Source organism: Streptomyces sp. NPDC005925, from assembly GCF_040638805.1.
GTDB lineage: Bacteria > Actinomycetota > Actinomycetes > Streptomycetales > Streptomycetaceae > Streptomyces.
The window spans coordinates 1-226,029 of record NZ_JBEXVL010000005.1 but is presented as its reverse complement, the minus strand read 5'-3'; the positions used below and the strand labels follow the sequence as shown (position 1 = coordinate 226,029).

Sequence of the window (226,029 nt, the reverse complement as noted above, 5' to 3'; positions counted from 1 at the left end):
CGCTCGGCCCACGCGCGGCTCGCGTCACTCCGGCCGCGGCCGGATCACGTCGCTCGCTTCCCGCCCGGGACGCGTCCCTCGGGGCGCGCGGCCCGAACGGCGCGTCCCGGGCGACCGCATCGGCTCGCCCGGGACGCGCCCGGAACGCATGCGAGCGCGTGCGGAGCGCGTGCCCCCGCGGACGGCGCACCGGCCGGGCCCGGATCGCGCCGCCAGGGGTCGCGCGCCGCTCGTCCGGCACCCGGATCACGCCGCCCGTATGGACGCACCACGACCGGAGTGGAAAGCTCGAAGGACCGCGGGCGTCGCCGGAGCCGCCCAGCACGCGGTAACCGCGTGTCCGCGCCCCAGTGACCTCACCGTGCACGGGAGGCAAGGCCATGGGCGACAAGGCGCACACACACCCCGGAGCCGCCGGCAGGGCATCGGCGGCCGACCATCCCGCGTCCGTACGGAATGTGGTGCTGGTCGGCCACTCCGGATCGGGCAAGACCACCTTGGTGGAAGCCCTCGCACGCACCGCGGGGGCGGTGAACCGGGCGGGCCGCGTGGAGGACGGCGGCACCGTCTCCGACTACGACGACATCGAGCACCGGCAACAGCGTTCGGTGCAGCTCTCCCTGGTGCCCGTCACCTGGGACGGCATCAAGATCAATCTCCTCGACACCCCCGGATACGCCGACTTCGTCGGGGACCTCAGGGCCGGTCTGCGAGCCGCGGACGCGGCCCTTTTCGTCGTCTCCGCCTCGGACGGCGTGGACGGCTCCACACGCGTGGTGTGGGAGGAGTGCGCGGCCGTCGGCATGCCGCGGGCCATCGTGATCACCCACCTGGAGTCGGCGCGCGCCGACTTCGAGGAGATGACCCGGCTGTGCGCCGAGGCGTTCGGCGCGGACGACCCCGACGCCGTACTGCCGCTCTACCTGCCGCTGCGCGGCCCGAAGGCCCCGGACGGGCACGCGCCCGTGACCGGCCTGACGGGACTGCTGTCACAGAAGCTGTACGACTATTCGACCGGCGGGCGCGAGGAGTCCGAACCGGGCGAGGACCAGCTGCCACGCATCGAGGAGGCCCGCAACCGGCTGATCGAGGGCATCATCGCGGAGAGCGAGGACGAGACCCTCATGGACCGCTACCTCGGCGGTGAGCCCGTCGAGGTCGCCACGCTGATCCAGGACCTGGAGCGGGCCGTCGCGCGCGGCGTGTTCTTCCCCGTGCTGGCCGCCGCCCCCGCCGCCGGCGGCGCCCGGCAGGGCCTCGGCACGGTCGAGTTGCTGGAGCTCGTCACCCGCGGCTTCCCGACGCCGCAGGAGGCCGAGGCACCCCGCGTGACGACACCCGAGGGCGCACCGCGCGAGCTGGGGCCCTGCGATCCCGGCGCGCCGCTGGTCGCCGAGGTCGTCAAGACGTCCTCCGACCCGTACGTCGGCCGGCTGTCGCTGATCCGCGTCTTCTCCGGCACCCTGCGCGCCGACCAGACCGTCCACGTCTCCGGGCACGGCCTCGCCGACCGGGGCCACGAGGACCACGACGTCGACGAGAGGATCGGCGCGCTGTCCACGCCGTTCGGCAAACAGCAGCAGCCCGTGTCGCACGTCGTCGCGGGCGACCTCGCGTGCGTGGCGAAACTGAGCCGCGCGGAGACCGGGGACACGCTCTCCGCGAAGGACGACCCCCTGCTCATGGCGCCCTGGGAGATGCCCGACCCGCTGCTGCCGCTCGCCATCCGGGCCCACAGCAAACCCGACGAGGACAGGCTCTCCCACGGCCTGTCCCGGCTCGTCGCCGAGGACCCGACGATGCGCCTCGAACAGAACCCGGACACCCATCAGGTGGTCCTGTGGTGCCTGGGCGAGGCGCACGCGGACGTCGCCCTGGAGCGCCTGCGCAGCCGGTACGGCGTCCAGGTCGACGTCGTGCCGCACAAGGTGTCGCTGCGGGAGACGTTCGCGGCGAAGGCGGCCGGGCGCGGGCGGCACGTCAAGCAGTCCGGCGGGCACGGGCAGTTCGCGATCTGCGAGATCGAGGTGGAGCCCCTGCCGGTCGGCTCGGGCATCGAGTTCGTGGACAAGGTCGTCGGCGGCGCCGTGCCCCGGCAGTTCGTCCCGTCCGTCGAGAAGGGGGTCAGGACCCAGGCACTCAAAGGGCTCGCCTCCGGCTACCAACTGGTCGACGTGCGGGTCACGCTGCTGGACGGCAAGGCGCACTCGGTGGACTCCTCCGACGCCGCGTTCCAGACGGCGGGCGCGCTCGCGCTGCGGGAGGCGGCCGCCGACGCGAGGATCCATCTGCTGGAGCCGGTGGCCGAGGTGTCGGTGCTGGTCGGCGACGACTACGTGGGCACCGTCATGAGCGACCTGTCCGGGCGCCGCGGCAGGGTCCTCGGCACCGAACAGACCCCCGGCGGACGCACCCTGATCCGCGCCGAGGTGCCCGAGATCGAGATCAGCCGCTACGCCGTCGACGTGCGCTCGCTGTCCCACGGCACCGCACGCTTCAGCCGCGCGTACGCACGCCACGAACCGATGCCGCCACAGGTCGCCGCACGGCTGCGCCAACAGTCCGACGACGCGGCGTAGTCGGCCGCGGCGTCCCGCGAGCGGCGCGCCCCGCGCGTTCCTCCTCCTGCCCCGGCGGGCGGCTTCGGCCGTCCGTCGGACGTATGTCCGTGACTCCCGATACGCTGATGACCTGATCAACAGGTGTGCGCGGCACGGAAGTCGGGAAGGCCGCAGAAGCAGGAACGGCATCGATCTGGGGGCGGAAATGACCGTTGACAGCACCTTCGGTCCACAGGTGCCGCGTACGGGCGACGAGGCGCAGACGCCGACCTTCGCACTCGCCTCGATGGCCTATCGGGACAACAACGTCGAGGACATACTCAAGGCCAACAGCGACTGGCACCAGTCCAAGGTCGGCGACGGCAAGGTCGCCCTGTTCAAGCCGAACCTCGGCGAGGCGTTCTCCCAGGCCGTGGTGAACCGCATGCTGGGGGCGGGCCGCAAGCCGCTCATCCAGTCCTTCGGCGCGGAGCCGCAGGTGGTCGTGGAGCACTGCCTCGCGGCGAACAACATCCGCAGGCAGCGCGACAACCAGCTCAGCACGATCATGGTGCTGTGCGGCCTGCTGGTCCTGCCGGGCCTGCTGGTCTGGCTGCTGGTCTTCCAGCTCCGCGCCACCGTCGCCAAGCGCGAGGACAAGCGGGCCGGCGCGCTCGCCACCACCCTGCTGCTCGCCATAGGCGCCCTCGCGCTGCTGTTCCTCGTCCTCATGCCGTTCGCGGGCTTCTGGGGCTGGTACGCACGCGCGGCGGTGGCCCTGCCGGTCATCGGCTGGTTCCTGGCCAAGCGGGTCTGCGAGCGGACGGCGCAGGACCTCAGGGCGTGCTGGTCCGGCCTGCTGTCCGGCAGCAGCGTGGGCGCCAAGGTGCCCGAGGCGGTGCCCAGCAGCCCCAACGAGACGGCGGCCGAGGCGCTGCGCCAGTCCCTGGCCCAGCTCGCCGCCGAGCAGCAGTCCAACTCCGTGTTCTACGCCGGGCCCAAGGGCATCCTCGGCATGGGCACCCGCTGGGGCAGCTGGCAGCTCGCCGAGGACCTGGTGCCCGCCGACCCCGACCGCGAGATCCACCCGTTCCGCGCCTGGGACGTCATCCGGTCCATCCACGACCAGCTGCGCATGCTGGAGCGCGGTCCGCTCAACACGGGCGGGTTCCCGAAGCCGTCGGTACGGCACTGGATCGTCACGCCCGTCGGGGAGAACGCGGGCGCGGTGTCCCGGCCGGGCGGCACGGACGTCGAGGCGTACCAGGTCAAGCCGCACGCGGTGCAGGAAATTTGCAACAAGCAGCAGTTCGGCGCGGGCGACCGGCACTACCTGGGCGTGCAGTGGGTCCTGTGGGACGGCCAGCTGGTCCTCACGATGCTGATCACCGTGACCGTGCTGCACGAGACGCTGCGCATCGAGGTGACCGGGCACGCGCTCGGTCCGGTGCACTCACTGTTCACAACGGGGCCGTCGGACAAGTCGAAGAAGGTCCAGAAGTCGGTCAAGTTCTGGGAGACCCGGACGATCAAGCTGCCGCTGGTCGACACCGACGAGGTGGTGCGGCTCGCGGTGCGGGCACCGCTGAACTGGTACCCGCCGCTGTTGAACTGGCTCGGCGGCACGCTGAGCCTTCCCGAGCCGTTCGGCCTGCGGCACGCCTGGGCGGACAAGCCCTGGCGGCACCGCTTCATGGCGGACGACGCGCTGCGCGCTGCCACGCCCGTGCTGCGGGTCGTGCACGCGGCGGCGATCAAGGTGCTGAAGGAGAACGGCGTGGACACGACGAAGTTCGGTGCCCGGTCGTCGTCCCTGAGCGGGGCGGTCCAGGACGCGTCGCCGAAGAAGGTCGATCTCTACGACGCGTAGGCCCGCGGCGGTCTGACGGTGGACGGGCCCCGAGGGGTGTTTCCCTCGGGGCCCGTCGGCCTGAACGGCCTCGTTCGTCAAACGCCGGACGCGTGTTCTCACCCGTGCCCGCGCCTCTCGTCACGTCACGGTGTGGGCCAGGCCTCCGCCAGCATCTTCCTGGTGTCGGCCAGCAGCTGCGGCAGCACCTTCGTGTGGCCGACCACCGGCATGAAGTTCGTGTCGCCGCCCCAGCGCGGGACGACGTGCTGGTGCAGGTGGGCCGCGATGCCCGCGCCGGCCACCGCACCCTGGTTCATGCCGATGTTGAAGCCGTGGGCGCCGGACGCGGTGCGCAGCGCCGTCATGGCCTGCTTGGTCAGCCCGGCCAGCTCGGCGGTCTCCTCCGCCGTGAGCTCCGTGTAGTCCGCGACGTGCCGGTACGGCACGGTCATGAGGTGCCCGCCGTTGTACGGGTACAGGTTGAGGACCGCGTAGACACGCTCGCCCCGCTTGACGATCAGCCCGTCCTCGTCGGACTTGGCCGGGATGGAGCAGAAGGGACAGCCGTCGCCGGACCCGGGGCCGGTCGGCTTGTTCTCGCCCTGTATGTAGGCCATCCGGTGGGGCGTCCACAGACGCTGGAACGCGTCCTGCGTTCCCACGCCCAACTGCTGCTCCGGCTCACTCGTCATGCGTGCAGCATATGGCGTGCCGCCAGGGTGAAGGGAAAGGCCCCCGGCGGTGGGGACGGCCCCGTCGGCGCACACGTACGACCGGGCCCGCTCGGGTGGTGACGGTCGCCGCCGGGCAGCGGTGGCAGGTGTACGGAGCCCGGATCGGGACGCGGCGTTCGCAGCGGAAGAAGCGCGGGACCGGGCACCCACCTCGCGGCCGGCAGGATCTGTTTCCGCCCTTCCTGGCGGGCAACGGCACCGGCGCACCTCCTCGACCATGACGTCGGCCTTCACGACCACAGCGGGTCGTGAAGGCCGACGTCGGGTTCGGGCGCCGGATTCGCCGAGGGTGTCGTCAGGACGCCCGGCACCACACGGCGGGCCGCTCAGTTCTGGACGCGCTCCTCGACCACCTTGGTGATCTTGGCGATCGCCTCGGCGAGCGGGATGCCGTTCTCCTGGGAGCCGTCGCGGTAGCGGAAGGAGACGGCGCCGTTCTCCATGTCCTCGTCGCCCGCGATGACCATGAAGGGCACCTTCTGCTTCTGCGCGTTCCTGATCTTCTTCTGCATCCGGTCCGAGGAGGCGTCCACCTCCACCCGGAGCCCCGCCGCACGCGCCTTCTCGGCGAAGTCCCGCAGGTACGGCACGTGCGCGTCGCCGATCGGGATGCCGAGCGCCTGGACGGGCGCGAGCCACGCCGGGAAGGCACCGGCGTAGTGCTCCAGGAGCACGCCGAAGAACCTCTCGATGGAGCCGAACAGCGCCCGGTGGATCATGACGGGCTGCTGGCGGGTGCCGTCGGCGGACGTGTACTCCAGGTGGAACCGCTTGGGCTGGTTGAAGTCGACCTGGACGGTCGACATCTGCCAGGACCGTCCGATCGCGTCCCTGGCCTGCACGGAGATCTTCGGGCCGTAGTAGGCGGCGCCGCCCGGGTCCGGGACCAGCGGCAGGTTCTGCTTCTCGGCGGCCTGGCGCAGGGCCTCGGTGGCCTCCTCCCAGTCCTCGTCCGAGCCGATGAACTTGTCGGAGTCGTCCCGGGTGGACAGCTCCAGCTCGAACTCGGTCAGGCCGTAGTCGCGCAGCAGGTCGAGGACGAAGGTGAGGAGTGTGTCGAGCTCCTCGGGCATCTGCTCCTTGGTGCAGTAGATGTGGGAGTCGTCCTGGGTGAAGCCGCGGGAGCGGGTCAGGCCGTGCACGACGCCCGACTTCTCGTACCGGTACACCGTGCCGAACTCGAACAGGCGCAGCGGCAGCTCGCGGTAGGAGCGGCCCCGGGACTTGAAGATCAGGTTGTGCATCGGGCAGTTCATCGCCTTGAGGCGGTAGTTCTGCTCGTCGAACTGGATGGGCGGGAACATGCCGTCGCCGTAGTGCGGCAGGTGCCCGGAGGTCTCGAAGAGGGTCTCCTTCGAGATGTGCGGGGTGTTCACGAACTCGTAGCCGGACGACTCGTGGCGGCGGCGCGAGTAGTCCTCCATGACCTTGCGGATCACGCCGCCCTTGGGGTGGAAGACCGCGAGGCCGGGGCCCAGCTCGTCGGGGAAGGAGAACAGGTCCAGTTCGCTGCCGAGCTTGCGGTGGTCGCGCTTCTCGGCCTCGATGAGGAAGTCCAGGTGGGCCTTCAGCTCGTCCTTGGACGGCCAGGCGGTGCCGTAGATGCGCTGGAGCTGCGGGTTCTTCTCACTGCCGCGCCAGTAGGCGGCGGCGGAGCGCATCAGCTTGAAGGCGGGGATGTTCCGCGTGGTCGGCAGGTGCGGGCCGCGGCACAGGTCCTTCCAGCACAGGTCGCCGGTCTTGGCGTCGACGTTGTCGTAGATGGTCAGCTCACCGCCGCCCACCTCGGCCTCGGCTCCGTCGGCGGCCTGCGCGGCGTTGCCCTTGAGGCCGATCAGCTCCAGCTTGTACGGCTCGTCGGCGAGCTCCTCGCGGGCGGCCTCGTCGGTGGTGACGCGGCGGGAGAAGCGCTGGCCCCGCTTCTGGATCTCCTGCATCTTCTTCTCGATGCGCTTGAGGTCCTCGGGGGTGAACGGCTCCTTGACGTCGAAGTCGTAGTAGAAGCCGTCCCGGATGGGCGGGCCGATGCCCAGCTTGGCCTCGGGGAAGAGCTCCTGCACGGCCTGCGCCATGACGTGCGCGGTGGAGTGGCGCAGGATGTTCAGACCGTCCTCGGAGGAGATCTCGACACCCTCGACGGTCTCGCCGTCCCGCACCTCGTAGGTGAGGTCCCTGAGCTCGCCGGTCACGCGCGCGGCGACGACGGAGCGCTCGCCGGCGAAGAGGTCGGCGGCCGTAGTGCCCGTCGTCACCACGCGCTCTTCCCGCTCGGAATCGCGTTGGATGATCACACGGACGTCTGACACCGGTCTCTCCTGACTGAAGGGGAATGCGGGCGCCATACCGGGAGCGCGCGCATCTTGGGATCGTACCGACCCGGGGCAGCCCGACGCGAAGCGGTTACCCCGCCCCCCGACGCCGGCGGCCGGGTCAGTCGCCGCCGTCCCCTGCGCAGGCCTCCTCGAAGAAGGCCGCCACTTCGGAGTTCTCCTGGAGGGCCTTCATCAGCCGGTCCCGTTCCGCGTCGGCGACCCGGACCGGTGTCACCGCGCCGGCCCCGGTGAGCCGCCGGAAGCCGCCCCGGCTCTCCAGCCGCCCGTGCACCCGTACCGGCATTCCGACGAGGTGGGCGTGCCCGGCGATGCGGTACGCCTCCTCGTCCAGCGTCGTCCGGACGTGCGCGACGTCCGCCCCGGCGAGCACCCGCAGCCGTACGGTGCCCGGTCCTCGCGGGCCCGGCCTGCGCATGCGGACGACGGCGCCGGTGATCCGCACGGGCTGCGACGGCTCGGCGCTCAGGTAGCGGGCGCCGGCCTCGCGCAGCACGGGCAGGTCGCCGGGCGTGAACTCGACGGGCTCGGCGCAGGGGGCGCAGCCGTCGGGGACGCCGGCGGCCGGTGACCAGGCGACGGCGACGCGGGCGCCCTCGCTGCCTTTGACGAGGGCGACGAGCGCCTCGGTGAACTCGTGGCTGACGCCGGTGGCGACGGCCGCGTCGAAGGCGTCCATGCCGCCGGTGGCGCGCCGGTGGTCGACGGCCTCGCGGGCGGCGTGCAGCGCCCGGTGGAGACGTACGGCGAGAGGGCGGCCGGGGGCGACGGGCACCAGCGCGGTGAGGCGCCGGCCGCCGGTCGCGGGGCCCAAGAGGATCTCGCCGAGGGACGCGACGGCGGGCCTGCGGTGGCGGGCGCCGTAATAGCCGGCACGCGCGCGCGTGGCGAGGGCGGCGGCGAGGAGCATCCGGCGGGCGGCGGCGCGCAGGCGCTCCTCGACGGCCCACGGGGTGGCGCCCGCGGGTCCGTCCGGGACGTCGCGCGACCAGTGGACCTCGTCGCTGGGCACGGCGAGCGCGAGCAGCACCGCGCGGGCGCGGGGCGTCTCGCTGCGGGAGAGGGCGAGCAGGGCCTCGCCGAGCAGGTCGTCGCTGTCGGGGAAGGCGCGGCTCTCGGGCACGAGGAGGCTGGTGCTGCCGCCTCCGGGCCCGGGCGGGGTCCAGCGGCCGTAGCGTCCGGTGGCGCCGCCCCGGCGCTGCCAGCCGTGCCGTTCGAGCAGCGTGGCGAGCACGGCCGGGTCGACGTCGCCGGGCTCGGGCGTGCGGCCGTTCCAGGTGGGGTCGGCCGGGTGCGGCCGGGTGGGCTCCTCGGTCGGACGGCGCTTCATGGTGTCCCTCCCGTCCCGACCCGCGTCATGATCTCGCACAGGGCCCGGTCGTCGAAGATGCGCGAGGTCGGTATGCGCACCGTCGTGCGGCGGCGGCCGGTGACGGGGTGCCCGGCCAGGTTGATCCAGTAGCAGCAGTGCCTGAGATCGAGACGTTCGTGCCCGGCGCGCAGCCACTGGTCGCGGGAGCGCGGCACGATCATCACGACGAGGATCTTGTGCACGGAGACCGGGGTGCGGGCGAGCTTCGCCAGGTGTTCGTTGTCGAGCGTGAAGGAGAAGGACCGCCCCGGCGGGTCGGGCGGGATCTGGTACGTCGCCTTGAGCTGCACCTTGATGGTGACCTCGTCGTCGACGGTGTGTCCGGGCGCGCTGTGGCTGACGTGCCAGTCGATGCCGTTGTCCGGGAAGGGCTGGGACAGCGAGCACCCGGCGGCTGCCGCGACGGCGTGCAGATAGCCGACCTGCAGGGTCTCCATGCAGGCGGTGGTGGCGAGGGAGCCCCGCGTGGGTGACGTGCGCTCGGGCAGCAGCCCGCCCCGTTCGGGCTGCGCTACGGCCATGACCAACAGCCTTCCGGAGCAGGTGATTCCCCGTGACGGATCGCCGAACTGCCGCAACCCGTACTCCTGTTGTCTCCTTCCGGCGTACGGCGCAAACAGCCCGGGTATCACCGAAACGGGCAGCGGGCGAAGCGGACGGCGCGCGCCAACTGCCATGGGTGAACGAGGGGTTGTGGTGGTATGGCGAGCTGGTTCGAGGGGCCCCTGGCCGCGTTCGACACGGAGACCACGGGCGTGAACGTCGAGAGCGACCGCATCGTGTCGGCGGCGGTCGTCGTGCAGGACGCCCCGGGCATGCGGCCGCGGGTGTACCGCTGGCTGGTGAACCCGGGCGTGCCCGTGCCCGCGTCGGCGACGGCGATCCACGGGCTGACGGAGGAGCATCTGCAGCGCAACGGCCGCTGGCCGGCACCGGTGATGTACGAACTGGCGGAGACACTGGCCGAGCAGGCGTCGGCGGGCCGGCCGCTGGTGGTGATGAACGCACCGTTCGATCTGACGCTGCTGGACCGGGAGTTGCGCCGGCACCGCGCCTCGTCGCTGGTCCGCTGGTTCGAGACGTCACCGATGCACGTGCTGGACCCCCTGGTGCTGGACCGGCATCTGGACCGCTACCGCAAGGGCCGCCGCACGCTGACGGACCTGTGCGCCCTGTACGACGTGCCGCTGGAGGGCGCCCATGACGCGGGGGCGGACGCTCTGGCCGCACTGGACGTCGTACGGGCGGTGGGGCGGCGGTTCGCGGGGCGGCTCGAGCGACTGTCGGCGGCCGAGCTGCACACGCTGCAGGCGGTGTGGTACGCGGCACAGGCACGCGGCTTGCAGGCGTGGTTCGCGCGCAGCGGCACGGAGGAGGCGGTGGACCCGGCGTGGCCACTGAGGCCGAGCCTGCCGGCGGCGGCGTAGCACCTGCCGACCGCGGCGGGCGTAGGCTGCGGCGCGGCCCGGCGCGGACAACACGAAGGCCGGTCCGTGATGCCGGACCGGCCTTTACCCGTGGGCGATACTGGGTTCGAACCAGTGACCTCTTCGGTGTGAACGAAGCGCTCTTCCGCTGAGCTAATCGCCCGGGAACGCACCGAACAATACAGGTCCGGGCGCGCTTCCTTCAAACCGCTTCCACGGACCCCGTCAGGTACGCCGCGAGTCCGTGCCGGCCCGCTCGCATCATCAGCGTGTGGTTGGCGCGGAAGAAGGGCCGGGCCGGTACGGCGAGGCGGCGCATCAGCGGTTTGCGGACGTCGACCTCCTGGGCGTAGCGGGCGAGGGCGCCGGAACCGTCCGCGCGGATGGTCCAGCGGGCCCAGCCCTCGAGGTCGCCGGTGAGGGCGACCTCGAGGACGCCGGCGTCGGGGTCCCGCCGCTTCTCCCGCATGCCGACGGTGAGGTCGTACGGAAGGAGGGAGCGGATGCGGGCGATGCCGCTGCTGTCGTCGACACGGCGGACCTCACGGACCTGACGCCACCAGCGGGGGTAGTCCTCGATCCGTTCGAGGGCCTCGTACACGGCCGGGACGGGCGCGGGCAGTGCCCAGAGGCTGCGGAAGCGGTAGTGGTTCCAGTCCATGCTGTTCCAGTCCATGCGGTTCCGGTGCATGCAGGCAGTGTGCCCACCGGCTGCGGTCCTGCGTCAGGGCGTCCGGGGTCGCCGGGCAGGGGCGAGGTTCGCAGTGTGCCCGGGCGGGAGACGCGACCTCGCCGATGTGGCGCGGGTCGTGGACCGGAGCGGAGAAACCGTGCCGCCCTGACGGAGGCACAGGGCGTGGAGGTACGTGCCGCCGTACGTGCTCCTCCCGACCGGGCCAGACCCGTCGCGCCCGGGCCGTCTTCGTCGCCGCGTCCAAGTGGGCCCGCGTCCGGCCCTGTTCGCGTTCCCTCCTGCGCGGGCGCGGACCGGCTTGTCGGCGGGCAGCGCCGGTGCCCCGAACCCGCCGCAATTCCCAGGAGTTCGCCTCGGCCTCACCGAACTTTTCTAGACCCGCGGGGAAACCGGCGAGATCGGACAGCACATTCTTCGCATCGTATTCGCGGAGGAATCCGGTCGTGTTCTGGAAGACGCCCGGCCGATTTCCCCCGGAGACTCGGGTGTTGCACTTCTCCCAGAAGTCGAAGTACGGTGAAAGTCGGCCTTCTCCTTGATCTTCCGCTACTTCTTCCCAAAGAGTGCGATCGTCTTGTTGCCGTGTGGCGCGGCCCCCCGCACCCCGCCAGACGTAACGGATCGTCACCTTCCGGTCCGCGGATCGATCCGGGCCTCCAGCTGTCGCGGACGTACGATCGATCGGACGGAACACGACACAACCCCACAAACAGGGTGACCCTGAAGATCAGCCGGGTGATGTCGGGTGGAAGCGTCGGGTCCGAAGCCTCACGCCGCCGATGGCCCAACAGCAGACGACCCGGCTCACGATGTTCCGTGAGCCGGGTCGTCATGCGATCCGGTGGGCGATACTGGGTTCGAACCAGTGACCTCTTCGGTGTGAACGAAGCGCTCTTCCACTGAGCTAATCGCCCGGGCGCAGGCAGAACATTACCCCATGTCAGGGGTGCCGGTGACCGGCGCCCAGCGGTCACGGACACCCCGCACCCTCACTGGGCCTTGATCTTCCAGGGCATCTCGAAGCCGAACTTCCAGACGTACACGCCGAGCAGTGCGGCGATGATGACCAGGCCGACCGCCGTCAGGATGATGTTGCGGCGCCGCACCTCGGGGTCGAGGGCGCGCTGCGCCGCCTCGGTGACCTTGCGCTTGGTCCAGCGCAGCACGAGCTGGGCCCAGACGAACTCCGTCGCCCAGATCGCCATGCCGCCGAAGATCACGACCCAGCCCGGTCCGGGCAGCGGCAGCATGACGATGCCGGCACCGACGACCGCCAGGCCGATCACGAAAACACCCACCTGCCAGCTGAGGTGCAGCATGCGGCGCGCCTTCACGTAGTCCGGCGCGCGCGACCCGAGGCCCGGGTCCTCGGTCCCCGTGTCCGCGGCTGTGGCGCCCGATCCGGCCTTGCCGCTTCCGGTCTCGTCCGCTGCCATGGCCGCCTCGCCGGGCTCGTTACTCCCCGTATTCATACGGGTAAACCCTACCCGAGGGAATCCGGTCACCGTAATGGACGCCGGACTCGACCGATCTCTCCGCCGGAAGAGTTACGTAAACGCACGCAAAACACGCAGAGGGGTTTACAACGGCACCGTAGGTGGCATGTCGATTTCGCCGACGTGCGAATCCCCGAGCGCACACTGAGCGAAAGGCCCTGGCGCTTATGAACACCACGGTCAGCTGCGAGCTGCACCTGCGCCTCGTTGTGTCGAGCGAGTCATCCCTGCCTGTTCCCGCAGGCCTGCGGTACGACACGGCCGACCCCTACGCCGTGCACGCCACCTTCCACACCGGAGCCGAGGAGACCGTCGAGTGGGTGTTCGCCCGCGACCTCCTCGCCGAAGGGCTTCACCGTCCCACCGGTACGGGCGACGTCCGGGTCTGGCCGTCGCGCAGTCACGGTCAGGGCGTCGTCTGCATCGCCCTCAGTTCCCCGGAGGGCGAGGCGCTGCTCGAGGCCCCGGCACGGGCTCTGGAGTCCTTCCTGAAGCGGACCGACGCCGCCGTGCCGCCCGGCACGGAACACCGGCACTTCGATCTCGACCAGGAGCTCTCACACATCCTGGCCGAGAGCTAGGCAAAGAGCTCACCGGACCGCCCGGCGCCGTCGACTCGGGGTGACGGCTCGGGCACAACCGCATAGGGCACACACACCGGCGCCGCCGCGCGGACCTCCGCGGGGCGGCACCGGCACGCGCGGACCCCCGCGGGGCCGCACCGTCACGCGCGCGGCGTACGAACCGGCCGTACGGATCAAGACCGCGGTGCGCCACGGCACGGCCACGGGGAGGCCACGGAACGCGGCTTCGGAACGCGGCTGCGGCAGCGCCCCGGGCGTGGCGCACGTGGTGGGCGGGAACGCCGCAGGCGCGGCGCGCGTTGTCCGGGCACCGGTGCCGGGACCGCCCTCGACCGCCGCAGCGACGGCGTGGCCCGGTCGGACGGCCTTACCGTCTCGTCGGCGGCGTGGCGGCCGGAGGGGCGGCGGCGGGGCCGGTCCATGGCGCGGGGAAGCCACTACCATCGGCCAGCATCGGTGGGCGCCCCGCCCGACCAACCAGGCCAGGGAGCGAAACGTGCTGATCACCCACGACATCCGGTGCGCTCTCGACACCGTGGTGGATCTGGTGAACACCGCACCGGAGGACGACACGACGCCGGACGGGCTGGCGGACGTCGCCGCCCTCGCCGACTTCGTGGGAAACCACCAGATCAGCGATGCCGGTCTGCTCTCGGACTTCGACCTCTCGGCGGTACGCACGGTGCGCGCCCGCTTCGCGGCGGTGTTCGCGGCCCCCGACGCCCGGTCTGCCGCCGGGCTGATCAACGACCTGGTGGCCGCGGCCGGCACCACCCCACGGCTCACGGACCACGACGGCCACGACTGGCACGTGCACTACTTCGCGCCCGGGGCCTCCGTCGCCGATCATCTGGCCGCCGACTGCGGCATGGCGCTGGCGTTCTTCGTCGTCGCCGGGGAGCAGGAGCGGTTGCGGCGCTGCGAGGCACCCGACTGCCGGCGCGCCTTCGTCGATCTCTCGCGGAACCGCTCGCGGCGCTACTGCGACAGCCGCACCTGCGGAAACCGGCTGCACGTGGCCGCGTACCGGGCGCGCCGCAAAGAGGCGGCGGGCTGACGTCCGCCACACGAGGCGCCCGACACGGCCCACGTCGGGCTGGTCGGCACCGTCCGCGGCGAGGTGGTCGGCACGGTCCCGGCGCGAGTTGTCGACGCGGCCCCCGGCGGGTGACGCCGGAGACCGCGGGTACGGCTCAGAGCAGCAGCAGATCGTGCAGCGAAGCCATGAGCAGCAGACACCCGATCACCGCAAGGAAGATCATCAGCGGTGGCTGGGAAAGGGCGAAGAGGCAACCGCGTGGCTCGTCCTTGGACGGCTCGTCATGCGACGGAGCGGCCTCGCTCTGTGTCGTTTCCAGCATCTCGCCGCGATGATGACGCAGGTGAGGGGTCCGGCGCGAACAACGCGCCCGGAAAGCCCCGTACTTCGCGAGATTCCGTGATGTCCGGTGCGGCTTATGATCGTTTTCGCACACCGGGGCGATTCAGTGTGTCGTTTCAGCCACGCCGACGAGCCGCCCATGAGCCGTAGGACACGGATGTCGGCGCTCCTGTCACAGGCCGTTCATATGCCGTGCTTCTTCAGAATGGCCTCGATGTCGGTGAAGTCGTCCTCGGGGCGGGGCGCCGACGCCCGGGCGGGCCCGGCCGTCGGCCGTGAGCCCTGTCCCAGAGAGGGCGCGGAGGCGGTCGGCGCCACGGCATCGCGACGCGCCGCCGTCCTCGCCGCCCTGCGCTCCTCGCGGGTACCGCCGCCCCGGCGGCGCTCCACCGCGCGCGTGGACGCGAACAGCAGCCAGGCGACTCCGAGCACGCCGAAGCCCGCCCACGCCGTGGGGCTGAGGGCGGTGTCGGTCAGCCAGTCGACGATCCCCGTCATCGCCAGGCCCAGCGGCACGAGCGCGTAGGCCGCGACATGGGCGGCCGCGAGGTACCGCTTGCGGTACGCGGTGATCGCGGCGATGCCCAGGCCCGCCGCGGCGGCAGCGGCACAGACGGTCTCGGCAATCATCCGGTCCTCCAGGCGGGCTCGGCCAGCACTTCGTCCCCTCCATCGTGCACCGCCCGGACCCCGGCGGGCCATGGTCCGGCCGTAGATCAGGGACATCTCGGGGTCGGCTCCTCCCCAGGTGCCGGGCGGGCGTACGCCGCGGGGCACAGCTTCACCGGCCGCCTTGCGTCCTGACCTGCGCGGGCCGATTGGGCCGCCGGCGCCGGTGCTGGAAGACTTGGCGCCATGAGCGACTCCTCCCCCGTCCGTCCCGCCCCGCCCGTCCTCGACGTCTGGTGCGAGTTGCAGTGCCCGGACTGCCGTACGGCCCTGGCCGACCTGCGTGCCCTGCGGGCCCGCTACGGCGAGCGTCTCGAGCTGCGGCTGCGGCACTTCCCGCTGGAGAAGCACAAGCACGCGTTCGCCGCCGCGCAGGCCGCCGAGGAGGCCACCGAGCAGGGCAAGGGCTGGGAGTACGTCGAGGCGGTGCTGGAGCGGGTCGAGGACCTGACCGAGCGGGGCGAGTCCGTCCTGGTCGGCACCGCGCGCGAACTCGGCCTGGACGCGGAGGAGTTCGACACCGCGCTGATCGACGGCCGGCACATCCTGATCGTCGACGCCGACCAGGCCGAGGGCAAGGCGATCGGCGTGACCGGCACACCGACGTACGTCATCGGCGGCGAGCGCCTCGACGGCGGCAAGAGCCAGGACGGGCTGCGCGAGCGCGTCGAGGAGATCGCGGACCGGCTGCTGGCCGAGCGGGACGACGCCTGACCCCGCGCCCCGGCCCCCGCCGCCCGGCCACCGGCAGCCGTCGGCCGCGGACCGGTCTCCGTCCCCCCGGAGCCGGGCGGTGACGGCTACAGCAGTGGCTTGTACATCGCGTACCGCGTCGTCCCGTAGCCCAGGGAGTCGTAGAGCCGCTCCGCCGGGGTGTTGCCGGCGAAGACGTTGAGGCCGACGGCCCGTCTGCCGCTCTCGGCCGCCTGGGCCTCCGCCAGCAGCAGGAGTGAGCGGCCGTGACCCCTGCCGCGGTGCTCGGGGACGGTCTCGACGTCGAAGACGAACGCGTCGTCCGCGCGCAGCGCCAGCCAGAGGGTGCCCACTGCCGTTCCCTCGTGTGCGAGGACGCTGAGGAGCATGTTCTCCGTGCGGTGGCCGTCGGGGAGCAGGTCGGCGTGGTCGCGCTCGGACTTGGCCCGGGCCTCGGCCTCGGGGACCCCTCGTTCCATCCAGCTCCGGGCGTAGTCCTCCCGGCCCTTGGCGAGCCAGGGACCGTACTCGTCTTCCGTCATGGGCCGCGCCCGGGTGCCGGCGGGCAGTACGGGCGGTGGGCCGTCGAGGGCCTTGCGCATGTTGCGGTTGCGGGTGACGTAGCCGAGTGCCGTCGCGAGGCGGAGGGCGGCGTCCGGCTCGGCGGGGACGTCGGCCTCGATGCGCCGGCAGCCCCAGCCGCGCGCGACCTCCTCGGCGGCGAGCGCGGCCACGGTGCCCCGGCCGCGACGCCGGTCCGGTTCCTCGATCCGCAGCTTCATGATGCGGGCCACCGCGTCACCGAAGACGGGATGGGTGCCGAGATGTATCGCGCCGACGGGACGGCTGTTCACGCACACCTGGTAGCGGCGTGAACGGGTGCCGTCTGCGTTGCGCTGGAGCGGCTCGGTCGGCCGCAGGGTCGTCGTCATCAGGTGAGTTCTACCCGCTGTCGCCCGCCGGGTCAGCCGAAAATCCGCGGCGGCCCCGGCTGTCAGGGGTCGAGGTCGTCCCCGGCCCGCTCGTCGAAGATCCGCATGGCCTTGGCGGTCACGGGGCCGGGCGCCCCGGGCAGTTCACGACCGTCGACGCGGTGCACGGCCTGCACGTCGCGCAACGTGGACGTGAGGAAGATTTCGTCGGCGCGCTCCAGGACGTCGAGCGGCAGGTCGGTCTCCTTCGCGCCGGTCCACTCGACGGTCAGCGCGCGGGTGATGCCCGCGAGGCAGCCGGAGGCGACCGGCGGGGTGTGGATCTCGCCGTCGAGGACGACGAAGACGTTCGACCCGGTGCCCTCGCACAGCTGCCCGACGGTGTTGCCGAACAGCGCCTCGGACGCGCCCTGTTCGCGCGCGCGGGCGAGGGCGACGACGTTCTCGGCGTACGAGGTGGTCTTCAGGCCGGTGAGCGCGCCACGTTCGTTGCGCGTCCAGGGCACGGTGATCACGGCCGTGGAGACCGGCCGCCCGGCGGCCTCGCCCGCGGCGACGACCAGGGTCGGGCCGTGCTCGCCGCGGTCGGAGCCGAGCGGGCCGTGGCCGCCGGTGTAGGTGATGCGCAGCCGGCCGAGCGGCATCGGGTTGGCGTCGAGGACGGCGGCGCAGGCGCGACGGATCTCGTCGTGGTCCGGCTCGGGCAGGCCGAGGCCGCGCGCGGACCGGGTCAGGCGGTCCAGGTGCCGGGTGAGCGCGAACGGCCTGCCGTCGACCGCCTTGACCGTCTCGAAAATGCCGTCGCCCACGGTCAGCCCGTGATCGAGGACGGAGACGCGGGCGGACTCGAGGTCCTGCAGCCCGCCGTCGAGCCAGATCTTCACGTCATCATGTCCCTTCACTCGCCTCGTACGCTCCCGACGCTACCGCGAGCAGCCGCGCCGCCTTCAGTTCGGTCTCCCGCCACTCCCGGTCGGGGTCCGAGCCCCAGGTGATCCCGGCGCCGGTGCCGAACCGCAGCGCGGCACCACCGGCGGAGCGGTCGATCCAGAAGGTGCGGATGCCCACGGCCAGCTCGCCGGTCCCCCGGTCGGCGTCGACCCAGCCGACGCCACCGCAGTACGGGCCGCGGGGCGCCGTCTCCAGCGCGTCGATGATGGTGAGGGCGCTCGGTTTGGGGGCCCCGGTGACGGAGCCGGGCGGGAACGCGGCGGCGAGCAGTTCCGGCCAGCCGGCCCCGGCGCGCAGCTCGCCCCGTACCGTCGACACGAGATGGACCAGGCCGGGGTGCTTCTCGACGGCGCACAGGTCGGGCACCGACACGGAGCCGGTGGCGCAGACCCGCCCGAGGTCGTTGCGGACCAGGTCCACGATCATCACGTTCTCGGCGTGGTCCTTGTCCAGGAGGTCGGCCTCGGTGCGCCCAGTGCCCTTGATCGGCCCCGACTCGACGGTCCGGCCGTCCCGGCGCAGGAACAGCTCGGGCGAGGCGGTGGCGATCTCCACGCCGCGCCGGGGCAGGCGAATCGTTCCGGCGTACGGGGCCGGGTTGCCGCGCGCCAGCAGCGCGGTGAGGGCGTCCACGTCGGCGTCCGGCGCCACGGGCGCGGACAGCACCCGGCACAGGTTCGCCTGGTAGACCTCGCCGGCCGCGATGTGTTCCCGGATCCGCCGCACGCCCGCCGTGTACGCGCGGCGGTCGAGGGAGGACGTCCAGTCACCGGCGGTCGGCCCGCGCCAGGCGCCCGGCACGGGGGCGGGCACGGGCTGTTCCCGTACGTCACGGAAGCGGGCGCAGGTCAGGCGGCCCTCGTAATCGGCGCAGACGGCCCAGAAGCCCGCGGAGTCCAGGGCCGCGGGATCGCTGGTGACGTCGATCAGACCGGTGGCGACGCGGTCAGCGAAGCGGGCGAGAGGGGCGAGGTCGGGCACACGATCGAGTCTATGGTGGGTGTCCGAGGGGTGACGTCGCCGTTTTTCCGCCGGGGACCGCGAGTCCCCGAACAGGCCCCTGAGCAGGAGCGGCGCGGCACGCTGCACAAACGCGTTTTTGTGCTGGCCGGGGAATCCGCTAGAGTTCAACACGTCGCCGGGCCGCGCGAGCGGACCGAACCGACAGGCGGACGTAGCTCAGTTGGTAGAGCGCAACCTTGCCAAGGTTGAGGTCGCGAGTTCGAACCTCGTCGTCCGCTCGAAGGAAGAAGGGGATCTCGATCCCCACACTCCTGGTGGAGTGGCCGAGAGGCGAGGCAACGGCCTGCAAAGCCGTCTACACGGGTTCAAATCCCGTCTCCACCTCCAAGGACGATTAGCTCAGCGGGAGAGCGCTTCCCTGACACGGAAGAGGTCACTGGTTCAATCCCAGTATCGTCCACTGGATCTTGCGACTCGTACGGCATGATCCGAACCCCGCGCGATTAGCTCAGCGGGAGAGCGCTTCCCTGACACGGAAGAGGTCACTGGTTCAATCCCAGTATCGCGCACTGCTGCCCGCGGCCCGCTCGGTCGTGGTCCCGAGGACGATTAGCTCAGCGGGAGAGCGCTTCCCTGACACGGAAGAGGTCACTGGTTCAATCCCAGTATCGTCCACACACCGAAGCCCCCCGGTTCTCACCGGGGGGCTTCTTCGTGCTGCGGTTCAGCTGGAGAACAGCATGTGCCCGAAGCTCTTGTGGCGGTGCCCGTGGTGGTGGCCGTGCTGCGGCGCGCCCCACGCGGGAGCGGGCTGCGCCGGGTAGCCCTGCGGGGCTGCGGGGGGCGGCGGCGCGGGCTGGGTCCACTGGGACTCCAGCCGGGTCAGCGACTCCAGCTCGCCGTAGTCGAGAAAGATCCCTCGGCACCCACTGCACTGCTCGATCTGGACACCGTTGCGGTTGTACGTGTGCATCGGGGCACGGCACTTCGGACACTGCATGGTCGGCTTCAACTCCTCGCCGGTCGTTCCTGCTTCGCGTATCGCCAGGACAAGACTGCGTCCGGCGCCGGTCGGTTGCACCCTACTTCGCGAAACCCTGCGCCTGTTCGGACGAAACGGGTCGATGCGGTGCATCGGGCGGTACGGAAGCCATCCGCCCGCATGCGGCCAGGACCAGTTCCTCCACCTCGTCCAGGGGCCGGCCGGCCTCGGCGGACTTCACGATTGCTTGGGCGGCGGTCTGCACGGTCAGCGCCCGGGCCGGGACGTCCAGCGCGGGCCACGGGTCACCGGCCGGGGGCACGGCGGGGCCACCGGCGGCGCGGTACGCGGTCAGGAACCGGTCCCACTCGTCGGGGGTGAGCAGCCCGCAGGCGTACCAGGCCGCCGGGCGCGCCAGGTCCCAGGCAGGAACGCCGGTGCCCATGTCGTCGATGTCTATGAGGAGCCAGCGGCCCTCGGGGGCGGGCTGCCGGACGAGCTGGCCGAGGTGCAGGTCGCCGTGGCACAGGGTCGTGGTGTGCGGTGCGGGTGCCTCGGCGCGGGCCCAGGCGGGCAGCGCGTCCCAGGCACGCAGCACGGAATCGGCGGCGGGGTGCGGGCCGGCGGTGCGGAGGCGCTCGACGGCCCGGGCCGCTTTGAGGGGGCCGCGCATGGCAGGCAGGGTGGCCGTGTCCACGGGGGTGCGGTGCAGCCGCGCCAGCAGGTCGCCGGCCGCCTCCCAGGGCGCCGAGTCCGGCTCGTCCGGGTCGAGGGGGATGCCGTAGGGCCAGAACGTCACGAGTCTGCCGTGCAGCGGCACGGGCGCCGGCTCCACGGGGGCGAGCAGGATGTCGGGCAGAGCAGCGGCCAGGGACAGGCGCTGGGCGAGTTCGCGCGGGTCCGTCCCCGGGGCGTGGGCCTTGGCGACGGTTTGCTCATGACGTACGACGGTGCCGTCGGGGCGGTGGGCGAGGGTCACGTCCGTGCCGCAGGGACAGGTCGTGGTGCGCGTGTGGGCGGCGGTTCTGGCTCTGCCGGTCAGCTGGGACACGAGGGTGCGGGCTGTCACGGGGCGAGGGTAGTCGCGCCGGGGCGCGGGGTACCGGGATGGGGGGTGGTGCGGTGGGCGGGCGTGCAATCCGGGGTACAGCAATGCCGGCGCAGCTCCCCAGCTGCGCCGGCATCTGTGCCGTCCGCCGTACCCCCGTCCCCACGGGGTTTCATGGATGGATGTCCCCGCCCGGACCGCTCTTCCGGGCCTGGGGTCGCCGCTCAGCGCCCCAGCATCACACCCACGGACGACGCCTGTGTGGCCACCGTCTCCCAGCCGTCGAAGACGAGCAGGAGCAGAACCGCCAGGGGAAGCGCCATGAGTGTCGCCACGAGTGGGTGGCGCCGGCCCTGGCCGCGCGGGCGGAACTGAGTGGCGTACGCCACCCGCTCCCGCGTACGGAGCACGCTCCGCGGTGCCGGGTCGGCCATGGTGCTCTCCTGACCTCTCGGTGGGCCATGTGCTGTTGGTTCGTGCAGTTGGATCGGAAAGCGGCGGATGTCGACCTCGGGGGCGAGTCCTGCATCCACCGCTTGATCTCAAATCTAGGCGCCGGGGCCGGCCGAGACGTCATGCCCTCGTACCGAATGCCGGGCCTCCCGGAGGATGAGCCGCGCCGGGACGCGTACTCCCCAGGGTGGAGACCCGGTGACCGGTCTCGGGGTCTTCCCCGAGGGGGGCGGCCGAACCGTCAGGTTTCTCCGCAGTTCGCCCCCGGGGAGCGGGATCCCGGGCGCGTGACTTCGCTCACTTCTGCGTCGGCCCGGCGTGTCCCCGGGTCCAGTCGTCGGCCGTGCCCGGCGGCCACCGTCGTCGACCTGCGCGTCGGGCCGCCCGCGTCTGTCGCCGTGGCCGCCGGGCGGCCCGCGGCGGGTCCAACCCCCCTGCCGCCGAACGCGGTTGGGATCGTGTGCGGGGGGCGGCCCCGCGGTGGGCGCCGGCCCTGACGCGGCCTCAAGTCGCCCGCCGGACACCGACGATTCCGTCGCCGTGAGAGGGCGCGGCCTCTGCGCGCGGGAGCCCGGGGAAACGTAAGCTGTGGCACGTCACAGGACCGGGCAGCGGGGATGAACATGGCGATGATGCGCCTGAGGCGCGAGGACCCGCGCGTCGTCGGCTCGTTCAGGCTTCACCGACGGCTGGGCGCGGGCGGGATGGGAGTCGTCTACCTGGGCTCCGACAAGAAGGGGCAGCGGGTCGCGCTGAAGGTCATCCGGCCCGACCTGGCCGAGGACCAGGAGTTCCGTTCGCGCTTCGCACGTGAGGTCTCGGCAGCACGGCGGATCCGCGGCGGGTGCACGGCACGGCTGGTGGCCGCCGACCTGGACGCCGACCGCCCGTGGTTCGCCACGCAGTACGTGCCCGGACCGTCCCTGCACGACAAGGTCGCCGACGTGGGGGCGCTGCCCGCGGCCGACGTCGCCTCCGTCGGGGCCGCCCTCTCGGAGGGCCTGGTCGCCGTGCACGAGGCGGGTGTCGTGCACCGGGACCTGAAGCCGTCCAACATCCTGCTGTCCCCGAAGGGGCCGCGGATCATCGACTTCGGCATCGCCTGGGCGACGGGCGCCTCGACCCTCACCCACGTCGGGACGGCGGTCGGCTCCCCCGGCTTCCTCGCGCCCGAGCAGGTGCGCGGCGCGGCCGTCACGCCCGCCACGGACGTCTTCTCGCTGGGTGCCACGCTCGCGTACGCGTCGACGGGCGACTCGCCCTTCGGGCACGGCAGTTCCGAGGTGATGCTGTACCGCGTGGTGCACGAGGAACCGCACCTGGACGGTGTCCCGGACGCGCTGGCCCCGCTGGTCCGGGCATGCCTCGCCAAGGACCCCGAGGAACGGCCCAGCACGCTGCAGCTGTCGCTGCGGCTGAAGGAGATCGCCGCCCGGGAGGCCCAGGGCCTGGCCGACGTACGGCCGCCCGCGCCCCGGGCCGGCGACCCCGACCGGCCGACCAGCCGGTTGCCCGAGAGCTTCACGGAGCGCGTTCAGCGCCGTCCGCAGGGACAGCCAGGGCCGCAGGCCCAGCAGGGTGGTCGCGCGCAGGGTACTCCCGCGCCGCGCGGTGGTTCCGCCTCCCGCGGGTCCGGGCCGGCCCGCGGGGCGGCTCCCTCGCGGGGCGGCGCACGCGGCGGGTCCGCCTCGCGCGGTGGCGGTACGGCGTCCCGGTCCGGGACCCGGCCCACGCCCACGGGCCGCACCACGCGCCCGAACAGCAGCAGCCGCCAGGCTCCGCGCAGCGGGGCGGGCCGGTCCGGGCCGCGCACGACGGGAACCGGGCGGCGGCCCGCCAATCCGCGGCTGCTGCGGCAACGGCTGTTCGTGTTCGTCGTGGTCACACTGCTCGTGGCGCTCGGGATCGCGGCGGCCCAGGGCTGCCAGGGGCCGTCGCGCGGACTCGGCAGTGACACCCCCGCCCCGGCGCGGCAGGAACGGGTCGAGCCGGGGGCCCGTCAGGTGGCGGAGCGGTGCGAGACCGGCTCCGCGGACGGCCACTTCCCCGGCCGGGCCCGGTCCCGGGCGGGGCTGTGCGGAGGTTACGCCGGCGGGCGGCCCGCCGTCACCGCGTAGAAGGCGACCGCAGCCGCGGCGCCGACGTTGAGGGAGTCGACGCCGTGGGACATGGGGATGCGGACCCACTCGCCGGCGGCGCGCAGGGCCCGGTCGGACAGGCCGTCGCCCTCGGCTCCGAGCATCAGGGCCACGCGGTCCATCCGGTGCGGGGCCGTCTCGTCGAGGGTCTTCGCCCGCTCGTCCGGGGTGAGCGCGAGGAGCGTGAAGCCGGCCTCGCGGACCGTCGCCAGGTCCCTCGGCCAGACGTCCAGGCGGGCGTACGGCACGGAGAAGACCGCGCCCATCGACACCTTCACGCTGCGCCGGTACAGCGGGTCGGCGCAGTCCGGGGAGAGTAGTACCGCGTCCATGCCGAGGGCCGCGGCCGAGCGGAAGACGGCGCCGATGTTGGTGTGGTCGTTGACCGCCTCCATGATCACCACGCGGCGGGCGGTGGCCAGCAGGTCCGACGCCGTGGGGAGCGGTTTGCGCTGCATCGAGGCGAGGGCGCCGCGGTGTACGTGGTAGCCGGTGACGCGCTCGGCGAGCTTGGGGTCGACCGTGTAGACGGGCGCCGGGACGGCGTCGATGACATCCCGCATGACGTCGGTCCACTTGGCCGACAACAGCATGGAGCGCATCGCGTAGCCCGCGTCCAGGGCCCGCCGGATGACCTTCTCGCCCTCGGCGATGAACAGACCCTCGGCCGGTTCGCGGCGACGGCGCAGGTCGACGTCGGTCAGGCCCGTGTAGTCGTGCAGACGGGGGTCGTCGGGGGTGTCGACGGTGATCGGATCGGCCACGGGGTGCTGCTGCCTCGTCTGCTCGTCTGGGCTGGTGGGGTGCGGGTCGGTGCGGTTACGCGGGCTGTCGCGGGCCCACCTTCACGACCTCGCCGACGACGATGACCGCGGGGGGCCGTACGTCCTCGGCGCGGACCGTCTCCTCGACCGTCGCGAGGGTCGCGTCGATACGGCGCTGCGCCGCCGTGGTGCCTTCCTGGACGAGAGCGACCGGGGTGTCCGGGGACTTTCCGTGCGCGACGAGGGTCTCGGCGATCCGGCCGATCTTCTCGACGCCCATGAGGATCACGAGGGTGCCCGTGAGCCGCGCCAGCGCCGGCCAGTCGACCAGGGAACGCTCGTCGTCGGGGGCCACGTGGCCGCTGACCACCGTGAACTCGTGGGCGACTCCCCGGTGCGTGACCGGGATACCCGCCGCGCCCGGCACCGAGATGGAGCTGGAGATCCCGGGCACCACGGTGTACGGGATGCCCGCCTCGGCCAGTGCCTGCGCCTCCTCCATGCCGCGGCCGAACACGAAGGGGTCGCCGCCTTTGAGCCGGACCACCGCCCTGCCCTGTCCGGCGTGCTCGATCAGCGCGTTGTTGATGGCTTCCTGGGCCATGAAACGGCCGTACGGGATCTTCGCCGCGTCGATCACCTCGACGTGCGGCGGGAGTTCGGCGAGGAGGGCGCGGGGGCCGAGGCGGTCCGCGATGACGACGTCGGCCTCGGCGAGCAGCCGGCGTCCGCGGACCGTGATCAGGTCCGGGTCGCCGGGGCCGCCGCCGACCAGGGTGACTCCGGGTGTGCGGGTGCGGTGGTGGGGGGCGACCAGGGTGCCGTCGCGCAGGCCCTCGACCACCGCGTCGCGGACGGCGGCGGTGTGGCGCGGGTCGCGGCCCTTGGCATCCGTGGTGAGGACGGCGACCGTGACGCCCTCGCTGTGGCCGGTCGCCGGGGTCCAGGCCGTCGCGGCGTCGGCGTCGTCGGAGCGTACGCACCAGACACGGTGCCGCTCGGCCTCGGCGGAGGCGAGCGCGTTCGCCTCGGGGTCACTGGTCGCGATCAGCGCGTACCAGGCCTCGGCCAGGTCGCCCTCGGCGTACGGGCGTTGCTGCCAGGCGATCTCTCCCGCGTCCGCCATGGCTTCGACGGAAGGGGTCGCTTCCGGGGAGACGAGGAGGAGGTCCGCGCCCGAGGCGATGAGCGCCGGCAGGCGGCGCTGGGCGACCTGACCGCCGCCGAGGACGACCACGCGGCGGCCGGTGAGGCGGAGGCCTACGGGGTAGGCGGGGTGTTCGGCCATGGGGGTGCGGCTCCTGTTGCGGCGGTGCGGATGCCCTGACGTGCGGATTTTACGGCGCGGTCGGCTCGGTGGCCCGGCCGGTCCACGGGGTGGGCAGGCGCTTCGCCGCGCGGAACGCCTGCCCACAGCCGCCGGGACCCCGCCGGGACCACCGACGCGGCACCGGCGGTCGCCCTACTTCTCGGTCACTCCCGCCGAGTCGAACGTCGCCACCTCGTGCATGGCCCGGGCCGTGCTCTGGACCAGGGGCAACGCCAGCAGGGCGCCCGTGCCCTCGCCGAGGCGGAGGTCGAGGTCGACGAGTGGGCGCAGGCCCAGCTTGTTCAGGGCGGCGACATGGCCGGGCTCGGCGCTGCGGTGCCCCGCGATGCAGGCGGCCAGGACCTCGGGGGCGATGGCGCGGGCGACCAGGGCGGCGGCGCCGGCACTGACGCCGTCCAGGATCACCGGCGTCCGCAGGGACGCGCCGCCGAGGAGGAGACCGACCATGGCGGCGTGCTCGAAGCCTCCGATCGCGGCGAGGACGCCGACCGGGTCGGCGGGGTCGGGCCGGTGCACTTCGAGGGCGCGGCGCACGACCTCGGTCTTGCGGGCGAGCGTCTCGTCGTTGATGCCGGTGCCCCGGCCGGTGACCTCCGCCGGGTCGGTGTCCGTGAACACCGCGATCAGGGCGGCGGACGCGGTGGTGTTCGCGATGCCCATCTCGCCGGTCAGCAGGGCCTTGTTGCCCGCGGCCACCAGGTCGCGGGCGGTCTCGATGCCGACCTCGATGGCCTGCTTGGCCTCTTCGCGGGACATGGCGGGGCCGGTGGTCATGTCCGACGTACCGGCGCGGATCTTGCGCGGCAGCAGGCCCGGGGTGGCCGGCAGGTCGGTGGCCACGCCGACGTCCACGACGCAGACCTCGGCGCCGACCTGGCTCGCGAAGGCGTTGCAGACGGCGCCGCCGCCGAGGAAGTTGGCCACCATCTGGGCCGTGACCTCCTGCGGCCACGGGGTGACGCCCTGCGCGTGCACGCCGTGGTCGCCCGCGAAGATCGCGACGGCCGCGGGCTCCGGGATCGGCGGCGGGCACTGCCGGGAGAGGCCGCACAGCTGCGCGGAGATGATCTCCAGCATGCCGAGCGCGCCGGCCGGCTTCGTCATGCGCTTCTGCCGCTCCCAGGCCTCGCCGAGCGCCTTGGCGTCCAGCGGGCGGATCTGCGCGACCGTCTCCGCCAGCAGGTCGTGCGGCTCCTCGCCGGGCAGCGCGCGACGGCCGTACGTCTCCTCGTGCACGACCCAGGACAGCGGACGGCGCTTGGACCAGCCCGCCTGCATCAGCTCGGGCTCGTCCGGGAACTCGTCGACGTACCCCACGCACAGGTAGGCGACGACCTCCAGGTGCTCGGGCAGGCCGAGGACGCGGACCATCTCCCGCTCGTCGAAGAAGCTGACCCAGCCGACACCGAGACCCTCGGCGCGCGCGGCGAGCCACAGGTTCTCGACGGCGAGCGCGGAGGAGTACGGCGCCATCTGCGGCTGGGTGTGCCGGCCGAGGGTGTGGCGACCGCCGCGGGTGGGGTCCGCGGTGACGACGATGTTCACCGGGGTGTCGAGGATGGCCTCGATCTTCAGTTCCTTGAACTGCTTCGCCCGGCCCTTGGGGAGGGACTTGGCGTACGCGTCACGCTGACGCGTGGCCAGTTCGTGCATCGCCCGCCGGGTGTCGGCGGACCGGATGACCACGAAGTCCCAGGGCTGCGAGTGCCCGACGGACGGCGCGGTGTGGGCCGCCTCCAGGACGCGGAGCAGCACCTCGTGCGGGATGGGGTCGCCGCGGAAGCCGTTGCGGACGTCACGGCGTTCACGCATGACCTTCAGTACGGCTTCGCGCTCGGCTTCGTCGTAGCCGGGGGCGGCGGGGCCTGCGGACCGCGGTACGTCCACGGGTACGGGCTGCGGTGCGTCCGCGGGTTCGGGCTGCGGTGCGTCCGCGGACTGCTGCGCGTCTGCCACGGCGGCCGCGGAATCGGCCGCCGCCGCCTCGGCTTCCTGGTCCTCCTGCTCGGCGGCCCGGGTGTCCAGGTCGTCGGCGTGCTGGGCGAGTTCGGACTCGGCCTGCGGGGAGTCGGCCTCGCGCGGCGCGGGCACCGCGAGGACCTCCGGCTGCATCTCGGTGACGTCGGCCGCCGCCACGGCCTCGGTGGGGACGCCCATCGCGTGCGGCGGGGTCGGAGCGAGGTGCGGGGTGGTCGGCACGGTGCCCTCGACCGGCACGAACTCACCCGTGGGCCGATCCGGGTGCGGCTGCTGCGCAACCGTGCCGGGAAGGGTGCCGACGGCCTCCGGGACGAGGGCTTCCGCCGGGTGGGCGGCGCCGGCTCCGGTGTGGTGGGTGACGTCGACGGGCGCGGGCTCGGGCGCCTGCGGGTTCGTGTGCGTGACGTCCGCGTGCGTGACGTCCGCGTGCGTGGCGTCCGCGTACCCGGGCTCGTCTCCGTGGGAGGACTGGGGGTCCTGCGGGGGCTGTGCGTCCGGCACGCCGTGCGGAACGGCCGTGTCCACCGGGGTCGCCCCGGAATCGTCAGCGGGCACGCCGGCCGTCGCGGGGTCCTGGGTCATGGGGAGCTCTGGCTGCTGCGGATCCGTGGCGAACCGCGAATCCGGGGTCACCTGGACCTCCTGGGGGGGCTGCCACTCCTGCTCCACACCCTGCGGCACCGACGTGTCGATCCCGGCGGCGGGCGTGTCCCCGGTGACGGTCACGGTGTCCCCGCCGGGCTGCGCGACCTGCACGGGCTGCGCGGCCTGCACGGGCTGCGCGGCCTGCACGGCCTGCACGGAATCGGGCTCGGGCTCAGGCTCGGCGGCGGCCTCCGGGAAGGGGAGGGCTTCAGACTCTGCAGGTGTGGTGGCGGGGGTGGCTTCGAGGACCGGCTCTCCGGAACCCGCATTCTGGAGGGTTGTCTCCTCGGGGGCCGGCAGGTCCTCGGCCACCTCAGCTTCGACTACCTCGGCTTCGGCCACCTGTGCGACCTCGTCGGTCTGAACGTTCTCACCGGTCTGAATCGTCTCGGCGGTCGGAACGGTCTCGGCGCTCTGAACGGTCTCGGCGGTCGAAGCCTGGTCCGGGGCGACGGCCTGCTCGGCAGCAGCCACGACGACGACCGGGGCCTGCCCGGGCGCCGGCCCGTCCTCGTACGCGACCGGCTCGGGCGGCTGTATGTCCGCCACACCAGCGGCCCCGGGTGCGGGGGCCTGGGCCTCGGGCTCGGGCTCGAGAGCCTGGTCCTCGGGTGCCTGGGCCAAGGGTGCCTCGGGTGCCTGTCCGCCCTCCGGCGCAGCCGGTTCGACGGGGGACCCGTCCTGAGGCGCGGCCAACGCCGGGCCCCCGGGCTGGTCAGCCTCTCCGGCGGCCGGCGCGTCTGCCACCGGGGACCCGGCGGTCGGGACCGACTCGACGGCGACCGCATCGCCCTCGGCAGGCACGGCCTGCATGCTCTCGACCTGCCCGGGGTCGCCCGCGTCTTGGCCCTCTCCCCGAGCTGGTCCCTGGGCCTGACCTTGTCCCTGACCCTGAGCCTGTGGTTCGCCGACATCCTCCGCGGCCTCGGCCATCGAGCTTTCGGCCACTGCGCCCTCGGCCGTCACGGGCTCGACCGTCACGGGCGCGGCCGTCACGGGCGCGGCCGTCACAGGTTCCGCCGTGACGACCTGTCCGGCCTCCGGCGCGACGTCCGGGCCCGGTGCCTGCGCGGCCGGCGCCTGTGCGGACGTCTGCGCGACGGTCGCCACCGCCTCGGGCCGGTCCGCCTGCGCCTCGTGCCCGTGCGCCGCACGCGCCACCGCCGTCTGCGCCGCGCTCGCACCGGCCGGGCCCGGTCCGGCCGGGGCAACCGTTTGGGCCGTCCGGGCCTGGGCCGTCCAGGCCGGTGCGTTCTGCGAAGCGGCGTCGAGATACTCGGGGCCCGGGGCCCGGGCCGGAACCGGCTGGCGCGGTGCGTCCGCCGGGCCGCGGTCGGCGAGGGAGCGGACCGGGCTGGCGGACATGTTGGGAAGGGGCGGGCCGAGGTGCAGCGGCCGGCGCGGCGGCAGTGTCGCCGAGGGCGTCGACAGGGCCTGCTGCCCGGGGTCGGGCAGGCGGACACCGCGGAGGTCGACGAAGCCGCTGTCGCGGCCGGCCGTTTCGTGCGGGCCGGGCAGGTGCGGCTGCTGGTGCACGGCCTCCACGACCGGCTCGGGGGCGGGCGGCGCGACCTCGTTGCCCCAGGGGCTCTGGGCACCGGGCAGCAGCAACTGGTCTTCGTCCTGGGCGGGGGTCTCGGAGAGGTAGGTGTACGAGCCGTGCGCGGGGGCGCCCGGCTGTTCCACCGTGCCTGCGTTCTCCGGCAGTCCCTCGCCCGGAACCTGGCCGGTGTCGGTCATGCGTACCCCTCGCCCATCGGTTGGTGCTTCTACGACCAGCTCACCGTGAACGGCGCGCCGACCGCCCGCAGTGAAGAACGAGCGTGCGTCCCCAGCGGCACGAACGGCCCGCCGGAAAAGACGACAAAGCCATTCAGCGGCACATCCGTTCCGTGACATTGTCGCGGTCGTTCCGCTGCCACGACAGCGTGATCCACGACTGCCCGTTGTGGACTGCGCCACGTTGCGCGTCCTCCCGGCCACTGCCGTACCACACCCGCCCCAAAACGGTCCTGTTTTCCGGACATTGAGCGACGAAGCGCAGGACGACGCGTGGTGGGCAGCGATCGGCCAGCCTACCTCGCGCGGTACGACAACAGGATCACCGGGACGGTGCCGGGGTCAGCCCTCGCGGAGCGGGAGGACGCCGCTGAGCAGGAACGCGACACTCCGTTCCGTCTCCGTCCAGGCCCGCGTGTCGAGTTCGACGGACTGCAGCAGCGCGCACTCGACGTCGTAGCCGTGCTCGGTCAGGTCGCGGCCGACGAGTTCGGCGGCGTCCCGGGTGCCGGCGTGGGTGACGATGCGCTGCGGGCGGCGGTCGGCGACCGCGGAGACGACGGCGGCTCCCCCGCCGCCGACGCGGACGACGTCGGGTTCGGGGAGGTTCTCCAGGACGTGCGGGGCGGTGCCGTGGACGATCTGGAGCTGGACGCCGAGGCGACGCGCGGCGGCGTCCGTGCGGGCGCAGGCCTCCATGTCACGGTCGACGGCGATGACGGCGGCGCCGGCGCGGGCGGCCTCGACGGCGAACGCGCCACCTCCGCAGCCGATGTCCCACACCAGGTCGCCGGTGCGCGGTCCGGTGCGGGCCAGTTGGGCGGCGCGCAGCAGGTCGTTCTCGCCCTCGCCGAGTGCGCCGTAGGTGCTGCCGGGCAGGGTCCAGCCGCGTGGCCCGGTGGCCGGGTCGCGGCCGGCGATCCAGCCGCCGCCCTCGGCGGCGCCGACGGGGCCGCCGATGACGATGACGACGTTGGGGTCGCGCCAGGTGTGGTCGGCGGCCCTGTCGGAGGTGACGACGCTGACCTGTTCGCGGTCGGTGCCGAGTTCCTCGCAGATGACGAAGGTGCGGTGGACGCCTTCGAGCAGCAGGCCGAGTTCGGCGGGGCCGGCGCCGGGCGAGGTGAGCACCGCGACTTTGGTGTGGGCGCGGCATACGTTGACCGCGCGTCGCAGGGTGCGAGGGTGTGCGACGACCACGTGGGCGTCGTCCCAGGGCATGCCGGCGCGGGCGAAGGCGGTGGCGACGGAGGAGACGGCGGGCACGACTTCCACCTCGAGGCCGAACTCGGGCGCGCGCAGGGTGCGTACGACGCCGAAGAAACCGGGGTCGCCGTCGGCGAACACGACCGCGGTGCCGCGGTGGGCGGCGATGCGGCGGGCGGCGAGGGCGACACTGCCGAGGCGGATGCGTTCGGCGCCGCGCGGCACCTCGGGGAGCGCCAGGTGATGGGCGGCGCCCGCGACCAGTGTGGCGGCGCCCAGGGCGGCGCGTGCCGCGGCGGTCAGCGGCGAACCGTCCCAGCCGATCACCGTGACGCGGTCGGCCATCGTCGTCAGTCTCCAGGGGTTTGTGCAGGTCGGGGGCTGGACATCCCGCGTGGGCGGGCTTGGTGAGACTACCTCGTGGAGCCGGTGGTCAATCGTCCCGCCCGGCGTTCAGTTCCAGTCGTCGTACGAGGTGAAGCCGCTGGTGTCGGCCAGTTCCTCGGCGGCGCCGGGGAGGTCTTCGGGCAGCAGGCTCCAGACGATGACGTCGGTGCGTACGTCGTGCCAGGTACCGGACTCGGTCCTGGCGCGCGCTATCCACGCGCTGCGCAGGACGCCCTCGCTGATGCAGCCAATCTTCTGGGCGACCTGCTGGGAGGCGGCGTTGTCGGCGGCGGTGCGCAGTTCGAGGCGCTCGAACTTCTGGTCCCGGAACAGCCACTGGGCGGTGCCATAGGCGGCTTCGGAGGCGTAGCCCTCGCCGCGTGCCCAGGGGGCGATGACGTAGGAGATCTCGCTGGAGCGGACGCGCCAGTCGGTGTGCCGGAGGTGCACGATGCCGACCAGGCGCTGGGTGAGGAACTCGGTGACGGCGAACACGATGCCGTGGCCCAGGGCCCGTTCGGCGGGCGCGAGTTCGGTGATCCAGGCACGGGCGTCGGTCCGGGTGTAGGGGTACGGGGCGGAGGTCCAGGCGATGACGAGCTCGTCGTTCATCATCTCCGCGAGGGCGTCGGTGTCGGGTTCCTCGAAGGCCCGCAGCACCAACCGCTCCGTGCTGATGGAGACGTTGGGGAAGGTGCTAGTCATGCGCCGCTCCGTAACCTTCGGGAACCTTCAGGGCCTGATGAACTGCCCAGCATGCAGCATGACGGCCTGAAGTCGCACCACGGGGTCCCCTCCCTCTCAGGAAGCGGACCCCGTGTGTGCGGGGGGTGCGGAAGGCCGTCAGGAGGAGGCGACGACGGAGACCGCGTACGTGTCCGCGATGAACTTTTCGACCTCGGCGGAGGTGAGGAGCCTCGCGGGCTTCTTCACGCGCGGGTCGTCCTCGTTGCCCTTCTGCACGGGCGAGGAGGTTGCCGTAGGGGTTGTTCTAGGCGGACTCCAGGACGAGGGCGTCCCTGGAGGGTTCGAGGTCGGACTCGATGGCCAAGAGCGGGAGGGGAGCGGTTACGCGACCTTGCCGACGTCGGCCGCCGGGTCCGACGCCGACTCCTCGGCCTTGCCGGTCTTACCGGTCTCCTCCTTCTTCTCCGTCCTCTCCGTCTTCTCGGTCCTCTCCGTCTTCCCGGTCCTGAGTCGGCGCGAGTCGGGGCCGGTACGGGCGCCGCGGCGGTGCAGGGCGCGGGCCGCGTGGTCGCCCGCGAACTGGATGGAGGAGATGACCACCGCGAGGATCGCGACGGTGACGGTCGCGAGGACAGCAGGTTGGAGTGCTGGAAGACCGAACAGACCCACGTCGGCGGCCGGACACCGCTGTCCGCGTTCCGGACAGCGGTGGACGCGGGTCAGGGCCGGACGGCGACCTGGACGAACTCGCCCGTGACCTGCGCGGACAGGGCCGAGAGGTCGGGCTCCACGAGATCGGCGTCCAGTTCGTGGGCCGGGTGGGTTGTGGCCAAGGCCACGGTCGCCATGCCAGCGGCTCGGCCCGCCCGCAGGCCGGCGGGGGCGTCCTCGAAGACGACGCAGTCGGCCGGGTCGACGCCCAGGAGGCGGGCGGCGAGCAGATACGGCTCGGGGTCGGGCTTGCCACGCGTCACGTCGTCGGCGGCGACGAGCGTCTTGGGGAGGATGCCGACGGCACCGAGGCGGGCCTCGGCCAGGCGCCGGGTGGCGGAGGTGACGACGGCCCAGCGGCCGGCCGGCAGCACGTCGAGGAAGTCCCGGGTCCCGGGCAGCAGATGGACACCGCCGTTGGGCACGTCCTCCACCTCGAGCTGCTCGATCCGCTCGACGGCCTCCGGCACGAGGGCGGCGGGCAGCAGGTCGGCGGCGAGTTCGGCGGCGGTCCGGCCGTGCAGTTCGATCGCCGCGAACGCCTCGGCCGTGACTCCGTACTCCCCCGCCCACCGGGTCCAGCACCGTTCGACGGACCGCAGGGACGAGACGAGGGTCCCGTCGTTGTCGAACAACATGGCCTGTGCACGGATCTTCATGGCACCGACCCTACGGTGCGGCCCGGGGCCGGTCTCATGCGGCCCCCGGACCCGTAATAAGGTCACAGCCATGCTTGATGCCCTGACCCTGGCGACCGGCGTCGCCGCGCTGCTGCTCGCCGCCTGGTGCGGCTGGGCCGCCTACCGCGACCAGCCGACGAAGGACTGGCACTTCATCGGCATGGCCGTGGTGACGCTGCTGACCCTGGTGCAGCTGGTGGTCGGCATCGTGCAGCTGGCGCGGGGCGAGAAGCCGGACCAGGGCACGACGATCTTCGTGGCGTATCTGCTCGGCGCGTTCGCGTGCGTCCCGGCGGCGGCTTTCATGTCGCTGGCGGAGCGCACTCGCTGGGGCTCGGTGACGGTCGCCGCCTCAGGCGTGGTGCTGGCCGCTCTGGAAGTACGGCTCTACGACATCTGGGGAGGCTGAGATGGCCGGGAAGAGGCTCATCGGCGGGCCCGGGATGCTGCTGGTCTGGCTGTACGGCGTGATGGTCGTCGGAGCGGTGTCACGCTCGGCGTACCAGATCGCGACGGAGTTCGACCGGGCGCCGCTGGCCTACTCGCTGTCCGCGGTGGCCGGGCTGGTGTACGGGTTCATCACGTACTCGCTGGTGCGGGGCGGGGAGACGGCCCGGCGCGCGGCGTTGGCGTGCTGCGTGGGCGAACTGCTCGGCGTGCTCGTCGTGGGAACGTGGACGATGGCGGATCCGTCCGCGTTCCCCGACGCGACCGTGTGGTCCGACTACGGGATGGGCTATCTGTTCATCCCGGTGCTGCTGCCGGTGTCGGCGATTTACTGGCTGCGCAAGTCGGGCGCGGGCACGGGCGCTGAGCACCCGGCCGTCTGAACGCCCCCGCCGACCGCAGCTCGAGGGCCACAGCCGATGGACGGCCATTCAGGAGGCCGCGGTCCGCGGCCGAGGCGTCACGCCGTCTGGGCGTACGCCCCCGCGCGCTTCTCCAGGACGATCATCGGTACGCCGTCCGTGCCCTTCGCCGTGCCCACCGTCTCGTAGCCGACCTTGCGGTAGAGGCTGAGGTTGCCCTCGCTGCGGTGGCCGGTGTGGAGGCGGAACGTCGTCGCGCCCCGCTCGTCCGAGAGAGCCGCCTCGGCCGCCTTGAGCAGGCGGGCGCCGATGCCGTGACCCTGGAGACGGGGGTGGACGCACAGCCTGCCGATGGCGGCGGCGCCGTCCTCCGTGAGCCGGCCGCGCACCGAGCCGACGACCTCGTCGCCGAGGCGGGCCACGAAGACGCAGTCCGCGGCGACCTCTTCGCGCACCGAGTCGAGGCTCTGGACGAGCGGGTCGATGCGGTAGTTGCCGTACAGCGCGGCTTCGCTCTGGAAGCAGAGGTACTGCAGCCTGAAAATCTGCTCCGCGTCCTGCTCGGCCGCCACAGAGATGGTCACGCTCATGCCCATGTGCGCACGCCTCCCGCTCACCTGATCACCTGTTGTCCCCCACTCCTATCCCCGGACTCGACGAGCCGCAACCTCCCCTGTGAGCAATCTCCGCGGACATCCCAGGCATCCGGAACGTTCCCGTCCAAGGCAGCCCTGTGAGATACCCAACTCCCCCGCGATCCCGGGGTATGTCGCGCCTCCCCGGGGACAGTGGCGCCTCAGGACGGCGACCCGGCGGGCGGCGCGCCGCCCGCCGTACGCACGGCGGATGACGGCGGGGCAGGTGAGCCGCCCGGGCCGTACGCGACGTCGTCGGCGGATTCGGTGACGCACGGCCTTCCGAGGCGGTGGGTACGGCGGCTGCGGCGGGCCTCGGCCGGACTGCCGCGCGCCGACGGGCGGGCCTGGCGGCGGGTCCTGGGCCGCGAGGCGGCGTCACGCGGGATGGCCTGAGCGAGCCGCGGGTCACGGGACGCCCGTGGCCGGCGTGGAGTGCGAGGCCGACCGCGGGGAGCGCCGCGAGCCGTTCGGCCGGGCGCAGCCGGACGGCTTGTTCCGGGGCGCCGGGTTCCAGACCCGAGACGGGGGCCTCTGCCTGGGCCCCGGCGGTGGCGCCGGGCACAGGGTGAGGAGCAGGTCGGGGTCAGGTGGGAGCAACGCGGCCGTCCGGGCGTCGGGTTGCCCGGACGGCCGCGGTTCACCCCCGGCAGGGTGGCCGGCTCAGCCGTTGACGAAGTCCGCGCGGGCCAGCAGTCCGGTGTCGGCCTGGTCGGTGAAGACGCCGTCGATGCCGGTGGCGAAGTAGGCCCGGTAGGCGCCGAAGACGTCGCCGTAGGCGTCCGCGTCCGTGCCCTTGCGGAACTCCGTCGGCAGGAACGGGTTCTCGTTGCGCATGGTGTACGGGTGCAGGATGAGGCCCACCGCGTGCGCGTCCCGTACGAGAGTCGTCGGCCGGGTCAGCCGGCCGCTCGCGTCCTTGGGGATGACCAGGTCCAGGGTGGGGCCGATGCCCTGCGCGTAGGAGGCGATCTCCGCCAGGCCCTCGGGGGTGACCAGGTCGGCGACGGTGCGCGGGTCGCCGGTCTGCTGGAGGTCCCAGGGACGGGTGTTGGCGCCGGAGAGCAGGACCACCAGCGGGTTGCGCACCAGCTTGCTCATGCGCTGGATGCTGGTCGGCTCGAAGGACTGCAGGATGACGGGCGCGCTCTTGCGGTCCTTGCCGTGACGGCGCAGCACCTTGGCGACGCGCTCCTCCAGGCCGAGGCCCAGCTTGCGGAAGTAGGTGGGGTGCTTGAGCTCGGGGTAGATCCACACCTGCTTGCCGGTCTTGCGGGTCTGCTCGTCCTGCCAGCGCAGCACCTCCTCGAAGGTGGGGATCTCCCAGCGGCCGTCGTAGAGGGTGTTGTGCGGGCGGTTGGCGGGGATGCGTTCCTTGGCCCGCAGGGTCTTCAGCTCGGCGAGCGTGAAGTCCTCGGTGAACCAGCCCGTGGTGGAGACGCCGTCGAGGAGCGTGGTCTTCTTGCGGTCGGCGAACTCGGGGTGGTCCGCGACGTCGGTGGTACCGCCGATCTCCGGTTCGTGACGGCAGACCAGGTGGCCGTCCCTGGTGGGCACCAGGTCGCCGGCCTCGACGATGTCGGCGCCCAGGTCGAGGGCGAGCTGGTAGGAGCCGAGGGTGTGCTCGGGGCGGTAGCCGCTGGCCCCGCGGTGGCCGATGATCGTCGGGACGGGCAGGCCCTTCAGCCCGCCGTCGCCGCGTGCGGCGCCGGAGGCCTCCGTGGCCCCGGCGGCTCTCGCCGTGCCGGACAGACCGAGGACCGCTCCGCCCGCCCCCAGCACCGCCGCGCCGAGAAGCGCCCGCCGCCCCGTACCGCCGCCCGTCTGCTCGTCCGATCGCTGCGTTCCCATGAGCGCCTCCTGCTGTGCCGTCCGTGTGCCGTCTGTCGGCGGTGCGGGCCGATCGTAGGGGCGCACGCATGGCCGGCGGGAGACCTCCGGCGGAACACCCGGGTGATCCTGGATGTCCTGCTGGGCGGGAGATGTGACAGGGTGTCCGGTCGGTTCCCGTGCCGGACACCGCAGTGCGCCGTCGGTGCGAGGTGCGGACGCAGACGCCGGTGTCCCGACAAGTTGCCTGATCCGGATACCGGTGGATGTGCTGGACCCGGGATACGAGGCGATGCGCGGGGAGCCCGGGGCCGTGACTCGGCGACGGGCCGGGCGACGTCCGTCACACGTGGCGGACGGGCGACGTCCCCCTCGGCGGCACGCCACCGCAGGTGAACGCGGGTTGACAGCGGGTGGAAACCCCGGCGCGTCCGATGCGCCCGATGTGCGCGACCCCGGGCCCGCGAGTAATGTCCTCACCTGCACAGACTCATACCGCGTCCGTTACCCCGGAGGGCCCGTTGTCCCGCTTCGCGCTCATCAAGGCAGTCCTCGGCCCGATCATGCGGCTGATGTTCCGCCCCCAGGTGGAGGGCACGGAGAACATCCCGGGCGACGGACCCGTCATCCTGGCCGGCAACCACCTCACGTTCATCGACTCGATGATTCTTCCGCTGGTCTGCGACCGGCAGGTGTGCTTCATCGGCAAGGACGAGTACGTCACCGGCAAGGGCCTCAAGGGCCGGCTCATGGCGTGGTTCTTCACCGGCGTCGGCATGATCCCCGTCGACCGCGACGGCGGCCGGGGCGGCGTCGCCGCGCTGATGACCGGCCGCCGCGTGCTGGAACAGGGCAACGTCTTCGGCATCTACCCCGAGGGCACCCGCTCCCCCGACGGCCGCCTCTACCGGGGCCGCACCGGCATCGCCCGGCTGACTCTGATGACGGGCGCGCCGGTCGTGCCGTTCGCGATGATCGGCACGGACAAGCTCCAGCCGGGCGGGGCGGGCCTGCCCCGGCCGGGCAAGGTCACCGTGCGGTTCGGCGAGGCGATGGAGTTCTCCCGCTACGAGGGCATGGACCGGGACCGCTACGTGCTGCGCGCGGTCACGGACTCCGTGATGACCGAGGTCATGCGGCTGTCCGGGCAGGAGTACGTGGACATGTACGCGAGCAAGGCGAAGGCGGCTTAGGTCTCTTCGCCCGGCCACGGGGGCGGGGCGGTCGCGCTGTGTGCCGGGTGCGGCGCCGTCGAGGCCGGTCGGACGGTTCCCCCCGTCCCTAGGAGACGTCCCCGTCCAGGCGTTGGTCGCGGAGCAGGAACCACGCTGCTGTCGACGCCGCCAGGAGGACTGTCGCGCCGGTGGCGGCCGCCAGGGTGAGACCGTCGACGAAGGCGTCCCGGGCCGAGGCCAGCAGTGCCCCGGCGGTGTCCGACGGGAGGCCCCGCGCCGCCTCCACCGCGCCGCCCAGTGACTCGTGGGCCTCGGCGGGAGTGCCCGCCGGGCCGGTGAAGTCCCGGTAGGCGCCCGTGACGACCGAGCCGAGTATGGCGATGCCCAGGGCGGCGCCGAGTTCGTACGCCGTCTCGGAGACCGCGGATGCCGCGCCCGCCTGTTCCTTGGGAACGGACGACAGGATGACGTCGGCCGTCACCGTGAACGAGAAGCCTGCGCCCAGGCCCACGAACAGCAGTATCGCTCCTATCAGCGGGTATTCGGTGGAGCGGTCCGCCACGGTGAGTGCGGCCAGGGCCAGGCCGATGGCCGCCAGGCCGCCCGAGACCACCGTCCGGACCGAGAAGCGGCGGGCGGCGCGGCCCGCCACCAGGCCCGCCACGACCGCGCCGATCGCGGCCGGCAGTTCGGCGAGGCCCGCCTCGAACGGACCACGGCCCTGCACGAGTTGCAGGTACTGGGAGAGGAAGAACACCAGGCCGGACAGGCCGAGGATGGTCAGCAGGTCCGCCAGCACCGCCCCGCTGAAGCCCCGGTGGGCGAACAGGCGCATGTCCAGCAGCGGTTTCGGCAGGGTGAACTGACGCCGTACGAAGCCGTACAGGGCCAGGGCGCCGAGCAGACCGGCGGCGACCGCCTCGGGGGCGAACCCGCGCGCGGCGGTCTCCTTCACCGCGTACACGACGCCGACCATGCCGACCAGTGACAGCGCGACGCTGCCGGGGTCCCAGGGGCCGGGGTGCGGATTGCGCGACTCGGGCAGCAGCCTGGCGCCCACGACGACCAGCACGGCCATCACCGGCAGGTTGATCAGGAAGACCGACCCCCACCGGAAGTGCTCCAGCAGGAATCCGCCCGCGATGGGGCCGACGGCCATGCCGGCGGAGGCGGTGGCCCCCCAGATGCCGACGGCGAGGCTGCGCTCACGCGGGTCGTGGAAGATGTTGCGGATGAGCGCCAGGGTGGCCGGCATCAGAGTGGCGCCGGCGACGCCGAGCAGGGCCCGCGCGAGGATCAGCAGCTCCGGTGTCGACGCGTAGGCGTTGAGGACCGAGATCGCGCCGAAGGCGGCGGCGCCGACCAGCAGGATCCGTTTGCGGCCGACGCGGTCGCCGAGGCCGCCCATGGAGACGAGCAGTCCGGCGATGACGAACGAGTAGACGTCGCCGATCCACAGCAGTTGCGTGCCGGTGGGCGCGAGGTCCTCGCTGATGTAGGGGGTCGCGAGGCCGAGCACGGTCGCGTCGACGGCCACCAGCAGCACGGCGAGCACGAGGACGGACAGCGCGAGCCAGCGGCCCGGACGCCTCACCGCCTCCGTCGCACCGGCCGGCCGCGGGGTGCTGGTCATGGTTCCTCTCTCCGTGTCACGCCGCCGAGCATCAGCTCGGTGACCATGTGGGTGAAGTCCTTGCCGGCCACGCGCCCCTCGGACACGGCCCAGGCTGCGGAGGCCAGCAGGCCGTACAGGGCCTCGGTGAGCCAGGCCGGGGTCAGGTCGACACGGAACTCGCCGCTCAGCCGGCCGCGCCGGAACAGCGCTTCGATGCGCTCGTCCAGCCGGGCCCAGCCCGCGTTGCGCTCCTCTCCCTCGAACAGCTGGTTCTCGGAGTAGAGGAAGGCGAGCAGTCCGGCGGCCGGCTCGAGGGCGCGCACCAGGCGCCGTACGGCGTCGCTCGCGGGGCCCTCGTCCGGGCGGGCCGCCTCCAGTGCGGCCTCGCACTCGGCGAGGCCGAGGGCCTCCAGCGCGCGGACCAGCGCGTCCCGTCCGGCGAACTGCCGGTGCAGGGTGGCGCGGCTGATGCCGACGGCCTTGGCGACCTCGTCCATCGTCGCGGTGGACTTGCGGCTCAGCAGGGCCGCGGCGGTGCGCAGTACGTGGTCACGATCGACAGCCATGAGACGAGCGTACCGCACGTGAGACACACACGTCTCATATGCGGCTCATTTGTCTCAAGGAAGCGCGCTGCGGGCGTCCGCCGGGGACGGGGTGCGGATCAGTGCCACGGCAGTCGGCCGCGCTCCTCCCAGTACCTGGCCGGGTCCTCGGTGAGCGTGGCGAGCCGGGTGAGGCGGTCCTCGTCCAGGTCGACGACCGCGGCGTGCAGGTTCGAGGCCAGCTGGCCCACGGTCGCGGCGCCGGACAGGACGACACCGGCCCACGGCCTGCTCAGTACGAACGCGAGCGCCACCGCGTCGCAGTTCTGTCCGGTCTCGGCGGCGAGGGCGCGCAGCGCTTCGGGGGCGTGGGGTGCGGCGAGCCGCCCGTTGGCCATGGCCTCCTTCACGATCACGGTGAGACCCGCGTCATGGGCCTCGGCGAGGGCGGGCTCCGCCGAGGTGTCCAGAAGGTTGTACGTGGACTGGACCGTACGGAACAGCGGGCTGCCGTCGACGGTCACGGCGAGCGCGGCGCGGATCGTGTCGGCCTGGGCGGGGCCGCTGGTGGAGAGGCCGACGCTGACGCCCTGTGCGGCGGCCTCGGCGAGGCGGGCGTGCAGGTCCTTGTCGGTGAGAGCCGGGCTGTCCGGGGTCACCGAATGGATCTGGTAGAGGTCGAGGCGCTCGCCGAGCAGGGCGGCGGTCTCGGCGCGCTGACGCTCGTACGCGGCGAGGGAATGGTCCTTGACCTCGTGCTGCTCGGCGTCCGTGGACCAGTCGGCGGTGTACGTGTAGCCCCACTTGCTGCCCACGACCACGTCGTCGACGTCGGGGCGGGCCGCCAGCCAGGCCGCGAGGAACTCCTCGGCGCGGCCGTAGGAGCGGGCGGCGTCGAAGTAGCGCACGCCCTGGGCGTAGGCGGCGTCGAGGAGTTCGTGCGTGCGGATGCTCAGGGCCTCCACGCCGCGGTCCTCACCGAGGTCCTCGTCCCGGCCGAGGTTGATGTAGCCGGGGCGGCCCACGGCGGCGAGGCCCAGGCCGATGTGGCAGGTCGGCGTCGTTGCGGTCGCGAGACGGGCGAAGGGCATCGCGGGCTCCGTTCGGTCGCTGCGGTGTCACGTCGAGGGCCTCGACGTGACCGTGCCTGCCCCCTCGGGGTGGTGCGTGGGAGGCGTGCGACCAACGTAACCCGCGATGCCCTTCGGTTCGCGGTTCGCGCCCCGCGGCTCGGCTTCACGACTCGCGCCGCACGGCCCGGTCCGTCCGCGGGCGGGGCGGGTGACGGTTCGTCGTGGCGTGCCGCGCGGTTCCCCGCGCCGCTAGACGGCGCTCCCCCTGGCCCTGGCCCACACGTGCTGCTCCGCCACGTCCGCCTTCACCTCGGCGAGCTGGACGGCGACCGCGCTCGGGGCCGTGCCGCCGCGGCCGTCGCGGGAGGCCAGGGCACCGGGGACGTTGAGCACCGTCCGCACCTCGGGGGTGAGGTGGGCGGAGATCTTCGCGAACTGCTCGTCGGTCAGTTCGTCCAGTTCCCTGCCCTCGGCCTCGGCGGCCTTCACGCACTCGCCGGCGACCTCGTGCGCGACACGGAACGGCACGCCCTGGCGGACCAGCCACTCGGCGATGTCGGTGGCCAGCGAGAACCCGGCCGGGGCCAGCTCCTCCATGCGCTCGCGGTGCACGGTGAGGGTGGCCATCATTCCGGTGAAGGCCGGAAGCAGGATCTCCAGCTGGTCGATGGAGTCGAAGACCGGCTCCTTGTCCTCCTGGAGGTCGCGGTTGTACGCGAGCGGCAGCGCCTTCAGGGTGGCCATCAGGCCGGTGAGATTGCCGATGAGACGGCCGGACTTGCCGCGCGCCAGTTCGGCGATGTCGGGGTTCTTCTTCTGCGGCATGATCGAGGAGCCGGTGGAGAAGGCGTCGTGCAGGGTCACGAAGGAGAACTCCTTCGTGTTCCAGATGATGACCTCTTCGGCGATCCGGGAAAGGTTCACGCCGATCATCGCGGTGATGAAGGCGAACTCGGCGGCGAAGTCGCGGGAGGCCGTGCCGTCGATGGAGTTGGCCGAGCTGCCGTGCTCGAAGCCGAGGTCCTTCGCGACCGCCTCCGGGTCCAGGCCGAGCGAGGAACCCGCGAGGGCGCCCGAACCGTACGGCGACACGGCCGTCCGCTCGTCCCACTGGCGCAGCCGCTCGGCGTCCCGCGACAGGGACTGCACGTGTGCGAGGACATGGTGGGCGAAGAGGACCGGCTGGGCGTGCTGGAGGTGGGTGCGGCCCGGCATGGCGACGTCGGGGTGGGTCTCGGCGAGGCCGACCAGGGCGTCCTGGAGGTCGGCGATCAGACCGCCGAGGGTGCGGGCGTGGTCGCGCAGGTACATCCGGAAGAGCGTCGCGACCTGGTCGTTCCTCGACCGGCCGGCGCGCAGCTTGCCGCCGAGGTCCGGGCCGAGCCGCTCCAGCAGGCCGCGTTCCAGGGCGGTGTGCACGTCCTCGTCGGCGACGGTGCCCACGAAGGCGCCGGACGCCACGTCGGCCTCCAGCCGGTCGAGTCCGGCGATCATGCGGGTGAGTTCGTCCTCGGTGAGCAGCCCCGCCGTGTGCAGCACGCGCGCGTGGGCGCGCGAACCGGCGATGTCGTACGGCGCGAGCCGCCAGTCGAAGTGGACGGACGCGGACAGCTTCGCCAGGGCCTCGGCGGGACCGTCGGCGAAACGGCCGCCCCAGAGCCGTACGTCACCGCTGTTGCTGCTCACTTGCGTTGCTCCTCGAAGAGATGGCGATGTGCGGCCGCCTCCCCACGGTCGGTGTGTGGGGAGGCGGCCGTCAGGCTAGTGCGTGCGGGGGAGCGTCGGACGCCGACGGGAGGCCGTGCCGCCGCTCACGCGAGGTCGCGCTTGGCGGCGATCTTCGACGACAGGCTGTAGATGTCGATGAAGCCCTTGGCGGCGGCCTGGTCGAAGGTGTCGCCCGTGTCGTACGTGGCCAGGTTGAAGTCGTACAGGGACGACTCGGAGCGCCGGCCGGTGACGACCGCGCGACCGCCGTGCAGGGTCATCCGGATGTCGCCGGTGACGTGCTGGTTGGCCTCGTTGACGAAGCCGTCCAGGGCGCGCTTGAGCGGGGAGAACCACTGGCCGTCGTAGACGAGCTCGCTCCAGCGCTGCTCGACCTGCCGCTTGTAGCGGGCGAGTTCACGCTCGACGGTGACGTTCTCCAGCTCCTGGTGGGCGGTGATCAGGGCGATCGCGCCGGGGGCCTCGTACACCTCGCGGGACTTGATGCCGACGAGGCGGTCCTCGACCATGTCGATCCGCCCGATGCCCTGGGCGCCGGCGCGCTCGTTGAGCTGCTGGACGGCCTGGAGGACGGTGACGGGCCTGCCGTCGATGGCGACGGGGACGCCCTCCTTGAAGGAGATGATCACCTCGTCGGCCTCGCGGGCGGCGGCCGGGTTCTCGGTGTACTCGTAGATGTCCTCGATCGGGGCGTTCCAGATGTCCTCGAGGAAGCCCGTCTCGACGGCACGGCCGAAGACGTTCTGGTCGATGGAGTACGGGGACTTCTTGGTGGTCGCGATCGGGAGGTTCTTCTCCTCGCAGAACGCGATGGCCTTGTCGCGGGTCATCGCGTAGTCGCGGACCGGGGCGATGCACTTCAGGTCGGGGGCGAGGGCGACGATGCCGGCCTCGAAGCGGACCTGGTCGTTGCCCTTGCCGGTGCAGCCGTGGGCGACGGTGGTGGCGCCGTGCTTGTGCGCGGCGGCGACGAGGTGCTTGACGATCGTGGGCCGGGACAGCGCGGAGACCAGCGGGTAGCGGTCCATGTAGAGGGCGTTGGCCTTGATCGCCGGGAGGCAGTACTCCTCGGCGAACTCGTCCTTGGCGTCCGCGACCTCGGCCTCGACGGCACCGCAGGCGAGTGCGCGCTTGCGGATGACGTCCAGGTCCTCGCCGCCCTGGCCGACGTCGACCGCGACGGCGATGACCTCGGCGCCCGTCTCCTCGGCGATCCAGCCGATGGCGACGGAGGTGTCCAGACCGCCTGAGTAGGCGAGTACGACGCGCTCGGTCACGGGTTTTCTCCTCACACTGCATTCGCTGACATGCATGAGTATGCAGCACTCTGCATGAATCGTCAATTCAGGCCGACGCCCCGGACGGGTCGGCCGACAGGTGCGTCAAATCCTTAGACAGGCGAAACATCTGCCTCCATAATCGTTAGACATGGGAAAGACTTATGAGCGCATAGACGGCCGGCTCCGCACCTTCATCGAGTCGCAGCCCGTGTTCTTCACCGCCACCGCACCGCTGTCACCCGACGGCACGGTCAACCTCTCCCCCAAGGGCCTCACGGGATCCTTCGCCGTGCTGGACGAGCACACCGTCGCCTACCTCGACTTCGCCGGCTCCAACGCCGAGACCGTCGCCCACCTGCGGGAGAACGGCCGCATCACCCTGATGTGGTGCGCCTTCCAGGGCCCGCCGAACATCGTCCGGGTGCACGGCAGGGGCGAGCCGGTCTTCCGCGACGACCCGCGCTTCGGGGAGCTCCTCGCCCGCTTCCCGGACATCGAGCCGTACCGGCACGGCCTGCGCGCGATCGTCGTCGTGACCGCCGAACTCGTCCGCGACACCTGCGGATACGCGGTGCCGTTCATGACCTACGACGCGGACCGCGACCTGCACGGCAGGCGGTTCGCCCGGGAGGACGACGCCTCGCTCGGCGCGTACTTCGCCAAGAAGGACCACGTCGCCACCAGCCTGGACGGCCTTCCCGGGCTGCCGCTGCCGTTGCCTCCCTCTACGGTCTGAAGCATGCGCCCCGGTGCCGTCGCCCTCCCTCTCGCCCTCTCAGCCGCGCTGCTCGCCGGGGCGGCGCCGCCCGGCCAGAAGCCGTACGGGGAAGCACCGGCCGGGGCACGGCCGCTGCCGGCCCGGATGGCGGACACCGGCGGCGGCGCGCAACTGATCACCGCGCAGGCCGCCGGCACCGCCTCCACGTCGGGCACGCTGACCTGGTGGGACCTGCGGGACGGGCACTGGACCCGGGCCGGCTCGGCCCCCGCCCGCTTCGGGGAGAACGGTCTCACCGAGGGCGCCTCGCGCCAGCAGGGCACCGAGACCACCCCGGCCGGCCTGTACGGCCTGCCCTACGCCTTCGGTGTCGAGGCGGCCCCGCCCGGGACGACGTATCCGTACCGCCGGGTCGACGACGACTCCTGGTGGTGCCAGGACAACGGCTCCCGTTCCTACAACCGCTGGAGCGAACCGCGGGCGGCCGACTGCCGGGCCACCGAGTCCGAGCACCTGATCACCTACGGCACGCAGTACGCGTACGCGCTCGTCGTCGGCTTCAACTACGCACGCCCGGTGCGGGGGCGGGGCGCCGGCATCTTCCTGCACGTCGACGGGCGGGGCGCGACGGCCGGCTGCGTGTCCGTGCCCCGGGACGCGATGCGCCGCATCCTGCGCTGGGCGGACCCGGCGGCCCGCCCGCACATCGCGATCGGGACGGTGCGGGGGCGGACGGCCATCACGCGGTACTGACGCCGTCCCGCGGGCCGGACACCACGACGAGTTCGTGTGCGGGCCCCGGCTCCGCGCGGCCGGTGGTCGAGGCGCCGCGCGGTGCGGGTGTGCCGGCCCGCCACAACCCGCACGGGTCGTCGCGCTGTGACGGCCCTTCAGCAGCCGGCACGTCCAGTACTGGCCCTGCACGCGGCTTCGGGACGGCGGTCCCGGGCCGCGCGCCACCGCTGCGCCCGCCGGCCAGGACCGTCAGCCGTGGCCGTTCTGGGCCAGGCGCAGCAAGTGGTCCGCCAGGGCCTGGCCGCCCGTCGGGTTCCGGCTGATCAGGAGGAGGGTGTCGTCGCCCGCGATGGTGCCGAGGATGTCCTGCAGTTCCGCCTGGTCGATCGCCGAGGCGAGGAACTGGGCGGCGCCGGGCGGGGTGCGCAGGACCACGAGGTTCGCCGACGCCTCCGCGGAGATCAGCAGCTCCTGCGACAGCCGCCGCATCCGCTCCTCCTTCGCGGACTCCCCGAGCGGGGCGCGGGGCGTGCGGAAGCCTCCCTCGCTGGGGACCGCGTAGATGAGGTCGCCGTCGTTGTTGCGGATCTTGACCGCGTTCAGCTCGTCGAGGTCGCGGCTGAGCGTCGCCTGCGTGACGGTCAGCCCGTCGTCGGCGAGCAGCTTCGCCAGCTGGCTCTGCGAACGCACCGGCTGCCGGTTGAGGATGTCCACGATCCGGCGGTGGCGTGCCGTGCGGGTCTGCGGCACGGCGGGCCCGCCGTTGTGCTCGTGGTCCTGCGCCTGGCTCATCGTCGTCTCATTCTCCGGATCGTCCTTCCCCGGCGGCCCTGCCGGTCCCGGGGGATCCGTCGGTCCGGTCGGCTCCGTTCAGGGCCTGGTCAAGGATGCCGGGCAGCGCGCGGAGGAAGGCGTCCACCTCGTCGTCGCGCAGGTTCAGCGGCGGCATCAGCCGTACGACATCGGGGGCGGGCGCGTTCACCAGGAGACCGGCGTCCTGAGCCGCCTGCTGCGCCTGCGGCGCGAGCGGCTCGGTGAGCACGATACCCAGGAGCAGGCCCGCGCCCCGGACGTGGTCGATCAACGCGTGGCCGAGGCCCTCGATTCCGTCGCGCAGCTTCTCGCTCTGCCGCTTGACGTTGTCCAGCAGCCCGTCGTGCTCGATGGTGTCGAGGACGGCGAGTCCGGCGGCGCAGGCGACCGGGTTGCCGCCGAAGGTCGTGCCGTGGTGGCCGGGCTGCAGCAGGTCGGCGGCCCGGCCGAAGGCGACGGTGGCGCCGAGCGGCAGCCCGCCGCCGAGCTGTTTGGCGAGGGTGACGATGTCGGGCAGGACACCCTCGTGGTCCTGGTACGCGAACCAGGGCCCGGTGCGGCCGACGCCGGTCTGCACCTCGTCCAGGACGAGCAGCGCGCCGGTCGCGGCGGTGATCGCGCGGGCGGCCTTGAGATAGCCGGAGGGCGGGACGACGACGCCGGCCTCGCCCTGCACCGGCTCGATGACGACGAGCGCGGTGTCTTCGGTGACGGCGGCGGCCAGTGCCCGCGCGTCGCCGTACGGGACGTGCGTGACGTCGCCGGGCAGCGGCAGGAACGGGTCGCGCTTGCCGGGCTGGCCGGTCAGCGCGAGGGCGCCCATCGTGCGGCCGTGGAAACCGCCATCGGTGGCGACGACCCGGCTGCGGCCGGTGAGACGGCCCATCTTGAAGGCGGCCTCGTTGGCCTCCGCACCCGAGTTGCAGAAGAAGACCCTGCCGTCCCGGCCGAACAGCCGCAGCAGCCGTTCGGCGAGGGCAACGGTCGGCTCGGCCATGAAGAAGTTGGAGATGTGGCCGAGGGAGCCGATCTGCCGGGTGACGGCCTCGACGACGGCCGGGTGGGCGTGGCCGAGCGCGTTGGTGGCGATGCCGCCGACGAAGTCGAGGTACTCGGTGCCCTCGGTGTCCCACACCTTCGTGCCCGCGCCGCGTACCAGGGGCAGCCGCGGGGTGCCGTAGTTGTTCATGAGGGCGCTCTGCCACCGCGCGGGCAGGTCCTGATTGCCTTCCACGCCGCTCCCCGCCCGGCTCATGACGTCGCTCATGACCATGCCCTTTCGTGCTCGTCGGGCACGACCATCGTTCCGATGCCCTCGTCGGTGAAGATCTCCAGCAGGATCGAGTGCTGGACGCGCCCGTCGAGGACGCGGGCGGTGTGCACGCCGTTGCGTACGGCGTGCAGGCAGCCCTCCATCTTGGGCACCATGCCGGACGACAACTCCGGCAGGAGTCTCTCCAGTTGCGTGGCGGTGAGGCGACTGATCACCTCGTCGCTGCGGGGCCAGTCCTCGTAGAGTCCCTCGACGTCCGTGAGGACCATGAGCGTTTCGGCACCGAGCGCCGCAGCGAGAGCCGCAGCCGCCGTATCAGCATTGACGTTGTAGACATGTCCGTCGTCCTGGGATCGGGCGATCGAGGAGACGACCGGGATGCGGCCGTCGGCCAGCAACGCCTCGAGGGCGCCGGTGTCGATCGCGGTGATCTCGCCGACCCGGCCGATGTCGACCGGCTCGCCGTCGATTCGCGGGCGGTGCCGGGTGGCGGTGATGGTGTGCGCGTCCTCGCCGGTGAGACCGACGGCGAACGCGCCGTGCTGGTTGAGGAGTCCCACCAGTTCGCGCTGCACCTGTCCGGCGAGCACCATCCGTACGACGTCCATGGCGTCGTCGGTGGTGACGCGCAGGCCGGCCCGGAACTCGCTGACGATGCCGTGCCGGTCGAGGGCGGCGCTGATCTGCGGGCCGCCGCCGTGCACGACGACCGGCCGGAGTCCGGCGTGCCGCAGGAAGACCACGTCCTGCGCGAAGGCGGCCTTCAGTTCCTCGTCGACCATGGCGTTGCCGCCGAACTTGATGACGACGGTCTTGCCGTGGTGCCGGGTGAGCCAGGGCAGCGCCTCGATGAGGATCTGCGCCTTGGGCAGGGCGGTGTGCCTGCGGGTGGTGCCGGCGGTGGTGACGGCGCTGGTGGTGCTCATGAGGAGTACGCGCTGTTCTCGTGGACGTAGTCGGCGGTGAGGTCGTTGGTCCAGATCGTCGCGGTGTCGGTGCCGGCGGCGAGGTCGGCGACGATGTGCACCTCGCGGTAGCGCATGTCGACCTTCTCGCGGTCCTCGCCGACGCCGCCGTCCTTGCAGACCCAGACACCGTTGATGGCGACGTTCAGCCGGTCCGGTTCGAAGGCGGCGGAGGTGGTGCCGATCGCGGAGAGCACGCGGCCCCAGTTGGGGTCCTCGCCGTGCAGGGCGCACTTGAGGAGGTTGTTGCGGGCGATGGAGCGGCCCACCTCGACGGCGTCGTCCTCGCTCGCCGCGTTGATCACCTCGACCCTGATGTCCTTGCTGGCGCCCTCGGCGTCCCGGACGAGCTGCTGCCCGAGGTCGTCGCAGACGGCCCGTACGGCCTCGGCGAACACGTCGTACCCGGGGGTGATCCCGGAAGCCCCGGACGCCATGAGGAGGACCGTGTCGTTGGTGGACATGCAGCCGTCGGAGTCGACGCGGTCGAAGGTGACCCGGGTGGCCTCGCGCAGCGCCCGGTCGAGGACGCCGGCCTCCAGGTCGGCGTCGGTGGTGAGGACGACGAGCATGGTGGCGAGGCCCGGGGCGAGCATGCCCGCGCCCTTCGCCATGCCGCCGACGGTCCACCCGTCCTGGCCGACGACGGACGTCTTGTGGACCGTGTCGGTGGTCTTGATGGCGATGGCGGCCTTCTCACCGCCGTGCTCGGAGAGCCGGCCGGCGGCGGTCTCGACACCGGGGAGCAGTTTGTCCATCGGCAGCGGGACGCCGATCAGGCCGGTGGAGCAGACGGCGACCTCGCCCGCGCCCACGCCCAGCACCCCGGCGGCCTTCTCGGCGGTGGCGTGGGTGTCCTGGAAGCCCTTGGGTCCCGTGCAGGCGTTGGCGCCGCCGGAGTTGAGGACGACCGCGGACAGCTGCCCGCTTCTGAGGACCTGCTCGGACCACAGGACGGGGGCGGCCTTGACGCGGTTGGAGGTGAAGACGCCCGCGGCGGCGCGGCGGGGCCCGGTGTTGACCACGAGGGCCACATCCGGGTTGCCGTTCTCCTTGATCCCGGCGGCGATGCCCGCCGCCGTGAATCCCTTCGCTGCCGTCACGCTCACGGCGCCACTCCGATCGTCGTCAGCCCGGTGGTCTCGTCGAGACCCAGGGCGATGTTCAGGCTCTGGACGGCACCGCCCGCGGTGCCCTTGGTGAGGTTGTCGATGGCGGCGATCGCGATGATCCGCCCCGCCGCCCCGTCGTACGCGACCTGCACCTGTACGGCGTTGGACCCGTGGACGGACGCCGTGGCGGGCCACTGTCCCTCGGGCAGGAGCCGGACGAAGGGCTCGTCGGCGAAGGCCTTCTCGTACGCGGCGCGGACGGACCCGGCGGTGACGCCGGGTTTCGCCTTCGCGCTGCACGTGGCGAGGATGCCGCGGGGCATGGGCGCGAGGGTGGGGGTGAAGGACACCCGGACGCGCTCGCCGGCGACCGCGCTGAGGTTCTGGATCATCTCGGGGGTGTGCCGGTGGCTGCCGCCGACGCCGTACGGCGACATCGACCCCATGACCTCGCTGCCCAGCAGGTGCGGCTTGGCCGCCTTGCCCGCGCCGGACGTGCCGGAGGCGGCGACGATCACGGCCTCCGCCTCGGCGAGAGCGGCGGCGTAGGCCGGGAAGAGGGCGAGCGAGACCGCGGTCGGATAGCAGCCGGGCACCGCGATGCGCCCGGCCCCCTCGAGGGCGGCTCGGGCGCCCGGCAGCTCGGGCAGGCCGTACGGCCAGGTGCCGGCGTGCGGTGAGCCGTAGAACCGCTCCCAGTCGGTGGCGTCCGCGAGCCGGAAGTCGGCCCCCATGTCCACGACGACGGCGTCCGTTCCGAGCCGTTCGGCGACGGCGGCGGACCGGCCGTGCGGCAGGGCGAGGAAGACGACGTCGTGACCGGCGAGGACATCGGCGGTGGTCGGTTCGAGGACCCGGTCGGCCAGCGGCGGCAGGTGCGGCTGCAGCGCGCCGAGGCGCTGCCCGGCGTTGGAGTTGCCGGTCATTGCACCGATCTCGATTCCGGGGTGGGCGAGGAGCAGACGCAGCAGTTCCCCGCCCGCGTACCCGCTCGCTCCGGCCACTGCCGCACGTACCGTCATGGACACCCTCCACCGCCTCACTCGATGGCATGACTATACGGTCCACTGCACGTTTATGCAATGGTCGCCCTGGGCGCCCGGGCCCCCTCCGCGCGCCGGTCTCGCCGGGCAAGATGGAGGGGACGCGCCAAGGGGGCGTGGACACCGGGGCGACGGAAGAACGGGACGGTATGGGCGAGTTCTGGCCAGTGCCGGACGTGCTGGCATATCTCGCGGGGCGCTGGCGGGTACGGCGGACGGTGCGGGACATGGCGAGCGGGCTCGACGGGGAATTCACCGGGAGCACCGACTTCAGGCCACTGGAGGGCGGCGGGCTCCTGCACCACGAGTCGGGCACGTTCGTCTGGCAGGGTGTCGGCCGGCCCGCCGAGCGAACCCTGCGCTTCCTGCCGGGGCGGGGGCCGGGGAGCGCGCCGGGCACGGCGGACGTGCGCTTCGCGGACGGCCGGCCCTTCCACGACCTGGACCTGAGCACTGGCCACCACGTCGCCGGCCATCCCTGCTCGGCGGACCTGTACCGCGGCGAGTTCACCGCCCTGGACGCCGACCGCTGGCGGACGGTGTGGCGGGTGCGGGGCCCGGCCAAGGACCTGCTGCTGACCACGGACTACAGCCGGGACCACCCCGCGGACGGTACCCCCGGTTACACCCGCGAGGCCTGAGCCGGCACGCCCTCGCAGCGCAGGTGCCAGCGGCCGGCGCGGCCGGTCACGGTGGTCGCCGACAGCGGGCGCACGTCGATGTTCCAGTACGTCGCGGGCGGCGCCTTCAGTACGTACACCAGCGCCGCCCGTATCACCGCCGGTTCGGCCACCGCGACGATGCGGTCGCCGTCGCCGACGGGCCGGGTGTCCAGCCAGTTGCCGACACGGGTGATGAAGGCGAGCAGGGACTCGCCACCGTGCGGCACGCCACGCGGGTCGGCGAGCCAGGCGTCCACGGCCTCCGGCTCGCGGGCCATCGCCTCGCCGAGGGTCAGCCCGCGCCAGCGGCCCATGTCGCAGTCGCGCAGGGCGAGCTGCACCAGAGGCGCGTAGCCGAGGGCGTCACCGGTCGCGCGGGAGCGCGGCGTGGGCGAGCAGTAGCGCAGCTCGGCCACCGCGAGGGACAGCAGGTCACGGCCGACGCGCTGCACCTCTTCCCAGCCGGCCATGTCCAGCGGCCGGTCGTCGTCGAAGCGTTCCGCGAGCAGCGAGGAACCACGGGCGGCGGCGACGAACGTGACCCGAAGCGACATGCCGTGATGGTGGTCCCGGAAAGTACGCAGGTCAAGAGATGTTACCGGTGATTAAGGGAAAGGTACGCCCGCCTCACGCGCAGGGCCCGAATCCTCCGGACACGTCACGCGAAATGGAGCGCCATCCACCGGTCGGGGTGCTCCAGCGGAGCGAAGCCGAGCTTCTCGTAGACGCCGTGCGCGTCGTGCGTGGCGAGCAGCACGCGCCGCACCCCGAGGGCCCGCACGTGCTCGCGTACGGCCGCGACCATGGCGGTGCCGACGCTCTTGCCGCGCACGGCGGGGTCGACGTACACGTCGCACAGCCAGGCGAAGGTGGCCCGGTCGGTGACGACCCGGGCGTACGCGACCTGCTCGCCGGAGACGGTCTCGTACACGCCGAAGTTCAGTGAGCCCGCCAAGGCACTGTCCTGCGTCTCGCGGGGTCGGCCGAGCGCCCAGTAGGCGTCGGTGGACAGCCAGTGGTGCACCCGCCCCGCGTCGATGCGCTCGGGGTCGGCGGAGATCTCGTAGCCCTCGGGGAGGTCCGGCGTGTCGGTCATGCCCGGGATGGTCGCAGGCGGGCGCGGCGGACGTCGACCGAATACCCCGGCGGGGCCGGCGTCGTGGCAGGCGGGCGCGGGCTGTGCCGCGACCGGTCACGCCTGCGGCGGCCGGCAGCCCGGCAGTTCGTCGCAGGCGGCGCGCAGCCGCCGCACCCCCTCCGCGATCTCGCCGGTGCCGGCGACCGCGGCGAAGCTCAGGCGGATGTAGGCGGCCGGGGGTTCCGCGCTGAAGTAGGGGCGGCCGGGGGTGATGGCGACGCCGGCGCGCAGGGCGGCGGCGGTCAGCGCGGTGTCGTCGGCGCCGTCGGGCAGCCGCAGCCACAGGTGGTAGCCGCCCCTCGGGATGTGCGGCAGGGCGAGTTCGGGCAGGTCGCGCAGGAGCGCGACGGTCATGGTGTCCCGGTGGGTGCGCAACTGGGCGGAGACGGCGCGCAGATGGCGCGGCCAGGCGGGCGAACCGACGAGTTCGAGCGCCGCCTCCTGGAGGGGCCGGGGCACGAAGAAGGTGTCGACGATCTGGATGGCCCGCAGCCGTTCCAGCGCGGGACCGCGTGCGGCGAGCGCGGCGACCCGGAAGCTCGGGGAGGTCGCCTTGGTGAGCGAGCAGACGTGGACGACCACTCCGTCGGGGTCGTCGGCGGCGAGTGGGCGGGGCAGCGGACCCGCGTCCTCGTGCACCAGCCGCCGTACGAAGTCGTCCTCGATCACGAAGGCCCCCGCCTCGCGTGCGATGCGCAGCACGTCGGGGCGCCGCCCGGGGGCGAGGACGGCGCCGGTCGGGTTCTGGAACAGCGGCTGGCAGACGAAGACGCGGGCGCCGCTGGCGCGGAAGGCGTCGGCGAGCAGGACCGGTTTGACGCCGTCCGCGTCGACCGGGACGGGCACGGGGCGCAGTCCGGCGGCACGGCAGATGGCGAGCATGCCCGGGTAGGTGGGCGATTCGACGAGGACGCGGGCGCCGGGCGGGGCCAGGGCTCGCAGTGCGGTGGTCAGCGCGGCCTGTCCGCCCGCCGTGACCAGCACCTCGGCGGCGGTGACGGCGCCGCCGATGCCGCGTGCGAACCATTCGCGCAGCTCGGGCAGGCCCTCCATGGGTGGGCGGCCCCACGCTCCGGGGCGCCGCCCGGCCCGGGACAGCGCGGCGGCCATGGCCCGCTCCGGCTGGAGGGAGGGGTGCAGGTAGCCGCCGTTGAACTCCACGACGCCCGGCGACGGCGCGGCCAGTGACGCGAGCACACCGGAGGCGTCGGCGGAGCGCGGTACGAGGTCGGCGGCACCGTCCGCGCTGAGGGCGACTTCCTGCCAGGACGTGTCCCCCGCCGGTGCGGCGGGCGCGGGCGGCCGGGCCGCCCGGAACGCGCCGGCGCCGGGCCGGGTGACGACGAGCCCCTCGGCGGCCAGTTGCGCGAGGGCGCGGGAGACGGTCACCGGGCTGACCCGGAACCGCTCGACCAGGGCCCGGCTCGACGGGAGCTTTCCGCCGGGTGAGTAGCGGTCGAGTTCGCTCCGCAGCCGTTTCGTCAACTCACCCACACTGCTACGCTCGTGCATGAGAGCACAGAGTAGCGCTATCGCCGCTCCCTCGATAACAGTCACCGCGCCGCGTCCGGGCCTCGGCACCGTCCTCGCCGTGCTCGGCGTCCTCGCCTTCTCCCTCACGTTCCCCGCCACCGCCTGGGGCCTGGAGGGCTTCGGCCCCTGGTCCCTGGTGGCGTTGCGCAACGTCCTCGCCTCGTTGATCGCGGGCGCCGGGCTGCTGGCCCTGCGCATACGTCCGCCCGCCCGCGCCCACTGGCCGGGGCTGGCGGTCGTCGCCGCCGGGGTCGTCCTCGGCTACCCGATACTGACCACGCTCGCACTGCGGACGTCGACCACCGCGCACGCGGCCGTCGTCGTGGGCCTGCTGCCGCTGACCACCGCCCTGTTCTCCGCCCTGCGCGTCGGCAGCCGCCCCTCCCGTACGTTCTGGGCGGCGGCGCTGGCGGGCGCCGCGGCCGTGGTCGCGTTCACCGTGCAGCAGAGCGGCGGCGCCCTCACCGTCTCCGACGCCTACCTCTTCGCGGCGCTGCTGGTGTGCGCGGCCGGTTACACCGAGGGCGGCCGGCTGGCCCGGGTCATGCCGGGCTGGCAGGTGGTCAGCTGGGCGCTGGTGCTGTCCCTGCCGCTCGCCGTGCCCGCCGTCGCGGTGGCGCTGACGTACGAGCCGGTGTCGCTGACCGCGCACGGGGTGACCGGGCTGCTGTGGGTGGCGGCGGGCTCGCAGTGTCTCGGGCTGGTCGTCTGGTACCGGGGGATGGCGGCGATCGGCGTCCCGAAGGCCAGCCAGTTGCAGCTCGCCCAGCCGCTGCTCACACTGGTGTGGTCGGTGCTGCTGCTGGGCGAGCATCTGACGGTGGCCGCCCCGCTGACGGCCGTCGCGGTACTCGTCTGCATCGCCGTCACGCAGCGGGCCCGGGGCTGAGCGACGCGACGGTCCGGAGCCCGCCGGGATCCGGACCGGGCGCCGCACCGCGCCCCGAAGCCTCGGACCGCTGCTCCCGCACCGTCGTGAGGAGGCCCCGCACATGCGCGCAACCCAGGGCGACCAGCTTGTCCAGCACGGCAGGGTGGTCGGTCAGCACGACAAGGTCGCCGAGATCGTCGAGGTGCTGGGCCGGGAAGGCACCCCGCCCTACCGCGTCCGGTTCGAGGACGGACACGAGGCGGTGTGCTCCCCCGGCCCGGACAGCGAGATCCGGCACAGGGAAATGCACCAGTAGACCGGGCCCGGGCGGCCCGGCCACCTCACCGGCCGCCAACGGGCCAACGGGCCCGGCGTGGGCCCGGCCGGGTCACGGCCGGGCCGCCGCCGGGCCCGCCCGGGCTCAGCGTGGTGGTCGCGCCGGCCTCCCGTAATGGTCGGCGACCACCCGCGCGAGCGCACCGTTGCGGTCCGCCGCCACCTCCCGGGCGGCGAAGTAGACGTGCCCGCGCACCTGCGCGTACCGCCCGGCGAGCGTGAGGTGCCGGGACAGTTCGGCCGGGTCCTGCCAGGCCGCGGGCTGCGCCGGGTCGCCCGCCTTGTACAGCGCCTCCCCCACGTACAGGCTGGTGCCGGTGCCGCGTGCGACGTCGGCCCACCAGGGCAGCAGCTTCGCGTAGTCGGCGGCGGGAAAGCCGATGTTCCAGTACAGCTGCGGGCAGATGTAGTCGATCCAGTTCTCCCGCACCCAGCGCCGGGTGTCCGCGTACAGGTCGTCGTACGTCTGCACGCCCGCGCGGGTGTCCGAGCCGCGCGGGTCGGTGGCGGCGTTGCGCCACACGCCGAAGGGGCTGATGCCGAAGCGGGTGGTGGGCCGTACGTCCTTGACGCGCGCCGCCGTCTCGCGCACCAGCCGGTTGATGTTGTCCCGCCGCCAGGCGGCCCGGTCGGGGAAGGCGCCACCGTGTGCCTCGTAGGCCGCGTCGTCGTCGAAGCGCTGCCCGGCGACCGGGTAGGGGTAGAAGTAGTCGTCGAAGTGGACGGCGTCGACCGGGTAGCGGTGCACCGCGTCGAGCATCGCGTCCTGCACGAAGGCGCGGACCTCGGGCAGGCCCGGGTTGTAGTAGAGCTTCCCGCCGTACGTGACGACCCAGTCCGGGTTGCGGCGGGCGGGATGGGTGGCGACGAGCCGGCCGGGGTCGGTGTGGTTGGCGATGCGGTACGGGTTGAACCAGGCATGCAGTTCGAGACCCCTCGCGTGTGCCTCCTCGACGGCCGTGCCGAGCGGGTCCCAGCCGGGGGACCTGCCCTGGGTGCCGGTGAGGACCTGCGACCAGGGCTCGTACGGCGAGGGCCACAGGGCGTCCGCCGTGGGCCGCACCTGGAAGATCACCGCGTTGAGGCGGCGGCGCACGGCCGTGTCGAGGTGGGCGGTCAGCTCCGTCCGCTGCTCGGCCGCGGTCAGGCCCGGCCGGGACGGCCAGTCGCGGTTGGCCACGGTCGCCAGCCACACACCCCGCAGGTCCGTGATCACCCGCCGCCGGCCACCACCGGGCACGGCCGCCGCACCCTGTGCCGCCCCGGGCACGGTCGTCAGGGCGGCGAGCGCCGCCGCGGCGAACGTCCTGCGTGACAATCTGCTCATCCACGTACCCCCGAACTCTCTGGATCCGCGTGGTCACGGATCGCTCGGCAAGTCCTCGAGCATGTCCTCCCCACCCGATCGATCATCGATACTTGGCGGTAACGTTCACGATCGGAGCAGGGCACCCGTACAACGGCGGCCTGCCCCCGCCGTAGATCAGCGAAAGGGACGATGTGACAGACATCGAGCGCGTCGGAGTGGTGGGCTGCGGCCAGATGGGAGCGGGCATCGCGGAGGTGTGCGCCCGCGCCGGCCTGGACGTGAAGGTCGCCGAGACCACCGGCGAAGCCCTGGAGATCGGCCGTACCCGGCTGTTCAACTCCCTCGACAAGGCCGCCGGGCGCGGCAAGATCAGTGAGGAGGAGCGGGCGGCGACGCAGGCCCGCCTCAGCTTCACCACCGACCTCGGCGAGTTCGCCGACCGCGACCTGGTCATCGAGGCCGTGGTGGAGAACGAGCAGGTCAAGACCGAGATCTTCCAGGTGCTGGACCAGGTCGTGACCCGGCCGGACGCGATCCTGGCCTCCAACACCTCCTCCATCCCGCTGGTGAAGCTGGCCGTCGCCACCTCGCGGCCCGACCAGGTCATCGGCATCCACTTCTTCAACCCGGCGCCGGTGCAGCAGCTCGTGGAGCTGATCCCCGCGCTCACCACCTCGGACGGCACCCTCGAGCGGGCCCAGGCCTTCACCGAGAAGATGCTCGGCAAGCACGCGATCCGCGCCCAGGACCGCTCGGGCTTCGTGGTGAACGCGCTGCTGATCCCGTACCTGCTCTCCGCGATCCGGATGTTCGAGACGGGCATCGCCAGCCGCGAGGACATCGACAACGGCATGGAGATGGGCTGCGCCCACCCGATGGGCCCGCTGAAGCTGTCCGACCTGATCGGCCTGGACACGGTCGCCTCGGTCGCCCACAGCATGTACGACGAGTACAAGGAGGCCCTGTACGCCGCACCCCCGCTGCTCCAGCGGATGGTCGACGCGGGCCGTCTCGGCCGCAAGACGGGCTCCGGCTTCTACACCTACGGCTGAACCCACGACCGAACGCGCGGCTGATTACGTACGGTCAGATTTCGGCCAGTTGGCGGGCCCGGCACCAGAAATGGCGCCGGGCCCGTTTCTTTCGCACGGCGTGTGCGCGCCGGGCCCGCATATGCCCGTCGCACACTCTCCCCATGCGCCCACCAGGCGAGTTGACTCGTGAGGCGCAGGAAAGGGATGTGCATCGACTACGGAAAGGAGCGGATCTGTGACCGCCGATCCCGACCATCCCGCCGTTCACGGAGAACTCGCAGAGTTACGACGCCGCCTCGACGTGGCGTACGCCCGCGTCGAGGGCGGCCTGGCTCTGCTCAGTCACCGCACCGAGGAGACCGCCAAGGAGATCGACGAGCTGAACTCCCGCATCGTCACGCTGGAGCACACCCGCTGGCCACTGGCGTCGATCGCCGCACTGGTGGGCTCGGGCGGACTCGTGGTGGCGCTCTGGCAGGCGTTCGCCCGCTGACCCCCCGGAGCGGTGGGGGGCTCGGGGCAGGACGTCCGGTCCGGGCCTCACGTGCGCCTCAGGCGCACCGCAGGTGGTGCAGCAGGAGCAGCGCGGCCGCCATGTTGGCGGCCGGGACCTCGCCTCGGGCGACCAGGTCGGGGACGACCTTGAGGGGGACCCAGTCCCGACGGTCCGACTCGAAGTCGTCCACGGGCTGCCCGAGGTACTCACCTTCGTCGGCCCAGTAGATGTGGTGCCGGGCGTCGGTGAGGCCGTTGGACGGCTCCACGGTCATGAGGTGGTGCAGAGGTCCCGGCCGCCAGCCGGTCTCCTCCTCCAGTTCCCTGGCCGCCGCGGCGGCGACGCCCTCGCCGTCCTCCACGACGCCCGCCGCGAGTTCCCATCCCCAGCTGTCGGTGATGAAGCGGTGGCGCCACAGCAGGAGCACCTCGTTCGCCTCGTTGACGACCGTGGCCACGGCGACGGGCCGCAGCCGTATCAGGAAGTGGTCGAGATGCCGGCCGTCCGGCAGCTCGACATCCGCGAGGTTCACGCTGAACCAGCGGTTCGCGTACACGTTTTGTTCGCTCTGTTTCGTCCACTGCACGGTTCTGCCACCTTCCGTCGGGTGAGTGGCAATATCGCAGCAGGGACGAAGAGGTTGTCGGTGCGCGGACGCCGGCCCGCGACGGGCCGGCGTCCGCTCTGCGGTCCGCGGCCGGGCCCCGCTCGGCCCCGGCCGGTGGGCGGCCCCGGGCGCTCTACAGCGGCACGCGCAGCGCCCCGTCGATGAGTTCGGCGGCCTCGGCGGTGCCCGCGCAGCCGCTGCGCGCCAGGCGTTCACGGACCGCGCGCAGTCTGTCGCGCAGCCGCTGGGACTCCATCCCGCGGGCCTGTTCGGCCATCTGCACGGCGATGGCGACCGCCTTGTCGGCGTTGCCCCGGCGCAGCTCGACGGTGCTGAGCATGGCCAGCCGGTGCACCCGGCCCCGGTCGTGGGCGGGGTTGTCCACGGCCGCCACCGCGTGCTCCCCGGCGGCGGCCACCTCCCCCAGGCTCAGCAGGGCTTCCGCGACCTGGACGTTGACCAGGCCGGGCTGCACATAACCGGTCTCGTCGGGTTCGTGACCGCGCCGGATGCGCTCGGCGGCCTGCTCGGCGCGCCGGATGCACGACAGGGCGCTGCTGCCGTCGCCCAGATGCGCGTACGCCTTCGCCTGCATCGCGTACAGGTCGGAGCCGAGCGCCGGGGTGATGTGGCGGCCGGCGGCGCGCAGCGCGGCCTCCGCGAAGGCGACCGCCTGGCGGTACTCCCGCATGAACAGCGACTGGTTGACCAGCAGCGCGATCACATACGCGCCGAGTCCCCGGTCACCGCTGGCCTTCGCGAGCCGGAGGGCCTGGTGGAAGTAGCGCTGGGCGAGACCGTGCGCGTCGGAGTCGTACGCGCAGATGCCGGCGATGGCCACCAGTCCGCCGGTCGCCCGGTGCAGGTGGCGGCCGGTGGCGTCGGTGTAGCCGCCGCGCAGCAGCGGCGCCGCCTCGGTGTTGAGGAAGCCGACGATGCGGGCGCGGGTCGCCACGCCGCCGGCCTTGCGGTACATCTGCTCGTAGTGGGTGCGGGCGGCGCGCAGCATCTCCAGGTCGGCCGGTGTGACCCGGTGCCGGCCGCCGCGGGAGACGTCGACGTCCTCGGGCGGGTTCTCCCACTCCCACACGGGTATCACGGCGGGCGTGCCGGTGACGGCCTGGGCGCCCAGGATGTGCGGGCGTTGCTGCTGGTCGGAGCGCCACAGCGCGGTGGCTCGTGCCACGAACCCGGACAGCGAGCCGGTGGGCGGGGCGGACGGCTCGCCGGGCACGCCCAGGCCGATGTCGTCGAGCGTGACGGAGCGGTGCAGCCGGACGGCGAGGACCTCGCAGATCAGGTCGGGCACCTGGCCGCGCGGGCGCTGCCCCTTCAGCCACCGCGCCACGGCGGTGTGTTCGTACCGGAGCGAGAGTCCGCGGCGGCGGCCCGCCTGGTTGACGTGGGCGGCGAGACCGGCGTGGGAGATCCCGGCCTCGTCCAGGATCGCGTCGAGCAGAGTGTTGGGCTGCATGGGTGGCCCCCCGGGTGGCTGGGTGCGGGACAGACTAGTGCGAACGCCTTCACACGGGGTGTGAACGGAGTGCCCGCATCCGCACCGTGTGCACGCTGTCGCGGAGCGTGTCCGTCCGGTTGACTGAAATGCCTCGCAAGAGGCCGGCCGGGCCGCCGGCTCCCCCTCGTACAGACGGCGGCCCGAACCGCGCCGTCCGCTCCGCCGTCCGCCCGACACTCCGCGGCGGGGCGGACGGCGCGCCGCGCGGCCACCCCCGGGAGGCGGAGCCGGGCGCGGCGCGGCCACCCCGGAGGCAGAGCCGGGCGCGGCGCCGCCGATGTCATGGGACGGGGTGCGCTCCGTGTCCCATGGGCGGGCCCGCGTGCGGCGCGAGGGAGTCCCGGTCGTTGCGGAGGACGAGCAGGGCGACGTCGTCGGCGGGCGACCGGCCGGTATGGCGCAGGAGTTGGGTAAGGACGGTGTGCAGCACGCTCTGGGGGCAGACCGGGGTGCCACGGACGGCCTCGGCGAGCACCTCGGCGAGCGCGAAGAACCGGCCATGGTCGTCGCGGGCCTCCTCCACCCCGTCGGTGTGAAGGAACAGGGTGTCACCGGGCTTCAGCCGGCCGCAGACCTCGGCGGGCAGCTGGGCCGGCAGCGGGAACGGCCCCATGGGCGGCAGGGGTTCGGTCGCGGCGAGGGGTACGGCGCGGCCGTCGCCCAGCAGATACGGCCAGGGGTGCCCGCAGTTGAGGACGTGCAGGGTGTCGTCGCCGCGGATCTCCAGCAGGAGCAGGGTGACGAAGTCCTCGCTGGGCGGAAGGTCCTGACAGTCCTGACCGGACCCGGCCGACGCGAGTCCGTCGTCGCACCGGTGGCCCCGCAGATGGCGGGCGAGCGCGCGGTCCAGCCTGCGCAGCACGTCCCCGAGGTCCTTCTCGTCGTGCACCGCCTCACGGAAACTGCCGAGGACGGCGGCGGCGGTCGAGGCCGCGGCGAGACCGTGCCCCCGTACGTCGCCCATGGCGACCCGCACGCCGTGTTCGGTGTGTATCACCTCGTAGAGGTCGCCGCCGATCGAGGCGCCCCGGTCGGCGGAGAACTGCGCGGCGGCCACGCCCAGCCCGCCGACGCGGGGCGGCGGGGGACGCAGCAGCGCCTGCTGGGCGGCGTTGGCGACGCCGCGGACCTGCCGCAGCTCCCGCAGCATCACCTGCCGGACATGCAGGACGAGACCCGTGCCGACGACGAAGAAGACGGCGCTGCTGACGGCGCGCGCGCCGAGCCCGTCCTGCTGGGCGAGGGGACAGCCCAGCTTGTAGGCGATGGCCACGGCTCCCCACGCCGTGGGCAGTCCGAGAGCGAGTAGACGTCCGAGGGGCCGCCTGGTGGGTCGGGCCCGTGACCTGATGCGGATCATGCCGATGGCCCCCCATGTAGGCCGTGACAGCGCAGATGGCCCCGAGAGACCGGTCTGATTCTGTCGACGCCCCGACTTCGGCAGGCCGTTTCGCCCGAAAACGTCACTCATATGAGTGACGTCAGGAACGTCCCGGAATGGGTGCGGGGGACCGTGTCGGCCGGACGCGCTCGACGCGCGTCCGGCACCGGCCACGATCCCCCGCGACGCTCAACCGCCGGGCTCGGTCACTCGGCTCAGCCGCGCAGTACGGCCCCCACGCGCTCACCCGCGAGGGCGACCGCCGCGTCCCGGGCGGCCGACGCCTCGTCCACCGTCAGCGTCCGGTCCGCCGCGCGGAAGCGCAGGGCGTACGCCAGCGACTTCTTGCCGTCCCCGAGCTGGTCCTCGTTCTCGTAGACGTCGAACAGCCGGATGGACTCCAGCAGTTCGCCGGCTCCGTCGCGCAGCGCGGACTCGACCTCGGCGGCCGGCACCGGCTGGTCCACGACGAGGGCGACGTCCTGCGTGGCGACCGGGAAGGTGGAGATGCGCGGCGCCCGCGGCGTGCCGTCACCGGCCAGCTCGAGGACGTCCAGGTCGAGCTCCATGGCGCAGCCGCGGTCCGGCAGACCCAGCGCCTTCATCACGCGCGGGTGCAGCTCACCGGCGTGGCCGACGACGCGCTCGGTGCCGTCGACGGTGACCACCAGCTCGGCGCACCGGCCCGGGTGCCACGGACCGTACTGGCCCCTGCGGACGACGAGTTCGGCGCCCGCCTCGCGGGCGACGGTGCGGGCGGCCTCGACCGCGTCGGCCCAGTCGCCCGCCCGGCCCTTGCCCCACCAGCCGGCCTGCTCGCGGGCTCCGGCGAGGACGACGGCGACATGGCGCGGCTGGTGCGGCAGCGCCGCGTCCAGCACGGCGATCTCGGCGTCGGTGGGACGCCGGTCGACGGGCAGGACGGTCGCGACGCGCTGCTCCTCGCGCGGCTGGAAGACGAGGCCGGTCTCGAACAGCGCCAGGTCGTGCGACCCGCGGCCGTCGTTGCGGCGCAGCGCGCCGAGCAGACCCGGCAGCAGCGAGGTGCGCAGCGCGGGCTCCTCGTCGCTGAGGGGGTTCGTCAGCCTGACGACGCGGCGGGCCGGGTCGTCGGCGTCGAAACCGAGCTGGTCGAAGACCTGCTCGTTGACGAACGGGTAGTTCAGCGCCTCGACATAGCCCGCCCCGGCCAGGGCCCGGCCGATGCGGCGGTGCAGCCGCTGTCGGTACGTCAGGCCGCGGCCGGCCGGGGGCCTGGGCAGCGTGGACGGCAGGTTCTCGTAGCCCTCCAGCCGGATGACCTCTTCGGCGAGGTCGTTCGGGTCGGTGAGGTCGGGGCGCCAGGACGGCACGGTGACGTTCAGCTCGTCCTGCCCGTACACGTCGCAGCCGACCTGCTGGAGGCGGCGGACGACGGTCTCGCGGCCGTACGTGACACCCGCGACCTTGTCCGGGTGGTCGGCAGGGACGGTGATGGTGCGCGGCGTGCTCGGCGCGACGACCTCGGTGACGCCGGACTCGGCGGTGCCGCCCGCGAGGAGGACCAGCAGGTCGACGGTGCGCTGCGCGGCAGCGGCGGCGGCCTGCGGGTCGACGCCGCGCTCGAAGCGGCGGGACGCCTCGGAGGACAGCTTGTGGCGGCGGGCCGTCCGCGCGACGGAGACGGCGTCGAAGTGCGCGGCCTCGATCACGATGTCCGTGGTGCCGTTGCCCGCGCCGTCGTGGTCCGCGATCTCGGTGTTGGCACCGCCCATGACTCCGGCGAGCCCGATGGGGCCGCGTTCGTCGGTGATCACCAGGTCCTCGGCGTCCAGGGTGCGCTTGACGCCGTCGAGGGTGGTGAGCTGCTCGCCCCGTTCGGCCCGGCGCACGCCGATGGTGCCCTGGACGAGGCTGCGGTCGTAGGCGTGCAGGGGCTGGCCCAGCTCCATCATCACGTAGTTGGTCACGTCGACGGCGAGCGAGATCGGGCGCATGCCGACCTTCTGCAGGCGGCGCTGCAGCCAGATCGGGGAGCGTGCCCCGGCGCTGAGGCCGGTGACGGTGCGGGCGGTGAAGCGGTCGCAGCCGACCGGGTCGGAGACCTTCACCGGGTAGCCGAAGGCGTTCGGCCCGGGCACGTCGAGGAGGGCCGGGTCGCGCAGCGGCAGACCGTAGGCGGTGGCGGTCTCGCGGGCGACGCCGCGCATCGACAGGCAGTAGCCGCGGTCGGGCGTGACGGCGATGTCGAGGACCTCGTCGACCAGTTCCAGCAGCTCGATGGCGTCCCTGCCGACCTCGGTCTCGGGCGGCAGCACGATGATGCCCTTGCTGCCGTCGTCGCCCATGCCGAGCTCGTCGCTGGAGCAGATCATGCCGTGCGAGACCTTGCCGTAGGTCTTGCGTGCGGCGATCTCGAAGCCGCCGGGCAGGGTGGCACCGGGCAGGACCACGACGACCTTGTCGCCGACAGCGAAGTTCCGGGCGCCGCAGACGATCTCCTGCGGTTCGCCCGTGCCGTTGGCGTGGCCGACGTCGACGGTGCAGAACCGGATCGGCTTCTTGAAGCCCTCCAGTTCCTCGATGGTCAGCACCTGGCCGACGACCAGCGGGCCCTTGAGGTCGGCGCCGAGCTGCTCGACGGTCTCGACCTCGAGGCCTGCGGAAATGAGCTTGGCCTGGACGTCACGGCCGGTTTCGCCCGCCGGCAGGTCGACGTACTCCCGCAGCCAAGAAAGCGGGACCCGCATCAGATCTCCATCCCGAACGGCCGGGTGAACCGGACGTCACCCTCGACCATGTCTCGCATGTCCTCGACGTTGTGGCGGAACATCAGCATCCGCTCGATGCCGAACCCGAAGGCGAAGCCGCTGTACTTCTCGGGGTCGACGCCGCAGGCGGTGAGCACCCGCGGGTTGACCATGCCGCAGCCGCCGAGCTCGATCCAGCCCTCGCTGGAGCAGGTGCGGCAGGGCCGGTCGGGGTTGCCGACGGAGCCGCCCTTGCAGACGTAGCAGAGCATGTCCATCTCGGCGCTCGGCTCGGTGAAGGGGAAGAAGTTCGGCCGCAGCCGGGTCTTCATGCCCTCGCCGAACAGCGACTGGACCATGTGGTCCAGGGTGCCCTTGAGGTCGGCCATGGTCAGGCCCTCGTCCACGGCGAGCAGCTCGACCTGGTGGAAGACGGGGGTGTGCGTGGCGTCCAGCTCGTCGGTGCGGTACACGCGGCCGGGGCAGATCACGTAGACCGGCAGCTCACGCCGGAGCAGGGAGCGGATCTGCACGGGCGAGGTGTGGGTGCGCAGCACGACGCCGGACTCGGTGCCGCCCTCGGGGCCCTGCACGAAGAAGGTGTCGTGCTCGCCGCGCGCGGGGTGGTCGGGGCCGATGTTCAGGGCATCGAAGTTGAACCACTCGGCCTCGGCCTGCGGGCCCTCGGCGACCTCGTAGCCCATGGCGACGAAGATGTCCTCGATGCGCTCCGACAGCGTGGTCAGCGGGTGGCGGGCACCGGCCGGCACCCGGTCGTGGGGCAGCGTGACGTCCACGGCCTCCTCGACCAGCACGCGCGCGTCCCGCTCGGCCTCCAGCTCGGCCTGCCGGCCGGCGAGGGCCTTGTTGACGGCGCCGCGGGCCTGCCCGACGCGCTTGCCGGCGTCGGCCTTGGCGTGCGGGGGCAGCGCGCCGATCTCGCGGTTGGCCAGCGCCAGCGGGGAGGTGCCGCCGGTGTGGGCGACCTTGGCCTCCTGGAGCGCGTCGAGGGAGTCCGCGGCGGCGAAGGCGGCGAGCGCCTCGTCCCGCATGCGCTCGATCTCTTCCGGTTTCAACGCCTCGACCTCGACAGGGTCGTACGACTTATTCGGTGCCGACATCTCTTCCCGTGCTTCCGATTGGCTGGCTGGAGGTCCCCGTCTCCGATCCGATGACAGACCGTCTCCGACTTCGGGACGCAAAGGTGCCAAAGGCCGAGTCTAACGGGGTGAGGGTGTACGACCGCGCCCGTGGGGCTCCCGGCCGTCTCAGAGGAGATACGCCGGTACCGCCACGGGCAGCGTAAATCGGAACTCGGCGCCGCCACCGGGGGCGCGGCCGACCGTGATGGTGCCGCCGTGGGCCTCCACGATGCCCTTGACGATGTACAGCCCGAGCCCCGTGCCGCCGCGCTTGCTGCCCCGCCAGAAGCGGGTGAAGACGCGGTTCATGGACTCCTCCGGGATGCCGGGCCCCTCGTCGCTCACCGTGACCGACGTGCCGGTGTCCTCTCCCTCGCGGGGGGACTCCGTGGCCGCGATGTCGATGGTGACGGTTCCCTCGCCGTGCCGCACGGCATTTTCCAGCAGGTTGCTGAGCACCTGGTCGACCTTGTCGGGGTCGGCCCACAGGTCGGGCAACGGCTGCTCGATGCGGAGCAGGAACCGGTCGGCGGGCAGGCCCGCGGCGACATACGCCTGGATGTGACGGCCGACGGCGGCCCCGATGTCGACGGGCTGGCGACGCAGCTCCAGGCGCCCGGAGTCGATGCGGGAGATGTCGAGCAGTTCGGCGATGAGACGGGTGACACGGTCGGCGTCGGCGTCGACGGTCTCCAGCATCAGCCGCTTCTGGTCGTCGGTGAACCGCTCCCACTTGGCGAGCAGCGTCGCCGTGAAGCCCTTGACGGAGGTGAGCGGGGAGCGCAGTTCGTGGGCGACGGTGGCTATCAGCTCGGCGTGGCTGCGCTCGGTGCGGCGGCGGGCCTCGGTGTCGCGCAGGGTGACGACGACGCGGTGGACGGGGCCGGTCGGTTCGGTGCGGACGTAACGCGCGGTGACGAGGACTTCGCGGCCGCCGGGCAGTAAGAGGTTCCGCTCGGGCTGGCGGGTGCGGATGGCGAGGCCGCCGTAGGGGTCGGTGAGCTGCCACCAGCGGCGGCTCTCCAGGTCCTCCAGCGGCAGGGCCTTCTCCAGTGGCCGGCCGAGGACGTCGGCGGCGCGGACGTCGGCGATGCGTTCGGCGGCGGTGTTGCAGCAGATCACCCGGCCGTTCTCGTCGGCGACGACGAGGCCGTCGGGCAGCTCGTCGGGGTCGATGCCGAGCCCGGCGGGATCACAGGGCCGGGGCGCGGGTGCGCGCCGCCGTGCCGCCCGGTTTCCCGGTGCGCTGCTCGTGCCGACGCTCATCCCCGTATCCCACCTCTCTCAAGCCACGGGAGGTGCCCCTGGGCTGGTCACCCTACTAGCTGTCGGTGACGGAGCGGCACCCTGCGGCGGCGCGCTGTGCACGTGCCGAGGCGTACAGACATACGGCGGCGGCGGTGGCGAGGTTCAGGCTTTCGGCGCGTCCGTGGATCGGGACGCGTACGACGGCGTCCGTGAGGGCCCGGGTCTCCTCGGGCAGACCCCAGGCCTCGTTGCCGAACAGCCAGGCGGTGGGGCCGCCCATGGTGCCCTTGTCGAGTTCCTCGTCGAGGTCCCGGTCGCCCGCCCCGTCGGCGGCGAGGACGCGCACTCCGGTGTCCCTGAGCCGTCCGACGGCCTCCTCCACGGGGACGCCGACGGCGACGGGCAGGTGGAAGTGGGAGCCGACGGAGGCGCGGACGGCCTTGGGGTTGTACAGGTCGACGGAGGCGTCGGTGAGGACGACGGCCTCGGCTCCGGCGGCGTCGGCGCAGCGCAGTACGGTTCCGGCGTTGCCCGGGTCGCGGACGTGGGCGAGGACGGCGACGAGGCGGGGGCGGGCCCTGAGGATGTCCTCGAAGGGCGTGTCGACGAACCGGCACACCCCGACGAGGCCCTGCGGGGTGACGGTGGTGGAGATGTCGGCGACGACCTGTTCGGCGGCGAGGTGCACGCGGGCGCCGGCGTCCCGCGCGTCCCCGACGATGTCGGCGTACCGGTCGGCGGCTTCCGGCGTCACGAACAGCTCGACCAGGGTGTCCCCGTGCCCGGCCGCTTCCCGCACGGCCTGCGGCCCCTCGGCCAGGAACAGCCGCTCCTTGCTCCGGAAGTTCCGCCTGGCCAGCCGCCTGGCAGCGGCGACACGGGGGGAACGGGGGGAGATCGGCTCGGGGGCGGCGGGACGCATGCGATTCTTCACTTCCACAAGTAACGGGACGCCGGGTGCGGACGTGCCCTGCAGGGGCGCGGGGGGCCGCGCGACCCGCCACGACGAACCCGCGGCCGGAACGAACAGGAGCGGGCGGCAACTGAAGGACCCGCAGGCTCGAAGCCTGCGGGTCCTTCAGTCACTCGGCTCGAAGCCGGCGCAGCGTCACGCGGCCTTCGGCGCGTTGACGTCGCTCGGCAGGGCCTTCTGCGCGACCTCGACGAGCGCGGCGAACGCGTTCGCGTCGTTCACGGCGAGCTCGGCGAGGATCTTGCGGTCGACCTCGACGTTGGCGGCCTTCAGACCCTGGATGAAGCGGTTGTAGGTCATGCCGTTGGCGCGGGCAGCGGCGTTGATGCGCTGGATCCACAGCTGACGGAAGTCACCCTTGCGCTTCTTACGGTCGTTGTAGTTGTAGACCAGCGAGTGGGTGACCTGCTCCTTGGCCTTGCGGTACAGGCGCGAGCGCTGACCGCGGTAGCCGGAGGCCTGCTCGAGGATCGCCCGGCGCTTCTTGTGAGCGTTGACTGCCCGCTTGACGCGTGCCACTTGTTAACTCCTTGTAGCGGGGCCGCGGTGGTCGTCACGCGGCCCGATATCGATTGGGTCCCGGTCCAGACGAACGGCGCCGTGGCGCCGCAGCGTCACTTGCCGAGAAGCTTCTTGATCTTCTTGGCGTCGCCCGGGGCCATCTCGGCGTTGCCGGTGAGGCGCCGCGTCAGACGGGACGACTTGTGCTCGAGCAGGTGGCGCTTGCCGGCGCGCTCGCGGAGCACCTTGCCGGAGCCGGTGACCTTGAAGCGCTTGCTGGCACCGCTGTGCGACTTGTTCTTCGGCATAGCGCCGTTCTCTCCTCGTCGGTGGCGCTCCGGTGCCCGGTCGTCGAACCGGGCACGGTGGAGCGTCGCTTGTGTCGGTTACTGCCCTGGGACTGGCGTCCCGGGGGTCACGCCTCGGCGTGCTCGTCGGCGGGCTCGTCGACCGGCTCGTCGACCAGCTCATCGATCAGTTCGTCTGCGTCCGCGGCGTTCTGCGAGCGGCCGGGGTTGGCCTTCGCTTCGGCCTTGCGGGCTTCCTGCGCCTGGCGGGCCTCGGCCATCGCCTCGGTCTTCTTCTTGTGCGGACCGAGAACCATGATCATGTTGCGGCCGTCCTGCTTCGGGTTCGACTCGACGAACCCGAGGTCGGCCACATCCTCCGCGAGGCGCTGCAGCAGCCGGTAGCCAAGCTCCGGCCGGGACTGCTCGCGACCACGGAACATGATCGTGATCTTGACCTTGTCGCCCTGCTTGAGGAACCGGACGACGTGACCCTTCTTGGTGTCGTAGTCGTGCGGGTCGATCTTCGGCCGGAGCTTCATCTCCTTGATGACCGTGTGCGCCTGGTTCTTGCGCGCCTCACGGGCCTTCATGGCCGACTCGTACTTGAACTTCCCGTAGTCCATGAGCTTGCACACGGGCGGACGGGCGTTCGCCGCGACCTCGACCAGGTCCAGGTCGTACTCCTGCGCAAGCTCCAGTGCCTTGGCCAGGGGGACGATGCCCACCTGCTCGCCACTGGGACCGACAAGTCGCACCTCGGGAACGCGAATCCGGTCGTTGATGCGGGGCTCGGCGCTGATGGATCCTCCTCGGTAGCACCAACGCGACGGTCTGGCGGACAGCCGCGTAACGTCTGTGTTTGACGGACCTAACCGCGTCGGCGCAACAAAAATGCCCCGGACGGTCACAGGCGGGGCTCCTCGAACTACCGGAGCGCCGCCGCGATGACCGCGGGGCACACTTTCGGGTCGACCGCCGCCACGGAGGGGCGGGGCCGCCTGACCGGTGACCCGCCGTCCCGGGGGACGGTCGGGTGGGAGTTCGAAAACCTCCACTTGTGGGCCGGGCCCGTCGCCGTGAGGCATACGCGTCCGACCGGTCGTTACACAAGGTTAGCAGCTTTGTCCCACCTCGTGCCAACCGAGGCCGGGTGGGGTGTCCGGCGGTCCCGCGGCCTATCGTGTGCGGCATGAGTGAGACCCCTCCTGAGACGCCCGACTTCGACGCCATGGCCCGTGACATCGCCGAGGTTCCGGCGGTCGAGGTGATCGTGACGGTCGCCGTCAACCTGATGAGCGCCGCCGCCGTGAAGCTCGGCCTGACCGAGGAGGGCGACACCCACAAGGACCTGGACGAGGCCCGGAAGCTGGTGCACGCGCTGGCCGGTCTGCTGGACGCGAGCACGACCGAGATCAGCTCCTTCCACGCGGCACCGCTGCGGGACGGTCTGAAGTCGCTGCAGCTGGCGTTCCGCGAGGCGTCATTCGTCCCGGACGAGCCGGGTCAGGGTCCGGGCGAGAAGTACACCGGTCCGGTCTACGGCTAGCCAGCTGGCTTGGCTAGCGGATCACCGTACGTACAAGGTCTCGCCCGGTGGCGTCGCCCCGGCCGGCAGGAGTGCCAGGTCGAGGCCGCGTACCAGGCGGGCCCGCAGTGTTTCGTCGGCGGCGAGACGCCGGGCTACGGCGCGGGCGGCCTCGGCGGGCCGCGCGGAGCCGTCCAGGACGAGGGCGAGGGTGCCGTCCGCCTGACCGGGGCCCAGATGGGCGCGCAGGACGGCGGGCTCCGCTGCCACGGCGCCGCGGACGGCTTCGACCACGGCCGGGTCGGCGAGCGGATCGGCGCTGGTGCGGCCCTCCGCGAGTGCCAGCAGCGCGGAGCCGGTCAGCTCGAACGGCACCGGACCGGCCAGGTCCAGGACGACCGTGTCCGCCTTCTCGTGCGCGGCGGCCCGCAGCGCCTGGAGCAGGGGTACGGCGACGGGGCGGGCCTGCGGGTCCCAGCGGGTGAGCGCGTCGGTAGAGGTGAAGGCGGGGAGGGCGGTGCGGCCGGCCGCCTTGAGGGTGGGGACGGCCATGTCGCTGGTCTTCTCGCGGCGCAGCCCCCTCTCGTCCTCCTCGATCTCCCCGAGGACGGCCACGACGGGGACGAGGAGCCGGGCACCCCTGAGGGCCTCCAGGACGGGGGCGACGGCGGTGCGGTCCTCGGCCCAGGCGGTGAGCGCCGCGCTCAGCCGGGGGTCGGCGGAGCCGTCGTCGTCGGAGAAGCCGGGGTCGGGGATGTTCTTGTCAGCCACGGTCACCGACCCTATCGGGGCGCCGGGCAACGCCGTACCGGGCTAGTGGCCGTCGGGCCGGCGGCCGGAGGGGGCGCGGCGGGCGCGCCACATCACCACCGCCATCACCAGCAGCACGCCGCCCGCGCTGCCCGCGAGCGGGGCCGCCCAGCCGGCGGTGTCGTCGTCGAGGGCGGCGGCGTCCGGGCCGGGCCCGAAGTACTCCTCGCCGTACGCCGCCGAGCGCAGTTCCTGCGGCTTCAGCCGGCCGGCGGCCGCGATGGCGGCGGCCGGGTCGACGAAGCCGAAGCCGCGTGAGTCGTCGCGGCCGTCGACGGGGGCGTTGCGCGCGGTGTCCTCAAGGAGGTCCTTGACCTGGGCCGGGGTCAGGTCCGGGTGGGCCGCCGTGACCAGGGCGGCGGCGCCGGAGACGAACGCGGCGGCGGCGCTGGTGCCCCAGCCCTCGTAGTACTTGCGGTCGGGGTCGGCGATGACGACGTCGACGCCGGGCGCGCTGACCGTGGCGTACCAGCGGCGGGTGGAGAAGGAGGCGCGGGTGCCGTAGCGGTCGACGGCGGTCACGGCGATCACGCCCGGGTAGGCGGCCGGGTAGGAGATGTGGTCGCCCTTCTCGCCGCCGTTGCCGGCGGAGGCGACGACGACCACGCCCTTTCTCAGGGCGTACTGGACGGCCTCGTCCTCGGCGGGTTCGGGGTGCGCGGAGGCGGAGTCGTCGCCGAGGGAGAGGTTGATGACGTCGGCACCGTGGTCGGCCGCCCAGCGGATGCCCTCGGCGAGGGCGTTGCCGCGGGTCTTGCGGGCCTTGGCCCGGGACGGGTCGCCGTCCTCCAGGATCACGCGGACGGGGAGGATCTTCGCCTCGGGTGCGACGCCCATGATGCCGGAGCCCGAACCACTGCCGTGTCCGTGACCGGCCACTATGCCGGCCATCGCGGTGCCGTGCCGGGCCCAGGGTCGGTCGCCGCGCTTCGCGCCGAAACCGACCATGTCCCTGCCGGTGAGGACGTTGCCCCTGAGGTCGGGGTGGTCGGAGTCGACGCCGGTGTCAAGGACGGCGACGGTGACGCCGGCCCCCTTGGTGGTCCGCCAGGCCTCCTGGGTGTGCATGGCGTCCAGGGCCCACTGCTGGGCACGGATGCCGTCGGCGTGGGCCGTGGTGGCCGGCAGGAGGACGAGGACGGCGGCCAGGAACGGGGCGAACAGTCCGCCGCGGCGGGACACCGGACGGGTGATCCGGTGGACGATCGGGTGGCTCATGACGGCTGCTCCGTGGCCCGGCCGACGGTCTTGCGCAGGCCTCGTTCGACGCGGTCGGCCAGGCCGCGCGCCTCGTGGCCGAGGCCGGCCTGCGCGACGGCCTCGGTGGTGCCGGTCCTCACGGCCTCCTCGGCGGGCAGCGGTTCGTCGACGCCGCGGCCGTCGGCCCAGCCGGAGACGGCGAAGACGACGACGGGGGCGTCGGTGAGGACGGAGATCTCCCAGGAGGCGCGCTGCTCGGCGCCGAAGCGCGCTGCGGGGGTGTCCTTCGGGGCGTACGGGCGGGGCATCAGGTCGGTGCGGCGGTCCAGGCCGTCCTTGCGGAAGCGGCCGGCGAGGGTGGTCATGGCAGCGGCGTCGGCGTCCGTGAACAGCATCCCGACGGTGGTGACGTGGCTCCGGGTGGCGTCCGTGTAGGTGGCGCGCAGCAGGCGCCGGCAGCCGACGGGGTCCAGGACCTTGCGGAGCAGCGGGTCGAAGGCGCCCTGGCAGCCGCTGTCGGGGGCGACGCCGATACGGGTCCAGGTGCGGTCGGCTCCGCCGGGTCCGGCTCCGCGGCCCTGCACGGTGGGCGGGAAGAGCTGGTCGACGGGGACGCTGTGCCACAGGCCGCCGGCCGCCTCGTAGGCCTCGCGCGCGCCGCCGTCGCCGGGCCCGCCGAGCCGGCTGCCGGTGACGGCTCCGCCGATGAGGCCGAGGCCGAGTACGAGGCACAGGGCGGCGGCAGCGGTGCGCGAGCGCCGTGGGGCACCCAGCGGCCGGGCCCGGTTGCGCTCGTCGTACCCCTCGGGTGTCCCGAACGACACGACGGGCCGCACACCGGTGGTCGCGCGGGTCGGTGCCGTGGGGGCGCTCCAGGAGAGGGAGGGGTCGGGCTGCGGGGCGGCCGCACCGGGGGAAGGCGTTCGGGACGCCGCGCTGCTCCGGCCGGGGCGGCCGGTGGACGGTGCCGTATCGCCCTGACCGTGCCGGGCGGCGCCCGTGCGGGCGGCGGGAGGTGCGGCGAAGGGTGCGGTGTGCGGTGTGCGGTCGTCGGGCGGGCCCACCGGACGGGGCACGCCCGCGGGAGGGGGCACCGGCCCGGGCGTCACCGGACGCAGCCGGGCGGTCGTCTCGGCCGGGGTCTCGGGTGCGGCGTGCGGCTGCGGGGGCACGGACGGGCGGCCGGTGGGTCGGGGCGGGACGGCGGGCCGCCCGGTCGCCCCGGAGGGGCGCGTCGCGGCGGCCGGGCGGTGCGGGGGCTCCGACGGGCGGCCGGTCGGGCGGGGTGGTACGGCGGACCGGCCCGTCTCCCGGGCGGGGGGCAGCGGAGCGCCCGGACGGTGCGTGGGGGCCGGTGGACGGCCGGTGGGGCGCGGTGGCAGGGCGGACCGGCCCGTCGCCCCCTCGGCGGGCGCCGTGGCGCTGTCGGGTACGGCGGTCCGGTCCGTGGGCGCGGCGGGGCGTTCCGGGGACGCCGGAGGGCGGGGCGGTGTGGTGGGGCGGGCGGGCGCCTGGGCTCCGGTGTTCCCGTCCGGGTCTGTGCCGACGGGCGGGGGCGTGTCGGGGAAGCGGGCGGAGGCCTTCGGCGGGGGCGGGGGGTGGCCCGTGGCCGGTGAACGGTAGCTCGAGGGGCGGGGGGTGTCGGCGTTGCCGGCCCCCGGGGCGGTGTTCGTGCGCGCGTCCCGAGCGGCCGCCGTACGCCCGTCCTGTGCGGCCGTGCGCGGCTCCTGCGGGGTTTCGCCGCGCGGCGGTGTCGGGTCGCGCGGGGCGGTGTTCTGCGGGCGGGGGGTGTCGCGGTCGGTCCGGCGGGGTTGTTCCGGTTCCCGGTCGCCGGGCGCCGAAGGGCTGGAGGCGCGTCGCGCTTCCGTACTCATCCGCCCCCCGTTTCCTCGTCCCCGGGTTCTGCCGTTCCCCGTCCCGGGGCCCTGTGCCCACGGGCACGCGCGTCCCGCTCCCGGGCGCTCGGGCCCGCGTGCCCGCGCGTGTGGCGGCATCCCGGCGCGGCTGCGGCGGGCGGCGTCCCCGTGCGTGCGCGTCACTCTACGGCGTGTCGGCGCCCGAGCGGGAACCAGTCCGCGCCACGGGGGCATCTGCCCGGGAACGTCCCACTACCCTGCGGTAATACCTTCTGGCAGGCTGCGCTCATGACCGCACGCCTCGCCGACCGGGCTCGGTACGACCGGGCCACCGCCCATCTCGACGCTCCCCTCGCGATCGTGGACCTGGACGCCTTCGACGCCAACGCGGCGGATCTGGTCCGCCGGGCGGGCGGGAAACCGGTCCGGGTCGCCAGCAAGTCCGTGCGCTGCCGTGCCCTGCTCGAGCGGGTCCTGGCCCGGGACGGCTTCGCGGGGATCATGTCGTTCACGCTGGCCGAGTCGCTGTGGCTGGCGCGCTCCGGTTTCGGCGACGTGCTGCTCGCCTACCCGTCCGCCGACCGCGCCGGTTTCGCGGAGCTGGCCGGTGATCCGGAGCTCGCCGCCGCCGTGACCGTGATGGTGGACGATCCGGCGCAGCTCGACCTGATCGACGCCTCGCGCGGCGGCGGACGCGCAGTGGTGCGGGTGTGCCTGGAGCTGGACACCTCCCTGCGGATGCTCGGCGGGCGGCTGCGGATCGGGGCGCTGCGCTCCCCCCTGCGCTCTCCGGCGCAGCTCGCCGGCCTGGCCCGGGCGGTGGCCCGGCGGCCGGGTTTCAAGGTCGTCGGGATCATGGCGTACGAGGGTCACGTCGCCGGGGTCGGGGACGCGGTGGCCGGGCGTCCGCTGCGGTCCCGGGGCATACGGCTGATGCAGGCCGCGGCCCGGCGGGAACTCTCCGAGCGGCGCGCGGCGGCGGTGCGGGCGGTGCGGGCCGTGGTGCCCGACCTGGAGTTCGTGAACGGTGGCGGGACGGGCAGTGTGCAGCACACGGTCGCCGAGGACGCGGTGACGGAGGTCGCCGCCGGGTCGGGGCTGTACGTGCCGCGGCTGTTCGACCACTACACGTCGTTCACGGGCCGGCCGGCCGCGCTGTTCGCGCTGCCGGTGGTGCGGCGGCCGGGTGTCGGCGTGGTGACGGTGCTGGGCGGCGGCTATCCCGCGTCCGGCGCGGCGGGCCCTGACCGGTCGCCGGTGCCGTATCTGCCGGAGGGCCTGCGGTACGACCCCCGGGAGGGCGCGGGCGAGGTGCAGACGCCGTTGACCGGCTCCGCCGCCGACGATCTCCTCGTCGGCGACAGGGTGTGGTTCCGGCACGCGAAGGCGGGCGAGCTGTGCGAGCGGTTCGACACGCTGCGTCTGGTGGAGGGGGACGCGGTGACCGGTGCGGTGCCGACGTACCGCGGCGAGGGGCGGACCTTCCTGTAGGCCCCGCACCCGGCGTCGTCCGCGCGGGCCGGGGCCCTCAGCCGGTGGGGCCGATGCTGCTGCCGACGCCTCCGCCGGTGGACGCGTCGCCGGCGGGCCGGATGCCCTTGGTCATGCGGTCCATGTCGGCGAGCGGCGGACCGTCCTCGCCCGCGTCGAAGACGTACCGGACGACGACGGGCGACTCGGTGCCGGCGGTTGACCGGAACACCAGCGACTGCACGTAGCCGCCTGGGCCCTCGGCGGTCTTCACGCGCCAGCGCACCAGGTATCCGGCGCGTCCCGCGACCGCGACGGGGCCCGCCTTCACCTCCCGGTGGGACTCGATGCCGCCGAAGGGCCGCCTGCCGACGAGGTCCTCTTCGTAGGCGTCGTCGGCGGCGTCCTCGATGTCCTCGCGGGCCAGTGCCTCGGGCGACGTCTCGTCGGTGGCGGTGACGGTGCGGGAGACGACCAGGCCGTGCCGGCAGAAGCCGTCGTCGCCGGGGCAGTCGTAGGTGCCGTCGGTGGTCATGAGGACGTCGTCCTGGGCGACGTGGTCCGGGCGGACCCAGCCGTCGAGGAGCGGCAGGGTGATGCCGTTCAGCTCGTCCGCCACGCGGTTCGGGTCCTCGGGGGGCCCGGAGGTGGACGGCGAGGGCGAGGGGGACCGGGTGTCGTCGGCCGGGACCGGGGGCGAGGAGGCCTCCGTGCCCGGTGAGGCCTTGGTGCCGGGGTCGTCGTCCTTGCCGAGCAGGACCACGCCGGTGACGACCGACGCGACCAGGACGAGGCCGGCGGTGGTCAGCGCGACGATCCCGGCCCGGTTGTCGCCCCGACCACCGCCGGCCCGTGGCGCCGGTGGCACGGCCGGGCCCGGCGCGGGTACCGGCGGGCCCGGCGGCGGTGCGGGTACGGCGGTGGCCTCCGGCGTACGCCGGTGGTCGGTCCAGGCCGTGCCGTCCCACCAGCGTTCCAGGTGCGGGCCCGACGGGTCGCGGTACCAGCCGGGCGGCGGCGTCATGCTCATCCCGGCACCTTAAGCCGCGCCCTACAGCGGTGTGACGTACGCCCCCGAGATTCCGCCGTCGACCAGGAAGTCGCTGGCGTTCACGAAGGACGAGTCGTCGCTGGCCAGGAAGGCGACGGCGGCGGCGATCTCCTCGGCCTCGGCGAACCGGCCGAGCGGGATGTGCACCAGGCGGCGGGCGGCGCGCTCCGGGTCCTTGGCGAAAAGCTCCCGCAGGAGCGGGGTGTTGACCGGGCCGGGGCACAGGGCGTTGACGCGGATGCCCTCACGGGCGAACTGCACGCCCAGTTCGCGCGACATGGCGAGGACGCCCCCCTTGGACGCCGTGTACGAGATCTGCGACGTGGCCGCGCCCATCCTGGCCACGAAGGACGCGGTGTTGATGATGGAGCCCCTGCCCTGGCGCCGCATGTAGGGGATGGCGGCCTTGCAGCACAGGTAGACGGAGGTGAGGTTGACCTCCTGGACGCGCTTCCAGGCCTCCAGGCCGGTCTCCAGGATGGAGTCGTCGTCGGGCGGGGAGATCCCGGCGTTGTTGAAGGCGACGTCGACGCTGCCGTAGGTGTCGTACGCCGTCTTGAACAGCGCCTCGACCTGCTCGGGGTCGGTGACGTCGACCTTGACGAAGATGCCGCCGGTCTGCTCGGCCGCCGCCTTGCCGCGGGTCTCGTCCACGTCGGCGCAGACGACGTGCGCGCCCTCGGAGGCGAGGCGGCGCGCGGTGGCGAGGCCGATGCCGCTGCCGGCTCCGGTGACGACGGCGGTACGGCCGACCAGCCGGCGGCAGACGATCTCGTCGGTCGGTGCGTCAGTCGATGCGGTCACTGTGCGGGGCCCTCCGTGCTGATGAAGACGTTCTTGGTCTCGGTGAAGGCGGTCAGGGCGTCCGGGCCCAGCTCGCGGCCGATGCCGGACTGCTTGTAGCCGCCGAACGGGGTCCAGTAGCGGACGCTGGAGTGGGAGTTGACGGACAGGTTGCCCGCGCGGACGGCCCCCGAGACGCGCAGCGCCCGGCCGACGTCGCGGGTCCAGACGGAGCCGGAGAGGCCGTAGTCGGTGGCGTTGGCCAGGGCGACCGCCTCCGCCTCGTCCTGGAAGGGGAGGACGACGGCGACGGGTCCGAAGACCTCCTCGACGGCCACGCGCGCGCGGGGGTCGACGCCGGTGAGGACGGTGGGCGGGAACCAGAAGCCGGGGCCCTCGGGTGCCGTGCCCCGGATGCCGGCGGCGTCCGGGGGGACGTAGGAGCGGACGCGGTCGAGTTGGGCGCGGGAGATCAGTGGGCCCATGTCGGTGGTCCCGTCCGACGGGTCGCCGACGCGCACCGCCTCGATCGCCGGGCCCAGCAGTTCGAGGAAGCGGTCGTACGCGGACCGCTGGACGAGCACGCGGGTGCGGGCGCAGCAGTCCTGGCCGGAGTTGTCGAGGAAGGACATGGGGGTGGCCCGGGCGGCGGCCTCCAGGTCCGCGTCGGCGAAGACGATGTTGGGGCTCTTGCCCCCGAGTTCGAGGGTGACCCGCTTGAGGAGGCCCGCCCCCTTGGCCATCACCTGTTTGCCCACGGCCGTGGACCCGGTGAAGACGATCTTGGCGACGCCCGGGTGTGCGACGAGCGCGTCGCCCGTGACGGGGCCGGGTCCGGGGAGCACCTGGAACAGGCCGTCCGGAAGGCCGGCCTCCAGGGCGAGCCCGGCCAGGCGCAGCGCGGTCAGCGGGGTCGTCTCGGCCGGCTTGAGCAGGACCGCGTTGCCGGCGGCCAGGGCGGGGGCGGTGGCCCAGGCCGCGATCGGCATGGGGAAGTTCCAGGGGGCGATGACGCCGACGACGCCGAGCGGTTCGAGGATCGTGATGTCCAGGCCGCCCGCGACGGGGATCTGCCGGCCGGTCAGCCGTTCCACTCCCCCGGCGGCGTAGTCGAGCAGGTCGCGGACGTTGCCGGCCTCCCAGCGCGCGTTGCCGATCAGGTGGCCGGCCTCGCGGACCTCCAGGCGCGCCAGTTCCTCCACGTGCTCGTCCACGGCGGTGGCGAAGCGGCGCAGCAGCCGGGCGCGGTCGCCCGGTGCCAGCGCGGCCCAGCCGGACTGCGCCCGTGCGGCGCGTACGACGGCGGCGTCCACGTCGGCGGCGGAGGCGGCCGGGACGGTGGCGACGACTTCCTCGGTCGCGGGGTTGAGGACCGTGAGCTCGAAGGGGGTGGGCGGTTCGGACAAGCGGGACCTCACATGCGTTCGAAGGAGCGGCGCAGTTCCCAGTCGGTGACCGCGGCGTCGAAGGCGTCCAGCTCGACGCGCGCCATGTTGCGGTAGTGGGCGACGACCTCGTCACCGAAGGCGGCCCTGGCCAGCGGGCTGTTCTCCCAGAGCTCGGCGGCCTCGCGCAGCGTGGTCGGGACGTGGGCGTAGTCGGCGGCGTAGGCGTTGCCCGCGCAGGGCTCGGGCAGTTCGAGCCGCTGCTCGATGCCGTGGAGCCCGGCGGCGACCAGGCCGGCGACGGCGAGGTACGGGTTGACGTCACCGCCGGGCAGCCGGTTCTCGAACCGCAGGGAGCGGCCGTGGCCGACCACCCGCAGCGCGCAGGTGCGGTTGTCCTGGCCCCAGGCGACGGCGGTCGGCGCGAAGGAGCCCGGCTGGAACCGCTTGTACGAGTTGATGTGGGGCGCGTAGAGGAGGGAGAAGTCGCGCAGCGCGGCGAGCTGACCGGCGAGGAAGTGCCGCATGACGTCGGACATCTCGCCGTCCGGGCCCGCCATGACGTTGCCGCCGCCGGCGTCGGCGAGCGAGAGGTGGATGTGGCAGGAGTTGCCCTCGCGCTCGTTGTACTTGGCCATGAAGGTGATCGACACGCCCTCCTGGGCGGCGATCTCCTTGGCGCCGGTCTTGTAGACGGCGTGCTGGTCGCAGGTGACGAGAGCCTCGTCGTAGCGGAAAACGATCTCGTGCTGGCCGGGGTTGCACTCGCCCTTGGCGGACTCGACGGTCAGACCGGCCGCGGCCATGTCGTTCCGGATGCGGCGCAGCAGGGGCTCGATGCGGCCGGTGCCGAGGACGGAGTAGTCGATGTTGTACTGGTTGGCCGGGGTCAGGCCCCGGTAGCCGGCGTCCCAGGCCTGCTCGTAGGTGTCCTTGAAGACAATGAACTCCAGCTCCGTGCCGACCCGCGCGCTCCAGCCGTGTTCGGCGAGGCGGTCGAGCTGGCGGCGCAGTATCTGGCGGGGCGCGGCGACGACCGGGGAGCCGTCGTGCCAGGCGAGGTCGGCGACGACCATGGCCGTGCCCTCGTTCCAGGGCACGCGGCGCAGGGTCGACATGTCGGCGTGCATGGCGAAGTCGCCGTAGCCGCGGTCCCAGGAGGACATCGCGTAGCCGTCGACGGTGTTCATGTCGGCGTCGACGGCGAGCAGGTAGTTGCAGCCCTCGGTGCCGTGGTGGAGGACCTCGTCGAGGAAGAAACGCGCGGCGAACCGCTTGCCCTGGAGCCGTCCCTGCATGTCCGGGAAGGCCAGCACGACCGTGTCGATGTCACCGCCCGCGACGAGGGCGTGCAGTTCCTCGATGCCGAGCGGGGGTGTGCGGTCTGCCACGGAAGAGCCTCCTTGGGACTGCTGCCTTTCCACCGTGCGCCATAAGGTATTGCCGGAAACCTTTGCTTGGGAAGGGGGCGCGGCCGTATGCGGGAGGTACCTGACGGGGTGGACCGTCTGACGCCGGTCCTGCGGCCGGTGCGGGCGGGCAACGGCTTCGAGGAGGCGCTGGAGCAGATCCTCCAGGTGGTGCGTCTCGGCCTGGTGCCCCGGGGCGGGCGGCTGCCGGCGGAGCGGGAGCTCGCGGGCCGTCTGGGGATCAGCCGGGTGACGCTGCGGGAGGTGCTGAAGGTGCTTCAGGAGCAGGGTCTGGTGGAGTCGCGGCGGGGGCGGTACGGCGGAACGTTCGTGCTGCCGCGCACCGCCGACACGGGCGGCGGCGGCAAGGACGCCGGGGACGCGCTGCGGCGGCGGGTCGCCGAGGTCGACCTCGAGGACGTACTGCGGTTTCGCGAGGTGCTGGAGGTGGGGGCGGCCGGGCTGTGCGCGGCGCACGGGCTGTCCGGGGCGGGGGCGGCGCGGCTGCGGGAGGCGCTGGACCGCACGCGTGACGCGCCTCTGGCGGAGTACCGCCGCCGGGACACGATGCTGCACCTCACGCTCGCCGAGTTGTGCGGGTCACCGGCCCTGGCGGCGCAGTACGCGGCGGTCCGGGCCACCCTGAACGACCTGCTGGACCGCATCCCGCTGCTGGTGCGCAACCTGGAACACTCCCAGCGGCAGCACACGGCGCTGGTCGAGGCGGTGCTCGACCGGGACGCGGACGGGGCGCGGGAGATGACGCGGGAACACTGCGCGGGGACGGCGGCACTGCTGCGGGGGTTCCTGACGTGAGGGTTGCCCGCCGCTCGATTGTCTAAGGTGTGGCGTCATACCTTTGCAGGAAGGTATGACGTCACACCTCCTACTGGGGAGGGGCACGGGGTGACCGCCACGACAGGGGGGTTCGAGGTGACCGGACGACGGCCGCTGATCGGCGTCAGTACGTATCTGGAGACCGGGGCACGCTGGGGCGTGTGGGAGCTGGAGGCCGCACTGCTGCCGGCCGGCTATCCCCGGCTGGTGCAGCGGGCGGGCGGCCTCGCCGTCATGCTCCCGCCGGACGTGCCGGAGCACGCCGCGGCGACGGTGGCGCGGCTCGACGCGGTGGTGATCGCGGGCGGCCCGGACGTGGACCCGGCGCGGTACGGCGCCCGACGGGACCCGCGTACGGGACCCGCGGCTGCGGAACGGGACACGTGGGAGCTCGCGCTGATCGACGCGGCCTTGACGGCCCGGGTGCCGCTGCTCGGCATCTGCCGGGGCATGCAGCTGCTGAACGTCGCGCTGGGCGGCACACTCGTCCAGCATCTCGACGGGCACGCGGAGATGGTGGGCGTGTTCGGCGAGCACGCGGTGTCCCCGGTGGCGGGCACGCGGTACGCGGAGCTGGTGCCGGAGGCGACGTCCGTACCGACGTATCACCACCAGGCCGTGGACCGGCTCGGCGAGGGCCTGATCGTGTCGGCGCGTGCCGCGGACGGGACGGCGGAGGCGCTGGAACTGCCGGCGGACGCCGGGTGGGTGCTGGGGGTGCAGTGGCATCCGGAGATGGGGACGGATGTGCGGGTGATGCGGGGGGTGGTGGAGGCGGCGGGCGGCTGACCCCGGGCGAGCCGGCCGCTCTCCGCGGCGTTTGAACCCCTGAGTCCTTCGCCCCCGGGTCCTTGGCCCTGACGGAGCCGCTACCTGCGCGTCAGCGACAGCAGGTCGCGGGCCGGGCCCGTCGGGCGGTGGCCCGTGGGCCAGACCGCGCGGAGGTCCCTGGCCAGGGTGACGCCCTCGACGGGGACGGGGACCAGCCGGCGCATCGACAGTTCCTCGCGCACGGCCAGTTCACTGAGGACGGCCGGGCCCGCGCCGCTGACCGCCGCCGCCTTCACGGCCGTCGTGGAGGACAGTTCGATCAGCGGGCGGGCCAGGCCGCCCAGGGCCGCGTCCAGGACCTGCCGGGTGCCGGAGCCCGTCTCCCGCAGGATCAGCGGGGTCGTCGCGAGTTCCCGCGCGGTCAGCGGCGTACGGCGGCGGGCCCAGGGATGGGCGGGGGCCGCGACGACGATCAGCCGGTCGTGGGCGATGACGGCGGAGTCCAGCCCGGCCGGGACCGACAGGCCCTCCACGAAGCCCAGGTCGGCCTCGTCGGACAGCAGCCGTTCGGCGACCGCCGCGGAGTTCCCGGCGAGCAGCGACACCGCCGTACCGGGGCGCTGGGCGCGCAGCGCGAGCAGCCAGCCCGGCAGCAGGTACTCGGCGATCGTCATGCTGGCCGCCACCCGCAGCCGGGAGTCGCGTCGGTCCCGCAGTGCCTGCGCCCCGGCGTCGAACGCCTCGGCGGCCTCCACGATCCTGCGCGCCCAGTCGGTGACGAGGGCTCCCGCGTCGGTGAGCCGGGAACCGCGCGGCGAGCGGTCCACCAGGGCCACGCCGAGCTGCCGTTCCATGGACCGGACGCGGCTGCTGGCGGCGGGCTGCGTGATGCCGAGCTCCCGGGCGGCGCCGCCGAGGCTGCCGACGCGGGCGACCGCCAGCAGCAGTTCCAGCGCGCCGAGGTCCGGTACGCGGTGCGCCAGTGACCCTCCGGTGCCCTGCCCGGCGGCGGGCCGGGATGTGCCGTGCTCGCCGGTCCTCGCGCTGTCACCGCTCCCGCTCATAAATGCAGCTTATGTTGCAGGGAACGGGTTGCTCCCCGGCGGCGGGCGGCCGGGGGGACGGTCACGGGCGGACGGTCAGGGGGCCGGAGGCGGGCGGCGCGCCGCCCGCAGGGCCCGCCCCAGCACCCGGGGCGCCTCGGCCAGCGAGGGTCCGTACCAGGTGAGGTGACGCCCGCTGACCAGCGCGCAGGGCAGTCCGGGGAAGGCATCGGGGCCGTCCCCGGCGGTGAAGCGGTACGGCTCGTCGGGGAGCACGACGACGTCCGGCGCCGCCGCGCGCAGCTCGTCCAGGGGGATGCGCGGATAGCGTTCGGCGTGGCCGGCGTACACGTGGTCGACTCCGAGGCGGGCCAGCACGTCACCGGCGAAGGTGTCCCGGCCGAGCACCATCCACGGGCGGCGCCACACGGGGACGACGGCCGTCCTGCGACGCTCCGGCGACGGCGGCGCCGACCAGGCCTCCTCGGCCTCGTCCAGCCACCGGGGGCGGCCGGCCGCTCCGCACGCCCGCAGCACACGCTCCAGTTCGCGGAAGGCACCCGGTACGTCCCGTACCTCCGTCACCAGCACGTCCACGCCGGCCGTCCGCAGGGCGTCGAGGTCGGCGGCGCGGTTCTCCTCCTCGTTGGCGATCACCAGGCCGGGAGCGAGGGAGAGGACGCGGTCGAGCTTCGGGTTCTTGGTTCCGCCGACGCGTACGGCGTCGAGATCCGCCGGGTGCGTGCACCAGTCCGTGACGCCGACGAGGGCGCCGGGCAGGGTCTCGGCCACCGCCTCCGTGAGGGACGGCACCAGCGAGACGACCCTCACTGCGGCGGCCTGTTCCGGACCGCCTCGATGTGTTCGGCGACCGCGACGATCAGCAGCCGCGTGTCGGAGACCGTGGCCCGCCAGCGGTGCCGCACCCCGCCGCTGAGGTAGAGCGTGTCGCCGCGGCCGAGGCGGTAGGCGCGGCCCTCGGCCTCGACTTCCACGGCGCCGTCGGCCACGTACATCAACTGGTCGTTGCGGTACTGCAGTTCGCGACCGGCGTCGTGGTCGCCGGTGAACTCCGTGGCGTACATCTGGTGGTGGCCGCGGACCAGGGACCGCATCCGGGGGTCGGGGCCCGCTTCACCCTGCTCGGCGCGGAGGACGTCCACGCTGCACGCCGGGTCGGCCGCGGCGAGGAGTTCGACCGCGGTGGTGCGCAGCGCGTCGGCGACCTTCTCCAGGGAACTGGTGCTGGGCCGCGCCCGCTCGTTCTCGATCTGGCTGAGGAACGGTACGGACAGGCCGCTGCGTTCGGCCACGACGGCGAGGGTGAGTTCCAGGGCGCGGCGCCGCCGCCGTACGGCCGCGCCCACCCGCAAGGGCTGTTCCTTGTGGTCGCCCATCGCTCCGGCTCCCTCCTTCGCGCGTCTCTCGCGTCCCGCACCCGCCGCCGGCGCGCCTCTCCTGCTGATGCTGTTGCTACTGCCGGGTTCACTGCACCCTACGCATGTTCGGCAAGGCGATTCATCCGCCCCTCGTACGGGTGTCACACCGGGTGCTGTCCGACCCTTTGGTTCGCGCCATTCGCGCCAATGGAACTCCGGGATGTTCCGTCCGGTCAATGCACGGTCGCTGATCCGTGTTCCCGTACTGCGGGGGATTTCCCGTCCGGACGGCCAAGTCGTCGCTGTGTGTGATTGGCCGGATTCCTACTGCGAACGGCGGCGGATGCACGGGCGTGAGAAGGGCGCCCGGTATGCCGAGAGGGGGCCCCGTTACGCAATCGCGCAAGGAGGCCCCCTCTCGTCCGGGACGCACCGGGCCCGTCAGGTCACCCGGCACGACCTGTTCTCACCCCGGTGCCGGGCCCGGCTCGCGTCCCCGGGCGGACGGGTCCCGGGGGCCCGGAGGCCCGTGGGAGTCCGGATCACTGCGGAGTCATCCGCTCCACCATGTCCGGGTGCTCCTCGAGCCAGGCGGCGACGGCCTCTTCCTCGTGGCCCTGACCGCGCTCGTTGATCTCGGCCTCCAGCGTGCCCAGCTCGTCCTCACTCATATGGAACCCCTTGATCCACTTGGTGAGCTGCGGGTACTGCTCCGGGAAGGCCCCGTTGGAGATCGTGCGGATCGTGTTGCCCTCGCCGAAGAGCTTCTTGTCGTCCTTCAGCTTGGTCAGCTCGTACTGGCTGTACGCCCAGTGCGGCGACCACAGCACCACGGCGACGGGCTCCTTCTTGGCGTAGGCGCGCTTGAGCTCGGCGAGCATCGCCGGGGTGGAGCCGTCGACGACCTTGTACTCCTTGTCGAGGCCGTAGCCCGGCAGGACGTCCTTCTTCAGCAGGTTCATCTCGCCGGTGCCCGGCTCGATGCCGATGATCCTCCCGCCGAAGCGGTCGGCCTTGCCCTTGAGGTCCGCGAGGGACGTGACGTCCTTCACGTACGACGGGACGGCCAGCTCCAGGGACGTCGGCTCGTACCAGGTGCCGAGGTCCTTGAGCCTGTCCTTGTGCTGGTCCCAGAAGTTCTGCTGCGCGTGCGGCAGCCAGGCGTCGAAGTTCAGGTCGAGATCGCCGGAGGCCAGGCCGGTGTAGACCGGGCCGACGTCCATCTGCTTCAGGTTCAGCTTGTAGCCGCGCCGTTCCAGGACGTTCTTCCACAGGTAGGTGACGGCGACGTCCTCGTCCCAGGGGAACCACGCCACGTCGACGGGCCGCTTCGCCTCGGCGGGCGTGCCGCCGGCGGCGCCCTCGACCGGGGCGAGCTCGTCGACCACGCCGCGGTTCTGCTTCAGCCAGGTCCTGACCGCCTGCTGCTGCTTGCCCTTGCCCGCCTTGTTGATCCCGGCCTCGAGGCTGGTGAGCTGCTTCTCGGTCATCTTGAAGTTCTTCAGCCACTTGGCGACGACCGGGTTGTCGGAGGCGAAGCCCTGGCGGGACAGCGTGTGCACGCCGTCGCCCTTGCCCCAGGTGCCCTTCGGGTCCTTGAGCTTCTTCAGGTCGTAGTCGCTGTAGGCCCAGTGCGGGGACCACAGGGTGACGGCGATCGGCTCCTTCTTGGCGTAGGCGCGCTTGAGCTGCGCCAGCATCGCCGGGGTGGAGCTGTCAACGACCTCGTACTCCTCGTCGAGGCCGTACTCCTTGAGGACCTTGCTCTTGAGCAGCGACATCATGCCGGCGCCGGGTTCGATGCCGGTGATCTTCCCGTCGAACGTCCCCGCCCTGCCCCTGAGGTCCTCGAGGGAGTCGACGTCCTTCATGTACGAGGGGACGGCCAGCTCCAGCGAGGTCTCGTCGTACCAGGAACCGAGATCGTCGAGCCGCTCGCCGTACTTCTTCCAGTACTGCTCGTGGGTGGTGGGCAGCCACGCGTCCGTCTGGAAGTCGACGTCGCCGCCGGCCAGCGAGGTGTAGAGCGGGCCCGCCTCGAGCTGCTTGGTCTCGACGTCGTAGCCGCGCTGCTCCAGGATCTCCTTCCACAGGAAGGTGGAGGCGACGCCCTCGTCCCAGGGGATGTAGCCGATGCTGACCTTCTTGCCGTGGCCGACGTCGCCGTCTGCGGAGCCGGCTGCGCCCTTGCCGGCGTCGCCGAAGACGCCCATGCCGCCCGCCACGAGCGCGAGCACCACGACGCCGATCACGGCGAAGGCCGGACGCGGCCGGTACGACCAGATCCTCAGGCCCTGCGCGGCGCGCACCCGGGCGGCGGCACGGCGGCCGAGCGGCGAGACCTGGGTGCCGAGGGCGCTGGTCATACGGTCGAGATAGATCGCGAGGATCACGATCGCGACACCGGACTCGGAGCCGAGACCGACGTTGAGCTGGCCGATGGCCTCGTTGACGTCGCCGCCGAGGCCGTCGGCGCCGACCATGCCGGCGATGGCGGCCATCGACAGGCCGAGCATGATGACCTGGTTGACGCCCGCCATCACGGTGGGCAGGGCGAGCGGCATCTGGACCCGCAGGAGGATGTTCCGCGGGCTGGTGCCGAACGCCTCCGCGGCCTCCACCAGCTCCTTGTCGACCTGCCGGATGCCCAGCTCGGTCATACGGACGCCGGGGGCCAGCGCGAAGATCAGAGTGGCGACGATGCCCGCGGGCGCGCCGCTGCCGAAGAACAGGATGGCCGGGATGAGGTAGATCATCGCGGGCAGCGTCTGCATGAAGTCCAGCACCGGCCTGACCACGCCGCTGACGCGGTCGGAGCGGGCGGCCCAGATACCGACGGGCACGGCGACGACGAGCGCGATGATCGTCGCGACGAGGACCAGGGAGAGCGTCATCATCGCGTTCTCCCACAGGCCGAGGGAGTCGATGAAGGCGAATCCCGCGAAGGAGAGCACACCGGCGACGGTGCCGCGCAGCCAGAACGCGATCACGGCGAAGATGCCGGCCAGCAGCAGCGGCTCGGGGGCCTGGAGGACCGCGTCGATGCCGTCGTAGGCGCCGAGGAAGACCGTCTTGAAGAAGTCGAACAGCCAGGCCACGTTGTCGAGCAGCCAGTCGACGGCGCTGTTGACCCAGTCGCCGAAGGGGATCCTAGGCATGGCTGATCACCTTCTCCCCGCCCTTGCCGTCCCTGCCGCCCTTGCCACGCGGGGAGCAGGGTTCGGGCGCCCGCTGTTCGTCGCCGAGGAAGCCGACCAGCCGCTGCCTGGGTACGACCCCGACGACCGCGCGGTCCTCGTCCAGCACGGCGACCGGGTGGTCCAGCCGGGCGCTGAGCGCGCACAGGTCGGTGAACGACGTGTCGGGCGCGGCGGTGTCGCAGCCGCAGACGGCCTCGTCGCCGCTGACGTCGCGGTCCATGACGGACTCTGCGGTCAGTACGCGGGAGCGGTCGACGTCCTGGGTGAAGGAGGCGACGTAGTCGTCGGCGGGCCGCAGCAGGATGTCCTCGGCGGTGCCGATCTGCACGATGCGGCCGTCGCGCATGACCGCGATCCGGTCGCCGAGGCGCATCGCCTCGTTGAGGTCGTGGGTGATGAAGACGATGGTCTTCTTCAGCGTGCGCTGCAGTTCCAGGAGCTGGTCCTGCATGTCGCGGCGGATCAGCGGGTCCAGGGCGCTGAACGACTCGTCCATCAGCAGCAGGTCGGCGTCGGTGGCCAGGGCGCGGGCGAGGCCGACGCGCTGCTGCATGCCGCCGGACAGCTCGTCGGGCCAGGACTTCTCCCAGCCGGCCAGGCCGCACAGGGCGAGCGCCTCGTCGGCACGCCGTGCGCGCTCGGCGCGGGGCACGCCCTGCACTTCCAGACCGTAGGCGGCGTTCTCGCGCACGCTGCGGTGCGGGAAGAGCGCGAAGTGCTGGAAGACCATGCTGATCTTCTTCGAGCGGACCTCGCGCAGCTCCCGGTCACCCAGCGCGGTCAGGTCCTCGCCGTCGAAACGGACGTGGCCCGCGGTCGGCTCGAGCAGACCGTTGAGCATGCGCAGCAGGGTGGACTTGCCGGAGCCGGACAGGCCCATGACGACGAAGATCTCACCCGGCTCGACCGTGAAGGAGGCGTCGACCACGGCGGCCGTGGTGCCGACCGCCCGCAGTTCCTCCCGGTCGGTCCCTTGCTGCAGCTTTTCGACCGCCTGGTCCGGTCGTCTTCCGAACACCTTGTAAAGATGCTCGGCCTCAAGCGTCGCTGACACGCGTACCTTCTCGGCTCGACGGCAATGGAAAGGGAGCGACGGGTCACGGACAGCGTGCACAGCGGGCGCCGTGACCGGCCGCGGGCCGCCGGCCGTGAAGAGCCGTGACGGCGGGCAACGGGGACAGCGGACGCCTTGCACAGGTGAACGCGCAACCTGGATCGCTCCGAGGCGGCGCCTGCCCCCGCCCTTCGCACACAAACGCACATGTGCCCGGCTTCACAGAGCGTTCACTGTTGCCCGCTGTGCGCTGCGAACCGGTCACGGGGCGTGATTGTCAGTGGTGTGCGGCATGATGCGGGATGTGACCGGACGACTGATGCTCCTCGACACCGCCTCGCTCTACTTCCGCGCCTACTTCGGCGTCCCGGAGTCGGTCCGGGCCCCGGACGGCACACCGGTGAACGCGGTGCGCGGGCTGCTCGAGTTCATCGACCGCCTCGTCAGGGACCACCACCCGGACCAATTGGTGGCTTGCATGGACGCCGACTGGCGACCGCAGTGGCGCGTCGAGCTCATCCCGTCGTACAAGGCGCACCGGGTCGCCGAGGAGCACGCGGCCGGGCCGGACGAGGAAGAGGTCCCGGACACCCTGTCCCCCCAGGTGCCCGTCATCGAGGCGGTGCTCGACGCTCTGGGCATCGCCCGCGTGGGCGTCGAGGGGTACGAGGCGGACGACGTGATCGGCACGTTCACGGCCCGTGCGACGGGCCCGGTCGACATCGTGACCGGCGACCGCGATCTGTACCAGCTGGTGGACGACGGGCGCGGCATCCGCGTGCTGTACCCGCTCAAGGGCGTGGGCACGCTGCAGCTGACCGACGAGTCCTGGCTCCGGGAGAAGTACGGAGTGGACGGACGGGGGTACGCGGACCTGGCGACGTTGCGCGGCGACCCGAGCGACGGCCTGCCGGGTGTGCCGGGCGTCGGCGAGAAGACGGCCGCGAAGCTGCTGGCCGAGTTCGGCGACCTCGCCGGGGTCCTGGCCGCGGTCGACGACCCGCGGGCGAGGCTGACCCCGACGCAGCGCAAGCGGCTGACGGAGGCGCGGCCGTATCTGGCGGTCGCGCCGAAGGTGGTGCGGGTCGCGGACGACGTCCCGCTGCCCGAGGTCGACACGGCCGTGCCGGCCGGGCCGCGCGACCCGGCGGCCCTGGAGTCGCTGGCGGCCCGCTGGGGCCTGGGCGGCTCCCTGCAGCGGCTGCTGGCGACACTGGGCGTCTGACGAGCGGGGCCGGAGGCCACGCCCCCGCTCACCAGCTCGGCACGGAGAGGTGTTCACCGGAGGCCAGTGCTAACTTAGGTTTACCTAAGTGCGACGTCAGGGAGTTCCCTCATGGCAGACCGACCGGACCGCAAGTCCCGTACCACGTACGCCGCGCGGGTCGTCCGCACCGAGCGGCTGACCGCCCACATGCAGCGTGTGGTGCTCGGCGGCGACGGTCTCGCCGGGTTCGCGGCGGACACGTGCACCGACCATTACGTGAAGCTGCTGTTCCCGGCCGGGGGCGCGACCTACCCGGAACCGTTCGACCTGGAGCGCATACGCGAGGAGTTCCCGCGCGAGCAGTGGCCGGTCACCCGGACCTACACCGTGCGTCACTGGGACCCCGGGCACCGTGAGCTGACGCTCGACTTCGTCATCCACGGCGACGAGGGACTCGCCGGCCCGTGGGCGATGCGTGCCCGGCCGGGCGAAACCGTCCGTTTCCTGGGCCCGGGCGGCGCCTACGCCCCCGACCCGGCCGCCGACTGGCACCTGCTCGTCGGTGACGAGAGCGCGTTGCCCGCGATGGCCCGCGCCCTGGAGTCGCTGCCGCACGGCGCGCGCGCCCACGCCTTCGTCGAGGTCGCCGACGCCGGTGAAGAGCAGAAGATCGACTCAGACGTGGACGTGGTCTGGCTGCACCGCGGCGACCGGCCGATCGGCGAGGCGCTGGTGGAGGCCGTGCGGGGGCTGGACTTCCCGGCGGGCCGGGTGCACGCGTTCGTGCACGGCGAGGCCCACTTCGTGAAACAGCTGCGCCGCCTGCTGCGGGTCGAACGCGGCATCCCGCGCGAGAGCCTGTCGATCTCCGGCTACTGGCGACTGGGCCACGACGAGAGCGGCTGGCAGGCTTCCAAGCGCGAGTGGAACGCCCGCATAGAGGCGGAGCAGGAGAAGACGGGACCGACGGCTTGAGGCACCGGCCGAGCACGACGGCACGGGCGGGGCAGCGTAAGACACCAGGCCGATCACTACGGCACAGGCCAGGCAAAGTGAGGCACCGGCCGAGCACGGCGGCACGGGCCACGGAGCGTAGACACCGGGCCGAGCACGACGGCACAGGCCACGCAGCGTAAGACCGGGCCGAGCCGGAAGGTGCTGGCTCCTGCCGCATACCCTGAGCCCTGATGAGACGCCGCCGACAGACTCCGCCCGCACCTCTCCCCCAGCGCGACGGGGTGGACCCGGTGCGGGTACGGCTGCCTGTCGCAGGGCCGTGGGCCACGGTCCGGGAGCACCTGGCCGAGCGGCTCACGGCGGCGGGCACCGGCGCTGTCGACGGCATGTTCGCGGCGGGGCGGATCGTCGGCGCGGACGGCAGCCCCGTGGCTCCCGACGCCCCGTACGCGCCGGGGACGTACGTGTGGTTCCACCGGGAGCTGCCGTGCGAGACCCCGGTGCCGTTCCCGCTGCACGTGGTGTACCGCGACGAGCACGTCGTCGTCGCCGACAAGCCGCACTTTCTCGCCACCACCCCGCGCGGCGGCCACGTCGCCCAGACCGCGCTCGCGCGGCTGCGCCGGGAGCTGGGCATCCCGACGCTGACCGCCGCGCACCGCCTGGACCGGCTCACGGCCGGCCTCGTCCTGTTCACCGTGCGGCCGGAGGAACGCGGCGCCTACCAGAACCTGTTCCGCGACCGGCTGGTGCGCAAGGAGTACGAGGCCGTCGCACCGTACGATCCCGGGCTCGTCCTGCCCCGGACCGTACGCGGCCGGATCGTGAAGGAGCGCGGCGAGCTCACCTCCCGCGAGGTCGAGGGCGAGCCGAACGCCATCAGCCGCGTCGAGATCCTCGGACACCGGACGGCGGACGCGTTCTCGCCGGGCGGCGTCACACGCGACGGCACAGCACCCGGGCTGGGCCGGTACCGGCTCCTGCCGAGCACCGGCCAGACCCACCAGCTACGGGTGCACATGACCGCGCTGGGCGTGCCCATCCTCGGCGACCCGCTGTATCCCGTGGTGACCGCCGCCGTGCCGGCCGGTGACTTCCGCCGCCCGCTGCAACTGCTGGCGCGGGCCCTGGAGTTCACCGACCCGGTCACCGGCACCGCGCACCGGTTCCGCAGTACGCGGGTGCTCGCGGCCTGGGCGTCGTACGACGACTGGGCCGGTGGTCAGTAGCCGCGCCACCAGCGCACGACACGCTGCCAGGCACCCGGGCGACGGGCCGGGGCGGGGTCCGGTTGCGGCTGCGGCTGGAGGGGCGGCTGAGGCTGTGGTGCCGGTGCCGCCGGCACGGAGGCAGACGGTTGCGGTTGCGCCTCGGGCCGGGTCCGGCGCCGCTCAGCGCGCGGCAGTTCGGGGCGTGGCACCTCCGCACGCGGCGGCTCGGTTCCGATGGACCACTCGGCCCGGGGCGGCGGGATCGGCAGACCCGGCTTCTCCGTGACCTCCTGCTGCGCCTTGGGCTCGAAGCGCACCGGGAGCTCCACCAGATGACGCGACGCGATCGACGACCGCCACGTCAACTCGTCCTCGTCGCAGTCCAGTTGTACGTCGGGGAGCCGCAGCAGCAGCGCGTCGACGCCGGTGTCGGCGATGGCTCGGCCGATGTCCTGACCGGGGCACTCGTGCGGTCCGCCGCCGAAGGCCAGGTGGGACCGGTTGCCCTGCATGTGGGCCTCCAGGTCGGGCCGCACCCGGGGGTCGACGTTGCCGGGCGCGATGCCGAACAGCAGCCCGTCGCCGGCCCGGATGCGCTGTCCGCCCAGTTCCACGTCCTGCTTGGCGAAGTACGCGAGGACGGTGCTGAACGGCGGCTCGTCCCACAGGGACTGTTCGACCGCCTCGGGCACGGTCATCTGACCGCCGCTGAGCTGGGCCCGGAATCCGGGGTCGGTGAGCACCACGCGCAGCACGTTGCCGATGAGGTTGGTGGTCGCCTCGTAGGCGGCGAGGAGGACCACCCGCAGGTGCTCGGAGACCTCCTCGTCGGTGAGCCGGGCCGGGTGGTTGACGAGGTACCCGGCGAAGTCGTCGTCGGGCTGGAGGCGGCGGCGCGCGGTGAGCCGGCCGACGGCCTCCATGACGTAGGCGTTGCTGGCCAGGGAGGTCTCGGTGCCCTTGAGGGTGTCGCGGGCGGCCTCCACCATCCGGTCGTTGAACTCCTCGGGCATGCCGAGGACCTCGCACAGCACGCCCATCGGCAGGTACTCGGCGAACTGCCCGACGAGATCGGCGCGGCCCCGCTCGCAGAACCGGTTGACGAGCGTCTGGGTGTGGCGGTTGATGTGCCGCCGCAGACTGCGGTAGTCGATGGTCGACATGGCGGCGGTGACCGCGCCCCGCAGCCGCTTGTGCTCGTCGCCCTCGGCGTGCGAGCAGATCGGCTGCCAGGCGATGTGCGGCATGAGGGGGTGGTCGGGCTTGACCTTGCCCTCCTTCAGCGGGGTCCAGATGCGGCTGTCCCGGCAGAACTGGGAAGGGCTGCGCACCATGTGGAGGTTCTCGGCGTGGCCGAGGACCACCCACATGGGGACGTCGTCGTGGAGCAGCACGGGCGCCACGGGGCCGTGTTCGGCACGGAGCTTCTCGTACAGCTCCTCCAGGTCCTCCGTCTGGTGCAGCCGTTGCAGCCCGCCGGGTCCGAGACCGTGCGCGGGGCAGCCGGGGGGCGGTTCGAGCCGGGCGTCGCCCGTTCCGGCCGGGGAGTGGGATTCAGGCGTCACGGTGTTGCTCCGAAGCAGAAAGGACGTTGCTGATGGGACATGGGCAAGGTGAGGGGTACGGGAGTCAGGTGAGGGAGCCCGTCACGGCGAGCGAGTGCAGGAAGCGCATCAGGGTCACCAGGACGTCCCGGCTGGATGCCCGGCGGCGCACGTCGCACTCGACGATGGGGATGTCCTCGGAGAGGTCGAGCGCGGCCCGCAGGTCCGGCAGCGGGTACCGGGGCCCGTCGGGGAAGGTGTTGACGGCGACCACGAACGGCACGCCGCGCTCCTCCAGACGCCCCATGACGTCGAAGCTGACCTCGAGGCGGCGGCTGTCGACGAGGACGACGGCGCCGAGCGCGCCTTCGAACAGGCCGTTCCACAGGAACCAGAAGCGCTCCTGGCCGGGCGTGCCGAACAGGTACAGGACGAGTTGTTCGGTGATCCGGATGCGGCCGAAGTCCATCGCCACGGTGGTGGCCGTCTTGGTCTCCGAGCCGAAGTTGTCGTCGACGCCGATGCCGGCCTGGGTCATCGTCTCCTCGGTGGTCAGCGGCCTGATCTCGCTGACCGAACCCACCATGGTGGTCTTGCCGACCCCGAAGCCGCCCACGATCACGATTTTCACCGCGGCGTCCGTCGTGTGCGGCAGCCGGTCCTCGGTGCGTGGGCCGGGGAGGGTGTCAGAGCCGTTGAAGTCCATGCATCACCGCTTCGAGGATGGATCGGTCGGGGAGTGCCTGGCGGACGACGGGGGCGCGCGCCTGCACCAGTTCGGTCGTCAGCAGGTCCGTTACCAGCACGGTCACCACGCTGAACGGCAGGTTCAGATAGGCCGAGAGTTCGGCGACGGACAGGGGGGCGGCGCACAACCGCAGCAGGGCGGCCTGTTCCGGGGTGGCGGACGGTGAGGGCTCGGCGCGCGCCACGATCAGCGTGACCAGGTCGAGTTCGGCGCGTTCGCCGTCCGGTCCGGCAACGACGTAGAGCCGCTCGGGGTTGCGGCCCCCGCCCTCCTTCTTGCCGGGAGCGGGGGGTTCCTGCCTGGGGTTGCGCCTCTGGCGTTGCGGAGCCGTCATACGGGCTGCCCGTTCCGCCGGGGCGGGCTGGTCAGGTGGGCTCCGATGCGGCCGACGAGGTCGCGCATGCGGTTGCTCATCAGACCGGGTTCGGCGACCACGTCGGAGAGCACGGCGAGATAGGCGTTGGCCCCGGCGGCCATCAGGTAGAAGTAGCCGCCGTCGATCTCGATGATGACCAGCTTCATACGGCCGTTGCTGTCGGGGATCTCGGAGGCGACGGCGCTCGCCAGGCTCTGCAGTCCGGCGCAGGCCGCCGCGACCCGGTCGGCGGCGTCGGGGTCGCCGCCGTGGCGGGCGATGCGCAGGCCGTCGGCGGACAGGACGACGATCATCTCGATACCCGGTACGCCGTCGGCGAGGTCCTTGAGCATCCAGTCGAAGTTGGCTCGCTGCTGGATCACTTGACGTCCCCTTCGTCGTCGGCCTCGGCACGGGCCGGCTCGGTGGTCTGCTGGTTGTTCTGGTGGCTGGTCGGCCGGGTGGCCGAGGTGGAATCGGGGTCGCCCTTGAGCCCCTCCCAGAACGCCTCCACCCACATGCCGGGCGGGGGTTCTTCCTTGGCCGCCTTCTTGGGTTCGGGCGCGGGCTTCGCCCACGGGGAATCGTTCGCGATGCCGGACCGCTCGGCCTCGCGTGCGGCGCGCTCGGCGGCGTACTGCTCGGCGTAGCGCTGGGTGAGCGAGGTCTTCACGCGGCTGCGGCGCTGCGGCAGACCGTTCGCGGCCCACTCGGTGACGACGGGGACGTCGTCCTCCATGCTGACGGCTGCGGGGATGCGCGGGCTGGTGGGACGGCGCTTCTTGGGCGTGCGCTTGGGGCCCTCCAGCGCGCCGGGGCCCTGCTTGGGCACGGAGGTGGCGCCGATGCCGTGGGCGAGTCCCACGCCGGGTTCGTCGGTCATCATGTTGCTCGGCACGACGAGGACGGCGCGGACGCCGCCGTATGCGGAGGCCCGCAGCGACACCTGCATGTTGTGCGCCTTGCAGAGCCGGCCGACGACGGACAGGCCGAGCCGCGGGTGCTCGCCGAGGTCCTGCAGGTCGAGGCCCGCCTTGGCGCGCTCCAGCATGCCCTCGATGCGGTCGCGGGCCTCTTCGCTGAGGTTGACGCCCGCGTCCTCGATCTCGATGGCGACGCCGGTCTGTACCTCGACGGCGGTGACGTGCACCTTGGTGTGCGGGGGCGAGTAGCGGGTGGCGTTGTCGAGGAGCTCCGCGGCGGCGTGGATGACGGGCTCGACGCAGACGCCCTTGATGTTGACCTTGGCGATGGAGTGCAGCTCGATGCGGCGGTACTCCAGGATCCGCGACATGGCGCCGCGCAGCACGCTGTACAGGGCGACGGGCTCGGGCCACTGGCGGCCGGGCCTGCCGCCGCCGAGGACGGCGACGGAGTCGGCGAGGCGGCCGATGAGCGCGGTGCCGTGGTCGATGCGCAGGAGGTCGTCGAAGACCTCGGGGTTGCGCCCGTGGTCCTCCTCCATCTCCCGCAGCTCCTTGGCCTGCTGGTGGACGATCGCCTGGACGCGCCGCGCGATGCTGACGAAGGAGCGCTGCGAGGCGTCGCGCAAGGACTCCTCGGTGTCGAGAATCTTCAGAACGGTCTTGATCACCGTCACCTGCGAGTCCCGCAGCTCACCGTAGGCGGGGTCGAGGTCGGGGAGGCGCAGCAGCACCTCGCGGGGGGAGAGTCCGCCGTGCAGGAGGTGTACCGCGGCGGGCACGATCTCCTCGGCGAGGCGGTCCATCTCCCACTCGCAGACGGTGAGCCGTCGTTCCAGTTCCGTGGTGTGACGGGCATGTTCGGCGCGCAGGTCGCGCAGGGCCCGGCCTCGGCGTACGGCCACGGCGGCCGTCGCCACGACCAGCAGCGTCGCGACCGCGCCGCACCAGCCGACGGCGGTCCGTGCCGGCTGCGCCACCCAGGCGACGGCGGCCCCGGTCACCGCGGCCATGAGGACGGCCGGCGGCAACAGGACGCGCGCGTAGGGAAGTTCGCGGCGACCGGGAGGGGAATCAACACGCACCATGTAGGCCCTTTGAGACAAATCGGCTGAGGGGAAGGAAAGCTTGCCGGGGATGTGCGACGGAAACCGCGAGCAAGCCAGGGGGCGAGCGGGATCTTCCGCGCATGATGGAACAAACGCGCGAATTCAGATTAACTCTGCGCGCTACGGGCGAGTTTAACCCGACGGGATCAACCGCGTGGCATATTCGGCAAGCACCTGAAAACGTCCCATGACAGGTGTATTCTCGCCCCATTTACACGCTCGGATATTAATCGAACACGATGCGTTATGGCGTACAGACGTACGAAAACACCGGTCGCCACCGGCGGATCGGCCATCCCTGCGGCGCTTAAGGGCGGACGATCGTGGAAGGAGCACCCGGGCGGGCGGCCACGAGGTCAGGCGGCCGCGAGGCCCGGGCTCCCGAACCCACGAACAGACGACTACCCGGGCCACGACCGGGTGATGCGAAAGAGGGCAGGACCGCTTAGATGTTCGACACGCTGCTCGTCGCCGACCGGGGCGAGACCGCCGTCCGCGTCATCCGTACGGCTCGCGAACTCGGCCTGCGCACGGTGACCGCGCACGTCGACGCCGACGGGTCGGCCCCGCACGTGCGGCTCGCCGACGCGTCGGTGCGGCTCGGCCCGGCGTCCGAGAACAACCCGAACCTGACCGCCGACTGCTTGCTGCGGGCGGCCGAGGACACCGGCGCGGGCGCGATCCTTCCCGGCGGGGCACTGTCGGCGGACCCCGCCCTCGCGCGGCGCTGCGAGGAGGCCGGGATGGTCTTCGTGGGCCCGACGTCCGAGCAGCTGGAATTGTTCGGCGCGCGGCACACGGCCCGCACGGCGGCCGACGCCGCGGGGCTTCCGCTCGCCCCCGGCACGGAAGTACTGGCAGGCCGGGACGAGGCACTGCGGGAGGCCGAGCGCATCGGCTACCCGGTGCTGCTCAAGTCGACGACGGGCGGACACGGCGGCCTCGACATGTCGACATGTCACTCTGCCGCCGAACTGACCCACGCCTGGGAGCGCGCACACCGCACGGAATGCGCGTCCGGGGGCGTCTACCTGGAGCGCTTCGTCGAGCACGCCCGGCACGTGGAAGTGCCGGTCTTCGGCGACGGGGAAGGCCTGGTCGTCACCTTCGGCGACCGCGACTGCTCCCTGAGGCTCCGGGACCGGAGAGTGCTGGAGGAGGCCCCGGCACCCAATCTCCCCGACCGGGTGCGCGCCCAACTGGCCGCCTCCGCCCGCGACTTGTGCGCCTGGGTGGACTACCGCTCGGCGGGCACGGTCGAGTTCCTGTACGACGCCGCCCGCGAGCAGGCGTACTTTCTGGAGGTCAACGCCCGCTTCCCGACGGAACATCCGGTCACCGAGGAGGTCCACGGCGTCGATCTGCTGACGTGGACGCTGCGCCTGGCACGCGGCGAACGGGGCGTGGTCCGGGCCCCCGGCGCGCCCCACGGCCACGCGATCGAGGTACGCCTCCACGCGCAGGGCCCGACGCACGACGACCGGCGCGGCTCGGGCGACGCGACGCACGACCACCCGTCCGGCCCGGGCAGCCCGCTCGGCAACGGCAAGGGCGCCGGCGCGCCGACATCGTCGTACAACCCCGTGCTCACCCCCGTGCGCAGCAACGTGATCGCCCACGGCTCCGATCGCGACGAAGCGCTACGACGGCTCGACGGGGCACTGGCCGGAATCGGACCGTACGACGGCATCGAAACCCACCTCGAGCTGGTGCGGGCGGCCCTCACGGACCCCGCGTTCCGCGAAGCCACCCACTCCACAGCGACCCTCGCGTCCCTGGCCGACCCGACGCCGTACGAATACGACCGTTAGACCGCGCCGTCCGGCGAGGGCGGGCCGGCCTCCCGGCCGGTCCGCGGGCGGCGACACCCCCGGCCCTGAGTCCCGGGGCCGGTCACCCCACCGACGAGTACGCGACAACCCCCCGCAGCAGCCCCTCGACGGCCTTGCGCGCGTTCTTGGCCACCGTGGACCCCTCGACGGCGGGCGCGGCGGCGGAGATCTGTCCCAGCACGTCGATCACCTGCTTGCACCACCGTACGAAGTCACCGGCCGGCATCTCCGCCTCCCGCAGGACTTCGTCGAGGCCGGAGCCCGAGGCCCACTGGTGCGCGGCCCAGGCGAACCCGAGGTCCGGCTCCCGCTGTCCGACGCCCTCCGTCTGGGTGATCCGGAAGTCCTCCTCCAGCGCGTCGAGCCGCCCCCAGATCCGCACCATCTCACCCAGCGCGGCCTTGGCCTTCCCGGACGGCACCTTGGGCGCCGTCGCGTCGTCGGCGGCCCGCGCCTCGTACACCAACGCCGAGACGCACGCGGCGAGTTCGGCGGGACCGAGCCCTTCCCAGACGCCCTCGCGCAGGCACTCGCTGGCGAGCAGGTCGAGCTCGCCGTACAGCCGGGCGAGCCGCTTGCCGTGCTCGGTGACCTCGTCGGCCCTGAGATAGTCCAGCTCGGTCAGCAGCGCCACGATCCGGTCGAAGGTCCGCGCGATCGTGTTGGTACGGCCCTCGATACGGCGCTCCAGCTGCGAGGTGTCCCGCAACAGCCGGTAATACCGCTCGGCCCAGCGGGCGTGGTCCTCGCGGTCGTTGCAGCCGTGGCAGGGGTGGGCGCGCAGCGCGGTGCGCAGCCGGGCGATCTCCCGGTCGTCGGCCGCCTGCGAGCGCCTCTTGCGGTGCCGGTCGGGAGAGATGTGCCCGGCCTTGGTACGCAGCGCCGACGCGAGGTCGCGGCGGGACTGCGGCGAGCGCGCGTTGAAGGACTTGGGAATCCGCATCCGCTCCAGCGGCTCGACGGGCACCGGGAAGTCGATGGACGCGAGCCGCTTGACCTGCCGCTCGGCGGTGAGGACCAGCGGGCGGGGCCCGTCGTGGTACTCGACGCCGCGGTGTCCGCCCGCGCGCCCGGCGGGCAGGCCGGGGTCCAGCACCAGGGCCAGCCCGGCGTACTTGCCCGTCGGTACGTGGATGACGTCGCCCGGCTTCAGCTTCTCCAGGGCGACGGCGGCCTCGGCGCGACGCTGGACGGCGCCCTGCCGGGCCAGCTCGGTCTCGCGGTCCTTCAGCTCGCGGCGCAGCCGCGCGTACTCCTCGAAGTCACCGAGATGGCAGGTCATGGAGGCCTTGTAGCCCTCCAGCCCTTCCTCGTTGCGCTGCACCTGCCGCGAAATGCCGACGACCGACTTGTCGGCCTGGAACTGCGCGAAGGACGTCTCCAGCAGCTCCCGCGAGCGGTGCCGGCCGAACTGCTCGACCAGGTTGACGGCCATGTTGTACGACGGCTTGAAGCTGGAGCGCAGCGGGTACGTGCGCGTGCCCGCGAGTCCCGCGAGGTGCTCGGGGTTCATGGCGCGCTGCCACAGCACCACGGCGTGGCCCTCGACGTCGATGCCGCGACGGCCGGCCCGGCCGGTGAGCTGGGTGAACTCGCCGGGGGTGATGTCGGCGTGCTGCTCCCCGTTCCACTTGACGAGCTTCTCCAGGACCACCGAGCGCGCCGGCATGTTGATGCCGAGGGCGAGGGTCTCGGTCGCGAACACGGCCTTCACCAGGCCGCGCACGAACAGCTCCTCCACGACCTCCTTGAAGGTCGGCAGCATGCCCGCGTGGTGGGCCGCGATGCCGCGCTCCAGGCCCTCCAGCCATTCGTAGTAGCCCAGGACGTGCAGGTCCTCGGGCGGGATGGAGGCGGTGCGCTCCTCGACCAGGGCGCGGACCTTCTCGCGCGCCTCCTCGTCGTTGAGCCTGAGGCCCGCGTACAGGCACTGCTGGACGGCGGCCTCGCAGGCGGCACGGCTGAAGATGAACGTGATCGCGGGCAGCAGGCCCGCGGCGTCCAGCCGCTCGATGACCTCGGGACGGCTCGGCGTCCAGATCCGGGACCGCTGTCTGCGCTCGCGCTCCCGGTCGGCCTCCCGCATGTGCCGACCGCGCCGCCGGTCCTGGTACGACGGCCGGCTGGCCTCCATACGGGCCATGCGCGTGAGGTCGGGGTTGACGGCCTTCTTGTGGCCCTCGCCCTCCTCGAACAGGTCGTACATCCGGCGCCCGGCCAGTACGTGCTGGAACAGCGGCACGGGGCGGTGCTCGGAGACGATCACCTGGGTGTCGCCGCGTACGGTGTCGAGCCAGTCACCGAACTCCTCGGCGTTCGACACGGTCGCCGACAGTGACACCAGTGTCACGGACTCGGGGAGGTGGATGATCACTTCCTCCCAGACGGCGCCGCGGAACCGGTCGGAGAGGTAGTGCACCTCGTCCATCACCACGTGTCCCAGGCCGCGCAGGGTCTGGGAGCCCGCGTACAGCATGTTCCGCAGCACCTCGGTGGTCATCACGACCACCGGGGCGTCGGAGTTCACGCTGTTGTCGCCGGTGAGCAGGCCCACCCGCTCCGATCCGTAGCGGCGGCAGAGGTCGGCGTACTTCTGGTTCGACAGCGCCTTGATCGGCGTCGTGTAGAAGCACTTCCTGCCCTGCTGGAGGGCGAGGTGGACGGCGAACTCGCCGACGATCGTCTTGCCCGAGCCGGTGGGCGCGGCCACCAGCACGCCCTTGCCGGCCTCCAGGGCCTGGCAGGCCTCGATCTGGAAGGGGTCGAGGCCGAAGTCGTACATCTCGCGGAAGGAGGCGAGAGCGGTGGCCTGCTCGACAGCGCGCCTGCGGGCTGCCGCATACCGCTCGGCCGGTGAGAGATCGTCTGTCATCGTGCTTTCGAGCGTACCGGGCCGCACTGACAACAGGACGATCATTATCCGGATCGGGCGCCGTACGGGACACCCTGCGCGAGGGCGTGCCTGACGGGGTCCGCCCGGCTCACGGCCCCACGACGCGCACGGCGCCGGGCACGCAGCGCGCGGTCAGCGGCAGCGGCCCGAGGGGTTCGCCGTCCGCGTACCCGGTGATCCCGTCCGCGGCCAGCTCCACCTCGGCCGCCCGCATGACGGTGACCTTGGGATGGTCGACGTGCGTGCCCCGGTAGACCCTCGGGAACACCTTCAGCAGCGTCGCGCGGGAGCAGTCCCCGACCACGGTGATGTCGAACAGCCCGTCGGTGAGGTCGGCGCCGGGACAGATCCGCATGCCCCCGCCGTACGACGACCCGTTGCCGACGGCGACGAGCGTCGCCTCGACCTCCCGGACCTGCCCGTCGTCGAGCCGGATGCGGTAGGGCAACGGCCGGAACGCGGCGAGTTCGGCGAGCATGGCGAGGTCGTACTTGGCGCGCCCGGTGGGCCACCGCATGCGGTTGCCGCGGTCGTTCACCCGGGAGTCGAAGCCGGAGGCGAGGACGGTCCCGAACCACCGGTCCCCGGCCCGCCCGAGGTCGATGTCCCGCAGCCGCCCGCCCTTGAGGGCGTCGGCGACCAGACGGCCCGCGGCGGCCGGGTCCCGCACCGGCAGGCCGAGCGCGCGGGCGAAGTCGTTGCCGGTACCGACGGCGACCAGGCCGAGCGGGGTGCTCGTACCGGCGACGGCCTGCAGCGCGAGGCTCGCCATGCCGTCGCCCCCGACCGCGATCAGGGCGTCGGTGCCGTCCGCGACGGCGGCACGCGCGCGGGAGAGGGCGTCCCGGGCGTTCTCGCCGAGGACCGTGCGGACGGAGAATCCGGCCGCCCGCAACGCGGAAGCGGCCGGCTGCGCCGCGCGGGCGCCCCGGCCGCGGCCCGCGGTGGGATTGACGAAGAGGGTGAGCTCGCAGGTCACGGGGTGACCTTACGAGGTGCCGGCCCGTCTTCAGGTCACGTCGTCATAACCGTTCACACGGTCCGCACCTGCCTGCTCGGGCAGGGCACCCCGCGCGGTCACCGGCTCGACCTCGCCGACGTCCTCGGGCGTGAGGTCCAGCTCGGAGGCTTCGTCGTCGGCGGGCGCGAGGGCCTCCAGGCGGAGCCGTCGGCGGTCGTTGAGGAGAGCCACACCGGTCGCCACGAAGTACAGCACCCAGATCGGGCCGGCCAGCGCCAGCATCGAGATCGGGTCCGTGCTGGGGGTGGCGACGGCGGCGAAGACGGTGATGCCGATGAGCATCCCGCGCCACCAGCCCGCGATCTTCTTCCCGGCCAGCACACCCCCGAAGTTGAGCATCACCAGCAGCAGCGGCAGCTCGAAGGAGAGCCCGAAGACCAGGACCATGCGCATGACCAGTTGCAGCAGGTCGTCCAGCGGCAGCTGGTTGTCGCTCCCGATGATCGCGAACTCCAGCATCACCGCGGCCATCTTGGGCAGCGACCAGTAGGCGAAGTAGCCGCCCATGGCGAACAGCGGGAAGCCCGCGGCGACGAAGCCGATCGCGTACTTCTTCTCGTTGCGGTGCAGGCCGGGCGCGACGAAGGCCCAGAGCTGGTAGAGCCACACGGGGGCGGCCAGGGCGACACCCGCGTACAGCGAGACGCTGAGAGCCAGCGTGAAGGGGCTCAGCAGACCGTTCTGCACGATCCGCGCGCACTGCTGCTGGTCGGCGGTCTTGGCCAGCTCGGCGAAGCTGTACTCGCAGCCGACCGCGCTCAGGATCGGATCCGTGAAGAACTCAATGATGTCTTTGTAGAAGAAGGCCGCGACGACGGTCGCCACAACGATCGCGAGCAGGCTCTTCACCAGCCGGTTGCGAAGCTCACGCAGGTGCTCCCCGAGGGGCATCCGCCCCTCGGGATCCTTCTCCTTCTTGCGGGCAGACTTCAGCAACCCACGTTCCCATCTCGTGCGGCGGGCCGGTGGGCACCGGCCCTGCGGCGTCAGCGCTTGGTCGTGTCCGTCGGCTCGTTGACCGGGCGGGAGGTGGACACGTCACCGGGGGCTGCCTGGATCACACGCTGGGACGGGGACTGCTCGTCGTCGTTCGGCGGGTCGGCCGGGGTGGAGGACTTGTCCTCCTTCATCGCCTTGGCCTCGCTCTTGAGGATGCGCGCGGACTTGCCGAGCGAACGGGCCATGTCCGGGAGCTTCTTCGCGCCGAACAGGAGGATGATGACCACGAGGATAAGAATGATCTCGGTAGGTCCGAGCCTTCCCATAAGTCTTTACCTTCTTACCGAGGCTGCTGCGGGTGGGGGTGCTGTCCGACCACTCGGACAGGTGTCCGTCTGGCCGTGCCGACAGCGATCGTAACGCTCAGGGGTGAACGCGGGGCAATCCCCGTACCTCCCCTGTGCATACTCCCGTCCGCGGTCCGGGCCTCGTTCTCCGGCCGCGACACGTAGCCTACCTGCCGCCCCCGGCGGGCCGACAGGGCGAAGCACCCCGACAGCGGAGACGGGACCGTGCGGCTGCCTCACAGCGCGTCGACGGAGCGGGCCGTGCTCTGGGCCGCCCGCTCCAGGTCCTCGGCCGCCCGGTTGATACGGCGCGCGGAGTCGGTGACCTGCCTGCCGAGACGCTCCGCCTCCACGAAGACACGCACGGCGAACACCGCGAGGACCAGCAGTCCGAGGAAACCCACAGCGATCGCGAACATCGGCCAGAACATGGCGTCGAGCCTAGACCGTCCCGGACCGCCACCGCGCGACCGGGACGGCGAGGGGGTGGCACCGCGGCGGGCTACACCGTCGGGTGCAGTCGCAGGGCGCGTACGCCGCCGCTGATGAGGAGCTCGACGATCCGCTCCCCCGCCGGCTTGCGGACTGCGGCGCCGCAGTCCGGGCAGGTGAAGGAGTAGAACGTGGTCCGGCTGCTGGCGCCGATCGCCAGCCGGAGGTCGCCCGCGGTGAGCTCGAAGCGTCCGCGGCAGTCCGGGCAGCCCGCCCGGAACACCACGGGGGTCACGCTGGTCATCCCCGCGAACGCGGACTCCACCGTCATGCCCTGCACACCGGACATCGTCGACTCGTTCACAGCACCCGCTCCTGTCTGCCGTCGCGCCCGTCCCGTCCTGCGGGCACCGCCCCCGGCTCCGCCTCTCCGATCGCGTCGTACGCCCCGAGCGCCTCGCGGGCCGCCTGCCGGGCGCTCTCGGCCAGCTCGGGCGGCGACACGATCCGGCCGTCGCGGCCGAGCCGCAGCGCCAGGCGCCGCAGCGAGGCCGGGTCGGGCGTGCGCAGGCTGATGTGCAGTCCGCCGTCCGGGAGCTCGTCCGCGCTGTCGTGCGGGTAGTACTCCGCGACCCAGCGGCCTCCCGGGCCGACCTCGACGACGACCTCCGGGTCCTCGGCGGCGGGCTGCACCAGCCCCTCCGACAGGTCCCGCAGCTCCACCTCGGGCGGCGCGGACGGCTCGTCGAGGATCTTGATCTCGGCGACCCGGTCGAGCCGGAAGGTACGGCGCGCCTCGGAGCGCCGGCACCAGGCCTCGACGTAGGTGTGGCCGACGCTGACCAGGCGGACGGGGTCGATCTCCCGCTCGGTGACCTCGTCGCGCGCGGGCGAGTAGTAGCGGATCCACAGGCGGCGGCGCTCGGCGATGGCCCGGTCGACGTCGGCGAAGACGCCGCCCTCGGACTCGAAGGTGACCGACAGCCGGGAACTGGCACCGGCCGCCTCGCCCGCCGCGGCCTCCACCTTGGCCGTGGCGCGCAGCAGCGCCTGCCGGTCGCTCTCCCGCAGGCCGGGCAGCGTCGCCACGGCGCGGGCGGCGACGAGCAGCGCGGTGGCCTCGTCCGCGGCGAGTCTGAGCGGCTCGGCGGCGTCCGCCCCGAGCGCGGCGGGATTGTGCCACCAGATGCGCTCGCCGTCGGTGTCGATGTCGAGCAGGTCGCCGCCGCGGAAGCTGGTGCCGCACATGGGCAGCACGTCGAGGTCGGAGACCAGCTCGTCCTCGGTGATGCCGAAGGCACGCGCGACGTCCTCGATCCGGGCGCCGGGACGCTCGCGCAGATAGGTCACCAGGGAGAGCATCCGCCGCGTCTGGTCGATGGCGCTCGTGGGCCTGACCGGTTTGCCTGCCACTGTGTTGTCCGCTCCCCCTCAGCCGTTGGCCACGGCGCGCAGCCGGTCCACCACGTCGGCCCGCAGCTCGGCGGGCTCCAGGACCACCACGTCCGGCCCGAACTCCACCAGCCAGGCGTCCAGCCCGTGCCCGTACGGAATCTCCAACTCGTCCCAGCCGTCGCCGAGTTCCCGTACCGCCGTGGCCTTCGCACGAAGGGGGTAGCCGGCGTCGCCGCGCAGCCGGATGCGCGCGGAGCGGTCCGCCGTCTCGCCGGCCCAGCTCGCGACGGTCTCACGGACCGTGACGACGTCGGGGACCGGGACGGTGAACCGGCCGCCGCGCGAGCGCACCTTGCCGGTGATCCGCGACAGCCGGAAGACCCGCTCGGCCTCCCGGTCGCGGTCCCAGCCCGCCAGGTACCAGTGACCGCGCCAGCATTCCAGCGCCCACGGTTCGACGTGCCGCTGCCCCGGGCGGGCGGCGGTGGCCTTGCGGTAGTCGAAGACGACCGTACGGCGGTCGCGGCAGGCCAGCATCAGCGGTTCGAAGGCGGCCTCGTGCACGGGGATGCGGGGTTCCAGCGCGCTGTGCGCGCCGTAGGGGTCGACGTCCTCGGGGAGCCCGGCCGCGCGCAGCTTCTGCAGGGCGCCGCTGGCGGCGCCGGCGAGCCGGGCCTGCTGCCACACCTTGGCGGCGAGCCCGAGGGCGGCCGCTTCCTCGGCGTCGAGAGTGATGGGCGGCAGGCGGTTGCTGTCGCGGCGGGCCAGGTAACCGACCTCGCCCTCGATGTTCTCCACGGTCTCGATGACCAGGCCGAGTTCGCGCAGATCGTCCTTGTCGCGCTCGAACATCCGGTTGAAGGAGTCGTCGCTGCCCGCCGCGCCGTTCCCCGGCCCGAAGGCCTCGACGTACGCCTCGATGGAGTCGCGCAGCTCGCGCTTGCTGAGCGGCCGTCGCGTCCCGAGCAGACACAGCGCCAGGTTCATCAGCCGCTCGGCCTTGGCAATGGCCATCGACGCGCTTCGCCTCCCTGTGGTTCTTACGAGCGTTGACCGTACCGTCCCGCGCTGTCCGGGCAAAAGCCGAGGGCCCATGCCACGGACAGGCATGGGCCCCAGGTCACCGGGTTCTGACGTACTGACGTACGACCGTCACACCCCGAGCAGGTCGACCACGAAGATCAGGGTCTCCCCCGGCTTGATCGCCGGAGTGGGGCTCTGGTCGCCGTAGGCGAGGTGGGCCGGGACGGTCAGCTGGCGGCGACCGCCGACCTTCATGCCCTGCACGCCCTGGTCCCAGCCCTTGATGACGCGGCCGGCACCCAGCGGGAAGCGGAACGGGGCGCCACGGTTCCAGCTGGCGTCGAACTCCTCGCCCGTGCTGAAGGCCACGCCCACGTAGTGGACCGTGACGGTCTGGCCGGCCTGCGCGACCTCGCCGTCGCCCTCCCAGATGTCCTTGATCTCAAGGTCGGCCGGGGGCTCGCCGCCCGGGAAGTCGATCTCGGGCTTGTCGATGCTCACTTCATCTCTCCTTGTTGCGTGACCTGCGTCGCGAACAGTCTCACAGACTTCCCGGTCAGACGGTGCCGAGGATGTCGACCACGAAGACCAGCGTGTTCTTCGCCAGCTCGCTGTCGGGGCTTGAGCCGTAGCCCAGGGAGGGCGGGATCACCAGCAGCACCCGGTCGCCCACGCGCTTGCCGACGAGGCCCTCGTCCCAGCCCTTCACGACGGCGCCGGTGCCGATCTGGAAGGCGGTGGCGCCCCCGTGGTCCCAGGAGGAGTCGAACTTCTTGCCGTCCTCCCACTTGACCCCGGTGTACTGGGCGACGAGACCCTGGCCGGCCTCGACCTTCTTGCCCTTGCCCTTGATCAGCACCTGCTGCTTCAGGTCCTTGGGAGCCTTGACGCCCTTGGGGACGGTGATGACCGCCGCCTTCTGCGACGGGGCCTTCACCGTGGGCAGACCCGCCTCGACGGGCGCCTGCGCGCCCTCGGCCTCGGCCTTGGCGTCCACGGCGGCGGCTCCGACCGGGTCGACCACCCAGATCAGCACGTCCTTGGCGGTGATGCCGGAGGACGGGTTGAGGTTCTGGCCGATCAGGTCACCCGCTGTGCCCTGCACGAGGATGCGGCTGCCCGCCTTCTCGCCCTTCACCGCGTCGAGGACCTTGGCCGGCAGCTGCTGGCTCTGCTTGCCGACCTGCTCGACGGACTGCTGCTTGGGCGTCTTGGTGCCGGTCTGCGGCGCGGCCCAGGTACCGCCCAGGTCCTGGTCGCCGCCCCACTTCTTCACCGTCCAGTCCAGCCGGACGAAGTCGGAGGCCCTGACCGCGGCTCCGCTGCCCTCGGAGACCGTCCTGGTCACCGTCTTCTTGGACGGCTTGCCGTCCTTGGGCACGGAGATCTCGGGCTTCTCCCCGGTCTTCCCCTTGACCTCGGCGACACCCGCCGCCGAGTCGCCGTTGCTGGAGTCGTCCGAACCGCACGCGGCGGTGAACAACAGTGCGGGAACGGCGAGCAGCGCCGCGACGCGTCGTTTCATGGTGGAGTTCATCAGTCCAACTGGGGTTCGGAGGTGGCGGGCAATGGCCGCCACTCTACGACCTGAGCGCTCCGCACACGGAACAGCCCGGGACACGCCGCCACGTACGGCACATCACGGGCACTGAGGGGCACATTCCGGACACGTCCACAGACGCGTGAACGCCCGGTGCCAGGAGGCGGTCAGCGCCTCCCTGCACCGGGCGTCCCCGACGGGCCGCGGCCCTTCACACACCGGTCCGCACGCCGGCTCATGCGCCGGCACCCGTGCCTGCTCACATTCCGGCGATGAGCTTCTCCACCCGGTCGTCCACGGAACGGAACGGGTCCTTGCACAACACCGTGCGCTGCGCCTGATCGTTCAGCTTCAGGTGCACCCAGTCGACCGTGAAGTCACGGCGCTGCTCCTGGGCCCGCCGGATGAAGTCGCCGCGCAGCCGGGCCCGGGTCGTCTGCGGCGGGACGGACTTGCCCTCGAAGATCTTCAGGTCGTTGCAGATCCGGGCCGCCTGGCCCTTCCTCTCCAGCAGGTAGTACAGCCCACGACGCCGGTGGATGTCGTGGTACGCGAGGTCTATCTGCGCGACCCGCGGGTGCGACATGGTCATGTTGTGCTTGGCCCGGTACCGCTCCAGGAGCTTGTACTTCATGACCCAGTCGATCTCGGTGCCGATGCGGTCGAGGTCCTCGGACTCGATCGCGTCCAGCGTGCGGCCCCACAGCTCCAGGACCTGCTCGGTGGTGCCAGTGCGGATGCCGCGCCGCTCGCAGAAGTCCACGGCCTTCTCGTAGTACTCCCGCTGCACCTCCAGGGCGGAGGCCTCGCGGCCGCTGGCCAGGCGGACCTTGCGGCGGCCGGTGATGTCGTGGCTGACCTCGCGGATCGCCCGGATCGGGTTCTCCAGGGTCAGGTCCCGCATCACGGTGCCCGCCTCGATCATGCGGAGCACCAGGTCGGTGGCGCCCACCTTGAGGAGCATGGTCGTCTCGGACATGTTCGAGTCGCCCACGATGACGTGCAGGCGCCGGTAGCGCTCGGCGTCCGCGTGCGGCTCGTCGCGCGTGTTGATGATCGGCCGGGAGCGGGTCGTCGCCGAGGAGACGCCCTCCCAGATGTGCTCGGCCCGCTGGCTGACGCAGTACACGGCCCCGCGCGGGGTCTGCAGCACCTTGCCGGCACCGCACAGAAGCTGTCTGGTCACCAGGAACGGAATGAGGATGTCGGCGAGCCGGGAGAACTCCCCGTGCCGGGCCACGAGGTAATTCTCGTGACACCCGTAGGAGTTGCCCGCCGAGTCGGTGTTGTTCTTGAAGAGGTAGACGTCGCCCGCGATTCCCTCCTCGTGCAGGCGTCGTTCCGCGTCCACCAGGAGTCCTTCGAGAATGCGCTCGCCGGCCTTGTCGTGGGTGACCAGTTCGGTCACGTTGTCACATTCGGGTGTGGCGTATTCCGGATGCGAACCCACATCGAGATAGAGCCGGGCGCCGTTGCGCAGAAACACATTGCTGCTGCGGCCCCATGACACGACACGGCGGAAGAGGTACCGCGCCACCTCGTCAGGCGACAGGCGGCGCTGTCCCCTGAACGTGCACGTGACGCCGTACTCGTTCTCCAGCCCGAAAATGCGGCGGTCCATGACTGAACATTACGCCCGATCCCCTGAGCTGAAACGGGGTTCGACGGCACGGTTCGGATCATTTTCCGAACCGGCGGCAACAACCGCACCTCGCGCGGGAGCTGCGAGTACCCGTCCGGTAAGCGTCAGAACCACCAGCGACACACCCCCGGCGACGGCCGGTACGGCAAAGCCCCACCGGGCTCCGCCCGCCTCTACGACCGGTCCCGTCAGGCCCGTTCCGACGGAGGCGCCCACGGTGAACGTCGTCACGAGCCAGGAGAACGCCTCCGTGACCGTGCCGCGCGGAGCGTGCCGGTCCACCAGCACGAACGCGCACGCGATGGCCGGAGCGAGGAAGACACCGGCGAGCACGGTCAGCAGAGTCATGGCGACCGGGCCCGGCAACAGCGTCAGCGGCAGGTAACACACCGCCAGGAGCGCCACCAGGACCCGCAGGCGCCGCGCGGGCTCACCCGCCCACTGCCGGGCCCCGTACACGGCACCCCCGACGAGCGCGCCCAGACCGATCGCCGCCATCAGCCAGCCGTACACGGTGTCGCCGCCGTGGTCGTCCGCGTACGACACGGCGGCCACCGTGATGGACCCCAGCGCCACGCCGACGAACAGGAACGCCGCGAGCAGCGCCACCAGCCCGGCCGAGCGCAGCGCGCCCAGCCAGTGCGCCTCGCGCGGCGCGGACCGCCACGCGCGGGACGGCTGCGAGACCACCACGGAGAGCGCGCCGAGCACCCCGACGGCGTTCAGGACGAGCAGCCCGGCCTGCGCGGACCACAGGGCGGTGCACACGGTCACCAGCAGCGGCCCCACGGTGAACATCACCTCCTGCGCCACGGCGTCCATCGCGTACGCCGTGTGCACCTGGTCCTCCTCGGGCAGCACGCTGGGCCACAGCGCCCGCAGCCCGCCCTCCAGGGGCGGCGTGAGGAGCCCGGCGGCGGCCACGGCGAACCAGGCCACGTAGGCCGGACCGGTCCCGGCGACGGCGAACGCGGACATGGCCAGTGCCGAGGCGACCGCGGCGGGCAGCTGCACGCGCGGCTGCCCGAACAGATCCACGAGCCGCCCGAGCAGCGGCTGCCCCACGGCGTTGGCGACGCCGTACACGGCCGCGAGGACGCCCGCGAGGCTGTACGTGCCGCCCTCCGCCCGGACGAACAGCACGATCGCGATGGCCGCCGTCGCGTTGGGCAGCCGGCCCACGAGGGTGCCGACCAGCAGCCGGGTGGCGTGTCGCGCCCGGAGGATCTCCAGATATCCCGTGGTCATGTCCGCCCTCCGTCCGCCCGTGACGTTTTCGGCCACCGACCCGAGTTTTACGTATAACTTCTTCGGTCATACGTACCATGTGCCCAGTTCACGAGTCCAGACGAAGGAGCGGGCCGACGGTGGCACGAGGCAGTACACGCCCCACGAGCCGGGACGTCGCCCAGGCCGCCGGTGTCTCCCAGGCGACGGTATCCCTCGTCCTGGGCGACAAGTGGCGTGGTCGTGTCTCCGCGGCCACCGCTCAGCGCGTACGCGACGCCGCACGCGACCTCGGCTACCGTCCCAACCTCGCGGCCCGCAACCTGCGCCTCGGACACACCCGCACCGTCCTGCTGGTCGTCCCCGTGCTCACCACCGAGTTCTTCGCCGGCGTCTACACCGGCGCCGCGCGGGTGGCCGCCGAGCACGGCTTCGGCGTCGTGCTCTACCCCTCCCCCGAGGGCATCGGCCCGGCCCGCGACCCCTTCGCGTCCTCCCAGGCGGCCCTGGACGGCGTCATCGCCTCCTCCATGGCCGCGGACGCCCTCACCGCGATCCGCGGCGACCAGTTGCCGCTGGTGATGCTCGACAGCGACCCGGACGGCAGCCTCGGCGCGGCCACGGTCAACCTCGACATCGCGGACGGCGTGCGCCAGGTCGCCGAGCACCTGCTCGCCCTGGGACACCGCAGATTCCTGCACCTGGCGGCGGACGTGCCCTCCTGGACCTTCGAGGTGCGCGCCCGGGAAATCGCCGCACGGCTCGGCCGGGTGAGCGGCGCCGAGATCCGCACGGCCCGCGCCCCCATCGCCATCGACGAAGCGCAGCACGCCACCGAGGCCGCCCTGACCGCCCCGGGCCCCCGCCCCACGGCGGTCGTCTGCGACGACGACAAGCTCGCGGCCGGTGCCTACAAGGCGATCCGCCGCCTGGGACTCGCCGTCCCCGCCGACATCTCCGTCACCGGCCTGGACGACCTCGCCCTGGCCACCGCCATCGACCCGGAACTGACGACGGTCCGCCTGGACGCGGAACTGTTCGGCGAGCGGGGCATGCGCGCCCTGATGGCGGTCCTGGAGGGCCGCACACCCGAAGCGGGTGACATCCCCGTCGAACTGGTCGTACGCGGCTCCACAGCCCCGCCCGCCCACCGCTGACACACGGTACGGAACACGCCACGCGCCCCGGTCCTGAAAAGGCCGGGGCGCAGGGTGACGCGAGGTGGTGCCGGTGCCGCTAATCCTCCGAGTCGTCCGCGTCGCCCGCGTCCGAGGACTCCGCGACCGGCCCGCCGTTGCCCTCCGCGAGCAGCCGCGACAGCCGCGAGGCCGTGATCCGCCGGAACTTCCGCTTCTGCGGCCTCGTACGGTCCAGCACCGCCACCTCGAGCCGCTCTGCGGGAATCTCCCGCTCACTGCCGTTGGTGTCCCGCGACAGCGCCTGTACGGCCAGCCGCAGCGCTTCGGCCAGGGTCATGCCGTCCTGATGACGCTGGTCCAGATAGGTGCTGATCTGCTCCGCGTTGCCGCCCACCGCCACCGAGCCGTGCTCGTCGACGATCGACCCGTCGTGCGGCAGCCGGTAGATCTGGTCGGCCTCGGGCGTCTCGCCCACCTCGGCGACGACCAGCTCCACCTCGTACGGCTTCTCGCCGACGCTGGAGAAGATCGTGCCCAGCGTCTGCGCGTACACGTTGGCCAGACCGCGGGCGGTGACGTCGCCCCGGTCATAGGTGTAACCGCGCAGGTCGGCGTAGCGCACACCGCCGATCCGGAGGTTCTCGTACTCGTTGTACTTGCCGGCGGCCGCGAAACCGATCCGGTCGTAGATCTCGCTGAACTTGTGCAGCGCACGGGACGGGTTCTCACCGACGAACACGATGCCGTCGGCGTACTGCAGCACAACCAGGCTGCGGCCACGGGCGATGCCCTTGCGGGCGTACTCCGCCCGGTCGGCCATGGCCTGCTGGGGTGAGACATAGAACGGCGTCGACACCGGTTATCCGTCCCTTTCTGTGGAAGTCACTGGATCACCTGATCAAGAAGCTTCTCGCGCGGGCGCTCAGAGCAGCGCCGCACGCGGACCGTCGGGCTGCTCGAGACGCCGCTGCAGGATCGAGCGGGCGATCTCCGAGGACTCGTCCTCGGTGAGCCGGCGGAAGCCGTCGTCGGTGATCACGGTGACGATCGGGTAGATCCGGCGGGCGACATCGGGACCACCGGTCGCCGAGTCGTCGTCTGCCGCGTCGTAGAGAGCCTGCACCACGAGCGTCGTGGCCTCCGACTCGTCCAGGTCGTCCCGGTAGAGCTTCTTCATGGCGCCCCGCGCGAAGATCGAACCGGAGCCCGTGGCCGCGTACCCGTGCTCCTCGGAACGACCGCCTGTGACGTCGTAGGAGAAAACGCGGCCCTTGCCGCGGTCCACGTCGTACCCCGCGAACAGCGGCACCACGGCCAGGCCCTGCATGGCCATGCCGAGGTTGGAACGGATCATGGTCGACAGCCGGTTCGCCTTGCCCTCCAGCGACAGCTGCGCGCCCTCGACCTTCTCGAAGTGCTCCAGCTCCAGCTGGAACAGCTTCACCATCTCCACGGCCAGACCAGCCGTACCGGCGATGCCCACCGCCGAGTACTCGTCCGCCGGGAAGACCTTCTCGATGTCCCGCTGCGCGATGACGTTGCCCATGGTGGCCCGCCGGTCACCGGCGAGCACGACGCCGCCGGGGAACGTGACGGCCACGATCGTGGTGCCGTGCGGCGCCTCGATCGCGCCCTGGACGGGCGGCAACTTCCTGTTGCCCGGGAGCATTTCGGGCTGGTGCTCGGAGAGGAAGTCCACGAACGACGAAGATCCCGGCGTCAGGAAGGCAGCTGGTAGACGCCCGGTGCTACGAGTGTTGGCTTCCACGCGTTTCCTTCCACGTATGCGGCAGCCCGCCCTGTGACGTCGGGCCGATCCTGGAAAACTTCCCGGCGCGGTGTCCCGCCCGGGGCCTGGTATGCCTCGGACCCTACCCGCCCGACGGCGGTGATCCACATGCCCGGCGGAACCAAAGCAACACGCCCCGCTCCGGGTCCCGAACGCACGCTGCGCACGGCACGGCCTCGACCGCACCGCACGCAGCACTCACGCCCGCTCGTCAGGCCGACGGGGCCTACTGGCCGCCCTTCTGCACGAAGGACCTCACGAAATCCTCTGCGTTCTCTTCGAGCACGTCGTCGATCTCGTCCAGCACCGAGTCCACGTCGTCGCTCAGCTTCTCCTGGCGCTCCTTGAGGTCCTCCGAAGCCTGCGCGTCCTGCGCCTGCTCCTCGACCTCCTCGGTGGAGCGCGTCGCCTTCTGCTGTCCGCCGCCGGTGTCCTTGGTCGCCATAACCCTCACCCCGCTCGGTTCGACGTTCTTGATCAGACCCTACAAGCAGGGTCCGACATCGGCCCCGCAGTTCTTCCAACGTACGAGGCTCACCTCCTTGATTCCCTGGGACGGGGTTTTCCACCCTGTGCCGGAAGGTGCGCCCGGGCTTTCTATCAGGTGCCCGACAGGACCCTGACCAGGTCTTCCGCCGTACGGCAGCGGTCCAGGAGCGCCTTGACGTGATTACGCGTTCCGCGAAGCGGTTCCAGGGTTGGAACCCGCTGCAGCGAGTCCCGGCCCGGAAGATCGAAGATCACGGAGTCCCAGGAGGCCGCCGCGACGTCGTCCGCGTACTGCTCGAGGCAGCGTCCGCGGAAGTACGCGCGGGTGTCCTCCGGCGGCGCCGTACGGGCCCGCTCCACGTCGCTCTCGTCCAGCAGGCGCTTGATGCGTCCGCGGGCCGCGAGCCGGTTGTACAGGCCCTTGTCGGACCGTACGTCGGCGTACTGGAGGTCGACCAGGTGCAGCCGGGCGGCGTCCCAGTCGAGGTCGTCGCGGCGGCGGTAGCCTTCCATGAGCTCCCGCTTGGCGACCCAGTCCAGCTCGCCCGCCAGGCTCATCGGGTCGTTCTCGAGCCGGTTGAGCGTGTCCTCCCAGCGGCCCAGGACGTCCTTGGTCTGGTCGTCCGCGTCGGCGCCGTAACGTTCCTCGACGTACTTCCGCGCCAGTTCGTAGTACTCCATCTGGAGCTGGACCGCGGTGAGTGTCCGGCCGCTGCGGAGGGTGACGAGCCGCTTGAGGCCCGGGTCGTGCGAGACCTGGTGGAGCGTGCGTACGGGCTGGTCGACGGCGAGATCGACCGCGATGAAGCCGTCCTCGATCATGGACAGCACGAGGGCCGTGGTGCCCAGCTTGAGGTAGGTCGAGATCTCCGACAGGTTGGCGTCGCCGATGATCACGTGGAGCCGGCGGTATTTCTCCGCGTCCGCGTGCGGCTCGTCGCGGGTGTTGATGATCGGCCGTTTGAGTGTGGTCTCGAGGCCGACCTCGACCTCGAAGTAGTCCGCGCGCTGGCTGAGCTGGAAGCCGTGCTCGTGCCCGTCCTGGCCGATGCCGACGCGGCCGGCTCCGGCGAAGACCTGACGGGAGACGAAGAAGGGCGTCAGGTGGCGCACGATGTCCGAGAACGGGGTCTCCCGTTTCATCAGGTAGTTCTCGTGCGTGCCGTAGGAGGCGCCCTTGTTGTCGGTGTTGTTCTTGTAGAGGTGGATCGGCTGGGCGCCGGGCAGCTGGGCGGCCCGTTCGGCGGCCTCCGCCATGATGCGCTCGCCGGCCTTGTCCCACAGGACGGCGTCCCGGGGGTTGGTGACCTCGGGCGAGCTGTACTCCGGATGGGCGTGGTCGACGTAGAGCCGGGCGCCGTTCGTGAGGATCACGTTGGCCAGGCCGATGTCCTCGTCGGTGAGCTGGCTGGAGTCTGCGGCCTCGCGGGCGAGGTCGAAGCCCCGCGCGTCGCGCAGCGGATTCTCCTCCTCGAAGTCCCAGCGGGCCCGCCGGGCCCGGTGCATCGCCGCCGCGTAGGCGTTGACGATCTGGGACGAGGTGAGCATGGCATTGGCGTTCGGGTGGCCGGGGACGGAAATTCCGTATTCCGTCTCGATGCCCATTACTCGCCGTACGGTCATGCGGCCCTCCTTGCCCGGCGGCGGCCTCGGTCGTGGACGCCGCTCAAGTACCGCCGGCGCTCGGTTACGTGTGCGGTGCCCGTCCCCGCACTGCGCGACATGGCGGTATGGAAGAGCCTAGAACGCCTTTGCGCTGGTGGGGAGATCATTTGCGTCATTGCCTTGCGCGCTCTCGTTTGCGGCGGTGGCCGGAAAAACAGTCGGCTGCGGGTACCCCGGTGAGGGCACCCGCAGCCACCCTGTTTTTACAGGTACTGCCCGGTGTTCGCCACCGTGTCGATGGAGCGCCCGGTGTCCGCGCCCTGCTTTCCGGTGATGAGGGTGCGGATATACACGATCCGCTCGCCCTTCTTTCCGGAGATGCGGGCCCAGTCGTCCGGGTTCGTGGTGTTGGGCAGGTCCTCGTTTTCCTTGAACTCGTCCACACAGGCCTGGAGCAGGTGGGAGACCCGCAGGCCCTTCTGTTCGTGCTCGAGGAAGTCCTTGATTGCCATTTTCTTGGCGCGGCCCACGATGTTCTCGATCATGGCGCCGGAATTGAAGTCCTTGAAGTAGAGAACTTCCTTGTCGCCATTGGCGTAGGTGACCTCCAGGAAGCGGTTTTCATCCGATTCGGCGTACATGTGTTCCACGGCCGTCTGGATCATGGCCTGGACGCACGCGCTCTTGGCGCCGCCGTGCTCGCGCAGGTCCTCCGCGTGGAGGGGGAGGCGCTCGGTGAGGTACTTCTGGAAGATGTCCTTGGCCGCTTCGGCGTCCGGACGCTCGATCTTGATCTTCACGTCGAGCCGGCCGGGGCGCAGGATGGCCGGGTCGATCATGTCCTCGCGGTTGGAGGCACCGATTACGACCACGTTCTGCAGGCCCTCGACACCGTCGATCTCGGCGAGCAGCTGCGGGACGATGGTGTTCTCCACGTCCGAGCTTACGCCGGAGCCCCGGGTGCGGAAGAGGGACTCCATCTCGTCGAAGAAGACGATGACGGGGGTGCCCTCGCTGGCCTTTTCCCGGGCCCGCTGGAAGACCAGGCGGATCTGCCGCTCGGTCTCACCGACGTACTTGTTCAGCAGCTCCGGGCCCTTGATGTTGAGGAAGAAACTCTTGCCGGCCGCCTTGCCGGTCACCTCGGCGACCTTCTTGGCCAGCGAGTTGGCCACCGCCTTGGCGATCAGGGTCTTTCCACAGCCGGGCGGGCCGTAGAGGAGGACGCCCTTCGGCGGGCGCAGTTCGTGCTCCTTGAACAGGTCCGGGTACAGGTACGGAAGCTCGACGGCGTCACGGATGGCCTCGATCTGCCCGCCAAGGCCGCCGATCTGCTCGTAACCGATGTCGGGGACTTCTTCGAGGACGAGTTCCTCGACCTCGCTCTTGGGCACGACCTCGTAGACGTAGCCCGAGCGGGGTTCCATGAGGAGGGCGTCGCCGGGGCGGATGGTGACGTCCAGCAGCGGCTCGGCGAGCCGCACCACCCGCTCCTCGTCGGTGTGGCCGAGCACCAGGGCGCGCTCGCCGTCCTCGAGGATCTCCTTGAGGGTGACGATGTCACCCACGCGCTCGTACTCCATGGCGTCGACCACGTTGAGCGCTTCGTTGAGCATGACTTCCTGGCCGCGCCTGAGCTCCTCGAGCTCGACGCTCGGGCTGACGTTCACCCGGAGCTTGCGGCCGCCTGTGAAAATGTCGGCGGTGCCGTCCTCGTTCGACTGCAGGAAGACACCGAAGCCGGCCGGTGGCTGCGCGAGCCGGTCGACTTCCTCCTTGAGGGCCACGATCTGGTCGCGGGCCTCGCGGAGAGTGCCGGCGAGCCGCTCGTTCTGAGCGGACACGCCTGCCAGATTTGTCTGCAGCTCGACGATCCGCTCTTCGAGAATTCTCGTGTGCCGCGGAGAGTCGGCGAGCTTGCGTCGCAGGACGGCGATCTCCTGCTCAAGGTAGGCGATCTGCCCGGCCGGGTCGTCGGACCCGCGTCCCGAGCGGATGCCGCGGTTCGTGTCGTCGTCGTGGGCTGCCACGGTCCTCACCTCCTCCAAGGGGAGCTGGACGCTTCCAGACCCTACCTGGGCGGGTGTCGATTGAAACCCCTAGATCACAAAGACTGTCGGGGTGTGTCCGATCTTCACCCTTGCGCTCTCCCTCACGGAGGGGGGATACCCACCGAACGCGAAGAGAAAGCAGCCGGGGGTAGGGTCGGGACGGTCAACACCCTTCGGGACTGGCCGGATTCCCGTCCCATTCGGCGCTGAAACGGCAGGAGAGATGAGCGTGCAGCAGGAGGCCGGAGTCGACGGCGAGGAGCTGGAGGTCTGGATCGATCAGGATCTCTGTACCGGCGACGGCATCTGCGCGCAGTACGCGCCCGAGGTGTTCGAGCTGGACATTGACGGTCTGGCCTACGTGAAGAGCTCCGACGACGAGCTGTTGCAGGCCAAGGGCGCGACAACGCCGGTGCCGCTGCCACTCCTCACGGACGTCGTGGAGTCGGCGAAGGACTGTCCCGGCGACTGCATCCATGTGCGTCGAGTTTCGGACAAGGTCGAGATCTTCGGGCCGGACGCGGCGTGACCCATGCGGCACGTGCCGTCACACCTGTCCAGTTCTTCACACAACGGCCGGGACGCATGGGTCAGACGGTGTGACTTCCCGCGGGCGTGGAGCGGACGAACGTGCCGTTCTTCCACTGCCACTTCACCGCGTCCTTCAGGTCGGGGCAGCAACTGGGCACGTCGAGGGACGAGTAGCCGAGGAGTGTGGCCTGCACGGCGCTGTCGCGCACGGTGAGGCCGGTCACTGTCCGGCGGTCCTTGGGGTCGACGAGGGTGGCCACGACGCGTGGTTCGGCGGTGGTGGTGCCACGGGTGAGGACGTAGAGGCCGTCGGGCGGTGTGCCCATGGGGGCGTCGCAGTGGACGGCGGCTATCGTCTCCGGTCTGCCGTCGCCATCGAGGTCGCCGGATGACTTGTGTGCCACTTTCACCTTGACCGTTCCGCAGTCGAGCGGGAACGCGATGCCCGCCGGGTCGGGCGCGGGGGCGTTCGCCGGGGCGTTCTTCGACTCCGTGGTGGCGGCCTGGGCGGCGGTCGCGGGTCCGGGCTGCAGCACGGAGGACAGCGCCACCACGCCCGCGACGGCCGTGGCGGTGGCGAGCCAGTGCATGGGGCTGGTGTGGGTGTGGGCGAGCTCCGGGACGGCGGATTGCTGCACTAGGAGTGTCTCCTGTGAGGGCTGTGCCGGTGGGGGTGGCCTGCATGGTGCCACACGTCACATCGCGTGGGAACGGTGGGGTACGCGCTGGGCCGGCGCAAACCTGCCCGGGGCGTTCCTCCGGTGTGCCGTATCGGCTGCCGGGCCAACGAAACGGCGCCGTGGCCGAGTTCCGGAGGTCTTCGGGAACTCGGCCACGGCGCTGCGTCGTTGTGCGGATACGGATTGTCGACCCGGCCCTCGTGGTGACGGCCTAGCGGCCGGAGCCCCCGTCGGCGTTGGGACCGGTGTAGTCCTCGCCGTAGGCGCCCTTGGCGGGGCGGCGGCGGCGCATGGGCGGTTCGACGCCGTCGGCGAGGCGCCGGGCGGTGAGGAGGAAACCGGTGTGGCCGATCATGCGGTGGTCCGGGCGGACGGCCAGGCCCTCGACGTGCCAGTTGCGGATCATCGATTCCCAGGAGGTGGGCTCGTTGAAGCACCCGATCTCGCGGATCGACTCGACGGTCCGGGCGAGCTGGGTGGTGGTGGCGACGTAGCAGCAGAGGATGCCGCCGGGCACGAGCGCCTTGGAGACGGCCTCCAGACACTCCCAGGGGGCGAGCATGTCGAGGATGACGCGGTCGACGTCGGCGTCGGACAGGTTGTCCTGGAGGTCGCCGACGGTGAGCTGCCAGGCGGGGTGCGGGCCGCCGAAGTAGCGCTCGACGTTCTGCCGGGCGATGTCGGCGAAGTCGTCGCGGCGCTCGTAGCTGTGCAGCATGCCCTGGTCGCCGATGGCACGCAGCAGGAAGCTGCTCAGGGAGCCGGAACCCACACCGGCCTCGACGACGCGGGCGCCGGGGAAGATGTCGGCGAAGGCCAGGATCTGCCCCGCGTCCTTCGGGTAGACGACGGCTGCCCCGCGGGGCATGGACAGGACGTAGTCGGGGAGCAGGGGGCGCAGCGCGAGGTAGGCGACGTTCCCGGTGGTGCGGACGACGCTGCCCTCGGGAGCACCGATCAGTTCGTCGTGGGGGAAGGAACCCTTGTGGGTGTGGAAGTTCTTCCCGGCCTCGAGCGTGAACGTGTAGTGGCGGCCCTTGGGGTCGGTCAGCTGAACCTGGTCCCCGACCTTGAAGGGCCCGCGCCTGCGGGCGGCACCGGTCGGTTCGGACATGTGACCAGCCTACCGGCAGTGCGGAGGGCGGCCGACCACGCCCGGGTTCAGCTGGGCCGGGCCATGGCCTTCACGAAGGCACGCTCGACGTCGGCGGCGGAGAGCACGCCGTAGATCTCACCGGTGTCCTCCACGACGAGGTATTCGGTGGCGGGTGTGGCGCGCAGGGCGTCCAGGAGCTGTTCGCCTGCCAGCTCGGCGGAGACGCGCATGCCGTCGGTGAGGTCCTGGGCGAGTCCGCTGACGGCGACCCAGGGGCGGCGGTGTTCGGGTACGCCGACGATGGCGGCCTCGCGGACCAGGGAGAGGGGGTCGCCGTCGTTGTCGACGACGACGAGGGCGCGGGCTCCGGCCGCGTTGGCCCGGCGCAGCGCTTCGGAGAGGGGGGTGTCGGTCTCGACGGGGACGGCGCGGCGGGTGAGGGCGCGGGCGCGCAGCTCGGGGAGGTGTTCGCGCAGGCGCGCCATGCGCAGGCTGTTGCCGGCGCCGGTCCAGATGATCGCGGCGAGGATCGCGGCGAGCAGGGCGTCCATGACCGTGTCCATGCCGACGCTGTCCTCGGCGGCGGAGCCGAGCGCGCCGGCCTGGGTGAACAGGGGGAGCCCGATGAGGACGGCGACGGCGAGGGCCCGGCCGACCCAGGCGGCGGCGACGGTGCCGGCCATGGGCCTGCCGCTGATCTTCCAGACGACGGCGCGGAGCATGCGGCCGCCGTCCAGGGGGAGGCCGGGGAGCAGGTTGAAGGCGGCCACGATGAGGTTGGAGATCATCAGGCCGGCGAGCAGGACACCGGGGACGGTGCCGGGTTCGACGGGTTGCATGGCGAGGTAGAAGACGCCGGCCAGGACGAGGGAGAGCAGGGGTCCGACGAAGGCGAGGACGAACTCGCGGCCGGGGGTCTCGGCCTCCTTCTCGATCTCCGAGACGCCGCCGAAGAACTGGAGCTGGATGCGGCGGACCGGGAGTTTGAAGCGGAGCGCGGCGACCGTGTGGGCGAGTTCGTGGACGAGTACGGACGCGTAGAAGGCGACCGCGAAGAAGAGGGAGACGAGGTAGCGGGCGGCGCCGAGCTCGGGCAGGATCCGGTCGAGCTGGCCGCCGAAGACCCAGGTGATCAGTGCGGCGACGAGGAACCAGCTGGGCGCGACGTACACGGGCACGCCGAAGGGGCGGCCCATGAGGAGTCCGCCGCCGGGTCCGGGGCGCTTCCCGGGGCGGCCCCGGCCGGAGCGCCCGAGAGGGCGTCGCGGGTCGTGGTCGTCACCCTCGGGCGCTCCGGCCGGGGCGCCGTAGCTTCCGGGGGGTGTGGTCTTCGCGGCCTCGGAGCCCTGTTCAGGCGCCTCGTGCCGTTCGGCGGTGTCCGGCGTGTGCTCGGGCTCGGGGTTGTAGTGGAGGGGGGCGGGACGCCCTGCGGGGGACGCGTCCTCGGGGTCCGCCTTCGCCCTCCTGTCCGTGTCCGCCGAGGTCTCCGTGTCCTGCGGGCTCTCCGCGTTCGTCGCAGGTTCCGCGGGCCGGTCGGAGACCGGGGTCCGAGTGGCGTGGTCGTCCGCCGGGGGGCGGGTGTCGGCGGGGTCGGGGGCGGTCGGTTCGGGACGCGTGGCCGGGGCCGTGGACTCCGCGTGCTCCTCGGCCGGCCGGTCGTTGCCGGGCCGCGGCTGTCCGCTCCCGCCGCTCTCGTCCACCGGTTTCCCCTCGTTCGAAGCGTCTCCCGGGCCTTCCGGCCGGGCGGTCTGAAGTCGATGGTATGCGGCCGTGGCGACGCGTTCCGCCCGGCACCCCCTGTTGTTTTCCACAGCTTCCGGGGCATCCGGGCCGCGGCTGGGGCGTTGTCGGTGCCGGGCCGTAAGGTCTGTCGTCATGGAGACGAGCACCGAGGGCGCGGCAGTGCCCCACAGCAGCCCTGCCCCGGCGGTGGATCCGCCGGATCCGGCCGGGCCGACGGCGACAGTCGTGGAGCCCGGCGCGACCGGACCCGCCGCGATACCGCCGCGTTCGCTGTCGCCCTCGCGTGCGAGTGACTTCATGCAGTGCCCGCTGCTGTACCGGTTCCGGGTGATCGACCGGCTGCCGGAGAAGCCCAGTGAGGCCGCGACGCGGGGCACGCTGGTGCACGCGGTGCTGGAGCGGCTGTTCGACGCCCCGGCGGCCGAGCGTACGGCGCCCCGCGCGAAGTCGCTGGTGCCGGGCCAGTGGGACCGGCTGCGGGAGAGCCGCCCGGAGGTCGTCGAGCTGTTCGCGGACGACCCCGGGGGTGAACGGCTGGCGCGCTGGCTCGGGGAGGCGGAGCGGCTGGTCGAGCGGTGGTTCACGCTGGAGGACCCGGCGCGGCTGGAGCCCGCCGAGCGGGAGCTGTTCGTGGAGACCGAGCTGGAGTCGGGTCTAAGGCTGCGCGGCATCATCGACCGGGTGGACGTGGCGCCCACCGGCGAGGTGCGCATCGTCGACTACAAGACGGGCAAGGCGCCCCGGCCGGAGTATGCCGAGGGCGCGCTGTTCCAGATGAAGTTCTACGCGCTGGTGGTGTGGCGGCTGAAGCAGGTCGTGCCGCGGCGGCTGCAGCTGGTGTACCTCGGCAGCGGTGACGTTCTGACGTACGACCCGGTGCTCGCCGATCTGGAGCGGGTCGAGCGCAAGCTGCTGGCGCTGTGGGACGCGATCCGGCAGGCCACGGAGACGGGTGAGTGGCGGCCGCGCCCGACCAGGCTGTGCGGCTGGTGCGACCACCAGGCGCACTGTCCGGAGTTCGGCGGCACTCCCCCGCCCTATCCGCTGCCGGTGAGGGCGCCCGCGTCGGAGGGTGATCCACAGGGCAGAATGGGGCCGGACTAGCGAAGGAGACTTACGTGGCCATCCGCGTCCTACTGGTCGATGACCAGCCCCTGCTGCGTACCGGCTTCCGGATGATTCTGGAGGCCGAGCAGGACATCGCGGTCGTCGGCGAGGCCGGAGACGGCCTCCAGGCACTGGACCAGGTGCGGGCGCTGCAGCCCGATGTGGTGCTGATGGACATCCGCATGCCGCGGATGGACGGGGTGGAGGCGACCCGGCAGATCACCGGCCTGGGACGGGACGGTCCGGCGAAGGTGCTGGTGCTGACGACCTTCGATCTCGACGAGTACGTGGTGGAGGCGCTGAAGGCGGGGGCCAGCGGCTTCCTGCTGAAGGACGCCCCGGCCGATGAGCTGGTGCAGGCGATCCGGGTGGTGGCCGCCGGGGAGGCGATGCTCGCGCCGAGCATCACGCGGCGGCTGCTCGACAAGTACGCGACGCACCTGCCGTCCGGCGAGGAGCCGGTCCCGGACACGCTGCACACGCTGACGGACCGCGAGGTGGAGGTGCTGAAGCTGGTGGCGCGCGGGCTGTCCAACGCGGAGATCGCGGCCGACCTGTTCGTCAGCGAGACCACCGTCAAGACGCACGTGGGGCACGTCCTGACCAAGCTGGGGCTGCGGGACCGCGTGCAGGCCGCGGTGTACGCGTACGAGAGCGGGCTGGTGCGCCCCGGCGCCCAGTAGGCCGGCCCGCACGTTCCGGCCGCGCCGCGTGGACGGATAGTGCGTGCCGTGTCGTGCATGTGAGAGGGCGCCCTCCGCGCCGGGATCCGGCGGGGAGGGCGCCCTCTCGCACGACCGCGCGACTGCGCGACTGCGCGACTGCGCGACTGCGGGACCGTGTGATGGCGGGACCGTGTGATTGCGGGACCGTGTGATTGCGCGGCAGCAGCGTCGCGGCCTCGGCCCTGTTCGGACTTCTCAGTTCTTGCTGAGCTCCCAGAAGCGGAACACCGTCGAGGCGTCGAGGCAGTACTCCAGGCCGTAGACGCCGTCGCGGACGACGGCGTACTGCTTGCCCTGCCAGACGGGGAGCAGGGGCACGTCCTCGGCGACGATGTCCTGGAGGCGGTCGTAGTCCTTGTCGGTCGCGGAGCGGTTGCTCTCGGCGGCGGTGCTCGCAATCAGCGTGCCGGTGATGGTGCGGTTCGCGTAGTTGTTGTCGAGGACGTTGCCCTTGCCGAAGAACGGGGCGGTGAAGTTGTCGGCGTCCGGGTAGTCGGGCACCCAGCCCTTCACGTACACGCCGTACTTGCCGGCGGCGATGTCCTTCTCGTACTGCTCGAAGGGCACGGACTTCATCCGGGCGTCGAACAGTCCGCTGGCGTTGAGCTGCCCGGCGATGGCCTGCAACTCGTCGTCGGTCGCGGGGCCGTAGCGGGACGGGGTCGACCACAGGGTCAGCTTCACCTTGCCGGTGATGCCCTCGTCCCGCAGCGCGGCCCGTGCCTTGGCGGTGGAGGGGCGGGGACCGTAGGTGTCGAAGAAGGCCGTGTTGTGTCCCGCGATACCGGCCGGGATGAGCGAGTACAGCGGGATGGCGGTGCCCTGGTGGACGTCCCTGATGAGCGCCTCGCGGTCGATCAGGTGGGCGACGGCTCTGCGCACGCCGAGCTTCCCGGCCACCGGGTCGTTCATGTTGAAGACCAGGTGCTGGACCTCGGCGCTGCTGCCCTCGACGACGTCGATACCCGACGCCGTGCCGTCCTCTTCGATGTCGGCGACGTCATCGGCGGTGAGGCCGCGGTAGGCGATGTCGACCGTGCCGTCCTTGACGGCCTTCTTCAACGCGGCCTGGTCGCCGTGGAAGAACTTGAGGGTGACGCCGCCGTTGTGGATCTCGGCGGTGCCCTTGTAGTGGTCGTTGCTGGAGAAGACGGCCTGGTTGTCGTTGATCGTGTCCAGCTTGTACGGGCCGGAGCCGACGGCCAGGCCGTCTCCGCGCAGCTCTTTGCCGTCGTACTGCTGGTGGTTGACGATGGAGCCGGCGCCGGAGGCGATCTTGCTGGGGAAGGTGGCGTCCGGTGTGTTCAGCCGGAAGACGACCGTCTTCTCGTCGGGTGTCTCGACCTTGTCGAGCATGGGGAACATGATCGCGGGGCCCGCGTCGTCGTTGATCCCCAGCATGCGGTCGAAGGAGAACTTGACGTCCTTCGACGTGAGCGGCTCGCCGTTGCTGAACTTCAGGCCGTCCTTCAGCGTGCACCGGTAGACCTTGGTCTGCGTGCCGGTGAAGTGGCACTCCTTGGCGGCCTCGGGCTGCGGTTCGGTACCTCCGTTGGGGAAGCTGAGCAGCGACTGGAAGACGTTGTTGAACAACAGCCAGGAGCCGGGGTCGTATCCCGAGGCGGGGTCCGTGGCGAGGATGTCGTCGGACATCCCGAGCACCACGTCGGAGCCGCTGCCCCCGGACCCGCCGCCCTCCGTTCCGCATCCCGTCAACAGGCCGGACGCCAGACCCACCACGAGGGGCAGTATCGGCCACTGGTTGCGTATCTTCACGTGCAGGTGCCTTGTCGTCGTGTCGTCGTCCCGGGGCCGCGGTCACGTGCCCCGGTGTCACGGGCCGCGGTCGGCGGCCCGGTGCGGAGCTTTCAGCCGTTCGCGCCGCGGCCGAGCTCCCAGAGCTGCAGCGTCGAAGACGAGTTGAGGGTGTAAGCGGTGCCCGTGACGTCACCCCGCACGGCGACGTACTCCTTGCCCTGCCACAGCGGCAGCACGGGCACGTCCTCGGCGACGACGTCCTGGATGTCCTGGAGGCTCTTGGCGGCGGACAGCCGGTCCGCCTCGCGGCGGGACTTCGGGATGAGGTCGTCGCGGACCCGGCGGTTGGTGTACGGGGAGGCGAGGAAGTTGTCCTTGTCGAGGAACGGCGCGAGAAAGTTGTCGGCGTCGGGGAAGTCCGGGAACCAGCCCATGCCGTAGACCTCGTACTGGCCCTTCAGGCCGGCCGGACGGAACTTCGACCACGGGGTGCCCTTGACGGTCACGTCGAAGAGGCCACTGGCGTTGAGCTGCTTGCGCAGGACCGCGAACTCGTTCTTGGTGGCCGGGCCGTAGTGGTCGGTCGTGTAGTTCAGCGTCAGCTTCACCGGGGTGGTGATGCCGGCCTCTTGCAGCAGCGCCCCGGCCTTGCCGGTGTCCGGCTCGCCGTACTTGTTGAAGAACGAGTTGGAGTGGCCGGTGATGCTGGCCGGGACGAGCGAGTACAGGGGCTCGGCCTGGGACCCGTAGACCTTGGAGATGAGTTCGCTGCGGTTGACGAGTTGGGCCATGGCCTGGCGGACGGCCTTGGACTTCACGGCGGGGTCCGAGGTGTCGAAGGCGAGGTAGCGGATGCCGAGGCCGGACGTCTCGATCAGGTCGATGTCGTTGCCGGAGTTGCCGGACAGCTTGCGGATCTGCTCCGGTGACATCGTGCGGGTCATCAGGTCGATGTCCCCCGCCTCCATCGCCTTGCCCATGGCGTCGGCGTTCTCGTAGGAGACCAGTTCGACCTGGTCGTTCTTGACGTCCAGGGCGCCCTTGTACCTGGTGTTCCTGGCGAAGACCGCCTTGACCAGCTCGCCGCCCTCGATCTGCGGCCTGAAGGTGTACGGGCCGGAGCCGTCGAGCTCGAAGCCGTCCCGCAGCCGGTCCTTGGGGTAGTCGTCGGAATTGACGATGCCGGCGACCGGGGTGGACAGCTTGAAGGGGAACGTGGCGTCGGCCGTCTTGAGGTGGAAGACGACGTCGCGGTCGCCCTGCGTCTCGATGGTGTCGATGTTCGACAGCAGGGCGAAGACACCGCTGTCGGCCTTCAGGGAGAGCGCCCGCTCCATGGAGTACTTGACGTCGGCCGCGGTCACCGCGTCACCGTCGGCGAACGTCAGGCCCTCGCGCAGGGTGCACTCGTAGCGCTCGTTGCCGGTGTCGGTGAATCCGCACTCCTCGGCGGCCTCCGGCACGGGGTCGCCCTCGCCGTGCGGCTGGACCATCAGGGTCTGCACGGTCTGCCGCAGGATGTTCCAGGGGCCGACGTCGTAGGCGTAGGCGGGGTCGAGCGGGGCGGGAGCGTCCTTCGAGACGGTGAACCGGTCCGTGGTGCCGACGGCTATGCCGTCGTCTCCGGCGGCGCCACCGGTCCCGCCGCAGGCGGCGAGGACGGGCACGAGCAGACCGAGAACGGTCGGCAGCACCAGAGTTTTGCGGTTCATACTCGGGTTTCTCCACAGCTGTCGAATCCGTGTACCCGGCACATAGGGGTGTCGCGGCGGGGGCACGGGGAGGCGTGAGGTCCTCGGGACGAGATTAGTCCGCACCCGTCGGCCGAATCGCCGCGCCCGGCATGAGCCACCGTCACGCAGCGGAACCGGCCGTGGACGCACCGAAAACCTGAGGGCTGAAGTATTGGTACAGGATCTCGCCAAATAGGACACAAGGGTCTGTCGCCGATGTCCGAAAAGAGTGACCGGCACGGGTCGAACACGCCGCCGATCCGGCCGGGCGTGGTGAACGTCACACACCCCGGCGAGGGTCCCCCGGCCCGGTAATTCGACCAGGTGAACGTACTTTATTCATTCAATTAGTTCGTCCATCAGCCCGGGAATTCTCTGTGAAACGGCGCCGTGCGCCGGGTGCACACCCGGCGCCTTTCCGTCACGCCGCGGTGATCAGTCCCCGGAGGAACGCGAGATCGACCTCTTCCAGGGAGGTCACGACCGTACGCCGGGCGGCCGGGGCGATGGGTGCCACGGACGGCACCGCCACGACGTGGCAGCCCGCGGCCTCCGCCGCCGCGATGCCGGTCGCGGTGTCCTCCACCACCGCGCATCTCGTCGGGTCCGCGCCCAGACCCGCGGCGGCCACCAGGTAGGGATCGGGGTGCGGCTTGGTGCGCGCCACCTCGTCACCGGCGACCGACAGGGCGAAGTACTGCGGGCCGAGACAGGCCATCACACGGTCGATGATGCGCCGGTGCGAGGCGGAGACCAGGGCCGTCGGAATGTTCTGCTCGGACAGTTCGGCGAGCAGGCGGGCCGCGCCCGGCATCAGCGGCAGCGCCTGGTCGATGCGCTCCTCGAAGCCCTTGTTCAGCAGCACGGTCAGCTCGGCGAGGGTGATGTCGGCGCCCGTGGCCTCGATGAGGAACCCGGCGCTGCGCGTCATGGGGCCACCGACCACGACGTGGCGCCAGGACTCGTCGAGGGCGTGGCCGAGGGCGGCGAAGACCTCCGCCTCCACGTCCCACCAGAAGCCCTCGGTGTCCACCAGGGTGCCGTCCATGTCCAGGAGCACGGCCTGCAGGGCCGAGCCTTCGGCGGTACGAACTCCGAGCGCGGGGACCGTACTGGTCATCCGGGCGCACCTCCTTGAGGGACGATCAGGCCGGTTCCCACGGGGAACCGGCCTGCAGTGGACCGACCAGTCTACGTCGTCCGGGAAAGTTTCGCCTCGTTTATCCCGCGTGTCCTGGGGCACACGGCTGTCCCACGTGTCCCGGGCACGCGGTGCTCCGCGTGCCCCCGGCCCGCCGGTGTGCCGTGTGCCCCCGGTGCCCCGGCTCAGCGGGCGTTGAAGTACTTCGCCTCCGGGTGGTGGATGACGATGGCGTCCGTGGACTGCTCCGGGTGGAGCTGGAACTCCTCGGACAGCCGCACGCCGATGCGCTCCGGCTCCAGCAGGTCCGCGATCTTCGCGCGGTCCTCCAGGTCGGGGCAGGCGCCGTAGCCGAGGGAGAAGCGGGCGCCGCGGTACTTCAGCGCGAACATGTCCTCCATCACGGCCGGGTCCTCGCCGGCGAAGCCGAGTTCGGAACGCACCCGCGCGTGCCAGTACTCGGCGAGCGCCTCGGCCAACTGCACGGACAGGCCGTGCAGTTCGAGGTAGTCCCGGTAGGCGTTGGCCTCGAACAGGCGGGCCGTCTCCTCGCCGATGCGGGAGCCGACGGTGACGACCTGGAAGCCGACGACGTCGGTCTCGCCGGACTCCTCCGGGCGGAAGAAGTCCGCCAGGCACAGCCGCCGGCCGCGGCGCTGGCGCGGGAAGGTGAAGCGGGTCCGCTCGTTGCCCTGCTCGTCCAGGACGATCAGGTCGTCGTCCTTGGAGACGCACGGGAAGTAGCCGTGGACGACGGCCGCCTCCAGCAGACTGTCCGTCTGGAGCCGGTCGAGCAGGCCGCGCAGCCGGGGCCGGCCCTCGGTCTCGACCAGTTCCTCGTAGGTCGGTCCGTCGCCGGTACGGGCCTGCTTCAGGCCCCACTGACCCTTGAACAGCGCGCCCTCGTCCAGCCAGGTCGCGTACTCCTTGAGCTGGATGCCCTTGGCGACGCGGGTGCCCCAGAAGGGCGGCTCGGGGACCGGGTTGTCGGTGGCGACGTCGGAGCGGACCGCGCCCTCGGCGGCGCGCTCCTCGACAGCGGCGGTGGCGGCCTTGACCCTTCGCTGCCTCAGTTCGGGCAGCTGCGCGCCGGGGACGCCGCGCTTGATGCCGATGAGGGCGTCCATCAGGCGCAGGCCCTCGAAGGCGTCGCGGGCGTAGCGGACCTCGCCGTCGTAGATGTCGTGCAGGTCCTGTTCGACGTAGGCCCGGGTGAGGGCGGCGCCGCCGAGGATGACCGGGTACGTCGCGGCGAGTTCGCGGGCGTTCAGCTCCTCCAGGTTCTCCTTCATGATCACCGTGGACTTCACCAGGAGCCCCGACATGCCGATGACGTCCGCCCGGTGCTCCTCGGCGGCCTCGAGGATCGCGGAGACCGGCTGCTTGATGCCGAGGTTGACGACGTTGTAGCCGTTGTTGGACAGGATGATGTCCACGAGGTTCTTGCCGATGTCGTGGACGTCGCCGCGGACGGTCGCGAGGACGATGGTGCCCTTGCCCGACTCGTCGCCCTCGACTTTCTCCATGTGGGGTTCGAGGTGGGCGACGGCCGTCTTCATGACCTCGGCGGACTGCAGGACGAACGGCAGCTGCATCTGGCCGGAGCCGAACAGCTCGCCGACGACCTTCATGCCGTCCAGCAGGGTCTCGTTGACGATGTCGAGCGCCGGGCGGGTGCGGAGGGCCTCGTCCAGGTCGGCTTCCAGGCCGTTGCGTTCGCCGTCGATGATGCGGCGCTTGAGGCGCTCGTCCAGGGGCAGCGCGGCCAGTTCCTCGGCCCTGCCGGCCTTGAGGGACTTGGCGGTGGCGCCCTCGAACAGGGCCATCAGCTTCTGCAGCGGGTCGTAGCCCTCGCCGCGGCGGTCGTGGATGAGGTCGAGGGCTGTCCGGACCTCTTCCTCGCTGAAGCGCGCGATGGGCAGGATCTTCGAGGCGTGCACGATCGCCGAGTCCAGGCCGGCCTTGACGCACTCGTCGAGGAAGACGGAGTTCAGCAGGATGCGTGCGGCCGGGTTCAGTCCGAAGGAGATGTTCGACAGGCCCAGCGTGGTCTGTACGTTCGGGTGGCGCCGCTTGAGTTCGCGGATGCCCTCGATGGTGGCGGCGCCGTCCTTGCGGGACTCCTCCTGGCCGGTGCAGATCGTGAAGGTGAGGCAGTCGACGAGGATGTCCTCCTCGTGGATGCCCCAGTTGCCGGTCAGGTCGGCGATCAGGCGTTCGGCGATCTCGACCTTCTTCTCGGCGGTGCGGGCCTGGCCCTCCTCGTCGATGGTCAGCGCGATCAGCGCGGCGCCGTGCTCCCTGGCCAGCGCGGTGACCCTGGCGAAGCGGGACTCGGGGCCGTCACCGTCCTCGTAGTTCACCGAGTTGATCACCGCTCGGCCGCCCAGCTTCTCCAGGCCGGCGCGGATCACGTCGACCTCGGTGGAGTCCAGCACGATCGGCAGGGTGGAGGCGGTGGCGAAGCGGCCGGCCAGTTCCGCCATGTCGGCGACGCCGTCGCGGCCGACGTAGTCCACGCACAGGTCGAGCATGTGCGCGCCCTCGCGGATCTGCTCGCGCGCGATCTCCACGCAGTCGTCCCAGCGGGCCTCCAGCATGGCCTCGCGGAACTTCTTCGAACCGTTGGCGTTGGTGCGCTCGCCGATCGCCAGGTACGAGGTGTCCTGACGGAAGGGCACGGTCTGGTAGAGGGAGGCGGCGCCGGGCTCGGGCTGGGGGGCGCGCTCGGCGGGAGTGAGCGCGCGGACCCGTTCGACGACCTGGCGAAGGTGCTCGGGGGTGGTGCCGCAGCAGCCGCCGACCAGGGACAGGCCGTAGTCGCGGACGAAGTTCTCCTGCGCCTGGGCCAGCTCGGGGGCGGTGAGCGGGTAGTGCGCGCCGTCCGAGGTGAGGACGGGCAGTCCGGCGTTGGGCATGCAGGACAGCGGCACGCGGGCGTGGCGGGCGAGATAGCGCAGGTGCTCGCTCATCTCGGTGGGGCCGGTCGCGCAGTTCAGGCCGATCATGTCGATGCCGAGCGGCTCCAGCGCGGTGAGCGCGGCGCCGATCTCGGAGCCGAGCAGCATGGTGCCGGTGGTCTCGACGGTGACCGACACGATGAGCGGCACGTCGTGGCCGGTGGCCTCCATGGCGCGCCGGGCGGCGACCACGGACGCCTTGGTCTGCAGCAGGTCCTGCGTGGTCTCCACGAGCAGCGCGTCGGCGCCGCCGGCGAGCAGGCCCTCGGCGTTCTGCTGGTAGGCGTCGCGGATCGCGGCGTACGTGGTGTGGCCGAGGGTGGGCAGCTTGGTGCCGGGGCCCATGGAGCCGAGCACCCAGCGCTGCTGTCCGGTGCTCCGCGTGAACTCGTCGGCGACCTCGCGGGCGATGCGGGCGCCGGACTCGGACAGCTCGACGATCCGGTCGGCGATGTCGTACTCGCCGAGGGCGGCGAGGTTGGCGCCGAAGGTGTTGGTCTCCACGCAGTCCACGCCGGCGGCGTAGTACTCGGTGTGGACGGAGCGGACGATGTCCGGCCTCGTGATGTTCAGGATCTCGTTGCAGCCCTCGAGGTTCTCGAAGTCCTCGAGGGTCGGGTCCTGCGCCTGGAGCATCGTGCCCATCGCTCCGTCGGCGACCACCACCCGGGTGGCGAGTGCCTCGCGGAGGGCGGACGCGCGGGTCCGGCTGTCGGCGGTAGGGGTCGGTGGCGACGAGGCCATGTAAGGGCTCCCTTGGCTGCGACGGCTGTCGGCTTTGCGCCGGCCCGAAGAGAGCTCACCTGGAGCTCTCGGGCGATGACGCACGTCGCCAGGGTAGCCGGGACCGGGGGCCGGTGGTCAGAGGGTCCACAGGCCGGACGAGGATGGCGGCGGCACGGCGCGTCGCCGCGAGGTGCCGGGGCGGGGCGGCCCGGCCGCGCCCTCCGGGCGGGACGGGCCGCCCCGCCGGGCGGGGTGGTCCGCACGCAGCGTGGGGCACCTCGCACCGTTCGGTCGGCCGACGCTGGACCGTGAATCGGCCAACTGTTAGCGACGGGTCGGCATCGACCGGTAGTGTTCGGCATTGCCGAACAGCGGCAGCGACGTCGCGGGTCGACGGTCGAAGGGGACGGGAGGCAGGACGGCGATGGCACGGAACATCCAGTCGCTCGAACGGGCGGCCGCGATGCTGCGGCTGCTCGCGGGCGGCGAGCGGCGGCTGGGCCTGTCGGACATCGCCTCGTCCCTGGGCCTGGCCAAGGGCACGGCCCACGGCATCCTGCGCACCCTCCAGCAGGAGGGTTTCGTCGAGCAGGACGAGGCCTCCGGGCGCTACCAGCTGGGCGCCGAGCTGCTGCGCCTCGGCACGACGTACCTCGACGTGCACGAACTGCGGGCGCGGGCCCTGGTATGGACGGACGACCTGGCCAGGTCCAGCGGCGAGAGCGTGCACCTGGGCGTTCTGCACCAGCAGGGCGTCCTCATCGTGCACCACGTCTTCCGGCCCGACGACAGCCGCCAGGTGCTGGAGATCGGGGCCATGCAGCCGCTGCACTCCACGGCGCTCGGCAAGGTCCTGTCGGCGTACGACCCGGTGGCGCACAGCGAGGCCATGGAAGCCGGCCGCAAGGCGTTCACGGACCGGACCGTCTGCGATCCGGACGCTTTCGAGCAGATCCTCGACATGACCCGCGCGCGCGGGTACGCGGCGGACGTCGAGGAGACCTGGGAGGGCGTCGCGTCGGTCGCCGCCCCCATCCACGACCGGCGCCGCATGCCGGTCGGCTCGGTCGGCATCACGGGCGCCGTGGAGCGGCTGTGCCGGGACGGGGAGCCGCGCCCCGAGCTGGTCGCCGCGGTGCGCGACTGTGCCCGTTCGGTGTCCCGGGACCTGGGCGCCGGGCGGTTCTGAGGCGCCCGGCGCGCGGGGCCGCCCTGAGATGCGTGGTTCTGGGGCGTCTGTGCCCGGACGGCCTTCAGACGCCTCGGTCCGGGCGGTTCCGAAGCGCCCCGCACGGGGCAGAGTGAGACCGGAGCGCCGTACGGCGTTCGGTCGGCGTCGCGTCCGGACACCGGCCGGGGGCGGGCCCGACGGGGCGCGGCCCCGGGCCACGCGTCCGTACGCCGCGGGGCCTCGGGAACCGGCAGCGGACGACGATCAATAACGATCGCGCTTTCGGCAACAGAGCCCTTGACGCATGAGGGACACCGGGCAAGACTTCCCGTCCATCGGTCGGCATTGTCGAACACCTACCGGCAATACGCGTTAGGGTGTGGCAACGCCAAGGGCCAACATCGCTCTCATCACCTTGAGGGCACCCAAACTCCCGGAGGCATTCGGGGGTTCGGTTTCCCCTGGACGAAGGACAAAGGAGTCGCGGGTGTCCAGCTCCGACATCTTCATCGGCGAGACCATCGGTACCGCCGTTCTCATCCTGCTCGGCGGCGGCGTCTGTGCCGCCGTCACGCTGAAGGCCTCCAAGGCCCGCAACGCCGGCTGGCTCGCCATCGCCTTCGGGTGGGGCTTCGCCGTCATGACGGCGGTGTACATCGCCGGACCGCTCTCGGGCGCCCATCTCAACCCGGCGGTGACGGTCGCGCTCGCCATCAAGGACGGCGAGTGGGGCGACGTACCGACCTACTTCGCCGGCGAGTTCCTCGGCGCCATGATCGGCGCGGCGCTGGTCTGGGTGGCGTACTACGGCCAGTTCCTCGCGCACCTCACCGACCGGGAGATCGTCGGCGAGCCCGCTGCGCAGGACGCCGCCAAGTCCGTCGAGGCACGGGAGAAGGGCGCGGGCCCGGTCCTGGGCATATTCTCCACCGGTCCCGAGGTCCGCAACCCGGTGCAGAACCTCCTCACGGAGATCATCGGCACGGTGGTCCTGCTCCTCGCGGTCCTGACGCAGGGCCTGAACAACGAGGGCACCGGTCTGGGCATCCTGGGCGGCCTGGTCACCGCGCTCGTGGTGGTGTCGATCGGCCTGTCCCTCGGCGGCCCCACCGGGTACGCGATCAACCCGGCCCGTGACCTCGGCCCGCGCATCGTGCACGCCCTGCTCCCGCTGCCCAACAAGGGCGGCTCCGACTGGAGCTACGCCTGGGTCCCGGTCGTCGGTCCGCTGATCGGCGGTGCCATAGCCGCGGGTATCTACAACGTCGCCTTCGCGTGATCCCCCTGCACGGGAGCCGTCCGGCTCCCGTGCAGGCACCGCGACCCGCCGCTGACACCGCCGCCCACCACGCAACTCCCAGGAGCACACAGTGACCGACGCGCACACCGCCGGCCCCTTCATCGCCGCCATCGACCAGGGCACCACGTCGAGCCGCTGCATCGTCTTCGACCGCGACGGACGCATCGTCGCGGTCGACCAGAAGGAGCACGAGCAGATCTTCCCGAAGCCGGGCTGGGTCGAGCACGACGCCACCGAGATCTGGACGAACGTCGAGGAGGTCGTCGCCGGCGCCATCGCCAAGGCCGGCATCACCCGCGACGACATCAAGGCCATCGGCATCACCAACCAGCGCGAGACGACCGTGCTGTGGGACAAGAACACCGGTGAGCCCGTCCACAACGCCATCGTCTGGCAGGACACCCGCACCGACACCCTGTGCAAGGAACTCGGCCGCAACGTCGGCCAGGACCGCTTCCGCCGCGAGACCGGCCTGCCGCTGGCCTCCTACTTCGCCGGGCCCAAGGCCCGCTGGCTGCTCGACAACGTCGAGGGCCTCAAGGAGCGCGCCGAGGCGGGCGACATCCTCTTCGGCACCATGGACACCTGGGTCATCTGGAACCTGACCGGCGGTGTCGACGGCGGCAAGCACGTCACCGACGTCACCAACGCCTCCCGCACCATGCTGATGAACCTCCACACCATGGAGTGGGACGACAGGATCTGCGAGTCCATCGGCGTTCCGAAGCAGCTCCTCCCCGAGATCCGCTCCTCCGCCGAGGTCTACGGCGAGATCACCGGCGGCCGGCTGGGCGACCTGCTCGGCGGCATCCCGGTGGCCTCCGCGCTGGGCGACCAGCAGGCGGCGCTGTTCGGCCAGACGTGTTTCGCCGAGGGCGAGACCAAGTCGACGTACGGCACCGGCACCTTCATGGTGATGAACACCGGCGACAAGATCATCAACTCGTACAGCGGGCTGCTCACCACCGTCGGCTACAAGATCGGCGACCAGAAGACGGTCTACGCCCTGGAGGGCTCGATCGCCGTCACCGGTTCGCTGGTGCAATGGATGCGCGACCAGATGGGCCTGATCTCCACCGCCGCCGAGATCGAGACGCTCGCGCTGTCCGTCGAGGACAACGGCGGCGCCTACTTCGTGCCGGCCTTCTCCGGCCTGTTCGCCCCGTACTGGCGCTCCGACGCGCGCGGTGTGATCGCCGGCCTCACCCGGTACGTCACCAAGGCGCACCTCGCGCGCGCCGTACTGGAGGCCACCGCCTGGCAGACGCGGGAGATCGCCGACGCCATGACGAAGGACTCCGGCGTCGAGCTGACCGCGCTCAAGGTCGACGGCGGCATGACCTCCAACAACCTGCTGATGCAGACGCTCGCCGACTTCGTGGACGCCCCGGTGGTGCGCCCGATGGTCGCGGAGACCACCTGCCTCGGCGCCGCCTACGCCGCCGGCCTCGCCGTCGGCTTCTGGAACAACACCGAGGACCTGCGCGCCAACTGGCGCCGGGCCGCGGAGTGGACCCCACGCATGGACGCGGAGAAGCGCGACCGTGAGTACAAGAGCTGGCTCAAGGCCGTCGAGCGGACCATGGGCTGGCTCGAGGACGAGGAGTAAGAACCCGACATGACCATTGAGTCCACCCTGCAGTCCGTGCCTGCCCTGGGCACGCACCCGGCCGGCGGCTCGAACCCGAGCCGCGCCCAGACCCGGGAGCAGCTCGCCAAGGCGTCGTACGACCTTCTCGTGATCGGCGGCGGCATCCTGGGCATCTCCACCGCCTGGCACGCCGCGCAGGCCGGCCTCAGGGTGGCTCTGGTCGACGCCGGCGACTTCGCCGGTGCCACCTCCTCCGCGTCCTCCAAACTGCTCCACGGGGGGTTGCGCTACCTGCAGACCGGCGCGGTGAAGCTGGTGGCGGAGAATCACTTCGAGCGCCGCGCGGTGTCCCGTCAGGTGGCCCCGCACCTGGCGAACCCGCTCACGTTCTACCTCCCCGTGTACAAGGGCGGGCCGCACGGCGCGGCGAAGCTGGGGGCCGGTGTCTTCGCGTACTCGATGCTGTCGGCCTTCGGTGACGGCGTCGGGCACCTGCTGTCCCCCGCCAAGGCCGCGCAGGACGTGCCCGAGCTGCGCACCGACGACCTCAAGGCCGTGGCCGTGTACGGCGACGACCAGATGAACGACGCGCGCATGGCGCTGATGACGGTCCGCGCGGCCGCCGGGTCGGGCGCGGTCGTGCTGAACCACGCCGAGGTGACGGGCCTGCGCTTCACCCGGGGCCGGGTGACCGGCGCGGAGCTGCGCGACCGGCAGTCCGGCGACGAGTTCGGCGTGAACGCCCGCCTGGTGCTGAACGCGACCGGGCCGTGGGTCGACCACCTGCGCCGGATGGAGGACCCGAACGCCGCGCCGTCGATCCGCCTGTCGAAGGGCGCGCACCTGGTGCTGAAGCGCACCTCGCCGTGGAAGGCGGCGCTGGCGACCCCGATCGACAAGTACCGCATCACCTTCGCCCTCCCCTGGGAGGACATGCTGCTGCTGGGCACGACCGACGAGCCGTTCGAGGGCGACCCGGCGGACGTCGCCGTCAACGACGGGGACATCACCCAGATACTCGACGAGGCCGCGTTCTCCATCCGCGACCAGCAGCTCGACCGTGACCTGATCACGTACGCGTTCGCCGGTCTGCGGGTGCTGCCGGGCGGCCCCGGCGACACCGCGAAGGCCAAGCGCGAGACGGTGGTGACCGAGGGCAGGGGCGGCATGCTGTCCGTGGCGGGCGGCAAGTGGACGACGTTCCGCCACATCGGCCGCACGGTGATGCGCAAGCTCCAGGCACTGCCGGGCCATCCGCTGGGCGACGACTACGAGCCGGTCTCCGCGCTGCCGAAGAAGCTGCCGCTGCCGGGGGTCGCCAACCCGCGCGCGGTCGCCCACCGGCTGCTCGTGGACCATCCGGCGCCGGGCCCGCGCATGGCCGCCGACACCGCCCGGCACCTGGCCACCCACTACGGCTCGCTGGCCTTCGACATCGCCCGCATCGCCAACGAGAGCCCGGCGCTCGCCGAACGCGTCCATCCGGACGCCCCGGAGATCTGGGCGCAGGTCGTCTACGCCCGGGACAGCGAGTGGGCCGAGACGGCGGACGACGTCCTGCGCCGCCGTACGACACTGACGATCCGCGGTCTGGCCACCGACGAGGTCCGGGCGAAGGTCCAGGGCCTGCTGGACGAGAAGTAGCCGGCTTCCGGACGACGGTGGACCGGTCCGTCGCCCGGCCCGGTGCGAGGGAGGGCTGCGAGGCACGGCTCCGCGACGGCGGGAGCGGCCCGTTCCCGTCCGCGCGTCCGCCGCCGATCTCTCCCCGGGCGAACGCGCCACGGGTGTTCCGGGGCTCCGGCCGGGGCAGTGATGGGGGCACTGCACCCGTGCAAGGGGGATGCGGGTGACCGCGCGCCACGCCGTAAGGTTGGGGCGTACGTGAGGGGCACGTCGGAAGGAGGCACTGGGTGATCGAGCTCGAGGGGGTTCCCGAGCTGATCGACCCGGTCATGGTGGCCGCGTTCGAGGGCTGGAACGATGCCGGCGACGCCGCCTCCACCGCGGTCGCGCATCTGGAACGGGAATGGAAGGGCGAGGTGTTCGCGGCACTGGACGCCGAGGACTACTACGACTTCCAGGTCAACCGCCCCACGGTGTGGATGGACGCCGGCGTCCGGAAGATCACCTGGCCGACGACCCGGCTGTCCGTGGTGCGGGTCGGCGGTGACAAGCCGCGCGACCTCGTCCTGGTCCGGGGCATCGAACCGTCCATGCGCTGGCGCTCGTTCTGCAACGAGCTGCTCGGCTTCGCCCATGAGCTGGGTGTCGAGCTGGTGGTCGTGCTGGGCGCCTTGCTGGGCGACACTCCGCACACCCGTCCGGTCCCCATCAGCGGGACGACGTCGGACCCGGACCTGGCGCGCCGGATGGATCTGGAGGAGACCAAGTACGAGGGGCCCACGGGCATCGTCGGCGTCCTGCAGGAGGCGTGCACGCACGCCGGTGTGCCGGCCGTGTCGCTGTGGGCGGCCGTCCCGCACTACGTGTCGCAGCCGCCGAACCCGAAGGCGACGCTGGCCCTCCTGAACCGCCTGGAGGACCTGATCGACGTGCGTATCCCGCTGGGCGAGCTGCCCGAGGACGCGCGTGCGTGGCAGGTGGGCGTGGACCAGCTGGCCGCCGAGGACAGCGAGGTCGCCGAGTACGTGCAGACGCTGGAGGAGGCCCGGGACACCGCGGAGCTGCCGGAGGCGTCGGGCGAGGCCATCGCCCGCGAGTTCGAGCGGTATCTGCGGCGCCGGGACGGTTCGGGACCGACAGGACCGACCGGGCACGCCACCGCGGACGGCGGCGACGGTCCGCCGGGGACGCCGTACCTGCGGGACAATCCGAGCGGTCGTACGCGCCCCCCGAAGCCGCCGAAGGCGGGCGGCACGGACGACGAGGAGTCGTCGGAGGACTGAGCGGGACAGGGTCGGACCAGGCAGGGCGAAGGGGCGGTGCGCCGGATAGCGCACCGCCCCTTCGCCGTACCTGCTGTCCTGCTGTCCCGCCTACAGGGCTACGCCGAGCAGCGCGTCCACCGCACGGGAGACCACGCCCGGCGCGCCCTCGTCCGTACCGCCGGTGGCCCGCTGGAGTTCCGCCCAGCGGTCGACCGCGGTGAGTGCGGCCGGGGCGTCCAGGTCGTGCGCGAGGGCCGCGCGGATCTCGTCCACCAGGGCCTCGGCGGGCGGTCCGTCGGGCCGGGAGACGGCGGCGCGCCAGCGGCCGAGGCGCGCGACGGCGTCCCGCAGCACCTGGTCGGTCCACTCCCAGTCGGCCCGGTAGTGGTGGGCGAGCAGGGAGAGGCGGACGGCGGCGGGGTCGACGCCGTCGCGGCGCAGCTGCGACACGAAGACGAGGTTGCCCTTGGACTTGGACATCTTCTCGCCGTCCAGGGCGACCATGCCGGCGTGGACGTACGCCTTGGCCATGGGGAACTCGTTGGTGAGGACCTGGGCGTGCGAGGCGCCCATCTCGTGGTGCGGGAAGACCAGGTCGGAGCCGCCGCCCTGGACGTCGAAGCCCATGCCGAGGTGGTCGAGGGCGATGGCGACGCACTCGATGTGCCAGCCGGGCCGGCCGCGGCCGAGCGTGGCGCCGTCCCAGCTGGGCTCGCCCTCTCGGGCCGCCATCCAGAGCATCGGGTCGAGCGGGTTCTTCTTGCCGGGCCGGTCGGGGTCGCCGCCGCGCTCGGCGGACAGCAGCCGCATCGCGGCGGCGTCGAGGTGGGAGACCTGGCCGAAGTGCGGGTCGGACTCGACGGAGAAGTAGATGTCCCCCTCCAGCTCGTAGGCGGCGCCGGCGTCGCGCAGCCGCTCGACGAGCGGGACGATCCCGGGTATCGCCTCGACAGCGCCGATGTAAGCCTGCGGGGGCAGCATCCGCAGCGCCGTCATGTCCTCACGGAACAGGGCGGTTTCCTGCTCGGCGAGTCCGGTCCAGTCCACGCCGTCCCGCTGGGCGCGCTCCAGCAGCGGGTCGTCGACGTCGGTGACGTTCTGGACGTAGTGAACCTGCCGCTTGGTGTCGAGCCACACGCGCTGTACGAGATCGAACGCGTTGTAGGTCGCCGCGTGACCGATGTGGGTCGCGTCGTACGGGGTGATGCCGCAGACGTAGATACGGGCGACAGGACCGGGGTCGAGGGTGACGAGGCCGCCGGTCGCGGTGTCGTGGATCCTCAGGTCGCGGCCCTGACCAGGCAGGGCGGGGACCTCGGAAGCGGGCCAGGCATGCATGCCGTGAAGCCTAACCGGACGGATGTTCCGTACACGAACCGGTTGGGCGCCGGATGGCCGGTAAGGCGTCCTTGCGCGGTACCGCCCGTCGGCAACGGCCCCGGTCCGGCGGCCCCCGCCCGCACCGGTGCTATACGGGCGGCCAGGGAATGGCCGGCCAGTCGCCGCTCGGCTCCGGGTGGGTGCCGGTGGCGAGCAGCGCGGCGACCCGCGCGCGGGTGGCGTCGAGTTCGGCGGCGGTGATCAGCGGGGCGAGCCGCGCGGCGAGCGTCCCGCCCTCCGCGAGGCCGCCTGCGAGACCCGTGAGGACGGCGGACGCCTCGGGGGTCAGCGGCTCCCCGGCCCAGCCCCACAGCAGCGTGCGCAGCTTGTTCTCGGCGTGGAAGGTGACGCCGTGGTCGATGGCGTACAGATGCCCGTCGCCGGTGGGCAGCAGGTGGCCGCCCTTGCGGTCGGCGTTGTTGATCACGGCGTCCAGCACGGCGAGGCGCCGCAGCCGCTCGTCGTCGGCGTGCACGAGCAGCGCGGTGCGTCCTTCGCCGACCTCGGCGAAACCGACGGCCTTCCAGCCCGGGCCGGGTTCCTCGCCCTCGACCAGCGCGAGCAGTTCGGCGTCGGGAGCCGCCTCGATCCACAGCTGGCACATGCCCTCGCCGTACGGCCCGTCACGCAGCACCGTCGGCGGCACCAGGTCCCAGCCGGACGCCCGGGACACCTCGTACGCGGCGACCTCACGCCGGGCGAGTGTGCCGTCGGGGAAGTCCCACAGCGGGCGTTCCCCGGCGACCGGCTTGTAGACGCAGGCCGCCTCCCGGCCGTCCAGGGCGACCGTGCAGTACAGCGCCGCGTTGGACGCCTCGCGAATGCGTCCGCGGACCGTCAGCTCACCCGCGGCGAGCAGTTCGGCGGCGGACGCGCCGGTGCTGGTCACGCTCCGCGGCGGTATCCGTTCTGGCGCGGACACACGTGTCCTTCCGGGTCGAGCGGGAGGCTGCACAGCGGGCACGGCGGCCTTCCGGCGTTGACGACGTCGAGGGCGCGCTTGGCGAAGGCGCGGGCCTGCGGGCCGGTCAGTCTGACCCGCAGCATCGGGGGCCCGTTCTCCTCGTCCTGCAGCAGCCGCTCCTCGGCCTCGGCGAGGTCCTCCTCGGAGTCGGCGTCCAGTTCCACGAGGGCCTGCGCCTCGACGATCATGCACTGGTCCTCGCCGTCCCAGGCGAGCGCCATGGTGCCGACCCGGAACTCCTCCTCGAGAGGGGTCTCGAGCGGCGCGGTGTCGGCGTTCTCCGTGGGGGCGACGGCGGGGACGGCCGCGTTGCCGCCGCTACGCCGTACGACCTCGTCGAGGAGTTCTTCCATGCGCTCGGCGAGCGCCGCGACCTGGGTCTTCTCCAGGGCCACGCTGGTCACCCGGGAGCCGGCGGAGGCCTGGAGGAAGAACGTACGGCGCCCTGGCAGTCCGACCGTACCGGCCACGAAACGGTCCGGTTGGTCGTAGAGGAACACCTGACGGGACACGTCCTGTCTCCATGGGGATCGGGGGCATCGAGGGGATCGGGCCGGTGGGAGGCGCGGCTTGCGGGGGAATCGTCGGTATGGCGGTTACGGCAACGGTCGACCGCTTCACCCTACTGCGGCCGACGATCACGGTGCGCCCGCACCGCCTCCCACCGGGGCGTCGTCGGCCGGCGGCTGCTCGCGCGGCATCAGGGACGCGAAGTCGCCGGTGTCGCCGAGCCGGAGGAGGAAGGGGCGCATGCGGGTGTAACGGATCGCGGTGATGGAACACGGTTCGACGGTGATCCGCTGGAAGAGGTCGAGATGGAGTCCGAGCGCGTCCGCGACGAGGGACTTGATGATGTCGCCGTGCGAGCACATGAGGAACACGGCGTCGGGGCCGTGATCGCGCTCGACGCGGGCGTTCCACTCGCGCACCGCCTCGGCGGCCCGGTGCTGCATGGCGCGCATGGACTCGCCGCCGGGGAACTGCACGGCCGACGGGTGGGTCTGGACGACCTCCATCGTCGGCTCGTCCATGAGGTCGGCGAGTTTGCGGCCGGTCCAGTCGCCGTAGTGGCACTCGCCAATGCGTTCGTCGGTGTGGACGGTGAGGCCGGGGCGGGCCTCCAGCAGCGGCCGGACGGTCTCCTGGCAGCGCTGCAGGGGGCTGCTGACGATCTCGGAGAGGGCGATCCCGGCGAGCCGGCCGGGCAGTGCGGCGGCCTGTGCGGCGCCGCGTTCGTCGAGGGCGACGCCGGGCGTCCAGCCGGCGAGCAGCCCTTCGGTGTTGGCGGTGGAACGTCCGTGCCGGACCAGGATCAGCGTGGGCATGCCGCCCAGGGTAGGCGCACGCCGGAGTGTGAGGACGTACGAGCGACAGGAGAATGCCCACAGTGATCGTCGACTGCGCCATCTACCGCGACGGGCAGCGGGCCGAGGGCCACGAGGACCTCTCCGACGCCCTGGCCGACGCACGCGCCGCGGGCGGCTTCGTGTGGATCGGGCTGCACAGGCCGTCGGAGGCCGAGTTCGACCGGGTGGCCCAGGAGTTCGGGCTTCATCCGCTGGCCGTCGAGGACGCCCTGAAAGCCCACCAGCGGCCCAAACTGGAGACGTACGAGGACTCCCTGTTCCTCGTCCTGAAACCGGTCGTGTACGAGCCGCGCAGCGACACCGTCTCCTCCGGCGAGGTGATGATCTTCCTCGGGGACTCGTTCGTGGTGACCGTCCGGCACGGCGAGGGCGCCCCGCTGCAGGCCGTACGGCACCGCCTGGAGCGGGAACCGGACCTGCTCGCCGAGGGTCCCACCGCGGTGCTGTACGCGATCGCCGACGCGACCGTCGACCACTACCTGGAGGTGGCGGCGGAGCTGCAGAACGACCTGGAGGAGCTGGAGACGGAGGTGTTCCTGCCGGAGGGCGGCGGTTCCCGGCACACCGCGTCGCGGATCTACGCCTACAAGCGGCAGGTCCTGGAGTTCCGCCGGGCGACGGGCCCGCTGACGCTGCCGCTGAACCGCCTCGCGGACCCGGGCCCGTTCGGGACGGTGCCGTTCGTCGACGACAAGGCCCGCCCGTTCTTCCGCGACGTGCACGACCACGTCACGCGCGTGAACGAGTCGGTGGAGGCGCTGGACCGCCTGGTGTCGGACATCCTGTCGGCGCATCTGGCGCAGATGACCGTCCGGCAGAACGACGACATGCGCAAGATCTCCGGGTGGGCCGCCATGGCCGCCGTCCCCACCATGATCACGGGGATCTACGGCATGAACTTCGCGCACATGCCGGAGCTCCACTGGGAGTGGTCGTATCCGGCCCTGATCGTCCTCATGGCCGTCCTGGAGGTGCTGTTGTACCGGCTGTTCAAGCGGCGCGGCTGGCTGTAGGTCCGCTGCCCGGCGCGACCGGCGGGCCCCACCGGTCGCGCCGGCCCGCCCGGGCGCGCTCAGGCCGGCTCCGGGGCCGGGCGCGCGGGTCCGCCCAGGGCGTTGCGCCGCTCCGGCATCCGCAGCCGCTCCATGCGGCGCCGCCCGACGAGCCGCTCGTACGCGTACGCGGCGTGGATGCCGACGGCGAGAAGGGCCGCCCTGGGCCGCGACCAGCCGAGGATGCGCCCCATGCGGGTCATGACGGCGAGGCTGACGTCGCGGTGGACGCGGATCTCGGCGAGCGCGCACGCGCGCAGCGCCCGCTGGATGGCCCGGCCGTGCCCGGCGCGTGCGAGACGCAGCAACTCCTCGTGGCAGTAGGCGAGGTGGTTGTCCTCGTCGTGGGCGATCTGCTGGACGGCACGGCCGATGTCGGGGTGGTCGGCGAACAGCCCGCGGAGCAGCCGCATCTGTTCGGAGGCGCGCTGTTCGGTGACGCGGCTGTGCGCGAGGTAGGTGACGATGTCGTGGACGGTGAGCGGTTCGTCGCGCCGGAGCCTGTCGTGCGCGAGGCCGATGCCGTTCTTCTCGAGCAGCATGGTGTAGTCGGTCTCGGGCGGGACCGGTACGGGGTCGAGGCCGCGTCTTTTCAGCAGGGCGTGGAAGATGCGCCCGTGCTTGTCCTCGTCGGCGCCGTGCCGGGCGATCTTGGGGACGAGGTCGCGCTCGCTGTCCGGGGCGAGCGCGGCGATGCGGGCGTTCTCCCAGCCGCCCTGGGTTTCGCCGCCGGCGGCGATGGAGCAGAACAGGGCGAAGGACTCGTCGTGGTCGAGGATCTCCTGGAACAGACGCTTGGCCGAAAGCATCGGGGACATCGGGACACCTCTCTGCGGAACCGCTCTCTGCGTGATCCACGGAGAATGAGTCAAATGCGCGGTCCGAGGCCGTGCAACCGATACGGCGGGCCCGATCCGCCGAACGATGGAGCGCCGGGTCCGGGGCGGGCGCGTAACCGGGCGGGGGTCACTCGCGTTGTCCGGGTGCCGGCCGTGGCGGGGAAGCCCCCCGAGCCCCCACCACGGCCGCCGACGTCTCAGGCCAGGCCCGCGCGTTCCAGGGCCTCGGTGCCGGCGCGGAGCGCGGTGAGCCGTTCGTCGAGCGTGAAGCCCGCCGGAGCCAGTGTCAGGGTCGTGACTCCGGCCGCCGCGTAGGCCTTCATCCGGTCGGCGATGCGGTCGACGGAACCGAGCAGCGTCGTGGAGTCGATCAGGTCGTGCGGTACGGCCGCGGCGGCGCCCTGCTTGTCGCCGGACAGGTACCTGTCCTGGATCTCGGCGGCCTCCCTCTCGTACCCCATGCGCCCGGCGAGCCGGTTGTAGAAGTTCTGCCTGCGGCTGCCCATGCCGCCGACGTACAGGGCGGTGTAGGGCCGGAAGGTGTCGGCGAGCGCCGGCACGTCCTTGTCGTCGCCGACGGCGAGCGGCAGCGTCGGGCAGACGTCGAAGCCGTCGAGGGTCTTGCCGGCCTTCTCGCGCCCGGCGCGCAGGTGCCTGATCGCGGTGTCCTCGAGGTGGTCGGCCGACGGGAAGATGAGCAGGGCGCCGTCGGCGATCTCGCCGGTCTGCTCCAGGTTCTTGGGGCCGATCGCGGCGATGTAGAGCGGGATGTGCTCGCGCTGCGGGTGCACGGTGAGCTTGATCGGCTTACCGGGTCCGTCGGGCAGCGGCAGCGTCCAGTGCGCGCCGTCGTGGGTGAGGCGTTCACGGCTCATGGCCTTGCGGACGATCTCCACGTACTCGCGGGTGCGGGAGAGCGGCTTGTCGAACCTGACGCCGTACCAGCCCTCGGAGACCTGGGGCCCGGACACGCCGAGGCCGAGGCGGAAACGGCCGCCGGAGAGCGAGTCGAGGGTGGCGGCGGTCATCGCGGTCATCGCGGGCTGCCGGGCCGGGATCTGGAAGATGGCCGAGCCCACGTCGATGCGCTCGGTCTGGGCGGCGACCCAGCTGAGCACGGTCGCCGCGTCGGAGCCGTAGGCCTCGGCGGCCCAGCAGACGGCGTAGCCGAGCCGGTCGGCCTCCTGGGCGACGGCGAGGTTGTCCCCGTCCATTCCGGCGCCCCAGTAGCCGAGGTTGATCCCGAGCTGCATGACCGATCCCCTTACCCGTCAGTAACGCCACGTTGGGGAGACCATAGCGCGGCCCCGGCACGGGCGGGGAGCGCCGCAGCACGCGGGGGGAATCCGGTTGTCCACAGGCCCCCACCGGGCGGGGTGCGGCCAGTAATCTCGGCGTTCATGGAGCAGAGGCATCTCGGTCGCACCGGCCTGCGCGTGTCCCGCATCGGTCTCGGCACCCTCACCTGGGGCCGGGACACCGACGAGCACGACGCCGCTGACCTCTTGAAAACGTTCTGGGAGGCGGGCGGAAGCCTCGTCGACACGGCCGACGTGTACGGCGACGGGGAGGCCGAGTACCTCCTCGGGAAACTGATCGACGGGCTGGTGCCCCGCCGTGACCTGGTGATCTCCACGAAGGCCGGCAGCGTCCCCGACCCGGACCGCCGCTTCGACGGCTCACGGGGCCATCTGCTCTCGGCGCTGGACGCCTCGCTCTCCCGGCTCGGCACGGACCACGTGGACGTGTGGCACGTGCACGCGTACGACCCGTACACGCCGTTGGAGGAGACCCTCCAGGCCCTCGACCTGGCCGTCAGCAGCGGGCGGGCCCGCTATGCCGGGGTGTCCAACTTCTGCGGCTGGCAGCTCGCCAAGGCGGCGACCTGGCAGCTGGCCGCGTCGGGGGTGCACACCCGGCTGGCCAGCACGCAGATGGAGTACTCGCTGCTGCAGCGGGGCGTGGAGCGGGAGGTGCTGCCGGCCGCGCTGGACCTCGGGGTCGGGCTGCTGCCCTCCTCCCCGCTGGGGCGCGGGGTGCTGACGGGGAAGTACCGCACGGCCACACCGGCCGATTCGCGGGGCGCCTCCGACCATCTGGCGCCGTTCGTCGCGCCCTACCTCGACGACACGGCGAGCCGCATCGTGGAGGCCGTGTCCACGGCCGCCGACGGGCTCGCGGTGACGCCGCTCCAGGTGGCCCTCGCCTGGGTCCGCGACCGCCCCGGCGTGGTCGCGCCGATCGTGGGCCCGCGCAACGCGCAGCAGCTCACGGCCGCTTTGTCAGTGGAGGCGCTTAGTCTTCCTGAGGAGATCTGCCGGGCGCTCGACGACGTGTCGGCGCCGGTGCACCGCTATCCCGATCACGACTGGAGCACGCTGTGAGCACGGAGCCCGAGACCACGGAGCAAACCGAGCCGGGGACGCCGGGAGCCGGGGCACCCTCCGGGGCCGACGCCACGACCGGCGGCTCGGGCCGACCGGGCGCCGAGGGCGGGGACCCGGGCAGCGCGGCGGAACCGGTCGCCTCCGAGGACGCCGCGTCGTCGCGGGCCTCCGCGGAGGCACCGCAGGCCGACGGCGAGGACAGCGCGGCCGGCGGCGCGGGAGAGCAGACCACCGGGGACGCCGGACCGGTCACCGACACCCCGCCGCAGGCCGCCGCGGAAGCGCCGCGGGCCGACGGCGAGGACGGCGGGCCCGATGATGAGCCGGCCCCCGGGGAGGCAGCGGGCGTGGCGGGCGGGGACCGCCCGGCCGGCGAGGGCCCGTCAGCCGCCGAGGGGGCTGCCGGGGGCGCCGCCCAGTTGTCCGAGGCCGAGGCCGAGCTGCGGGCCCAGCAGTTGGAGCGGGAGCGCATCGAGCGGCGGAAGGCCGAGAAGAAGGCGCCGATCGAGGCCGGCACCAGGCTCAGCGGGAAGGCCGCCGACCTGCTCGCCGCCGTACGGGCCGTGGAGAGCGGCGACAGGCCGGCGACCACCGCCTTCGCCGAGCCCGAGCCCGGGTCGGAGCCCGCCCCACGCCGTGCCGCTCCCGAGCCGGTCCGCAGGCCGCAGCCGGTCGCGGCGGAGGCGGCGCCCTTCGCGCCCGCGCCGGAGACCGTCGAAGAGGTACGGGCCGTACTGACCCGGGGCGGCGCGCCGGAGGCACTGGCACCGCTGGTCGCGGCCGTGCTGGGCGAGGGCGCACAGGAGCAACTGACCGACGACCCCTGGCAGTTGCTGCGGGTGAGCGGGGTGCGGCCGGAGCAGGCGGACAGATTCGCGCGGGCGCTGCTCGGCGCGGAGTGCGGTCCGGACGACGAGCGCCGGGGCCGGGCGGTCACGGCGTGGCTTCTGGAGCAGGCGGCGCTCGCCGGGCACACGGCGCTGGAGATGCCCACGCTGAGTGCCGCGCTGGCCAAGCAGGGCGTGCCCGATCCCGACGCCGCCGTACAGAGCGCCCTCGCGGAGGGCGAGGCCCTGATCTTCCAGGACGCCCTGGACGAGCCGGGCGCACCGGCGGCACCGGTCTCCGTGGCGGACGACGACGAGGAAGAGCAACGGCCGGTCCGTGTCCTGGTCGGCCTGGAGCGGTACGCGCTGGCCGAGGAGTCCCTGGCCGACGGCCTGGCCCGGCTGATCACCTCGGTGCCGAAGGAGGACGGTCCGGCCGCGGAGTGGGAGCGGGCCGCCGCGGAGGCCGGAGGGTCGGCCGGTGAGCTGATCCGTGCGGTCGCGGGCCACGGCCTGGTCCTGCACACCGGCGGCGAGGCGTCCCTCGCGGAACCGGCGGCGCTGCTGCGCACGGCGCAGGGCCTCGGGCTGCGTGCCTGGGCCGCCGCCCACAGCCCGCTCGGCCGCGGCCGCTTCGCCGCCCTTTCGCAGGCGGCCGGGGCGACCGGGCCCGCTGTCACCACGGTCACCGGGCTGCTGACGGGCGGGGAGGGCCCGGGCCGGGACGCGGACGGCGCGCTGGACCTCGACCTGCTGGTGCTGCTCGACGCCCCGCAGCTCGGCGTCGAGGCGGCCGCCCTGCTCACCGAGTCGTTGCCGGACGGCGCCCGGCTGGTGCTGGCCGGGGACCCGGCGGTGCTGTGGTCCGCCGGCCCGGGCCGGGTGTTCGCGGATCTGCTGGCCGCCGGGGTGTGCCCGCAGATCGCGTCGCGGCGGCCCGACCCGGGCCCGCTGGGTGAGCTGGTGTCCGCCGTCGGCGCCGGCGAGCTGATCCAGGTCGACGCGCCCGGCAAGGAGGTCGTGATCGTGCCGGTGCGGGACGCGGGCGAGGCCGTGCACCGGACGGTGCAGCTCGTCGCGGACTCGGTACCGCGGGCGATCGGCGTCCCGGCGGAGGAAACGCAGGTGATCACACCGGGGCACGGCGGCGCGGTCGGCACGCGCGCCCTGAACGCGGCGCTGAAAGAACGCCTCAACCCGGGTCCGGGCCGCTTCGGCGGCTTCGACCCCGGCGACCGCATCGCCTACTCCCCCGCTCCGGGCCGTACGCTGCCGGGCCGCGTGGTGAAGGCCGACGCCGACGGGCTGCACCTGTCGTGCGCCGGCGAGGCCGTCGTCGTGGCGAAGGAGCGGGTGGACCGGACCGTACGTCACGGGTGGGCGCTGACCGCGCACCAGGCGGTGGGCGTCCGCTGGCCCGCGGTGGTCGTGGTGCTGCCGGGCGACGCCGCGCAGGCGCTGAGCCGGCCCTGGGTCTACACGGCGTTCAGCCGAGCCGACCGCCACCTGTCCGTGGTGCACGGCGTGGAGCAGGCCCTGCCCCGAGCCGTCGCCGAGATCCCGGCGAAGCCCCGCACGACCCGGTTGCCGGCGCTGCTGACCCCGCAGATCCCGACCACGAACTGACCCCCGGGCAACGGGACCGTACGGAAACGGCGGCGGTCACGGGAGGGGACCCCGCGGCCGCCGCCGTCACCGTGACCGTGGGCGGGCACCGGTCACACGCCTGCCGCTACCGGCTACCGGTCCGAGTCGAGCGGCTCGAGATCGTCGTCCTCGTCGAGTACGTCGGCCTCGTCCTCAATGCCGTCGTCCTCGTCCTCGTCATCGTCGATGTCGTCGTCGAACACCGCGCTGACGTCGAAGCGGCACACCACGTGCTGCGCGTCGACCTGCTCGAACGGCGCCTCCAGCCACTCGCCCGCGTCGGCCGGTTCGTCGGCGGCCGTCACCCAGAGCGTGGAGTCGCCCTCCTCCAGACCGAACTCCTTGTGCCGGGAGGCGATCTCGTCCGGTTCGAACTCCCCGAACAGAATGCCCAGCGCCCCGTGGACGGTGCCCGAGACCTCCGCACCGCTTTCGTCGTCCGCCGCCTCGATCCGCTGGGCCTGCGCCCGCAGCCGCTGCGGCTCGGCCACGGTGTAGTCACGGCGGATCAGCACGCTCAGCGCGTTCGGCTCCTCGGGGCCCGTGTACGGCGGCAGCGTGTCGTCCGTACCGGGGATCTCGAAGGGCGTGACCTCGTCGTGACGGTCGTAGAGCAGCTCGTCGTACGCCTCGGCGGCCGCGGCGAGCTCGTTGAACGCCTCGTAGACGGCGGGGTCGTCCTCACCCGACCGGCGTTCGACCGCGGCCAGGTGGCGGTCGAGCGCGGTCTTGACCGCCTCGGCGGCGGCGCGTACCTCGGCAGCGGTGGGCTGCGCAGCATCAGACATACGGCAGACGCTATCCGTACCGGGCGGCTGGACGCACAATAGATGCGATGCCGGAATACGAATTTGTCGACGTGTACCTGCCGCGCGGGGTCTCCCGCAAGGAGACGACGCGTCTGCTGACCGACCACGCCGAGTACGGACACTGGGAGTTGTACCGTCTGAGCCTGCTCCGCGACGGCAGCCGCAGGGTCCGACTGCGACGACGGATCATCCGCCAGGTCCGTGCCACCTGGTGAGACGGACACGCACGGGACGAACAGAAGCCAAAAAGGCGGCGAAAGGCGCGAAAGCGGCAAAAGGAGAGCGGGTCCCGGCGATGCGGGACCCGCTCTGCCGCCCGTCTACGCCGTCGCGCGCGACTTGCGGTACAGCACCGTGCCCGCGAGCAGCGCGCCCGCGCCCACCGGCAGGGCGACGCCGAGCGGCAGACCGGAACCGGTCTGCGCGAGCTGCTCGACACCGTGGGGCTGCGTGACGGTCTGCGCACCCGGGTGGTTGGTACCCGGGGTGTCCGGCGTGCCGGGCTCCTCCGGGTTGCCGGGGTGGTCCGGAGTGCCGGGCTCGTCCGGGTTGCCGTGCTCATCGGGCGTCCCGGTCGAGGGCGTCTCGGAGCCGCCGGGCGGAGTGGTGGAAGTGCCCGAACCGTTCGCGCAGCTGTTGCCCGTGGACGGGTTGAAGGCGCCCGCGACGTCGACCGAGTTGCCGCACACGTTCACCGGCACGTCGACCGGCACCTGGACGTTGTTGCCGGAACCGACGCCCGGCGAGTCGGCGGTGCCGCCACCAGCCTGCGAGCCCCCGCCGCCCGATCCGTTCTCGGACGAGCCGCCGTCACCGTGGTCGCCGCTGTCCGAACCGCCGGCCGGGCCACTGCCGTTGGCGCAGGAGTTGCCCATCGCCGGGTTGAGCACGCCGATGACGTTGACGGTGTTGCCGCAGACGTTGACCGGCACGTGCACCGGCGCGGACACCGAGTTGCCGGACAGTACGCCCGGCGACCCCGAGCTGCTCGCGAGCGCCCCCGAGTCGGCGTGGGCGATGCCGCCCATTCCGGCGAGCACGCCCGTCGCCGCCGCTACCGTCATGAGGCCCTTACGGGTGACCTGTCGCATTTTCTTGAATTCCTGCTTTCACGCTGGACTGGAATTTCCCCGAAATCCCCGGATCTCCATGTGCTTCGCGGCGTCACCGCGAAAAGACCGGTCGGCCCCGGAGCGCACGGAGCGCGCTCCAGGGCCGACCGTGTCGATGCCCTGTGCGGGTCGGCGTCAGGCGTTGACGCAGGTGTTGCCGAAGGCCGGGTTCAGCAGACCGATCACGGTGACCGTGTTGCCGCAGACGTTGACCGGCACGTGGATGGGAACCTGGACAACATTGCCGGACGCCACACCCGGGGAGTGCACGGCGGCACCCTGGGCGCCCGCGTCGGCGGCGGCCATGCCCGCGCCGGCCAGAACCAGACCACCCGTGGCGGCGGCAACGGCAACGATCTTCTTGATCACTATTCCTCCTAGTTGGCAATGCGACCTCAAAAATGCGGCCCGCACCACCAGTAACGAGGAGGCTTTGATGAGGCTACGAACCTATGGTCGTATTCACTCTTTCCGGTAGGAGTCACCCGTGAATTGACGTCGGGGAGGCGCCGGGATCAGGACGCGTCGAGGAATCGGTCGAGGACCCGCACGCCGAACTTCAGGCCCTCCACCGGCACTCGCTCGTCCACGCCGTGGAACATTCCGGCGAAGTCCAGCTCCGGCGGCAGCTTCAGCGGAGCGAACCCGAAGCAGCGGATGCCGAGGTCGTCGAAGGACTTGGCATCGGTACCGCCGGACAGCATGTACGGCACGGCCCGAGCGATCGGGTCCTCGGCGCGCAGCGCGGTCTGCATGGCATCGACGAGCCGTCCGTCGAAGTCGGTCTCCAGCGCCTTGTCGGCGTGCACGTCCTCCCGCCTGACACGCGGGCCGAGGATCCGGTCGAGGTCGGCCAGGAACTCCTCCTCGTAGCCCGGCAGGAAGCGGCCGTCGACGTGGGCGGTGGCCTGGCCGGGGATGACGTTGACCTTGTAGCCGGCGCCGAGCATGGTGGGCGCGGCCGAGTTGCGCAGCGTCGTGCCGATCATGCGGGCGATGCCGCCGAGCTTGGCGAGGGTGTCGTCCATGTTCTCGGGATCGAGCTCGGTGCCGAGCGCGTCGGACAGCTCGTCCAGGAAGGCCCGTACGGTCTTGGTGACGCGGATCGGCCACTTGTGCCCACCGACGCGGGCGACCGCCTGGCACAGCTCGGTGATGGCGTTGTCGTCGTTGGTCATGGAGCCGTGCCCGGCCGTGCCGTCGACGGTGAGCCGCATCCAGTGCATGCCCTTCTCGGCGGTCTCGACGAGGTAGAGGCGCAGCTTCTCGTTGACGGTGAAGGAGAAGCCGCCGACCTCGCCGATTGCCTCGGTGACGCCCTCGAACAGCTCCGGGTGCCGGTGGACGAGGTGCTTGGCGCCGTACGTGCCGCCGGCCTCCTCGTCGGCGAGGAAGGCGAGGACGATGTCCCGCGGGGGCTTGCGGCCGCTGCGCAGCCGGTCGCGGACGACCGCGAGGGTCATCGCGTCCATGTCCTTCATGTCGACGGCGCCACGTCCCCACACGCATCCGTCGGCGATCTCGCCGGAGAAGGGGTGGTGCGTCCAGTCGTCGGCGTTGGCCGGGACGACGTCGGTGTGGCCGTGGATGAGCAGCGCGGGCCGGGACGGGTCCTCCCCCTCGATGCGGGCCACCGTGGAGGCGCGTCCGGGGTGCGACTCGATGATTCTGGGGTCGAGTCCCACCTCGGCGAGTTTCTCGGCGACGTACTCGGCGGCCTTGCGCTCGCCGGGGCCGGAGTGGTCGCCGTAGTTGCTGGTGTCGATCCGGATCAGCTCGCGGCAGAGGTCCACGACCTCGTCCTCACCGGTGACGCCCTTGGCCGGGTCCGTCTCACTCACGTGCTTCCTCCCACTGTCACTGCTGGTCGGTCCCCCTCATCCTCCACCTCCGGGCCGCCCTGCCCAAGACCGCTCCCGGCCCGTCGCACGCCGTTCACGCGCAGGCGGGGGTGATCGGCCGCCTCCGAAAGCCTGGTAATGTTTTCTCTGTCGCCGCGAGGGAAACCCGCGCGACGAACACCTTGTCCGGGTGGCGGAATGGCAGACGCGCTAGCTTGAGGTGCTAGTGCCCTTTATCGGGCGTGGGGGTTCAAGTCCCCCCTCGGACACACGAAGCGTGAGGGCCGCGACCGCGAGGTCGCGGCCCTCACGCGTTTGTCCGGACGTTCTCTGCAGGGGTGACCATGGCGACGCGTTCCTGCCCGTGCGGGCTGCCCGAGACGTACGAGGCGTGCTGCGGGCGGTTTCACCATGGGGCCTCGGCCGCGCCGACCGCGCAGGCGCTGATGCGGTCGCGGTACGCGGCCTTCGTACGGCTGGACGCCGGCTATCTGCTGCGGACCTGGCATCCGCGGACGCGGCCCGCGCGGCTCGACCTGGATCCGGGGATGCGGTGGACCGGGCTGGAGATCCTCGACGCTGCGGACGGGTCCGCCTTTCACAGCACCGGGTCCGTGACCTTCCGGGCGTCGTTCCGGGGTGGCTCGCTGCACGAGCGGAGCCGGTTCGAGCGGGTCGACGGGGCGTGGGTGTACGTCGACGGGGAGTTCCTGAGCTAGCCAGCCAGTCCCCGTCAGGGCGCCAGGATGTCCAGTTCCTGGAGGGCGCCCGTCGTGATCTCGCGGGTCAGTTGTTCCGCGCGTTCCGCGTCGCCCTCACGGACGGCCTCGGCGACCTGGACGTGCAGGGTGACGGCGGCCGGGTCGGGGTCGTCGAACATCACGGCGTGGTGGGTGCGGCCGGCCAGGACCTCGGCGACGACGTCACCGAGGCGGGCGAACATCTCGTTGCCGGAGGCGGTGAGGATCACCCGGTGGAAGGCGACGTCGTGGAAGAGATAGCCCTCCAGCCGGTGGCCGCGCGAGTTGGCGACCATGCCGAGGGCGCACTCGGTGAGCTCGGCGCACTGGGCGGCCGTGGCGTGCTGGGCGGCGAGGCCCGCGGCGACCGGTTCGACGGCGGAGCGCAGCACCGTGAGGGAGCGCAGCTGGTGGGGGCGGTCGGCGCCGGCCAGGCGCCAGCGGATGACCTGCGGGTCGTAGACGTTCCACTGGGACTTGGCGCGCACCGTGACGCCGACGCGGCGGCGGGACTCCACGAGGTGCATCGATTCGAGCACCCGGACCGCCTCGCGCATGACCGAGCGTGAGACGTCGAAACGCTGTGCGAGCTCATCGGTCCGCAGCACACTGCCCGGCGGGTATTCACCCCCGGCGATTTCGGGACCGAGGGTGTCCAGTACATGGCCGTGCAGGCCCCGGCCCGGTGCGCTCATGCACTCAGCGTACGGTCCGGATCACGGAAACAAAAAGTCAGACTTATGCGTCACAGGGTCTTGAATTCGTCGTACCTAATGGGCTTCAGTGTCGCTCGACATCATGTGTCGACGGAGACATCAGACAGCGAGGCAGTGATGAACACCCCCCATGTCGTCGTGGTGATGGGCGTCGCGGGCACCGGCAAGACCACCATCGGCCCGTTGCTCGCCGCCCGGCTCGGCGTCCCGTACGCCGAGGGCGACGACTTCCACCCGCAGGCCAACATCGCCAAGATGACGGCCGGTACTCCGCTGACCGACGAGGACCGCGGTCCCTGGCTCGACGCCATCGGCGACTGGGCGCAGGACCGGTCCGGGCTCGGCGGGGTGGTGAGCTGTTCGGCGCTGAAACGGTCGTACCGCGACCGGCTGCGGGCTGCCGCGCCCGGCGTCGTCTTCGTGCACCTCACGGGCGACCGGTCGCTCATCGAGGAGCGGATGTCACAGCGACAGGGTCACTTCATGCCCACGGCACTGCTCGACTCCCAGTTCGCCACGCTCCAGCCGCTGGGGCGGGACGAGGCGGGCGTCGCCGTGGAGGTGACCGGCAGACCGGAAGAGATCGCCGAACGGGCCGCGCGGGCCCTGGGCGGACTCGCCGCGCCGGCGCAGTGATCCCCGTCCGGGGCGTCCCGCACGTCCCGGTCTCCCCTCTCCCCCAACCCCAAGGAAGCCCACCGTGACCAGACTCAGCGTCGAGATGCTGGCAGCGGACCCCGTCGAGCCCATAACCAGCGCGGGCCATGCCCAGCTGGGCATCGCCGTGCTGGCGGGGATCGCCGTCATCGTCCTGCTCATCACCAAGTTCAAGCTGCATGCCTTCCTGTCGCTGACCATCGGGTCGCTGGCACTGGGCGCCTTCGCCGGAGCGCCGCTGGACAAGGCCATCACCAGCTTCACCACCGGCCTCGGCAGCACGGTGGCGGGCGTGGGCGTGCTGATCGCGCTGGGCGCGGTCCTCGGGAAGATGCTCGCGGACTCCGGCGGCGCCGACCAGGTCGTCGACACGATCCTCGACAGGGCGGGCGGACGTTCCCTGCCGTGGGCGATGGTGCTGATCGCGTCGGTGATCGGGCTGCCGCTGTTCTTCGAGGTCGGCGTCGTGCTGCTGATCCCGGTGGTGCTGATGGTCGCCAAGCGGGGCAACTACTCGTTGATGCGCATCGGCATCCCGGCGCTGGCGGGTCTGTCCGTCATGCACGGGCTGGTGCCCCCGCACCCCGGTCCGCTCGTCGCGATCGACGCGGTCGACGCCAACCTCGGTGTGACGCTGGCCCTCGGCGTGCTGGTCGCCATCCCGACCGTGATCATCGCCGGTCCGCTGTTCTCGCGCTTCGCGGCCCGCTGGGTCGACGTCCCGGCGCCGGACCGGATGATTCCGCAGCGCGCCTCGGAGAACCTGAAGAAGCGCCCGAGCTTCGGCGCGACGCTGGCGACGATCCTGCTGCCGGTCGTGCTGATGCTCGCCAAGGCGCTGGTCGACATCGTCGTCGACGATCCCGGGAACACCGTGCAGCGTGTCTTCGACGTGATCGGCTCGCCGCTGATCGCGCTGCTGGCCGCCGTGCTGGTCGGCATCTTCACGCTCACCCGGCCCGCCGGCTTCTCCAAGGAGCGGGTCTCCGGGATGGTCGAGAAGGGCCTCGCCCCGATCGCGGGCATCCTGCTGATCGTCGGCGCGGGCGGCGGGTTCAAGCAGACGTTGATCGACTGCGGTGTGGGCCGGATGGTGCTGGACATCTCCGAGGACTGGTCGATCCCGGCGCTGCTGCTGGCCTGGCTGATCGCGGTGGCGATCCGGCTGGCGACCGGTTCGGCGACCGTCGCGACGGTCTCGGCGGCGGGTCTGGTCGCACCGCTCGCGGCCGACATGTCGACCACGCACTCCGCTCTGCTGGTCCTCGCGATCGGTGCCGGCTCGCTGTTCTTCAGCCACGTCAACGACGCCGGTTTCTGGCTGGTGAAGGAGTACTTCGGGCTGGACGTCGGCCAGACGGTCAAGACCTGGTCGGTGATGGAGACGATCATCTCGGTCGTCGCCGGTGGCCTCGTGCTGCTGTTGTCGCTGGTCATCTAGCGGCCGCATCCCCCAGAGCCCGGCACCGCCTCCCCCGGTGCCGGGCTCTCCCGCGTTCCCCCGGCAGCGGGTTCCCGTGCGCCTGTCCGGGCCGAGCTCTCCTCCGTACGGCTGTCAGGGGCGCCGCGGTGGGTGCCCGCGCTCGGCCCGCTCGCGGCGTACCGAGCCGGTCCGCGTGCCGGGGCGGGCTCCCCGGGTGCGGCCGGGGACCTGCCGATGTACCGGCCGTCGGGGCCGGTCGTGCGAGCACCCGCGGCCGGCCGGGGCCAGGGTCCGCGGGTGCTCGTCCGGTTCCGTGCGACGGCGCCGTGCCGGGGGGCGGCGGGCACGGCGGGCGGGCTACGACCGGGTCTCGGAGGCCTTCTCCAGCTGGAACGCCTCGTTGCCGAGGCCGATGCGGGCGTGCGCCTCGGGGTTGCGGGAGCGCATGACCATGCCCTGTACGACGCCCACGACGAGGGCGAGGGCGATGATGCAGGGCAGCATCCAGTCGAGCTGCGAGTCGGCGCCGGCGCCGACGAGGATGTCGAAGTCCTTGATGGTGTAGCCGATGATGACGGCGAGCGCGACGGTGGCGAGGCCGGAGGCGGCCAGCCGCCAGAACTGGGCGGCGGCAGCGCCGCGGCGGACGAAGAACACGACGACGGACACCGAGGCGACGGCCATCAGGAGGGTGACGCCGAGCGCGCCGATGTTGCCGGTCCAGGTGAACAGGTGCAGGATCGGCGCGGTCGGGTCGCCGGTCGGCTTGTCGTCGGTGAGGGCGAAGACGGCGACGATCAGCAGCGAGACGGCGGTCTGGAGCATGGAGCCGGTGGCGGGGGCACCGCTCACACTGCTGGTGCGGCCGAAGGCGGTGGGCAGCAGGCCCTCGCGGCCCATGGCGAAGGCGTACCGGGCGACAACGTTGTGGAAGCTGAGCATGGCGGCGAACATGCCGGTCACGAACAGCACGTGCAGGACGTCCGTGAACGTTTCTCCCAGCAGGTCCTCCGTGAGGAAGAACAGCAGTCCGGCGCTCTGCCTGCCCGCCGTGCCGACAATCGCGGAGGGGCCGGTGACGACGGTGAGCGCCCAGCAGCTGACCGTGTAGAAGACGGCGATGCCGCCGATGGCCAGGAACATCACGCGCGGCACCAGGACGTGCGGGCGGCTGGTCTCCTCGGCGTAGACGGGCGCCTGTTCGAAGCCGACGAAGCCGGCGATGCAGAAGCACAGGGCGGTGCCGATGCCGGCGCTGCCGAGGGTGTCCGGGTTGAAGGCCTGCAGGGACAGCCCTTCTTTGCCGGGGCCGCCGATGGCAGCGATGTCGAAGATGACGACGAGGAGGACCTCGATGATCAGCAGTACGCCGAGCACGCGCGCGTTGAGGTCGATCTTCAGCCAGCCGAGGCCGCCGACCAGGAGGACGGCCAGCAGCGCCGGTATCCACCAGGCGAGTTCGATGTCCAGGTAACTGGCGAACAGGCCGGAGACCTCGAAGCCGAAGATGCCGTAGATGCCGACCTGGAAGGCGTTGTAGGCGACGAGGGCCACCATGGCGGCGCCCGCACCCGCGGTGCCGCCGAGGCCGCGGGAGATGTACGCGTAGAAGGCGCCGGCGTTGTGGACGTGGCGGCTCATCTCGGCGTAGCCGACGCTGAACAGGGCCAGGACGGCGGCGAGGATGACGAACAGCAGGGGCTGCCCGACGATCCCCATCACACCGAAAGTCGTGGGCATGACACCCGCAACGACCATGAGGGGGGCGGTCGCGGCGAGCACGGACAGCAGCAGGCCGACGGTGCCGAGGCGGTCGGCGCGCAGGGCACGGTCCTGGCCCTTGAAGGTGCTGATGCCGCCGCCGGCCGCGGAGCTCGTGCTCGTGTTTCTGCTCGTACTACTGCCCGTCGTCATCGCGGACTCGTCCTTTCGGGGTGGCTCGTCGTACGGGTCGTGCTACATCGTGCCGAGCGCGTTGTCGCGCGCGGCACGAAAGGCGGTGTACGGATCGCGGTCGGGGTACGACCAGGGGGCGGCGGTGGAGTGCTCCGCGATGCGCAGGAACAGCGCGGCGGCCTCGGCGCCGCGCCCCTCGCAGACCTTGGCGTGGGCGAGGTAGTTGAGGTCGATCAGGCGGCGCGGGTGGTCCTCGTGTTCCCACTCCAGCCACCAGTCGAAGGCGCACTTCATCACCAGCCGGGCGCGGCGGCCGGTCCAGTGGGCGGAGGCGGCCGGGTCGGCGGGCTCGTGCCCCGCGGCGGCCAGCACGCGGTAGCGCTCGGCGTGCGCGATGACCGGCAGGATCGCGAGCGGCGAGTCGGCGGGGGCCTGTTCGGCGGCCCAGCTGGAGAAGTCGTAGACCTCGTGCAACGGGTCGACGTCCGGGTGGCGTTCGGCGAGCCGGGCGACCATCAGGTGGTGGGCGTGGTGGTGGTCGGCGTACCGGGCCCGGACGTGCTCGAAGGTGCGGACCACCTCATGGTCCTCGCCCAGGGACCGTTCGAGCATGAGCAGGCCGAGCCAGGGTGTGGGGTCGGCGGGCGCGAGGGCGGCGGCCTTCTGGCAGGCCTCACGGGCGCGGTCCGGCTTCTGCTTGCCGCGCAGCGCGCGCCGGACCTGGGCGAGGGCGAGCAGGACGGTGGCGTCGGCGGAGTCCGGTTCGGCGAGCAGCCATTCACGGGCCCACGCGGCGCAGTACTGCTCGCGGGCGAGGACGGTGACGCGGTGGCCGCGGCGGTCCCAGTCGTCTCCGGTGTCCACCAGCAGGGTGCGGATGGACTGCCAGCGCCCCTGTGCCAGCTCGGTGCGTGCTGCGGCGAGTTCGGCGTCGTCGAGGGCCTCGTCGAAGGACTGGGCCGCGCGTTTGCGGCTGCGACCCAGGGGAGGCGGAGGTGGGGACACCGCGGGACTTCCTCACACGACGCGACGGCGTCGGTCTATCGGCTGGCCAGGGACTGATCGCACACAGCAAACCGGCCGCCCGACCTCGGCGTCAAGAGCCGCCCTCCCCTTACACGCGTCAATTCACGGTGAACTGCGGCTTTCTGAACTGACTGGACGGTACGTGACGGCTGTACGAAGAGGCTACGACCGTCGCGAATCAGCCGTATCACACCCGTCGGTCAGGGGTTCGGAGCGTCCCTCCGAGATCCCTGCCCCGGGCGTGGCCGACCGGGGGCGGGGACCGGGTCCGCCCACCGCTGGAGGGCTCACCGGTGCGGCGCGCGTGGGGGGCCTCGGCGGGGCGGCGGCGGTGGGGGCGGCGCGGTGCGGCGGCTGCTTGGATGGCGTCATGAGCGCTGCTGACGAGATTCTCGACATCGTCGACGAGCACGACCGGGTCGTGGGCCGGTCGCCGCGCGGCGAGGTGTATGCCCGCGGCCTGCGCCACCGCTGCGCGTTCGTCCACGTCCGGGACGCCGAGGGCCGCGTCTTCGTGCACCGCCGCACCGCGACCAAGCTGGCGTTCCCCTCCCTGTACGACATGTTCGTCGGCGGTGTGGTCGGCGCGGGCGAGACCTACGACGAGGCCGCCCTGCGGGAGGCCGAGGAGGAACTGGGCGTCACCGGACTGCCCCGGCCCGACTTCCTGTTCACCTTCCTGTACGAGGACGACGGCGGGGGGAGTTGGTGGTCCGCGGTGTACGAGGTCCGCTGCGAACTGCCGGTGCGGCCACAGGCCGAGGAGGTCGCCTGGCACGCCTTCCTGCCCGAGGCGGAGGTGGAGCGGCGTCTCGGCGAGTGGGAGTGGGTGCCGGACGGGCTCGCCGCCTACGAGCGCCTGAAGGCCTTCCGGGCGGGCGGGTAGTGTCGCGCGCGTGATCGGATTCGCACGGAACGTCCGCCTGTGGTTCGCGCCCGGCCGGATCCGCGAGGAGGGCGGGACCCCGGACTACCGCTTCTCGCTCGCCAACGAGCGCACGTTCCTGGCGTGGCTGCGCACCGCGCTGGCGCTGCTCGGCGGCGGCTTCGCCGTGGACCAGTTCCTGCCGGACCTGCGCTGGGGCTGGCGGGTCGGGCTCGCGCTGGCGCTCCTCGCGGCGGGCGCGCTGTGCTCCCTGCGGGCGGTGAACCACTGGGTGCGCTGCGAGCGGGCGATGCGGCGCGGCGAGGATCTGCCTGTGTCGCGCTTCCCCGCGCTGCTGAGCCTGGTCGTCGCGGTGGTCGCGATCGCCATGGTGGTGGTCGTGCTCGCCGGGTGGAACGGGTGAGCGGCGGGGCCGTCGCGAGGAGGGTGGCCGTACCGGCCGGGGGGAACGGATGAGCGGCGGGCTGGCGGCCGTTGCGGGCCGGGACCCGGGACTCCAGCCGGAGCGGACACGGCTGGCGTGGCGGCGTACGACGCTGTCGGGCACCGTGTCCGTCGTACTCGCCGCGCGGACCGCGCTGCACGGCGGGGCGGCGCCCGGGCGGGTCGCCGTCACGGCGCTGGTCGGTGTCCTGTGGCTGGGTTTCCTGCTGCTGGCCCAGCGGCGCATCGCCACGCTCGCGGCCCCCGGCGCCGGACCGGGGGCGATGAGCCCGCGCCACGCGACGGCGGCCGTGCTGTGCACGGTGGCGCTGGCGGTGTGCGGGGCGGCGCTGGTCGTCTGACGGGCCGCCATCGGCCCTGCCCCAGGTCCGCTCGTCGGTCCCGTGCACCGTTCCCGGCCCGTTCCGCGGCTTCCCCGCCGCCCGTCGGCACGCTGCCGGGGCCCGGGCTACGCCTCCCAGTCCACCGTGATCACGATCTTGCCGCGGGTGCGGCCCTCCTCGTTCAGGCGGTGGGCGTCGGCCGCGCGGGCCAGCGGGAAGGTTTCCGAGACGTGGACGCTCACCACGCCCTGTTCCGCCAGTTCGGACAGGCGCAGCAGGTCGGCGGCGTCGGGGCGCACGAAGTAGTAGCGGCCGCCGTAGTCGACGACGTCCGGGTCGGCGATGGAGGCCAGCCTGCCCTCGGGGGCGAGGAGGTTCGCGGACGCCTTCGTCGTGTCACCGCCGACCGTGTCGAGCACGGCGTCCACGCCCTCGGGCGCCAGCCCCCGCACCCGCTCGGCGAGCCCGTCGCCGTAGGCCACCGGTTCGGCGCCGAGCGAGCGCACGAAGTCGTGGTTGCGCTCGCTCGCGGTGCCGATGGGCCGGGCACCCAGGTGCTGGGCCAGCTGGACGGCGACGGAGCCGACACCGCCCGCCGCCGCGTGCACCAGCACGGTCTCCCCCCGCTTGACCTGGAGCACCTTGACGAGCGTCTGATAGGCGGTCAGCCCGGCCAGGGGCAGTCCGGCCGCCTCCTCGAAGGACAGCGTGCGCGGCTTGCGGGCGAGGGTGCGCACGGGCGCGGCGACGTACTCGGCGAAGGTGCCGCGGGACAGGAAGTCCTCGCGCACGTACCCGATGATCTCGTCCCCGACGGCGTATTCCGAGACGGCGGGGCCCGGTTGCACGACGACGCCGGAGAGGTCCCAGCCGGGCACGACCGGGAAGACGGGCTCCAGGATGCCGTCGAGGTACCCCTCGCGGCATTTCCAGTCGACGGGGTTGACGGCTGCCGCGCGCACCTTCACCAGCACCGAGTCGGGGCCCACCCGCGGGTCGCGGACATCGCCGTACTCGAGCACGCCGGGGCCGCCGTAGCGGGAGTAGCTGATCGCCTTCATGCGTCCGACCCTCCGGGGTACCGGCACGCCGCGCAAGCCGAATGACGCGTGATGCGCCGTTTGCGCGACTGAGGCGGCAGCCCTCGCACCCCTTCCGGGCAGCTCCTCCCACTCCCCCGGCCGGGAGCCGTCGGCCTATCGTGGCTCCGATCACGTCGGGTCCCCCCACTGGACGGCATACCGACCGGTCGGCATCATGGATCGCGTCCTGTTCGCCTGCCCGTAGGAGCGACGATGAGCCCCGACCACCCGCCCGGACTCGACCTCGACCGGCTGCGCGCCCTGCTCGACCGCGAGCGCCCCGGTCTGGTGGAAGGCCCCTTGTCCGGCCGGCTGATCGAGGGCGGACGTTCGAACCTCACCTACGCGGTCTCCGACGGCACCGGCACCTGGGTCGTGCGCCGGCCGCCGCTCGGCCATGTCCTGGCCACCGCGCACGACATGAAGCGCGAGCACCGGGTGATCAGCGCACTGCACCCGACGAACGTGCCCGTGCCGCGCCCGGTGCTGCTGTGCGAGGACGACGAGGTGCTCGGGGCGCCCTTCTACGTCATGGAGTTCGTGGAGGGCACGCCGTACCGCACGGCCGAGCAGCTCGCCCCGCTCGGCCCCGAGCGCACCCGGGGCGCGGTGCTGGCCCTCGTGGACACGCTGGTGGAGCTGCACGCCGTGGACCCCGCCGACGTCGGACTCGGGGACTTCGGCCGGCCCGAGGGTTTCCTGGACCGCCAGCTGCGCCGCTGGGGCAAGCAGCTGGACGCCTCCCGCAACCGCGACCTGCCCGGCATCGACGAGCTGCACTCGGCGCTCGGCCGGGAGCTGCCCGGCTCGCCCGCCGCGACCGTCGTCCACGGCGACTACCGGCTCGACAACGTGCTGATCGGCGACGACGACGGCATCAGGGCGATTCTCGACTGGGAGATGTCGACGCTCGGCGACCCGCTCACCGACCTGGGACTGCTGGTGATGTACAGCAGCCCGCTCGACGTGCCGCACTCCCCCGTGTCGACCACCTCCAGGGCTCCGGGGCACCCCGGCCCCGCCGAGCTGATCGAGCGGTACGCCGCCCGCTCCGGGCGGGACGTGTCGGCGGTGTCCTGGTACACGGCGTTCGCGTGGTTCAAGCTCGCCGTGATCCTGGAGGGCATCCACTACCGGTACACCCTCGGCCGGACCGTCGGCGGGGGCTTCGACCGCATCGGCGACCTGGTGCCGGTCTTCATCGAGCACGGACTGACCACTCTTCAGGAAGGCTGACAGGCATGGACTTCGCGTTCGACGCGCGCACGGAGGAGCTGCGCGCCAAGCTTCTCGCCTTCATGGAGGAGCACGTCCGCCCCGCCGAGTCCGTCGCGCACGAGCAACGGGCCGGGCTGGCCTCGCCGTGGGACACGCCGGCGGTGGTGGAGGACCTGAAGGCGGAGGCGAAGCGGCAGGGCCTGTGGAACCTGTTCCTGCCGGACGCCGAGTACGGCGCCGGCCTCACCAACCTCCAGTACGCGCCGCTCGCCGAGATCACCGGCCGCTCCCCGCAGCTCGCGCCGACCGCCACCAACTGCGCCGCGCCCGACACCGGGAACATGGAGGTGCTGGCCCAGTTCGGCGACGAGGCGCAGAAGAAGCAGTGGCTGGAGCCGCTGCTGGCGGGGGAGATCCGTTCGGCGTTCGCGATGACCGAGCCGGAGGTGGCCTCCTCGGACGCCACGAACATCACGACGCACATCGAGCGGGACGGCGACGAGTACGTCATCACGGGCCGCAAGTGGTACATCTCCGGCGCGATGAACCCGGACTGCGCGATCTTCATCGTGATGGGCAAGACCGACCCGGGCGGACCGGACATCCGCCGCCAGCAGTCCATGGTGCTGGTCCCGCGCGACACCCCGGGCGTCACGGTCCGGCGCGCCATGCAGGTCTTCGGCTACGAGGACCACTGGCACGGCGGCCACGCCGAGGTGGTCTTCGACCACGCGCGCGTGCCGGTCGCCAACCTGATCGGCGAGGAGGGCGGCGGCTTCGCCATCGCGCAGGCCCGCCTGGGCCCCGGCCGCATCCACCACTGCATGCGGTTGATCGGCATGGCCGAGCGGGCGATCGAGCTGATGTGCCGCCGGGCGGTGTCCCGCGAGGCCTTCGGCAAGCCCCTGGCGAACCAGGGCGTCGTGCAGAACTGGATCGCGGACGCGCGCGTGACGGTGGAGCAGCTCAGGCTGCTGGTGCTGAAGACGGCCTGGCTGATGGACACGGTCGGGAACCGGGGCGCGCACGCCGAGATCCAGGCCATCAAGATCGCCACTCCGCGTGCCGTCGTCGACATCGTCGACCGGGCGATCCAGTTGCACGGCGCGGGCGGTGTCGGCCAGGACTTCCCGCTGGCGGAGCTGTACGCGGGCGCCCGGACGCTGATGATCGCGGACGGCCCGGACGAGGTGCACCAGCGCTCGCTGGCTCGGCGGGAGCTGCGGAAGTACGCCTGACGGGGCCCGGGGGCGGCGGCCGCTGGGCTGCCGTCCCCTGACGCGGGTCGCGGGGCGGCAGCCGCGCGGCTGCCGCCCCTTCGGTACGTGCGACGGTCCGTCAGGGCCGCAGCGCGCGCAGCAGCAGGTCGGCCAGGTGGTCGGCCACCTCGCGCGGGCCGAGCGGTCCGTCGGGGCGGTACCAGGTCGACAGGTGGTGGACCGAGCCGAAGTGGTAGTCGACGACCAGGTCGGCCGGGGTCGCCCTCGAGAAGACGCCGGTCTCCTGGCCCTCCTCGATGAGCGCGCGGAAGCGTTCGTGGTAGCGCCGGCGCTCGGCGCGCACCTGCTTGTTCTTCTCCGGGCTCAGGTGGTGCATCGAGCGGAAGAAGATGGACGCGTCGTCCAGGTTCTCGATGGTGGTGACGACGACGTCGGCGGCGGCGTCCCTGACGCGCTTCTCCACCGGTTCGTCGGCGTCCGCGACGGCGTCGAGCCGCTCCTGCTGGACGCGCAGCACGCGCGCGTACACCTCGTGCAGGAGGTCGTCCTTGGAGCCGAAGTAGTGGTAGAGCGCCCCCTTGGTGACGCCTGCCGCTTCGACGATCTCCTGCACCGAGGTGCGGTCGTATCCCTGCTCGGCGAAGAGCCGGGTGGCGGCGGCCAGGAGCCGCTGCGGCACCGGAGTGCCGTCCCCGTCCGTCGTCCTGGGCACTGCCGCCACCTGCCTTCCGTGTCGCTGTCGGTTGCCGTGCGCGTGGGAACGCAGTTCCCGGCGGAGGATCTTCCCACTCGCCGTCTTCGGCAAGTCGGCCAGGATCTCCACCTGGCGCGGGTACTTGTAGGCGGCCAGTCTCTCCTTGCAGTACGCCGCGAGTTCACCTGGGTCGGCGTCGGCACCCGGGCGGAGGCTGATGTACGCCTTGACCGTCTCACCCCGGTAGCCGTCGGGCACGCCGACGACGGCCACCTCGCGGACCGCGGGATGCGTGTAGAGGATGTCCTCCACCTCGCGCGGCCAGACCTTGAAGCCGGACGCGTTGATCATGTCCTTCTTGCGGTCCACGACGTACAGCCAGCCCTGTCCGTCCATGAACCCGATGTCGCCGGTGCGCAGTTCCCCGCCGGGGAAGGTCTCGGCGGTGGCGTCGGGGCGGTGCCAGTAGCCGGGTACGATCTGCGGCCCGCGCACGACGATCTCGCCCGGTGTCCCGAAGGGCACCTCCTCGCCCCGCTCGTCCAGGATGCGCACGACGGTGTCGGGTCCGGGCACGCCCACGGCGAGGGTGCCGGAGGCCGGGTCGACGGGCGCCTCCAGGTGGGGCGGTACGACGGTGCAGGTCGCGGTGGACTCGGTGAGGCCGTAGCCGTTGCGGATGTACGTCCCGAAGCCCGCGCGGAACTCCTCCACCAGCGCCGGGGGCAGCGGGGCGCCGCCGGAGGAGAGCATGGCGAAGGAGGCGAAGTGGTCGCGGGTGGCGCGCGGGTGCGCCGCGAGCGCCATGAACGCGGTCGACGGGCCGACCGTGTAGTGCGGCCGGTGGGCGGCGAACGCGTCGAGGACGACACCCGCCTCGAAGCGGTACGCGAGGACGAGCGTGCCCGCGGCGGTCAGGCAGGCACTGAGCTGGCAGACCATACCGGTGATGTGGAACAGCGGCGCGAGCGCGAAGTACACGGGCGGATCGGGCAGTGCCAGGCCGACGGCCTGGCGCTCGGCGTTGTGCATGATGTTGCCGTGGGTGTTGGTGGCGCCCTTGGGGGTGCCGCTGGTGCCCGAGGTGTAGCTGATCAGCGCGACGGCGTCCGGATCCGGGTCGCGGTCCTCGGGCGGGCGGTGCCCGGCGCGGGCCACGGCGGTGAGATCGTCGGCGTCGGCGGCCTGCGGCAGGCGTACGAAGTCCAGCAGCCGGGCGTCGTTCCGCGTCTGGAAGTCCAGCTCGCAGGCGGTGAGCGCGATCCGCACCGGGGAACCGGCGGCGCTCTCCCGCAGATAGCCGTCCCAGGCCCGGTCGGTGCAGATCAGCGCGGTGACCCCGGCGTCCTTCAGGACGTGCGCGACCTCGCCCGACTTGTACATCGGGTTGACGGGCACCACGACCGCGCCCGCCTTCCACGCGCCGAGCACGGCGAGCACGAAGTGCGGGGAGTTCTGCAGCATCACCGCGACCCGGTCGCCGCGCCGCAGGCCGCGCGCGGCGAGATGGCCGGCGACGGAGTCGCTGAGCGCGTCGACCTCGCGGTACGTCAGCCGGCCGTCGAAGTAGGCGAGACAGGTGCGGTCGGCGGCCCGGCCGGCCGACGCGCGCAGGGCGTGCACCAGGGAGTCGGCCGGGTCGACCGGGGCGCGCTGCGCCTCGGTGAGCAGGGCCACCCAGGGCCTGGCGGCGTAGGGGGAGCCGGACGGGGCGGTCACCGGGTGGCCTCCCACTGCCGCTGGAGGCGGTTCATGCCGGCGATCCAGCGGTCCGGTTCGGCGGCGCGGGCCTGGTAGTACTCGGCTACCTCGCGATGCGGCAGGATCAGGAAGCGGTCTTCCGCGATGCCCTCGAACAGGGCGTCCGCCACGTCCTCCGGCTCGATCGCGGTGGGTCTGAGGACGATGTCGCCCGCGGTGCCGGTGGCGGCCAGCATGTCGGTGCGCACTCCCTGCGGGCAGATGGCGTGCACCTTGAGACCGCGGTGCCGGTACGTCAGCGACAGCCACTCGGCGAAGGCGTACGCGCCGTGCTTGGTGACGCTGTAGGGGGCGGCGCCGATCATCGTGAGCAGTCCGGCGGCGGACACGGTGGAGACGAACCGGCCGCTGCCGCGTTCCAGCCAGCCGGGCAGCAGGGCCCGGGCCGCGCGGACGTGGGCCATCACGTTGACGTCCCAGGCCAGGTCCCAGACGTCCTCGTCGGCGGCCTCGGAACCGCCCGAGCCGACCCCGGCGTTGGCGCAGTACACGTCGACGGTGCCGCCGAGCGCGTCACGGGCGTCGTTCACGATCGCCGAGGCGTCACCCGGGACGGCGATGCCGCCGATCTCTCCGGCGACGGCCTTCGCCCTGTCGGCGTCGAGGTCGTTGACGACGACGCGCGCGCCCGTGGCGGCGAACCGGCGGGCCAGCGCGGCGCCGATGCCGCCTCCCGCACCGGTGACGACGACTCCCGCATCCTGCACGGCTTCCACCATCGGTCTCCTTCGACACGGCCCGACGCGGCGCGGCGGCGACCGCCCGCGACGCCAGACTAACCAGTCGGTATGTCGTGGGGGAAGGGGTGGGCCGTCGTACGCCGACCGGCAGCCGCGCCCTGCTCACGGGCGGCGGGCCGACGCGCTCACGGACGGCACGGAGGCCACCGCGGCGATCACCCGGCGGTCGTCCTCAGTGGTCAAGACCGGTGGTAAAGACCAATCGCGGGTTCCTTCCCGTTCCGCCGGAGCCTGCCGCGCGCTAGCGTGCGTGGCCACAGCACCGCCCGGCCGCGACACCGGCCGCGATCACGGAGGTCATTGGATGAACCTGTCCAGACGGAGCCTGCTCGCCACCACGGCCGCGGTGGCGGCCTCGCCCGGAGTGCTCGCCTCCGCGGCGCACGCGGCCCCGGAGGGCGGACGCCCGCTGCGAACGGGCTTCGAAAGGCTCGTCGCCGACGGGTACGCGGTCCTCGACGGACAGCGGGTCGGCGTGGTCACGAACCCCACGGGCATCACGCGGGACGTGCGGCACATCGTCGACGTCATGCACGCCGACGACCGCGTGGACCTCGCCGCGGTCTTCGGGCCCGAGCACGGTTTCCGCGGCACCGCGCAGGCGGGCGGCTCCGAGGGCCGCTACGACGACCCGGCGACCGGCCTGCCGGTGTACGACACGTACCTCAAGAGCGGCCAGAAGCTCGCCGACGTCTTCACGGCGTCCGGCGTGGACACGGTCGTCTTCGACATCCAGGACGCGGGCGCGCGCTTCTACACGTACATCTGGACCCTGTTCGACTGCATGGAGTCGGCTGCGCTCGCCGGCAAGCGTTTCGTGGTGCTGGACCGGCCGAACCCGGTGACCGGACGGTCCGCCGACGGGCCCGTGCTGCACAAGGAGTTCGCGACGTTCGTCGGACGGCAGCCGATCTCGCAGGCGCACGGCATGACGGTGGCCGAGCTGGCCCGGCTGTTCAACGCGGAGTTCCTGGCGAAGCCGGTGCCGCTGGAGACGGTCACCATGACCGGCTGGAAGCGCTCGGAGTTCTACGACGCCTCCGGGCTGCCGTGGGTACCGCCGAGCCCGAACATGCCGACGCCCGAGACGGCCCTCGTGTACCCGGGGACGTGCCTGTTCGAGGGCACGAACCTGTCCGAGGGGCGCGGCACGACCCGCCCGTTCGAGCTGCTGGGCGCGGAGGGCGTCGACGGGCGCTGGGCCGCCGCCGCGAACGAGCTCGGCCTGCCGGGCGTGCGGTTCAGGGAGGCGTACTTCGCGCCCACGTTCTCCAAGTGGCAGGGCAAGACCGTCGGGGGCGTGCAGATCCATGTGGACGACCGGGTCGCCTTCGACCCGGTACTGACCGGCATCGCGCTGCTGGTGACCGCGAAGCGGACGTGGAGCGGCTTCGCCTGGCGGTCGGACAACTGGATCGACAAGCTGACCGGCTCCACCCAGGTGCGCACGGCGATCGACGCGGGCGCGGACCCGGACGAGGTGGTGGCGGGCTGGCAGGAGGAACTGGCGGCGTTCCGCAGGACGCGCGCGCAGTACCTGCTGTACCGCTGATGACGGCGCGGGGCCGGCGCGCTCGAGGCGTGCCGGCCCCGCCGGGGTCTCACCGGGGCGTCGCCGCCGCCTCGGGCCTGCCCCGCCGGTGCCTCACCGGTGCGAGGTGAACTCCACCACCTGCTGGTAGGTCGGCCGGTTCTGCCAGCCGATTTTCCCGTGCTTGATGCCGCCGAGGGCGCGGTGGTTGATCGCGTCGGCGCACCACTGGTCGCCCGCCGAGCACAGTTCGTCGCCCGGGTAGACCTGGGCGGGCGTCTTGGCCGCCGCCTCCTTCAGGGTGCTCAGGAGGGCGGCCCGGCAGGCGCCGAGGTCGCCGCCGCCGCAGTACGCGCGCGCCAGCGGTCCCCGCACCTCCTCGCCGAGCACGGCTCTGATGTCCTTGTCGACATAGCTCCACCAGCCGTACTGGAAGGCGCTTCCGGCGTGCCCGCCGGTCGGGCCGTGCCCCGCGGACGGCGACTCGTCGACGGGCAGGTTGGCGGTGAAGGCGCCGTACAGGTCGCCGCCGAGGCCCGGTTCGAACTGGGCCTTCACCAGCAGCGGCCACCACGCGTCGAGGATGCGGATGGCGTCCGCGTGGGCGTACGTCTTCGCACCGGCCGACGTCTCGGTACGCCCGGCGCCGTCGGACAGCCAGGCCCGCAGCCTGTCGACGGCGGCCGCCGCCGCGGGGTCCGTCACCGGCGCGCTGTCCACGGCCTCGATCAGTTTGGGCAGCACCTGCTCCGCCCGCAGGTCCGCGAGGCCCGCCCCGGCCATCGCCCGCACCAGTGAGGCCCGGGTCACCTTGCCGTCGGCGACCAGCGCGCGCACCCGGTCGTCCAGCAGGTCGCCCCGGTGCACGGAGCCCTCGCCCCAGGGCGCGGCCGTGTAGTCCCTGGCCTGCTTGTTGTTCCAGGAGATGTAGTAGTCCTGGTCGACGGAGTGGGGGTGCGCGGCGGGGGGCGTGTACGCGGCCCTGTTGGTCGCCGGGTCCCAGTCCCGCCACTCGTACGCCGGCCGCGCCCACACCGGGAACTCGGTGTCGACACCGCTCGCCCGTACCGGGTTGTCGCCGCTGTTGTAGTAGGCGGTGTGCTCGGAGTCGGCGTAGAACCAGTTGAAGGTGAAGTTGATGTGCCGCACCGCCTGCTGGAAGGACTCCGGGCCGGACACGTAGCCCGGGTCGTTCAGCATCTGGAAGCCGATGATGGAGTCGGTCTCGTGCAGGAACGACGAGCGCAGGGTGGTGTAGGCGACCTTCTTGCCGCCGACCGTGGCCCGGTGCGTGACCGGTCCGTAGGCGGTGCGCCAGGCCCGCATCGTGTACGAGCCCGCGGCGGTGCCGTCGGCGACGGTCGGCTTCCAGGCGTTCTTCCGCTCGACCCGCTCCATCGGCGTGCAGGTGCCGCGGTACAGGTAGTGGTGGTCGTCCTGGCACAGTTCGACGGCGTAGGTGTCGATGATGTCCTGGCCCGAGGTGGTCGCGCTCCACGCGTAGTCCTGGCCGCGGCCCAGTTCGACGTACATGCTCAGGCCCGCGAAGGAGGCGCCGCGGGCACTGAGGCCGGGGCCCTGGATCTCCTGGAGCATGAGCAGCTGCGGCGCGAAGTAGCCGGTCTGCGGGCCGAACACGGCGACCGGGTGACCGCCGGCGGTGTGCTCCCCGCCCACCACGAGGGCGTTGGACATGCCGCGCCGGGCCGAGGACAGGGCGCTCTTGACGACGTCGGTGGTGGTGCCGGTGGCGGCCGGTGTGGCCGCGCTGCCCGTGCGGTCGTACACCAGCGGCTCGCCCGCCACCGATCCGGCGTCGGGGAGCGCGGCGCCCTGCGGGTCCTGCGGCTTCTGGCCGTACGGGAAGCTGCCGTCGTGGACGGTGAGGACGGCCTCGGGGTCGTTGCGCTCGCGGAAGGACTCCCAGACCTCGGTGCCCTCCACCACGCCGTACTTCTCCTGGGCGGCCATCAGGGACAGCGCGTTGTTGACCTCGCCGCCGCCCCCGGAGCCGAACAGCGAGCCGATCACGGAGGCCAGCGCGACCATGTCGGTGGCCTTGAAGTGCTCGATGGTGCCCGCGTTGGTGAGGGAGTCCTTGTGACCGGTGAGGACGTACTCGCCGGGGAAGTAGCGGCCCCGGTCGGAGGCGTCGATGTAGCTGTTGATGCCGTCCAGGTAGGCGTCGACGTCGGCGAGTGCCTGCCGGCCGCGCTCTCCGTTGGAGGCGACGGCGCTGTCTATCTGGGCCTGCAGCTCCGCCTCGGTGTACGGGGCGCTGCGCCAGAACTCCTGCTCGAGCCCCTGGTTGGCCGCCGCGCCGCCCGCGAAGGGCGTCAACTGGCCGCGCCCGACGTGCCGGAAGAGGTCCATGAGCCACAGCCGGTCCTGGGCCGCCGCGAAACCGGCGCCGAACTCCGTGCCGTACCGGGTCGTGCCCGTGATGTGCGGCACACCGGTCTTCTTGTCGCGGACGATCGTGACGTCGTCGCGTCCCGCCGGCCGGACGGTGGAGGCGACCTGGTCGGCGGGGACGCCGAACGAGGCGTCGTTGAAAAAACCGTTGATCTCGTCGTTGGTGAGCGTCTGGTAGCCCGTCGCGAGGCGCGCGTAGGGCCCGAGCTGGTCCTCGGCGTGCGCGGGCTGGGTGCCGAGGGTCTGGTTGAGGAGGATCTGGGCGAGGGTGGCGTTGCCGTTCTGACCGGGCGGCAGGATGTCCGAGCACTGGCCGCCGCAATGGTCACCGGCTGCGACGGCCGCCGCCGGCGCCACCTCCCCGGCCGTCTCCGCGGCGATTGCCGGAGAAATCGGCGACAAAAGGCCGGTGAGCAGAGCGCATACGGAAGCGGTCTTCAGGAACCCGTGGATTCCGCGGGGAGTTCTCAGTCTGTCGAGGGCGGTGCGTGGGGTGTGCCGTGGCATGGCAAGTCCTCCCGACGGGTGGGCCGACGTTACCGCCGGTGTCCCCGGGATTGAAGATGAACATGCGTCAAGTTTGTGGAGGAGCCCAACGAGCACACGGAATAGGGCAGTTGGCGCGCGGGATGCCCCGTCGGCTCCGGGGAACCCGGAAATCGGATGGAGCCGAATCGCTTGTCGATACGTCTACCCGACGACGCCCTTACGGCGACGTGGAAGCGACCGGAAAACAAGGTGCAGGTGTGACGGAGGTGCAGGACGATGGCCGGTTTCCGAAGTCTCGCGAGACAGGTCCGTGATCCACGGTGTGACCTGGCGCTACGGCGCTATTCGCTACGCAAGTGCCTGGAGCGGTTCGCCCCCTATGGGCACAGGGCGACCTGGGACCATCTCTGCTCCCGGGCCGGATTCGGGCCCGAGGACCGCTCCCCCGACCCAGTGCGGCTCGTGGCCGCACTGGAGGAACTGGAGGAAGCGCGCGCGGTGTGGCTGGCCTACGAGGTCGAGTTCGCCGAGCGCCGCAGGAAGGAGAAGCACGACGGGCTGCGCAGGCCGGGCAGCGTGGACGACTGGCACCGCCTGACCTGGGGCGGGTTCGGCGTTGCCTGGTGCGACGACCCGCGGCTCCACCCCCGTGAGCCGCTGGCCGAGGTGCTGCGCCGGCTGATCGCCGCACTGGAGCGCGAGCCGGGCGCGGGCTGCCCGGTGTGCGGCGGAGCCCGGCTCGTCTGGAAGTACGGCCTGGATCACGAGCCCTCCGCGGGCCCGGTCTGCACGGACTGCGGAATCCTGGTACCGCGTCCGGTCCTGACACCCCAAGCCCTGGCGGACGCCAGGCACGGGCGGCTGCTGGTGCCCGCCTGACCACGCCCGAGCGCAACGGGGGTGCGACGGGGACGGCGCACCCCCTCCCACGACGCCCCCCGGCTCCACCGGCGTCATCGAACGGGTGCACGGTCCGGGCGGACGCGCTGCCGCCGAGCGGCCACGGGCCACGGCCGCCCGGTCCCGCCGGACACGGTGGCCACGGCTGCCGGGTCCTGCCGCACGGCGAAGAGGGTGGCACCTGACCCGGCGCTCGACCTGGCCGGCCGACCGGCCCCGGCACCCCGGAGCGGACTGGAGAACACACGGCGACTGCCGCGGTCGCAGTCACTGCCGCTTGCCGCTGCCGCTGCCGCTGCCGCTGCCGCTGCCGCTGCCGCTGCCGCTGCCGCTGCCGCTGCCGCTGCCGGACGCGCAACGGGACGCTCCCACGCTCGGTTCCCGGTGCACGGGCTGCCACCGTACGGACGGGCCCGGCGCTCGTCGCGGGACCGGGCGAGGAGTCGGGTGCGGGTGGCCGGGTCCGAAGATCCCGACGCCAACAGTCGGTAATTCGCTCGCGCCATTCCTTTCCTGTCGGGACAGTCGGAGGCGATGCACCCGAGTTGAGCGACCCCAGGAACCGAGGAGTCCCCATGTCGACGCTGCGCGTCACCGCCGAAGTGCTGACCGTCCACGAGCACCCGAACGCCGACGCACTCGAACTGGCCCAGGTGGGTCTGTACCGGGCGGTCGTCGCCAAGGGCGCGTACCGCACCGGCGAGGCCGCCGTCTACATCCCCGAGCAGTCCGTGCTGCCGGCCGGGCTGATCGAGGAGCTGGGGCTGACCGGGCGACTGGCGGGCGGCAACTCGGACCGGGTGAAGGCGGTGCGGCTGCGCGGTGAGCTGTCCCAGGGCATCGTGTGCCGGCCGAAGGCACTCGCGGACGTCGATCTGGCGCGGGCCGCCCTGGACGGGACGGACTTCGCGGAGCGGCTCGGCATCACCAAATGGGTACCGCCGATCCCTCCGACGATGGACGGCGAGGTCGAGTCCGCGCCCGACCTGCTGCCGTGGGTCGACATCGAGAACATCCAGCGGTTTCCGGACATCTTCCTGCCGGGCGAGGCCGTGGTCCTGACCGAGAAACTGCACGGCTCGGCCTGCCTGCTGACCCATGTCGCCGACGAGGGCCGCGTGCAGGTGTCCTCCAAGGGCTTCGGTGCCAGGTCCCTCGCCCTGAGGGAGGACCCGCGCAATCTGTACTGGCGGGCCGTGCACGGCCACGGCGTCGCCGAGGCCGCGGCCCGGCTCGCGGAGCGGCTGGGGGCGCGCCGGGTCGGCGTCTTCGGCGAGGTGTACGGCGCGGGAGTCCAGGACCTGACGTACGGCGCCGACGGGCGCCGCGAGACCCTCGGCTACGCGGTGTTCGACGTCGCCGCGGAGATAGACGGCACGGTGCGGTGGCTGAACGCGTCCGATCTCCTCGACGGGGAGCTGCCGCTGGTGCCGCGGCTGTACGAGGGGCCGTACGACATCGAGCGGGTGCTGGAGATCGCGAGCGGGCGGGAGACCGTGTCCGGGCGGGGGCTGCATCTGCGGGAGGGCGTCGTGATCCGGCCGGCGGCGGAGCGGTACAGCCCGGTGACCGGGGGGAGGGCGATCGCGAAGGCGGTGAGCGCGGCGTACCTGACGCGCAGGGGCGGCACCGAGTACGAGTGAACGGGGACGACCGGCGACGGGGCCCGGCGACCGGGGGCCCGCCCGTCGTCGGTCAGTCCTGATCCCGTTTCGTTCGGCTTCCGCCTCGCTCGATCATGAGGCGGGACCCGGTCAGCCGTTCGCCGAACACGTCGTCCGGATTGGACAGCACGCAGCCGTCGAGGGAGAGACAGCCGCAGCCGATGCAGTCGGTGAGGTGGTCGCGCAGGCGGTTGAGCTGTTTGATGCGCTCGTCGAGTTCGCTGCGCCAGGCCCGGGACAGGCGGGCCCAGTCCTCCCGGGTGGGGGTGCGTTCCTCGGGGAGTTCTGCCAGAGCCTCGCGGATCGTGGCCAGCGGGATGCCGACGCGCTGTGCGGCCCTGATGAAGGCGACGCGGCGCAGGGTGTCGCGGCTGTAGCGGCGCTGGTTGCCGGTGGTGCGGCGACTGCTGATCAGGCCCTTGGCCTCGTAGAAGTGCAGGGCGGAGACGGCGGCGCCGCTGCGTGCGGAGAGTCGGCCGACCGTGAGCTCGTGGATCTTCTCGGGTATCTGGGGCACCTCTCGGAGCCTACCCACCCCGTCCCCGCAGCCGTCCGTTGACATGGGGCACGCGGCCTACCATGCTAAGCAGTTGCTTAGACCTAGAGACACGGGAGGCCGGGACATGGCAGAGCCGAGGATCTTCACCTCCGCCGACGAACTGAGGGCGGCGGTCGGCGAGCAGCTGGGGTACACCGACTGGCTGGAGGTCGACCAGAAGCGGATCGACCTGTTCGCGGAGGCCACCGGCGACCACCAGTGGATCCACGTGGACCCGGAGAAGGCCAAGGCGGGTCCGTTCGGCACGACCATCGCCCACGGCTATCTCACCCTGTCACTGCTGCCGCTGTTCGGGCCGCAGCTGATCGGCGTCGAGGGCGTGAGGATGGGCGTCAACTACGGCACCAACAAGGTGCGTTTTCCCGCCCCCGTCCCGGTCGGCTCGCGGCTGCGCGCCACCGCGCGGATCGCGAACGTCGAGGACGTGACGGGCGGTGTGCAGCTGACGCTCGCGTTCAGCGTGGAGCGCGAGGGCGGCGAGAAGCCGGTGTGCGTGGCGGAGTCGGTGGCGCGCTACTACCTGTGAGCACGGTCCGGGAGACCGCTATCGGGGGACCCCGACCATGCGCAGCACGAGGTCGGCGTAGAGGGCGCCGACCTCGTCGGGCGTGCGCGGGCCGTCCACGTTGAACCAGCGGGCGACGTCGATGCACAGCGAGAGGACGGCGAGCGTCGTGCCGTGCACGTCGATGACGTCGAACTCACCGGTGGCGGCGCCGTCCTCGATGATCGCGCGGATCACGCCGTCGACCTCCCGGCGCAGTGCGAGGATCTCGGCGCGGGCGTCGGGGCCCAGTGAGTCCAGTTCGTACTGGACGACCCGGGCGGTGGTGCGTCCGCCGGCGTGCCAGCGGACGAAGGAGCTCACCGCGTCGGCGAGCCGCTCGGCGGGGCCGCCGCCCCCGCTCGACGCCGTACGGAGGATGTCCAGGGCCTTCTCGTGACCGATGCGGCTGATGCGGTGGAGGAGCTCCTCCTTGGTCTTGTAGTGGATGTAGAGCGCGGCCGGACTCATGCCGGCGCGGCCCGCGATGTCACGGGTCGTCGTCGCGTGGTAGCCCCGCTCGGCGAAGGCCTCCACGGCCGCGATCAGCAGTCGCCGGGCCGCGTCGGGTGTGACCTCGGCCCACGCCTGCGTCTCACCGCCGGCCGTCTCCTCCGCCGTACTCATCACTCACCCCTCACTGTCCGACAGGGGTAACACCATACCCCCGAAGCTGAGCGAGCGCTTAGCTTGATCGCCCGGAGGTTCACGGGCCTCTCCTGCCGGCGCTCGCGCCGGGAACCTGTGGCGGAGGGTTCCGTCAGAGCTTCTGGAAGGGGTCGTGCTCGGCGAGCAGTTTCTCGATCCTCGCCTGGTCGACGCGGCTGACGATCTGCCCCGCCTCCTGGCGGTCCCGGACCACCTTGGCCAGGGTGAAGGCGGACGTGACGAGGTAGAGGACGGCGATGCCGAGGAAGGCGCGCACCCACATGTCGGTGTCGAGGTTGAGGATGCCGAGAGCGGTGGCCGCGAGGGCGATGCCGAAGGACGCGACGGCCTGGCCGTAGAAGGCGGCCGTGTTCTGCTGCTTGACCTGTGTCTCACTCATGCGGACCAGAATCGGCGGGCGTGGCCCGCGCGGCATCCGCCGGGATACTCAGTTGTCCTACTCAGGGCGAGCGAGGTGCGCGGGCCGCCGGTGGGCGATGCTCCCGTCAGAAGGCCGAGACTCCGGTCAGGGCCCGCCCGATGACCAGTTTCTGGATCTGGCTGGTGCCCTCGTAGAGCGTCATCACGCGGGCGTCGCGCAGCAGTTTGCCCGCCGGGTACTCGTCGATGTAGCCGTACCCGCCGAAGACCTGGAGGGCGTTGTTGGCGGCGCGTACGGCGGCTTCCGAGGCGTAGAGCTTGGCCTTGGAGGACTCGACGGCGAACGGCCGGCCGCGGTCGATCAGGTCGGCGACCCGCCAGGTCAGCAGCCGGGCGGCGTCGACGTCCACGGCGATGTCGCTGATCAGTTCCTGGACGAGCTGGTGGTGGGCGATGGTCCTGCCGAACTGCTCGCGCTGACCGGCGTACGTGACGGCCGCGTCCAGTGCCGCCTGGGCGATGCCGACGCAGCCGGCGGCGACCGACATCCGGCCCTTGGCCAGGGCGGACATGGCGATCTTGAAGCCCTGGCCCTCCTCGCCGAGCAGCGCGGAGGCGGGTACGCGGACGTCTTCGAGGACCAGTTCGGCGGTGGCCTGGCCGCGCAGGCCGAGCTTGCCGTGCACCGTAGTGCGGGTCAGGCCCGGCGTGTCCGCGGGGACCAGGAACGCGGAGACGCCCTTGTGGCCGGGCGCGTCGGTGGAGCGGGCGAAGAGCAGGACGACGTCGGCCCAGGTGCCGTTGGTGATGAACATCTTGCTGCCGTTGATGACGAAGTCCCCGCCGTCGCGGACCGCACGCGTGGCGAGGTTCCCGGCGTCGGAGCCGGTGCCGGGCTCGGTCAGGCCGAAGCAGCCGACGTACCCGCCGGAGGTCAGGCCGGGCAGCCAGCGCCGCTTCTGCTCCTCGTCCGCCCAGGCGGCGATCGTCTTGGCGACCAGGCCCAGCGAGACGGAGACGATGCCGCGCACGGAGGAGTCGCCGCGGCCGAGTTCCTCGGTGACGAGGCAGTACGCGAGGTGGTCTCCGCCGGAGCCGCCGTACTCCTCGTCGACGGTCAGACCCAGGAAGCCGACCTCGCCGAGCTTTTCCACGAGGCCGCGGTCCACCTCCTCGGCGCGGTCCCAGGCCACCACGTGCGGGGCGATCTCGCGCTCCACGAAGTCGCGGGCGAGCTGCCGGACGGCGCTCTGCTCCTCGCTGAGCTCCAGGTTCATGCCGAGTCACCCCACAGAATCGCGCTTTAATTAGCACTGCTAGTTTCAAGATGCAGCCCTACTATGTGCGCCATGGCCCGACCGCGCAAGCCCCTGCTCAGCACCGACCGGATCGTCGAGACGGCCCGTGCGCTCGTGGACGCGGAGGGTCTCGCCGCCGTCTCCACGCGCCGGCTCGCGGCGGAGCTGGGGGTCAGCGGGCCCTCGCTCTACAACCACTTCCGCACGAAGGACGAGATCCTGGAGGCGGTCGCCGACTCGGTGAGCGCACAGGTCGACCTGTCGATGTTCGAGGCGGGCCGGGACTGGCGGACCGCGCTGCACGACTGGGCCGTCTCCTACCGGTCGGCCCTGCGCGACCACCCCAACATCGTCCCGGTGCTCGCCCGGGGTCCCGGCCGCCGCCCGGCCGCGCTGCGGCTCGCGGACGCGGTGTACGGCGCGATGGTCGAGGCGGGCTGGCCGCCCGCGCAGGCCACCTCCATCGGCGCGCTGATGCGGTACTTCATCATGGGCTCCGCGCTCGGCTCCTTCGCCGGGGGATTCGTGGACGACGCGAGCGCCTACGACCCTGCCGACTATCCGCACCTCGGCCAGGCCCACCTCCTCGCCGAACAGCAGGAGAAGATCGACGAGCGGGCCTTCGAGACGGGACTCGCGGCGCTGCTGGACGGGCTGGCCGTGCAGTACGAGGACCCCGCCCGGGGCGGCACCCCCTAGGACGGGGAGGCCGTCGGGGTGCCCAGGGCGAGGAGGGCGGTGTCGTCGTCCACGCCGTCGCCGAGCTTCTCGAGCAGGGCGGCGACGGCGGCGACCAGCGGGCGCGGCGCGATGCACGCCTGGTCACCGGCGAAGTCGCGCAGCCGCTCGTCGTCGTAGAGGGTGTGCTCGGCGTCGATACGGGCCTCGGTCAGGCCGTCGGTGTAGAGCAGCAGGGTGTCGCCGGGGCCGAGGGTCGTGGCCCCGGCCGTGAAGGACGCGTCGGGCAGGGCGCCGACCAGCATGCCGCCGGGCGTGGAGAGATACCCCGCCCGCTCCGGCGTCCCGGCCGGCCGGCCGGCCCGCAGCAGGAGGGCCGGCGGGTGGCCGCCGGAGGCGAGGCGGACGGTGGCGCTGCCGCGCTCCGGGTCCGGCTCGACGACGCCGACGACGGCGGTGCAGTAGCGGGGGACGGTCTCACCGCCGTAGCGGTCGTACAGCACGGCGTTCAGCGTGGTCAGGGCGCTGACGGGGTCGGGGTCGTGGAAGGCTGCCGCCCGCAGCGTGTACCGGATCAGGGAGGTGACGGCGGCGGCGCCGGGGCCCTTGCCGCTGACGTCTCCGAGGAAGAACGCCCAGCGGTGCGCGTCCAGGGCGAACAGGTCGTAGAAGTCGCCGCCGAGCCGGTCGGGCGAGGCCATGCGGTAGTACGAGGCGACGTCCAGGCCGGGCACGGTGGGCAGTTCGGTGGGCAGCAGCGCCTGCTGGAGCACGGCGAGGGCGTCGGTCAGCCGGGTCCGGTCGGCCTCGGACCGGGCGCGGGCCTCCTCCGCCTCCCGCAGGGCCGCCTCGGCCTGGTGGCGGGCCTGGTCGGCGGCCGTCCTGCGGCGCAGCAGTTCCTCCTCGTAGGCCCGCCGGTCGGAGGCGTCGAACACGGTGGTGCGGATCAGTACGGGGTTGCCGTCCCGGTCCCGTTTGACGGTCGCGGAGACCAGGACCGGCAGGCGTTCGCCGGTGGCGGCCGGCATTTCCAGCGCGATGCCGCTGATCTCGCCGCGCATGCTCAGCAGGGGCGCGAAGTGGGTCTCGTGGTAGAGCCTGCCGCCGACGGTGAGCAGGTCGGCGAAGCGCCGCCGGCCCACCACCTCGTCCCGCTCCAGACCGAGCCGGTCCAGCAACGTCCTGTTGATCTTGGTGATGGTGCCGTCCATGGTGGTGGACAGGAAACCGCACGGGGCGGACTCGTAGAGCTCCTCGGCGCTGTCGCTGTCCCGCGGAGGCGGGGAGGGACCGGGGTCCGTGTCGGGCGTGGGCGTCATGCGTGTGTGCTGTCCAGGAAGTCGAGCAGCGCGCGGGCCGTGACCTCGGGGGCGCTGAGCTGCGGGCAGTGGCCGGTGGCGGGCAGGGTGACGAGGCGGGAGCCGGATATCCGGGCGTGCACGAACGCGCCGACCTCCCGCGGGGCGATGGCGTCGTCGGCGCACTGCAGGACCAGCGTGGGCACCTTCACGTTCTCCAGGTCCCCCCGGTTGTCCGACAGGAACGTCGTCCGCGCGAAGACGCGGGCCATCTCCGGGTCGGTGGCACAGAAACTGTCGGTGAGCTCCTGGCCCAGCTCGGGTCGGTCGGGGTTGCCCATGATGACCGGGGCCATCGCGGACGACCAGCCGAGGTAGTTCGACTCCAGCGAGGCGAGCAGTTCATGGATGTCGGACTGGCTGAAGCCGCCGCGATAGCCCTCGTCGTCGATGTAGCAGGGGGAGGGCGTGAGCATCACCAGGGAGGCGATGCGTTCCGGGGCGCGGCGGGCGGCCAGCATCCCGGACATCGCGCTCACCGAGTGCCCGACGAACGTCACCTGCTCCAGGTCCAGCTCGCGCAGCACGTCGACCACGTCCTGGGCGTAGCCCTCCAGGGAGGCGTACCGCTCGGCGTCCCAGGCCGACAGGTCGGAGTGGCCCGAGCCGACGTAGTCGAAGAGGAGCACCCGGTAGCGGTCGGTCAGCCGGGGCACCACCAGCCGCCACATGTTCTGGTCGCAGCCGAAACCGTGCGCCAGCATCACGACCGGCCCCTCGGGGTTCCCGGTCAGCGTGACGTTGTTCCGGTGCCGTACGCCCGTGCTGGTCATGTGTCGCTCCCTTTCCGGTGCCTGGCGGCGGGTGCTCGATGGCTGATGCCACCTTCAAGAGACCCTCATGAGTGATTTGTTCCATATTCACAGATTGCTCTTCATTTCTCCTCCCCCTTGCTTCGGTCTCCACCGAACGATGCGTGTCACATGCCGGGCCCATGGCCCTCGAGAACCCCGGTGCGCCGGGCCGGCACGTCTCGCCGCGCTGCTCGCGGACGAGCCGCGGGCCGCCTGTCCGCCGGCGCCGCTCGACGGGCGCGCCCGGACCGCGGCGGTCCGGCACGGCTCGCCGGCGTGGCCGCACCGGCGCCGGCGAGCACGTGGGCGGGCTCGTCGCGGGCGGCTGCGGCGGGGCCGGCACCGCTGGGTGCGGCCGGCCGACGCTCGGGGCGCGCGGCTCGTGGAGGACCTGGCCGCACAGGTCGCGCCGGACGCCGTACCGTCTCTGCCGCGCACGCCGCGGGCGGGGTGTGCCGGGCCGGCCATCGCCCGCGGCCGGATCTGCTGCGACCCTCTCGCCGGACGGCTCGGCACCGCGGTGACCGACGCGCTGACGCAGCACGGGGTGCTGCGCCAGGACACCGGGTGCGCGCTGGGCGCGGGGCCGACGTGGTTCACGTCGGCCGGGATCGGCCTCGACCGTCGCGTCGGCGGCCCCCGGCCCGCGCCTGCCTCGACCGGACCGAACGCCGCCTGCATCCCGTCGGCGTCGCGGGCGCGGCACGTGTTCATGAAGCAGGTGGACCGAGGGCGGTGACGCCGATCGGCTACCGGCCGGAGACCGGGCCGGGGACGCGGAGCTACCGGCGGACGTGCGGCCGGAGCGGTCGCAGGCCCCGGCCACGCGCGACCGGCCGGGCCCGGCCCGCCCGCCCCGGCAGGGGGCCGGGGTTGTCGCTCGGCAGGACGGCCTAGAAGACCACCAGCGCCCGGCCGCCCTTGCCCGCGAGCATGTTCTCGAAGGCCCCCGGGATGCCCTCCAGAGCGATGCGCTCGGTGACCAGGGCACCGAGGTCGAGGCGGCCTGCGCGGATGTGTTCGGCGAGCACCGGGAGGTCCTGCGCCGGGTTGGAGTTGCCGTAGACGCAGCCGGAGAGAGTGCGGCCCCAGTGGAAGAGCTCCAGGGCGTTGAAGGTGACCTGCTGGTCCTTGCCGCCGATGCCGACGACCGTGGTGCGTCCGCCGCGCCGGGTGGACTCCCAGGCGGTGCGGATGGTGACCGCGCGGCCCACGCACTCCACGGCGACGTCGACGCCCTGTTTGCCGGTGAGGGCGCGGATGTCGCGGGCGGTGGTGTCGGAGGCGACGACGTAGTCGGTGGCGCCCGCGATGCGCGCGAGATCCTCCTTCTCGGGGGAGACGTCCACCGCGACGATCGTGGAGGCGCCCGCGATGCGCGCCGACTGGAGGGCGGCCAGGCCCACTCCCCCGACGCCGAACACGGCCACGGTCTCGCCGGGGCGGACCTTGGCGGAGTGGTGGACGGCGCCGTAGCCGGTGAGGACGGCGCAGCCGAGCAGGGCGGCGTCGGTGAGCGGCACGCCGTCCGGCGCGGGCAGTACGCAGGACTCCTGGACGACGGTCTCCTCGGCGAACGCGGCGACGTTCAGGCCGGGGTGGAGGTCCGTGCCGTCGCCGGTGCGGCGGGCGTGGACCTCCGCGGCGCCGGCCAGGGCGTTGGCGCACAGCCAGACCTCGCCGAGGGCGCATGCGTGGCAGTTCCCGCAGGCGGGAGCCCAGTTGAGGACGACTCCGTCGCCCGGCGCCAGATGCCGCACGCCCTCGCCGACGGCGACGACGGTGCCCGCGCCCTCGTGACCGAGGACGGCCGGGACGGGCAGTCTCATGGTGCCGTTGGTCAGGGACAGGTCGGAGTGGCAGACACCGGCGGCGGCGAGCCGGACGCGGACCTGGCCGGGTCCGGGGTCGGGCAGGTCGATCTCGGCGATCTCCAGCGGGGAGCCGACGGCGGGCAGGACGGCGGCGCGAACAGCCATGGCGGGCAACTCTCCTGAGGGAGGGGGAAGGAGACGGTACGGGAAGGGTGCCGGGGTCAGAACTGGAGCGACTTGGTCTGGAGGTACTCCGCCAGCCCGTGCACGCCCAGTTCGCGGCCGACGCCGGACTGCTTGTAGCCGCCGAACGGCGCCGCGGGGTTGAAGCGTGCGCCGTTGATGTCGACCTGGCCGGTCTCCATGCGGCGCGCGAAGGCCACCGCCTCCGCCTCGTCGCCCGCCCACACGGCGCCGGCGAGGCCGTAGACCGTGCCGTTGGCGATCTCCAGCGCATCGTCCTCGTCCTCGTAGCGCAGGATCGACAGGACCGGGCCGAAGATCTCCTCCTGGGCGATGGTCATGCCGGGGGTGACGTCGGCGAAGACGGTCGGGCTGACGAAGTAACCCCGGTCGCGGTCGCAGGGCGCTTCGGGGCCGCCGGTGACCAGGCGGGCCCCCTCGGCGACGCCCTTCTCGATGTAGCCGCGCACCCGCTCCCGCTGCGCGGCGTTGACGACGGGGCCGATGCGGTCGCCGTACTTGGCGGCCGCGGCGGCGGCCAGCTCCACGGCCTCCTCGTACCGCTCGGAGTGCACCAGCATGCGGGTCCAGGCGCTGCACGTCTGGCCGGAGTTGGACATGACGTTGGCGACACCCACGTTGACGGCCTTCGCGAGGTCGGCGCCGGGCAGGATGACGTTGGCGGACTTGCCGCCGAGTTCCAGGGCGACCTTCTTCACGGCGGCGCCCGCGGTGGCGGCGATACGGCGGCCGACGGCGGTGGAACCGGTGAAGGAGACGAGGTCGACGCCGGGGTGCTCGGCGAGGGCCTGCCCGGCGACCGGACCGAGGCCGGTCACCAGGTTGAACACGCCGGCCGGGACCCCGGCCTCGTGCACCGCCTCGGCGAACAGCTGGGCGGTCAGCGGGGTGTCCTCGGCGGGCTTGAGGACGATCGTGCAGCCCGCGGCGAGTGCCGGGGCGACCTTGGCGACGATCTGGTGCAGCGGGTAGTTCCACGGCGTGATCGCGCCGACCACGCCGATCGGCTCGTGGAAGACGGTGGAGTTGCCGACCTTCTCCTCGAACGCGTACGACGCGGCGAGCGTCGCGTACGTGCCCGCCACCGCGATGGGGACGCCCGCGTGGACGGCCTCCGAGAACTTCAGCGGCGAGCCGAGTTCCGCCGTGACCGTCTCGGCGATCTCGTCCCTGCGGGCGACCAGTACGTCGCGCAGGGCGGCGATGCGGGCGGCCCGCTCGGCCGGCGGGGTGGCCGCCCACCCGGCGAGGGCGGCGCGCGCGGCCCGTACGGCGGTGTCGACGTCGGTGGCGTCACCGGCCGGGACCTGGCCGATGACCTGCTCGTCGGCGGGGTTGACGACCTCGATCACGTCCCGGCCGGCAGCCGGGCGCCAGGCGCCGTCGATGTACATGCCGTCGTGTGCCTTCATGGCGTTCCCTCCGGGGGGGCCTCGTCGTCCGGACCCCAAACTAGCGCCGTTAGTTTTCTGGCACCAGGGGCGGTCCGCATGGTGCCGCTCACCCCGCCCGGAGCGCGTCGCCCGCGGTGTCCCGCACCCGGCTGCTCCCCCAGGTCGGGGAGCCGGTCCGGGGTGTTCTCGATGCGCAGCGGGAAGCCGATGTCGTCGCGGCCGGTCATGCCGGGGTAGAGGGCGAAGTTCCGAAAGCACCATCGCCATGTCGCGGTCGGCGGGCGGCAGTGCGTTGGAAGTTCGCCGTCGAGGAAGAGCCGGCCCGCGTCGATCTCCTCCGGGCCGGCGATCATCCGGAGCACGGTGGACTTGCCGCAGCCGGACGGGCCGAGCAGTACGAGGAACTCGCGGGGCGAGATGGCGAGGGACAGAGGGTCGACCACGCGGACACCGCGGGGGGTGTAGGTCTTGCTGACGTTGTGCAGGGAGATGGCGCGTGTCATGGCAGGTGTCCCCGTCGGGCGTGGGCGCTGGTGCTCCGCGTTCGGACGCCCCGCACGGGTCGCACGGACCGCGTGGACCGTGGCGGACCTCGTGGAACGTGCGGACCGCGTGACCGTGCGGGGCCGTGCGGACCGTGCGGGGCTGCGCGGACCGCGTGACGTGCCGTCCGTGCGGGGCCGTGCGGACCGCGTGACCGTGCGGACCGTGCGGGGCTGGGTCACGGAACTCGACGGACGGTGCGCACCTGAGGGAAGAGACAGGGCGGGATCGGTCACTTCTGCTCAGCGGGTGAGGAAACGGACGCCCGGATTCAGCCAGATGGCCGGTGCTTGCCGGGGTCACGGACCCGGGTGAGGTGGGCGAAGACGACCACGTTGCCCAGGTAGCCCCGGCGCCGGTCGTAGCGGCCGCCGCAGGTGATCAGCCGCAGCTCGGGACGGCTCCGGTTGCCGTACACCTCCTTGTCGGGGAAGGCGTCCTTCTCGTACCTCCTGACGGCGTCGACCGTGTAGACGGCGGTGCGGTCGTCGGCGCGGCGGACCTCGACACGGCGGCCGGGTTTCATTTCGCTGAGGCCGGCGAAGACGGCGGGGCCCTTCTCGGTGTCGAGGTGGCCCACGGCCACGGCGGTGCCGTTCTCGCCGGGCGTGGGTCCGTCCGCGTACCAGCCCACCAGGTTGGGGTGGCCGTCGGGCGGGGCCGTCATCCGGTGCCGCGCGTCGAGTTCGAGGCGCATGACCGGGGCGTCGATGCCGAGGTAGGGGACCCGCAGACGGGTGGCGCGGGACGGCGGCACCGGCCGGGGCGCGGCCCGTGGCTTCGGCGTGGCGCGGGGGGCGGCCCGGGTGCCCGCTTCACGGGAGCCGGGCCGGGTGCTCCGTCCCGCACCGGGCGAGGCCCCGCTTCCGGCGCCGGGCGGCGGGGCCGGGGCCGCCGTCCGGGCGGGGGCCCGCTCGGCGGCGTGGGACGCGCCGTCCGAGCGGGCCTCCGCGGGACCCGAAGCGGCGGCGACCGCTCCGGGCTCGTCGTCCTCGGCCCACTGGACCACGCCCACCACCAGGCAGAGGGTCAGGGCGACCGTCCGCGTCAGGCGGTAGGCGCGCGTCCGGCGGGAGGGCCGGCCCCTGCGCTCAGGAGGCCGGACCATGGGCGCGGCGACGGAACCGGAGCCAGGCGACCGCGACGACCGCGGCCAGGCCGACGCCCGCCGCACCGGCGACCGGGGTGAAGGCGGCGTCGCGGGCCAGACCGCCGCCGCCCGCCGGGGGACCGCCGTTGGGCGGGACGGTCGGGTCGTCGGGGCAGTCGACCGTGAACGCCTTCCCCTGGACGGGGCCCACGCCGCCCACGACGCTCCAGGTCAGTCTGTACCGGCCGTCGGGCAGCGAGACCGACGGGGTCGCGCCGGTGCCGGTCTGCAGGGTCAGCGTGCCGGTGCGGACCGGCACGCCGGGCAGGACGGGCTGGGACCTGATGGTCCAGGCGATCTGCCGGACGGTGTCGAAGTTGAAGGCGGCGAGATAGAACTTGCAGACCCTGGACTCGTCCGCCGGGTCGGCGGGATCGGCCCCGACCACGTGAATCTTGACGTCTCCGTTGTCGCCGGGGGCGGCGACGGCCGTGGGGGTCACTGCGAGCGTGGATGCCGCGGCGGCGAGCACCGCGAATGCGGCGACGCGCCGCGGACGGACCGAGGTGGCCATGTAATCTTCCTCCGAGTCAGGTGATTTTCATACAAATCACTCTTTGCCTGACTCTGTGTCACGTTCCGTCGGAACGCGCGGCGACAGGGCCGTACGAGCCGTCAGGTGTCGCTCTTTCGGCTCAGGATGCGGCCCGACCGGCGTGTCCGTACGACGTTTCCCGCTCGGTCTGCCGGGGAGCGCAGGGCGACGCCGGCGGAGAGCAGCAGCAGCGCGCCGAGCATCACGAACGGTGCCCCCACGCCCGCGGCACCGGCCACCAGGCCCGCGGCGGCGGGCGCGGCCACCTGGCCGAGCCGGTTCCCGGTCAGCCGCAGGGCCAGGGCCGTGGAGCGGGCGTTGCCGGGGGCGGCCCGCACGACCGTCGTCATGGACAGCGGCTGCCCCACGCCGAGGCAGAATCCCAGCGCCGCGAGCATCACGGCGAGCGCCCACACCGGCACCGGCAGCGCGACCCCGGCGCACAGCACGGCGGCCGGCACACACGTCACGGTGAGCAGCATGGTGCGCCCGAGCAGCCGCAGCAGCGGGGTGAGCACCAGGCGGCAGGCGATGGTGACCGCCGCGCGCAGACCGAGCAGCACGCCGATGACGGACGGGTCGATGCCCCGGTGCTCGCCGATCACCGGAAGATAGGCGGTGAGGACGTCGGTCGCGGACAGCACCGCGAGGCTGACCAGGATGCCCGCGGGCACGCCCCGCGCCCGCAGGATGCCCCGCACGGGCACGCGTTCCCCGCGCGGCGAACGGGACGTGGCGGCCGTGCGGTGCTCGACGCGCCACAGGGACGTGCAGGCGACCGCGGCTCCCGTGCCCGCCGCGAGGAGCGCGACGGCGCTGCTGCGGGCCAGGTCGGGGCCGCCGATCAGGGCGCCCGCGGCGACCGGTCCGACGAGCTGGCCGAGGGAGGCGCCGATGACGAAGCACAGGTGCCCGAGGCCCATCACCCCGCTCCCCAGCGCCATCGCCCACAGGGAGCCCGCGGCACCGCTCAGCGCGCAGCCGCCCGCGATGAGGACGACACCGGCAGGCAGCAGGGGCGCGCAGCGGCCGTGATCGGTGCGGCGGCCCAGCGGTACGGCGGCGAACAGGGGCAGCAGCGCGTACGCGCCCGCGATGACGCCGACGGCCCGTTCGTCGGCGCCCAGCGCGAGGGCCCGGTACGAGACGGCCGGGCGGGCCATCGACACCGCGCCCTGCGCGAAGCAGAAGGCGACGACGAGGCGGAGCAGCCAGCCGCGGTTCCCGCCGGGAGTCACGACGGCGGCCCCGGGTGCCATGGCGACGTCACCTCCCCGCGGGTCAGACGGTGCCGAACAGGATGCCCGCGGTCAGCACCACGAGGCAGGTGAGGGCGGCCCACTTCACGACGAACCGGGTGTGGTCGCCGAACTCGACCCTGGCCATGCCGACCAGGACGTACACGGCCGGGACGAGCGGGCTGGACATGTGCAGCGGCTGGCCCACGATCGAGGCGCGGGCGATCTCCACCGGGGTCACGCCGTGTGCGGCGCCCGCCTCGGCGAGGACGGGCAGGACACCGAAGTAGAAGCCGTCGTTGGACATGAAGTAGGTGAGCGGCAGGCTCAGCAGGCCGGTGACGAGGGCCATGTGCGGGCCCATGCCGGCGGGGATGACGTCGACGAGCCAGCGGGCCATGTGGTCGACCATGCCGGTGCCTTGCAGGACGCCGGTGAAGACGGCGGCGGCGAAGACCATCCCGGAGACGTTGAGGACGTTGTCGGCGTGGGCGGCCAGCCGGGCCCTCTGGTCGGGGATGTGCGGGAAGTTGACGGTGAGCGCGAGCGCGGCGCCGAGCAGGAACAGCACCGGAATCGGCAGCAGCTCCATGATCATGGCGGTCAGCAGGACGACCGTGAGCAGCGCGTTGAACCAGTACAGGCCGGGCCGCAGGGTGGGCCGGTCCGCGTCGAGGCCCTGAAGACCGGCGCCGTCCTCGTCCGCCTCCACGAGCGCGCCCGATCCGCCGGCCGGGCCCGCGGCCGCACCGGAACCGCCCGCCCGCGCACGGGACTTGCCGGCACCGGCACCCACCAGCACCGTCTCGCCCTCCGTCGCCGTCGACTCCTCCGGCTCCCGGGCGGACACGTCGCCCGGCGTCAGCGCGCCGAGCCGCCTGCGCTCGCGCAGACCGAGGACGTACGACAGGCCGATGACGGCGAGCAGGCCGACGGCGAGGGCCGGGATCATCGGGACGAAGATGTCGCTCGCGTCGAGCTTCAGGGCGGTGGCGGCGCGTGCGGTGGGGCCGCCCCAGGGCAGCGTGTTCATCACACCGTTGGCCATGGCGGCGACGCCGGTCATCACGACCAGGCTCATCTTCAGGCGCTTGTACAGCGGGTACATCGCCGAGACCGTGATCATGAAGGTGGTCGAGCCGTCGCCGTCCAGGGAGACGATCGCGGCGAGCAGCGCGGTGCCGACGACGATCCGCATCGGGTCGGCCCTGCAGAACCGCAGAATCGCCCGCACGACCGGGTCGAACAGTCCGACGTCGATCATCACGCCGAAGTAGACGATCGCGAACATGAGCATCGCCGCGGTGGGGGCGAGGTCGCTCACGCCGTCGAGGACGTAGTCGCCGAGGTGGGCGCCCTCGCCGACGACCACGCAGAACAGCGCGGGGATCAGCACGAGCGCCGCGATCGGCGACATCTTCTTCATCATGATCAGGACCAGGAAGGTCGCGATCATGGCGAAGCCGAGGATGGTCAGCATGGAGGGACACCTAACGTTCGCCCTTGAACATCTCACCGGGGTCGGCGGTGCGAGCGACGTTAGGTCCCGTCGAGCGGCGTCAACAAGACGTCGCGCGGCGAGCAATATGCGCAAAACTCCAGGTCACGGCTTTGCTCAGGTCACGGGGCCGGCCTGCCCGGCCGTCGGCACGAGGTCGACGGGCGCGAGATCCACGGGCGTGAGGTCGACGGGTACGCCGTTGAGGACCGCGTTGCCGGACAGCGGGTCGAGCAGGCTGCCGTCCAGGAGCTGGTTGACGTTGACGCCGGGGTCGGTCGCGGCGTGACGCTGGCGTGTGCCGGGCCGGTCGTGTCCCCAGCCGTGCGGCAGGCTGACGACACCGGGACGGACCACGTCCGTGATCTCGGCGGGCGCCGTCACCGCCCCCCCGGCACCCTTGACCCGCACCGGGGCGCCGTCGGTCACGCCGAGGCGGGCGGCGTCGTCGGGGTGGATGTGGAGCGTGCAGCGGTTGGTGCCGCCGGTCAGGGCGGGCACGTTGTGCATCCAGCTGTTGTTGGAACGCAGATGGCGGCGGCCGACGAGGACGAGCCCCTCGGCGCGTTCGGTCATGGCCCGGCGCAGGCGCGGCAGGTCGGCGGCGATCGGGCCGGGCAGCAGCTCGATCTTGCCGCTGCGGGTCTTGAGCGGCTGCGGCAGCCGGGGCGCGAGCGGCCCGAGGTCGATGCCGTGCGGGTGCGCGAGCAGCCTGTCCAGGGTCAGCCCGTCGGGCCGGGCGCCGAACCCGTCGCCGTACGGACCGAGGCGCAGCATCATGTCCAGGCGCCGCTCCGGGCCGTTCTCGCCGCTGAGCCGTGCGGCGAGTTCGCGCGGGTCCCGGCCGTGCACCGGGGAGTGCGCCTCGCCCGCCGCCCTGCCGAGGGTCTGCTCGATCACCGTGGCGTCGACGGCTGCCGGGTCGGCGCCGTGCATCCCGGTCACCGCGAGGATCAGGCGGGCGAGGATCTCCGTCTCGGCCATGCGGCCGGGTTCGAGGGGGACGGCGGCACGGGTGTAGCGGACCTGGTTGCGCACGGCGAGCCCGTTGAACGCGAAGTCGTGGTGCGGGCTCTGGCCGGGCGGGGGCGGCGGCAGTACGACATCGGCGTGGCGCGAGGTCTCGTTGAGGTACGGGTCGACGCTGACCATGAAGTCCAGGGAACCGAGGGCCCGGTCGAGGCGGTCGCCGTCGGGTGCGGACAGCACCGGGTTGGCGGCGACGCTGATCACGGCCCGCACCGGCTCGCCCTCGCCGCCCGCGGTGTCGATCTCCTCGGCGAGCGCGGACAGCGGCACCTCGCCCTTGGCCTCCGGGTGCCCGCCGGCCCGGGAGCGCCAGCGCCCGAGCGCGAACCCGCGACCGGGTCCGGCGGGGCGCGGCGTCCGGTCCGTGGCGGCCTGCGGGAAGAGGGCGCCGCCGGGCCGGTCGAGGTTGCCGGTGAGCACGTTGAGGACGTCCACGAGCCAGCTGGCGAGGGTGCCGTGCGGGACGGTGCAGCTGCCGATGCGGGCGTACACGGCGGCGGCGGGCGCGGCGGCGAGCTCCCGCGCGAGGGCGCGGATCGTACCCGCGTCGACGTCACAGGCCCCGGCGACGGCCTCGGGCGTGAAGTCGGCGAGAGCGTCCGGGAGTTCGTCCAGCCCTTCGACGTGCGGGGCCAGGTCGCCGAGGTCGGTGAGCTCCTCCTCGAACAGGACGTGCGCCATCGCCGCGAGCAGCAGCGCGTCGCCTCCAGGCCGGATGGCGACGTGCCGGTCGGCGAGCTTCGCGGTGCGGGTACGGCGCGGGTCGATCACGGTGAGCGTGCCGCCGCGCGCCTTGAGGGCCTTGAGCCTGCCGGGGAAGTCGGGGGCGGTGCACAGACTGCCGTTGGATTCCAGCGGGTTGGCGCCGATGAGGAGCAGGTGGCGGGTGCGGTCCAGGTCGGGTACGGGGATCAGGTTGGCGTCGCCGTAGAGCAGCCCGCAGGACACGTGCTTGGGCATCTGGTCCACCGTGGAGGCGCTGAAGACGCTGCGCGTGCCGAGGCCGCCGATGAGGAGGGGCGGGTAGAGGCCGCCGGCCATGGTGTGCACATTGGGGTTGCCGAGGACGACGCCCACGGCGTGGGGGCCGTACCGCTCCACGACGGGGCGGACACCGGCGGCGACCGCGTCGAAGGCCTCCTCCCAGCTTGCCTCGCGCAGTTCGCCGTCGCGCCGGACCAGTGGGCCGCGCAGCCGGTCGGGGTCGCCGTCGACGGCACCGAAGGCGGCGCCCTTGGGGCAGATGAACCCCTTGCTGAACACGTCGTCGCGGTCGCCGCGGGCGGCGGTGACCCGGCTGCCCTCGACGGTGAGGGTCAGCCCGCAGGTGGCCTCGCACAGGGGGCAGATGCGCAGAGCGGTGCGGGACACGGGTCCTCCCGGAGGGTGGCGGCGGCGATGAACGCCCGGCACACGCGAGCATACCGACCGGTAGGCATGCTGGGGAGTCCCTTGCGGGCGGGCGTCCCCCGCCGACCCGCATCTGCCGGCTCGGTCCGGCACCGGCCCGGGTACGGCGCCGGCTCAGTCCAGCACCCGTGCCAGATACGCCCGCAGAATCTCCCGCGTCTCCCCGATGACCCCCGGGTCACCCCCGGGAGCCATCCGGAAGGCGAGGTGGACCAGTGTGTCTGCGGTCTCCACGGCGACGAGGAAGGTGCGTCGCAGCTCCTCGTCCGGTTCGCGGCCCACCCGGCCGGCGAGTAACTCGGTGAGGCGGTCGGCGACCAGGGTGTTGGGCTCGCCGTCGCGTGTCCCGATGGGGATCTGGTTGCCGAAGTCGACCAGGGAGAAGCCGGGCGCGGTGCGCTTCATCTCCAGGTACTCGTCCAGGACGGTGTCCATGACCGCGCGCCAGCCCTCGCCGGACTGCCGCAGGCGCTGGGTGACCCGGTCGGTGTAGCGCTCCAGGTTGCGCTGGGCGAGCGCGCCGACCATCTCCCGCTTGTTGCCGAAGAACCGGTAGACGGAGCCGATGGGCACGCGGGCGCGCTGCGCGACGTACCGGGTGCTCAGGGCGTCGTAGCCGACCTCGTCGAGCAGGTCGGCGCAGGCGTCGAGGATCCGGGTCAGCCGTTCGGCACTGCGCCGTTGAACGGGTGCACGTCGTAGCGATGTGGAGTGGGACACGAGGCTCATCATGCCGTTGTGCGGCCCTCGGGTGAACCTCACCCCCGGGGTCCGGCGCCCGCCTCGCGGCCGGTCGGCGCGGGCCCGGTCCCGGACACGGTGATGTCGGCCGTGCTCTCCACGGGCTTGCCGTCGACCGCCCAGACGGTGCCGTCGTCGGCGTAGAGCCGGGCGGTGATGTGGTGGGTGCCGCGCGGCACGGCGGGGAGCCGGTGCTCGGGGCGGTGCAGCCGGGTGACGAGCCGGTCGTCCACGTAGAGCTGCGCGAGGCCACGGCCCGGCGAGGCGCGCTGCCGGGTGCCGGGCGGCGAGAGGCTGAAGCCGCGCAGGCTCAGCCGTATGTCCCAGCCTCCGTCGTCCTCGGGCTGGACCTCGATGCCGATGCGGGGCGCGTGCTCCCCGCCGACCTCGCGGAGGCGCCGGCCCTGCTCGTCGGTCTCGTCGAGGAGCCTGCCGGCCGCTGCCGGCGACTCCCCGTTTCCCGTCTCTCGCGCACCACTGGTGCCGCAACTCACCGGTCCGGCCGCCAGCGTGACACAGACCGCGAGCGCGGCGGGGATGCCCCGCGTCCACGACATGACGGCGAGCGTAGAACGCGGGTGCGAGTGGGCGAATCCCCCTGAAGTCTGGTTCTTGCCGTTCCCCTTGAGAACCGGGCGGGTTCCTGTCGAGGACCCGGCGGGGAACGTGTGGGAGGAGGCACTTCCCCCCGGATACCCGCGGTCCTCTTGCGGAAAGGGAAAGCGTAATCCTACGGTGATACATAGGAATCGCGGGCGGGCGCGTGAAGGCAAGGGAGCGATCATGAGCGGGGACGCACGGAAGACGGCCGAAGGACTGGCCCACCTGTCGGGCTTCGGCAACGAGCACAGTTCCGAGGCCGTGCCGGGCGCGCTGCCCGAGGGCCGCAACTCGCCGCAGCGAGCCCCGCTCGGGCTGTACGCGGAGCAGCTCAGCGGCTCGGCGTTCACCGAGCCGAGGGCGCACAACCGGCGTTCGTGGCTGTACCGCATCCGCCCGTCGGCCGCGCATCCGGCATTCACCCGTACGGGCAACGGCGCGCTGCGCTCCGCCCCCTTCACCCAGACGGTGCCCGACCCGAACCGGCTGCGCTGGAACCCGCTGCCCGAACCGCCCGCCGGGACGGACTTCGTGGCCGGCCTGTGGACCCTCGGCGGCAACGGCGACGTCACCCAGCGCACCGGCATGGCCGTGCACCTGTACTACGCCGACACCTCGATGGAGCGGGTCTTCGGCGACGCCGACGGCGAGCTGCTGATCGTGCCGGAGAGCGGCGGTCTGCTGCTGCGCACGGAGTTCGGCCTGCTGCGCGCCGAGCCCGGCGAGGTGGCGCTGATCCCGCGCGGCATCCGCTTCCGCGTGGAACTCCTCGACGACACCGCCCGCGGCTACGTCTGCGAGAACTACGGCGCCCCCTTCCGTCTCCCCGACCTCGGCCCGATCGGCGCCAACGGCCTCGCCAACCCGCGGGACTTCCGCGCCCCGGTCGCCGCGTACGAGGACGTGGAGGGCCCGGTGGAGGTCGTCAACAAGTTCTGCGGCAACCTCTGGTCGGCCACCTACGACCACTCCCCGCTCGACGTGGTCGCCTGGCACGGCAACCACCTGCCGTACGTCTACGACCTGCGCCGCTTCAACGTCATCGGCACGATCTCCTACGACCACCCCGACCCGTCGATCTTCACGGTGCTGACCTCGCCGTCGGACACGCCGGGCCTGGCGGGCGTGGACTTCGTGGTGTTCGCGCCGCGCTGGCTGGTCGGCGAGAACACGTTCCGGCCGCCGTACTTCCACCGGAACGTGATGAGCGAGTACATGGGTTTGATCGAGGGCGCGTACGACGCGAAGGCGGAAGGCTTCGTGCCCGGCGGAGGCTCGCTGCACAACATGATGTCGGCGCACGGCCCGGACCGGGAGACCTTCGACCGGGCGAGCGCGGCCGAACTGACCCCGCAGAAAGTGAACGACGGCCTCGCGTTCATGTTCGAGACCCGCTGGCCGGTGACGCTGACGCCGCAGGCTGCCCGCGCGGACCACCTGCAACAGGGGTACGACGACGTCTGGCAGGGCCTCCAGCGGCACTTCGGCCCCTTGCACTGAGCATGGCCGACCGGTACGGATGGCCCGTGACCCCCTTCGCCCCGGACTCGATCGTCCTGAACCGCAAACTGCCGCTCTGGTACCAGGTGTCGCAGTCGCTGCGCGCCTCGATACTCGGCCGCTCGCCCCAGGACCCGCTGCGCCTGCCCACCGAGGAGCAGTTGGCCGGGCACTACGGCGTGAGCGTGCTGACCATGCGGCAGGCGCTGAAGGAGCTGGAGGAGGAAGGCCTCATCACACGGCACCGCCGACGCGGCACCTTCATCGAGCCGCACGCCCGCCGGGGCGCCCCGGTCCGGCTGCTCGGCTCGGTGGACGCGATCGTGGCACAGCAGTCCGGCATGACGACCGAACTGCTGGAGTACGGCAGGGCCCCGGTCCCGCCCGGACTCGCCGAGCACTTCCCGGATCTCGACGAGGTCGGCACGTATCACCGGCTGCGCAGCGACGAGAAGACCGGCGAGCCCACCAACCACGCCCGCAACTACGTGCGTCCGGCGCTGGCCGGCCGCATCGACGTGGACGACCTGGTCCGCTGGCCGATGACGAAGGTGCTGCGGGACGTGGTCGGCGCGGACATCAGCCGCATCACGGACACCGTGGCGGCCCGGCTCGCCGACCCGGAGACGGCCCGGCTCCTCCAGGTGCCGCTGCTGAGCCCGATCCTGCACTACACGGGCGTGACGTACGACGCGGACGGGCGCGTGCTGGACGTGGCGGTGATCCACTACCGCGGTGACTGCTTCTCCTTCTCGGTGACGCTGGACGCCAACTGACCTCGGCGCGGGACGGTCGTCGTACCATGCCGGGCGTGACGCACGACGACGCTCCGCCGCTGGCGGACCTCATGCCGTGGTCCGTCGCACCGCCGCGCATCGGCCGGGGGTGGCCGACGGCCCCCGACGCGGCGTCCCTCACGGCCCGCTGGAACGCGCTGGTCGAGGCCGGTGCGGCCGACCGTGCGGCCCTGCTGGAGCCGACGCGTTCCCGCACCCTGCACACAGCGGTGGGTCAGCTCCCGGGCGGCACCGGTGGCACGGAGCGGCTGGCGCGCGCCTCGGGCCCCTGCCCGGACCCCGTACGCGTGCTGTGCGCGCCGTTCGACGAGCAGTGGCTGATCCCCGACCACCGGCTGATCGACGCGGCGCGGCCCGAGCTGTGGCGGGTGACGGACGGGCACCAGGTCTTCGCGGTGGAGACGGCTGCGAGCCCCGGAACGCCCGGACCGGCCCTGCTGGCGACGTCCCTGCTGCCGTTGATGCGGCCGGGCCGCGTGCGCCCGCTGTACCGGCGGCCGGGCGGCGCCGAACCGAACCTGGCGCCCGGCCTGCTGGAGCACCTGACGCGGCGGCTGGGCCACTGCCCCGCCCCGCTGGACGTGCTGGCGTGGACGCTGGCCGTGATGCGGCCCGGCGGCGCGGTGCCGCTGAGCGGTGACCCGGACGTGTGGGCGCGGGGCGTGGAGCTGGGCCGCCGCATGCTGTGGCTGATGCGCCGGGACGGCGAGCGGCCCAAGCTGCCGGGCGGCCGGCGCCCCTACGTGCGCGCCCCGCTCCCGGCCCGGCCCGTGACGCTGGAGTACGACCGGGACGCGGAGACGCTGCACCTGGACGAGGGCCGTATCTCCCCGGTGCCGTCTCAGGCCTGGGACTTCGAGGTGAACGGCGTCCGGGTGCTGGAGCAGTGGTTCGCGGCCCGCGCTGCGGCGGCCGAACCCGGCACGCTGTCGGCGATCCGCCCGGCCGCGTGGCCGCAGACCTGGACCTCGGAACTCCTCGAGCTGATCACGGTTCTGGCCCTGCTCACGGACCTGCGTCCGGCGCAGTCGGAACTGAGCCTCGCCGCGCCGGTCACGGCGTCCGAACTGCGTGGGGCGGGTGTCCTCCCGCCTCCGGAACGGGCTCGCGGCCCGGCCTCGGTGCTCGACGCGCACGAGGAGGGCCCGGAGGGTCAGCTCGCGCTGCTTTGAGGCGAACTGCCATGGAGGGGGAGGCGAAGCCGTCGAGCGGCCGACGCGTCGTACGTCCTCGTCGCTCGGCCCGTTGGGCGGTGGGTGGGGTGGTGACAGCCGCACGCGGTGGCCGGTGGGTGGCGGAGCGACGGGCGTGCGGCTGCGGGTGTCGAACGCGGCGTCACTGCCGGGCGAGGAGACGGCAGTGACGAAGGGGGCCGGTGCCCGCGCTCGGGACGCACCTGTGGCGCTGCCACGCGCCGTGGGGATGACGGACGACGCGGGCACAGCGCCGAGCCGGGGACGGTGCGGCCGACGAGCGCGGGTCTACCTGCTGCCGAAGAGCGTGCGGCTCAGTCGGCGCAGCGGAGCGAAGAGCGAGACGCGCCTGACGCGGGCGTCCCTGCCGCTGCGACTGTGCGTGGTGTCACGCGCGGTCAGTTCACGCATCAACGAGGTCGCCTCGACGGTCTCCCGCTGCGGGACGGCGGGACCGCCCAGCACCGCGAGATGACGGTCCAGGCGCGAGCTGGTCGCGCTGCTCCCACAGGTGATCGCAGGAACCCTCGCCCTGCTGTGCACTGTTATCTGTTCCATGTCACTCCCCACCCGTACGAGTCCACCCGGCCCGGGCAGAGTAACCCTATCGCTCTCCTGCGGCACTCGTGTATCGCGCCCACAGGATTCACTTTCCCCGCAAGGGGGTTGATCACTACTCTCCGGATCCGACCGATTCCAGGGAGAGTTGGACAGCCCGCTGGCCGGTCGGTTGCGCGGAGCCCACGCCCGGCTCGATCGTCACGGCGAGTGAGGCCGCGCACCGGCCGAGGCGTGACGCCTGTGCGGTGCGTGCCGCCGTCAGGGGCGCCGGCCGGGCCGGCACACGTGCGGATGAAGTACAGGGGGAGGGTGTGAGGAGCGGCGTTCCCGGAGGGCGGCGGGCGCACGAGGCAGGACACGGCGCTCGTGACACCGTACGGCGCGGCGGGACGTCCGAGAACGCGATCGGCGTGGAGGTGCGGTCACCGGCGCGGGTCGCGCCGGACCCGGGGCGTTCTCGGGTGACGTGCGTGACGGAGACCCCGGGGAACGGGGTCTCCGCCTCGGTCACGCCCTCTGGCTGAGAGTCAGGCCGCGTTGGTCAGGACGGGCAGGTAGCCGCCCGACTGGCCGGAGGCGGTCGGGTGGTACGACTCGCCGATGTTGGTCCAGTTGACGCTGTGCAGCCAGGCGCTGCCGGAGCAGAGCTCGTGGCCGGTGAAGGTGCCCCGGACGTCACCGAAGGTGAAGCCGTGGTTGCGGGCGACGTTGCCGATCGTGTCGTTCATGTAGTCGGCGGCGTCGTTGATGGCCGCCCGCTTCGTCTCGGACAGACCGAGGCAGCTCGCGCCGAGCTTGTAGAAGCGGGGGTAGCCCAGCACGACGACGCGCGCCGAGGGGGCGCGGCCGCGGATCGCGTTGTAGACGTTGTCGAGCCGGCCCGGCAGCGTCGACTGGACGAAGGAGCGGGCGGTGTTGATGCGGGACAGGCAGCCGCTGTCGCTCGAGGTCACACAGGTCGTCATCACGTCGGCGAATCCGGCGTCGTTGCCGCCGATGGCGATCGAGACGAGGCTGGTGGAGGCGTTGACCGGGCCGAGCTGGTTGTTCAGCACGTCGGAGGTGACGGCGCCCGAGCAGGCCATGAAGGAGAAGGAGGAGGGGGCGTGGGAAGCCGCCCAGAGGTAGGGGGCGGCATTCGTGCTGCGCTTGCAGCTGCCGCTCTCACTGGTGTAGCTGCCGGCGCCGACGCCGGAGGCATAGGAGTCGCCGAGGGCCACGTACGGGCCCGTCGCGGCCGACGCCGTGCTCGCCCCGGTGAGGACGGAGACGGCGGCGAGGGCGAGCGAACTCAACATGACGGCAATACGGGAACGTCTCATGGAATCTCCCTATAGCAGCTTCATTGCTACAACTGTGGGACCAGCTACGCGCGTTGACTGGTGGTGTCCATGCCAAGTCATACCCGTCAGTACACCGTTCACGCATCCCCCCTACTTCAACCTTCCCGGCCGAATTTTGTTACGTGCCCACGACAAATTTGTTGACGGGCGTTCAAACCTCTTGTTTCTGGGCGCGATCCCGATTCACTCTTGGCTCCGGCCCGAGAGCGGAACCCGACGCTCAGGGCCGTGCGTGCGATTCCGTTCGCACACCCCCACAGCCGCGTGCCCCACCCAGGCACCCGACGCCACACAGGAGGACTTCCTCTCATGGCTCAGCTGCGTAGCAAGAGACTGCGGTTCGCCGCCACCACCACCCTGGCGACCGCCGCCCTCGTCGGCGGACTCACCGCGCTCCCCGCCCAGGCCGCCCCGGCCGAGGGCAAGGTACTGGCGGCGAACTCCCCCACCGCGGTCAAGGGCAGCTACATCGTCACGCTGAAGGAGGCGGCCGGTTTCCAGGCCTCCTCGACCACGGGCAAGAACCTCATCAAGGAGTACGGCGGCACGGTCAAGAAGACGTTCGGCGCCGCGCTGAACGGCTACGCCGCCACCCTCTCCGCCGACGAGGCCGCGCGTCTGGCCGCCGACCCGGCGGTGGCCTCCGTCGAGCAGGACCAGCGCGTGCACGTCGACGCCACCCAGACCAACGCCCCCTGGGGTCTGGACCGCATCGACCAGACCTCGCTGCCGCTGAGCGGCACCTACACCTACCCGGACTCCGCCGGGCAGGGTGTGACCGCGTACATCATCGACACCGGCGTGCGCATCACCCACACCGACATCAGCGGCCGGGCGTTCAACGGCTACGACGCCGTCGACGGCGACAGCGTCGCCCAGGACGGCAACGGCCACGGCACCCACGTGGCCACCACGGTCGCCGGCACCACGTACGGCGTCGCCAAGAAGGCGCGGATCGTGGCCGTCCGGGTACTGGACAACAGCGGCTCCGGCACCACCGCGGGCGTCGTGGCGGGCATCGACTGGGTGACCCGGAACCACTCCGGACCGTCGGTCGCCAACATGTCGCTCGGCGGCGGCGTCTCCACCACCCTGGACAACGCGGTCCGCAACTCCATCGCCAGCGGCGTGACCTACGCCATCGCCGCGGGCAACAACAGCGGCCTCGCCTCCTCGACGTCCCCGGCCCGCGTCACCGAGGCCATCACGGTCGGCGCCACCACCAGCACCGACGCCAAGGCCAGCTACTCCAACTACGGCTCCGGGCTCGACCTGTTCGCCCCCGGCTCCTCCATCACGGCCGGCTGGAACACCAGCGACACCGCCACGAACACCATCTCCGGCACGTCGATGGCCACGCCGCACGTCGCGGGCGCGGCCGCCGTCTACCTGGCGGGCCACTCCTCCGCCACGCCGGCCCAGGTCGCCTCGGCGCTGGTCAACGGCGCCACCACCGGCAAGGTCACCAGCGCGGGCAGCGGCTCCCCGAACCGCCTGCTGAAGATCGTGCCGTAAGTCCGGCCACGCTCCCCCCGCTCCACCGGTCCCCGGAGGCGTTTCCCGCGCCTTCGGGGACTCCCGGCGCCCGGCGTGCGGCGCGCCGCGCACACCGGGGAAACGGGGTGCACACGCCGCCCGTGTGCCGGATCATGGGCGGCATGTCTGCGAACCCACACGACGCTCTGCCGATCCGGCTCAACGTCGACGACTCCGACTCCCCGTCCGACGTCGTCGACGCGCTGTTCCTCGGCCGCTTCGCGACGGGCGAGCAGCCGTACTCGCACGCGGCGAACATCGAGCGCGTCCGCTCCGGCGCGACCCTGCTGCCGCCCGGTGCCCGCGTACTGCGCGCCGCCCGCGACGACGACCGCAGCGCGACCCTCGCGGAGGGCGACGGCTGGACCGTGCTGGTCTCCCGCTGGAACCGCGGCGCCGACGTCACGGTGACGGCGACCTCCGCCGAACTGGCCGAGAAGGTCCTCGGCCAGGCCACCGACGGCGCGGCCGACGAGCCCGAACCGCAGCCGGAGAACGTGACGATGGGCTTCTGGTACGTCTCGCCCAGGCGCGGCCCGCACCGTACGACCCGGCAGATTTCCGCGGGCACCTGGGACGAGGTCAGGGAGAACTACACGGCGCCGGTCGCGGACGCGATGGACCGCCTGATGAAGACGACCCCCGAGGACATCGCCGGACGGCTGCTCCTGCTGCACGGCCCGCCCGGCACCGGCAAGACGTCCGCGCTGCGCACACTCGCCCGGTCCTGGCGGGACTGGTGCCAGGTGGACTGCGTACTGGACCCGGAGCGGCTGTTCTCCGACGTCGGCTATCTGATGGACATCGCGATCGGCGAGGAGGACAGCTCGGGCAAGGGCCGCTGGCGGCTGCTGCTCCTGGAGGACTGCGACGAGCTGATCCGCGGCGAGGCCAAGCACACGGCGGGCCAGGCGCTGTCCCGGCTGCTGAACCTGACGGACGGCCTGCTCGGCCAGGGGCGCAACGTCCTGGTCGGCGTCACCACCAACGAGGACCTCGAACGCCTGCACCCCGCCGTCGTCCGCCCCGGCCGGTGCCTGGCCCGCATCGAGGTGGGCCCGCTGACCCGCCGGGAGGCGGTGAACTGGCTGGGCACCGAGGAGGGCGTCGGCCGCGAGGGCGCCACCCTGGCAGAGCTGTACGCGCTGCGCCGGGGCACCTCGCCCACGTCCCTGCCGGAACAGCGCGAGGACGCGGACGCCGGGCTGTACCTGTAGCAGCAGGGTCTTGTGACGACAGAGTGCTTTGATGGACGTATGACCCTGTTCGTCGGGACATCGGGGTGGCAGTACAAGGACTGGCGGGGCGTGCTCTACCCGGACGGCTGCCCCACGCGGCTGTGGCTGGAGGAGTACGCGGCGCGGTTCGCCACCGTGGAGGTCAACAACGCGTTCTACCGGCTGCCGTCCCGGGAGACCTTCGAGGCCTGGCGGGAGCGGACCCCGGCGGGCTTCGTCGTCGCGGTGAAGGCCAGCCGGTACCTCACCCACATCAAGCGGCTGCGGGACCCCGAGGAGCCGGTGGAACGGCTGATGAGCCGCGCCGCGGGCCTCGGCGACCGCCTCGGACCGGTCCTGCTGCAGCTGCCTCCGACGCTGCGCTGCGACCCAGCGCTGCTGGACGCCTGCCTGGCCTGCTTCCCGGCGCCGACGCGGGTCGCGGTCGAGCCGCGCCACCCGTCGTGGTGGACCGACGAGGTCCGTGCCGTCCTGACCGCCCGGGGCGCCGCGCTGTGCTGGGCGGACGTCCGGGCCCGCCCGGTGACACCGCTGTGGCGCACCGCCGACTGGGGCTACGTCCGCTTCCACGAGGGCCGCGCCGAGGCGTGGCCGCGCTACGGCGGGCAGTCGCTGCGGACGTGGGCCGGGCGGATCTCCGGGACGTGGCCCGCCGGGGCGGACGTGTACGCCTACTTCAACAACGACCCGAACGGGGCGGCGGTGCGTGACGCGACGACGTTCGCGGACGCGGCGGACGCGGCGGGGCTCACCCCCACGCGCACACCCTGACCGGCAGGCCCGCGCACACCAGGTGTCCGGCCGACCCCGCCGACGACCCCCGGCCGGCCGCTATCCCCCGTAGGCCGCCCGCAGGGCCTCCCGTACGGCCGCGAGCGCGTCGGCCCCGGTGTGCCCGAGCCGGCGGGCCCGCTCGACGTAGGCCTGGGCCGCCGACGCCAGTTCGCGCTCGGCGGCCGGGCCGGCGGCGGCCACGAACGTGCCGTTGCGCCCCCGCGTCTCGATCACGCCGTCCGCCTCCAGCGCCCGGTACGCCTTGGCGACCGTGTTCGCGGCGAGCCCCAGCTCCTCGGCCAGCCCGCGCACCGTCGGCAGCCGGTGGCCCACGGGCAGCGCGCCCGACCGGGCCTGTGCGGAGATCTGCACGCGCACCTGCTCGTACGGCGGAGCGGCACTGTCATCGATGTCGATCTTCAAGGTCACCGCCCGATTGTCCCGCACCCGCGGAAAATGAGAGGCAGCGGGCGGCGTCCCTGCGTAGCGTGCGCCTTCATGACCGTGATCGTGCGCCACCTCCGTCCCCACGTCAGAGCGGACGCGGAGGGTTTCTCCCGGGTCCGTCTGATGGCGGTTCCCTTCATGCTGTCCACTCCCGAGTCCGTGCTGCACAACCTGACCCGCTCCCACCCCGACGCCCGTTTCACGCAGCTCGTCGCCGAGGAGGACGGCGAGATCGTCGGCACCGCCCAGGTGAGCCTCGCCCACGAGAGCCCGGAGCCCGGGCAGGGGTCCGCCAACGTCTACGTCCGCCCGGACCGGACGGGGCGCGGCGCCGGATCACTGCTGGCCCGCACCGCCGAGGAACTGCTGGCCTCCCTCGGCGTGACGAAGGTCTTCTCATGGGTCCCCGACGAGCCGGGCAACCGCGCGTTCGCCGAGCGGCGCGGCTACACGGCGAGCCGCTCGGCCCACTTCCTGCGGCTGGACCTCGCGGGCGGCACGCTGCCGCCGTCGCTGGACCCGCCGCCCGGCGTCGAGTTGCGCACGGGCGCCGACTTCGCGGACGACCCGCGCCCGCTGTTCGAGCTGGACGCGGAGACCACGTCGGACGAACCCAGCGACATCGAGGTCTCGTTCACCGACTACGAGGCCTGGCTGGCGGACACCTGGCGGCATCCCCTTCTCGATCTCGGCCTGACCACGGTCGCCGTGGTCGACGGCCGCCCCGCCGCCTTCACCGCGGTCTACACCGACGGCGCCGCCCGCTACAGCACCGCCATGACCGGAACCGCCCGCGCCCACCGCGGCCGGGGGCTGGCGAAACTCGCCAAGAGCGACTCCCTGCACCGGGCCCGCGCCGCCGGATACCGGGAGGCGTTCACGGGCAACGACGCGGGGAACGGCCCGATGCTCGCGATCAACGAGTGGTTCGGGTACGAGGTGGGCGGGACGGAGGTCCGGTATGTCCGCGAACTCCGCTGACGGTACGGGGCAGGCGGACGGGGTGCTCGACGTGGTCCTGGTCAAGGGCGGCCGTACGAAGATCCGTTACCCGGCCGAGCTGCTCTCCGACGACGGCACGCGTATCACCGTCCGTGCCCCGTGGGCGGGCGACACTGTCCGCGACTTCGGCTTCGTCCGCTTCGAGGCCGGCGACGTCTTCACGGAGTACTTCTGGCGGGACCGCTGGTACGCCGTGAAGGAGGTCCGGGACGCCGGGGGCCACCTCAAGGGCTGGTACTGCGACGTCACCCGCCCCGTCGTCGTGGGGGGCGGCGAGGTGGTCGTCGAGGATCTCGACCTGGACCTGTGGCGCTCGGCGGACGGCAGCGACGTGCGGCGGCTGGACGAGGACGAGTTCGCCGCGAGCGGGCTCGCCGAACGGGACCCGGAGGCCGCCGCGCGTGCCGTGGCCGCCCTGGACGAGCTGGAGGAACTCGCCCGCGCGGACGGCGGCTTCGGGACGCTGACGGCCTGAGGACCTCAGCGCCCGACAGAACCCATGGGACCGGGGACCTGACGGGACCGGGGACCCGCGGGGACCGGGGGCCTGCCACGACGGGGGACCTGACGGAACCGGGCCGGGGGGCCGAGGGCCCGAGGACTCCGGCAAGCAACCCACGGGTCCGATGGCCCGACAGGATCGAAGGCTCGACGAGCCCGAAGGCCGACAGGCCCGAAGGCCTGACGAGTCCGAAGGCCCGACGGGGTCCGGGGCCTTCAGCGGGGGCGGGCCGCTCATCCGGTCGTCGCCACGATCGCGTACCGCTCGTCGGTGACCGCCTTCCCCCACAGCAGCGCGTCGTCGGACAGCGGCTCCACGCGCACGTGGCCGGTGAGGGGCGCGAGCAGGGCGGCCAGCCGGTCGGCGGGTATGCCGGCCGGGTCGGCCGTCCCCCACACGCCCTCCACCAGCACCAGCCGTCCTCCGGGGCGCAGCAGCGACCACCAGTGCCGCAGCACGCGGCCGGGGTGGGGCAGCGTCCACAGCACGTGCCGTACGAGCACGGTGTCGTAGCGGAGATCACCGACCGGGGGTTTCGACGCGTCACCGACGAGGAACACCGCGTCACGCCCGGCGAGTTTCTCGCGGGCCAGGGCCACCATGGCCGGGGCCAGGTCGACGCCCGTCACGCGGTGTCCCTGCCCGGCGGCGAGGAGCGAGAGGCTGCCGGTGCCGCAGCCCAGGTCGAGGACGTCGCCCTTCCGCCGGGGCAGCCAGGAGCGCAGCCGGGCGTCCCAGGCGAGGCGAATGCGGGGGTCGCGCAGGCCATGATCGGGCTCGTCGTCGAAGGTGGCGGTCGCTGCTTCCCAGTCCGTCGGGGTTTGCGGAGGGTTGTTCATGGTCATGCACCCCACAGTGACACCCGTCACTGACAAGCCGATCCGTGACAGCCGCCACTGACAGACCCGCGCCGATGAGTAACTCTCGCCGAACGTGTCTACCCCCGTGACATCGCGGAACCCGGTAGCACTGAAGGAGGCAGCCATGCGCCGTGTGACCGTGCAGAAGCCCCTGAAGAAGACGGACGTGCGCCGAGTCCTGGACGAGGCGGACGACCGCCCCGCGGGACGACCCGAAGTCCGCAAGGACATCGCCCGGACCTGGTGGCCGGACAACTGAGACGCGGCCCGCGTCTCAGTCCGAGCGCGGTCCCGGCGCTCCCCCGACGCGAGCACGAGGATCCCCTTCACCCGCCGCCGGCAGCATGCGCAGGCTCTCGGAAGCAGGCTCGGATCACCACCCACCGGATCGCACCCGGGGCTCACCCCCCGGGATTTCCCAGGTATTCACGCATGTCGCGAGTGATCGCGCAGCAGGACCTTTCACATACCGCGTGAGGCCCCGCGCCAGGGGGCCTGTCCGGCGGCTCGGGCCGGACAGGCCCCCTTTCTGCGCGTCGTCACACCCCGGCGGGCGTCACGGACATGTCACTCGAAGACCGAGGCGCAGGTGGTCGGCGTGGCCCGGGCCGGGTCGAGCGCGTTGTTCACCTCGTGGAAGGCGACCCGGTCGGTCAGGCCGATCGCGACGTGCTCGGACAGGTCGGCCGAGCACAGGTCCTGCAGCACGACGTTGCGCACGTTCGGCCCGTTCAGGAACTGGCTGCGGTACGGCGTGACGACCTCGTCGTACTTCGTGGCGATGACCGTGTAGTTGACGCCGGGTACGGTGTCGCCGCCCTCGTTGAGCCGGGTGAGCAGGGCGGATCCGGCGATCTGGTCGGCGAGGGCCGGGGTGGCCTCGGTCAGCAGGTCCTCGGCGCCCGGGAAGTACGGCAGGAGCTGCGTCAGGCCGAACATGGTGGTGCCGTGGTTGCTCGGCGCGAGCCCGACGAGGGCGTTCACCTTGCCCGCTCCGCCCAGGAACTTGAGGTAGTAGCGGGGCATCATGCCGCCCTGCGAATGGCCGACGAGGTCGGCCTCGGCGGCGCCGGTCGCGGCGAGCACCCTGTCGACGAAGGCGGACAGCTCCCGCGCCGACTTGTCGACCGGACCGAGGCCGTGGAAGAGGGGCACACCGTCGAGGACGCCGTAGTCGAGGGAGTAGACGCAGTATCCGCGGCCCTTCAGGTACGGGGCCAGTCCGAGCCAGTTGTCGACGGAGTTGCCGAGCGTGCCGTGAACGAGAACCACGGGCCGGGGATGCGCGGCGGACGGCTTGCAGGTGTAGTCGTTCCAGCCGCGGTCGGGTCCGGCGGCGGCGTGGGCGACGCCGGAGGGGGCGGCCAGGGTGGCGGTCAGCAGGGCCGCGGCCAGCGGTCCGAGCAGTCGTTTCCAGGGGAGCATCGGGTGATCTCCTTGCGGCTCATGGGGTAGCGACTCAAAGGAGTGGCGACTCGGTGCCCAGTGATCCGGATCACGGGATGCTGTTTCACGTGTCAAGTTACGGGTGAGTAGCGCAGGTGTGAAGTTACGCGTCAGTAAAAACTTGGGGCGACCGCCGCACCGCGCGTCACATGCACGGCATTTGACAGGCTTTCGTCATGCGGCCGAAAACCCCCGCGGACTCCCCCGCGAGCCGATCGACCGCCCACCGATGCCGCTTACGCCGCCAGCGTCCCCGGCATCACCGCGCGTGGGCCGAACTTCGCCCGGGCGCGGTCCGCGACCTCCTCGAGACGGCGGGCCTTGTCGTCCGCGGGGTCGAAGGTGAGCTGGTGGGAGGCCTGTTCGGCGGGGGCGAGGCCCTCGGCGCGCAGGGTGATCGCGCGCACCCGGGCACGCTGCAGGCCGAGCGCCTCGTACATGCCGTAGGCGGCCCTCGTCAGCGCGGCGGAGTGCGCGGTCGGCTCCGGGAGCGCCCGGCTCCGGGTCGTGGCAGAGATGTCGGCGTAGCGGACGGTGAGGGTGAGGGTGCGGCACACCTTGTCCACGGCACGCAGCCGGGCGCCCAGTTCCTCCGCCGCGCAGAGCAGGGCACGGCGATGCCGGGCGGGGTCCAGTTCGTCGCGGTCGAAGGGGCGCTCGGTGGCCAGGGAGCGGGAGACGGCATTCGGTACGACCCGGCCGCGGTCGACACCGTTCGCCTTCTCGTGCAGTTCCCGTCCCGCCTTCGCGCCGACCAGGCGCTGGAGCGTGGCCGGCGGGGCGGCGGCGACCCGGCCGAGGGTGTCGAGACCGTACTCGCACAGGGTGCGGGCGGTCGCGGTGCCGACGCCGGGCAGCGCGGTGACGGGTTTGCCGGCCAGGAACTCCGCGATGCCCTCGGGGTCGCCGGGCACCGCGCACGTCACGCCGGGCCGGGCGTCGCGCAGCGCCATGCGGGCCAGCATCGGGCCGGGCCCGGCTCCGGCCAGGCAGTCGACGCCGTGCCGCGCGAGGGAGCGGACGCGGATCACCGACGCCAGGGCGACCGCGTCGCGTCCGAAGTACCGTTCGGCGCCCCGCAGATCGGCCAGTGCGCCGTCGGGCGGCAGGGCCTCGATCACGGGCGTGAACTCCTCCAGCAGCCCGAGCAGCCCCGGCAGGGCCGTCTCGTTTCTCCCCGGCAGCTGGAAACGTACGCAGAGGATGGTCATCCCGCGCTCCCCGGACTCTGGTGCCACAACTTCCTTCTCACCGCGGACCCTTCGCCCGCCGGGCGCAGATCGGCCCAGGGGTGCATCTCGTACCCCGTGGACATCCGGATCCTCCGGCCCTCCATCGGATCGCGGGCGGCGGAACCGGCCGGCGACGGCAACCCGTCCGAACCGGCGAGTCTCCTGCGCGCCGCGCCGTCACCACCGTCGGCCACGCCGTCACCGTCGTCGGCCGCGGGTGGCGCGCCGCCCGGCGCGGCCAGCCGGGCCGCGACCCCTTCCAGTCCCTCCTCCCGGCGCACCTCCAGCAGTTCGGCGAGGTTCCAGGCGGCGGAGCCGACCACGCTGAGGCTGCGCGGGCCGCGGCGCTGCACCACGCCGCGCACCAGCAGCAGCCAGGAGTGGAAGACGGCGTGGGCGCAGGCGTCGTGCGAGTCGCCGAAGAAGGCGAGGTCGACCAGGCCAGTGCCGTCGTCCAGCGTGGAGAAGATGACTCTCTTGCCGGACCGGATCGGTGGGGTCTGGGTGGCCGCCTTGGCACCCGCGACCAGCACCGTCTCGCCGTGCCGGGCATCGCGCAGCCGGCGTGCCGACACCACGCCCAGCTCGTCGAGGAAGGCCTGGTGGTCGTCCATGAGGTTGCGCGAGGCGTCCATGGACAGCACGCCCAGTTCGGCGCTGAGCCGTTCCGCCGGGGTGAGGTCGGGCAGCCCGGCCGGGGCCGTCCTCCGCCCGCCCGACAACGGCAGCTGGTCTCCACCGCCGCTCCGCGCACCCCGGTGCAGCTCGGCCAGGTGCAGTTGCAGGTCGCGCCGGTTGGCGCCGAAGGCGTCCAGTGCGCCGACCTGCGCGAGGCGCCCGGCGAGGGGGCGGCTGGGCCGGGCCCGTTCCCAGAAGTCGAGCAGTGAGGCGTACGGCTGGCCCTCGGCGATCCGCGCGGCCTCGGCCTCGCTGATGCCGTGCACGTCGGACAGCGCCAGCCGCAGCCCCCACTCGCTCTTTCCGTCGGACACCAGTTCGATACGGTGGGCGACGCCCGACACGTTCACGTCCAGCGGCAGGATCGGCACCCCGCGCCGCCGCGCGTCCGCCAGCAGCAGCCGCTTCGGGTACATGCCGGGGTCGTGCGTGAGCAGTCCCGCGTAGAAGGCGGCCGGGTGATGGGCCTTCAGCCAGGCGGACTGGTAGGTCGGCACGGCGAAGGCCACCGCGTGCGCCTTGCAGAAGCCGTACGAACCGAAGGCCTCCACGATCTCCCATGTCCGCCGGATCGTTTCTGCGTCATAGCCGCGCTCCGCCGCGCTCCGCGCGAACCACACCCGGATCCGTGCCTGCGACTCGGGGTCGGACAGCCCGCGCCGCACCCGGTCGGCCTCGTCGCGCCCGCAGCCGGTCAGGACGTCGAGCATCCGGATGATCTGCTCGTGGAAGACGACGACCCCGTACGTCTCCTTCAGCGCGTCCTCCAGGTCGGGGTGCGGGTAGCGGACCGGCGCCCGCCCGTGCCGCGCCTCGATGAACGGCCGCACCATGTCGGCGGCGACCGGGCCGGGCCGGAACAGGGAGATGTCCACGACCAGGTCGTGGAAGCCGGCCGGCTGGAGCCGGCCCACCAGGTCCCGCTGGCCCGGCGACTCGATCTGGAAGCAGCCCAGCGTCTCGGTGGAACGGATCAGCCCGTACGTGTCCGGGTCCCCCTCGGGCACCGCGTCCAGGTCGACCCGCTCCCCCGTGGCCCGCTCGACCTCGGCGACCGCGTGCGCCATCGCCGACTGCATCCGCACGCCCAGGACGTCCAGCTTGAGCAGCCCGAGGTCCTCGACGTCGTCCTTGTCGAACTGCGACATGGGCAGGCCCTCGCCACTGGTCGGCACCACCGGTGTCCGGGCGAGCAGGGAGGCGTCCGAGAGGAGCACCCCGCACGGGTGCATGGCGACGCCGCGCGGCAGGGCGTCGAGCGCCTCCACCAGCTCCCACAGCCGCCCGTACTTCTCCTTCTCCCCGGCCAGCTGCCTGAGCTCGGGCAGCTCCGCCAGGGCCGCCCGGGCGTCGCGGGCGCGGATGTGCGGGAAGGACTTGGCGATGCGGTCGATGTCGGCCGGGTCCATGGACAGGGCGGCACCCACGTCCCGGACGGCGTGCCGCACCCGGTAGGTCTCCGGCATCGAGACCGTCGCGACCCGCTCGGTGCCGAACCGGCCGATGATCGCCCGGTAGACCTCCAGACGGCGGGCGGACTCCACGTCGATGTCGATGTCGGGCAGCACCAGTCGCCGCTTGGACAGGAACCGCTCCATCAGCAGCCCGTGCTCGACCGGGTCGGCGTGGGCGATGCCCAGCAGGTGGTTGACCAGCGACCCGGCGCCGGAGCCGCGCGCGGCGACCCGGATACCCATGGCGCGCACGTCGTCCACGACCTGGGCGACCGTGAGGAAGTACGAGGCGAAGCCGTGGTGGGCGATGATGTCCAGCTCCTGGTGCATCCGCTCCCAGTAGGCCCGCCGCCCGTCGTAGCCGCGCAGCACCATGCCCGCCGCCGCCCGGGAGGCGAGCGTGCGCTGCGCGGTGCGCCGCCCGGCTCCGACGAGGTGCGGCTCGGGGAAGTGGACGGTGCCGATGCCGAGGTCGTCCTCGGGGTCCACGCGGCACTCGGCGGCCGCCGCCCGGGTCTGCTCCAGCAGCCGGTGGGCGATGTCGCGCCGGAAGCCCGCGGCCTCCACGACGCGCTCCGCCGCCCCGGCCATCGCCTCCGGCCCCTTCAGCCAGGCCTCCCCGGAGTCCGGTTCCCCGACGGAACCGATCGGCACGAGGCGGCGCGCGGCGTCCAGCACGTCGGCCACGGGGCCGGTGCCGGGGTCGGCGTACCGTACGGCGTTGCTGAGTACGGGCCTGATCCGCTGCTCGGCGGCGAAGCCGACGGTGCGGGCGGCGAGCCGCAGCGAACCGGCTCCGGTTCCGGTGCGGCCGTGCCAGACCGCTTCGAGCCGCAGGGCGTCGCCGTACACCTCGCGCCATGCGGCGAGCAGCCGGGCGGCGCGGTCCGGGCGGCCGGCGGCGAGGGCGCGGCCGACGTCGGAGTCCGGTCCGAGCAGGACGGTCAGGCCGTCCCCGTGGCAGGCGGACCGGGGCAGCAGGGGCGGGCCCTCCCCGGCGTGCGCGGCTGTGACGATCCGGCACAGGTCGGCCCAGCCGCGGGCGCCGTCCCGGGCGAGGAAGGTGACGCGGGGCGCCGACTCGTCGACGAAGGCGCCGCCCCGTACCGGCGTACGGCGCTTCACGCGCCCCGCCGCGATCCCCTCGGCGTCCTCGGCGTCCGCCACGGCGAGGTCCACGCCGAACAGCGGACGGACGCCCGCCGCCGCGCAGGCCTTGGCGAAGCGGACCGTGCCCGCGAGGGTGTCGCGGTCGGTGAGGGCGAGCGCGTCCATGTCCCGCTCGGCGGCACGCCCGGCCAGCCGCTCCGGGTGCGAGGCGCCGTACCGCAGGGAGAACCCGGAGACGGTGTGCAGATGCGGGAAACCCGGCACACGCACCTCCCGTACTCACGGACCCGGGGGGATCGGCCCCTCGGTCCTTCGATCTTCGAACATCAGTTCCCAAGCTCCCCACCCCCACCATAGACCAATTCTCGAACATCTGTACGGCACCCGTCCGACCCCGGCCCACCTGCGTAAACGCCCGGTCCGGGCCCGGTCGCACCCGCCCGCCCCGACCGGGCCCGGGCACGCGAAAGTCCCGCCCCTCGCGCGCGGGGCGGGACTTCACGTGGTGGCCGTCAGGCCGGGAGGTGCGTCAGCCGATCTGCGTACCCGTGGCGGACAGCGCCTCGGTCACCGGCTGGAAGAAGGTCTCACCGCCGGAGGAGCAGTCACCGCTGCCCCCGGAGGTCATGCCGATCGCCTTGTCGCCGGAGAACAGCGAACCGCCGCTGTCGCCGGGCTCGGCGCACACATCGGTCTGGATGAGACCATTGACGATGTCACCGTTGCCGTAGTTCACGGTCGCGTCCAGGCCGGTGACCGTGCCCTCGTGGACCTGGGTGGTCGAACCGCTGCGGGTGACCTGCATGCCGACGGTGGCCTCGGCGGCGCCGCTGATCGCCTGCGCGGAACCGTTGTAGAGGTTCACCTCGCCGGGGTGGGCGACGTCGGCCGTGTACTTCACCAGGCCGTAGTCGTTGTCGGGGAAGCTGGAGTCCGCGTTCTCCCCGATGACGCTGCCGGACGAGTCCGACCAGCTGGAGATGGACTCGGTGCAGTGACCGGCGGTCAGGAAGTAGGGCTCGCCGCCCTTGACCACGTTGAAGCCCAGCGAGCAGCGCCCGCCGCCGCCGGTGATGGCGTCGCCACCCGCGACGAAGGTCTTGAACTCACCCTTGGTCCGCTTGACCTCGACCGTCCGGCCGAGCTTGCCGGCGACGCCGGTCAGCTTCGCCAGCTCGGCCTTGGAGACCGTGCGGTCGGCGGTGACGACGACCTTGTTGGCCGCCAGGTCGGTCACCCAGGACGTGCCCGGGATGGTCGCGTCCTGCTTGAGGGCGGTGCGGGCGCTCTTCAGCTCGGCGAGGGAGTTCTCGACGATTCTGGCCTTGGCACCGGCCTCCTGGACGGCCTGGGCGGCGGCCTCGTCGAGCACGTTCACGACGAGGCTCTTCGCCTGGGCGTCGTAGTAGGTGCCCGCCGTGTCGGCGCCGAGGTCCTGCACTAGGGTCGAGGCGAGCTTTCCGGCCGCCGTGACCGACAGGGTCTTGGGGGCTGCGGCCTCGGGCGACTCACTCGCGTTCGCAGTCTGGAAGGTGACTCCCGCCGCGACCAGTGCGGCGATTCCCGCACCTATCACGGCTGCGCGCCGCTTGGGTATGCGTCGATGCTTCAACTCATGTCCTCCTGTGGGGGGTCGATCCGGGAGATTGTGGGGATCTCGCGGACCGGAAGGCATACGAACACAGAGGCAGCTCACGAAAAACGCCACGTCCGTGCCGGTTGAACGGCGCCCACTATTCCTAGGGTTGCGGGGGGCACACAAGGTCGACTTCAGGACGCGCGTGCGATGTGCGTCACACACCCCCACCGCCTTGACTGCCCACGGTCACCCCAGGTCGATTCTTCTGCAAACACTACGGGCGGGTAACCCATGCACTGACGGTGAGGTCTGGTCCTGTCTTGTTTTCGCCCCTACGGCGCCCGGATCAACGCGGGTTGACGCCGAGTCGTCCCCATCCGCACGTCCGGGGGGAGGGAATTCCCGCCGCCGCGGAACGTCTCCACGAGGCCCGCGCAAGCCGGTACGAGACAGCACAAGACACCCCGAGCCGGTGCGAGTCGGCGCGAGGGGGTGCGAGAGGGTGCGAGAGGGTGTGAGCCGGTGTGAAGGGTGTGAGGCAGCGTGAAGCAGTGCCAACCGTCCCGGCCTGGCCCAAGAAGCCCCCGCTCCGCGCGAATCCGGGTGAAGCGCCTGAACGAGGGCGAGCCCCCACACAGCTGTCGCTGCGGGGGGCTCGTCTGCCGTCGGCCCGGACCGGGCCGTCGGAGCTCCGTGCGGAGGTACCGGTGGGGCGTCGGCCTAGTAGACGCTGACGCCGTACGCGCTGAGCGCCTCGGTGACCGGCTGGAAGAAGGTCGTGCCGCCGGAGGAGCAGTCGCCGCTGCCGCCCGAGGTCAGACCGTACGCCTGGCCGTTGCTGCCGTAGAGCGAGCCGCCGGAGTCACCGGGCTCGGCGCAGACGGTGGTCTGGATCAGACCGTAGACGACATCGCCGCCGCCGTAGTTGACGGTCGCGTTCAGGGCCGTGACACGGCCGCTGTGCGTGCCGGAGGTGGAACCGTCACGGATGACGGTGGTGCCGACGGCCGGGGTGCTGGCGCCGACGATGTCCACTCCGTTGGCCGTGCCCGGCTTGGAGACGGAGCTGTTGGTGTACCGGACCAGACCGTAGTCGTTGCCCGGGAAGCTGGAGCCGGCGGTCGTGCCGAGGGTCGTGGAGTGACCCGAGTCGGCCCACCAGGTGCCCGCACCGTCGGTGCAGTGACCGGCGGTCAGGAAGTATTGGGTGCCCGCGCTGTTGCGGACGTTGAAGCCGAGGGAGCAGCGCCAGCTGCTCGCGTAGATGGCGTCACCGCCCTGGATCAGCTTGCTGAACTTGCCGGGGGTGTGCTTGATCGTGAGGGCGTCGGCGTTGGCGCCGGCCTCCTCCTTGATCTTGGCCAGCTCGGCCTGCGAGACCGTGCTGTCGACGGTGACGACGACACGGCCGGTCTTGCTGTCGACGGCCCAGGCGGTACCCGCGACGTCGGCGTCCAGTACCGCGGCGCTGGCGCTCTTGAGCTGGCTCGCGTTGAAGGTCGCCGGGGTCTCCGACGCGCTCGCGTTGGGGATCGCGATCGCGGCCGCGGCCACGAGACCGGTGGACACGGCGATCAGCCGGGTCCGTCTCGACATGCCGCTGCGGGGGGTCATGCGCTTGATCCTCACTTGGTTCCTCCACGGGGGAAGTAGGGGGCCCGTCGTGGGGTCGAGGGCCCGTGAGGCGCAGTCGAGGGAACCACGAGTCCGGATTCCGAACACGTCGTGCCCCTGACAAGCGCTGTGGGGAGTATTCGGCCGGCGGTCGATTACCGCAAGAGGGCCTTTCGGACGTCAACCTTTTACCCACGTATAACCGTTCGGCGTCCACATCGTCTTCACACCACGCCGACCTCGACGTTGTCACTCCTCGGAAGACGCACACCTGACAGCCCCTGAAGCACCGACGGCCGCTCCACACACCGACGGCCGGCCCGAGAACGGACCGGCCGCCCTGCAGAGCGTCGGTCAGCAGCCGCAGTCGCAGTCACACCCGTCACACCCGCAGCAGCCGTCCTCGCCGCAGCACGAGCAGCAGTCGCAGCAGCTCCCGCAGTCGCAGTCGCAGTTGCTGCACAGACCCTGCCGCCGCCGCCCCGACCAGGGGTCATGGAACTCACCGCAGCACATCTGGCACGTGCAGGCCAGCCCCAGCCAGACCGCGCACCCGGCGAGCAGCCCGCGCCGGTCGCGGTGCGGCGGCTCCGGCGGCGTCGGCGCCCCGGGGCCGTGCGGCCCGCCGGGCGGCGCGTACGGCCCGCCCGGCGGGGGGCCGTACAGCTCGGGGCGGCCGTGCGCGCAGGAGACGGTGCCGAAGGCGCGGTCGACGGAGGCGGGCAGTTCGTGCACGAGCAGCCGGTGCGCGAGCCTGCCCTCGGTGAACTCGACCTCGCGCAGGGCGAGCCGGATGCCGTGCACGGCGTCGTCGGCGAGCCGCCTGGCCTCCGCGAGGGAGGTACCGGTGGCGGCGAGCGGGTTCCAGGCGCCCGACGCGGCGTCGGACTCACGGTCCTCTACGGCGTCCAGCAGATGCGCGAGCCGGCCGAAGAGACGGCCGGCCTCGGCGAGCGGTGCGGCGTTGGACGGCCGACCCGCCAGCACCGCGGTGTGCGCGAACGCGGCGGCGGTGGCGGTCTCGGTCGGTTCGGTCACGGTGAGGATCGGCGTCCCGGGTCCGGCGAGCGTTTCGAGGCCGATCTGCCGGTCCACGGCGTCGACGAGGACGGCGGTGTCGAATCCGACGGCGGATCCGGCGCGCTCCCCCGCCCTGCCCCAGCTCGTGGCGACCCGGCGCGCGGCGAGCGACACCGGCCGACGGGCCAGCAGCCCGTCGCCGTCGGCGACGTGGTCGCGCACCTTGGCGGCGGCCAGCACCAGCGAGACGGCGGCGGCGAGCCGCGCGCCCTCGCCCCGGGCGACGGACGCGGTGCGCATGCCGCGCAGCGGACAGGGTCCGGCAGTGCGCCGCCGCCCCTCGGAGCGCTCGGCCTGAGCTTCCGTCAGCACCGAGACGAGTAGCCCGTCGTAGTTGGTGACGACCCGCGCGAACTGGCCGTGGTCTCCGCGCAGCGCCAGGCAGAGCCCGCACAAATGCGCCATCCACTGGGTTGCGAGGTTCTCCCCGAGTCGGTGCCGACATGGCCTGACTATTCCGAACATGGCGCGCATCCCCCGTCGATCGACGTGCCTGTCGACCGCATCGTATCGGCCACTTCGTTCACCCGAACGCGTCGCGACTCACCCGTCCGCCGAGAGAAATCATATTTCACTCACAGTCAGCAGCGGTTTACCTCAAGGCCCTTGGGAAACATGGACTCTCGACGGATCGCCTGTGCACCAGTACCGTCACAAACCCCCCGCGCGGCGACTATCCACTTGGCGCGCCATCCGCATCATGAACGACCATAGGGGTGCGGAAAGCAGAAAGACCGCTGTGAGAGGAGGCGTCCATGGGATCGGTGCGCAAGGCGAGTGCGTGGCTCGGCCTCGTCGACGACAACGATGACGAGCGCTACTACGACGACGAGACTTACGAGGGGACCGAATCCGGGGACGCCTGGGTCACCGACCCACGCGTGAAGGTGGCCTCGGAGACGGCGGAGGACAAGGGCCGCCGGATCGGCACGGTCACCCCGGACAGCTTCCGGGACGCGCGTGCCATCGGCGAGCTGTTCCGGGACGGGGTCCCCGTCATCATGAACCTCACGGCCATGGAGGCCGGCGACGCCAAGCGCGTCGTCGACTTCGCGGCCGGGCTCATTTTCGGCCTGCGCGGTTCGATCGACCGCGTTTCCACCCGGGTGTTCCTGCTGACGCCCGCCGACACGGAGATCATCAGCGGCGAACCCGCCGCGCACCGCACGGACGGCTTCTTCAACCAGAGCTGAGGCAGGGCCGCTCACCGGCCCCGCCCCAGCGGGGTCCGCCGGTCCGGGCCCGCCGGACCCCCGGCAGGCCGACCGGGAGGTCTACCGGAACGCGTCGAGTCCGGTGAGCGCCTTGCCCAGCACGAGCTGATGCATTTCGACGGTGCCCTCGTAGGTGAGCACCGACTCGAGGTTGGTCGCGTGCCGCATCACGGGATATTCGAGCGAGATCCCGTTGGCACCCAGAATGGTCCGGGCCGTACGGCAGATGTCGATGGCCTCTCGTACGTTGTTGAGCTTGCCGAAGCTGATCTGCTCCGGGCGCAGGCGGCCGGCGTCCATGCGCCGCCCGAGATGGTGGGCGAGCAGAATCCCCTTGTGCAGTTCGACGGCCATGTCGGCGAGTTTGGCCTGCGTCAGCTGGAAGCCACCGATGGGACGGCCGAACTGTTCCCGTGACGTGGCGTAGGCGACGGCCGTCTCGAAAGAGGACCGGGCGGCGCCCATGGACCCCCAGACGATGCCGTAGCGGGCGTGGGACAGGCAGCTGAGCGGGCCGCGCAGTCCGGTCACTTCCGGCAGGACGGCGTCGGCGGGCAGCCGCACGTCGTCCATGACGAGTTCGCTGGTGACGGACGCGCGCAGGGACCACTTGTGTGTGATCTCGGGCGCGGAGAAGCCCGCGCTGTCCGTGGGGACGGCGAAGCCGCGGATGCCGTCGTCGGTCTGCGCCCACACCACGGCGACCCCGGCGACCGAGCCGTTGGTGATCCACATCTTGCGGCCGTTGAGGACCCAGTCTCCGCCGTCCCGCTTGGCGTACGTCCGCATCGCCGCGGGGTCGGATCCGATGTCGGGCTCGGTCAGGCCGAAGCAGCCGATGACCTCACCGGCGGCCATGCGCGGCAGCCACCGCTGCTTCTGCTCCTCGCTGCCGAACCGGTGGATGGCGTACATGGCGAGCGAACCCTGCACGGAGACCAGGGAGCGGATGCCGGAGTCGGCGGCCTCCAGTTCCAGGCAGGCGAGCCCGTACTGCACGGCCCCGGCCCCCGCGCAGCCGTATCCCTTGAGGGACATGCCCAGGGCGCCGAGGGCGCCGAGTTCCCGGGCGAGATCCCGGATGCCGGGCAGTTCGCCCTTCTCGTACCACTCCGCGATGTGCGGCAGTACGCGGTCGGCGGCCCAGGCCCGCACGGTGTCCCGCACGGCGAGGTCCTCGGGCTCCAGCAGATCGTCGATGCCGAGGGGGTCGGCGGGGTCGAACGGGGGCAACGACGAGGACCTGGACATGGGGGCACCCTCCGGCAGCAAAAAACTAGCAGTGCTAGTCACGACGGCTTCCGACGTTACGACGCAGTGTCCCGCACGTCCACACCCCCTGGCCGGGCCGCCTCACGCGGCTGCCGGAAGGCGCACGCCGAAGGGCCTGCCGAGGGTCCGCCTCAACGGGCCGTGACCGGCGGCGCGTGGGCGGCCACCTCGGCCTCGCGCGGCCCGGGCAGGTCGACCGCCCGGGGCTCCTGCGCCTCGCAGTGCATCACCCGCGGCAACCGCAGCGCCATCACGGCGCCCAGCAGCAACAGCCCCGCGCTCACCAGCAGCGTCACATGCAGCCCGTGCACGAAGGCGTCCCGCGCCGCACCCCGCAGGGCGGCGCCGACCGGGCCGCCGAGCTGGGCCGCGACCTCGTAGGCCTCCCCCAGCGAGTGGGACGCCGAGGCCGAGGCCGACGACGGCACTCCCGGTACGGAGCTGAGGCCGGGCGCGTACGCCGCGTTCATCACGCTGCCGAGCAGCGCGATGCCGATTCCGGCGCCCAGCTGGTAGGACGTCTCGCCGATGGCCGCGGCGCCGCCCGCCTGCTCCGGCGGGGCCTCGCTCAGCATCGACTCGTACGCCCCGAACAGCGTGGTCTCCAGGCCGAAGCCGAGCAGGACGAAGCCGGACAGCAGCAGCGGGCAGTCGTCCGTGGGCCCCATCGCCGTCAGCAGCACCACCGCGACCGCCGTCAGGCAGAACCCGGAGCAGACCATGCGGCGCGGCCCGAACCGGCGCAGCATCCGCGCGCCCGCCAGCCCGGCCGCCATCGCCGCGAAGGTCAGCGGCACCAGCCGCAGCCCGGTCTGCAGCGGCGACAGGCCCAGCACCAGTTGCAGATACTGCGCGGCGATCAGCTCCAGGCCGACCAGCGCGAGCATCGCCAGCACGATGCAGCCGACGGACGTACTGAACGTGGGCCTGCCGAACATCCTCAGGTCCACCAGGGGCTGCGGGCGCCGCTTCTGCCGCCGCACGAAGAGGACCAGCAGGGTCGCGCCGGCCAGCAGCGGCAGCACGGTCGACGCGCCGTCGACCGGTTCGCCACCGCCGAGCCGTTTCACGCCGAACACCATGCCGAACAGCCCGGCTGCCGCCATCAGCGCGCCGACCACGTCCCAGGGCCCTTGGCCGTCACCCTTCGACTCGGGCAGCAGCAGCCGGCCCACCGGGAGGCTGACCAGCATGAGCGGGATGTTGACGAAGAAGACCGAACCCCACCAGAAGTGCTCCAGCAGGAAGCCGCCGAGCAGCGGTCCGACGGCGGCGCCCACCGCGGCGACGGCGCTCCAGATGCCGATCGCGAGGGCCCGCTCCCGCCGGTCGGGGAAGACCTGCCGCAGGATCGACAGCGTGGCGGGCATGATCATCGCGCCGCCGACGCCGAGCAGCGCCCGCGCCACGATCAGCACGTGGGCACTGTCCGCGACGGCCGCCATGGCGGAGGCGACGCCGAACAGGCCGTAGCCGAGGAGCAGCACGCGTCTGTGGCCGACGCGGTCGCCGAGCGTGCCGAAGAGGATCAGCAGCGACGCGCAGACCAGCGGGTAGGCGTCGACGATCCAGAGCAGCTCCATCGCGCCGGGCCTGAGGTCCTCCGTGACGGCGGGGACGGCGACGTGCAGCACGGTCGCGTCGACGGCGACCAGCAGCAGGCTGACGCAGAGGACGACGAGAACGACCCAGCGGTTGGCACCGGCCCCGGCCGCCCGACGGCGCAGAGCAGCGGCCGTGGTCGTCCCGGACATGTACGTACCTCCCAGATGTTCCTCGCGGTCGGCGGGCTCACGGGGTGGGGGCTCCCGTGACTCGGCCGGGAAGGAGTGGCGGTCCCGGCCCGCGCATCGCAGCGAGTGACACGTCAGCGTACGCGAGTTCATCCGGGCACCGAGTGGCGGACCTCTCACGCACCTCACGGAGGGGTGTGGCGTACGCCACTCTCACCCACGAGGGAACGGATGCCGTGCGCGTGGGCACATTCCGCGGTATTCGCCGCACAACAGGCGCATCGGATGCCCGGCATCCCCACCCGCCGACGTGGGACACACCTCGTGCCGGCGTCACCGCTGGTCGAGGTGTTCGCGGAGCCTCGGGGAGCCAATATCTTCCGACTGTATTATGCGGATGAACGGGTGAAGAAAGCGCGCTCTCCCTTTCTCCCGGCTGTTCGTCACCACGGCTCACGCCGGTTCGCGTGCCGCACTTCGGGTGGCCCGGCGGTAAATCGCCGGGGAACACCGATCCACCGCGAAATGAAGTACAGCGCCGTCGGTCCAGGGATTCCCACGACAAAGGAACCATTCGACACACGAAGAACGTGCTGTTTGAGGCGAAGGCCACATCACATAGGCATTACAAACCCTTCCACCGGGTCAATCCGTCTCGCCGGGCCCTGTAGCGTCGATTGGGTGCGTACCAAAACGAGCCCCACCCGTCTGGACCGGGTGTTCGCCAGACTGGACCGTGAGCCGCAGCGGCCGGTCCACATCGGCGTGCCGCGCATGAGCCGGCACCGGGTCGTGCTGCTGGCGGGCACTCTGGCCGTGTACGTGGCGATCGTGTGGGCCGTGGTCATCGACTCGTGGCTCGTCCGCCTCGACTGGCAGGTCATGTTCTTCCGGCCGTACCAGCAGTGGCAGAACATCCACGCCTTCGTCGACTACTACGTCGTCCTCGGCCAGCGCGGCCCCACCGCCGTGATGATCGCGGCCTGGCTGGGCTGGCGTTCCTGGCGGCAGCACACGCTGCGCCCGCTGCTCGCCCTCGGCGCCTCGCTGCTGCTGCTGAACATCACCGTCGGCGCCGCCAAGTACGGCATGGGGCGGCTCGGACCGCACTACGCGACGGAGATCGGCGCCAGCGAGATGTGGCTCGGCGGCGACATCTTTCCCAGCGGCCACACCGCCAACGCCGTCGTGACCTGGGGCATCCTGGCCTATCTGGCCTCCACCCCATGGGCCAGGCGCTGGCTGTCCGCGGTGTCCGCGGTGACCTCGCTCGGCGTCGGCATGGCCACCGTCTACCTCGGTACGCACTGGCTGAGCGACGTACTGCTGGGCTGGGTCGCCGGACTGCTGATCCTGCTGGCGCTGCCCTGGTTCGAGCCGCTGATCGCCCGCGCCGAGGCCCGGATCCTGAAGCTGCGCGACGACCGGCTCGCCCGCCGCAGGGCACGGGCCGCGGGCGTCCCGGTCATGGTCCCGCCGCACCCCACGCCCGCCGGGGAGGAGACACCGGCGCGCGAGCCGGTCTCCGCGGCGCGCTCGGCCCGGCCACCGGTCCACCTCGCGCCCGGCCCGCACACGACCCGCGCGGAGCGCGCCCCGGTCACCACGGCCGGCGGCAGGCGCCCCCACGCGCCGCACCCGGACCGCCTCACGCGCGGCACGGGCTCCCCGGCCCACCCGGTGACGGGCTGCTGACCGGCGAAGTCCTCCGCGGGCGGACGCGGCCCCGCGCACGGCAACGGCCCCGGTTCCCTCGTCGCATCCGAGGGAACCGGGGCCGCGCTGGTACGACGGATCGCGCGCGCGAGGATCGTCCGTACCTCAGTGCCCTCCTGCCGCGGGGCGCTCAGCCCTTCCAGGCTCGCGCCACCAGGCCGTCCTGCACCTCGAAGTTCAGCCGGCCCGCGAGGTACTCCATGGTGATGATCGCCCCCGGCGGCAGCGCCCTCACCGTCGACCAGCCGCGCTCACGCGCGAGCGCTTCGGCCTGTTCGGACCCGAGGCCGACATAAACGTCCGGACTGTCCTGCGGTTCGGCGGGCGGAGTGGGAATCGGTGCCATGCCGTCACGCTATGCCCTGACCCGCCGGCGGGGAAGTCCGGGCCGGGAACAGCCACCGCGCCGGCCCTCCCCGTCACGCTTCTGTCACAGGACGACGACAACCGCAGGGGCGAACTCGCTCACACGGGCGTGCGGGTCCGTACGCCTTCCGCAGGTATTCGAACGTAATTCCCGCGTGTCCTGCCGCCGGTCGGAATAGCCGGGCGGAAAGGTGCCGTGAGAAGTTCCCCGGGGTCCTTTTCATTCCGCCGTCCCGAACCGGTCCGGAGCGTACCGAGGGGCACAGGAATTGGCCGGCTTCCGGCAAAGGACGGTACGGCCCCTGCCGCACATGCGCGTGTGCCGCGCCCGTATGACGGCGGGTGCCGGGGCACACGCGTCCCGGGCAGCGGCGGGCCCGGGACTCGACGAGCGAAGGGGCAGCGAGCGATGGGGACGCAGACCACGGAGCCGGCGGCTCGGCCGCCGTCCGGCCGGAGACCGCGCGGAAACCCACGGGGCCGCGTGGTCGTGGACTGGCTGACCACCACCGACCACAAGAAGATCGGGCATCTCTACCTGATCACGTCGTTCGCGTTCTTCCTGGCCGGTGGCGTCATGGCGCTGCTGATGCGGGCCGAGCTCGCCCGGCCCGGTCTCCAGCTGATCCACCACCAGCAGTACAACCAGTCGTTCACGCTGCACGGCACGATCATGCTGCTGCTGTTCGCGACACCGAGCTTCGCGGGCTTCGCCAACGAGCTGATGCCGCTCCAGATCGGGGCACCGGACGTGGCCTTCCCGCGGCTGAACATGCTGTCGTACTGGCTGTTCCTTTTCGGCGGGCTGATCGTGCTGGGCTCGCTGGTGCTGCCGACCGGTCCGGCCGCCTTCGGATGGTTCGCCTACGCGCCGCTCAACGGCATGGAGCGGTCGCCGGGCCTCGGACCCGACCTGTGGATCATGGGCTTGGCCCTGACGGGTTTCGGCACGATCCTCGGCGCGGTCAACTTCATCACGACGATCATCGGGATGCGCGCCCCCGGCATGACGATGTTCCGGATGCCGATCTTCACCTGGAACACGCTGTTCACGTCGATCCTGATCCTCATGGCGTTCCCGGTGCTGGCGGCCGCCCTGCTGTGCCTGGAGGCCGACCGGCGGTTCGGCAGCCACGTCTTCGACGCGGCGAACGGCGGGGCGCTGCTGTGGCAGCACCTGTTCTGGTTCTTCGGGCACCCCGAGGTGTACATCATCGCGCTGCCGTTCTTCGGGATCATCACGGAGATTGTCCCGGTGTTCAGCCGGAAGCCCATCTTCGGCTATCTGATGCTGGTCGGCGCGACGATGGCCATCACCGGCCTGTCGGTGGTCGTGTGGGCACACCACATGTTCGCGACGGGTGCGGTGCTGCTGCCCTTCTTCTCCTTCATGAGCTTCCTGATCGCGGTGCCGACCGGCGTGAAGTTCTTCAACTGGACCGGGACCATGCTCAAGGGCTCGCTGTCCTTCGAGACGCCCATGCTGTGGGCGACGGGGTTCCTGGTGTCGTTCCTGTTCGGCGGGCTGACCGGGGTGATCCTGGCGTCGCCGCCGATGGACTTGCACGTCACGGACACGTACTTCGTGGTCGCCCACTTCCACTACGTCGTGTTCGGCACCGTCGTCTTCGCGACCTTCGCGGGGTTCTTCTTCTGGTGGCCCAAGTTCACCGGGAAGATGCTGGACGAGCGGCTCGGCAAGATCCAGTTCTGGACGCTGTTCACCGGCTTCCACACCACGTTCCTGGTGCAGCACTGGCTGGGCGCGGAGGGCATGCCGCGCCGCTACGCCGACTACCTCGCCGCCGACGGCTTCACCGCGCTGAACACCGTCTCCACGATCGGCTCGTTCCTGCTCGGCCTGTCGACACTGCCGTTCCTCTACAACGTCTGGAAGACCGCCCAGTACGGCGAGAAGGTCGACGTGGACGACCCGTGGGGCTACGGCCGCTCCCTGGAGTGGGCGACATCCTGCCCGCCACCCCGCCACAACTTCACGACCCTGCCCCGGATCCGCTCGGAGTCCCCGGCGTTCGACCTGCACCACCCGGGTTACGCGGCCGGGACCCCGCAGCCCGAGCCGAAGCGGCACCAGGCTTCTCAGGAACGGGACTGAGCCGGGGTCACCACTGCAGGGGCGGGCCGAAGATCGCCGGGAGACGGTGCGCGTCCTGGGCGCGGGACGAACCCGCGGGGATGGTCAGCAGGGTTCCGACGCGCAGCAGGCCGGGGTCGGGCCCGACGGCCGCGCGGTTGGCGTCGTACATGCCGCGCCAGCCTCCCTTGACGCCGTACTCCCGGGCGATCGAGGAGAGCGTGTCGCCGGGCTGCACGGTGTGCATGCGGCCCGTGAGCCCGTACCGCATGGAGCAGACCGGCCAGGCGCCCCAGCCCTGCACGGCCAGCACCTTCTGGGCCACCGCGATCTGCTCGGCGCGGGTGGCGAGGTCGGCGCGCGGCGCGTACGTGAGGCCGCCGAACTCCCGCCAGGTGGACTGCGTGAACTGCAGTCCGCCGTAGAAACCGTTGCCGGTGTTGATGTCCCAGCGGCCGCTGCTCTCGCAGTCGGCGACGCAGTCCCAAGGCCACTTGTCCTTCGGGCAGGGGCGTGGCGCGCCCGCCGTGGGCGGGGTCGCGGCGGGCTCGGCCGCGTGTGCGGCACCGGGTACGAGGGCCGTGAACAGGACCGCGGCCAGGGCGAGAGTGATCGGCTTGGCGTGCATCGCCCCACGCTAGGCGGCCTGCGGCGGACACCCGCCCAGGCGCGTCCGGTGCGGCCGGGCGGCCCACCCGGTCGGCGCACTGAACGGTTCCGCCGCCGGCCCGGTGTGTCACGCCGTGCACGGTACGTATCGATAGGGCCTCAAGGCGTGACTCGTCCCCGGCTCACCCGTTGTCATCTTCATGAGCCGGGACCCACCCGGACCACGATCCGGGAGCCACCCGGCATCGTCAGTACCGCATCCCGAGGGAGCCACCCGTGCCGCGCATGCTCGACGTCAGCGACGAGGTACGCGCCGAGATCGGCGACGAAGAAGCCGACCGGCTGCTCGCCGGAGAATCCGCCCCGGGCAGTTACGACTGCACCTCCTGCCGCACTCCGGGCGACTCGGAGCAGGAGCGCACCAGCACCGTCCTGTTCATCGGGGACGAGACCGCCGTCCTCGCCTTCGCCCACTCCGGCTGTCTGGCCTCGCAGGTCGTCCAGGTCACCGAGGAGCAGCTCCAGGGGGCCGTCAAGTCCATCACCGGCGACAGTACGGCCGCGCACGCGCCGCAGCAGGGTGCGCCCGGCCAGGTTGGTCACCAGCAGGCCTCGCCCGAGCAGGCCGTCCTCGGCGTGACCAGCGGACTGGTGCTGATCGCCGGGGACCTGCACCCGGCGCTGGTGGTCGAGCCGACCACGCCCATCGTGCGGCCCGGCGCCACGACCGGCGACGACTTCCTGCCGCTCCTCGTCGAGCAGGGCTTCATGCCGGTCAACGAGCTGTCGGCGGTGCCGTCGGTGCTGCACGGCTGGTCGGTGCTGCTCGCCATGGGCCAGCTGCACGCGGTGCTCCAGCCGGGCCCGGGCGGCAACCAGTCGGTGGCCTGGTGGCAGGCGCACCAGCCGCTGCTGGTCACCGACGGATGGCGGGCAGCCGCCAACAAGCACCAGCAGGTGCTGATGTTCGCGGCGTCCGTCGGTTCCATCGGCCGCCAGCCGCGCGAGGACCTGCTGCGGGGCGCCCTCGACAAGGCAGCGGCGAACGGCCGGCTGGTCGCGGCGGCGCTGCCGCTGACGGGCACCTGAGATGCCCCGCCCCGCACCCGAAGGCAGTTGACCTGCGAAAGCCGCCCGGCAGCCGCATCCCCTGGCGGGCGGTGTCGTTTGGACATACGTGCACACATACGACGTTCCCCGCCGCCAGTCCTATCAGCCGCTGCCCCCGGGGCGGTCGGTCCGGGACTCCCGGGGCGGCCCATCGGCCACGCCGATCTACGATGCGCTCTACGCCGAGTACGTCAAGTCCTTCCGCGCTCTGCCGGGTGACCGCAGCGGCGAGGAGGACCTGGGCTTCACGGCCTTCGGGAACATCCACCGCGGCACGGGCTCGCTGGACGGCCTCGGCCACAGCTCGTACAGCGCCTACAGCGCGGGCGCGAACAACGCCCGTCACACCACGGGCCAGTTGTCGCCGTGGCAGCGCGTCGGGCAGATCGAGCGACAGGCCCCCGGGACGCACCATGTGCCGGCCCTGCCGCCCGCGCCGCGCCGCGGCCTGTGAGACCGGGCACAGCACGGCATGACGCCGAAAGGGGCGGCCCCTCGCCTTGGGTTCTAGGAGTCGTTGCAACACCCCAGTTCAAGGGGTGCGATGGACTTCGAGATCCGTAAGGACCGGACGAAGCCTCAGGGCAGGAAGAAGCTCACCCGGGAGCGGGAGGCATACTCCCGGCTCATGCAGC

The 226,029-nt window shown here is 72.2% G+C and carries 199 protein-coding genes, 8 tRNA genes and 6 pseudogenes; 72 read left to right on the top strand and 141 right to left on the bottom strand.

Going from position 1 to position 226,029, the window contains the following annotated elements; genetic code table 11:
• The first annotated feature begins 380 nt into the window (after positions 1-380).
• Together ABZ354_RS09625 and ABZ354_RS09620 are read left to right on the top strand one after the other, a co-directional pair.
• Entirely contained in the window at positions 381-2,579 is a 2,199-nt protein-coding gene (locus ABZ354_RS09625; RefSeq protein WP_358654733.1) for an elongation factor G-like protein EF-G2, read from the top strand.
• 187 nt (positions 2,580-2,766) lie between these two features.
• On the top strand, positions 2,767-4,410 hold the full coding sequence (locus ABZ354_RS09620) for a hypothetical protein (RefSeq protein WP_358654731.1): 1,644 nt from the start codon (positions 2,767-2,769) through the stop codon (positions 4,408-4,410).
• A gap of 125 nt (positions 4,411-4,535) precedes the next feature.
• Here ABZ354_RS09620 and ABZ354_RS09615 read toward each other — a convergent pair whose 3' ends face one another.
• The 4 genes from ABZ354_RS09615 to ABZ354_RS09600 all read right to left on the bottom strand — a co-directional run bounded on the left by ABZ354_RS09615 (position 4,536) and on the right by ABZ354_RS09600 (position 9,349).
• Positions 4,536-5,084 carry an HIT domain-containing protein gene (locus tag ABZ354_RS09615; protein ID WP_358654729.1) on the bottom strand — a complete coding sequence of 183 codons (549 nt, stop codon included), beginning with the start codon at positions 5,082-5,084 and terminating at the stop codon, positions 4,536-4,538.
• Between the two features lie 368 nt (positions 5,085-5,452).
• Entirely contained in the window at positions 5,453-7,432 is a 1,980-nt protein-coding gene (thrS, locus tag ABZ354_RS09610; RefSeq protein ID WP_358654727.1) for a threonine--tRNA ligase, read from the bottom strand.
• Positions 7,433-7,556: 124 nt separating this feature from the next.
• Positions 7,557-8,786, bottom strand: coding sequence for a hypothetical protein (locus tag ABZ354_RS09605; protein WP_358654725.1), 1,230 nt, complete (start codon positions 8,784-8,786; stop codon positions 7,557-7,559).
• On the bottom strand, positions 8,783-9,349 hold the full coding sequence (locus ABZ354_RS09600) for a DUF4365 domain-containing protein (RefSeq protein ID WP_358654723.1): 567 nt from the start codon (positions 9,347-9,349) through the stop codon (positions 8,783-8,785). Before ABZ354_RS09600 ends, ABZ354_RS09605 begins: the two co-directional genes overlap by 4 nt.
• Positions 9,350-9,529: 180 nt before the next feature.
• Here ABZ354_RS09600 and ABZ354_RS09595 point away from each other — a divergent pair, with 180 nt between their 5' ends.
• Complete coding sequence (locus ABZ354_RS09595; RefSeq protein WP_358654721.1) at positions 9,530-10,255, top strand: 3'-5' exonuclease; 726 nt, start codon at positions 9,530-9,532, stop codon at positions 10,253-10,255.
• A 91-nt stretch (positions 10,256-10,346) separates the two neighbouring features.
• Here ABZ354_RS09595 and ABZ354_RS09590 read toward each other — a convergent pair.
• From ABZ354_RS09590 to ABZ354_RS09570, 5 genes and pseudogenes are all read right to left on the bottom strand, one after another.
• A tRNA-Val gene (locus ABZ354_RS09590) sits at positions 10,347-10,418 on the bottom strand.
• Between the two features lie 39 nt (positions 10,419-10,457).
• The gene (locus ABZ354_RS09585) at positions 10,458-10,916 is read right to left on the bottom strand and encodes an SRPBCC family protein (RefSeq protein ID WP_358654985.1); all 459 of its coding nucleotides are present in this window, start codon (positions 10,914-10,916) and stop codon (positions 10,458-10,460) included.
• Between the two features lie 309 nt (positions 10,917-11,225).
• Positions 11,226-11,577 (bottom strand): annotated as a pseudogene (locus tag ABZ354_RS09580) (sugar ABC transporter substrate-binding protein); the annotation flags it as partial.
• A 214-nt stretch (positions 11,578-11,791) separates the two neighbouring features.
• A tRNA-Val gene (locus ABZ354_RS09575) sits at positions 11,792-11,863 on the bottom strand.
• Between the two features lie 75 nt (positions 11,864-11,938).
• The gene (locus ABZ354_RS09570; protein ID WP_358654719.1) at positions 11,939-12,421 is read right to left on the bottom strand and encodes a TIGR02611 family protein; all 483 of its coding nucleotides are present in this window, start codon (positions 12,419-12,421) and stop codon (positions 11,939-11,941) included.
• A 191-nt stretch (positions 12,422-12,612) separates the two neighbouring features.
• Here ABZ354_RS09570 and ABZ354_RS09565 point away from each other — a divergent pair, with 191 nt between their 5' ends.
• Together ABZ354_RS09565 and ABZ354_RS09560 are read left to right on the top strand one after the other, a co-directional pair.
• Positions 12,613-13,026, top strand: coding sequence for an SsgA family sporulation/cell division regulator (locus ABZ354_RS09565; RefSeq protein WP_004002642.1), 414 nt, complete (start codon positions 12,613-12,615; stop codon positions 13,024-13,026).
• Positions 13,027-13,525: 499 nt separating this feature from the next.
• Positions 13,526-14,086: a CGNR zinc finger domain-containing protein gene (locus tag ABZ354_RS09560; protein ID WP_358654717.1), complete on the top strand. Its 561-nt coding sequence runs from the start codon at positions 13,526-13,528 to the stop codon at positions 14,084-14,086.
• Between the two features lie 136 nt (positions 14,087-14,222).
• On the opposite strand, the gene ABZ354_RS09555 is transcribed toward ABZ354_RS09560, so the two are convergent.
• Together ABZ354_RS09555 and ABZ354_RS09550 are read right to left on the bottom strand one after the other, a co-directional pair.
• The gene (locus ABZ354_RS09555; RefSeq protein WP_358654715.1) at positions 14,223-14,390 is read right to left on the bottom strand and encodes a hypothetical protein; all 168 of its coding nucleotides are present in this window, start codon (positions 14,388-14,390) and stop codon (positions 14,223-14,225) included.
• Between the two features lie 203 nt (positions 14,391-14,593).
• Complete coding sequence (locus ABZ354_RS09550; RefSeq protein ID WP_358654713.1) at positions 14,594-15,040, bottom strand: hypothetical protein; 447 nt, start codon at positions 15,038-15,040, stop codon at positions 14,594-14,596.
• A 225-nt stretch (positions 15,041-15,265) separates the two neighbouring features.
• Here ABZ354_RS09550 and ABZ354_RS09545 point away from each other — a divergent pair, with 225 nt between their 5' ends.
• Entirely contained in the window at positions 15,266-15,793 is a 528-nt protein-coding gene (locus ABZ354_RS09545; RefSeq protein ID WP_358654711.1) for a DsbA family protein, read from the top strand.
• Positions 15,794-15,879: 86 nt separating this feature from the next.
• Here the strand turns inward: ABZ354_RS09545 and ABZ354_RS09540 are convergent, their stop codons facing one another.
• The 3 genes from ABZ354_RS09540 to ABZ354_RS09530 all read right to left on the bottom strand — a co-directional run bounded on the left by ABZ354_RS09540 (position 15,880) and on the right by ABZ354_RS09530 (position 18,636).
• The gene (locus ABZ354_RS09540) at positions 15,880-16,704 is read right to left on the bottom strand and encodes a GNAT family N-acetyltransferase (RefSeq protein WP_358654709.1); all 825 of its coding nucleotides are present in this window, start codon (positions 16,702-16,704) and stop codon (positions 15,880-15,882) included.
• A 62-nt stretch (positions 16,705-16,766) separates the two neighbouring features.
• Positions 16,767-17,588 (bottom strand): aminodeoxychorismate lyase, encoded by an 822-nt coding sequence (locus ABZ354_RS09535; protein WP_358654707.1) that lies wholly within the window; start codon positions 17,586-17,588, stop codon positions 16,767-16,769.
• A gap of 4 nt (positions 17,589-17,592) precedes the next feature.
• Positions 17,593-18,636 carry a chorismate-binding protein gene (locus tag ABZ354_RS09530; protein WP_358654705.1) on the bottom strand — a complete coding sequence of 348 codons (1,044 nt, stop codon included), beginning with the start codon at positions 18,634-18,636 and terminating at the stop codon, positions 17,593-17,595.
• Between the two features lie 187 nt (positions 18,637-18,823).
• Here ABZ354_RS09530 and ABZ354_RS09525 point away from each other — a divergent pair.
• The 5 genes from ABZ354_RS09525 to ABZ354_RS09505 all read left to right on the top strand — a co-directional run bounded on the left by ABZ354_RS09525 (position 18,824) and on the right by ABZ354_RS09505 (position 19,293).
• Positions 18,824-18,896: transfer RNA gene (locus ABZ354_RS09525), tRNA-Gly, on the top strand.
• Positions 18,897-18,931: 35 nt separating this feature from the next.
• Positions 18,932-19,005, top strand: a tRNA-Cys gene (locus ABZ354_RS09520).
• A 1-nt stretch (position 19,006) separates the two neighbouring features.
• Positions 19,007-19,078, top strand: a tRNA-Val gene (locus tag ABZ354_RS09515).
• A 37-nt stretch (positions 19,079-19,115) separates the two neighbouring features.
• Positions 19,116-19,187 (top strand) — tRNA-Val (locus tag ABZ354_RS09510).
• A gap of 34 nt (positions 19,188-19,221) precedes the next feature.
• Positions 19,222-19,293, top strand: a tRNA-Val gene (locus ABZ354_RS09505).
• A gap of 49 nt (positions 19,294-19,342) precedes the next feature.
• On the opposite strand, the gene ABZ354_RS09500 is transcribed toward ABZ354_RS09505, so the two are convergent.
• The 3 genes from ABZ354_RS09500 to ABZ354_RS09490 all read right to left on the bottom strand — a co-directional run bounded on the left by ABZ354_RS09500 (position 19,343) and on the right by ABZ354_RS09490 (position 21,082).
• Complete coding sequence (locus ABZ354_RS09500) at positions 19,343-19,618, bottom strand: zf-TFIIB domain-containing protein (protein ID WP_358654704.1); 276 nt, start codon at positions 19,616-19,618, stop codon at positions 19,343-19,345.
• Positions 19,619-19,700: 82 nt separating this feature from the next.
• The gene (locus ABZ354_RS09495; protein ID WP_358654702.1) at positions 19,701-20,669 is read right to left on the bottom strand and encodes an aminoglycoside phosphotransferase family protein; all 969 of its coding nucleotides are present in this window, start codon (positions 20,667-20,669) and stop codon (positions 19,701-19,703) included.
• A gap of 203 nt (positions 20,670-20,872) precedes the next feature.
• Complete coding sequence (locus tag ABZ354_RS09490) at positions 20,873-21,082, bottom strand: hypothetical protein (protein WP_358654700.1); 210 nt, start codon at positions 21,080-21,082, stop codon at positions 20,873-20,875.
• Positions 21,083-21,718: 636 nt separating this feature from the next.
• Here ABZ354_RS09490 and ABZ354_RS09485 point away from each other — a divergent pair.
• Positions 21,719-23,218 carry a serine/threonine-protein kinase gene (locus ABZ354_RS09485; RefSeq protein ID WP_358654698.1) on the top strand — a complete coding sequence of 500 codons (1,500 nt, stop codon included), beginning with the start codon at positions 21,719-21,721 and terminating at the stop codon, positions 23,216-23,218.
• On the opposite strand, the gene ABZ354_RS09480 is transcribed toward ABZ354_RS09485, so the two are convergent.
• The 8 genes and pseudogenes from ABZ354_RS09480 to ABZ354_RS09445 all read right to left on the bottom strand — a co-directional run bounded on the left by ABZ354_RS09480 (position 23,185) and on the right by ABZ354_RS09445 (position 33,387).
• Complete coding sequence (locus tag ABZ354_RS09480) at positions 23,185-24,003, bottom strand: RNA methyltransferase (protein ID WP_358654696.1); 819 nt, start codon at positions 24,001-24,003, stop codon at positions 23,185-23,187. The two genes, ABZ354_RS09485 and ABZ354_RS09480, sit on opposite strands and share 34 nt — an antisense overlap.
• A 55-nt stretch (positions 24,004-24,058) precedes the next feature.
• A complete protein-coding gene (gene cobA, locus ABZ354_RS09475; protein WP_358654694.1) occupies positions 24,059-25,291 on the bottom strand; it encodes a uroporphyrinogen-III C-methyltransferase in 1,233 nt (410 codons plus the stop codon).
• A gap of 174 nt (positions 25,292-25,465) precedes the next feature.
• Entirely contained in the window at positions 25,466-29,698 is a 4,233-nt protein-coding gene (gene cobT, locus ABZ354_RS09470; protein ID WP_358654692.1) for a nicotinate-nucleotide--dimethylbenzimidazole phosphoribosyltransferase, read from the bottom strand.
• Positions 29,699-30,079: 381 nt separating this feature from the next.
• On the bottom strand, positions 30,080-31,288 hold the full coding sequence (cbiE, locus tag ABZ354_RS09465) for a precorrin-6y C5,15-methyltransferase (decarboxylating) subunit CbiE (protein ID WP_358654690.1): 1,209 nt from the start codon (positions 31,286-31,288) through the stop codon (positions 30,080-30,082).
• 108 nt (positions 31,289-31,396) lie between these two features.
• Positions 31,397-32,035 (bottom strand): GNAT family N-acetyltransferase, encoded by a 639-nt coding sequence (locus ABZ354_RS09460; RefSeq protein WP_358654688.1) that lies wholly within the window; start codon positions 32,033-32,035, stop codon positions 31,397-31,399.
• 138 nt (positions 32,036-32,173) lie between these two features.
• A pseudogene (locus ABZ354_RS09455) lies at positions 32,174-32,378 on the bottom strand (MetQ/NlpA family ABC transporter substrate-binding protein); the annotation flags it as partial.
• 20 nt (positions 32,379-32,398) lie between these two features.
• Positions 32,399-32,638, bottom strand: a pseudogene (locus tag ABZ354_RS09450) (hypothetical protein); the annotation flags it as partial.
• 98 nt (positions 32,639-32,736) lie between these two features.
• Entirely contained in the window at positions 32,737-33,387 is a 651-nt protein-coding gene (locus tag ABZ354_RS09445; protein WP_358654686.1) for an HAD family hydrolase, read from the bottom strand.
• Between the two features lie 70 nt (positions 33,388-33,457).
• Between ABZ354_RS09445 and ABZ354_RS09440 the strand changes: the two genes are divergently transcribed.
• Together ABZ354_RS09440 and ABZ354_RS09435 are read left to right on the top strand one after the other, a co-directional pair.
• Positions 33,458-33,817 (top strand): hypothetical protein, encoded by a 360-nt coding sequence (locus tag ABZ354_RS09440; RefSeq protein ID WP_358654684.1) that lies wholly within the window; start codon positions 33,458-33,460, stop codon positions 33,815-33,817.
• A gap of 1 nt (position 33,818) precedes the next feature.
• The gene (locus ABZ354_RS09435; RefSeq protein WP_358654682.1) at positions 33,819-34,238 is read left to right on the top strand and encodes a hypothetical protein; all 420 of its coding nucleotides are present in this window, start codon (positions 33,819-33,821) and stop codon (positions 34,236-34,238) included.
• Between the two features lie 77 nt (positions 34,239-34,315).
• Here the strand turns inward: ABZ354_RS09435 and ABZ354_RS09430 are convergent, their stop codons facing one another.
• Positions 34,316-34,813 carry a GNAT family N-acetyltransferase gene (locus ABZ354_RS09430; protein WP_358654983.1) on the bottom strand — a complete coding sequence of 166 codons (498 nt, stop codon included), beginning with the start codon at positions 34,811-34,813 and terminating at the stop codon, positions 34,316-34,318.
• Between the two features lie 702 nt (positions 34,814-35,515).
• On the bottom strand, positions 35,516-36,703 hold the full coding sequence (locus tag ABZ354_RS09425) for a glycerophosphodiester phosphodiesterase (RefSeq protein WP_358654680.1): 1,188 nt from the start codon (positions 36,701-36,703) through the stop codon (positions 35,516-35,518).
• 449 nt (positions 36,704-37,152) lie between these two features.
• Here ABZ354_RS09425 and ABZ354_RS09420 point away from each other — a divergent pair, with 449 nt between their 5' ends.
• Positions 37,153-37,875 carry a lysophospholipid acyltransferase family protein gene (locus tag ABZ354_RS09420; protein WP_358654678.1) on the top strand — a complete coding sequence of 241 codons (723 nt, stop codon included), beginning with the start codon at positions 37,153-37,155 and terminating at the stop codon, positions 37,873-37,875.
• 88 nt (positions 37,876-37,963) lie between these two features.
• Here the strand turns inward: ABZ354_RS09420 and ABZ354_RS09415 are convergent, their stop codons facing one another.
• The 5 genes from ABZ354_RS09415 to ABZ354_RS09395 form a co-directional block, all read right to left on the bottom strand.
• On the bottom strand, positions 37,964-39,490 hold the full coding sequence (locus ABZ354_RS09415) for an MFS transporter (protein WP_358654676.1): 1,527 nt from the start codon (positions 39,488-39,490) through the stop codon (positions 37,964-37,966).
• Positions 39,487-40,038, bottom strand: coding sequence for a helix-turn-helix domain-containing protein (locus tag ABZ354_RS09410; RefSeq protein WP_358654674.1), 552 nt, complete (start codon positions 40,036-40,038; stop codon positions 39,487-39,489). Before ABZ354_RS09410 ends, ABZ354_RS09415 begins: the two co-directional genes overlap by 4 nt.
• A 98-nt stretch (positions 40,039-40,136) precedes the next feature.
• Complete coding sequence (locus tag ABZ354_RS09405; RefSeq protein WP_358654672.1) at positions 40,137-41,108, bottom strand: aldo/keto reductase; 972 nt, start codon at positions 41,106-41,108, stop codon at positions 40,137-40,139.
• A gap of 231 nt (positions 41,109-41,339) precedes the next feature.
• Complete coding sequence (gene argH, locus ABZ354_RS09400; RefSeq protein ID WP_358654670.1) at positions 41,340-42,776, bottom strand: argininosuccinate lyase; 1,437 nt, start codon at positions 42,774-42,776, stop codon at positions 41,340-41,342.
• 125 nt (positions 42,777-42,901) lie between these two features.
• A complete protein-coding gene (locus tag ABZ354_RS09395) occupies positions 42,902-44,095 on the bottom strand; it encodes an argininosuccinate synthase (protein ID WP_358654668.1) in 1,194 nt (397 codons plus the stop codon).
• Between the two features lie 151 nt (positions 44,096-44,246).
• Here ABZ354_RS09395 and ABZ354_RS09390 point away from each other — a divergent pair, with 151 nt between their 5' ends.
• Positions 44,247-44,834, top strand: coding sequence for a pyridoxamine 5'-phosphate oxidase family protein (locus tag ABZ354_RS09390; protein ID WP_358654666.1), 588 nt, complete (start codon positions 44,247-44,249; stop codon positions 44,832-44,834).
• Between the two features lie 3 nt (positions 44,835-44,837).
• Positions 44,838-45,569, top strand: a complete 732-nt coding sequence (locus ABZ354_RS09385) for a L,D-transpeptidase family protein (protein WP_358654664.1) — start codon at positions 44,838-44,840, stop codon at positions 45,567-45,569.
• 231 nt (positions 45,570-45,800) lie between these two features.
• On the opposite strand, the gene ABZ354_RS09380 is transcribed toward ABZ354_RS09385, so the two are convergent.
• From ABZ354_RS09380 to argC, 5 genes are read right to left on the bottom strand one after another with little or no spacing between them, the layout of a single operon-like run.
• A complete protein-coding gene (locus tag ABZ354_RS09380; RefSeq protein WP_358654662.1) occupies positions 45,801-46,343 on the bottom strand; it encodes an arginine repressor in 543 nt (180 codons plus the stop codon).
• Positions 46,344-46,350: 7 nt separating this feature from the next.
• Positions 46,351-47,631, bottom strand: a complete 1,281-nt coding sequence (locus tag ABZ354_RS09375) for an acetylornithine transaminase (protein WP_358654660.1) — start codon at positions 47,629-47,631, stop codon at positions 46,351-46,353.
• Complete coding sequence (argB, locus tag ABZ354_RS09370; RefSeq protein WP_358654658.1) at positions 47,628-48,563, bottom strand: acetylglutamate kinase; 936 nt, start codon at positions 48,561-48,563, stop codon at positions 47,628-47,630. The genes ABZ354_RS09375 and argB overlap by 4 nt, the downstream gene beginning before the upstream one ends.
• The gene (gene argJ / locus ABZ354_RS09365; RefSeq protein ID WP_358654656.1) at positions 48,560-49,711 is read right to left on the bottom strand and encodes a bifunctional glutamate N-acetyltransferase/amino-acid acetyltransferase ArgJ; all 1,152 of its coding nucleotides are present in this window, start codon (positions 49,709-49,711) and stop codon (positions 48,560-48,562) included. Before argJ ends, argB begins: the two co-directional genes overlap by 4 nt.
• Positions 49,708-50,736: an N-acetyl-gamma-glutamyl-phosphate reductase gene (argC, locus tag ABZ354_RS09360; RefSeq protein WP_358654654.1), complete on the bottom strand. Its 1,029-nt coding sequence runs from the start codon at positions 50,734-50,736 to the stop codon at positions 49,708-49,710. The genes argJ and argC overlap by 4 nt, the downstream gene beginning before the upstream one ends.
• Before the next feature lie 170 nt (positions 50,737-50,906).
• Here argC and ABZ354_RS09355 point away from each other — a divergent pair, with 170 nt between their 5' ends.
• A complete protein-coding gene (locus tag ABZ354_RS09355) occupies positions 50,907-51,398 on the top strand; it encodes a DUF6314 family protein (RefSeq protein WP_358654652.1) in 492 nt (163 codons plus the stop codon).
• Here the strand turns inward: ABZ354_RS09355 and ABZ354_RS09350 are convergent.
• The 3 genes from ABZ354_RS09350 to ABZ354_RS09340 form a co-directional block, all read right to left on the bottom strand.
• Positions 51,380-51,973: a histidine phosphatase family protein gene (locus tag ABZ354_RS09350; protein ID WP_358654650.1), complete on the bottom strand. Its 594-nt coding sequence runs from the start codon at positions 51,971-51,973 to the stop codon at positions 51,380-51,382. The genes ABZ354_RS09355 and ABZ354_RS09350 overlap by 19 nt on opposite strands.
• A gap of 104 nt (positions 51,974-52,077) precedes the next feature.
• Positions 52,078-52,515, bottom strand: a complete 438-nt coding sequence (locus ABZ354_RS09345; protein WP_358654648.1) for a GNAT family N-acetyltransferase — start codon at positions 52,513-52,515, stop codon at positions 52,078-52,080.
• A gap of 96 nt (positions 52,516-52,611) precedes the next feature.
• A complete protein-coding gene (locus ABZ354_RS09340) occupies positions 52,612-54,069 on the bottom strand; it encodes a PLP-dependent aminotransferase family protein (protein ID WP_358654646.1) in 1,458 nt (485 codons plus the stop codon).
• On the opposite strand from ABZ354_RS09340, the gene ABZ354_RS09335 reads away from it, so the two are divergent.
• Together ABZ354_RS09335 and ABZ354_RS09330 are read left to right on the top strand one after the other, a co-directional pair.
• Positions 54,068-54,979: a DMT family transporter gene (locus ABZ354_RS09335; RefSeq protein WP_358654644.1), complete on the top strand. Its 912-nt coding sequence runs from the start codon at positions 54,068-54,070 to the stop codon at positions 54,977-54,979. The two genes, ABZ354_RS09340 and ABZ354_RS09335, sit on opposite strands and share 2 nt — an antisense overlap.
• 103 nt (positions 54,980-55,082) lie before the next feature.
• Positions 55,083-55,277: a DUF1918 domain-containing protein gene (locus ABZ354_RS09330; protein ID WP_358654642.1), complete on the top strand. Its 195-nt coding sequence runs from the start codon at positions 55,083-55,085 to the stop codon at positions 55,275-55,277.
• Between the two features lie 105 nt (positions 55,278-55,382).
• On the opposite strand, the gene ABZ354_RS09325 is transcribed toward ABZ354_RS09330, so the two are convergent.
• Positions 55,383-56,624, bottom strand: a complete 1,242-nt coding sequence (locus ABZ354_RS09325; protein WP_358654640.1) for a family 10 glycosylhydrolase — start codon at positions 56,622-56,624, stop codon at positions 55,383-55,385.
• A gap of 173 nt (positions 56,625-56,797) precedes the next feature.
• Between ABZ354_RS09325 and ABZ354_RS09320 the strand changes: the two genes are divergently transcribed.
• Positions 56,798-57,658 carry a 3-hydroxybutyryl-CoA dehydrogenase gene (locus ABZ354_RS09320; protein ID WP_358654638.1) on the top strand — a complete coding sequence of 287 codons (861 nt, stop codon included), beginning with the start codon at positions 56,798-56,800 and terminating at the stop codon, positions 57,656-57,658.
• A 217-nt stretch (positions 57,659-57,875) separates the two neighbouring features.
• Positions 57,876-58,133: a hypothetical protein gene (locus ABZ354_RS09315; protein WP_358654636.1), complete on the top strand. Its 258-nt coding sequence runs from the start codon at positions 57,876-57,878 to the stop codon at positions 58,131-58,133.
• Positions 58,134-58,191: 58 nt separating this feature from the next.
• Here ABZ354_RS09315 and ABZ354_RS09310 read toward each other — a convergent pair whose 3' ends face one another.
• The 10 genes from ABZ354_RS09310 to infC form a co-directional block, all read right to left on the bottom strand.
• The gene (locus ABZ354_RS09310) at positions 58,192-58,722 is read right to left on the bottom strand and encodes an NUDIX domain-containing protein (protein ID WP_358654634.1); all 531 of its coding nucleotides are present in this window, start codon (positions 58,720-58,722) and stop codon (positions 58,192-58,194) included.
• 154 nt (positions 58,723-58,876) lie between these two features.
• Positions 58,877-60,217, bottom strand: a complete 1,341-nt coding sequence (locus ABZ354_RS09305) for a transcriptional regulator (RefSeq protein WP_358654632.1) — start codon at positions 60,215-60,217, stop codon at positions 58,877-58,879.
• A 322-nt stretch (positions 60,218-60,539) separates the two neighbouring features.
• The gene (locus ABZ354_RS09300; protein WP_358654630.1) at positions 60,540-61,619 is read right to left on the bottom strand and encodes a PP2C family protein-serine/threonine phosphatase; all 1,080 of its coding nucleotides are present in this window, start codon (positions 61,617-61,619) and stop codon (positions 60,540-60,542) included.
• A gap of 236 nt (positions 61,620-61,855) precedes the next feature.
• Entirely contained in the window at positions 61,856-64,369 is a 2,514-nt protein-coding gene (pheT, locus tag ABZ354_RS09295) for a phenylalanine--tRNA ligase subunit beta (RefSeq protein ID WP_358654629.1), read from the bottom strand.
• On the bottom strand, positions 64,369-65,490 hold the full coding sequence (pheS, locus tag ABZ354_RS09290) for a phenylalanine--tRNA ligase subunit alpha (protein WP_358654627.1): 1,122 nt from the start codon (positions 65,488-65,490) through the stop codon (positions 64,369-64,371). Before pheS ends, pheT begins: the two co-directional genes overlap by 1 nt.
• 147 nt (positions 65,491-65,637) lie before the next feature.
• Positions 65,638-66,777 (bottom strand): ATP-binding protein, encoded by a 1,140-nt coding sequence (locus ABZ354_RS09285; RefSeq protein WP_358654625.1) that lies wholly within the window; start codon positions 66,775-66,777, stop codon positions 65,638-65,640.
• Between the two features lie 55 nt (positions 66,778-66,832).
• A complete protein-coding gene (locus tag ABZ354_RS09280; RefSeq protein ID WP_358654981.1) occupies positions 66,833-67,681 on the bottom strand; it encodes an RNA methyltransferase in 849 nt (282 codons plus the stop codon).
• A gap of 186 nt (positions 67,682-67,867) precedes the next feature.
• Positions 67,868-68,251, bottom strand: coding sequence for a 50S ribosomal protein L20 (gene rplT, locus ABZ354_RS09275; protein ID WP_030381833.1), 384 nt, complete (start codon positions 68,249-68,251; stop codon positions 67,868-67,870).
• A gap of 95 nt (positions 68,252-68,346) precedes the next feature.
• Positions 68,347-68,541 (bottom strand): 50S ribosomal protein L35, encoded by a 195-nt coding sequence (gene rpmI / locus ABZ354_RS09270; protein WP_007829094.1) that lies wholly within the window; start codon positions 68,539-68,541, stop codon positions 68,347-68,349.
• Between the two features lie 107 nt (positions 68,542-68,648).
• Entirely contained in the window at positions 68,649-69,323 is a 675-nt protein-coding gene (gene infC / locus ABZ354_RS09265; protein WP_358654979.1) for a translation initiation factor IF-3, read from the bottom strand.
• A 389-nt stretch (positions 69,324-69,712) separates the two neighbouring features.
• On the opposite strand from infC, the gene ABZ354_RS09260 reads away from it, so the two are divergent.
• On the top strand, positions 69,713-70,069 hold the full coding sequence (locus tag ABZ354_RS09260) for a DUF1844 domain-containing protein (protein ID WP_358654622.1): 357 nt from the start codon (positions 69,713-69,715) through the stop codon (positions 70,067-70,069).
• Between the two features lie 21 nt (positions 70,070-70,090).
• On the opposite strand, the gene ABZ354_RS09255 is transcribed toward ABZ354_RS09260, so the two are convergent.
• From ABZ354_RS09255 to ABZ354_RS09245, 3 genes are read right to left on the bottom strand one after another with little or no spacing between them, the layout of a single operon-like run.
• Positions 70,091-70,819 (bottom strand): SseB family protein, encoded by a 729-nt coding sequence (locus tag ABZ354_RS09255; RefSeq protein ID WP_358654621.1) that lies wholly within the window; start codon positions 70,817-70,819, stop codon positions 70,091-70,093.
• 42 nt (positions 70,820-70,861) lie between these two features.
• Positions 70,862-72,076 (bottom strand): type VII secretion-associated serine protease mycosin, encoded by a 1,215-nt coding sequence (gene mycP, locus ABZ354_RS09250; protein WP_358654619.1) that lies wholly within the window; start codon positions 72,074-72,076, stop codon positions 70,862-70,864.
• Positions 72,073-73,932 carry a hypothetical protein gene (locus ABZ354_RS09245; protein WP_358654617.1) on the bottom strand — a complete coding sequence of 620 codons (1,860 nt, stop codon included), beginning with the start codon at positions 73,930-73,932 and terminating at the stop codon, positions 72,073-72,075. Before ABZ354_RS09245 ends, mycP begins: the two co-directional genes overlap by 4 nt.
• A gap of 270 nt (positions 73,933-74,202) precedes the next feature.
• Between ABZ354_RS09245 and ABZ354_RS09240 the strand changes: the two genes are divergently transcribed.
• Positions 74,203-75,405 carry an amino acid deaminase/aldolase gene (locus ABZ354_RS09240; RefSeq protein WP_358654615.1) on the top strand — a complete coding sequence of 401 codons (1,203 nt, stop codon included), beginning with the start codon at positions 74,203-74,205 and terminating at the stop codon, positions 75,403-75,405.
• 37 nt (positions 75,406-75,442) lie between these two features.
• Here ABZ354_RS09240 and ABZ354_RS09235 read toward each other — a convergent pair whose 3' ends face one another.
• The 4 genes from ABZ354_RS09235 to ABZ354_RS09220 are packed head-to-tail and all read right to left on the bottom strand — an operon-like array spanning position 75,443 to position 79,994.
• Positions 75,443-76,408, bottom strand: coding sequence for a DUF2510 domain-containing protein (locus ABZ354_RS09235; RefSeq protein WP_358654977.1), 966 nt, complete (start codon positions 76,406-76,408; stop codon positions 75,443-75,445).
• A gap of 27 nt (positions 76,409-76,435) precedes the next feature.
• Complete coding sequence (locus ABZ354_RS09230; RefSeq protein ID WP_358654613.1) at positions 76,436-77,239, bottom strand: 3-oxoacyl-ACP reductase; 804 nt, start codon at positions 77,237-77,239, stop codon at positions 76,436-76,438.
• Entirely contained in the window at positions 77,236-78,624 is a 1,389-nt protein-coding gene (locus ABZ354_RS09225; protein ID WP_358654611.1) for an aldehyde dehydrogenase family protein, read from the bottom strand. The genes ABZ354_RS09230 and ABZ354_RS09225 overlap by 4 nt, the downstream gene beginning before the upstream one ends.
• 8 nt (positions 78,625-78,632) lie before the next feature.
• Positions 78,633-79,994, bottom strand: a complete 1,362-nt coding sequence (locus ABZ354_RS09220) for a glutamine synthetase family protein (protein WP_358654609.1) — start codon at positions 79,992-79,994, stop codon at positions 78,633-78,635.
• An 87-nt stretch (positions 79,995-80,081) separates the two neighbouring features.
• Between ABZ354_RS09220 and ABZ354_RS09215 the strand changes: the two genes are divergently transcribed.
• Both ABZ354_RS09215 and ABZ354_RS09210 read left to right on the top strand, forming a co-directional pair.
• Positions 80,082-80,828, top strand: coding sequence for an FCD domain-containing protein (locus ABZ354_RS09215; protein ID WP_358654607.1), 747 nt, complete (start codon positions 80,082-80,084; stop codon positions 80,826-80,828).
• A gap of 90 nt (positions 80,829-80,918) precedes the next feature.
• Entirely contained in the window at positions 80,919-81,638 is a 720-nt protein-coding gene (locus ABZ354_RS09210) for a gamma-glutamyl-gamma-aminobutyrate hydrolase family protein (protein ID WP_358654605.1), read from the top strand.
• Between the two features lie 80 nt (positions 81,639-81,718).
• Here ABZ354_RS09210 and ABZ354_RS09205 read toward each other — a convergent pair whose 3' ends face one another.
• The 5 genes from ABZ354_RS09205 to ABZ354_RS09185 all read right to left on the bottom strand — a co-directional run bounded on the left by ABZ354_RS09205 (position 81,719) and on the right by ABZ354_RS09185 (position 88,296).
• A complete protein-coding gene (locus tag ABZ354_RS09205; RefSeq protein ID WP_358654603.1) occupies positions 81,719-82,684 on the bottom strand; it encodes a LysR family transcriptional regulator in 966 nt (321 codons plus the stop codon).
• Between the two features lie 75 nt (positions 82,685-82,759).
• On the bottom strand, positions 82,760-83,494 hold the full coding sequence (locus tag ABZ354_RS09200; protein ID WP_358654601.1) for a helical backbone metal receptor: 735 nt from the start codon (positions 83,492-83,494) through the stop codon (positions 82,760-82,762).
• Positions 83,491-84,060 carry an XRE family transcriptional regulator gene (locus ABZ354_RS09195; RefSeq protein ID WP_358654600.1) on the bottom strand — a complete coding sequence of 190 codons (570 nt, stop codon included), beginning with the start codon at positions 84,058-84,060 and terminating at the stop codon, positions 83,491-83,493. The genes ABZ354_RS09200 and ABZ354_RS09195 overlap by 4 nt, the downstream gene beginning before the upstream one ends.
• 524 nt (positions 84,061-84,584) lie before the next feature.
• A complete protein-coding gene (locus ABZ354_RS09190) occupies positions 84,585-87,200 on the bottom strand; it encodes an ABC transporter permease/substrate binding protein (RefSeq protein ID WP_358654599.1) in 2,616 nt (871 codons plus the stop codon).
• Positions 87,193-88,296 (bottom strand): glycine betaine/L-proline ABC transporter ATP-binding protein, encoded by a 1,104-nt coding sequence (locus tag ABZ354_RS09185; protein WP_358654597.1) that lies wholly within the window; start codon positions 88,294-88,296, stop codon positions 87,193-87,195. Before ABZ354_RS09185 ends, ABZ354_RS09190 begins: the two co-directional genes overlap by 8 nt.
• Before the next feature lie 295 nt (positions 88,297-88,591).
• Between ABZ354_RS09185 and ABZ354_RS09180 the strand changes: the two genes are divergently transcribed.
• From ABZ354_RS09180 to ABZ354_RS09170, 3 genes are all read left to right on the top strand, one after another.
• Complete coding sequence (locus ABZ354_RS09180; RefSeq protein ID WP_358654975.1) at positions 88,592-89,521, top strand: 5'-3' exonuclease; 930 nt, start codon at positions 88,592-88,594, stop codon at positions 89,519-89,521.
• Between the two features lie 111 nt (positions 89,522-89,632).
• Positions 89,633-90,478 (top strand): siderophore-interacting protein, encoded by an 846-nt coding sequence (locus tag ABZ354_RS09175; protein WP_358654596.1) that lies wholly within the window; start codon positions 89,633-89,635, stop codon positions 90,476-90,478.
• A 212-nt stretch (positions 90,479-90,690) separates the two neighbouring features.
• Complete coding sequence (locus tag ABZ354_RS09170; RefSeq protein ID WP_358654595.1) at positions 90,691-91,689, top strand: RluA family pseudouridine synthase; 999 nt, start codon at positions 90,691-90,693, stop codon at positions 91,687-91,689.
• Here ABZ354_RS09170 and ABZ354_RS09165 read toward each other — a convergent pair.
• From ABZ354_RS09165 to ABZ354_RS09145, 5 genes are all read right to left on the bottom strand, one after another.
• The gene (locus tag ABZ354_RS09165) at positions 91,683-93,236 is read right to left on the bottom strand and encodes a cytochrome P450 (RefSeq protein ID WP_358654594.1); all 1,554 of its coding nucleotides are present in this window, start codon (positions 93,234-93,236) and stop codon (positions 91,683-91,685) included. The genes ABZ354_RS09170 and ABZ354_RS09165 overlap by 7 nt on opposite strands.
• Positions 93,237-93,300: 64 nt before the next feature.
• Positions 93,301-93,921 (bottom strand): ATP/GTP-binding protein, encoded by a 621-nt coding sequence (locus ABZ354_RS09160; RefSeq protein WP_358654593.1) that lies wholly within the window; start codon positions 93,919-93,921, stop codon positions 93,301-93,303.
• Entirely contained in the window at positions 93,902-94,297 is a 396-nt protein-coding gene (locus ABZ354_RS09155; protein WP_358654591.1) for a DUF742 domain-containing protein, read from the bottom strand. Before ABZ354_RS09155 ends, ABZ354_RS09160 begins: the two co-directional genes overlap by 20 nt.
• A complete protein-coding gene (locus ABZ354_RS09150; RefSeq protein ID WP_358654589.1) occupies positions 94,294-94,701 on the bottom strand; it encodes a roadblock/LC7 domain-containing protein in 408 nt (135 codons plus the stop codon). Before ABZ354_RS09150 ends, ABZ354_RS09155 begins: the two co-directional genes overlap by 4 nt.
• Positions 94,698-96,329, bottom strand: coding sequence for an ATP-binding protein (locus ABZ354_RS09145; protein ID WP_358654587.1), 1,632 nt, complete (start codon positions 96,327-96,329; stop codon positions 94,698-94,700). The genes ABZ354_RS09150 and ABZ354_RS09145 overlap by 4 nt, the downstream gene beginning before the upstream one ends.
• Positions 96,330-96,799: 470 nt before the next feature.
• On the opposite strand from ABZ354_RS09145, the pseudogene ABZ354_RS09140 reads away from it, so the two are divergent.
• Positions 96,800-98,143, top strand: a pseudogene (locus tag ABZ354_RS09140) (acetyl-CoA carboxylase biotin carboxylase subunit family protein); the annotation flags it as partial.
• A gap of 100 nt (positions 98,144-98,243) precedes the next feature.
• Here the strand turns inward: ABZ354_RS09140 and ABZ354_RS09135 are convergent.
• The 12 genes from ABZ354_RS09135 to ABZ354_RS09080 form a co-directional block, all read right to left on the bottom strand.
• Positions 98,244-101,099, bottom strand: a complete 2,856-nt coding sequence (locus tag ABZ354_RS09135) for a DEAD/DEAH box helicase (RefSeq protein ID WP_358654585.1) — start codon at positions 101,097-101,099, stop codon at positions 98,244-98,246.
• Between the two features lie 64 nt (positions 101,100-101,163).
• Positions 101,164-102,054, bottom strand: a complete 891-nt coding sequence (locus ABZ354_RS09130; protein WP_358654583.1) for a diacylglycerol kinase — start codon at positions 102,052-102,054, stop codon at positions 101,164-101,166.
• A 30-nt stretch (positions 102,055-102,084) separates the two neighbouring features.
• The gene (gene tatC / locus ABZ354_RS09125) at positions 102,085-103,032 is read right to left on the bottom strand and encodes a twin-arginine translocase subunit TatC (protein ID WP_358654581.1); all 948 of its coding nucleotides are present in this window, start codon (positions 103,030-103,032) and stop codon (positions 102,085-102,087) included.
• 50 nt (positions 103,033-103,082) lie between these two features.
• Positions 103,083-103,361, bottom strand: a complete 279-nt coding sequence (gene tatA / locus ABZ354_RS09120; RefSeq protein ID WP_358654579.1) for a Sec-independent protein translocase subunit TatA — start codon at positions 103,359-103,361, stop codon at positions 103,083-103,085.
• Between the two features lie 257 nt (positions 103,362-103,618).
• The gene (locus tag ABZ354_RS09115) at positions 103,619-103,813 is read right to left on the bottom strand and encodes a hypothetical protein (RefSeq protein ID WP_358654577.1); all 195 of its coding nucleotides are present in this window, start codon (positions 103,811-103,813) and stop codon (positions 103,619-103,621) included.
• Positions 103,814-103,884: 71 nt separating this feature from the next.
• A complete protein-coding gene (locus ABZ354_RS09110; RefSeq protein ID WP_358654575.1) occupies positions 103,885-104,178 on the bottom strand; it encodes a hypothetical protein in 294 nt (97 codons plus the stop codon).
• On the bottom strand, positions 104,175-105,227 hold the full coding sequence (locus tag ABZ354_RS09105; RefSeq protein ID WP_358654573.1) for a WYL domain-containing protein: 1,053 nt from the start codon (positions 105,225-105,227) through the stop codon (positions 104,175-104,177). Before ABZ354_RS09105 ends, ABZ354_RS09110 begins: the two co-directional genes overlap by 4 nt.
• Before the next feature lie 18 nt (positions 105,228-105,245).
• Entirely contained in the window at positions 105,246-106,223 is a 978-nt protein-coding gene (locus ABZ354_RS09100) for a WYL domain-containing protein (protein WP_358654571.1), read from the bottom strand.
• A 138-nt stretch (positions 106,224-106,361) separates the two neighbouring features.
• Positions 106,362-106,733: an FKBP-type peptidyl-prolyl cis-trans isomerase gene (locus ABZ354_RS09095; protein WP_358654569.1), complete on the bottom strand. Its 372-nt coding sequence runs from the start codon at positions 106,731-106,733 to the stop codon at positions 106,362-106,364.
• Between the two features lie 55 nt (positions 106,734-106,788).
• Positions 106,789-107,769, bottom strand: a complete 981-nt coding sequence (locus ABZ354_RS09090; RefSeq protein ID WP_358654567.1) for an FKBP-type peptidyl-prolyl cis-trans isomerase — start codon at positions 107,767-107,769, stop codon at positions 106,789-106,791.
• 262 nt (positions 107,770-108,031) lie between these two features.
• Positions 108,032-109,393, bottom strand: a complete 1,362-nt coding sequence (gene pafA, locus ABZ354_RS09085) for a Pup--protein ligase (protein ID WP_358654565.1) — start codon at positions 109,391-109,393, stop codon at positions 108,032-108,034.
• 9 nt (positions 109,394-109,402) lie between these two features.
• Positions 109,403-110,662 carry an MFS transporter gene (locus tag ABZ354_RS09080; RefSeq protein WP_358654563.1) on the bottom strand — a complete coding sequence of 420 codons (1,260 nt, stop codon included), beginning with the start codon at positions 110,660-110,662 and terminating at the stop codon, positions 109,403-109,405.
• A 119-nt stretch (positions 110,663-110,781) separates the two neighbouring features.
• Here ABZ354_RS09080 and ABZ354_RS09075 point away from each other — a divergent pair, with 119 nt between their 5' ends.
• Complete coding sequence (locus tag ABZ354_RS09075; RefSeq protein ID WP_358654561.1) at positions 110,782-111,798, top strand: LacI family DNA-binding transcriptional regulator; 1,017 nt, start codon at positions 110,782-110,784, stop codon at positions 111,796-111,798.
• Positions 111,799-111,877: 79 nt separating this feature from the next.
• Here ABZ354_RS09075 and prcA read toward each other — a convergent pair whose 3' ends face one another.
• The 5 genes from prcA to arc all read right to left on the bottom strand — a co-directional run bounded on the left by prcA (position 111,878) and on the right by arc (position 117,693).
• Positions 111,878-112,636 (bottom strand): proteasome subunit alpha, encoded by a 759-nt coding sequence (gene prcA, locus ABZ354_RS09070; RefSeq protein WP_358654559.1) that lies wholly within the window; start codon positions 112,634-112,636, stop codon positions 111,878-111,880.
• A gap of 66 nt (positions 112,637-112,702) precedes the next feature.
• Positions 112,703-113,548, bottom strand: coding sequence for a proteasome subunit beta (prcB, locus tag ABZ354_RS09065; RefSeq protein WP_358654557.1), 846 nt, complete (start codon positions 113,546-113,548; stop codon positions 112,703-112,705).
• Positions 113,549-113,795: 247 nt separating this feature from the next.
• The gene (locus ABZ354_RS09060) at positions 113,796-114,014 is read right to left on the bottom strand and encodes a ubiquitin-like protein Pup (RefSeq protein WP_016325855.1); all 219 of its coding nucleotides are present in this window, start codon (positions 114,012-114,014) and stop codon (positions 113,796-113,798) included.
• A 155-nt stretch (positions 114,015-114,169) separates the two neighbouring features.
• Positions 114,170-115,681: a depupylase/deamidase Dop gene (gene dop, locus ABZ354_RS09055; protein ID WP_358654553.1), complete on the bottom strand. Its 1,512-nt coding sequence runs from the start codon at positions 115,679-115,681 to the stop codon at positions 114,170-114,172.
• A gap of 245 nt (positions 115,682-115,926) precedes the next feature.
• Complete coding sequence (arc, locus tag ABZ354_RS09050) at positions 115,927-117,693, bottom strand: proteasome ATPase (protein WP_358654551.1); 1,767 nt, start codon at positions 117,691-117,693, stop codon at positions 115,927-115,929.
• Between the two features lie 244 nt (positions 117,694-117,937).
• On the opposite strand from arc, the gene ABZ354_RS09045 reads away from it, so the two are divergent.
• A complete protein-coding gene (locus tag ABZ354_RS09045) occupies positions 117,938-118,243 on the top strand; it encodes a ferredoxin (RefSeq protein WP_358654549.1) in 306 nt (101 codons plus the stop codon).
• A 61-nt stretch (positions 118,244-118,304) separates the two neighbouring features.
• Here ABZ354_RS09045 and ABZ354_RS09040 read toward each other — a convergent pair whose 3' ends face one another.
• The 3 genes from ABZ354_RS09040 to ABZ354_RS09030 form a co-directional block, all read right to left on the bottom strand.
• Positions 118,305-118,883, bottom strand: a complete 579-nt coding sequence (locus tag ABZ354_RS09040; RefSeq protein WP_358654547.1) for a hypothetical protein — start codon at positions 118,881-118,883, stop codon at positions 118,305-118,307.
• Positions 118,884-119,136: 253 nt separating this feature from the next.
• Positions 119,137-120,039, bottom strand: a complete 903-nt coding sequence (locus ABZ354_RS09035; protein WP_358654545.1) for a tRNA (adenine-N1)-methyltransferase — start codon at positions 120,037-120,039, stop codon at positions 119,137-119,139.
• 47 nt (positions 120,040-120,086) lie between these two features.
• Positions 120,087-121,721: a site-2 protease family protein gene (locus ABZ354_RS09030; protein WP_358654543.1), complete on the bottom strand. Its 1,635-nt coding sequence runs from the start codon at positions 121,719-121,721 to the stop codon at positions 120,087-120,089.
• 175 nt (positions 121,722-121,896) lie between these two features.
• Here ABZ354_RS09030 and ABZ354_RS09025 point away from each other — a divergent pair, with 175 nt between their 5' ends.
• Together ABZ354_RS09025 and ABZ354_RS09020 are read left to right on the top strand one after the other, a co-directional pair.
• Entirely contained in the window at positions 121,897-122,868 is a 972-nt protein-coding gene (locus ABZ354_RS09025; protein WP_358654541.1) for a RecB family exonuclease, read from the top strand.
• Between the two features lie 14 nt (positions 122,869-122,882).
• Positions 122,883-123,554, top strand: a complete 672-nt coding sequence (locus ABZ354_RS09020; protein ID WP_358654539.1) for a response regulator transcription factor — start codon at positions 122,883-122,885, stop codon at positions 123,552-123,554.
• Positions 123,555-123,791: 237 nt separating this feature from the next.
• Here the strand turns inward: ABZ354_RS09020 and ABZ354_RS09015 are convergent, their stop codons facing one another.
• The 4 genes from ABZ354_RS09015 to metH all read right to left on the bottom strand — a co-directional run bounded on the left by ABZ354_RS09015 (position 123,792) and on the right by metH (position 131,932).
• The gene (locus ABZ354_RS09015) at positions 123,792-125,372 is read right to left on the bottom strand and encodes an ABC transporter substrate-binding protein (RefSeq protein ID WP_358654537.1); all 1,581 of its coding nucleotides are present in this window, start codon (positions 125,370-125,372) and stop codon (positions 123,792-123,794) included.
• Positions 125,373-125,464: 92 nt separating this feature from the next.
• Complete coding sequence (locus tag ABZ354_RS09010; RefSeq protein WP_358654535.1) at positions 125,465-127,066, bottom strand: ABC transporter substrate-binding protein; 1,602 nt, start codon at positions 127,064-127,066, stop codon at positions 125,465-125,467.
• Positions 127,067-127,508: 442 nt separating this feature from the next.
• On the bottom strand, positions 127,509-128,207 hold the full coding sequence (locus ABZ354_RS09005; protein WP_358654533.1) for an HAD family phosphatase: 699 nt from the start codon (positions 128,205-128,207) through the stop codon (positions 127,509-127,511).
• 206 nt (positions 128,208-128,413) lie between these two features.
• The gene (gene metH, locus ABZ354_RS09000; RefSeq protein ID WP_358654531.1) at positions 128,414-131,932 is read right to left on the bottom strand and encodes a methionine synthase; all 3,519 of its coding nucleotides are present in this window, start codon (positions 131,930-131,932) and stop codon (positions 128,414-128,416) included.
• 406 nt (positions 131,933-132,338) lie between these two features.
• On the opposite strand from metH, the gene ABZ354_RS08995 reads away from it, so the two are divergent.
• The 5 genes from ABZ354_RS08995 to ABZ354_RS08975 all read left to right on the top strand — a co-directional run bounded on the left by ABZ354_RS08995 (position 132,339) and on the right by ABZ354_RS08975 (position 138,885).
• Complete coding sequence (locus ABZ354_RS08995) at positions 132,339-133,103, top strand: IclR family transcriptional regulator (RefSeq protein WP_358654529.1); 765 nt, start codon at positions 132,339-132,341, stop codon at positions 133,101-133,103.
• Between the two features lie 469 nt (positions 133,104-133,572).
• Entirely contained in the window at positions 133,573-134,364 is a 792-nt protein-coding gene (locus ABZ354_RS08990) for an MIP/aquaporin family protein (protein ID WP_358654527.1), read from the top strand.
• Between the two features lie 91 nt (positions 134,365-134,455).
• Positions 134,456-135,994, top strand: coding sequence for a glycerol kinase GlpK (gene glpK, locus ABZ354_RS08985; protein WP_358654525.1), 1,539 nt, complete (start codon positions 134,456-134,458; stop codon positions 135,992-135,994).
• A 9-nt stretch (positions 135,995-136,003) separates the two neighbouring features.
• Positions 136,004-137,620 (top strand): glycerol-3-phosphate dehydrogenase/oxidase, encoded by a 1,617-nt coding sequence (locus tag ABZ354_RS08980; RefSeq protein WP_358654523.1) that lies wholly within the window; start codon positions 136,004-136,006, stop codon positions 137,618-137,620.
• A gap of 269 nt (positions 137,621-137,889) precedes the next feature.
• Positions 137,890-138,885 (top strand): PAC2 family protein, encoded by a 996-nt coding sequence (locus ABZ354_RS08975; RefSeq protein ID WP_358654521.1) that lies wholly within the window; start codon positions 137,890-137,892, stop codon positions 138,883-138,885.
• Between the two features lie 90 nt (positions 138,886-138,975).
• On the opposite strand, the gene mshC is transcribed toward ABZ354_RS08975, so the two are convergent.
• From mshC to ABZ354_RS08955, 4 genes are all read right to left on the bottom strand, one after another.
• Positions 138,976-140,205 carry a cysteine--1-D-myo-inosityl 2-amino-2-deoxy-alpha-D-glucopyranoside ligase gene (gene mshC, locus ABZ354_RS08970; RefSeq protein ID WP_358654519.1) on the bottom strand — a complete coding sequence of 410 codons (1,230 nt, stop codon included), beginning with the start codon at positions 140,203-140,205 and terminating at the stop codon, positions 138,976-138,978.
• 130 nt (positions 140,206-140,335) lie between these two features.
• Positions 140,336-141,136 carry an SCO1664 family protein gene (locus ABZ354_RS08965; protein ID WP_358654517.1) on the bottom strand — a complete coding sequence of 267 codons (801 nt, stop codon included), beginning with the start codon at positions 141,134-141,136 and terminating at the stop codon, positions 140,336-140,338.
• A complete protein-coding gene (locus ABZ354_RS08960) occupies positions 141,133-141,723 on the bottom strand; it encodes a DUF3090 domain-containing protein (RefSeq protein ID WP_358654515.1) in 591 nt (196 codons plus the stop codon). The genes ABZ354_RS08965 and ABZ354_RS08960 overlap by 4 nt, the downstream gene beginning before the upstream one ends.
• 126 nt (positions 141,724-141,849) lie before the next feature.
• Positions 141,850-142,536 (bottom strand): histidine phosphatase family protein, encoded by a 687-nt coding sequence (locus ABZ354_RS08955; RefSeq protein ID WP_358654513.1) that lies wholly within the window; start codon positions 142,534-142,536, stop codon positions 141,850-141,852.
• A gap of 62 nt (positions 142,537-142,598) precedes the next feature.
• Here ABZ354_RS08955 and corA point away from each other — a divergent pair, with 62 nt between their 5' ends.
• Complete coding sequence (corA, locus tag ABZ354_RS08950) at positions 142,599-143,591, top strand: magnesium/cobalt transporter CorA (protein WP_358654973.1); 993 nt, start codon at positions 142,599-142,601, stop codon at positions 143,589-143,591.
• 59 nt (positions 143,592-143,650) lie between these two features.
• Here the strand turns inward: corA and ABZ354_RS08945 are convergent, their stop codons facing one another.
• Both ABZ354_RS08945 and ABZ354_RS08940 read right to left on the bottom strand, forming a co-directional pair.
• The gene (locus tag ABZ354_RS08945) at positions 143,651-144,439 is read right to left on the bottom strand and encodes a ferritin-like domain-containing protein (RefSeq protein WP_358654971.1); all 789 of its coding nucleotides are present in this window, start codon (positions 144,437-144,439) and stop codon (positions 143,651-143,653) included.
• 227 nt (positions 144,440-144,666) lie between these two features.
• On the bottom strand, positions 144,667-145,722 hold the full coding sequence (locus ABZ354_RS08940) for an LLM class F420-dependent oxidoreductase (protein WP_358654511.1): 1,056 nt from the start codon (positions 145,720-145,722) through the stop codon (positions 144,667-144,669).
• Positions 145,723-145,869: 147 nt separating this feature from the next.
• On the opposite strand from ABZ354_RS08940, the gene ABZ354_RS08935 reads away from it, so the two are divergent.
• Positions 145,870-146,853 carry an aldo/keto reductase gene (locus ABZ354_RS08935; protein WP_358654509.1) on the top strand — a complete coding sequence of 328 codons (984 nt, stop codon included), beginning with the start codon at positions 145,870-145,872 and terminating at the stop codon, positions 146,851-146,853.
• Entirely contained in the window at positions 146,850-149,309 is a 2,460-nt protein-coding gene (locus ABZ354_RS08930) for a helix-hairpin-helix domain-containing protein (protein ID WP_358654507.1), read from the top strand. The genes ABZ354_RS08935 and ABZ354_RS08930 overlap by 4 nt, the downstream gene beginning before the upstream one ends.
• A gap of 113 nt (positions 149,310-149,422) precedes the next feature.
• On the opposite strand, the gene ABZ354_RS08925 is transcribed toward ABZ354_RS08930, so the two are convergent.
• Positions 149,423-150,118 carry a hypothetical protein gene (locus tag ABZ354_RS08925; RefSeq protein WP_358654505.1) on the bottom strand — a complete coding sequence of 232 codons (696 nt, stop codon included), beginning with the start codon at positions 150,116-150,118 and terminating at the stop codon, positions 149,423-149,425.
• A gap of 47 nt (positions 150,119-150,165) precedes the next feature.
• Here ABZ354_RS08925 and ABZ354_RS08920 point away from each other — a divergent pair, with 47 nt between their 5' ends.
• On the top strand, positions 150,166-150,354 hold the full coding sequence (locus tag ABZ354_RS08920; protein WP_190206279.1) for a DUF5703 family protein: 189 nt from the start codon (positions 150,166-150,168) through the stop codon (positions 150,352-150,354).
• A gap of 105 nt (positions 150,355-150,459) precedes the next feature.
• On the opposite strand, the gene ABZ354_RS08915 is transcribed toward ABZ354_RS08920, so the two are convergent.
• The 3 genes from ABZ354_RS08915 to ABZ354_RS08905 all read right to left on the bottom strand — a co-directional run bounded on the left by ABZ354_RS08915 (position 150,460) and on the right by ABZ354_RS08905 (position 153,092).
• Entirely contained in the window at positions 150,460-151,230 is a 771-nt protein-coding gene (locus ABZ354_RS08915; RefSeq protein ID WP_358654503.1) for a chaplin family protein, read from the bottom strand.
• A gap of 156 nt (positions 151,231-151,386) precedes the next feature.
• On the bottom strand, positions 151,387-151,620 hold the full coding sequence (gene chpH / locus ABZ354_RS08910) for a chaplin ChpH (RefSeq protein ID WP_358654501.1): 234 nt from the start codon (positions 151,618-151,620) through the stop codon (positions 151,387-151,389).
• A gap of 146 nt (positions 151,621-151,766) precedes the next feature.
• Positions 151,767-153,092 carry a M20/M25/M40 family metallo-hydrolase gene (locus ABZ354_RS08905; protein WP_358654499.1) on the bottom strand — a complete coding sequence of 442 codons (1,326 nt, stop codon included), beginning with the start codon at positions 153,090-153,092 and terminating at the stop codon, positions 151,767-151,769.
• 184 nt (positions 153,093-153,276) lie between these two features.
• Here ABZ354_RS08905 and ABZ354_RS08900 point away from each other — a divergent pair.
• Both ABZ354_RS08900 and ABZ354_RS08895 read left to right on the top strand, forming a co-directional pair.
• Positions 153,277-153,361 (top strand) — tRNA-Leu (locus ABZ354_RS08900).
• 75 nt (positions 153,362-153,436) lie between these two features.
• Complete coding sequence (locus ABZ354_RS08895) at positions 153,437-153,811, top strand: YchJ family metal-binding protein (protein ID WP_358654497.1); 375 nt, start codon at positions 153,437-153,439, stop codon at positions 153,809-153,811.
• A gap of 14 nt (positions 153,812-153,825) precedes the next feature.
• On the opposite strand, the gene ABZ354_RS08890 is transcribed toward ABZ354_RS08895, so the two are convergent.
• Positions 153,826-154,527 (bottom strand): FadR/GntR family transcriptional regulator, encoded by a 702-nt coding sequence (locus tag ABZ354_RS08890; protein ID WP_358654495.1) that lies wholly within the window; start codon positions 154,525-154,527, stop codon positions 153,826-153,828.
• A gap of 138 nt (positions 154,528-154,665) precedes the next feature.
• Between ABZ354_RS08890 and ABZ354_RS08885 the strand changes: the two genes are divergently transcribed.
• Together ABZ354_RS08885 and ABZ354_RS08880 are read left to right on the top strand one after the other, a co-directional pair.
• Positions 154,666-155,184: a gluconokinase gene (locus ABZ354_RS08885; RefSeq protein WP_358654493.1), complete on the top strand. Its 519-nt coding sequence runs from the start codon at positions 154,666-154,668 to the stop codon at positions 155,182-155,184.
• 64 nt (positions 155,185-155,248) lie between these two features.
• Positions 155,249-156,646, top strand: coding sequence for a gluconate:H+ symporter (locus ABZ354_RS08880; RefSeq protein ID WP_358654491.1), 1,398 nt, complete (start codon positions 155,249-155,251; stop codon positions 156,644-156,646).
• A gap of 339 nt (positions 156,647-156,985) precedes the next feature.
• Here the strand turns inward: ABZ354_RS08880 and ABZ354_RS08875 are convergent, their stop codons facing one another.
• Both ABZ354_RS08875 and ABZ354_RS08870 read right to left on the bottom strand, forming a co-directional pair.
• The gene (locus ABZ354_RS08875) at positions 156,986-158,542 is read right to left on the bottom strand and encodes an APC family permease (RefSeq protein ID WP_358654489.1); all 1,557 of its coding nucleotides are present in this window, start codon (positions 158,540-158,542) and stop codon (positions 156,986-156,988) included.
• Between the two features lie 42 nt (positions 158,543-158,584).
• Positions 158,585-159,529 (bottom strand): hypothetical protein, encoded by a 945-nt coding sequence (locus ABZ354_RS08870; RefSeq protein ID WP_358654487.1) that lies wholly within the window; start codon positions 159,527-159,529, stop codon positions 158,585-158,587.
• A 391-nt stretch (positions 159,530-159,920) separates the two neighbouring features.
• Between ABZ354_RS08870 and ABZ354_RS08865 the strand changes: the two genes are divergently transcribed.
• The 3 genes from ABZ354_RS08865 to ABZ354_RS08855 are packed head-to-tail and all read left to right on the top strand — an operon-like array spanning position 159,921 to position 161,221.
• A complete protein-coding gene (locus ABZ354_RS08865) occupies positions 159,921-160,436 on the top strand; it encodes an NUDIX domain-containing protein (RefSeq protein WP_358654485.1) in 516 nt (171 codons plus the stop codon).
• A 10-nt stretch (positions 160,437-160,446) separates the two neighbouring features.
• The gene (locus tag ABZ354_RS08860; RefSeq protein WP_358654483.1) at positions 160,447-160,839 is read left to right on the top strand and encodes a DUF202 domain-containing protein; all 393 of its coding nucleotides are present in this window, start codon (positions 160,447-160,449) and stop codon (positions 160,837-160,839) included.
• 49 nt (positions 160,840-160,888) lie between these two features.
• Positions 160,889-161,221, top strand: coding sequence for a DUF202 domain-containing protein (locus tag ABZ354_RS08855; RefSeq protein ID WP_358654481.1), 333 nt, complete (start codon positions 160,889-160,891; stop codon positions 161,219-161,221).
• Between the two features lie 107 nt (positions 161,222-161,328).
• Here ABZ354_RS08855 and ABZ354_RS08850 read toward each other — a convergent pair whose 3' ends face one another.
• The gene (locus ABZ354_RS08850) at positions 161,329-162,264 is read right to left on the bottom strand and encodes an NADP-dependent oxidoreductase (RefSeq protein ID WP_358654479.1); all 936 of its coding nucleotides are present in this window, start codon (positions 162,262-162,264) and stop codon (positions 161,329-161,331) included.
• A 234-nt stretch (positions 162,265-162,498) separates the two neighbouring features.
• Between ABZ354_RS08850 and ABZ354_RS08845 the strand changes: the two genes are divergently transcribed.
• The gene (locus tag ABZ354_RS08845) at positions 162,499-163,521 is read left to right on the top strand and encodes a phosphotransferase family protein (protein WP_358654477.1); all 1,023 of its coding nucleotides are present in this window, start codon (positions 162,499-162,501) and stop codon (positions 163,519-163,521) included.
• A 5-nt stretch (positions 163,522-163,526) separates the two neighbouring features.
• A complete protein-coding gene (locus ABZ354_RS08840; RefSeq protein WP_358654475.1) occupies positions 163,527-164,741 on the top strand; it encodes an acyl-CoA dehydrogenase family protein in 1,215 nt (404 codons plus the stop codon).
• A 100-nt stretch (positions 164,742-164,841) separates the two neighbouring features.
• On the opposite strand, the gene ABZ354_RS08835 is transcribed toward ABZ354_RS08840, so the two are convergent.
• The 3 genes and pseudogenes from ABZ354_RS08835 to ABZ354_RS08825 form a co-directional block, all read right to left on the bottom strand.
• Positions 164,842-165,435, bottom strand: a complete 594-nt coding sequence (locus ABZ354_RS08835; protein WP_358654969.1) for a TetR/AcrR family transcriptional regulator — start codon at positions 165,433-165,435, stop codon at positions 164,842-164,844.
• A gap of 45 nt (positions 165,436-165,480) precedes the next feature.
• Positions 165,481-167,136 (bottom strand): annotated as a pseudogene (locus tag ABZ354_RS08830) (AMP-binding protein); the annotation flags it as partial.
• Positions 167,133-167,897, bottom strand: coding sequence for an SDR family oxidoreductase (locus tag ABZ354_RS08825; protein WP_358654473.1), 765 nt, complete (start codon positions 167,895-167,897; stop codon positions 167,133-167,135). The gene ABZ354_RS08825 and the pseudogene ABZ354_RS08830, both read right to left, overlap by 4 nt.
• A gap of 325 nt (positions 167,898-168,222) precedes the next feature.
• Between ABZ354_RS08825 and ABZ354_RS08820 the strand changes: the two genes are divergently transcribed.
• On the top strand, positions 168,223-169,470 hold the full coding sequence (locus ABZ354_RS08820) for a DUF1343 domain-containing protein (RefSeq protein ID WP_358654471.1): 1,248 nt from the start codon (positions 168,223-168,225) through the stop codon (positions 169,468-169,470).
• 93 nt (positions 169,471-169,563) lie between these two features.
• Here the strand turns inward: ABZ354_RS08820 and ABZ354_RS08815 are convergent, their stop codons facing one another.
• The gene (locus ABZ354_RS08815; protein WP_358654469.1) at positions 169,564-172,371 is read right to left on the bottom strand and encodes a penicillin acylase family protein; all 2,808 of its coding nucleotides are present in this window, start codon (positions 172,369-172,371) and stop codon (positions 169,564-169,566) included.
• Positions 172,372-172,629: 258 nt separating this feature from the next.
• Here ABZ354_RS08815 and ABZ354_RS08810 point away from each other — a divergent pair, with 258 nt between their 5' ends.
• Entirely contained in the window at positions 172,630-173,232 is a 603-nt protein-coding gene (locus tag ABZ354_RS08810; protein ID WP_358654467.1) for a hypothetical protein, read from the top strand.
• Positions 173,233-173,828: 596 nt separating this feature from the next.
• Entirely contained in the window at positions 173,829-174,896 is a 1,068-nt protein-coding gene (locus tag ABZ354_RS08805) for an RNA ligase (ATP) (RefSeq protein WP_358654465.1), read from the top strand.
• 52 nt (positions 174,897-174,948) lie between these two features.
• On the opposite strand, the gene soxR is transcribed toward ABZ354_RS08805, so the two are convergent.
• Positions 174,949-175,434, bottom strand: a complete 486-nt coding sequence (soxR, locus tag ABZ354_RS08800) for a redox-sensitive transcriptional activator SoxR (protein ID WP_358654463.1) — start codon at positions 175,432-175,434, stop codon at positions 174,949-174,951.
• A 106-nt stretch (positions 175,435-175,540) separates the two neighbouring features.
• On the opposite strand from soxR, the gene ABZ354_RS08795 reads away from it, so the two are divergent.
• Entirely contained in the window at positions 175,541-176,002 is a 462-nt protein-coding gene (locus tag ABZ354_RS08795) for a MaoC family dehydratase (protein WP_358654461.1), read from the top strand.
• 18 nt (positions 176,003-176,020) lie between these two features.
• Here the strand turns inward: ABZ354_RS08795 and ABZ354_RS08790 are convergent, their stop codons facing one another.
• From ABZ354_RS08790 to ABZ354_RS08780, 3 genes are all read right to left on the bottom strand, one after another.
• On the bottom strand, positions 176,021-176,647 hold the full coding sequence (locus ABZ354_RS08790) for a TetR/AcrR family transcriptional regulator (protein ID WP_358654459.1): 627 nt from the start codon (positions 176,645-176,647) through the stop codon (positions 176,021-176,023).
• 133 nt (positions 176,648-176,780) lie between these two features.
• Positions 176,781-177,068 (bottom strand): YiaA/YiaB family inner membrane protein, encoded by a 288-nt coding sequence (locus ABZ354_RS08785; protein WP_358654457.1) that lies wholly within the window; start codon positions 177,066-177,068, stop codon positions 176,781-176,783.
• Between the two features lie 106 nt (positions 177,069-177,174).
• Entirely contained in the window at positions 177,175-178,326 is a 1,152-nt protein-coding gene (locus ABZ354_RS08780; protein WP_358654455.1) for an acyl-CoA dehydrogenase family protein, read from the bottom strand.
• A gap of 72 nt (positions 178,327-178,398) precedes the next feature.
• Here ABZ354_RS08780 and ABZ354_RS08775 point away from each other — a divergent pair, with 72 nt between their 5' ends.
• Positions 178,399-179,046 carry a TetR/AcrR family transcriptional regulator gene (locus ABZ354_RS08775; protein ID WP_358654453.1) on the top strand — a complete coding sequence of 216 codons (648 nt, stop codon included), beginning with the start codon at positions 178,399-178,401 and terminating at the stop codon, positions 179,044-179,046.
• On the opposite strand, the gene ABZ354_RS08770 is transcribed toward ABZ354_RS08775, so the two are convergent.
• Together ABZ354_RS08770 and ABZ354_RS08765 are read right to left on the bottom strand one after the other, a co-directional pair.
• Positions 179,043-180,344, bottom strand: coding sequence for a SpoIIE family protein phosphatase (locus ABZ354_RS08770; protein WP_358654451.1), 1,302 nt, complete (start codon positions 180,342-180,344; stop codon positions 179,043-179,045). The genes ABZ354_RS08775 and ABZ354_RS08770 overlap by 4 nt on opposite strands.
• Positions 180,341-181,156 carry an alpha/beta hydrolase gene (locus ABZ354_RS08765; protein ID WP_358654449.1) on the bottom strand — a complete coding sequence of 272 codons (816 nt, stop codon included), beginning with the start codon at positions 181,154-181,156 and terminating at the stop codon, positions 180,341-180,343. The genes ABZ354_RS08770 and ABZ354_RS08765 overlap by 4 nt, the downstream gene beginning before the upstream one ends.
• 403 nt (positions 181,157-181,559) lie before the next feature.
• Between ABZ354_RS08765 and ABZ354_RS08760 the strand changes: the two genes are divergently transcribed.
• A complete protein-coding gene (locus ABZ354_RS08760) occupies positions 181,560-181,916 on the top strand; it encodes a hypothetical protein (RefSeq protein ID WP_358654447.1) in 357 nt (118 codons plus the stop codon).
• Positions 181,917-182,070: 154 nt separating this feature from the next.
• Here the strand turns inward: ABZ354_RS08760 and ABZ354_RS08755 are convergent, their stop codons facing one another.
• The 10 genes from ABZ354_RS08755 to ABZ354_RS08710 form a co-directional block, all read right to left on the bottom strand.
• Positions 182,071-183,156, bottom strand: coding sequence for a Zn-dependent alcohol dehydrogenase (locus ABZ354_RS08755; RefSeq protein ID WP_358654445.1), 1,086 nt, complete (start codon positions 183,154-183,156; stop codon positions 182,071-182,073).
• Between the two features lie 56 nt (positions 183,157-183,212).
• Positions 183,213-184,607 carry an aldehyde dehydrogenase family protein gene (locus ABZ354_RS08750; RefSeq protein WP_358654443.1) on the bottom strand — a complete coding sequence of 465 codons (1,395 nt, stop codon included), beginning with the start codon at positions 184,605-184,607 and terminating at the stop codon, positions 183,213-183,215.
• The gene (locus ABZ354_RS08745) at positions 184,604-185,092 is read right to left on the bottom strand and encodes an ATP-binding cassette domain-containing protein (RefSeq protein WP_358654441.1); all 489 of its coding nucleotides are present in this window, start codon (positions 185,090-185,092) and stop codon (positions 184,604-184,606) included. Before ABZ354_RS08745 ends, ABZ354_RS08750 begins: the two co-directional genes overlap by 4 nt.
• A gap of 311 nt (positions 185,093-185,403) precedes the next feature.
• Positions 185,404-186,240: a class F sortase gene (locus ABZ354_RS08740; RefSeq protein ID WP_358654439.1), complete on the bottom strand. Its 837-nt coding sequence runs from the start codon at positions 186,238-186,240 to the stop codon at positions 185,404-185,406.
• The gene (locus tag ABZ354_RS08735; RefSeq protein WP_358654437.1) at positions 186,224-186,796 is read right to left on the bottom strand and encodes a hypothetical protein; all 573 of its coding nucleotides are present in this window, start codon (positions 186,794-186,796) and stop codon (positions 186,224-186,226) included. Before ABZ354_RS08735 ends, ABZ354_RS08740 begins: the two co-directional genes overlap by 17 nt.
• Before the next feature lie 101 nt (positions 186,797-186,897).
• Positions 186,898-188,055 carry an MFS transporter gene (locus tag ABZ354_RS08730; protein ID WP_358654967.1) on the bottom strand — a complete coding sequence of 386 codons (1,158 nt, stop codon included), beginning with the start codon at positions 188,053-188,055 and terminating at the stop codon, positions 186,898-186,900.
• Positions 188,056-188,098: 43 nt separating this feature from the next.
• Positions 188,099-189,535, bottom strand: a complete 1,437-nt coding sequence (locus tag ABZ354_RS08725; protein ID WP_358654435.1) for a citrate:proton symporter — start codon at positions 189,533-189,535, stop codon at positions 188,099-188,101.
• A 135-nt stretch (positions 189,536-189,670) separates the two neighbouring features.
• A complete protein-coding gene (locus ABZ354_RS08720) occupies positions 189,671-191,953 on the bottom strand; it encodes a molybdopterin oxidoreductase family protein (RefSeq protein WP_358654433.1) in 2,283 nt (760 codons plus the stop codon).
• 153 nt (positions 191,954-192,106) lie between these two features.
• Positions 192,107-192,721, bottom strand: coding sequence for a TetR/AcrR family transcriptional regulator (locus ABZ354_RS08715; protein WP_358654965.1), 615 nt, complete (start codon positions 192,719-192,721; stop codon positions 192,107-192,109).
• Between the two features lie 29 nt (positions 192,722-192,750).
• On the bottom strand, positions 192,751-193,290 hold the full coding sequence (locus ABZ354_RS08710; protein ID WP_358654431.1) for a hypothetical protein: 540 nt from the start codon (positions 193,288-193,290) through the stop codon (positions 192,751-192,753).
• 226 nt (positions 193,291-193,516) lie between these two features.
• Here ABZ354_RS08710 and hmgA point away from each other — a divergent pair, with 226 nt between their 5' ends.
• Genes hmgA through ABZ354_RS08695 form a run of 3 tightly spaced genes read left to right on the top strand, consistent with a single transcriptional unit; the run spans position 193,517 to position 196,802 of the window.
• Positions 193,517-194,833, top strand: coding sequence for a homogentisate 1,2-dioxygenase (gene hmgA / locus ABZ354_RS08705; RefSeq protein WP_358654429.1), 1,317 nt, complete (start codon positions 193,517-193,519; stop codon positions 194,831-194,833).
• 26 nt (positions 194,834-194,859) lie between these two features.
• The gene (locus tag ABZ354_RS08700; protein WP_358654427.1) at positions 194,860-195,609 is read left to right on the top strand and encodes a GntR family transcriptional regulator; all 750 of its coding nucleotides are present in this window, start codon (positions 194,860-194,862) and stop codon (positions 195,607-195,609) included.
• 26 nt (positions 195,610-195,635) lie between these two features.
• Positions 195,636-196,802, top strand: a complete 1,167-nt coding sequence (locus ABZ354_RS08695) for a type ISP restriction/modification enzyme (protein ID WP_358654425.1) — start codon at positions 195,636-195,638, stop codon at positions 196,800-196,802.
• Positions 196,803-197,111: 309 nt separating this feature from the next.
• On the opposite strand, the gene ABZ354_RS08690 is transcribed toward ABZ354_RS08695, so the two are convergent.
• The 3 genes and pseudogenes from ABZ354_RS08690 to ABZ354_RS08680 all read right to left on the bottom strand — a co-directional run bounded on the left by ABZ354_RS08690 (position 197,112) and on the right by ABZ354_RS08680 (position 198,706).
• The gene (locus ABZ354_RS08690; protein ID WP_358654423.1) at positions 197,112-197,381 is read right to left on the bottom strand and encodes a hypothetical protein; all 270 of its coding nucleotides are present in this window, start codon (positions 197,379-197,381) and stop codon (positions 197,112-197,114) included.
• Positions 197,382-197,496: 115 nt separating this feature from the next.
• A pseudogene (locus tag ABZ354_RS08685) lies at positions 197,497-197,613 on the bottom strand (anti-sigma factor); the annotation flags it as partial.
• A 298-nt stretch (positions 197,614-197,911) separates the two neighbouring features.
• A complete protein-coding gene (locus tag ABZ354_RS08680) occupies positions 197,912-198,706 on the bottom strand; it encodes an SGNH/GDSL hydrolase family protein (RefSeq protein ID WP_358654421.1) in 795 nt (264 codons plus the stop codon).
• 330 nt (positions 198,707-199,036) lie between these two features.
• Between ABZ354_RS08680 and ABZ354_RS08675 the strand changes: the two genes are divergently transcribed.
• From ABZ354_RS08675 to ABZ354_RS08665, 3 genes are all read left to right on the top strand, one after another.
• Positions 199,037-200,242, top strand: a complete 1,206-nt coding sequence (locus ABZ354_RS08675) for a S8 family peptidase (RefSeq protein WP_358654419.1) — start codon at positions 199,037-199,039, stop codon at positions 200,240-200,242.
• A gap of 143 nt (positions 200,243-200,385) precedes the next feature.
• Positions 200,386-201,480 carry a DUF5925 domain-containing protein gene (locus ABZ354_RS08670; protein WP_358654417.1) on the top strand — a complete coding sequence of 365 codons (1,095 nt, stop codon included), beginning with the start codon at positions 200,386-200,388 and terminating at the stop codon, positions 201,478-201,480.
• A gap of 39 nt (positions 201,481-201,519) precedes the next feature.
• The gene (locus tag ABZ354_RS08665; RefSeq protein WP_358654415.1) at positions 201,520-202,272 is read left to right on the top strand and encodes a DUF72 domain-containing protein; all 753 of its coding nucleotides are present in this window, start codon (positions 201,520-201,522) and stop codon (positions 202,270-202,272) included.
• Between the two features lie 60 nt (positions 202,273-202,332).
• Here ABZ354_RS08665 and ABZ354_RS08660 read toward each other — a convergent pair whose 3' ends face one another.
• On the bottom strand, positions 202,333-202,704 hold the full coding sequence (locus ABZ354_RS08660) for a GntR family transcriptional regulator (protein WP_358654413.1): 372 nt from the start codon (positions 202,702-202,704) through the stop codon (positions 202,333-202,335).
• Positions 202,705-202,773: 69 nt separating this feature from the next.
• Here ABZ354_RS08660 and ABZ354_RS08655 point away from each other — a divergent pair, with 69 nt between their 5' ends.
• Entirely contained in the window at positions 202,774-203,703 is a 930-nt protein-coding gene (locus ABZ354_RS08655) for a GNAT family N-acetyltransferase (RefSeq protein ID WP_358654411.1), read from the top strand.
• Entirely contained in the window at positions 203,684-204,199 is a 516-nt protein-coding gene (locus ABZ354_RS08650) for a DUF402 domain-containing protein (RefSeq protein WP_358654409.1), read from the top strand. Before ABZ354_RS08655 ends, ABZ354_RS08650 begins: the two co-directional genes overlap by 20 nt.
• Positions 204,200-204,459: 260 nt before the next feature.
• On the opposite strand, the gene ABZ354_RS08645 is transcribed toward ABZ354_RS08650, so the two are convergent.
• Positions 204,460-205,071, bottom strand: coding sequence for a class I SAM-dependent methyltransferase (locus ABZ354_RS08645; RefSeq protein ID WP_358654407.1), 612 nt, complete (start codon positions 205,069-205,071; stop codon positions 204,460-204,462).
• 139 nt (positions 205,072-205,210) lie between these two features.
• Between ABZ354_RS08645 and ABZ354_RS08640 the strand changes: the two genes are divergently transcribed.
• Positions 205,211-205,345: a hypothetical protein gene (locus tag ABZ354_RS08640; protein WP_358654405.1), complete on the top strand. Its 135-nt coding sequence runs from the start codon at positions 205,211-205,213 to the stop codon at positions 205,343-205,345.
• Positions 205,346-205,653: 308 nt separating this feature from the next.
• On the opposite strand, the gene ABZ354_RS08635 is transcribed toward ABZ354_RS08640, so the two are convergent.
• The 6 genes from ABZ354_RS08635 to ABZ354_RS08610 all read right to left on the bottom strand — a co-directional run bounded on the left by ABZ354_RS08635 (position 205,654) and on the right by ABZ354_RS08610 (position 215,744).
• Complete coding sequence (locus ABZ354_RS08635) at positions 205,654-206,511, bottom strand: alpha/beta fold hydrolase (RefSeq protein WP_358654403.1); 858 nt, start codon at positions 206,509-206,511, stop codon at positions 205,654-205,656.
• Between the two features lie 257 nt (positions 206,512-206,768).
• Entirely contained in the window at positions 206,769-207,743 is a 975-nt protein-coding gene (locus tag ABZ354_RS08630) for a hypothetical protein (protein WP_358654401.1), read from the bottom strand.
• Positions 207,740-211,270, bottom strand: a complete 3,531-nt coding sequence (dnaE, locus tag ABZ354_RS08625) for a DNA polymerase III subunit alpha (RefSeq protein ID WP_358654399.1) — start codon at positions 211,268-211,270, stop codon at positions 207,740-207,742. The genes ABZ354_RS08630 and dnaE overlap by 4 nt, the downstream gene beginning before the upstream one ends.
• 265 nt (positions 211,271-211,535) lie before the next feature.
• Positions 211,536-212,618: a S1 family peptidase gene (locus tag ABZ354_RS08620; RefSeq protein WP_358654397.1), complete on the bottom strand. Its 1,083-nt coding sequence runs from the start codon at positions 212,616-212,618 to the stop codon at positions 211,536-211,538.
• 687 nt (positions 212,619-213,305) lie between these two features.
• Complete coding sequence (locus tag ABZ354_RS08615; protein WP_358654395.1) at positions 213,306-214,214, bottom strand: S1 family peptidase; 909 nt, start codon at positions 214,212-214,214, stop codon at positions 213,306-213,308.
• Positions 214,215-214,553: 339 nt separating this feature from the next.
• Complete coding sequence (locus ABZ354_RS08610) at positions 214,554-215,744, bottom strand: DUF5685 family protein (RefSeq protein ID WP_358654393.1); 1,191 nt, start codon at positions 215,742-215,744, stop codon at positions 214,554-214,556.
• 290 nt (positions 215,745-216,034) lie between these two features.
• Here ABZ354_RS08610 and ABZ354_RS08605 point away from each other — a divergent pair, with 290 nt between their 5' ends.
• Positions 216,035-216,472 (top strand): cell division protein SepF, encoded by a 438-nt coding sequence (locus ABZ354_RS08605; RefSeq protein WP_358654391.1) that lies wholly within the window; start codon positions 216,035-216,037, stop codon positions 216,470-216,472.
• Between the two features lie 81 nt (positions 216,473-216,553).
• On the opposite strand, the gene ABZ354_RS08600 is transcribed toward ABZ354_RS08605, so the two are convergent.
• Together ABZ354_RS08600 and ABZ354_RS08595 are read right to left on the bottom strand one after the other, a co-directional pair.
• On the bottom strand, positions 216,554-217,744 hold the full coding sequence (locus tag ABZ354_RS08600; RefSeq protein ID WP_358654389.1) for an acyl-CoA dehydrogenase family protein: 1,191 nt from the start codon (positions 217,742-217,744) through the stop codon (positions 216,554-216,556).
• A gap of 152 nt (positions 217,745-217,896) precedes the next feature.
• Entirely contained in the window at positions 217,897-219,519 is a 1,623-nt protein-coding gene (locus ABZ354_RS08595) for an MFS transporter (RefSeq protein ID WP_358654385.1), read from the bottom strand.
• Positions 219,520-220,179: 660 nt separating this feature from the next.
• Here ABZ354_RS08595 and ABZ354_RS08590 point away from each other — a divergent pair.
• Complete coding sequence (locus ABZ354_RS08590; RefSeq protein ID WP_358654383.1) at positions 220,180-221,193, top strand: phosphatase PAP2 family protein; 1,014 nt, start codon at positions 220,180-220,182, stop codon at positions 221,191-221,193.
• Positions 221,194-221,344: 151 nt separating this feature from the next.
• Here the strand turns inward: ABZ354_RS08590 and ABZ354_RS08585 are convergent, their stop codons facing one another.
• Positions 221,345-221,560, bottom strand: a complete 216-nt coding sequence (locus ABZ354_RS08585; RefSeq protein ID WP_358654381.1) for an I78 family peptidase inhibitor — start codon at positions 221,558-221,560, stop codon at positions 221,345-221,347.
• Between the two features lie 429 nt (positions 221,561-221,989).
• Here ABZ354_RS08585 and ctaD point away from each other — a divergent pair, with 429 nt between their 5' ends.
• The gene (gene ctaD, locus ABZ354_RS08580) at positions 221,990-223,696 is read left to right on the top strand and encodes a cytochrome c oxidase subunit I (RefSeq protein ID WP_358654379.1); all 1,707 of its coding nucleotides are present in this window, start codon (positions 221,990-221,992) and stop codon (positions 223,694-223,696) included.
• Between the two features lie 7 nt (positions 223,697-223,703).
• Here the strand turns inward: ctaD and ABZ354_RS08575 are convergent, their stop codons facing one another.
• A complete protein-coding gene (locus ABZ354_RS08575; protein WP_358654377.1) occupies positions 223,704-224,303 on the bottom strand; it encodes a transglycosylase family protein in 600 nt (199 codons plus the stop codon).
• Between the two features lie 257 nt (positions 224,304-224,560).
• Between ABZ354_RS08575 and ABZ354_RS08570 the strand changes: the two genes are divergently transcribed.
• Complete coding sequence (locus ABZ354_RS08570) at positions 224,561-225,373, top strand: hypothetical protein (protein WP_358654375.1); 813 nt, start codon at positions 224,561-224,563, stop codon at positions 225,371-225,373.
• Between the two features lie 88 nt (positions 225,374-225,461).
• A complete protein-coding gene (locus ABZ354_RS08565; protein ID WP_358654373.1) occupies positions 225,462-225,848 on the top strand; it encodes a hypothetical protein in 387 nt (128 codons plus the stop codon).
• Positions 225,849-226,029 lie beyond the last annotated feature (181 nt).

What these genes read in the sequence shown, in the direction of transcription:
- ABZ354_RS08645 (WP_358654407.1), bottom strand. Translation starts at nt 205,071, where the DNA reads ATGACCATGAACAACCCTCCGCAAACCCCGACGGACTGGGAAGCAGCG.
- ABZ354_RS09550 (WP_358654713.1), bottom strand. Translation starts at nt 15,040, where the DNA reads ATGATTGCCGAGACCGTCTGTGCCGCTGCCGCCGCGGCGGGCCTGGGC.
- ABZ354_RS09325 (WP_358654640.1), bottom strand. Translation starts at nt 56,624, where the DNA reads ATGAGCAGATTGTCACGCAGGACGTTCGCCGCGGCGGCGCTCGCCGCC.
- ABZ354_RS09600 (WP_358654723.1), bottom strand. Translation starts at nt 9,349, where the DNA reads ATGGCCGTAGCGCAGCCCGAACGGGGCGGGCTGCTGCCCGAGCGCACG.
- ABZ354_RS09010 (WP_358654535.1), bottom strand. Translation starts at nt 127,066, where the DNA reads ATGAACCGCAAAACTCTGGTGCTGCCGACCGTTCTCGGTCTGCTCGTG.
- ABZ354_RS09350 (WP_358654650.1), bottom strand. Translation starts at nt 51,973, where the DNA reads ATGTCGCTTCGGGTCACGTTCGTCGCCGCCGCCCGTGGTTCCTCGCTG.
- cobT (WP_358654692.1), bottom strand. Translation starts at nt 29,698, where the DNA reads ATGACCGACACCGGCCAGGTTCCGGGCGAGGGACTGCCGGAGAACGCA.
- ABZ354_RS08650 (WP_358654409.1), top strand. Translation starts at nt 203,684, where the DNA reads ATGTCCGCGAACTCCGCTGACGGTACGGGGCAGGCGGACGGGGTGCTC.
- ABZ354_RS09595 (WP_358654721.1), top strand. Translation starts at nt 9,530, where the DNA reads ATGGCGAGCTGGTTCGAGGGGCCCCTGGCCGCGTTCGACACGGAGACC.
- ABZ354_RS08775 (WP_358654453.1), top strand. Translation starts at nt 178,399, where the DNA reads ATGGCCCGACCGCGCAAGCCCCTGCTCAGCACCGACCGGATCGTCGAG.
- ABZ354_RS09245 (WP_358654617.1), bottom strand. Translation starts at nt 73,932, where the DNA reads ATGAGTACGGAAGCGCGACGCGCCTCCAGCCCTTCGGCGCCCGGCGAC.
- ABZ354_RS08715 (WP_358654965.1), bottom strand. Translation starts at nt 192,721, where the DNA reads ATGAGCCTCGTGTCCCACTCCACATCGCTACGACGTGCACCCGTTCAA.
- ABZ354_RS09570 (WP_358654719.1), bottom strand. Translation starts at nt 12,421, where the DNA reads ATGAATACGGGGAGTAACGAGCCCGGCGAGGCGGCCATGGCAGCGGAC.
- ABZ354_RS09145 (WP_358654587.1), bottom strand. Translation starts at nt 96,329, where the DNA reads ATGGTGCGTGTTGATTCCCCTCCCGGTCGCCGCGAACTTCCCTACGCG.
- ABZ354_RS08670 (WP_358654417.1), top strand. Translation starts at nt 200,386, where the DNA reads ATGTCTGCGAACCCACACGACGCTCTGCCGATCCGGCTCAACGTCGAC.
- pafA (WP_358654565.1), bottom strand. Translation starts at nt 109,393, where the DNA reads ATGGACCGCCGCATTTTCGGGCTGGAGAACGAGTACGGCGTCACGTGC.
- ABZ354_RS09335 (WP_358654644.1), top strand. Translation starts at nt 54,068, where the DNA reads ATGAGAGCACAGAGTAGCGCTATCGCCGCTCCCTCGATAACAGTCACC.
- ABZ354_RS08795 (WP_358654461.1), top strand. Translation starts at nt 175,541, where the DNA reads ATGGCAGAGCCGAGGATCTTCACCTCCGCCGACGAACTGAGGGCGGCG.
- ABZ354_RS08695 (WP_358654425.1), top strand. Translation starts at nt 195,636, where the DNA reads ATGCCGGGCGTGACGCACGACGACGCTCCGCCGCTGGCGGACCTCATG.
- ABZ354_RS09080 (WP_358654563.1), bottom strand. Translation starts at nt 110,662, where the DNA reads ATGACCACGGGATATCTGGAGATCCTCCGGGCGCGACACGCCACCCGG.
- ABZ354_RS09260 (WP_358654622.1), top strand. Translation starts at nt 69,713, where the DNA reads ATGAGTGAGACCCCTCCTGAGACGCCCGACTTCGACGCCATGGCCCGT.
- ABZ354_RS09565 (WP_004002642.1), top strand. Translation starts at nt 12,613, where the DNA reads ATGAACACCACGGTCAGCTGCGAGCTGCACCTGCGCCTCGTTGTGTCG.
- ABZ354_RS09545 (WP_358654711.1), top strand. Translation starts at nt 15,266, where the DNA reads ATGAGCGACTCCTCCCCCGTCCGTCCCGCCCCGCCCGTCCTCGACGTC.
- ABZ354_RS09035 (WP_358654545.1), bottom strand. Translation starts at nt 120,039, where the DNA reads ATGTCCGAACCGACCGGTGCCGCCCGCAGGCGCGGGCCCTTCAAGGTC.
- ABZ354_RS09500 (WP_358654704.1), bottom strand. Translation starts at nt 19,618, where the DNA reads ATGCAGTGTCCGAAGTGCCGTGCCCCGATGCACACGTACAACCGCAAC.
- ABZ354_RS08600 (WP_358654389.1), bottom strand. Translation starts at nt 217,744, where the DNA reads ATGTCCAGGTCCTCGTCGTTGCCCCCGTTCGACCCCGCCGACCCCCTC.
- ABZ354_RS08825 (WP_358654473.1), bottom strand. Translation starts at nt 167,897, where the DNA reads ATGGTGGAAGCCGTGCAGGATGCGGGAGTCGTCGTCACCGGTGCGGGA.
- ABZ354_RS09555 (WP_358654715.1), bottom strand. Translation starts at nt 14,390, where the DNA reads ATGCTGGAAACGACACAGAGCGAGGCCGCTCCGTCGCATGACGAGCCG.
- ABZ354_RS08680 (WP_358654421.1), bottom strand. Translation starts at nt 198,706, where the DNA reads ATGAGACGTTCCCGTATTGCCGTCATGTTGAGTTCGCTCGCCCTCGCC.
- ABZ354_RS08920 (WP_190206279.1), top strand. Translation starts at nt 150,166, where the DNA reads ATGCCGGAATACGAATTTGTCGACGTGTACCTGCCGCGCGGGGTCTCC.
- ABZ354_RS08595 (WP_358654385.1), bottom strand. Translation starts at nt 219,519, where the DNA reads ATGTCCGGGACGACCACGGCCGCTGCTCTGCGCCGTCGGGCGGCCGGG.
- ABZ354_RS09280 (WP_358654981.1), bottom strand. Translation starts at nt 67,681, where the DNA reads ATGCGTCCCGCCGCCCCCGAGCCGATCTCCCCCCGTTCCCCCCGTGTC.
- ABZ354_RS08675 (WP_358654419.1), top strand. Translation starts at nt 199,037, where the DNA reads ATGGCTCAGCTGCGTAGCAAGAGACTGCGGTTCGCCGCCACCACCACC.
- ABZ354_RS08815 (WP_358654469.1), bottom strand. Translation starts at nt 172,371, where the DNA reads ATGCCACGGCACACCCCACGCACCGCCCTCGACAGACTGAGAACTCCC.
- ABZ354_RS09420 (WP_358654678.1), top strand. Translation starts at nt 37,153, where the DNA reads ATGTCCTCACCTGCACAGACTCATACCGCGTCCGTTACCCCGGAGGGC.
- ABZ354_RS08940 (WP_358654511.1), bottom strand. Translation starts at nt 145,722, where the DNA reads ATGCAGCTCGGGATCAACCTCGGCTACTGGGGCGCCGGAATGGACGGG.
- ABZ354_RS08635 (WP_358654403.1), bottom strand. Translation starts at nt 206,511, where the DNA reads ATGCTCCCCTGGAAACGACTGCTCGGACCGCTGGCCGCGGCCCTGCTG.
- ABZ354_RS08855 (WP_358654481.1), top strand. Translation starts at nt 160,889, where the DNA reads ATGAGCGGCGGGCTGGCGGCCGTTGCGGGCCGGGACCCGGGACTCCAG.
- argC (WP_358654654.1), bottom strand. Translation starts at nt 50,736, where the DNA reads ATGACGGTACGTGCGGCAGTGGCCGGAGCGAGCGGGTACGCGGGCGGG.
- ABZ354_RS08575 (WP_358654377.1), bottom strand. Translation starts at nt 224,303, where the DNA reads ATGCACGCCAAGCCGATCACTCTCGCCCTGGCCGCGGTCCTGTTCACG.
- ABZ354_RS08785 (WP_358654457.1), bottom strand. Translation starts at nt 177,068, where the DNA reads ATGAGTGAGACACAGGTCAAGCAGCAGAACACGGCCGCCTTCTACGGC.
- ABZ354_RS08610 (WP_358654393.1), bottom strand. Translation starts at nt 215,744, where the DNA reads ATGTTCGGAATAGTCAGGCCATGTCGGCACCGACTCGGGGAGAACCTC.
- ABZ354_RS09180 (WP_358654975.1), top strand. Translation starts at nt 88,592, where the DNA reads ATGCGGGATGTGACCGGACGACTGATGCTCCTCGACACCGCCTCGCTC.
- ABZ354_RS08805 (WP_358654465.1), top strand. Translation starts at nt 173,829, where the DNA reads ATGTCGACGCTGCGCGTCACCGCCGAAGTGCTGACCGTCCACGAGCAC.
- ABZ354_RS08735 (WP_358654437.1), bottom strand. Translation starts at nt 186,796, where the DNA reads ATGGCCACCTCGGTCCGTCCGCGGCGCGTCGCCGCATTCGCGGTGCTC.
- ABZ354_RS08745 (WP_358654441.1), bottom strand. Translation starts at nt 185,092, where the DNA reads ATGACACGCGCCATCTCCCTGCACAACGTCAGCAAGACCTACACCCCC.
- ABZ354_RS08740 (WP_358654439.1), bottom strand. Translation starts at nt 186,240, where the DNA reads ATGGTCCGGCCTCCTGAGCGCAGGGGCCGGCCCTCCCGCCGGACGCGC.
- ABZ354_RS09375 (WP_358654660.1), bottom strand. Translation starts at nt 47,631, where the DNA reads ATGAGCGACGTCATGAGCCGGGCGGGGAGCGGCGTGGAAGGCAATCAG.
- ABZ354_RS09300 (WP_358654630.1), bottom strand. Translation starts at nt 61,619, where the DNA reads ATGATCCGCATCAGGTCACGGGCCCGACCCACCAGGCGGCCCCTCGGA.
- ABZ354_RS09025 (WP_358654541.1), top strand. Translation starts at nt 121,897, where the DNA reads ATGGAGACGAGCACCGAGGGCGCGGCAGTGCCCCACAGCAGCCCTGCC.
- ABZ354_RS09415 (WP_358654676.1), bottom strand. Translation starts at nt 39,490, where the DNA reads ATGACCAGCACCCCGCGGCCGGCCGGTGCGACGGAGGCGGTGAGGCGT.
- ABZ354_RS09345 (WP_358654648.1), bottom strand. Translation starts at nt 52,515, where the DNA reads ATGACCGACACGCCGGACCTCCCCGAGGGCTACGAGATCTCCGCCGAC.
- ABZ354_RS09045 (WP_358654549.1), top strand. Translation starts at nt 117,938, where the DNA reads ATGAGCGTGCAGCAGGAGGCCGGAGTCGACGGCGAGGAGCTGGAGGTC.
- ABZ354_RS09355 (WP_358654652.1), top strand. Translation starts at nt 50,907, where the DNA reads ATGGGCGAGTTCTGGCCAGTGCCGGACGTGCTGGCATATCTCGCGGGG.
- ABZ354_RS09305 (WP_358654632.1), bottom strand. Translation starts at nt 60,217, where the DNA reads ATGCAGCCCAACACTCTGCTCGACGCGATCCTGGACGAGGCCGGGATC.
- ABZ354_RS08980 (WP_358654523.1), top strand. Translation starts at nt 136,004, where the DNA reads ATGACCATTGAGTCCACCCTGCAGTCCGTGCCTGCCCTGGGCACGCAC.
- ABZ354_RS09435 (WP_358654682.1), top strand. Translation starts at nt 33,819, where the DNA reads ATGGCCGGGAAGAGGCTCATCGGCGGGCCCGGGATGCTGCTGGTCTGG.
- ABZ354_RS08840 (WP_358654475.1), top strand. Translation starts at nt 163,527, where the DNA reads ATGGACTTCGCGTTCGACGCGCGCACGGAGGAGCTGCGCGCCAAGCTT.
- ABZ354_RS08820 (WP_358654471.1), top strand. Translation starts at nt 168,223, where the DNA reads ATGAACCTGTCCAGACGGAGCCTGCTCGCCACCACGGCCGCGGTGGCG.
- ABZ354_RS09620 (WP_358654731.1), top strand. Translation starts at nt 2,767, where the DNA reads ATGACCGTTGACAGCACCTTCGGTCCACAGGTGCCGCGTACGGGCGAC.
- ABZ354_RS09240 (WP_358654615.1), top strand. Translation starts at nt 74,203, where the DNA reads ATGACCGCACGCCTCGCCGACCGGGCTCGGTACGACCGGGCCACCGCC.
- ABZ354_RS08690 (WP_358654423.1), bottom strand. Translation starts at nt 197,381, where the DNA reads ATGGAACAGATAACAGTGCACAGCAGGGCGAGGGTTCCTGCGATCACC.
- ABZ354_RS09405 (WP_358654672.1), bottom strand. Translation starts at nt 41,108, where the DNA reads ATGCCCTTCGCCCGTCTCGCGACCGCAACGACGCCGACCTGCCACATC.
- ABZ354_RS09190 (WP_358654599.1), bottom strand. Translation starts at nt 87,200, where the DNA reads ATGCCTAGGATCCCCTTCGGCGACTGGGTCAACAGCGCCGTCGACTGG.
- ABZ354_RS09090 (WP_358654567.1), bottom strand. Translation starts at nt 107,769, where the DNA reads ATGAACTCCACCATGAAACGACGCGTCGCGGCGCTGCTCGCCGTTCCC.
- ABZ354_RS08915 (WP_358654503.1), bottom strand. Translation starts at nt 151,230, where the DNA reads ATGCGACAGGTCACCCGTAAGGGCCTCATGACGGTAGCGGCGGCGACG.
- ABZ354_RS09440 (WP_358654684.1), top strand. Translation starts at nt 33,458, where the DNA reads ATGCTTGATGCCCTGACCCTGGCGACCGGCGTCGCCGCGCTGCTGCTC.
- ABZ354_RS09285 (WP_358654625.1), bottom strand. Translation starts at nt 66,777, where the DNA reads ATGAGCGTCGGCACGAGCAGCGCACCGGGAAACCGGGCGGCACGGCGG.
- ABZ354_RS09485 (WP_358654698.1), top strand. Translation starts at nt 21,719, where the DNA reads ATGAACATGGCGATGATGCGCCTGAGGCGCGAGGACCCGCGCGTCGTC.
- cobA (WP_358654694.1), bottom strand. Translation starts at nt 25,291, where the DNA reads ATGGCCGAACACCCCGCCTACCCCGTAGGCCTCCGCCTCACCGGCCGC.
- ABZ354_RS08895 (WP_358654497.1), top strand. Translation starts at nt 153,437, where the DNA reads ATGGCGACGCGTTCCTGCCCGTGCGGGCTGCCCGAGACGTACGAGGCG.
- ABZ354_RS08710 (WP_358654431.1), bottom strand. Translation starts at nt 193,290, where the DNA reads ATGTCGTGGACGCGGGGCATCCCCGCCGCGCTCGCGGTCTGTGTCACG.
- ABZ354_RS09235 (WP_358654977.1), bottom strand. Translation starts at nt 76,408, where the DNA reads ATGACGCCGCCGCCCGGCTGGTACCGCGACCCGTCGGGCCCGCACCTG.
- ABZ354_RS08630 (WP_358654401.1), bottom strand. Translation starts at nt 207,743, where the DNA reads ATGACCATCCTCTGCGTACGTTTCCAGCTGCCGGGGAGAAACGAGACG.
- ctaD (WP_358654379.1), top strand. Translation starts at nt 221,990, where the DNA reads ATGGGGACGCAGACCACGGAGCCGGCGGCTCGGCCGCCGTCCGGCCGG.
- pheT (WP_358654629.1), bottom strand. Translation starts at nt 64,369, where the DNA reads ATGCGGGTCCCGCTTTCTTGGCTGCGGGAGTACGTCGACCTGCCGGCG.
- ABZ354_RS08725 (WP_358654435.1), bottom strand. Translation starts at nt 189,535, where the DNA reads ATGCTGACCATCCTCGGCTTCGCCATGATCGCGACCTTCCTGGTCCTG.
- ABZ354_RS09540 (WP_358654709.1), bottom strand. Translation starts at nt 16,704, where the DNA reads ATGACGACGACCCTGCGGCCGACCGAGCCGCTCCAGCGCAACGCAGAC.
- ABZ354_RS08765 (WP_358654449.1), bottom strand. Translation starts at nt 181,156, where the DNA reads ATGACCAGCACGGGCGTACGGCACCGGAACAACGTCACGCTGACCGGG.
- ABZ354_RS08605 (WP_358654391.1), top strand. Translation starts at nt 216,035, where the DNA reads ATGGGATCGGTGCGCAAGGCGAGTGCGTGGCTCGGCCTCGTCGACGAC.
- ABZ354_RS09135 (WP_358654585.1), bottom strand. Translation starts at nt 101,099, where the DNA reads ATGATCGTCCTGTTGTCAGTGCGGCCCGGTACGCTCGAAAGCACGATG.
- ABZ354_RS09425 (WP_358654680.1), bottom strand. Translation starts at nt 36,703, where the DNA reads ATGGGAACGCAGCGATCGGACGAGCAGACGGGCGGCGGTACGGGGCGG.
- argB (WP_358654658.1), bottom strand. Translation starts at nt 48,563, where the DNA reads ATGAGCACCACCAGCGCCGTCACCACCGCCGGCACCACCCGCAGGCAC.
- ABZ354_RS08790 (WP_358654459.1), bottom strand. Translation starts at nt 176,647, where the DNA reads ATGAGTACGGCGGAGGAGACGGCCGGCGGTGAGACGCAGGCGTGGGCC.
- ABZ354_RS08665 (WP_358654415.1), top strand. Translation starts at nt 201,520, where the DNA reads ATGACCCTGTTCGTCGGGACATCGGGGTGGCAGTACAAGGACTGGCGG.
- ABZ354_RS09330 (WP_358654642.1), top strand. Translation starts at nt 55,083, where the DNA reads ATGCGCGCAACCCAGGGCGACCAGCTTGTCCAGCACGGCAGGGTGGTC.
- mshC (WP_358654519.1), bottom strand. Translation starts at nt 140,205, where the DNA reads ATGCATGCCTGGCCCGCTTCCGAGGTCCCCGCCCTGCCTGGTCAGGGC.
- ABZ354_RS08750 (WP_358654443.1), bottom strand. Translation starts at nt 184,607, where the DNA reads ATGAAGGCACACGACGGCATGTACATCGACGGCGCCTGGCGCCCGGCT.
- ABZ354_RS09615 (WP_358654729.1), bottom strand. Translation starts at nt 5,084, where the DNA reads ATGACGAGTGAGCCGGAGCAGCAGTTGGGCGTGGGAACGCAGGACGCG.
- ABZ354_RS08640 (WP_358654405.1), top strand. Translation starts at nt 205,211, where the DNA reads ATGCGCCGTGTGACCGTGCAGAAGCCCCTGAAGAAGACGGACGTGCGC.
- ABZ354_RS08995 (WP_358654529.1), top strand. Translation starts at nt 132,339, where the DNA reads ATGGCACGGAACATCCAGTCGCTCGAACGGGCGGCCGCGATGCTGCGG.
- ABZ354_RS08770 (WP_358654451.1), bottom strand. Translation starts at nt 180,344, where the DNA reads ATGACGCCCACGCCCGACACGGACCCCGGTCCCTCCCCGCCTCCGCGG.
- ABZ354_RS09460 (WP_358654688.1), bottom strand. Translation starts at nt 32,035, where the DNA reads ATGACTAGCACCTTCCCCAACGTCTCCATCAGCACGGAGCGGTTGGTG.
- rpmI (WP_007829094.1), bottom strand. Translation starts at nt 68,541, where the DNA reads ATGCCGAAGAACAAGTCGCACAGCGGTGCCAGCAAGCGCTTCAAGGTC.
- ABZ354_RS09385 (WP_358654664.1), top strand. Translation starts at nt 44,838, where the DNA reads ATGCGCCCCGGTGCCGTCGCCCTCCCTCTCGCCCTCTCAGCCGCGCTG.
- ABZ354_RS08885 (WP_358654493.1), top strand. Translation starts at nt 154,666, where the DNA reads ATGAACACCCCCCATGTCGTCGTGGTGATGGGCGTCGCGGGCACCGGC.
- ABZ354_RS08780 (WP_358654455.1), bottom strand. Translation starts at nt 178,326, where the DNA reads ATGAACCTGGAGCTCAGCGAGGAGCAGAGCGCCGTCCGGCAGCTCGCC.
- ABZ354_RS09585 (WP_358654985.1), bottom strand. Translation starts at nt 10,916, where the DNA reads ATGGACTGGAACCACTACCGCTTCCGCAGCCTCTGGGCACTGCCCGCG.
- ABZ354_RS09175 (WP_358654596.1), top strand. Translation starts at nt 89,633, where the DNA reads ATGGCAGACCGACCGGACCGCAAGTCCCGTACCACGTACGCCGCGCGG.
- ABZ354_RS09445 (WP_358654686.1), bottom strand. Translation starts at nt 33,387, where the DNA reads ATGAAGATCCGTGCACAGGCCATGTTGTTCGACAACGACGGGACCCTC.
- ABZ354_RS08850 (WP_358654479.1), bottom strand. Translation starts at nt 162,264, where the DNA reads ATGAAGGCGATCAGCTACTCCCGCTACGGCGGCCCCGGCGTGCTCGAG.
- dop (WP_358654553.1), bottom strand. Translation starts at nt 115,681, where the DNA reads ATGACCGTACGGCGAGTAATGGGCATCGAGACGGAATACGGAATTTCC.
- ABZ354_RS08955 (WP_358654513.1), bottom strand. Translation starts at nt 142,536, where the DNA reads ATGCCCACGCTGATCCTGGTCCGGCACGGACGTTCCACCGCCAACACC.
- ABZ354_RS09340 (WP_358654646.1), bottom strand. Translation starts at nt 54,069, where the DNA reads ATGCACGAGCGTAGCAGTGTGGGTGAGTTGACGAAACGGCTGCGGAGC.
- ABZ354_RS09605 (WP_358654725.1), bottom strand. Translation starts at nt 8,786, where the DNA reads ATGAAGCGCCGTCCGACCGAGGAGCCCACCCGGCCGCACCCGGCCGAC.
- ABZ354_RS08865 (WP_358654485.1), top strand. Translation starts at nt 159,921, where the DNA reads ATGAGCGCTGCTGACGAGATTCTCGACATCGTCGACGAGCACGACCGG.
- ABZ354_RS09490 (WP_358654700.1), bottom strand. Translation starts at nt 21,082, where the DNA reads ATGGCCGACCCGGCACCGCGGAGCGTGCTCCGTACGCGGGAGCGGGTG.
- ABZ354_RS09005 (WP_358654533.1), bottom strand. Translation starts at nt 128,207, where the DNA reads ATGACCAGTACGGTCCCCGCGCTCGGAGTTCGTACCGCCGAAGGCTCG.
- ABZ354_RS08875 (WP_358654489.1), bottom strand. Translation starts at nt 158,542, where the DNA reads ATGACGACGGGCAGTAGTACGAGCAGAAACACGAGCACGAGCTCCGCG.
- ABZ354_RS08890 (WP_358654495.1), bottom strand. Translation starts at nt 154,527, where the DNA reads ATGAGCGCACCGGGCCGGGGCCTGCACGGCCATGTACTGGACACCCTC.
- ABZ354_RS08755 (WP_358654445.1), bottom strand. Translation starts at nt 183,156, where the DNA reads ATGGCTGTTCGCGCCGCCGTCCTGCCCGCCGTCGGCTCCCCGCTGGAG.
- ABZ354_RS09155 (WP_358654591.1), bottom strand. Translation starts at nt 94,297, where the DNA reads ATGACGGCTCCGCAACGCCAGAGGCGCAACCCCAGGCAGGAACCCCCC.
- ABZ354_RS09115 (WP_358654577.1), bottom strand. Translation starts at nt 103,813, where the DNA reads ATGTTCTGGCCGATGTTCGCGATCGCTGTGGGTTTCCTCGGACTGCTG.
- cbiE (WP_358654690.1), bottom strand. Translation starts at nt 31,288, where the DNA reads ATGGCCGACCGCGTCACGGTGATCGGCTGGGACGGTTCGCCGCTGACC.
- ABZ354_RS09410 (WP_358654674.1), bottom strand. Translation starts at nt 40,038, where the DNA reads ATGGCTGTCGATCGTGACCACGTACTGCGCACCGCCGCGGCCCTGCTG.
- mycP (WP_358654619.1), bottom strand. Translation starts at nt 72,076, where the DNA reads ATGAGCCACCCGATCGTCCACCGGATCACCCGTCCGGTGTCCCGCCGC.
- ABZ354_RS09430 (WP_358654983.1), bottom strand. Translation starts at nt 34,813, where the DNA reads ATGGGCATGAGCGTGACCATCTCTGTGGCGGCCGAGCAGGACGCGGAG.
- pheS (WP_358654627.1), bottom strand. Translation starts at nt 65,490, where the DNA reads ATGTCGGCACCGAATAAGTCGTACGACCCTGTCGAGGTCGAGGCGTTG.
- ABZ354_RS09195 (WP_358654600.1), bottom strand. Translation starts at nt 84,060, where the DNA reads ATGGGCGACCACAAGGAACAGCCCTTGCGGGTGGGCGCGGCCGTACGG.
- ABZ354_RS09170 (WP_358654595.1), top strand. Translation starts at nt 90,691, where the DNA reads ATGAGACGCCGCCGACAGACTCCGCCCGCACCTCTCCCCCAGCGCGAC.
- ABZ354_RS08585 (WP_358654381.1), bottom strand. Translation starts at nt 221,560, where the DNA reads ATGGCACCGATTCCCACTCCGCCCGCCGAACCGCAGGACAGTCCGGAC.
- ABZ354_RS09390 (WP_358654666.1), top strand. Translation starts at nt 44,247, where the DNA reads ATGGGAAAGACTTATGAGCGCATAGACGGCCGGCTCCGCACCTTCATC.
- ABZ354_RS08935 (WP_358654509.1), top strand. Translation starts at nt 145,870, where the DNA reads ATGGAGCAGAGGCATCTCGGTCGCACCGGCCTGCGCGTGTCCCGCATC.
- ABZ354_RS08810 (WP_358654467.1), top strand. Translation starts at nt 172,630, where the DNA reads ATGGCCGGTTTCCGAAGTCTCGCGAGACAGGTCCGTGATCCACGGTGT.
- ABZ354_RS08945 (WP_358654971.1), bottom strand. Translation starts at nt 144,439, where the DNA reads ATGCTTTCGGCCAAGCGTCTGTTCCAGGAGATCCTCGACCACGACGAG.
- ABZ354_RS09215 (WP_358654607.1), top strand. Translation starts at nt 80,082, where the DNA reads ATGCGGGAGGTACCTGACGGGGTGGACCGTCTGACGCCGGTCCTGCGG.
- hmgA (WP_358654429.1), top strand. Translation starts at nt 193,517, where the DNA reads ATGAGCGGGGACGCACGGAAGACGGCCGAAGGACTGGCCCACCTGTCG.
- ABZ354_RS08925 (WP_358654505.1), bottom strand. Translation starts at nt 150,118, where the DNA reads ATGTCTGATGCTGCGCAGCCCACCGCTGCCGAGGTACGCGCCGCCGCC.
- ABZ354_RS09205 (WP_358654603.1), bottom strand. Translation starts at nt 82,684, where the DNA reads ATGAGCGGGAGCGGTGACAGCGCGAGGACCGGCGAGCACGGCACATCC.
- ABZ354_RS09060 (WP_016325855.1), bottom strand. Translation starts at nt 114,014, where the DNA reads ATGGCGACCAAGGACACCGGCGGCGGACAGCAGAAGGCGACGCGCTCC.
- tatA (WP_358654579.1), bottom strand. Translation starts at nt 103,361, where the DNA reads ATGGGAAGGCTCGGACCTACCGAGATCATTCTTATCCTCGTGGTCATC.
- ABZ354_RS09625 (WP_358654733.1), top strand. Translation starts at nt 381, where the DNA reads ATGGGCGACAAGGCGCACACACACCCCGGAGCCGCCGGCAGGGCATCG.
- ABZ354_RS08655 (WP_358654411.1), top strand. Translation starts at nt 202,774, where the DNA reads ATGACCGTGATCGTGCGCCACCTCCGTCCCCACGTCAGAGCGGACGCG.
- metH (WP_358654531.1), bottom strand. Translation starts at nt 131,932, where the DNA reads ATGGCCTCGTCGCCACCGACCCCTACCGCCGACAGCCGGACCCGCGCG.
- ABZ354_RS09380 (WP_358654662.1), bottom strand. Translation starts at nt 46,343, where the DNA reads ATGAGCCAGGCGCAGGACCACGAGCACAACGGCGGGCCCGCCGTGCCG.
- ABZ354_RS09160 (WP_358654593.1), bottom strand. Translation starts at nt 93,921, where the DNA reads ATGGACTTCAACGGCTCTGACACCCTCCCCGGCCCACGCACCGAGGAC.
- ABZ354_RS09100 (WP_358654571.1), bottom strand. Translation starts at nt 106,223, where the DNA reads ATGGCCATTGCCAAGGCCGAGCGGCTGATGAACCTGGCGCTGTGTCTG.
- ABZ354_RS08845 (WP_358654477.1), top strand. Translation starts at nt 162,499, where the DNA reads ATGAGCCCCGACCACCCGCCCGGACTCGACCTCGACCGGCTGCGCGCC.